The following is a 191,668-nucleotide window of genomic DNA, read 5'->3' on the forward strand; positions in this document are numbered from 1 at the left end:
TACCCAGAGGTACGCAAAAGGCGCACGACCCTAGGCGAGCCGAGTGATTTCCACGACCACGTCGAGAGCCGTCGAACCGCCGCCGGAGAAGATGCCCTTCAGCGGGGGCACGTCCGCGTAGTCACGGCCGAGACCCACCGAGACGTGCTGCTCGTTCACGGCGATGGCATTGGTCGGGTCGTAGCCCCACCAGGCACCGGTCCAGGCCTCGATCCAGGCGTGCGACTGCCCTTCGACCGTCGCACCTATCGCAGCTTCCTTCTTGGGGTGCAGGTACCCCGAGACATACCTGCTCGGGATACCGATGCTGCGCAGCATGAGCAAGGTCAGGTGCGCATAGTCCTGGCAGACGCCCTTCTTCTCCGACCATGCCTCGACGGCCGAGGTGTGCACACCCGTCGTTCCCGGCACGTACGACATCTCCTGGTTGACCCAGTTGGCGATCTCCACCACCGATTCCTGCGGCGGCAACCCTTTGGACAGTTTCTTCGCCACGGACGTCAGCTGCCGGTTCTTGGGCACGTACTGGGTGTTGTCCAGCACCTCGTTGAATCGATCCGTGATCGGATCGCTCGCCAGTTCCTTCCACGAAGCAGTCTCGTCGGGGTAGACGAAGGGATCGGTCTCGACGACCGAAGATCCGGTGACCTCGAGTTCGGTGTGCGGTGCGTGCAAATCGAATGCAGTCACGGCCGTGCCCCAGTAGTCGGTGTAACGGTAGGACCGCGTGACCGGGTTGGTCTCGACTCGGTTCAGGATGACGTTCTGCCGGTTGTCACTTCGCGGCGTCAATCGAGCTTCGTTGTACGACGACGTCACCGGTGCGTCGTACTGATAGCCCGTAGTGTGCACCACACGCATCCGCCAGCTCACAGTTCACCTTCCAATTGATCTTCGAATGTTCCTGAGCCGGCATCCGTCCACGCGACCCACGGCGCGGCGTGGAAATACTGCTTCGAGATCGCCTCACCGAGCTCGCGACACGTCTCCTGCAGTGCCAACAGCCGATCCTGCAGATCGTCGAGAATTTCACCGGGACGCAGGAATTCGAGTTCACTGCGAGCTCGGCCGAGAAGTCGCTGTGCCTCGGCACGCGCGCCGACGCGACTGTTGGGCTGGTGATCGAGCTGATCGAGCGAACGCTCTGCCTCATTGAGCGCATAGAACACCGAACGCGGGAAAAGCCGGTCCAGCAACATGAATTCGAGCACCCGCTGTGCGTCGAGAGCTCCGCGATAGGTCCGCAGATAGGTGTCGTGAGCCCCCGCCGAGCGGAGCACCGTCACCCAGGCCGGCGAGGACGGCCGATCGCCCGCACGCGAGAGCAACAGCCGAACGATCATGTCGATGCGCTCCACCGAGCGGCCGAGCAACAGAAAGCGATAGCCGTCGTCGTGACTGAGGGTGGAATCGGCGAGCCCGGCGAACATCGCGGCCCGCTCCTCGATGTAGCTGAAGAATTCGGCCGGCCCGGTGCGCTTGGATGCCCGGATGCGCTCGTTCAGTCCGTTGTAGGTGGTGTTCAGACATTCCCACATCTCACTGGAGGTGACTTCGCGTGCTCCGCGGGCATTCTCGCGTGCACTTGAGAGCGAGTCCACGATGGAGCCGAGCCCTTCACGGCTGAAGGCCACCAGTTCGGTGAGCGACCACACGTCGAGCGAGACGTCCAGCTCGTGCTGGAACCCGAGCACTCGCAACAGCACTCGCGAGATGTGATCGGGATCGACTGTGGCGTCTTCGAGAAGCTGGTGGACCGTGACATCGAGGATGCGAGCAGTATCGTCCGCTCGCTCGACGTACCGTCCGATCCAGTACAGCGACTCTGCATTGCGCGCGAGCATTTACTGTCCACCGCCGTTCGAGTCCGAGTTGGTTGCCTGCTGCTGCTGTTGCTGTTGCTGCTGGTCCATTGTCAGTTCCGGTCCCTGTTCGACCATGGGGGACTCCGGCGGAACGCTGACGATCTCCTCGCCTGCCAGTTCCTGTTCCTCCTGCGAGGTTCGGGTGGCGAGCACCCAGGTGTCCTTGCTGCCGCCGCCCTGACTCGAGTTGACCACCAACGACCCTTCCGGAAGGGCCACTCTGGTCAATCCGCCGGGCAGGACCCACACGTCGTCACCGTCGTTGACCGCGAACGGCCTCAGGTCGACGTGCCGGGGAACCAATCTGTCGCCGATCTTGGTCGGGACCGTCGAGAGCTGCACGACGGGCTGCGCGATCCAGCCTCGCGGATCTGCGCGCACCTTCTTGCTGATCGTCGCCAGTTCCTTCGGCGAAGCATCGGGGCCGAACACGATGCCGTATCCACCGGATCCTTCCACCGGTTTGATGACCAGTTCGTCGATGCGGTCGAGGACTTGCTCGCACTCGTCGTCGAGCCAACACCGGAAGGTGTCGACGTTGGCGAGCAGCGGCTTCTCGCCCATGTAGTAGTCGATGATCGTGGGAACGTAGGTGTAGACCAGCTTGTCGTCTCCCACGCCGTTGCCGACGGCACTCGAGATGACGACGTTGCCCGCGCGGGCGGCGTTGACCAGACCGGCCACTCCCAGCACCGAATCGGGCCGGAACTGCATGGGGTCGAGGTAATCGTCGTCGATACGTCGATAGATGACGTCGACCTGGCGCTCGCCCTCGGTGGTTCGCATGTAGACGATGTTGTCTCGGCAGAACAGGTCGCGACCCTCGACGAGTTCGACGCCCATCAGCCGGGCGAGCAGCGAGTGCTCGAAATAGGCGGAGTTGGCGACGCCGGGTGTCAGAACCACCACCGTCGGGTCGGCCTCGTTGAGGGCAGCTGCGGAGCGCAGGGCGCGGAGTAGATGCGAGGCGTAGTCGCCTACCGCGCGCACGCGGTGGCTGGCGAACAGATCAGGAAACACCCGGGCCATGGTGCGACGGTTCTCCATGACGTACGACACTCCCGAGGGAGAACGCAGATTGTCTTCGAGCACGCGGAACGTGCCCTGTGCGTCGCGCACCAGGTCGATTCCGGCGACGTGGATGCGAACACCGTTGGGTGGCGTGATGCCGACTGCCTCACGATGGAAGTGCTCACAGGAGGTGATCAGCCGCTTCGGGACCACACCGTCACGCAGAATCTCCTGTTCTCCGTAGATGTCGGCGAGGAACATCTCGAGCGCTTTGACGCGCTGCTTGATGCCGCGCTCGAGCCGTGACCACTCTCCCGCGGCGATGACGCGGGGAACCTGGTCGAGCGGAAAGGGACGTTCCTGGCCGGACAGCGAGAACGTGATGCCCTGGTCGACGAACGCTCGTCCCAGTGCATCCGACCTGGCATCGAGATCCGATGCGTTCGCCGGGGCAAGGGCAGTGTGAATGCCCTTGTACGGGGTTCTGGTACGACCGTCCACGTCGAACATCTCGTCGAAGGCCAGGCCGTATTTCCCGACGTCGGAGTACCCCCCGAACACGCCGTCGGCCTCCGGTTCGACGCGATCCGCGGACTTGGATTTGCTCGCTTTGGCCTTGGTGGTGGCAGTCGCTGCCGATCGCGGACTCATCCTGGTCATGTTGCTACAGAGACAGTAGTTAGGCGCGGTAGAAGCGTTAATTTCTTGAAACGCATCCCTAGGAGTATCCGAATTGGGTTCTGACCGGCCGTGCTGGTATTCTCGATCTTCGGCGCAGGGCTCATCGCTCAGCAGCAGACTTCGGGCATTCCATCATGGATCGCCCTGACCGGAATACCGACGAAGACGACAAGGATTTTACGCGTGGCCAATATCAAGTCCCAGAAGAAGCGGATTCTCACCAATGAGCGTGCGCGTCTGCGCAACCAGTCGGTGAAGTCCTCCCTTCGTACCGTCATCCGCTCGTTCCGCGAGGCACAGGCTGCGGGCGACAAGGACAAGGCTTCCGAGATCCTCCTCGACGCAGGCCGCAAGCTCGACAAGGCCGCAAGCAAGGGCGTCATCCACAAGAACCAGGCCGCCAACAAGAAGTCGGCACTGGCACTGGCAGTCAACAAGCTCTGATACACCACTGAGCTCGACAGAGCCCGCTGCATCCTCTCGGATGCAGCGGGCTCTGTCGTGTGTGGGGCTCTGTCGTGTGTGGGGCTCTGTCATTTGTGAGGCCTGGTGTGTGGGTCTGAAGTGTGTAGGCCTGTCCTGGACGAGCCTGGGTCGGCCTACCGCCCCAACGCCGCCACCTCGGCAACGGCTTTCTCCACGGCGTAGTCCGCATCCGCCGCCTGACCTTTGACGTCGGCGTTCAGTTGCGCCACCACCCGCAGCGCCTGCGCGATGGACCGGCCGTTCCAGCCACGTGCCTGACCCTGCGCCTTCTTGATCTTCCACGGCGGCATGCCCAGTTCGCCGGCCATGCGGAACGGGTCTCCGCGGCCCGCCGATCCCACGAGCGCGATAGTGCGCACGGCATCGGCCAGTGCGTCCGCGAGCAGGACATGCGCGACGCCCCGATGCATCGCCCACCGCACCGCCTCAAGAGCGCCCGCCCGATCACCGATGACGGCTTTGTCGGCAACATCGAATCCGGATACCTCGGCCTTGCCCGAGTAGTACCGACGCACCGCAGCCAGATCCACTTTGCCTCCGGTATCGGAGACCAACTGCGAACAGGCCGAAGCCAATTCGCGGAGCTCGCTGCCGACCGCCTCGACGACGGCCTCCATCACCTCGCCGCTGACGCGAACGTCGGCGGCACGAAATTCACCGCGCACGAAGTCGATGCGCTCGGCGGGTTTGGTGAGCTTGGCGCACTCGTGCACCTGTGCGCCACACTTCTGCAACGCCCCGACCATGGCCTTCGCCCGACCGCCGCCGGAATGCATGACCACCACCACTGCGCCCTCGGGCGGATCGGTGGCTGCATCGAGGACGAGAGCAACTGCGTCCTTACCCGCCTCGGCCGCGGCCTCCAGAACGACGACGCGGTCCTCTGCGAACAGCGACGGGCTGAGCAGTTCGGCGAGTTCCGGGGCACTCGCGTCGCCGGTCCGCAGCCGCGTGACCGGAAGGTCCTCCCCCGGAATCGCTGCATTCGCTCGCACCTGAGCCACGATCGCCGCTACCGCGCGGTCCATCAGAAGCTCCTCGTCGCCGAGAACCAGATGCAGAGGTGCCACACTCGAAGTCACACCCGTGATCGTGCCATGAGGGGCCGACAGCTCGGGCATCCGCTTCCCACCGACCGCTCCCACATCCCGGGCGTTCACCACAGCCCGAGCATCACCACAGCCCGAGCATTCACCACAGCAATGCCGCGGCCCACCAGGCCAGGGCTGCCAGCGCCACCCCGGCGGCAATCCACCGAAACGCCCGCACCCGCAGAGCCGCCAGCAGCGCTGCGGTGCCGAGCACCGTCGATGCCGCACCCATCGGTCCGTCCGGGGTGCCGACGCTCGCGGCAGGCACCGACGCGGCCTTCTCGGCCACCGCGATCAACCACCACAGCGGAGCCGACGCCAACTGCGCTGTCCACTCTGCGGCGGTGGTGCTCACGGTGGCGATCACGGCGGTCACAATTCCCACCACGGTGATCGGGGCGACAACCGGGGCCACCACCACGTTGGCTGCGACGCCCACGAGGCTGAGGGTTCCCGCCATGGCCGCGATCACCGGTGCCGTCACCGCGTGCGCCGCCGCGGCCACCGCAACCACCTCCGCGGCCGTTCGCGGCCAGCCGCGAGCACGCAGCCAGTCGACCCAGATCGGCGCGAGCAGCACGAGCCCGGCGGTGGCGAACACCGACAGTACGAAACCGACGTCCACCGCCAGCCTCGGCCACCATGCGAGCAAACCCAGCACCGCTCCGCACAGCGCCGGGACTGCTTGCCTGCGCCTACCGGTGACGAGCGCCAACAAGCCGATCGAGCCCATCACCGCCGCGCGCAGCACACTCGGCGACGGCCGAGCCACGATCACGAACGCAAGCAGCACGACGAACGCAACTGCGACCGTCGCCCGCGGACCGATCCCCAGGCCGCGCAAGACCAACAGCACCGCGCCGACCAGAATGGAAAAGTTTGCGCCCGACACCGCCGTCAAATGCGTCAGCCCGGCCGCTCGGAAGTTCTCGACCACCGACTCGTCCATCATCGAAACATCCCCGACCACGAGACCGGGCAGCAAACCTGCACGATCCGGCGGCATCGAATTCTGCGCCACCGCAGCCAAATTCGCTCTGAACGCGCCGGCAGCAGCCGAGATCGCCCCTGGTTCGTCTACCGTGACGGGCGGGGCCGATGTGCGGATCACCGCCACGCTCATGTCCGGTCGAGTGGGCACACCCAGCCTGCCTCGAACGGTGACCTCCTGTCCGGGCAACAGCGACAACCAACTCGACTCAGGTGCGATGATCGACACCCGTCCCCCGACATACAGCGCGTCGCCGCCAACGTCGACGCGAGTGAGTTCGGCCTTCACCAGCACCATCGGGGGTCCCGCCGACGACAAGCGACGTGGATCCTCCTCCAGCCGCACCGATGCGGTGATCCAGGCACGGTCCTCAGCGGCCGCGGCCACGGGATGGAGTGCAATCGCGCGCATCTGAAGCCATATGGCTGCGCCGAAGCACAGCGCGAGCACGATCACCGCGGCCACGCCCGCACCGCTGGGTCCCGTGACCGCCCGTCGCGTCGACACCAGACGCAGGGCCGTCGATCCGAGTAGTACCACCATGATCGTCGAGGCGGTCGCGATCACCGCCGCACCGGGTCCATCGAGGATTCCGACTGCCGTGATCGCCCAGCACACCACGGCAACCGGAACCAGTCGAACATCGAAGGGAGCACTGTCCTCGGCCTGCGAGACAGCGGGCGGCGCGCCGTCCGTCTTCATCCGACGTGCACCAAATCGCGGATCTTCGCCAGCCTGCCGGGCCCGATGCCGTCCACTTCGGCGAGCTGATCCACAGTGGCGAAGCGGCCGTTGATCTCTCGCCACCGCACGATCGATGTCGCGGTCACCGGACCGACACCGGGCAGCGCGTCCAGTTCGGGGACACTAGCGGCGTTGAGATCGACCGTGCCGACATCCGCGGATCCCGCCGCAGTACCGGCCGAGGCTGCACCGGTGTCGGTAGTCAGGCTCTGCGCCGATGTCGTGCTGCTCACCGGTGGGCCTGCTTCCGGTGGCACGAGTCCGATGACGATCTGGTCACCGTCGGCTACTCGCGCGGCCATGTTCAGCGCCAGCAGATCGGCACCTTCCACGGGTCCACCGGCAGCAGCCAACGCGTCGGCCAGCCGAGAACCGGGTTGCAGTCTGACCAGACCGGGGTTCGACACCAAACCCACGACGCTGACGACCAACTCCATCTCGACGGCGGCGTCCGGTGCCGACGTGACCAAGGGGTCCGCCGTATCGGCGGTCACCACAGCCAGCGGTGGTGCCGGGGCAGCCGTCGGCGAGTCTCGAAACACTGCACCGGCCGCGAGCAGGACGACGAAGACTCCGGCCACCGCCAATGCGATCGCGCCATGACGTCCTGGGTCCACGCGCGCCGAGCGCCATCGCTGTGGGAGTACCGATGACAACAACGAGCCCGGTCGATGCGAATCCGGCAACAGCCAATCCGGAGTCGCGGCCGCACCGTCGGGGGTCCGATCTTCCCCCTCTCCGCGATCCGGCAACCCGCTCTCGTGTACCACAGCGGGCTGCCTTCGCGCGGCAGTCAATCGCGCCACAGTGTGCGCCCGATTCTCGTCACCGCCCATGTATCAGGACGCTAGTGCTCGCACGTCGGCTCCCGGGACGATGACGCTGGTCGCGAATTGCCCTGTGCACAAACCGGTTGCCTGTGGATGAGCCGCCCGATCGGTACTGCTATCGACGTGCCGGTGCGACGACGACGCCGACCGCGCCTGGCCCGACGTGAGCTCCCAACACAGCCCCGAAGGGATACACCGCGATGCTGGTGGACAGCGGGATTCGGGCGGACAACATGGCGGCGACGTTCTCGGCGCGCTCCGCGCACTGCATGTGGTGCACCGCGAGCGCTACCCCCGAATCGGACCCCACCTCGGCCGCCGCAGCGACGGCTGCATCGACGAGCTTGTTCATCGCCTTGGAGGAAGTCCGTGCCTTCTCCCGCAGCACGAGGGTGCCCTCGCTGATGTGCAGTACCGGTTTCATTGCCAGTGCCGTCCCGAGTAGCGCTGCGGCGGTACCGATCCGACCGCCGCGTCGAAGATGATCGAGACGATCGACGACGATGAAACACCGCGAGGTCGTCGCTGCGGAGACGGCCTCGTGATACACCGAATCCAGATCCGCTCCCCCGGCGGCCGACTGGGCAGCATCGAGCACTGCGAATCCCAACCCCATTCCCGCAGAAGCAGAATCGACCACCCGGATGGCAGATCCCACCTGCTCGGCGGCCTGACGCGCGGCCTCCCACGTGCTCGACAACCCACGCGAGATGTGCAGCGCCACAACGCCGGCCCCACGACTTCGGTCGAGAGCGGCGGCGTACACCTCGGCCAGTTCGCCCGGCGACGCGCCCGCAGTGGTCACCGGCTTACCCGAAGTGGAGTCGTCAGGGATCTCGTCGACACCCTCTCGATGGTCGACGCCGTCGACCAACACGTGCAGGGGCACCACAGATATTCCGTGCTCGGCAGCGAGTGTGGACGGCAGGCATGCCGAGGAGTCGGTGACGACGACTACGGTCATCGCTTCGGAATCGTCGCGGACGCAGCCACGGGGCGCAGGGCCTCGAGCATCGCTTCTGCCACTGCCACGTGCGCGTCCCACCCCCAGTGAATACCGTCGGGATTCGCGTTCTCGGAGTCGATGTTCGGGCGCACAGCGTCCGCGAGATCGACCATGGGAACATTGTTGTCCGTGCTCCACGAACGTAATGCACGTACTGCAGGTTCTCGGCCCGAGTGCACTCTTCCGTAGGCATCGCAGCGGTGCACCGACGGGTAGGTGCCGACGACGGCGAGGTCGGGACGCACGTAGGCCAACGCTGCCCTGGTCTGCTCCAGATAGTCGACGCTCAGCCGCGGCGGCAGTGCGACGGGCCACCCCAGATGCGAGAGAACCGGTTGCACCGCTTGGTATCCCGCGCGAACTACGCGCCGAAGAGCAGGGGGTCTGATGTACCTGATCTGCTCTCGCAGCGCGGTGGGCAAGGGCGACGGAAGCGAGTCCATCCCGCCGATCGCGAGGACGACAGCACCGGCACGGGGAATGGCGGCCCAGACCCGCGGGTCCTGAGTCAGTGCCCACCACGCGTCACGACTGGTCCACCCGATCCGCGCAACCAGCTCCACCGTCCAACCCAGTTCTGCGGCAACAAGATTGGGCCACAGGCGTGGATCGTCGACGGGTAGACCGCCCTCTGGCCCGTAGTAGCTCAGCGAATCTGCGAGCACGAGCAGTGTGGGCTGGTTCCCAGTCGCGTCAGAGGACGTCACTGGCCACTCGCGCCGAAGCATTCCACACGTCGAGACGCCACGACGGTGCGTCACCGGCTCCGTGCGCACCGAGCTGTACCCAGCTGGTGTTGGCCAGTCCGCCGAGCACAGGCCATCGATCGGTCGGCAGATCGAGCAGTGCCGCGGTCAGCGCCGCGATCAAGCCTCCGTGTGCGACGAGCACCACTGGCTGTGCGCTGCTGTCTGCGCCCCACTCGGGGACACTGCTCAGGAGCTCACGAACCAGCGGAACACTGCGGGCGGCGACGTCGAGTCGGCTCTCTCCGCCAGGTGGGGCGATGGTGGCATCGGCGCGCCAGGCCGGGCGCGCACCGGGCGCGATGGCGTCGACCTCAGTGTGGGTCAGTCCCTGCCATTGACCGAGATGAGTTTCGCGCAGACGCTCGTCCGTCGTCACCGGCACCTGTGCGGCATCCCCGAGAGCCACCGCCGTGTCGAGGGCACGCTTGAGGTCGGAGGAGACGATCCGGATCGGCTCACGCGTCGCCAGTTCCGTGGCAGCTGTCTTCGCTTGAGTTCGACCGAGCTCGGTGAGATCGGTGTCGAGCTGGCCCTGCATCCGGTCGGTGGCGTTGTACTCCGTCTGCCCGTGCCGCAGCAGGATGAGTCGTCTGATCATTGCTCCGGTTCTTCGGTCGGATGCTGCCCGAGACCGGGAACCTCGATGGTCGGGCAGTCCTTCCACAGCCGCTCGAGTGCGTAGAAGTTGCGCTCGTCGTTGTGCTGGACGTGCACGACGATGTCGGAGTAGTCCAGCAGCGCCCAGCGACCTTCCCTCGTACCCTCGCGACGAATCGGCTTGTGACCGGCCTCACGGAGCTGATCTTCGATGTTCTCCACGATCGAGTTGACCTGACGCTCGTTGGGTGCGGAGGCGATCACGAAGCAGTCGGTGATGTAGAGCTGGTCGGAGACGTCGAGAATCACCACGTCGCCGGCCAGCTTGTCGTCGGCTGCGAGCGCGGCGATACGCGCCATCTCGGCGGCTTCGGCTGTTGCAGTCACTTGGGTGTACTCCCACTCGATTGGTTCGGATTCTCGGTCATTGCGCTGGTGACCGGTCCTTCCGGTTGCTTCTTCTGAGGTGCAGGCTCCGACATGGTGACGGAGCCGTCGAGGCGTTGCGCGCCTCGTGGTCGATAGAGATTTCTCTTCGAGATGTATTGCACGACGCCGTCCGGCACGAGATACCAGACGGGTCGATTCTCTCCGGCTCGAATTCGACAGTCCGTCGACGATATCGCGAGTGCCGGGATTTCCATCAATGTGAGGATGTCGGCAGGCAACGATCGAAGATGGTTGGCCAGATGTTCGACGCCGAGCTCGAACCCCGGACGCGAGACTCCCACGAACTTGGCGAGCTCGAACAGCTCCTCCCAGCTCTGCCACGTCAGAATCGATCCCAGGGCGTCCGCGCCGGTGATGAAAAACAACTCCGCGTTGGGATGCTGCGCCCGAAGATCACGCAGGGTGTCGACGGTGTACGTCGACTTCTCTCGGTCGACGTCCACGCGACTGACCGAGAATCGCGGATTGGACGCGGTCGCGATGACCGTCATCAGGTAGCGGTCCTCCGCCGGGCTGACCGTCTTGCCTTCCTTCTGCCACGGGTTTCCGGTGGGGACGAAGATCACCTCGTCCAGGCCGAACTTGTTCGCCACTTCGCTGGCGGCGACGAGGTGCCCGTGGTGAATGGGGTCGAAAGTGCCGCCCATCACGCCGAGACGGCGAGCGGGCCGCCTGTTCGTTTCGGCGTCGGAGTCGGGTTCGCGCTGCACAACCGCCGATTCTACGGCCGAGACGCAGCCGTCCGTCACACCCCTCACACCGGCAGCAGACGGGAGACCACGGTGGCGAGCTGCTGGGCCGACCGGCACTCGTGCATTGCGATCACATCGGCGTATACCCTGGCCGCCGAATCACCGGACCCCCACTGCGATTTCGGCTCGGGGTTGAGCCAGTACGCATGCTTGGCCACCGAGACGATGTGCGCCAACACGGGTAGCTTCGGTTCGCGGTAGTTGGTGCGGGCGTCACCGAGAATCAGCACCGAACTGCGACCGGTGACCGCGTGCGCGTACTTCTCGTCGAAGGTCGTCAGTGCCCGTCCGTAGTCGGAGTGCCCGTCGTAGGTCACCAGATCCGACTCTCGGATGATGCGACTCATCGCGGCACCGAGATCGGAACCGGAATCGAAGAACCGTGTCACCTCGTCGGTGGAGTCGATGAACGCGAAGATGCGCACTCGCGAGAACTGTTCGCGCAATGCGTGCACCAACAGCAGGGTGAAGTTACTGAATCCCGCTACCGATCCCGAAACATCGCACAGTACAACCAGTTCCGGACGGGATCGACGCGGCTTTCTTTCGACCAGATCGATCGGAATGCCGCCGGTGGACATCGATGTGCGCAGGGTGCGGCGCAGATCGATCGAGCCGTGCCTGCTTCGACTGCGCCGCACTGCAAGTCGTGATGCCAACAACCGGGCCAGCGGTGTGACGTTGCGTCGCAGCGCAGCCATCTCACTGTCCGAGGCCCGCAGGAAGTCGACTTCCTCCGCCAGTTTGGGCACACCGTAGCTCGCCACCCGCTCGCGCCCCAGTTTTTCGGCCGATCGACGCCTCGTCTCGCTCTCGACCATCGAACGAAGATCTGCGATGCGTTGTGCTGCAGTACGTTTGGCAACTTCGGATTCGTAGTCGTCGGTAGGCCGATCCGGTGCATCGTCACTGCGACCGAGCAAGCCGTCGAGAATCTTGCGGAGCAATGTATCCGGTGCGACCTCGCGGAGGGCCTGGTAGGCCGAGAACGACGGCCCGTTCGAGGACTTGTACTGGCCCAGTTCTTCCACCATCTGCGCCGCCAACATCTGCGTCAACTGCGCAGCCTCCGCCGAATCGTCGGAGAGCAGGTCGACCAACAGCTCGCGGAGCGCATCGATGTCCACCTCGCCGGCCTCGGTTCGGGGTAGTGCAGTGTCGATCTGCCCCGAGTCCCTCCTGCCCGACGCCACCGGGAACCACAGATCGAACACGGCGTCGAATACGGCGCGGTGCGTCGGCCGTCGCAGTAGCGAGCAGGCCAGGCCCTCGCGTACGGCCTCCCTGTCGAGCAGGTCCAGAACCGACAGAACGCGGCCGGCGTCGACGGTCTCGGACGGACCGACCGACACCCCGCGTCGACGCAGCGCATCGACGAACCCCACCAGGTGTCCGGGGAATCCGTGCGGGTCGGCCATGTCAGTTCAGACGAAGTTCGGCTGCAGCTCGGACCTGGTCCGACTGGTGCTTGAGCACCACACCGAGGGTGGCACGAACGGCGTCGTCGTCGAGCGTGTCCATGCCGAGCGCCAGTAGCGTGCGGCCCCAGTCGATCGTCTCGGCCACCGACGGCAGCTTCTTGAGCTGCATTGCGCGCAGCACCCGCACGGTCTTGACCATCTGCTCTGCGATTGCCTCGGGCAACTCGGGGACACGGCTGGCGAGAATTCGGCGCTCGAGATCGGCATCGGGAAAGTCCAGATGCAGGAACAGGCACCGGCGCTTGAGGGCCTCGGACAGCTCACGAGTTGCGTTGGAGGTCAGCACCACGAACGGCGTGCGCTCCGCGGTGATCGTGCCGAGCTCGGGGATGGTGACCGCGAAGTCACTGAGTACCTCGAGCAGCAGTCCTTCGATCTCGACATCGGCCTTGTCGGTCTCGTCGATGAGCAGCACTGTGGGATCGGTCCGTCGTATTGCCTGCAGGAGCGGGCGCGCCAGCAAGAACTCCTCGGAGAAGACGTCGAGCTTCGTCGAGTCCCAGTCGGCGCTGGTGCCGGACTGGATACGCAGGATCTGCTTGGCGTGGTTCCACTCGTACAGCGCGCGAGCCTCGTCGACGCCCTCGTAGCACTGCAGCCGCACCAGCTCGGCACCGGTGGTCTGCGCGACGGCTCGGGCGAGTTCGGTTTTGCCGACGCCCGCCGGACCTTCGATCAGGAGCGGTTTGCCGAGTCGATCGGCGAGAAACACCGACGTCGCCGTCGCCTTGTCGGCCAGGTACCCCGTCTCTGCCAGCCTGCTCTGAACATCGTCCACGCCAGCGAACAGCGGGGGTGTTGTCGGTAGGGCACGGTCCACGTCACAACTCCTACAAGATCGGGTCTGGCCTGGGTGTCAGGCATCTCGGATGTGTCCGTCGCCCCATACGGTCCATTTGGTCGAGGTCAGCTCGGGCAGTCCCATCGGTCCGCGGGCGTGCAGCTTCTGCGTGGAGATACCGATCTCGGCTCCGAAGCCGAATTGCTCGCCGTCGGTGAACGCGGTGGAGGCATTGACCATCACTGCCGCGGCGTCGACCCGCTGGGTGAACTCGCGCGCGGCCCCGATGTCGGATGCGACGATCGCCTCCGTGTGGCCGCTGCCGTAGCGGTCGATGTGCTCGATCGCCTCGTCGATGCCGCCGACGACCTTCAACGCGATGTCGAGTGAGAGATACTCCTGCGACCAGTCCTCGTCGTGGGCCGGCACCAGTCCGGGCAGGTCACCGTGCACGGTGACGCTGTGCATCTGGAACGCCTGCAGCAGCCGGGGCACCATCGTTTCGGCGATCGCGGCGTCGACCAGGACCGTCTCGGCAGCGTTGCAGACGCTGACTCGACGGGTCTTGGCGTTGAGCACGATCCTCTCGGCCGTGTCCTGATCGGCCGAGGAATGTACGTACACGTGACAGTTCCCGACGCCCGTCTCGATGGTCGGGACGGTAGCGTCACGGACCACGGCAGTGATCAGTCCTGCTCCGCCGCGGGGAATCACGACGTCCACCAGGCCGCGTGCCTGAATGAGGTGGGTGACCGTGGCTCGGTCTGCGCTGCCGAGGAGCTGCACTGCGGCCTCGGGTAGACCGTGAGCGGCCAACGCGCCCTGCAGGGCGGCGACGAGTGCGGCGTTGGACTGGGCGGCAGACGACGAACCGCGCAGTAGCACCGCGTTGCCGGACTTGAACGCGAGACCGAACGCGTCGACGGTGACGTTGGGGCGTGCTTCGTAGACCATGCCCACCACCCCGAGCGGCACCCGCACCTGCCGGATCTCGAGCCCGTTGGGAAGCGTCGAACCGCGGATGATCTCGCCGATCGGATCGGGTAATCCGGCCACCTGCCGCAGCCCCGCGGCGATGCCGTCGATGCGCGACGCGGTCAGGCGCAGCCGGTCCAACAGACCTTCGTCCGTACCGGCGGCCCGCGCGATCTCGATATCGGCTGCGTTCGCGGTCAAGACCGATTCGGCGGCAGCAACCACGGCATCGGCGGCGGAGCGGAGCAGCGAGTCCTTCTCCGCGGTCGTCAGCAATGCCAGCGCACGCGAGGCGATCCGTGCCCGACGAGCAGCCGAGTGCACGTTCTCACGCTCGTCGACTGTGGTGGGCTCCGATTCGGCCGAGACGGAAGCAGTCATGAACTACACCCTAGTGGGGCCGGGAATGATGCGGCACCGCGATACCAGCGCGCCTTTCTGTCGAGACACGGCGACGGGTCAGGGGACGAAGCCGAGTTTCTTGTCCACCACATTGAGCAGCGGTTCGCCCCGAAAATACCGTTGCGCGTTGTCGGCGAACACGTGCGCGAGTCGACGCTTCCATCCTGAGGCGTCTCCGCTCATGTGCGGGGTGACGACGACGTTCTCGGCCGTCCACAGGGGATGGTCGGCAGAGAGCGGCTCGGTGTCGAAGACGTCGAGCGCGGCACCCGCGATGTGTCCGCTGCCCAGGTGCGCCAGCAGTGCATCGGTGTCGAGCAGTTCGCCTCGCCCCACGTTGATGATCCGCGATCCGGGCTTCATCGCGGCCAGCACCGCGTCGTCGACCAGTCCCCGCGTCTGTTGGGTCAAAGGGGCGACCAGCACCAGGTAGTCGGCTCGAGTGGCAACGGCCGCCAGGTTGTCGCTGGCGTGTACGGTGCCGAAGTCACGGTCGCCTTCTCGCGCAGTTCGGCCGACTCCCGAGACAGACATTCCCACCGCCGTCAACAGGTTCGCTATGGCGCGACCGATCGCTCCGGTGCCGACGACCATCGCGTGAGCACCATCGATCCGTTCGGTCTCGCGATGCTGCCACACCCTCGAATGCTGCAGTGCGCGCGAGCGTTCCGAATCTTTGGCGAACGCGAGGATCTGCGCCAGGACGAACTCTGCGATCGGTCGATCGAATACGCCCCGCGAATTGGTCACGACCACATCGGAATCGACAAGCTCGTCGAACATCAGCGAGTCGACGCCGGCGGCGGCGATGTGGATCCATTTGAGCGAACCACAGCGTGGCCACGCGGATTCGACTGCAGGAGAAAAGAAGTCCCACAGCAGCAATGCGTCGGCACCGTCGACTGCATCACCGAGTGTGTCGGCGGTGGCGTACCGCACGTCGGCGACCTCCGCGATGGAATCGAGTCCATCGGGAAGGTCGCCTGCGTGCAGGACGACGAGAACGGGCGCCACTATTTCTTCTTGTATCCGACGAGTTCGACGCCCGAGGCCGCCACCTCGTCGTCGTTGTCGCCGGGGCATTGGGTGCCGCGTAGGGACCGCCCAGCAGTTTCGGGCATCAGCAGAATCGGGACGAACGCGATAGCAGCGGCGATCATCATATACCAGCCCGGGATCAGGTCCGAGCCCGTTCGGTCGATCAGGAACGTCAGGATCAGCGGAGCCGTACCGCCGAACAGCGATGTCGAGACGTTGTAGCCGATGGCGAACGACCCGTAGCGCACCTGGGTGGGGAACAGCGCAGGCAGCGTCGAGGACACACACGAGGTCATGATGACCAGTAGCAGTCCGAGACCGAGCAGACCGATGGTCTGGCCGATCAGGCCGGCGTTGATGATGAGCAGGAACAGCGGCACGCTGAACACGAAGTATCCGACGCAGGCCGTCAGCAGCAGCGGCTTTCGACCGATTCGATCGGACAGGGCTCCGATCGGGTTGATGATGGCCATCATGATGAGCATGATCACCACGAGGGTGAAGTTGGATTCGGTGGTGCTGTGCCCCAGGGTGTCACTGAGATACGAGGGCAGGAACGTCAGCACGGTGTAGTAGGCGATGTTCAGCAGCAGCACGAACCCCATCAGAATCAGGATCCGCTGCCAGTAGGTCATGGTGGTCCTCAGCGAGGCCATGGCTCCGCCTTCGCCTTCGTCGACCGTCCCGCCGTCTTCCTTGGCCTCGGAGAACACCGGCGAATCCTCGAGCCGGGTTCGTAGCCACAGGGCCACCATGCCGAGCGGAAGTGTCAGCAGGAAGGGAATTCGCCAGCCCCAGGCTTCCATGGTCTCGTCGCCGAGCACGACGTTGAGCAGTGTGCACAGGGTGGCACCGCCCACGGTGCCTGCGAGGGTGCCGAACTCGAGGAACGATCCGAAGAATCCTCTGCGCTTGTCCGGTGCGTATTCGGCCATGAACACCGCTGCGCCGCCGTACTCACCACCGGTGGAGAAGCCCTGTACCAACCGGCAGGCGAGCAGCAGCAGCGGCGCGCCGATACCGATGGTGTCGAAGGTCGGAAGCACACCGATCAGTGCCGTGGCGACGGACATCATGGTGACCGTCAGCACGAGGACTTTCTGCCGCCCGATTCGGTCGCCGAGCGGGCCGAGCACGATGCCACCGATGGGGCGAATGATGAACGACGCGGCCAGAACGGCGAAGGTGGACAGCAGGCTCGCTCCGCCGTCCTCGGAGGGGAAGAAGTTGGCTGCGATGTAGACGGCGAGGTAGCCGTACACCGCGTAGTCGAACCACTCGACTGCATTACCGAGTGCTGATCCGCCGATGGCGCGGTGCAGGATTTTCGTCTCGTCCGGGCTCAGGGTCTCGGTACTCGGGGGATATCCGGTCGGCGCTGCTGCCGACCCTGAATTGTTGGTCACGGTCGAAATACCTCTCGCTTTTGTGGACAAAGTGGAGCGTCGGTGTGGTACTTCGCAGCGTTCGACACTACGACGACGCGCACCTTCGGTGTCGGCCAACCCCCTCCCGCGACGCTAAAGCCCTGCTAGCGCCGTCATTCTGATGGCCGTCAACACGTATGCTCTTGCGCTGTCGGTCAATTGACGCACCGCGACGGATTCGTCCGGCCGATGAGCTTGGCTTTCGATCTCGCCTGGGCCCAACACGATAGTTGGGATACCCATCTGTTCTGCCACGAAACCACCGTCGCACGATGCGGTCCAGATGTCAGTGGAACGGCCGATTCGTACCGCTCCGGCGTCGATGACCGATTGGACTGCCGTGCTGACCAATCGATCGTTCACACTGGTCAGAAAGCCCGGCATCTCCATCGACACACCGACGTCCAGGTCGATGCCGGAGCCGATGTCGCCGACCGATTCGATACGTGATCGCAGATCCTCGACGACTCCGGCTGCACTCTCCCCTGGCAACAGGCGTCGATCGACCGTGACGACGCACCGATCGGCGACCATCGAGGTGCCCGTGCCGCCGGCAATCGTTCCCACATTCCACGTGGCGGGACCCAAATCCGGGTCGGGGTGCTCGTCCAACTCGGTCTGCGAGGCCTCGATGACCGAGATGATGCGTGCGGCGGCCGAGATTGCGTTCGCTCCGTTGCGCGGCTGCCCCGCGTGAGCAGAACGACCTCGAATGTCGATCTCGAGATTCGACGCTCCTCGGCAACCGAAGATGGTGACCAGATCTGTCGGCTCCGCCACCACGCAATGGCTGTACTTTCGCAGGCCCGGCTCGGCTACGAACGCTCTGATGCCAAGGCCGGTGTCCTCCTCGTCGACCAGGCAAGCCAACGTCATCGGATGCTCGTCCGCCAGACCGGCCCGAAACACGGCGGTCATCGCGGAAACGACCGCGGCCAGACCGCCTTTCATATCGCAGGCCCCGCGACCGAAGATTCGGCCGTCTCGGACCACGGCGGAGAACGGATCGGTGGTCCAACCGGTTCCCGCGGGTACCACGTCGGAGTGCCCGACGAACAGAACTCCGGGCCGCTCGTCGGACCCGATGGAGACGATCACGTTGGGTCGCCCCGGAGCCACCTCGCGGATCCGAACGTCGAATCCCTGTGCGCGGCAGTAGTCGGCGAGTACCTGCGCTGATTTCTCCTCGGTGTCCCCCGGGTTTTCACCGCCTGCGTCGATCAATGCCGCAGTGAGAGAGACGATGTCGTGCTCGTCGATCGCGTCGAGCAGGACCTGTTCGGACGTCGAAACCGTCATCGAGTGGGGTCGGAGGCGAGCAGGTGCTTGGATTTGTCCACCGCCGCAGCGAGCCTCTTGATTCCTTCTTCGATACGTTCTGGGGTCGACGAGGCGAAGCACAGGCGCAACGAATCGTGAAATTTGCCGCCCACCGACAGCGCTGGCCCGGGGATGTAGGCTACGCCTTCGGCCAACGCCGTCTCGAACAGATCCTGGGTCGAGAAGTCGACGTCATTGCCGCGCAATGTCGCCCACAGAAAGAATCCGCCCTCGGGATCGGTCGTGGACATCGAATCGCCGAAGTGCTCGGCGATGCTGTTCTGCATCGCGACCTTGCGCGGAAGGTACACCGACGCCAACGACCGCAGATGCTCCTCGAGCAATCCACGCCGGATGTACTCGGCCACCATCCGCTGTGCAGGCAGATTGGTGCAGGTGTCCATTGCCTGCTTGGCGTTGATGATCAACTGTCGCGCCTCGGGTGCGGCATCGACCCACCCCACCCGCAGTCCTGGCGCAATCATCTTGGAGAAGGTGCGCACCGAGAAGATCAGTGGGTCGTTCGGACTGAGAGTGCCGAAACCGGGGATGGATTCACCCGAGAACCGCAACAGACCGTATGGATCGTCGTCGAGAATCACCGAGCCCCAGCGATGTGCCAGTTCGATCAACAGCAGTCTGCGTTGGAGCGACATGGTCACCCCGGACGGGTTCTGGAAGTTGGGAATCACGTAGATCATCTTCGGCAGCCGGCCCGCACGTTCGACGAGCTCGGGCAACGCCTCGACGATCAGACCGTCACTGTCCATCGGGGCCTCGAGGATATCGCCCCCGTAGCTGAGCACAGTGGCTGTTCCGTTGGTGTACGTGGGACTTTCGACGATCACCAGGTCTCCCGGATCGACGAACAACTTGCATGCGATATCGAGGCCCTGCATTCCGCCGGAGGTGATCACCACCCGATCTTCGGACGTAGGCTCACCCACCGACTCCAGATACGCGAGCAGTGCCTCCATCAAGCCGGGGTCACCTTCGGTCGCACCGTAGTCGAATGCATCCGCCGTGAGGACGGTGCCGGCGATGTCGGTGAACGCGGCGGCCGGAACCGTCTCGGCGGCAGGAGATCCCATCGCGAAGCGGACGATGTCGTGCTTCTGAGCGGCCAGGAGCGATGTCGACGAATCGATCACCGAACCCGTCAGCTTGTCGGTCCGCAGGGCCCAGGGGATGTTGCCGGCAGGAGTGGAGCCTGCGGAGCGACCCTGTGTAGTGGCGGTCATGTCTCACTCCTTCGTCAGTAGTTCTCGGGGATACGCGGTGAAGGTCTCGACGCCTGTCTCGGTGACGCGGACCGCCTCGGAGACCTCGTATCCGTAGTCGTCCATCCACATTCCACCGATGATGTGGAACGTCATGTTCTCGGCGAGCACCGTCTCGTCGTCGGTGCGCAGGCTCACAGTGCGCTCACCCCAGTCGGGGGCGTAGGCGATGCCGATCGAGTATCCGATACGCGACGGCTTGTGCAGCCCGTGCTTGGCGAGACTGGTGCTCCACACCTGTGCCAGATCGGTCGCGGTGACACCTGCTCGCACGACCGCGAGCACGTCGTTCAGCGCTTCGCCGGTGGATTTCGCCAGGTAATCCAAACGGGGACTTGGCTTTCCGAGCACGATCGTACGCGCCATCGGTATGTGGTAGCGCCGGAAGACACCGGCCAGTTCGACCACGGTCGTCTCACCACGGACGAACGGTTGATTCGACCACGTCAGGTGCGGGGTATCGGCTCCAGCACCGGTCGGCAGCATCGGCACGATGGCCGGATGATCGCCGCCGAAATCTGCGGTGCCGCGCACCTGCGCGTTCATGATCGCCGCGGCTGCGTCGCACTGGCGCTCCCCTACCGAAATCGCCTGATAGGCCGCCGACATCGCCGACTCGCACACCTGGGCGGCACCGCGCATGAGCGCGATCTCGGCGGCAGATTTCACCACTCGCACCCAGTTGACCAGTTCGTAGGAGTCGGTGAAACGGTACTCGGGCAGAGACTTCACCAGCGCCTCGAATGCCTTGGGGCTGAAGTAGTACGAGTCCATCTCGAGCCCCACCTGCCCGTGCTCGAAGTTGTTCACCAGGCCCAGTTCACGCAACTTTGCGGCCACCCACACGAACGGGTGAGTGTCCTTGCGCTGCACGAACGTCTCCGGATATCCGAACGTGTGGTCCTGCGGCAGCCACGAGGTGCGAAATGCGCCGTTGGCATCCATTTCGCGAGCGAAGAAATACATGTCGCCCTCGAGCGGCACGTACAGCATCTGCGGGGTGTAGAACGAGAGCGCGTTGTACCCGAGCAGGTAGTAGAGGTTCGCAGGGTCGGTGACGATGAGCGCCGTCAGGCTCTGCGTCGCCATGCGCTGCCGGACGGCAGCGAGTCGAGTGGCGTACTCCTCGTCGGTGAACGTGATCGGCGTGCTGTTCGGGACGTCGGGGTACCGCGCCAGGCCGGGAGCGGCCCGTCCTACAGCGTCGTCCGGTCCAAGTGCAGTGACGTAGGTGACGTCTGATGAATCGTTCACGGGCACCCCCTTCAGAATTGTCGATTTAGTAGATTGTTGACAATCAGGCTAAGCGTTCGCCTCGGCGGTCCGCAAGACACGAGATGTAAATGCTGTGTTGCGCGGGGCGACCTATCCAGGAGTGGCCAGTGCCGAATGCTCGGCATCTTCCTCCACCATCGCCCGGGTCAGGTCGTGGATGGCCGTGTCCATGTGCTCGTGTACCCCTTTTTCCAGCGCATCCCAATCCGAACCGAGCAGGAGATCGACGATCAACTGATGTTCCTCCACCAGCGCTTCGGGACGGTAGTACGCGGTTTCGAGGTTCCCCATGCAGATGCGCGCCTCCGCAGCGAGCGTGGCATACATCCGAGACATCCGGCTGTTGCGAGTCGCCCCGACCAGAGCGGTGTGAAAAGCGAGGTCCCGTTCGGCCAGACCCCGCCAATCCGCTCGGTCGATGAACGGCTGCATCTGCACCACGATGGCCGAGAGCTCGTCGGCAGTCCTGGTCAGGCGTGCCCGGTCTCCGTGCACCAGAGTCCACGCGGCACCGACCTCGATCGCGGCACGCGCCTCGTAGATCTCGACGACGTCGTCGCTACTGAGCTCCACGACGAACACGCCGCGGTTGCGATAACTGTCGAGCAATCCCTCCTGATTGAGGCGCTGCAGTGCTTCACGCACCGGCCCTCGCGAGATCTCCAGTTCCGCAGCGACGTTGGCCTCGTTGATCTGCTCTCCCGGCGCGTAGGACCCGTCGATGATGCGGTCTCGAATCTGGTCTGCGATCACCATCGACGTGTTGCGTGCGTCGATCGGTGTCAAACGTCTCGAACTGGGCATGATCGAAAACCTCTCTCAGCCTCGGGGAATGGCAAAATACTTGTATTCCAGGAACTCGTCGATTCCGACTCGTCCGCCTTCGCGGCCGAGCCCGGACTGTTTGACGCCGCCGAAGGGCGCCGCCGGATTCGACACCAAACCGGTGTTGAGACCGACCATTCCCACCTCCATTCGCTCCCCCATCCTCAGCGCTCGGTCGATGTCCTGAGTGAAGACGTATCCGACGAGGCCCCATTCGGTGTCGTTGGCAAGGGCGACCACTTCGTCCTCGGTGTCGAACGGAACGATCGCCGCGACCGGGCCGAAGATCTCCTGTGACATCAGATCCGAGGCCGAATCCACATCCGCGAGAACGGTCGGCGGATAGAAGTAGCCCGGCCCCTCCGGTGACACTCCCCCGACGATCGCTCGCGCGCCACGCCCGAGAGCATCGTCGACCAGTCTCTGCACCTTGTCTCGGCCCGCGTCGTCGATCAGCGGTCCCACCTCGGTGCCGTGCGCACTCCCGGGACCCACTGTCAACGCACCCATGCGTTCGGCCAGCTTCTCGGCGAACTGCGTGACGACACTGCGGTGTACGAAGAACCGGTTGGCTGCCGTGCATGCCTCACCCATGTTGCGCATCTTGGCCACCATCGCGCCGTCCACCGCCCGCCCGAGATCTGCATCCTCCATGACCACGAACGGCGCGTTGCCACCGAGTTCCATCGAGGTCCGCATCACCGTGGACGCCGCCTGCTCGAGCAGAATCTTTCCCACGGCGGTCGATCCGGTGAAGCTGATCTTGCGGGCCGCACCGCTGCTCATCCAAGAACCGACCACGCCCGACGCGTCGGTGGTCGTCACGACGTTCACCACTCCCGGCGGCACACCCGCTTCCTGCAGAATCGCCGCCAACGCCAGTGCAGTGAGCGGGGTCTGCTCGGCCGGCTTGAACACCACGGTGCAGCCGGCAGCCAGAGCCGGACCGATCTTGCGCGTTCCCATCGCCAGCGGAAAGTTCCAGGGCGTCACCAGAATGCACGGCCCGACCGGCGCGCGGGTGACCACGATGCGGTTCTTGCCGTCTCCGGTGAGGGTGTGATCACCCGAGATGCGCACTGCCTCCTCCGAGAACCAACGGAAGAACTCCGCGCCGTAGGCCACCTCGCCGCGAGCGTCGCCCAGCGGCTTACCCATTTCCGCGGTGATGATCTCGGCCAGCTCTTCCGACCGAGCCATGATCAATTCGTATGCCTTGCGGAGGATTTCGCTGCGTGCGCGTGGTGCGGTCGAGGCCCACTCTGCAGCCGCGTCGACAGCCGCAGCCATGGCGTTCTCGGCCTCGGCGATGCCGCCGTCGGCCACTCGGGCGATCACCTCTCCGGTGGCGGGATCGAGCACGTCGAAACGGGCATCCGAGGCCGCAGCGGTCCACGTTCCTCCGATGAACAGGTCGTTGGGGGCCGTGATGGTCGGACGAGTGAGGCTGGTGGTCGAGCTTGCGGTCATCGTCGCGGTCCTTTCGTCGCACGTGGGTCGAGTATCTGAGCAAGGTGTACCGACGCGTCGTTCGTCAGGTCACCGGTGAGTTGACGCACCTGCATGTGGCAGCTGAAGCCGTCGGTCAGAATCGGCGTGTCGGGCCCGGTGTCGCGGACAGCCGGTGCGAGGGCCTGTTCGGCGACCTCCATGCTGAGCGCATAGTGACGTTTCTCGAAGCCGAAATTTCCTGCCACCCCGCAACATCCGGTGGCTTCCCGTACCGCCTCGATACCGACGGCGGCCAGTGCGGCGCGCTGGGTGGCGTTTCCGAACACGGCGTATTCGTGGCAGTGGGTCTGAACCGTCACCGAGGCGGGCACCTCCCCCGGCGGCAGCCATCCGTCGGCGGCCTGGTCGATGACCGCCCCCGCGAAGCTCTGCACGCGCGCGGCAACCCTTCTCGCGGCTGCCGTGGGAACCAGCTCGGGCATGTCCTTCTTGAATGCCGCGGCGCAGCTCGGTTCGGTGACGACGATCGGTCGATCGGTGCCGTCGTCCAGTGCGGCCACAGCTTTCGTCAGCTTCTGACGCGCCGTCTTCAGTTGACCCGTCGACGTCCACGTCAGCCCGCAACACACGTCGGTTCGGCATTCGGTGCTGCGACCGGAATCTTCGAGGACGCGTTGCGCTGCTCCGGCTACCTCCGGCCGAAAACCCTGCGTGAACGTATCGACGATCAGGACGACGTCGGACTCGCGGCCACCGCCGATGCGGACCGCGCCCGCGAGCTCCTTCGCCGAGGCGAAACGTGGCAACGCTCGCTCGCCGGTCAAACCTCCGAGCCTGGCCGCGAGCGCGGCGACCCGTGGCGTGAGCACGGAATTGAGCAGTGGTGCCGTTCGCCGGGTCACCTTCAGCCACCGCGGCAGCCAGCCCAACGAGTAATGCGAGAGAGGCCGCAGCCGACCGGCGTAGTGATGGTCGAGGAACTCCGATTTGTAGGTCGCCATGTCCACCCCGACCGGACAGTCCGAGGAACAGGCCTTGCACGACAGGCACAGGTCGAGTGATTCCGCCACGTCGTTCGACGCCCACCCGTCGGCGACGGTCGGCGAATTGCGCACCATTTCCTGCAGAACCCTGGCCCGACCACGAGTGGAATCCTTCTCGTCCCCGGTCGCGCGGAAACTGGGACACATGACGCCTCCCGACGCCGTCCGACACTTGCCGATCCCGACACACGATTGGCTCGCATGTACGAACGGATCCAGATCCTTTCGCGACCCGATCTGATGGAGATCGAACGTCGTCTTCCACTCCCGCTGCGGAATGCCCTGCAACATCAGGTTGTCCATCATCGGCTCCGGCTCGGTGATCGATCCCGGATTGAGGATCCCGCGGGGGTCCCAGATGTCCTTGAACCGCGCGAAGGCGTCGAGCATGCGCGGTGAGTACATCACCGGTAGCAATTCCGAGCGAGCCCGCCCGTCACCGTGCTCTCCCGACAGACTGCCGCCGTGCTTGACCACCACCCGCGCAGCCGCACGCAGGAAGTCGTACATCACCCGCCGCCCGGCATCGGTGCGCTGGTCGAACGTGATACGCACGTGCATGCATCCTGCGCCGAAGTGGCCGTACATCACTCCGGTCAGCTCGTACTCGGCGAGAAGAGAATTGAGATCGCCCAGGTACGCAGAGAGGTTCTCGGGGGCCACAGCGGCGTCCTCCCAGCCGCCCCAGGATTCGTCTCCGCTCGCCAACCGAGTCGCCAGGCCCGCACCGTCCTCACGGACCCGCCACAAAGCTGTCCGATCGGCGGGATCGGCGACGATGCGACCTTCCTTGACCCGTCCGAGATCGCCGAGCGCGGCGAGCAAGCGGGCAGCCTTGTCCTCCACCTCGGCGGCGTCGGCACCGTCGAGATCGACGTACAGCCAGGCGTTTCCCGCGGGTAGACCACGCACGGAGTCCGGTCCGCGTCGGTACTCCATCGTCTGCACGATGTTGTCGTCGATGCCCTCCACTGCGGCCGGGGAGAACTCCAGGATTGCGGTGACATCGGCCGCTGCGGCCACCACATCGTCGTACCCGAGACAGAGCAGCAGAGCCGCAGGCGATACGGGCACCACGGTGACGGTGACCGATACGATCACCGCACAGGTACCCTCGCTGCCCACGAGTGCGCGAGCGATGTCGAACCCGTTCTCGGGTAGCAGATGCGAGAGATGAAACCCGGAGACCTGCCGCGGGATTCGGCCCAGCTCGACTCTGAACAGTGCCAGATTGTCGGCCGCGAGTGCGCGCAAGTCTCGCGAAATACGTTCGGCCGCCTCCACTGCGGCTGCATCCTCGGGGTGCACTGCGGACACACCGGTGCGGGTCACTCGAAGCAGATGCCCCTCCGCCGACACGACGTCCATGGCCACCGTGTGGTCCGAGGTTCGGCCGTAGCGCACCGAGTGATTTCCGCACGCGTCGTTGCCCACTGCCCCGCCCACCGTGGCGCGGGTCTTGCTGGACGGGTCGGGGGCGAACGTGAACGCCCCGGATGTGCGCGTCACCAGTTCACGTTGCAACTCCGAGATGACGATTCCCGGTTCCACCACGGCAGTTCGCGAGTCCGTGTCGACCGAGACGACCCGGTTCATGTGGCGGGAGAAGTCGAGCACGAATCCGCGGCCTAGTGCGTTGCCCGCCATCGACGTACCACCGCCGCGGCCGATGACCGCAACTCCGGCGGCGGCGCATTCGGTCACCACGGTCGCCACCTCGTCGGCATCGCGCGGGAAGACGACGGCGGCAGGCGGGATTCGGTAGTTCGATGCGTCGTAGGAGTACTCGGCGAGCCGTCTCGAGGAGTCGTCGATGTCGATCCCCATCTCCCGCACTCGGTCCACGAGTGCGGGAACGTCGGATCGGGGGTGAACAGCCGTCACAGCGCGTTCTTCAGCGTCCGCGACAGCGCGTCGATGCCCTGACGCATTTCGTCGTCGCTCACGACCAGTGCCGGGATGATGCGGACGACGTTGCCGAGCGCGCCGCAGGTGAGCAGCAACAGCCCCTCGTCGATCGCACCCTGCTGTACCCGAAGCGCGGCCGCAGCATCGGGATTGCCTGCACTGTCGACGAATTCGAGTGCCTGCATCAAGCCGAGTCCGCGCGCGTCGCCGATGGCCGAGTGCTCGGCCTTGAGTGCGCGCAGTGCGTCGAGCAGAACATCGCCCTGTGCTGCTGCATTGGCGACCAGACCTTCGTCCCGGACGACGTCGAGGGTGGCGACGCCTGCGGCAGCGGCGACGGCGTTACCGCCGTATGTTCCGCCCTGCGACCCCGGCCATGCTTTGCTCATCAACTCCGTCGATGCTGCGATGGCCGAGATCGGAAACCCACTCGCGAGCCCCTTCGCGGTGATGACGACGTCGGGCGTCACCGACGAGTGCTGATGTCCCCAGAATTTTCCGGTCCTTCCGACACCTGCTTGTACCTCGTCCACGATCAGGACGATGCCGTGTGTGTCGGCGCGCTCACGCAGTCCCTCGAGGAAGGCGGGCGGTGTGGGTAGGTATCCGCCGTCACCGAGAACCGGTTCGATGATGAACGCGGCGGTATCGGCGGGGCTGGACATCGTCATCAGCAGATAGTCGAGCTCCTTGAGCGCGAACGCGACTGCGGTATCGATGTCCCAGCCGTACCTGAACGCGTACGGGAACGGTGCGATGTGCACACCACCCATGATCGGCGAGAACCCGGAGCGGAATTTGGTCCCGGCTGTGGTCAACGACGCGGCCGCTACCGTGCGACCGTGAAAGCCCCCGTGGAAGGCGATGATGTTCGGTCGGCCGGTTGCCATGCGTGCCAATCGAATCGACGCTTCGACGGCCTCGGAACCGGAGTTGGCGTAGAACACACTGTCGAGTCCCGCGGGCAACACCTCGCCGAGTTTGTCGGTCAGTGCCAGCAGGGGTTGGTGCATGACGGTGGTGTACTGCGCGTGGATGATCTTGCCCACCTGCTCGCGAGCGGCCTCGACGACGCGTGGATGGCAGTGTCCGGTGCTGGTGACGCCGATACCGGTGGTGAAGTCGAGATACTTGCGCCCGTCCGTGCCGATGATCCAGCAGCCCTTTCCGTGATCGACGACGATCGGGGTCGCCTGCTTGAGTGCCGGGCTGAGATGGGTTCGAGTCGACGCTGTCATGCGTGCCATCGTCACGCACCGATTCCAGATTGTCAACAATCTGCAATTGATAGTTCGGCGCAACGGCGACGGTCACGACGGCTACAGTTCGTTCGTGTCCGTCTCGAACCCGCGCGTCGTCGTTCTCGGCAGCATCAACATGGATCTGATCACCCGCACCCCGTCACTACCGGAGCCCGGCGAGACCGTGCTGGGAACCTCGTTCACCACTGCCCCGGGCGGCAAGGGTGCCAATCAGGCCATCGCTGCCGCCAAAGCCGGATCACCAGTTGCATTCATCGGCGCGGTCGGCGACGACGCGTTCGGGGAATCGTTGCGGCGCACGCTCACGAGCGCGGGCGTGGACGACAGTGCGCTGCGTACGGCAGCAGGCTCGAGCGGCATCGCCGCCATCACGGTCGACGACAGTGCCGAGAACAGCATCGTCGTCGTCCCGGGAGCGAACGCTGCCGTGCGGGACTTGACAGACGATGACCGCGCCGCCATCGCCGACGCCGATATCCTGTTGTGCCAGTTGGAGATTCCAATCGACACCGTCGTCGCCGCTTTCGAGTACGCGCACTATCACGGCGTGCTCACGATGCTCAATCCGTCACCGGTACAGGATCTCCCCGATACCCTGGTGACCCACACCGACGTGCTCGTGGTCAACGAGGCCGAACACGCGCGCCTCGTTCACCGAGCCGACTCGGTGAACGAGGTGATCACCACGCTCGGCCCCAGGGGCGCGCGCTACCGCGGATCGGAATCGTTCGAGGTGGCGGCTCCGAGCATCGAGGCCGTCGACACCACCGGTGCCGGAGACGCCTTCGCCGGAGCGCTGGCAGCCCGCTGGACCTCCGGTCCACGTCACGCTGTCGAATGGGCTTGTTCTGCAGGTTCTTTCGCTGCAACACGCCCGGGTGCGAGCACCTCCTCCGGCACCCGGGAAGAGATCGACGCCCTCCGCCGGACGGCCACCCGATGAGCGAACAGGACCTGGCAGAACTCGCCCTGCTTCGTCGAGCGCGCGATCGGATGGATCGCGAGTTCGCCGAACCTCTGGACGTGCCGACGCTGGCCAGAACTGCATTGATGTCCACCGCACACTTCAGCAGGCGCTTCCGCGAGGCCTACGGTGAGACGCCGTACGCCCATCTGATGACGCGGCGCATCGAGCGCGCCAAAGCCCTACTGCGCCGTGGAGATGTCACCGTCACCGAAGCGTGCTTCGCGGTGGGCTGCACCAGTCTCGGCTCGTTCAGTTCGCGGTTCACCGAGATCGTCGGTGAGACACCGAGCGCGTACCGTGCCCGCGATCACCGCGACAGCCGGGCGGTACCGAGTTGCTCCGCGATGGTGCTCGGCCGGCACATCAAGGGCAACACTGCAGTCACCGTCACCGAAGCGAGCAGAATCGAAGAAGCGTCGCCGGCCGCGTCGTCCTAGCCTTCTCCCATGACACTTTCACTGAGCCACGTACACGTCTACACCGACGACCCCGATGCCTCGTTGGCGTTCTACCGAGATGCCCTGGGGCTCGAGGTCAAGAGCGAAGTCGCCAATGACGGCTACCGATGGATAACCCTGTCTCCCAAGGATCAACCCGAAATCGAAATCGTGTTGTCGCAGCCGCATGCGGGACGTTCGGCCGAGCTCGGCGATCAGCTCTCCGCGCTGCTCGCCAAGGGCGAACTGCCGGGCCCGCTCTTCCGCGCCGACGACCTCGACGCGGCCTTCGAGCGGATCAGGGCGGCAGGCACCGGCGAGATTCTGCAGGAACCGACGAGCCAGCCGTGGGGGGCTCGCGACGCGGCCTTCCGTGACCCGGCCGGAAACATGGTGCGCGTCAGCCAGGCCTGAGGGCGGTCCGAGGGTCGGCGGGCGAGCCACTGCCCGCCGACTGCCGTCCATTGTCGTACCGATGCTGCACGATGGACCGTATGACGACAGCAACGCACACGCCCGCGGGCAATCTTCGCGAGGACGCCGAGCGGCTGCTACGCGAGCTCGCCGGCCCCGACGCGGTGCTCAGAGAAGATCAGTGGACGGCAATCGAGGCGCTCGTGGTGCACCGTCGCCGCGCTCTGGTGGTACAGCGAACCGGCTGGGGAAAGTCCGCCGTGTACTTCATCGCCGCGAAATTGCTGCGCGCGCAGGGCTTGGGCCCTACGGTCATCGTCTCCCCGCTGCTGGCCTTGATGCGCAACCAGGTCGCCTCCGCCCAACGCGCGGGCGTGCGTGCGGCCACTATCAATTCCGGGAACATGACCGAATGGGAGGACATTCACCACCAGGTCGCCTCCGGTGAACTCGACGTGCTGTTGGTCAGCCCGGAGCGGTTGAACAACCCCGATTTCCGCGACCAGGTTCTGCCGTCCCTTGCCGGGGACGCCGGCCTCGTCGTGGTCGACGAGGCTCACTGCGTCTCCGACTGGGGCCACGACTTTCGTCCGGACTATCGACGTATCCGAACTCTGATCGCCGAGTTGCGTGACGGCATCCCGGTGCTGGCGACCACCGCAACGGCCAACGACCGCGTAGTCGACGATGTCGCGGCGCAGCTGGGAGTCGGCGGCGGGGACACGCTGGTATTGCGCGGTGGCCTCGCCCGAGACTCGCTGCGCATGGCGGTGGTACAGATCGACAACGCGACCGAGCGGGCTGCGTGGCTCGGCGACCATCTGAACACGCTGCCCGGATCGGGGATCATCTACACCTTGACGGTATCGGCAGCGAAAGACCTGGCGGCGCTGCTCACCGACCAGGGTCACGCCGTTGCCTCGTACACCGGTCAGACGGATCCGACCGAACGCGAAGCGCTCGAGGGCGATCTACTGGCGAACCGGGTCAAGGCCCTCGTCGCGACGTCCGCACTCGGCATGGGATTCGACAAACCCGATCTCGGGTTCGTCGTGCACGTGGGGGCGCCGTCGTCGCCGATCTCGTACTACCAGCAGGTCGGCCGCGCCGGGCGCGCCACGGAGCGCGCCGATGTAGTACTGCTCCCCGGCCACGAGGATCGACAGATCTGGAGCTACTTCGCCTCCGTGGCGTTTCCGCGCGAACACCTGGTACGGCAGGTCATCGATGCACTGAACACCGACAAGGCCCAATCCACGCAGGCTCTCGAGCCCCTCGTCGAACTCAATCGCAGCCGTCTCGACATGGTGCTCAAGGTCCTCGACGTCGATGGCGCAGTCAAACGCGTCCGTGGAGGCTGGCTGGCAACCGGGGAGCAGTGGACGTACGACGCGGACCGCTACGAACGCCTGGAGCAGGCCCGGGATCGCGAGCAACAGGCCATGATCGACTATCAGCGCACCGATGGTTGTCGGATGGAGTTCTTGCGTAGACAACTCGACGACCCGGGTCTGGGCGCGCCGGGTGGTGAGTCCGATCGGTGTGGACGGTGCGACAACTGCACGGGCGAGCATCTGTCTGCCTCGGTCGACTCGGCCTCGGTCGACTCGGCGAAAGCGCGGCTCGATCGGCCGGGAATCGACCTGCAGCCGAGAAAGCAGTGGCCGAGTGGCATGAAGAAGTTGGGGGTGTCTCTGTCCGGCAAGATCTCCGACCCGCACGAACCCGGCCGCGTCCTGGGCCGACTCACCGACCTGGGCTGGGGCAGCCGCCTGCGCGCGCTCCTCGACGCGCCCGATGGGCCTGCCACCGACGCGCTCGAGAAGGCCTGCATCTCGGTGCTCGCCAACTGGGATTGGAAGGAGCGTCCCAGCGCCGTTCTGGCCTTGGACTCCCCCACTCATCCACTTCTGGTGCGCTCGATCGCGGAAAGACTGGCCACGATCGGAAGATTGACCAATCTCGGGGTCATGCAGGTCAGACCCGATCATCCGCCGGTCTCGGCCGCCAATTCGGCGTTTCGGGTGGCCGGGCTGGTGGACTCATGGGAGGTTCCGGACGTATCGTCCGCTACAGGGCCGATTTTGTTGGTCGATCTGGTGACCGACACCGGATGGACATTCACCTGCGCCACGTCGGCGCTTCGGGCGGCCGGTGCGAAGGCCGTGCTTCCGTTCGCGCTGGCGACGCCGAAGTAGGGTTTTCGAGACCCGAGTTTCGGCTCCGGAAAGATCGTGGTTTGATTCCGGGAGGAACGGGTACCGCCACCGGGGTCACAAACATGTGACCAACGTCACATTTGCTGGCTCACCAGCGGAACCATGTCCGTTTCGGGCATCGATTTGCGTCTGCACTCGATATGCCTCGGCAACGTTGTTACGTTTGTATTTCCTATGAAGCCAGTATTGCTGAGAGGTACCCCGATCACTGCGCCGGACGCAGTGAAGTTCCGTAAGCCCAAGATCTCCGACGGAGTCCGGCTCTGGGAGATCGCAAGAGATTCGCGAGTTCTGGATCTCAATTCCAGCTACTCGTACGTGCTGTGGTGTCGCGACTTCGCGGCGACCACGATCGTATCCGACATCGACGGCCGCGCAGTCGGTTTCGTCACCGGGTACATCCGTCAAGATGCACCGCGCACACTGTTCGTGTGGCAGGTCGCTGTGGACGCGAGCCAACGAGGCAAGGGACTTGCCGGTCGCATGCTGATGGAGCTGCTCGACCGCCTCGAGCCCCAAGGTATTACGCATCTCGAAACAACGATCAGCCCGGACAACGAAGCGTCCATCGCAACCTTCACGAGCCTCGCACGCAAGCGAGGAACCGACATCGTCAAGTCGGAATTGTTCGCGCCCAACGATTTCCCTGATAGCCACGAAGCCGAAGAGCTCTACACGGTAGGCCCGGATGCTTCGCGGGATTACGAAAGGAACAAGCAGAATATGACCGAGAAGAGCACCGTGACAACAGAGAAGCCCGATGTGTTCGAGACCGTCGAGTCCGGCGTGCGAAGCTACAGCCGTCAGTGGCCGGCTGTGTTCTCCACTGCCAAGGACTCTGTGATCACCGATGAGAATGGCAACGACTACCTCGACTTCTTCGGTGGCGCAGGCGCTCTCAACTACGGACACAACAACGACATGATCAAGAGCGCGCTGGTCGATTACATCACCAGCGACGGCATCACCCACGGCCTCGACATGTCCACCGTGGCCAAGCGTGAATTCCTCGAGTCGTTCAAGAAGAACATCCTCGAGCCCCGCGGCCTGGACTACAAGGTCCAGTTCCCCGGCCCCACCGGCGCGAACACGGTCGAAGCCGCACTCAAGCTGGCCCGCAAGGTCACCGGCCGTGAGGCAATCATCAACTTCACCAACGCATTCCACGGCATGACACTCGGGGCGCTGTCGGTCACCGGCAACTCGATGAAGCGAGCTGGTGCCGGAATTCCGTTGGTGCACACCACGCCGATGCCGTACGACAACTACTTCGGCGGCGTCACCGAGGACTTCCAGTGGTTCGAGCGCGTTCTGGACGACTCGGGCAGCGGTTTCAACCGCCCGGCTGCAGTGATCGTGGAAACCATTCAGGGTGAAGGCGGCATCAACGTCGCGCGTCCCGAATGGCTGCGCGCACTGGCAGAACTGTGCAAGCGCCGCGAGATTCTTCTCATCGTCGACGATGTGCAGATGGGCTGCGGCCGCACCGGCCAGTTCTTCTCGTTCGAGGAAGCCGGCATCACCCCGGACATCGTCACGCTGTCCAAGTCGATCGGTGGCTACGGCACGCCTCTCGCGCTGACGCTGTTCAAGCCGGAATTGGACGTGTGGTCGCCGGGTGAACACAACGGCACCTTCCGCGGCTTCAACCACTCGTTCGTCACCGCCAAGGCAGCTATCGACCACTACTGGTCCGATGACTCCTTCGAGAAGGAGATCCTCGCCAAGGCCGAGCACATTCAGGATCGCTTCATGAAGCTGTGCGCCAAGTTCGACGGCATCTCCACCCGCGGTCGCGGCATGGTCCAGGCCCTTGTCTTCGACGACGCAGAGTTGGCCTCCAAGGTCTCGCAGCTGGCCTACGACGAGCGCCTGCTCGTCGAGACCGCAGGGCCGAAGGACGAGGTCGTCAAGCTGCTCCCGCCGTTGACCACGACGATGGACGAGCTGGACCGCGGCCTGGCAATTCTCGAAAGCGCCGTTGCCAAGGTTCTCTCGTAAGAGTTCCTCGCAACCATCGATATCGAAGGAGGACATCGCATGATCGTTCGCAGCACCGAAGAGATCACCGGGACCGACCGTGATATTTCCAGCGAGGACGGTAACTGGCGCAGCAAGAGAATCATCCTCGGCGGCGACAAGGTCGGATTCTCGTTCCACGAGACCACGATTCAAGCCGGCACGGTGAACAACTTCCATTACGCCAACCACATCGAGGCGGTCTGGCTGATCGAAGGCGAGGGCACACTGACCGATCGCGAGACCGGAGAGACATACGAGCTCGGCGCAGGCTCGATGTACCTGTTGAACGGTCACGAGCGGCACACTGTGGAGCCACGCACCACGATGCGCATGCTCTGTGTGTTCAACCCTCCCGTCGTCGGCAACGAAACGCACGACGAGAACGGCGTGTACCCACTCGTCGAGGTACCCGCGTAGCAACCGCTACTTCACACGGCCCGCACCGACGCCACGGCGTTCGTGCGGGCCGTGTGCGTTGCGTCTGTGCCGGCGCTGCGATCGGGCGCTACTCTGGATGGGGTGAGTGCACACCCGGGGTCCGCCGCAATCGATGGGGAACTGGCGTCGCTGCTCGACGGGAAGTCCATCACCGTCGTGACCGGTGCGGGTATGTCGACGGACTCGGGAATCCCCGACTATCGAGGCCCACAGTCACCACCCCGTAACCCGATGACGTTTCAACAGTTCATCGGTGACGCCGAGTTCCGTCGGCACTACTGGGCCCGCAACCACGTCGGTTGGCGGCATATGGACGCCGCGGTCCCCAACGCCGGCCACCGAGCTCTCGCCCGGCTCGAACGAGCGGGCATCGTCACCGGGGTCATCACTCAGAACGTCGACATGCTGCACACCAAAGCCGGGAGCCGGAAGGTCATCGACTTGCACGGCGTCTACGCCCGAGTTCGCTGCCTGAGCTGCGAGCGGTTGATCTCGCGATTCGAGTTGGCCCGAAGACTCGATCGTGCCAACCCCGGCTTTCTCGAGTCGGTCGCACCTGCGGACGGCGTCGAGATCGCACCCGACGCCGACGCAATCATCTCCTCGACCGCACATTTCCACATGGTCGACTGCGAATCATGTTCCGGCATACTCAAACCCGATATCGTCTACTTCGGCGAGAGCGTGCCCAAACCGCGCGTAGCGCAAGCCTTCGACCTCGTCGACCGAAGCGATGCCCTACTGGTACTCGGGTCCTCCCTCACGGTGATGTCGGGCCTGCGTTTCGTCCGATACGCCTCGAAAACCGGCAAGCTCATCGTCATCGTCAACAGAGGCACGACTCGCGGGGACGAATTCGCCACCCTCACAATGCACTCGGGATGCTCGGAGACCGCTGGGGCGTTGGCCGATACGCTGGTTCAGGCGGGGACCAAGTCGTCGGCGTGAACAACCGGACGCTGTAGTTCCGCAGCGAGCTCCCCCGTCGACCGGCCGAGCATTCCCGCCAGCTCCCCGGAGTCGTACGCGACAACTCCGCGGGCCACCAGTGTGCCCTCGTGATCCACCAGCGACACCACGTCTCCACCGTGAAACGATCCCGTCACCGACGTTATCCCCGCGGACAACAGCGACCGCCTGCGGTCCACGACCGCTCGCACGGCACCGGCGTCGAGGTGGAGTTCCCCCGCAGCATCTGCGGCATGACGAACCCAGAATTTTCGAGCGGACAACCGCGTCGGTCTCGCCGCGAATGCGGTACCCACCGTGGAGGTCGTCAGTGCGTGTCCGGCATCGGCAGCAGCGGCCAACAACACGGGAACACCGGCGTCGGCTGCCAGGCGTGCAGCGGACAGTTTGGAGGCCATTCCACCGGTACCGAGTGCTCCCCCCGAGCCGGCGACGACGCCATCGAGATCCTCCGGGCTGGTGACCTCCGGAATGAGGGTCGCGCTGCCCTTGCGGGGGTCACCGTCGTACAACCCGTCCACGTCCGAGAGCAGAAAGAGTGCGTCCGCACCCACCAGATGCGCCACGAGCGCCGCGAGCCGATCGTTGTCGCCGAAGCGAATCTCTGCGGTGGCGACGGTGTCGTTCTCGTTCACAACGGCGACAGCGCCGAGCGAACGCAGTCGATCCAATGTCCGCTGCGCGTTCCGGTGATTGGTTCGACGCGCGATGTCCTCGGCCGTGAGCAGTACCTGCCCCACAGTGCGCCCGTACCGGCGGAAGGACGAACCCCAGGCGTGCACCAGCTCGAGCTGTCCGACGCTGGCTGCGGCCTGCTTGGTCGCGAGATCGTGCGGGCGACGCGTCAGCCCGAGCGGCGCCATGCCGGCACCGATCGCGCCGGAGGAGACGACAACCACATCGGTTCCGCTGCGCATCCGATACTCGATGGCGTCGGCGAGCAGGTCGAGTCGACCCAGATCCAGACCGGTGTCGAGACTGGTGAGAGCCGAGGACCCGATCTTGACCACGATGCGCTTGGCAGCGGCAATCGTGCGACGGGTATCGGTGAGAGCCTCTGCGGGCACATCGGATTCACGCACCGACACCACGTCTACTCCTGTTCGGAATCGAGCCCACGACGTACCTGGCGGGCATGCTTGCGTTCGGAGGCACCGATGCGCTCGACCTGGTCGAGCCTGACGTCGGTCCCACGGCCGGTCATGGTGATCTCGACACCGGCAGGCGTCTGCGGTTCCCAGTCGAAGGACACGTCGCCGATCGTGACCGACGCACCCGGCTGGGCTCCTGCCTTGATCAGTGCGTCCTCGACGCCCAGACGCGCGAGCCGATCTGCGAGGTAGCCGACCGCCTCGTCGTTGGTGAACTGCGTCTGGCGTACCCACCGTTCGGGGCGGGTGCCTCGCACGATGAATCCTCCCGGTACGTCCGGATCCTTGACGACCTTGAAGCTGTCGTCGTTCTTGGCGACCGGGCGCAGTACCTGACGGCGCGGCTCCGGTGCCGGATGGGCGGTGCGGTAGTCCTCGACCAGCTTCGCCAACGCGAATGTCAGCGGTTTGAGACCGGCGCGCGTCACTGCCGAGATGGTGAACACGGGCCAGCCGCGAGACTCGAACTCGGCGGTGACCATCTCTGCGAGCTCTGCGCCCTCGGGAATATCGGCCTTGTTCAGCACGACGATGCGCGGACGGTCGGCGAGATCGCCGAGACCGGCATCACCGGAGAGGGCCGGCTTGTAGGCGGCCAACTCGGCTTCGAGAGCGTCGACGTCGGAAACCGGGTCGCGGCCTGGATCCAGTGTGGCGCAATCGACTACGTGCGCGAGCACCGCGCACCGTTCGAGGTGACGCAGGAAATCGAGACCGAGTCCTCGGCCCTGACTGGCGCCGGGGATCAACCCGGGTACATCGGCGACGGTGAACGTGGTCTCTCCACTGGATACGACACCGAGGTTGGGGACCAGCGTGGTGAAGGGGTAATCGGCGATCTTCGGCTTGGCTGCCGACAGCACCGAGACCAGCGACGACTTTCCTGCCGACGGGAATCCCACGAGACCGACATCGGCGACGGACTTGAGCTCGAGGACGAGATCGCGCTCGACGCCCTCCTCACCGAGTAGGGCGAAACCCGGTGCTCGGCGGGCCTTGGACGCCAGTGCTGCGTTGCCGAGGCCGCCGCGTCCACCCGGTGCCGCATCGAAACGTGTTCCCTCGCCGATCATGTCGGCGAGCACGTTGCCCTCTTTGTCGAGCACGACGGTACCGTCGGGCACCTTGAGGATCAGATCCTCGCCGTTCGCACCCTCACGGTTTCCACCCATGCCCTGGGTGCCGTTGCCCGCCTTGGCGTGACTGGAGAAGTGGAAGTCGAGCAGGGTGTGCACGTTGGGGTCGACGACGAAGACGACCCCGCCACCTTGTCCGCCGTTTCCACCGTCAGGGCCACCGAGAGGCTTGAACTTTTCGCGGTGAACCGAAGAGCAGCCGTTGCCACCTTTGCCGGCGCTGACGTGCAGCACCACGCGGTCGATGAATCGTGACATAGCTGTCTTCGATCCTTTCTGGAGAGAAAAGCGGGAGAAAAAAGCGATAGGGGCGGACCGGTCTCATGACCCTGGTCCGCCCCTATCGGGAGTTGTGAACGTACGCCGTGAATGTCCTGTTCGAGTAGTTCCTTGTTCGAGTGGGCAATCGCGGCGCGAACGCTGCAGGAGGACTAGGCCTCTACAGCGACCGGAACGATGTTCACGGTCTTGCGCCCGCGCTTGGCACCGAATTCGACTGCGCCTGCGGCGAGTGCGAACAGGGTGTCGTCGCCGCCACGGCCGACGTTGACGCCGGGGTGGAAGTGCGTGCCGCGCTGACGAACCAGGATCTCGCCTGCGCCTACGGTCTGGCCGCCGAAGCGCTTGACGCCGAGGCGCTGAGCATTCGAGTCGCGACCGTTACGGGAGCTCGATGCGCCCTTCTTGTGTGCCATGTTGCATACCCTCCTCGGGGTGAATCAGCTGAAAAGAACGCGGGTCCGGTGAGACCTGGTTACTTGATGCCGGTGACCTTGAGGACAGTGAGCTTCTGCCTGTGTCCCTGACGCTTGTGGTATCCGGTCTTGTTCTTGAACTTGTGGATGCGGATCTTCGGGCCCTTGGTGTGCTCGACGATCTCACCGGCGACCGAGATCTTCGCCAGCTTGTCTGCATCTGTGGTCAGGTCGGATCCGTCTACGACGAGGACCGGAGCAAGCGAGACAGCAGTGCCGGGCGCTCCCTCGATCTTCTCGACCTTGACGAGGTCACCAACAGCGACCTTGTACTGCTTTCCGCCGGTCTTGACGATCGCGTACGTTGCCATCGGAGGGCTACCCCTTGCTTCTTTCGAACTTGCTCGCGTTGCGCATGGCAACACGACTGGTCTGGTGTGACGTGTTTGCTTGCTCCCTATCGGCCGGCCGCGATGGCATCCATCTCGGCCCGGTCGAGAACCGTTGCATTCTGTAGAACCACTACGGCACAGCAGAACGGTGTCACCGGGAGCGACTTATCAAGGTTACGGCAGAGAGACGGCCAGGGTCAAACTGCCCTGTGCTGCTAGGCGTCGATGTCCACCGGCGGACCTGCCGGCCGCGCTGCTGCACGCCGCCTACGTGGTCGTTCGGTGGGCACTTCCACCGCCTCTGTGGGCTGCTCGGCCGCCGACGTCAGCGGTTCCGGCACCTCTGCCTCAGCAGAGGCAGCCGGGTCGGCAGAGGCAGCGTCGTCGGCGTTGTCCGTGGCCGGTACCACGAGGACTACCCCGGCGTCCGGTGCCGCACTGGTCGGCGCGGCGGCCTTGCGCGCCACTCGACGCCCACGACGAGCCTTCGGTGCGGCAGGTTCGACCGACACGGCCGGCTCGGCAACGGACTGCTCTGCCGACTGATCGCCCACGGACCGATCCTGCGCAGACCGATCCTGTGCAGGTGCCGGGGCCTCGGGTGCAGCTGCATCCGCTGCCTCCGGATCGGCTGCAGCTGCCGTTGCCACGGCCACCTCGTCGGCGGAGACGACCGTCACCTCGTCGGCAGAGACGACCGTCGCTTCGGCGTCGGACTTCGTGCTCGCCTGCGGGGTCTCGACATCGGCGGGGCTGACGTCGGACACCACGTCATCGTGATGCGCCGCCATAGCCAAGGCAACCGGATGTGCGCGCTTGATCGATGGATCCACCGCGGGGGGCTCGTGTGCGTCTGCTGGGCCGGACTGCGCGGACGACGAGCTGCGCTCGTGACCGTCGCTGCCGTCGGACTTGTTGTCCTTGCCGCGTCGACGCCTGCCACTGTTGCCCGAGTTGCTCGACTCCGAGCGAGAGGAGTTCGAGCGCCCGTTGTCGTTGTCCGGCTTGGCGTCGATCGGGAACTGATGCACGACGATCCCACGACCCTGGCAGTGCTCGCACGTGGTGGAGAACGCCTCGACGAGTCCCGTGCCGAGCTTCTTGCGAGTCATCTGTACGAGCCCGAGCGAGGTCACCTCCGACACCTGGTGGCGCGTTCGGTCACGCCCCAGGGACTCGGTGAGCCGCCGCAGCACCAGATCGCGGTTCGACTCGAGCACCATGTCGATGAAGTCGACGACGATCATGCCGCCGATGTCGCGCAGACGCATCTGTCGGACGACTTCCTCGGCGGCTTCGATGTTGTTGCGGGTGACGGTCTCTTCGAGATTGCCCCCCGAGCCGGTGAACTTGCCGGTGTTGACGTCGACGACGGTCATCGCCTCGGTGCGATCGATCACCAGGGTGCCGCCCGAGGGCAGCCAGACCTTGCGATCGAGCGCCTTGGCCAGTTGCTCGTCGATTCGATGCGCCGCGAACACGTCGACCGAACTGCCGTCGGCCTCGTACCGATGCAGCCGCTCCATCATGTCCGGTGCCACGGTCTCGACGTAGTTCGACGTCGTCGTCCACGCCTTGTCGCCCTCGATGACCAGCTTGGAGAAGTCCTCGTTGAACAGGTCACGGATGACCTTCACGAGCATGTCCGGCTCTTCGTAGAGCGTCTGTGGTTGGACGCCCTTGCCGGTTTCGGCGTTGGCCGATCGTGCTTCGATGCTGGCCCACTGCGCCTGCAGCCGAGAGACGTCGCGTGCGAGTTCTTCCTCGCTGACGCCCTCTGCCGCCGTACGGATGATGACGCCGGCCTCGGGCGGCACGATCTCGCGGAGAATTTCCTTCAGGCGTTTGCGTTCGGTGTCGGGAAGCTTGCGGCTGATACCCGTGGAGCTGCCGCCGGGGACGTAGACGAGAAAGCGTCCTGCAAGCGAGAGCTGCGTGGTCAGGCGGGCACCCTTGTGGCCAACCGGATCTTTGCTGACCTGGACGAGAACTTGGTCGCCCGGCTTGAGTGCCTGCTCGATCTTCCGTGAGTTTCCGCCCAGTCCTGCAGCGTCCCAGTTGACCTCACCGGCGTACAGCACACCGTTGCGGCCACGGCCGATATCGATGAACGCCGCCTCCATGCTGGGCAACACGTTCTGAACACGACCCAGATAGACGTTGCCGACCATCGACGCGGTGGCACTGCTGGTCACGAAGTGCTCCACGAGCACCCCGTCCTCGAGCACGGCAACCTGCGTGGTCAGCGGGTGATCTGGCGTCGCCTTCTCACGCACGACCATGACACGGTCCACCGATTCGCGACGGGCCAGGAACTCCGACTCGGTCAGGATCGGCGGACGCCGACGCCCGGCATCACGTCCGTCGCGACGACGCTGACGCTTGGCTTCGAGCCGGGTCGATCCGGTAATGCCCTGGACTTCGTCCCGGGGCGCACGGCTCTTGTTTCGCGGCTCACGCTCGTGCACGACGGTGTTGGGCGGATCGTCCTCGGAGGATGCGCCCTCGGCAGCCGCCTCGGCTCCGGTCTTGCGGCGGCGTCGGCGACGGCGACGACGACTGGAGCCGTCCCCGTCCTGACCGCCGTTGTCGGAGTCGTCGTGGTTGTCCTGCGCACTCGCATCGGAGTCGGATTCGCTGTCCTGGCCCGAGGAGTCCTCGGACCCCGTGTCGTCCGAGGACTCGCTCGAATCGGAATTCTGCCGGTCCGATCCGCGGTTGCGGGTGCGGGATCGACGCGAACGCCTGCCCGAGCCCGACTGCTGTTCATCGTTCGAGGACGACTCGTCCGAGTCTGCAGCGTCGGTGTCGGACGACTCCGCGTCGCTCGAAACGGCTTTTTCCGAGCTGTTGTCGCCCTCGGAATCGTCCTCCGAGTTGTCCTCGCTCGAATTGTCGTCGGAGGACTGTTCCCCGCGGCCGCGGCCACGGCCACGGCGGCCACGCCGACGACGACGCGGCTGTGACTGGTCGTCGTCGCCGTCACCCGAGCTCTCGGAGGCGTTCTGCTCCCCGGACTCGGCCGAGGACGAGCGGTCGCCGGACGAGGTGTCGGGTGCGGTGGACTCGGATGTGTCGGGTGCCGACACCGTCGCGGTTTCCTCGGTCGAGGTACCGGAGGTGTTCTCGTTGTTCTCGGCGTTCGAGCCTTCGTCCTTCGGCGCTGCCTTGCGGCTGCGTCGACGACGGGCAGGCGGTTGCGCCGGCGACTCGGCCGACTCCGGTGCCGCAGCGTCGACGGCGGCGGGCTGCAGGAACAGCGGGGTGGCAAATGTGGCTGCGGCGGGCTGTGTGGCCTCGGGTTCCGGTGTGGCCGCGTTGGTGAACAACTGCGGCTCCGACCACGTGGCCTCGACGGACGGCGCTTCGGCGGAGGGAGCTTCGGCGGACTGTGCCTCTATCGGGGCGCTCGACTCGGCCTGCTCGGCGGGGGAAGGATCGGCCGGGGACGTCTCGGTTGGGCCGGCATCGGTGCCGTTGACGGAATCTCGGACGGACTCCGCAACCTCGCGACTGAGACTCGACTGCGCGCTACGCGCTTCGATGCCGAGCTCACCCAGGGTGACCAGTAGTTGTTTGCTGGTGACGCCCAGGATCTTGGCGAGTGCGTGAACACGCAGCCTGGTAGGCAGCGGGGTGGCGTCGGGCTGTGCAGGCGACACCTCGGCTGATTCCACAGACGAAACCTCGTCGACGCGCTCCTGACCCTGTGCGTTGGCGTTCTGTACATCTTCGGGCGGGCTTTGATCGGCCACGTATTCTCCTCGGGCCCCCGGGCGCGTTCATCCGAATTCGGGTGTGACGCGGCCACGCGAGGGCAATCCTTGTGTACTCACGTCGGGTTGGACGTCAGCTGTTCGGTCTCGCCCCGCACTCGAGTCGATGACCACTTCGGCATTCTCGGTGGTCGACGACAGCGTGTGCGGTGCCTGGCTGGATGGTGGTGTCTCGGTGATCCGAGCGCCTGATCATCAAGCAAGAACGCGAACGAGCCTGTCTCTCGTTCGAGCATCTGCGATGACGGGCAGCGGATAGACGACAGTCATCCGATCGAATCCACGACACCGGGCTAGCGAACTTAGGTGAAGCCTTGACTTCGGTGGAGCGTGAAACTTGTACTGAGTTGTGCTGTGGAGTCGATCTCCGTCGAGTATCCCACACGCGTCGACGCGTACTTGCCACGCCGCACCGATCGGGTGCCGAGCAGGTGCGGCGTGGCTGCGCGCGAACTGCGCATGGATACGGAGTGCGGTGCGGTCAGGCCAGGCCGGGGAACCAGAGCGCGATCTCGCGCTCGGCCGACTCGACGGAATCCGAGCCGTGGACCAGGTTCTGCTGGCCGTCGAGGGCGAGATCGCCGCGGATGGTGCCGGGAACGGCCTTGGCCACCGGGTCGGTGCCGCCTGCGATCTGCCGGAAGGCCGCGATCGCGCGGGGACCTTCGAGGACGGCGGCCACCACCGGTCCGGACGTGATGAACTCGAGGAGTTCGGGGAAGAACGGCTTGCTCTCGTGCTCTGCGTAGTGAGCCGCGGCCAAATCACGGGAGACGTTCTTGAGCTCGAGTGCGACGATGCTCAATCCCTTCTTCTCCACGCGGCCGAGGATCTCTCCTACGTAACGCCGGGCAACTCCGTCGGGCTTGATCAGTACAAGGGTGCGGTCGGTCACGTCGACGACAGTAATGGACCCGAGCGTGATCTCGCGCGGCGCATCGCCGAAACCGGACTGTTTCGGGTCAATCGCGTTGTCCCGGCAGCATTCCTCGCCGCATCCGTTCGGTGATGTCGCGGCGCAGGTACAGCAGATACAGCCATACTGCGATGAAGATCAGGCCCACCGCCCCGATCGAGAGATGGAAGACCGCCCCGGCCAGCACGAACAGCTGGAGAATCAGGTTGAGCTTCATCGCCCACGGTTTTCCCTGCTTGCCTGCCGCGAGGATCATCGCGACGGCCAAGGCCACGATATACGTGGTCGAGAACCAGGTGGCACCTCCGCCGAGGGTTGCCACCACGGGTAACGCGAGCAGAGTGACGATCGCTTCGAGCACCAGAGTGCCCGCCACCACGCCGCGGAAGCCCTTCCACGGGTCGGTGGTGGGTGGTTTGAACTGTGCCTCGCTCACGCGGGGTCCTTTCCGAACAGGGTGCGGGCCGCACCGACGGTCACCACGGATCCGGTGACGACGACTCCGGCACCCGATACTGCTTCTCCCGGCTCGGCGACGTCCTCGGCCAGCCCGATGGCCGTCTCGAGGGCATCGGGCAGGGTCGGGGCCACCACCACCCGTTCGTCGCCGAACTTGGCCACCGCGATGTCGGCCAATGCATCCACATCCATTGCGCGAGCCGAGCCGTTGTGGGTGACGACGATCTCGTCGAAGACCGGCTCGAGTTCGTCGAGGATTGCACCGACGTCCTTGTCCGACATGACACTGACGACGCCGACGAGTTTGCGGAAGTCGAATTCGTCGGTGAGGGCGGCAGCCAGCGCGGCGGCACCATGTGGGTTGTGCGCAGCGTCGAGGAACACGGTGGGAGCGTTGCGCACCCGTTCGAGACGGCCCGGGTTGACGATCGTCGCGAATGCCGCGCGCACGGTGTCCTGATCGAGCTGATGTTCGGGCCCGGCTCCGAAGAATGCCTCCACCGCAGCCAGGGCCAGCGAGGCATTGTGCGCTTGGTGCTGCCCGTGCAACGGCAGAAAGATATCGGTGTAGACCCCGCCGAGTCCCTGCAGCTCCAATTGCTGGCCACCTACGGCGATCTGCCTGCCCAGCACGGTGAACTCCGATCCTGCCCGAGCCACGGCAGCATCGGCCTGTACCGCTGCCCGCAGCAACACCTCCGAGACCTCGGGTTTCTGCTCGGCCAGGATGGCGACCGTGTCCCGCGGCACGAGCCGCTCCGGGGCCTTCTTGATGATCCCGGCCTTCTCCCCCGCTATCGACGTGAGATCGTCGCCCAGAAAATCGACGTGATCGAGGCCGATCGGGGTGATGACGGCCACCTCGCCGTCGACGACGTTGGTGGCGTCCCAACGCCCGCCGAGCCCGACCTCGATGACGCCGACCTCCACCGGAGCCTCGGCGAACGCGGCGAACGCCATTGCCGTGAGCACCTCGAACTTGCTCATCCGGGGCCCGCCTTCGGCCTCGGACCGAGCATCGATCATCTCCACGAACGGGGCGATCTCGTTGTACGTGTCGACGTAGAGCCGCGGCGAGATGGGGTGCCCGTCGATACTGATCCGCTCGGTCGCCAACTGCAGATGCGGGCTGGTGGTGCGCCCGGTTCGTCGATGGAACGCGGTGAGCAGCGCGTCGATCATGCGGGTCACCGAGGTCTTGCCGTTGGTGCCTGCCACATGGATCGACGGGTACGCCTTCTGCGGCGACCCGAGAAGGTCCATCAGAGCCGAAATCCGAGCCGTCGACGGCTCGATCTTCGTTTCTCCCCAGCGTTTGTCCAGTTCGGACTCGACCAGCGTCAGTTCGGCGAGATCGACCGGACTCGGCGGCGGCGTCGGAAGGGCGTCGTCGGCTTCGGTCACTTAGGTTCCCATCGATTCGAGTCGCGCGGAGATGCGTGCAATCTCTTCGCCTGCGATCGTCTGGCGTGTTCGGATCTTGTCCACCACCGCATCCGGGGCCTTCGCCAGGAACGCCTCGTTCCCGAGCTTGCCGGTGGTCTGCGCCAATTCCTTCTCCGCTGCGGCGAGATCCTTCACCAGTCGGGCTCGTTCGGCGACCAGGTCGACGGTGCCCGAGGTGTCGAGTTCGACGACCACGGTGGCCTTGCTCAGCCGCACTTCCACCGAAGCCGTCGCCTCGAAGCCGTCTTCGGGCTCGGTGAGCCGAGCCAGCGACGTGACCGCCGTGATCTGCCCGTCCAGATCGGCCTCGGACACTCCGACGACGCGGGCCGCGACCTTCTGCGACGGTTTGAGCCCCTGGTCGCTGCGGAATCGGCGGACCTCTGTGATGAGTCGCTGCATGTCCTCGATTCGTTGCGCCGCAGCATGATCGGCCGGCTCGGCGGCAGGGGTCGGCCAGGACGCGATCACCAGCGACTCGCCGCCGGTGAGCACCTTCCACAGTGTTTCGGTCACGAACGGAATCACCGGGTGCAGCAGGCGCAGCAGGGCGTCGAGCACGTTCCCGAGTACTCCCCGGGTGGTCGCGGCGATGGTGTCGTCGGCGAACTGCACCTTGGCGATCTCGAGGTACCAATCACAGACCTCGTCCCAGGCGAAGTGATAGAGCGCCTCACAGGCCTTGCTGAACTCGTACCGGTCGAATGCCGAATCTACTTCTGCCCGAACCTGTTCCAGTCGATCCAAGATCCATCGGTCGGCGTCGGTCAGCTCCCCGCGCGTCGGCAGTTCCGCCGGTGCCGCGCCGTTCATGAGGGCGAACTTGGTCGCGTTGAACAGCTTGTTCGCGAAGTTTCGCGAGGACTGCGCGTGGTCCTCGCCGACGGACATGTCGGCACCGGGGTTCGCCCCGCGAGCGAGCGTGAATCGCAGCGCATCGGCACCGAAGCGATCGACCCAGTCGAGCGGGTCGATTCCGTTGCCTCGGGACTTGGACATCTTCTTGCCGAACTGGTCACGAATCAGACCGTGCAGGAACACATCTCGGAACGGGACCTGCGGCCCCTGCTTGCCTGCGGTGATCGCGTCGTCTGCTCCCACGTAGGTACCGAACATCATCATGCGGGCGACCCAGAAGAACAGAATGTCGTATCCGGTGACGAGTACGCCGGTCGGATAGAACTTCTCGAGCTCGGGGGTCGAGTCCGGCCATCCCATCGTCGAGAACGGCCACAGCCCGGACGAGAACCACGTATCGAGAACGTCGGGATCCTGCTCCCAGCCCTCGGGTGCGCTCTCTCCCGGTCCGAGGCAGACGGTTTCACCCTCGGGTCCGTACCAGATCGGAATCCGATGACCCCACCACAACTGGCGTGAGATGCACCAATCGTGCATGTTGTCGACCCAGGCGAACCAGCGTGGTTCTTGACTCTTCGGGTGAATGACGGTGTCGCCGTTGCGTACTGCGTCGCCGGCGGCCTTCGCCAGGCTCTCCACCTTGACCCACCACTGCAGTGAAAGACGAGGCTCGATGGGTTCACCGCTGCGCTCGGAGTGTCCGACACTGTGCACATAGGGTCGCTTCTCGGCGACGACGCGGCCCTGTTCGGCAAGGGCTTGACGAACCTTGACGCGCGCCTCGAAGCGGTCCATCCCGTCGAATTGTGTTCCGGTGCCGACAATTCGGCCTACCTTGTCCATGATCGACGGCATCGGCAGCGAATGCCGCACACCCATCTCGAAGTCGTTGGGATCGTGGGCCGGGGTGATCTTGACTGCGCCGGTGCCGAACTCGGGGTCGACGTAGTCGTCGGCGATGATCGGGATCTGCCGTCCGGTGAACGGATGCTCGAGGGTGGTACCGACCAGATCCTTGTACCGCTCGTCCTCGGGATGCACGGCGACGGCGGTATCTCCGAGCATCGTCTCCACACGGGTCGTCGCGACGATCACGTGCGGCTCGGAATCGTCGAGCGATCCGTATCGCAGCGACACGAGCTCGCCCTCGACGTCCTCGAACTTGACCTCGATATCGGAGATGGCAGTCTGCAGCACCGGCGACCAGTTGACCAGTCGCTCGGCGCGATAGATCAAGCCGTCGTCGAACATCCGCTTGAACATGGTCTGCACGGCCTCGGACAGGCCGTCGTCCATGGTGAAACGCTCGCGGCTCCAGTCGACCCCGTCGCCGATGCGTCGCATCTGGCCGCCGATGGTTCCGCCCGACTCGCGCTTCCAGTCCCAGACCTTGTCGATGAACAGCTCGCGGCCGAACTCTTCCTTGGTCTTACCTTCGGCGGCGAGTTGCTTCTCCACCACGGTCTGCGTCGCGATGCCCGCGTGGTCCATGCCTGGCAACCACAGCACCTCGTACCCGAGCATGCGCTTGCGGCGGGACAACGCGTCCATCAGGGTGTGGTCCAGCGCGTGCCCCATGTGCAGGCTGCCGGTCACGTTGGGCGGGGGCAGCACGATGGAGTACGGCGGCTTTCCGCTGGTGGCGTCTGCCTCGAAGTATCCGGCGTCGACCCAGGACCGGTACAGCTCCGCCTCGACCACACTGGGATCCCAGCTCTTGGGCAGGTCGATCGAATCGGCAGGGTTCGCTGAGGGCTCTGGCGCTGAACTGGTCACCGGTCGATTCTAGTGGCCGAGGATTCGCGGCATCGATGCGCTCTCACCCAGCACGTGCTCGGCCAGAAACGCGAGCACGACCTCGTACCAGACCTTTGCGTGCTGAGGACTCAGTATCCAGTGGTTCTCCCCGGGAAAGTACAGAAAGCGATGTTCGGTGTTGCCCTCGTCGTCCGCGGGCAGACCCGACTCGCTGAGCAGCTCGTACCACAGCCGGAGCCCCTCGCCGATCGGTACGCGATAGTCCTTGTCTCCGTGAATGACCAGCATCGGGGTCGAGATGTCCGCAACGAACAGGTGCGGAGAGTTCTCGACCGCCATCTCGGGAGACATCTCTCGCGCCCAGTACCACGGCGCATCGGTCGTCGGGCCGAACTGATCGAGCGCCCACAAGCTCGCGTGAGTGACGATGGCGTCGAACCGGTCGGTGTGACCGGCGATCCAGTTCGCCATGTACCCACCGAACGATCCGCCCATCGCAGCGGTGCGGGTGTCGTCGATGTCCGACCGTGCGGCGGTGACGTCGGTCAACGCCATCAGATCGGTGAACGGTGCCTTGCCCCACGCTCCCCATCCCCGCTGCACGAAATCCTGTCCGTACCCGGTGGACAACGCAGGATCCGGCAGGAGCACCGCGTACCCACGAGCAACCATCAGCCACGGATTCCACCGCCACGACCAGCTGTTCCACGAACCGAGCGGACCACCGTGCACCCACAGCAGCAGTGGCGCAGGCGAGAGCTCGGACGCACCGTCCGGCAGCGCCAGCCAACCGCGCACCCGGGAACCGTCCGACACGACGGTGTCGACCTCGGTGAGGGTGCCGGGCACCGGGGCTTGGTCTATCCCGGTGTCGAGTGCGGTGACGCTACCGTCCGACATCTCGATCGACACCGGATGCGGCGCCGCCAGATACGACGCGGCGAGAGCAAGCACCCGCGTGCCGTCCGAGGACACGTGAACGTGGGTGTACGCGTCATCGGTGTGCGTCAGCCGCTGCGGCTGCGCCCCGTCACGGAGAACGAAGATCGGTGAGCGGCCGTCCTCGTCCGCGGTGACCAGCACCCCTGATCCGTCCGGCAGCCACACCGGGTCCATCGGCCATCGATCCCAACCGTCCGCGACATCGGACACCGAGGAGTCCTCGAAGTCGTATCGCTGCAGCGTCATTCGAGGCGCATCCTCGGGGGTGCTCAGCGACTCACGGACGAAGACAACGGCGGAACCGTCGGGCGAGATGGCGGGCGCGCTCAGATCCGCAGAGACGTCGTCGACGATCGTGGTCCGCTCACCCGACTCGGTGTCGATGCGCACCAGCACGGTTCGCACGGTTGCCAACGCGCCGGGCACCGCCCAGGTCGACACGACGAACGAGCCGTCACTGCTGACATCGAACTTCGCCTCGTGCAACGCTCCGGCCGCACCCTCGGTCAGATCACGCAGCCCGGTCGGATCCGCTGCCGATCCGGCGAACAGATGAGGGGTTGCAGGGCCCAGGTCGTGATCCCAGAAACGCACCGGAACGCCGGTGTGCAGAATCGCATCGACCTTGTTCGCCGTGCGTTCGGTGCGCAGCGCGTCGTCGTCCTCATCGGTACTCGACGCGCCGAACACCGGGGAGAACCCCACCATCGACGCTCCGGCGCGAGCGGTGCGGACCCCGTTCACACCCGCCGCTCGGGTCTCGAGCACTCGCGAGTCACCGCCCGATGCCGGCAGGATCCACAGCTGGGCCGGATCGTCCTTGTTCGACCGGCGCGAGAACAACAGGTCGCCGGAGGCGGTGAACACCGGTGCGTTCTCGCCCAACTCACCGTGCGTCAGACGCCTGGCGGGTGCGCTGCCCTCGACATCGACCTCCCACAGGGACGTTCGGTACTCGGTGCGCGAATCATCGAGTGCGGCAATGGAAACAACCGCACGCGAGAAATCGTGGGAGACGGACAGATCGGTGACTCGGCGGGCCCCGATGTACTCGTCGACGTCGTCGTAGATGCTCATCGTCCGAGCCTAGCGGCACGAGTTCAGTCCTCGCCCAGCTCCTCGCGCAGTTGGGCGAGAGTGCGCGCCAGGATCCGCGAGACGTGCATCTGCGAGATCCCCACCTTCTCCGCGATCTGCGTCTGCGTCATCGATCCGAAGAACCGAAGTACCACTATTCGACGCTCGCGCTCGGGCAGCTTCTCCAGTGCGGGGCGCACGGCCAGGTAGCTTTCCATCTTCTCGAGCTCGGGATCGTCGGCACCGAGGGTGTCCATCAGCGGCAGCCGATCTTCGCTCACGACCGAGTCGACCGAGACCGTCTGATATGCGCTGCGCGCCAGCAGAGCTTGCGACGCTTCCTTGACCTCTATTCCGAGTTCCGCGGCGATCTCGGTGGCGGTCGGGGCCCGACCCAGCTTCTGCGACAACGATCCCACCGCCTGCGAGATCATCGAGTTCAGTTCTTTCATCCGCCGCGGCACCCGGACGGACCAACCTGCGTCGCGGAAGTAACGGCGTGCCTCGCCCATGATCGTCGGTACCGCGAACGAGACGAAATCCGAGCCGCGCTCGATGTCGAATCTGTCGACGGCGTTGACCAGCCCCAGTCGTGAGACCTGCAGCAGGTCCTCGTGGGCTTCGCCGCGACCACCGAAGCGTCGGGCAATGTGTTCGGCGAGCGGAAGGCATCGGGTGATGATGCGATCGCGCAATACTCGGCGCTGCGGTGAATTCTCGTCGAGCGCCTGCATCTGTTGGATCAGTGCAACAACGTCGCTGTAATCGTCTGATTCTCGCCGTGTGCTTCGTTCGTGCACCGGCACTAGACCTTGCTCCTCCGCTTGATCACGTCGATCGCCACGGCGCGACCGGCATCGCCTTCGACGGCGTCAGCGGCGCGCAACTCGATGGCGTCGGTCAAGGTCTGCAACACGTGCCAGCCGAAGCTGTCCTTCTTCGGTACGGATTGAGCAGCCAGCACCGAAGCCACGACGATTCGGATGCCGGAATCGCCCACCTCGAACGTGCACGAGAGTTCGGCATCGGACACCGAACCCTTGATCAACTGCGAACACACTTCGTCGACCACCAGTTTCACATCGGCGATGTCGTCGAGCGTGAAGTCGCTGAGCACCACGAGAGTTTCGGCAACGGCGCGAACCACCGGCAACTGGTCCGCCTCGGCGCGCACCCTCAGCTCGACCGGTGCACCGGAACCTCGCTCCAGTTCTTCGATCTTGCTGACCCCAGCCATCCGCACTTCCCATCGTCGCCACGCAGTGTTCAATCGTTTGCCGGTCCAGACTACCCAGCCGACACGGTTTCAATCCTTGCAACTCGGCACGCGAGTCCCACCGGCGAACGCCCGATGAACGACCGGACCGCCCGGATGACGCAAGTGCCGCGAACTGGCACGATCGACGCTGTGGACTACTCGGCTGTGGATTACTCGCACGCACTTCGATCACTCGCCCGGCGCCTCGGCACCTCGACCTCGTATCGGGGCTGGGACGACGCCGAACACACCGTGAGCGACGAGACCCTGCAGCAGGTCCTCGCTGCGCGGGGCTACGCCACCGAGTCGACCGAGGACGTCGAACGAGCGCTGGCCGATATCGACGATGCCCCGTGGCGGCGGCTGCTGCCTCCGGTGGTGGTGGCCACCCAGGGCACCGATACCTCGGTGTGGGTGCATGTGCCGCACGGCAATCCGGTGGAGGTGTCGATGGTCTCCGAGGAGGGCGAGCCCATCGAGGTGCCCCAGGCCGACGTCTGGTTCGATCCGCGTGAGGTCGACGGCCGGCTGATCGGTAGGGCCACGTTCGTCGTTCCCGCCGACGCGCCGCTCGGCTGGCACAGTCTGACCGCGACGACGATCAGCGAGGACGACACGGTCCGTACATCCGACGCTGTGGTTGTGGTCACGCCGAAGTCGTTGTCGCCCAATGCCGAACTGGCTGATCGGCAACGAACCGGACTGCTGACGCAGCTGTACTCGGTGCGATCGCAACGATCGTGGGGAATCGGCGATCTCGGCGACCTGGAGGATCTGTCCGATATCGCCGGTCGCGTGCACGGATTCGACTACCTCCTGGTCAATCCATTGCACGCCGACCGACCGACCACCCCGGTCGAGGCCTCGCCCTATCTGCCGACCACTCGACGATTCTTCAATTCGCTCTACATCCGGGTGGAGAACATTCGCGAGGCGGCCATGCTCTCGCAGGAACAGTTCGGCAAGGTGCGCAGCGCTGCGCGGCGGTTCGACAAGGCGAACAAGCGCACCGACAAGCTCAAACGCGACGCCACGTTCACAGCGAAACTTCGCGCCCTCGAACGCGTTCACAAGGTCGAACGCAGCCCTGCGCGGGAATCCTCCTACCGGGCGTTCATCGAGCGCGAGGGCTCCGGCTTGCGTGATTTCGCGGTATGGAGCGCCTTGGCCGAGAAGTTCGGCCCGCACGATTCGGCATGGACGGATCGGGCCGCCCATCCACGCACCGATTTCGTGATCGAACAACGCACGAAGCTCGCCGAGCGCATCGATTTCCACATGTGGCTGCAGTGGATCTGTGACGAACAATTGGCCGCTGCGCAGCGCGCCGCACTCGATGCCGGGATGGACATCGGGATCATGCACGACCTCGCGGTGGGCGTGGCCCGCGGCGGGGCCGACGCCTGGGCGCTCGGCGATGTACTCGCCTCGGGCGTCACCGTTGGTGCCCCTCCGGACAACTTCAATCAGCAGGGTCAGAACTGGAATCAGCCGCCGTGGGACCCCGATCGCCTCCGGGAACTGGCGTACATCCCCTACCGCGACATGCTCAGGACGATCCTCCGTCACGCCGGCGGCATCCGAGTGGACCACATTCTCGGCTTGTTCCGCCTGTGGTGGATTCCGCAACAGGCCGACAACGCAGGCGGCGGAACATATGTCGAGTACGACCACGAGGCCCTCATCGGCATCCTCGCGTTGGAGGCCGAACGGGCTGGGGCGGTCGTGGTCGGTGAGGATCTCGGGGTTTTCGAACCGAGGGTGCAGGAGTACCTCACCGAACGCGGAATCCTCGGTACCTCGATTCTGTGGTTCGAGGCCGACGATTCGGGTCCGATTCCGCCCGAGCAGTACCGCCGTCTGTGCCTGACGTCGGTGACCACGCACGATCTACCACCGACCGCCGGGTACCTCGCTGGTGAACACATCGAGCTGCGCTCACGTCTCGGACTTCTCGAACGCGATCTCGACGCCGAGAAGGAGATCGACGCGGTCCAACGGGAGGCCGTTCTCGATCTGGCGCGCGAGCGGGGGTTGCTCACCGCCGATGCGGACGGACAGGAGACGGTCGAAGCCCTTCATCGCCTGGTGCAGCGCAGTCCATCACTGCTGATCGGTGTCGCGCTCGTCGACGCAGTCGGCGAGCACCGAATCCAGAACCAACCGGGTACCGACGAAACCCAATACGGCAATTGGAAGGTTCCGTTGGCCGATGCCGACGGCAAGCGGGTGCTGGTCGACGATCTCGTCGATCACCCGCGGATGGTGTCGTTGGTACATGCCATGGCTACCGAGTCGACGGACCGATGACACCGAGGTCCACAATCGAAGGATGAACTACGCAGCGCGTTCCGAGAACGGCCGGTACTGATGGGACGGATCACAGCTCGCAGGCCGGTGGTCCGGCTACGCGGCGAGCACCGCGTCGAGCGGCCGGACACCTTGGTGGTGGAAGAGCCACTGGAATTGCGGGTCGACGGTAAGGCGCTGGCGGTGACCATGCGAACCCCGGGCCACGACGTCGAACTCGCTCACGGCTTCCTGCTGACCGAAGGGGTGATCTCGGCGGGGTCCGACATCGCCGCGGCCCGCTACTGCGATGGAGTCGACGACGAGGGTGCCAACACGTACAACGTCCTCGACATCACCCTGGCCGAGGGTGTCTCGCCACCGGAGACGGGCGTCGAACGCAATTTCTACACGACCTCGTCGTGCGGAGTGTGTGGCAAGGGGTCTCTGGAGGCAATTCGACTGCGTACCAAGCACTCCCCCGAGGCCGACACCGTGGTCGTCACATCGCGGACGCTCACCGGGCTACCCGACTCGTTGCGCGCAGCTCAGAAGGTCTTCGATGCCACCGGGGGCCTGCACGCCGCCGCTTTGTTCACCGCCGACGGTGAGATGTTGGTTCTGCGTGAGGATGTCGGACGCCACAATGCCGTCGACAAGGTCGTCGGCTGGGCCGTGACCCATGATCGCATTCCTGCCACCGGCACGGTGCTGATGGTCAGCGGCCGTGCCTCGTTCGAGTTGGCTCAGAAGGCCGTGATGGCGGGAATCCCGATTCTCGCGGCGGTCTCGGCTCCGTCCTCACTGGCCGTGGACCTCGCGGCGGAATCGGGCCTGACAGTGATCGGATTCCTTCGCGGTCGGTCGATGAACATCTACTCACGTTCCGACCGCGTCCTGGTCTCAGACGACCGAATCGACGAGGATTTCGGCGGCAGTCGCAGTGAGGACCTCGTCGATGGACACGCCGGGCGCGGTCTCGACGAGGCGTAGGCCCTTCTCGGTCACATCGAGCACGGCCATGTCCGAGATGATCCTGTGTACGCAGCCCTTTCCGGTGAGGGGAAGGGTGCATTGTTCGAGGATCTTCGGCTCGCCCTTGCGTGAGAGGTGCTCCATCATCACGATCACGCGCCGCGCTCCGTGCACCAGATCCATCGCGCCGCCCATACCCTTGACCATGTGCCCTGGGATCATCCAGTTCGCGAGGTCACCAGTGGCGCTGACCTGCATCGCCCCCAATACCGCGACGTCCACCCGGCCACCTCGGATCATTCCGAACGACGCCGCCGAATCGAAGTACGAGGCACCAGGAAGTACCGTGATGGTTTCTTTGCCCGCGTTGATGATCTCGGGGTCGAGTTCGTCCTCGGTGGGGTAAGGGCCGACGCCGAGCACTCCGTTCTCCGAATGCAGGATCACCGAAATATCGGTGGGGATGTAGTTCGGAACGAGCGTCGGCATACCGATGCCCAGGTTCACGTACTGGCCGTCACCGAGTTCCTGTGCCACTCGCGCGGCCATCTGTTCACGGGTCATCTTCTCGGTCATGCTCGTACCGTCCTCTGCTCGATGCCGACCTCGACGGGCCCGACGTGTACCACCCGTTGGACATGGATTCCGGGGGTGTGCACCTCGTCCGGCCCGATCTCCCCTGGCTCGACCAGGTTCTCGACCTGGGCGATCGTGATGCGACCCGACTCTGCTGCGGGTGGATTGAAGTTCCGTGCACTGGCGTGGAACACCAGATTTCCGTGCCTGTCGCCCTTCCACGCGTGCACCAGCGCGTAGTCGGCCACGATGCCTCGCTCGAGCACATAGGTGACACCGTCGAACTCGCGGGTTTCTTTCGCCGGACTGACCAGGGCGATCCCGCCACTTCCGTCGTAGCGCAGCGGCAGTCCACCGTCCGCAACTTGTGTTCCGACACCTGCGGGTGTGAAGAAGGCGGGAATCCCGGCACCGCCGGCTCGCAATCGCTCGGCGAGCGTGCCTTGGGGAGTGAGCTCGACCTCCAGTTCGCCGGAGAGGTACTGCCGGGCGAATTCCTTGTTCGAGCCCACGTACGAACTGATGGTTCGGCGAATTCGGTGCTGCGTCAACAGAACTCCCAGCCCGAATCCATCGGTTCCACAATTGTTGCTGATGGTTTCGAGATCGGTCGCCCCCTGCGCCAGCACAGCATCGATCAAGATCTCCGGCACCCCCACCAAGCCGAATCCGCCGACGGCGATCGAGGATCCGTCCGGAATATCTGCTACCGCTTCGGTGGCGCTGGCCACGACTTTGTCCAACATGCGATCCACGCTACCCGACTTTGTGCGATATATGAACACCTTGCCACTATGCGAACACTTCGGCTACGGTGACCATCGCGTAGATCACCACGATCGTGAGGAACCTTCGATGCTTCATCTGCCGCCCGACTATCGCGATCAATCCGGCATCAATGCCCCACGAGATTTCGCCGAGTACCGCACCACCGCGCTGCGCCACCCGGCACAGCCGTTGACGCTGCTCCCCCAGCGGCTCACCGAGATCACCGGGCCGGTCTTGGGCGAGGGCAGGGTCACCGCTGCCGACGCAGACCTGACTCTCGCGAACGGCGGTGAAGCACTAGGGCAACGCATCATCGTGCACGGTCGCGTACTCGACAGCGACGGCAAGGCAGTGCCCCACACGCTCGTCGAGGTATGGCAGGCGAACGCGGGCGGACGCTATCGACACTCAGGAGACCGCTGGCCTGCGCCGCTCGATCCCCATTTCGACGGAGTGGGGCGGGTACTGACCGACAAGCACGGTGGATACCGCTTCACCACGATCAAGCCGGGTGCGTACCCCTGGGGCAACCATCACAACGCGTGGCGTCCAGCCCACATTCATTTCTCGTTGTTCGGCCAGGCATTCACCCAACGCCTGGTGACCCAGATGTACTTTCCGGACGATCCGATGTTCTTCCAGGATCCGATCTACAACTCTGCACCCGAGGACGCTCGCGCTCGCATGATCAGTGCATTCGATTACGAAGCCACACAGGAAAACTGGGCTCTGGGCTACAGGTTCGACATCGTCCTGCGCGGCCGCGACGCCACCCCCTTCGAGGAAGACGAGCACGATGACTGATTCCGAGTTCGCGCCGCGCTACGCAGTGATGACCGGAGCCGATTTCACCACCGCCTCGTTCGGGCAGACCCCGTCCCAGACGGTGGGGCCGTACGTGCACATCGGCTTGCTCTGGCCCGACGGCGAGAACGTGGTACCTCCCGGCACCGAGGGTGCCGTCACCGTGACGTTCACCCTGATAGACGGATCGCGAACCCCCATGGCCGATGCCATGATCGAGACCTGGCAGGCCGACGCGGACGGTCGGTTCGATCATCCCGACGACCCTCGGGGCGCGGTGGTGCCACGCACCGCGGGCTTTCGCGGATTCGGGCGTACGTTCGCCGACGAGACCGGGACGATGTCCATCACGACGATCAAGCCAGGACCACTGCCCGCCGAGAACGGTGCCGTGGAGGCTCCGCACATCGACGTCGGCATCTTCGCCCGCGGAATGCTCGAGCGCGTCGTGACCCGGGTGTACTTCCCCGACGAGGCCGAGGCCAACGCGGTCGATCCGGTGTTGTCCGCCTTGCCCGAGCACAGGCGTGCCAGACTCGTTGCACGGTCGGTCGAGGGTGGTTATCACCTCGATATCGTGCTGCAGAACACCGACCCGCACGGCGACGAGACCCCGTTCTTCGAACTGTGACAATCGATTCTCGAAGGAGGGCAATGACATCCGAGCGAGGTGCACTGTTCGACCCGACGTTCGGCAGCGATGTCATCGCGCCGATGGTCGGTGACCGCGCCTGGGTGACAGCGATGCTCGACGTCGAAGCAGCCCTCTCGCGGGCCGCGGCTTCGGCCGGACTGGTGACGGTCGGCGACGCCGACATCATCACCGCTGCCGCCGCCGAACTCGGTGAGAACCTGGACATCACTCGCCTCGGGAACGCAGCGGCCGCAGGCGGAAATCCCGTCATTGCGCTGGTGCAGCTGCTTCGCGATGCCGTGGCCGCATCCGGGGTTCCCTCCAGTGCAGTACATCCCGGTGCCACCAGCCAGGACATCATGGACACGGCGCTGATCGTCGTATCGCGCGGTGCACTCGGAGAGATCGAAGCCACGCTGGACGGCGCGTGCCGCGCCGCACGCGATCTCGCCGCGACCCATCGCACCACCCCCATGGCGGCACGCACTCTCGGCCAGCAGGCACTGCCGACCACCTTCGGCCTCGTCGCCGCGAACTGGGCATTGGGTTTGTACCGCGCACGCACGCGCCTGGCAGCGGTGCGAGCTGCGTTGGAGGTGCAGTACGGCGGTGCCGCAGGCACTCTCGCGGCGGCGTTTCCCCACGGGATCACCATTGCCACGGCACTGGCCGCAGAATTGGAGTTGGCACCGCAGCTCGCCCCCTGGCACACCGAGCGCACAGCCATCGCCGACATCGCCTGCGCGTTGGGTACGGCCGCCGGATCGATCGGCAAGATCGCCGGGGACATCGTGTCGATGTCGTCCACCGAGCTGGGTGAGGTGTCCGAGGATGCGCCCGGGGGCTCCTCCGCGATGCCACACAAACGCAATCCGGTGGCCGCCATCACCGCCCGTGCTGCGACCCGCCGTGTGCCAGGCGCAGTGTCGACCGTGCTCTCGAACATGAATCACGAACATCAACGCGCTGCGGGCGCCTGGCACGCCGAGTGGGAGACCGTCACCGACCTGCTGCGCCTCACCGGCGGTGCCGCACACCGGATTGCCACCAGCCTCGATGGACTGCACGTACATCCGGAGAACATGGCCCGCAATCTCGGAGCCACCGACGGCGCACTGCTCGCCGAACGGGTCACAGCCGCCTTGGCACCGCACACCGAGCGGGCTCGGGACATCGTGACTGCTCGGTGCGCAGCACAGGAACCGTTGGACACCGACGCTGCCATCACCGAATTTCTCACGCCGTCGACGGTTCGTGAATTGCTCGATCCGGCTGGATATCTGGGCCACGCCCCCGAACTGGTCGACCGCATCCTCGCCCAGCTGACACCAGAGACCGAACACCCCACCGACTCGAAGGGGTCTTGATGACCGTTGCACTGGCTCATGAACACGTCCCAGGACCGCGCGCCGACGCGGACACCGTCGTGCTGATCGGTTCCCTCGGTTCCGATCGATCGATGTGGAACCCGCAGATCGGTCCGCTCTCTGCCTCCGTGCACGTACTCGCGGTCGATCTCCGTGGCCACGGGCAGTCACCTGTTCCAGCAGGTCCGTACTCGATGGCCGAGCTCGCCGAAGACGTTCTGGCGCTGCTGGACTCGCTCGATCTGGAACGTGTGCACCTGGTCGGGCTCTCGATCGGCGGTGCCATCTCGCAGTGGATCGCCATCCATCGTCCGGAGCGCGTGCAGACACTGACACTGCTGTGCACCTCGACGAAGTTCGGGGACCCGGCGCAATGGATCGACCGCGCAGCAGGCGTGCGTGCGTCGGGAACCGAGTCCTTGGCCGATGCCGCCCTCACACGCTGGTTCACCGCGGAACTACTCGCTCGCGATACCGATCTCGTCGATCGGTATCGCACGATGATCGTCGACACCCCCGGCGAGGGCTACGCATCGTGTTGTGAGGCGTTGGCGGGCTGGGACTCCCGGGCGGACCTCGGACGAATCAGCGCACCCACCCTCGTCCTCGCCGGGCTACAGGATCCCGCAACGACCCCCACCGACCTGAAGATCATCGCCGACGGTGTCGCCGGATCGACGTTCCGAGTACTGGACCCGGCCGCGCACCTGGCCAATGTCGAGCAGGCGGGACCGGTCACTGCCGCGATCGCCGCACACATCGGATCGAACTCGTACACCACGGGCCGCGCCGCTGCGCACGATGTCGGTATGGCGGTGCGGCGCAGCGTTCTCGGCGATGCCCACGTCGACCGCAGCATCTTGGCGCGGACCGAATTCACCGCCCCGTTCCAGGACTTCATCACCCGCACCGCGTGGGGCGATATCTGGAACCGCCCCGGGCTCGACCACAAGACGCGCAGACTGCTGACGCTGGCGATTCTGACGGCGGTGGGTAATGAGCACGAGCTCGATATGCATATCCGCGCTGCCCTACGCGCAGGAGTGCCGCCTGATGAACTGGCCGAGGTGTTTCTGCACACCGCGGTGTACGCCGGAGTTCCGAACAGCAACAGTGCCTTCGCCCTCGCGAACTCCGCGATCACCGACGCCTCGTCTGCTATCGAGGCCGAGGAGGGTACCTCGTGAACGCCGAGGACGCGCCGCCTCCTTCCTCGGACTACGTTCAGTCGCTCGGCCGCGGCCTCGCGGTGATTCGAGCTTTCGACGCCGAGCATCCGCGTCGAACACTCTCCGATGTCGCGAGGGCAACCGACCTCACCCGTGCCACAGCCCGACGGTTTCTCCTCACGCTCGTCGAGCTCGGCTACGTCCGTACCGATGGTGCGATGTTCTGGCTCACCCCGCGCGTACTCGAACTGGGCTACAGCTACCTGTCGAGCCTGACCCTCCCGGAAGTCTCGGGGCCACACCTGGAGGCACTGGCCGAACGGGTACGAGAATCGTCCTCGGTCTCGATACTCGACGGTGACGATGTCGTGTATGTCGCCCGAGTCCCCGTGAGCCGCATCATGACCGTCGGAATCAACATCGGCACCCGATTCCCCGCGTTCGCGACCTCGATGGGGCGGGTGCTTCTGGCCGGGCTACCGGCCGAGGAACGCACCGCATACCTCGCCCGAGTGCAGCTGACTCCGCTCACCGGGAGAACGATCACCTCGGCCCAGGAGCTCGACCGCGAGCTCGATCGCGTACGCGCCGAGGGCTTCTGCCTGGTCGATCAAGAACTCGAAGAGGGCCTGCGGTCGATCGCTGCACCCATCCACGACGGCAACGGGGCGGTCGTCGCCGCGGCGAACGTCTCCACTCAGGCCGCGCGGCATTCTGCCGACGCCGTCCGCAGCGAACTTCTTCCTGCCCTGCTCGACGCCATCCGCGCCATCGAAACCGACCTGCTCCGGGTGAGCACCGGACTCAACGACACACGAGGAACCCCCCATGCCTGATGCAGTGATCTGTGAACCACTTCGCACCCCGGTCGGCCGCTTCGGCGGCCAGTTTCGCGATATCTCCGCCCAGACTCTGGCCGCCACGGTCATCGCCGAACTCGTTGCTCGCACCGGCATTTCCGGTGCAGATATCGACGACGTGATACTGGGACAAGCGTCTCCCAACGGCGACGCGCCTGCAATCGGCCGTATTGCCGCGCTCGATGCGCACCTGGGAATCGATGTCCCCGGTATGCAGGTCGATCGGCGCTGTGGCTCCGGATTGCAAGCGGTGCTCCAGGCGTGCATGCAGGTGCAGTCGGGCGGCAACGACCTGGTTCTGGCGGGCGGCGTGGAGAGCATGAGCCAAACCGAGTTCTACGCCACCGGCATGCGATGGGGTGTCAAAGCCGAGGCGGTGGCGCTGTCCGATCGGCTTGCCCGTGCGCGAGTGACCGCGGGCGGCAAGAACTTTCCCGTACCCGGCGGCATGATCGAAACTGCCGAGAACCTGCGGGCGGAATTCTCCATCAGTCGCGCCGATCAGGACGCGTTGGCCGTGCAATCGCACCGACGGGCGGTCACCGCACAGAACAGCGGCGTGTTCGCCGAGGAGATCGTGGGAGTATCTGTCCCCCAACGTAAATCGGATCCCGTGCTCGTGACCACCGATGAGCACCCCCGCGCAGAAACCACCATGGAGTCCTTGGCCGGTTTGAAGCCGATCCGCGCCGCCATCGATCCCGAGTCGACGGTCACGGCAGGAAACGCCAGCGGGCAGAACGACGGAGCCGCACTCGCCGTTGTCACCACCCCGGAAAAGGCTGCAGCCCTTGGCCTTCGGCCACTGGCCCGCCTCGCCGGCTGGGGGGTGGCCGGAGTGGCCCCGCGCACCATGGGCATTGGTCCTGTGCCTGCCAGCGAGAAAGCGCTCGGACGCCTCGGACTCGGTCTCGACGATATGGGGATCATCGAGCTCAACGAGGCGTTCGCAGCTCAAGCCCTCGCCGTCACCAGAACCTGGGGCATCGACGCCGACGACCCGCGGTTGAACCCACATGGTTCCGGAATCTCGCTGGGGCACCCCGTAGGCGCTACCGGAGCTCGAATTCTCACCACCTTGCTGCGCGAGATGGAACGCCGCGAGGTCCGCTACGGACTCGAGACGATGTGCATCGGCGGCGGGCAGGGACTGGCGGCGGTGTTCGAGCGCCTCAGCTGACCGGCGGGATCCATTGCCTATCGGACATCGCGAACCACCTGGCCCCACGACAACGAGCCCCGATCATCGTCTCGATGATCGGGGCTCGTTCGTGGAACAGGATGTTCGTCAGGCGGACTTGTCTCGGCGTTCGGGACGTTCCGGCTTGCGCGGCACGATGGTCGGCAGCACGTTGTCGTTCACCGTTTCTGCCGTGACCACCACCTTTTCGACATCGTCGCGGCTGGGGATGTCATACATCACCGGCAACAGAACTTCTTCCATGATGGCCCGAAGTCCACGCGCACCGGTCCCGCGGAGAATTGCCTGATCGGCGATCGCTTCCAGCGCCTCGGAGGTGAACTCGAGCTCCACGCCGTCCATGTCGAACAAGCGCCGGTACTGCTTGACGAGCGCGTTCTTCGGCTCGGACAAAATCGTCACGAGCGATTCCTTGTCCAGATTCGTCACCGAGGCGATCATCGGCAACCGACCGATGAACTCGGGAATCAGACCGAACTTGATCAGATCCTCCGGCATCACCTCGGCGAAGTGATCCTGCGTGTCGATCTCGGCCTTGGAACGAACCTCGGCACCGAAGCCGAGTCCGCGCTTTCCAACGCGATCGGAGACGATCTTCTCGAGGCCCGCGAAAGCACCGGCGACGATGAAGAGCACGTTGGTGGTGTCGATCTGAATGAACTCCTGATGCGGATGCTTGCGTCCACCCTGCGGCGGCACGCTGGCCTGGGTTCCTTCCAGAATCTTCAGCAACGCCTGCTGCACGCCTTCACCGGACACATCGCGCGTGATCGACGGGTTCTCGCTCTTGCGGGCGATCTTGTCGACCTCGTCGATGTAGATGATGCCCGTCTCGGCCCGCTTGACGTCGTAGTCCGCCGCCTGGATCAGCTTGAGCAGAATGTTCTCGACATCCTCGCCCACGTAGCCGGCCTCGGTGAGTGCGGTGGCATCGGCAATGGCGAACGGGACGTTGAGCATCTTGGCCAGCGTCTGCGCCAGGTACGTCTTACCGCAGCCCGTCGGGCCGAGCATCAGGATGTTCGACTTCGCCAATTCGACGGATTCGCCTCGCACATCGCGGGCCTTGTCACCAGCTTGGATGCGCTTGTAGTGGTTGTACACCGCGACGGCGAGCGTGCGCTTGGCAGCGTCCTGGCCGATCACGTAATTCTCGAGAAAGTCCTTGATCTCGGAGGGCTTGGGCAGATCGTCGAGCTTCACTTCGCTCGACTCGGCCAACTCCTCCTCGATGATCTCGTTGCACAGGTCGATGCACTCATCGCAGATGTACACCCCTGGTCCAGCAATGAGCTTCTTGACCTGCTTCTGGCTCTTGCCGCAGAACGAGCACTTCAGCAGATCGCCACCGTCACCGATGCGTGCCATTCGGAGGTTCCTACTTCCTTGTCCGCGTACGACCCACGCGGTCGGATTGTGCCGAGTCCGCGGTGGGGCTTGTTCTCGGCTTTCGTCACGCCGAGATCGATCGCCCGAGTTCTTGGGTGCGACGCTACCCGTGTTCGCCGAACATGGGCGGGTTGTTTCCGGTGATTCGCCACCCGATTTCGTCGATCTCGGTGATCGGCTGGTAAATCGCGACCGCCGGGCGGAGTATCTCACTCGCGCCCGGCGCCGAGAATCCTCTGCCGGACCGTACCGGTCCGACCGGTGGTGCTCGCTCTGCTAGCTCTGTGCAGAGAGCTTGCGGTACTCGAACACGGTATCGATGATGCCGTATTCCTTGGCCTGCTCAGCGGTCAGGATCTTGTCGCGATCGGTGTCCTTGCGGATGACGTCGGGATCCTTTCCGGTGTGCCGACCGAGGGTGGTCTCCATCAGTCGCCGCATGCGCTCGATCTCGGCAGCCTGGATTTCGAGGTCGGAGACCTGGCCTTGGATTCCGCCGCTGGACGGCTGGTGAATCAGCACCCGAGCGTTGGGCAGAGCGGCGCGCTTGCCGGGGGTTCCGGCTGCGAGCAGAACCGCAGCTGCCGAGGCCGCCTGGCCGAGGCAGACGGTCGCGACGTCGGCGCGGACGTACTGCATCGTGTCGTAGATCGCCATCAGCGAGGTGAACGAACCGCCGGGCGAGTTGATGTACATCGTGATGTCCCGGTCGGGATCGAGGCCCTCGAGCACCAACAGCTGGGCCATGATGTCGTTGGCGGACGCGTCGTCGACCTGGACGCCGAGGAAGATGATGCGCTCCTCGAACAGCTTGTTGTACGGGTTCGACTCCTTGACGCCGTAGCTGGAGTGCTCGACGAAGGACGGGAGGATGTACCGCGAGGACGGCAACTGGTTGGGATCGAACAGGTTTGTCATCGTTTCTCCAAGATGTGAGGGATCGAGGTCGCCGGTAACGGCCGAACTACTCGCCGAGTCCACCGGCCTGCCGCGCGCGGGAGACGACGTGGTCAACGAACCCGTATTCCTTGGCCGCCTGCGCGGTGAACCATCGGTCGCGGTCGGAGTCCTCGGTGATCTGCTCGACGGTCTGGCCGGTGTGCAGAGCGATGAGCTCGGCCATCTCGCGCTTGGTGTGGGCGAACTGCTCGGCCATGATGGCGATATCGGACGCACTGCCGCCGATACCGGCCGAAGGCTGATGCATCATGATCCGCGCGTGCGGAAGCGCGTAGCGCTTGCCCTTGGCACCGGCGGACAGCAGGAACTGCCCCATCGAGGCGGCCAGCCCCATGCCGTAGGTCGCGATATCGCACTCGGCGAATTCCATGGTGTCGAAAATGGCCATGCCCGCGGTGACGGAGCCACCGGGCGAGTTGATGTACAGCGCGATGTCGCGGGTGGGATCCTCGGCCGAGAGCAGCAGGATCTGGGCGCACAACTTGTTCGCGATATCGTCGTCGACCTGGGTACCGAGGAAAATGATGCGGTTTTGAAGCAGACGCTCGTACACGGAGTCGCTGAGATTCAGCCCTGATGCAGCCGAAGTCATGACGGGACTCTGCTCGTGCGAAGCCGCCGGATTCTGAACAGTCACGGTACCTGCCTTTTCCATAACAAATCGTTGATTCCTGACACAGACACTAACGAAAGACGGCGGCTCCGGAGTCCCGGAACCGCCGTCGTTCGCTGTCAGCGTTACTTCTCTTGTTCGCCCTCGGATGAATCGGCCGCTTCGACCTCGCCGGGAGCATCGGCGGGGCTGCCGAACAGCTCCGCGGTATCGACGCTCGCGCCGGTCGTGTCGGTGACGGTGACGCGCTCGACAACCGAGGCCAAGGCCTTACCGCGCTTGACATCGGCGAACACAGCACCGAGCTGGTTGGCCTGCTGCACCTGCTGGATGAACTGCTCGGGCGGCATGCCGTAGCGCTGCGCCTGGAAGATGATCCGCTCGGTGAGCTCTTCCTGGCCGACCTGCGTGTTCTCGGCCTCGGCGATCGCGTCGAGAAGAAGCTGGGTACGGACCGACTTCTCGGCCCCCTCCTTGACGTCCTTGTCGAACTCCTCGCGACTCGAACCCTGCGACTCGAGCAGCTCGGCGAGAGCCTCCTCGTTGTGATCGAGGCCGTGGATGGCCTCGTGCACCTGGGAGTCGACCTCTGCCTTGACGACGGCCTCGGGGGCCGGAATCTCGATCGTGTCGAGCAGGGTCTCGAGCACCTTGTCGCGAATTTGACCGGCCTGCTCGACCTTCTTGCCTCGCTCGACGCGAGCCTTCAGGTCCTCCAGCAGCTCGTCGAAGGTGTCGAACTCGCTCGCCAGCTGGGCGAACTCGTCGTCGGCCTCGGGAAGCTCGCGCTCCTTGACCGAGACGACCTTGACCGTGACGACGGCTTCCTTGCCCGAGTACTCACCGGCTACCAGCGTCGAGGTGAACTCCTTCGACTCGTCTGCCGAGACACCGATGATGGCGTCGTCCAGACCGTCGATGAGCTGTCCTGAGCCGACCTCGTGGGACAGCCCGCTCGCAGTGGCTTCTTCGACGTTCTCGCCGTCGACGGTGGCCGAGAGATCGATCGAGACGAAGTCACCGTCCTGGACGGGACGGTCGACGCCGGTGAGGGTGCCGAACCGCTGGCGCAGCGATTGCAACTGCTCGTCCACGGCCTCGTCGCTGATCTCGATCGGGTCGACGACGACGCTGATGGTCGAGTAGTCCGGCAGTTCGATCTCGGGGCGCACATCGACCTCGGCGGTGAACGTGAGCTCGGTTCCGTCCTCGATCTTGGTGATCTCGATCTCGGGCTGGCCGATGACCTTGACGTTCTCGTTGGTCACGGCCTCGGAGTAGCGGGAGGGAAGAGCGTCGTTGACGACCTGCTCCAGTACGGCACCGCGACCGACGCGTGCTTCGAGCAGCTTGGCCGGAGCCTTCCCCGGACGGAATCCTGGCAGGCGGATCTGCTGAGCCAAAGCCTTGTACGCGCGGTCGAAATCAGGCTTGAGCTCCTCGAAGGGCACCTCAACGTTGATACGGACTCGCGTCGGGCTCAGCTGCTCGACGGTGCTCTTCACGGGACATGCTCCTTTGTGGTGATTCTTGCTTGCTGATCGTGCTGGCTTACGGTCTCGCCTCGTTCGCCGCGAATCACGGCGAACCGTCTCTACGGACCTCATTTGTCGGGGTGACAGGAATTGAACCTGCGACCCTCCGCTCCCAAAGCGGATGCGCTACCAAGCTGCGCCACACCCCGTCGTACGGACACCATTGAACAGCAACCGATAGTAGACCCTGATGGGCGCCCCACCGATGGCGTTCGGCCGGACCTGGCGCGGCGGGCCGGTTTGGAATCCGGCAGCGGCGTTGGGTACAGTCTTGAAACGCAGGCGACGGAACTGGCGATCCCAAGACTGTTGTTTGCACGCCGATGTAGCTCAATGGTAGAGCCCCTGTCTTCCAAACAGGCTACGCGAGTTCGATTCTCGTCATCGGCTCCATCGAAAAGCCCCGCACTGTCAGTGCGGGGCTTTTTCGTGTCCGCGTATCCTGAAATACGAGTCCGAATTGTCCGAACTGGACATGCACCGTCGGCGGAAGGCCCGAAGTGGAAATAGTCCTGATCGTCATCGTCATCGCCGCAGTGGCACTGCTGGTGTTGCGAAGCAAGAAGAACTCGGCTGCAGCCGCCGAAACCGCTCTGGCCGACGCCAAGGCCGATGCCCGCCAGTCGATCGAACGCCTCGGCGGCCAGGTCTACAACCTGATCGGCACCGACACGCCCTCCAAACAGGCATTGGCCGATGCTTCCGAGCGCAATATCGCGGCCGGTTCGCAAATCGACCAGGCCACGACCCCCGAACAGGCTCGACTGGCCAAGCAGACGGCCCTCGAGGGGCTCTACTACATTCGCGCTGCACGCCTGGCGATGGGCATGGATCCAGGACCCGAGGTCCAGGGCATCGACGGCCAGCAGCAGGCAGGTCGAGTCACCGAGGATCGCACGGTCGACTTCGAGGGCCGTGAGGTCGCGGCGTCACCCGATCCGTCCGAACGCACCCCGAACTACTACCCGGGTGGCCGCGTAGCGGGCCGTCCGGTTCCCGCCGGCTGGTACTCCGAGCCGTGGTGGCGTCCGGCCCTGGTCGCAGGCGCATGGGGAATGGGTTCGATGTTCCTGTTCTCGGCGATGTTCTCCGGCATGGCCGGGGTTCCGGACGACACCGCAGCGGGCGGCGACACAGGAGCCGAGGACGGCGGCATGGGTGACGAGGGCAACGACCTGGGCGGCGACTCGGACTACGGTTCGATCGACGACGGGGGCGGTGATGGCTTGTTCGGCGACGGCGGCTTCGGAGACTTGTTCTGACACCGTTCAGGTCGCCTGACAGACCGGGCACCAGAACAGGTTTCGCGCCTGCATCGTCGAGTGCAGGATTTCGGTGCCGCACACCCGGCACGGGAACCCCTGCCTGCGGTAGACGTAGGACCGGGGCCTGCCCGCGGCGTACGTATCGCCGTGATCGTCCCCGGGCCGGATGGTGATGATGCGGCCGCGTCGAACACCGATCTTCATCAGCTCGACGAGGTCGAACCAGATTGCATCCCACTCGGCTCGATCGAGGTCCTTGCCCGGCCGCATCGGGTTGATCTCGTGGCGGAACAGAATCTCGGCGCGGTAGACGTTTCCGACGCCGGCAAGCACCTTCTGATCCATCAGCAACGTGCCGATGGAGGTGCGTGATGCCGAGATTCGCGCCCACGCCCTGTTCGGGTCGGCGTCCTTACGCAGCGGGTCCGGCCCCAAGCGCGCCACCAGGGCGTCGACCTGCTCTTCGGTGTAGATCTCACAGGCAGTGGGGCCGCGCAGGTCGACACCGTACTTCTCCCCCACCATGCGCAGCCGGACGGCACCCACCGGCTCGTTCAGTGGCACGGCCTGTTCGGTGAACTTCCCGTAGAGGCCGAGGTGAATGTGCACGATCAGATCGGACTCGTAGCGGTGCAGCAGATGCTTGCCCCAAGCCTCGGCCTTCTCGAGCACGAGCCCGTCGATCAGCGCAGCACCGGAGGTGAACCGCCCCTGAGGGCTGCTCGCGGCCACCGGTGCCCCGCCGAATCGACGTTGATGCACCCTGGCGAGTCGGTGCAGGGTGTGGCCTTCTGGCACCTATGCAGGCTTTCCCGGCACCTCGGGTGCCTCGCCGGTGCGCTCGTACTCGGACAGGATGTCGATGCGTCGCTGGTGGCGCTCTTCTCCCGAGAACGGAGTATCGAGAAACGCGTCGACGATGGCGAGGGCCTCGGGCAGTGTGTGCATGCGGCCACCGAGACCGATGAGCTGTGCGTCGTTGTGCTCGCGGGCCAGCTTGGCGGTCTCGACGCTCCACGCGAGTGCGCAGCGAGCGCCTGTGACCTTGTTCGCAGCGATCTGCTCGCCGTTTCCGGAACCACCGAGCACCAGGCCGCGACTGCCCGGGTCGGCAACGACGCGACGGGCTGCGTCGATGCAGAAGGCCGGATAGTCGTCGACGGGGTCGTAGTCGAAGGCACCGCAGTCGACGGGCTCGTGCCCGGTCGCTGTCAGGTGTTCGATGATCTGATTCTTGAACTCGAGGCCGGCGTGGTCAGCACCCAGGTATACGCGCATGCCTAGAGTCTGACAGGTGAACTCCGGAGCCGAGAAATTCGCCGGCGTGGACGGCGCGAAGGGTGCGTGGGTCCTCGCGATCTTCGATGGCACGACACTGACGTGGACTGCCTGCTCCTCGGTGCCGGACGTGATCGATCTCACCCGAGAGTGCGCGCGAGTCGGCGTCGACATGCCGCTGTCCCTGCCCACCGAGGGCTACCGAGTCAGCGAACTCGAGGCGAAGAAGTTTCTCGGACCGGCTCGCAGCTCGATCTTCCACACCCCCGTCGTCGATGTGCTCGAGGCTTCGACTTACGAGCAGGCGTGCTCGATTTCCCGCGAGATCACCGGCAAGGCGATCAGCAAACAGACCTGGCACATCCTGCCCGCAGTACGTGCCTGGCGGGAGGCGCATGTCGACGTGGACACGTACGTCGAGGTGCATTCCGGAATGCTCGTTTCGCGCGATGTCGCCTGCGACCGACTACGCATCGAAGAAATCCGGCCGCGGCATCGGGCAGCGACTGGCCGCGCTCGGGCGGTGGAGCGAGAACATCGACCTGGCGGACCTACCGCCGGGACCGGCCGTGGACGATTTTCTCGACGCAGCCGCGGCGGCATGGTCGGCGCAGCGCTTCCACGCCGGAAAGCATCGTGTTTTCGGCACCGAGGACGCATCGGACCGAATCGTGGCCTGACCCCGCGCGCACGAAAGTTCTTCTCCTGCTATGAATTTCCGTGCACGAGGGGGCGACGTGATCAGTCGAACTGCGGATCCTCGTCCCGCGAGCGCTTGAGCTCGAAGAAGTGTGGGTACGACGCGAAGGTCACCGATGCGTCCCAGAGCTTGCCTGCTTCCTCACCCCGTGGGATGCGCGAGAGCACCGGACCGAAGAACGCGACGCCGTTGACGTGGATGGTCGGGGTACCGACATCGGGGCCGACCTTGTCCATTCCGGCGTGATGGCTGGTGCGCAATTCCTCGTCGTGGTCGGTGCTGCCTGCCGCGTCGGCGAGATCCGCCGGCAGGTCCAGCTCGGCCAGGGACTCCTTGATGACGACTTCGAAATCCTTGTTGCCCTCGTTGTGGATTCGCGTTCCCATTGCCGTGTACAGCGGTGGGAGAATCTCGTCGCCCTTCAGTTTGGCGGCGGCGATGGCCACGCGCACCGGGCCCCATGCCTTCTTCATCATCTCGGCGTATTCCTCGGGCAGATCGCGGCCCTCGTTGAGCACGGCGAGGCTCATGACGTGGAAGTTCACGTCGATGTCGCGTACCTGCTCCACTTCGAGAATCCACCGTGAGGTGATCCAGCACCACGGGCACAGTGGGTCGAACCAAAAATCGGCGGTGTCTTTCTGTCCTGAACCGGCCACAGTGCTCTCCTTGCAAGTCGAGGTCAACCTATCTTCATGCACAACAACCTCCCACCGCACAGACATTCCGCGACGTCTGTCGGCCAGCGCCGGCTACTCGTGACGTGATGGGATGGAGGGCACTACCCATAACTACACGAAGAGGTGTCGACAGAAGTGGTTGCTCCCAACCTGACGCGTGACCAAGCCTCCGAACGTTCGGCGATCATCGGGGAAACGAAGTACGCGATCGTTCTCGATCTCACCGACGGCCAGGGCAATCCCGGCGAGAAGGTATTCCGCTCGCTCACCACCATCACGTTCTCGGCCACGGCCGGAGCGTCGACGTATGTGGATATCGTTGCGCGCACGATCCGTTCCGCAACCCTCAACGGGACGGACCTGGACACCACGAGTTACGACGAGTCGACGGGCATCGCGCTCGAGAACCTGGCCGAGCACAACGAGCTGGTGATCGACGCGGACTGCATCTACTCGCACACGGGCGAGGGCCTGCACCGGTTCGTCGATCCGTCGGACGACTCGGTGTACCTGTACTCGCAGTTCGAGACCGCCGATGCCAAACGCATGTTCGCCTGCTTCGATCAGCCGGATCTCAAAGCAACCTTCGATCTGAAAGTCACCGCACCGGAAAGCTGGACCGTCATCTCCAATGCCGCACACGCGGCCGAACCGGCATCCGGCGAGCACGTGTTCGACACGACACCGTTGATGAGCACCTACCTCGTGGCGCTCATCGCAGGTCCGTATGCGGAATGGACCGACTCGTACACCGACGACCACGGCACCATCCCACTCGGAATCTACTGCCGCGCATCGCTTGCCGAGTACATGGATGCTGAACGGTTGTTCACCGAGACCAAACAGGGCTTCGGCTTCTACCACGAGAACTTCGGCACTCCCTACGCGTTCGGCAAGTACGACCAGCTGTTCGTACCCGAGTTCAACGCCGGTGCCATGGAAAATGCGGGCGCGGTGACCTTCCTCGAGGACTACGTGTTCCGGTCCAAGGTGACTCGGTACTCCTACGAGCGCCGTGCCGAGACCGTGCTGCACGAGATGGCGCACATGTGGTTCGGCGACCTGGTGACGATGACGTGGTGGGACGACCTGTGGCTCAACGAGTCCTTCGCCACGTTCGCCTCGGTGCTCTGCCAGTCCGAGGCAACCGAATACACCAACGCATGGACCACATTCGCCAACGTCGAGAAGGCCTGGGCATACCGCCAGGACCAGCTGCCCTCGACCCACCCCATCGCTGCGGACATCCCCGACCTGGCTGCGGTCGAGGTCAACTTCGACGGCATCACCTACGCCAAGGGCGCGAGTGTGCTCAAGCAGTTGGTGGCCTACGTCGGCAAGGAGGACTTCCTGGCCGGGTTGCGGTCCTACTTCGTCGATCACGCTTTCGCCAATGCCACGTTCTCGGATCTGCTGTCGGCCCTGGAGAAGTCCTCGGGTCGGGATCTCTCGGACTGGGGTGCACAGTGGCTGCGCACCACCGGGTTGAACACACTGAGCCCGGACTTCGACGTCGACGCCGACGGCACGTTCACCCGCTTCGCTGTTCGACAGACCGGAGCGGCGCCCGGTGCGGGCGAGCATCGGGTCCACCGGGTCGCAGTCGGCATCTACGACGACGTCGACGGCAAGTTGGTGCGCACCGAGCGCGTCGAACTCGATCTGGATGCCGCCGAATCGACGACCGTCGACGCACTGGTCGGAGTCTCCCGCGGCAAGCTGGTGTTGGTCAACGACGACGATCTGACGTACTGCGCGGTGCGGCTGGATCCGGACTCGCTCGCCACCCTGCTCTCTCGAATCGGCGACATCGCCGAGCCGCTCCCCCGCACCCTGGCCTGGTCGGCGGCCTGGGAGATGACCCGCTCGGCGGAAATGAAGGCCCGGGACTTCGTCGCACTCGTCCAGCGCGGCATCGGCGGCGAAACCGAAGTGGGTGTGGTGCAACGTCTTCTGCTGCAAGCCAAGACTGCAGTCGACTCATATGCCGACCCCACCTGGGCCGCCGAGCACGGGTCCCCCGAATTCGCCGATGCAGTGCTCGAATTGGCCAGGGGAGCCGAGGCAGGCTCCGATCACCAGCTCGCGTTCGTCAACGCCCTCACCGCTACCGAACTCTGTGATCGTCACGTCGAGGTGTTGCGGGCACTACTGGACGGCGATGTCGATGGTCAGTCCCTGTCGGGTCTGGGTGTCGATACCGATCTTCGGTGGCGCATCGTGACCGCATTGGCGGGGGCCGGTGCCATCGACGCCGATGGGCTCGACTCGCCGGTGATCGACGCCGAGGCCGACCGGGACAACACCGCGGCCGGTGCTCGATCCGCCGCGGCCGCGCGAGCGGCCCGGCCGAGCGCTGAAGTCAAGGAGCAGGCCTGGACGACGGTCGTCGACGACGATGCCGTCCCCAACATCACGGCCCGCTCGATCATCGGCGGCTTCGCAGGCCCAGGGCAGGCCGAGTTGCTCGAGCCGTACGTCGCCCGCTATTTCGACGCCATCGAAGGTGTGTGGTCTCGTCGATCCAGCGAGGTCGCGCAGACCGTTGTGGTCGGCCTGTACCCGTCCTGGTCGATCAGCGAACAGTCGCTGGCGGCCGCAGACAGGTTCCTGGACGCGGACTTGCCGCCCGCGCTACGACGCCTGGTGATCGAGGGCCGTGCAGGAATCGTTCGATCGCTTGCTGCGCGGGAGTTCGACGCCGGCTGATCTCGGCGGAACAGACGGCACGGGCCGGTTGCGTCGCCTTTCGGCGAGCAACCGGTCCGTGCCGCGTTCGCGGTCGTGTGGCAACGTCGAGATCTCGCGCCGGTACGCCGACCTCGTATTACCGGGCGATGTCCCATCCCGCCTTTACGACCAGCTGACTCAGGACGATCGGAAGATCGCCGCAGCATGGATCGATTACGTAACCCAGTCCGTCGAAAGTCTGCACACTTTCGTCATTTCCCCGAAATCAGTTGGCCGACCAACCGGTTCACCAACGGGATCCGCGCCAGGCCGAGAGCCGCTCGCCGGACCCCCAGTTCCCAGCGTGAGCGCGGGAGGAACCAGCGTGCCGCCGCCCGTCCGGCCTTCTGCTTGTCCTCGGCGACCGGGCGCCACTGTCGTTCGTAGGCTGCCAGCCCGGCTGCCAATGTCGGCGCGCCGTGGAGCTGATCGGCAAGGACCTTCGCGCCCGCGATCGCCAGCGACGCGCCCTGGCCGGCCAGCAGGGAGACCGCGTAACAGGAATCCCCGACCAGCGTGACCCGTCCCGCACTCCACCGCGGCAGCTCGATCTGGGCGACCTGGTCGTAGTAGATCTGTGCCGACGGCGGGCAGTGCTCGAGCGCTTCGGGCACCACCCAACCCAGGCCGCGGTAGGCCTCTGTCACGGCGCGGCGGGCGTCATCGGGCAGCGTCGGGTCTTCTGCGCGATGCACACCGAAAGCAGCGACGCACCCGTCCCGCAGCACATAGAAACCCATTTCGCGGCCGATGGTGTCGGTCATCGCGAATCGCCCCCGGCATGCGTCGCGGATCCGCGGCGCATCGAACACGAACGCCGATGTGTGGAAGCCCAAGAAGCGCAGGAAGGCGGACTCTTCACCGAACGCCAGTCGGCGCACCGTGGAGTGGATCCCGTCGGCACCGACCAGCAGATCCGCCTCGAGGGTCGACCCGTCGGCCAAAGTGGCGGTCACCTGCTCGCCGTTGTCGTCCAGCCCGGTCAGCGCAGCCCCGTACCTGAGGTCCACCGTGGCCGGGAGGTGCTGGCGCAGAACTTCTTCGAGATCCGGTCGCATCAGGCTGCACAACCGGCCGCCGACGGCGCGGCGGAGCTGGTCGTAGGGCATCGTCGCCCTGGTGCTGCCATGCTCGTCGACGAAGCTCGCGTTCTCGATCTCGTATGCGACGCCGCGAATCGCCGGCAACAGGCCCATCTGGTCGGCGGCGTCGTAACCGGGACCGAAGAAGTCGATCATGTACCCCTGCTCGCGCGGGTGCGGTGAACGCTCGAGCACCACGACCTCGTCGCCATGGGTGGCCAGCTGCCGCGCCAGGGCCAGCCCGGCGATACCCGCCCCGCAAATCACCACCTTCATCGTGACCGTCCTTTCCGTTCGTCACCGATGAGCCGTCTCATGGCGGCTCCGGCAGTCGCGCTGCCCGGGCCGATGCCCAAGCCGCGGTGCAGCGCCATCCCGTCGAGGGCTGCGAACACCACCGCGGCCGTGCCGTCGGGATCGGGTGCACCGTGGTCGGCCAGCCGCCGGGCGAAGCGGGTCCGAGAGTCCGCCAGCAGCTGTGCGATCCGCTCACCGAACGTCGCGTCGCGGGTGCCCGCCAGGTATGCCTCGACGAACAGCAGCGTCATCGGATCGGAGCCGGTGAAGGGCTGCGCGGTGGCGAGCGCGCTGTCCAGCAGCGCTCCCGGGCTGTCCGCGCTGTCGATCGCGGCGTCCATCTCGGCAACGACCCCGGCCATGGCCGCCAGCGCCGCCTCCTGCAGAACCAGCTGCAGAGACGTGAAGTGGTAGTGCACGACGCTGGGAGTGACCCCAGCCCGGTCGGCCAGGATCCGTGTGCTCACCGCCGACCAGCCCAGCTCGGGGATCAACTCGGCCGCGGCGGCCAGCAAGCGCTGGCGCACCTCGTGTCCGCGGGCCGCCGCTGGGCTCGGCATGACCACCTCCGCACTGTGTAGGGCATTCGACCTGTACGACTGCCCCACACGCTACGCCGAGGCTCCCGACGGTGTCGAACCGTGCGCGGCGGTCTCTCGCGTCCGACGGTGATCACCTGACGCGGCCGGTACACCGAACGTGGGGTCGATGGCCTGTCGGACCTGCACCGCTCCGGTCGTCCTCGTACGCTCGATCATGCCGCGGTCGTCACTGCCACGTGGGCCCCGCCACCGAAGAAACTCCGCATGAGGCATTGGAATTCGAGGTTGTTGGCCGATCATCTGGGGGTCAGTTTCTATGGCGTCGCCAACGCCTGGCGTGAGTACGGCGTGCAGCCGTGGCGAGCGGAGACGTTCGTATATTCCACCGACCCGGAACTGATCGCCAAGGTCCACGACGTCGTCGGTCTCTACTTGAATCCACCCGAGAACGCGATCGTGTTGGTACTGGACGAGAAGTCGCAGATCCAGACCCTGGACTGGGGTTTCTCGAGCAGGTCGCGCGAGCCTACCCCAGCCAGGAACTGCACCTGATCCCCGACAACTACGCCACCCACAAGACTCCGGAAGTCAAGGCCTGGCTCGCTCAGAATCCCCGTATTGCAGTGCGTTTCACTCCGACGTCCGCGTCGTGGCTCAACCTTGTCGAAGTGTGGTTCGGGGTCTTCCAACGCCAAGCACTCGGGCGCGAAGTGTTCACCTCCGCCACCGATCTCACCACCACGATTCGTGCCTTCGTCAATGGCAGGGATACCAGCGCCACACCGTTCGTGTGGACCAGAACACCGGATGAAATCCTCGAGAAAAGCGACCCGTGAAACGACCTCGAACACGAACCACTAGGGACTGAGAATGGCCGCTGTCATCACCCGCACCGAGGTGACGAGACCGTCGATGAGGTTGCCGTCGCGGAACGGCCCGAGTGCTGCCGTGACACCCAACTGCGCAACCCGGTCGGTCGCGCGATTGGACACTCGCTTCCCGCTCCGGATCTCGACGGCGTGCCGATTGGGATCGACGGCGATCAGGACGGACCGAATGGCATCGGGCGTGCCGGGAAAGACGGATTCGACGCCGGTGGACGGATCGTCGCCGAGATCACCGATGTAGATGTTGAAGCGAATCTTGGTCTGCCGGGTCGCCTCGGTCAGCGCGTCGTCGAGCGCAACCAGATCCTGCGTCGCGAACGGTAGGTGATCGGGGTTGACGGTCCCGAACTCGTGCGCAGCCGAGACGCGGCCGCTGGCGGTGAGGGCGGATCCGAAGGGCAGATCCCGTTCCTCGATGTCGTGACGAACGAGTTCACCACTTGCCACTTGCAGCACCTCCGATCGAATCGGCCGCGTCGGCGTCGTGCGATCCGTGTCCTCCGAAGGGAGTCACCTCGTCCGTAGCGCTCCACAGCAATGGTTCGCGCGTCCACTCGTCCGTCAGTCGGTACGGAGGCACGTCCATACCGGGCTGCTTGTCGGTCAAGTAGGTCAACGCGCCGATGAGTCCGATCACCGCAACCGGAATCACCCCGAATATCAGCGTGGTCTCCAAAATGCTCACAGGGTGTGACGTTAGTCGACAATTGCGCTTCGAACCACGTCGGGGCTGGTGTTGTGACCGAACCGTATACACCGGTCGAGTGTCAGGCAGCACCTTCACCGAGATACGCCAGCCAACTCGGGTCCAACTCCTTGGTCGTCGCCAACAGACGCCAGTGCGGCCCCTTCGGCGGCACCAGCTGCGCCCGCAGCGTCCAGCCGATCTCACTGAGCAGTTTGTCCGCCTTGCGATGGTTGCACGAAGCACAACACGCCACACAGTTCTCCCACGAGTGGCCCCCGCCTCGGCTGCGCGGCACGACGTGGTCGACCGTCTCGGCCTTGCTTCCGCAGTATGCGCAGCGGAAGCGATCGCGGTGCATCAGGGCGGCACGCGTCATCGGCACTCGCGCTCGATACGGAACCCGAACGAAGGTTCTCAGCCGAATCACCGACGGAACCTGCACCGAGAAGCCGGCCGATCTGATGAACGGCCCTTCCGGATCGTCGTGCACCACGTCGGCCTTCCCACAAACGAGAAGAACCACCGCCCGGCGCATCGGAAGCGCGGTCAGTGGTTCGAATGTGGCATTGAGGAGCAGCACACGGCGTTTGACCCACGCCGGTACGGCGTCGTCGCTCGTGGCATCGTGGGCCGTCGGCACCACGCGCAGCGGAGAAGCCCCCGAGGCCGTCTCACGCTGGTCGTGCGTGGTGCGGCCCTCAGTGGGCGGGAGTTGTCGATGGCGGTGTTGCGAGTTCTTCATGCGTCACTCCAGAAGCAGTCGGCGCCCGCGCATGGCTTGCGTGGAACACGAGTGACAGTGGAACACGAATACACCGCCTGCGCACAGCCTTTTTCCGGGCATTTTCTGTTGCCGATCGGTGAACTTTGCGCGTCGACGCGTTCGCGATCGGCCACCGGGGAGCCCATGCGCTGCGCGACTGGCGAGAATTCTGCGTCTCCGTAGACTTTTCGGGTGTCTGCATCAACCCTTCTGTCCGCATCGCCCCCAACCGACCTGTCACTGCTTCGGCAGCTCGACACCCGAGCCTTCGAGCTGACGGAAACCGGACGCGACTGGCTGGTCGATCGTCCGCTGCAGATTCTCGGTTATCTGGTTCTGGCCATCGTGCTGCGCCTCGTGCTGCACCGGATGATCACCCGCTTCACCCGCAACGAGGTCGGCAGATCACCGATGCTGCTCCGGCCACTGCGGGACCGGTCTTCGAGCACGGTCCAGGGCGCAATTCTCAACGAACGGCGAAAGCAACGGGCGAACACGATCGGCTCGGTGCTCAAGTCTGCCGTGTCGGTCTTGATTCTCACCTGGTTCGTGCTCTCGGTTCTCGACGTGCTCGGTATCAACGTGGCACCGTTCATCGCGTCGGCGGGAATCGTCGGTGTTGCACTGGGCTTCGGTGCCCAGAACTTGGTTCGAGACTTCCTGTCCGGCATTTTCATGCTGCTGGAGGATCAGTACGGCGTCGGCGATGTCGTCGACCTCGGCGAGGCGACCGGCACCGTCGAGAGCGTCGGTTTGCGGGTCACGACGATCCGAGATATCAACGGCACGGTCTGGTACTGCCGCAACGGCGAGGTGCTCCGGGTGGGAAACATGAGCCAGGGCTTCGCGGTCGCAGTGTTGGATCTGCCCGTCTCGCATACCGCGAACATCGAGGAAGCCTGCGCTGTCGCCGATCGCGCCGCTGCGTCGTTGGTCGAATCCGGCGACTTCGACAGCGACATTCTCGAACCGCCGCAGATGCTCGGAGTCAACGCCGTCAGCGCGGACACCGTCACCATCCGCGTCACCATCAAAACGCGCCCCGGCCGCCAGTGGGCTGTCCAGCGCCGTCTTCATCAGGACATCCTGGAGGCCTTCGACGACGCTGGCATCAAGGCTCCGTACGCGCTGGGGCGTCCCGGTGGGGTCGCGGCAGATCGCGACAACTAGAGAGACGATGATTACCGTGCGAGGCCGATCAGAGCGATCGGCCCATCCGGAAGAGAGAGTGTGATGACCGAACCGCAGCAGACGTTCTACGACGCGGTCGGCGGTGCCGAGACGTTCCGGTCACTCACAGCGAAGTTCTACGAGGAAGTCGCCAAGGACGAGATTGTGCGCCCGCTGTACCCCGAGGAGGATCTCGGACCGGCCGAACGGCGGATGCGGATGTTCCTCGAACAGTACTGGGGTGGCCCTCGGACGTATTCGGACGAACGCGGCCATCCTCGACTACGGATGCGCCACAGTCCGTTCCGGATCGGTCCGATGGAAAGAGACGCGTGGCTTCGATGCATGCACATCGCGATCGCGTCGATCGATCCGTCGGTACTGGACGCCGCACACCGCGCGCAACTCGTCGACTACATGGAGATGGCGGCGAATTCGATGGTGAACTCGGCGATCTGAGCTACAGCGACGCCCCGCGCCGCTGCCCCTGTCCCCCGGCGACGTTCTTGAGCTTGCCCCCGACCCCTCGCAGGGAGCCTGCGACCTTGAGAACGAAGGACAGCGGCCCGGGCAGGTGCTGACGCAAGATCGCATGCTTGCGTACGTAGTTCTCCACGTGCCACTCCGACCAGGTGCCTGCGCGGAACAAAGCAGCGTCTCCGGCAACCAGAGTGCGCGGTGCGTGGTCGTCACTCGACACGGTCACCGAACCGTCCATGATGTGCACGATCTCGTCCACGGCGAAATACCAGCGGAAGCGTCCGGCCGTGCAGTCCCAGACATTGGTGGTGGTGGTGCCGTCGATACTCTTCGACCACTCGGCGACGCGCGCCTGTGGGTTCCCCTCGAGGACCCAGTCCGGCTCGATGGGACTGTCGTCGAGCGCGATATCGCCGAGCCGTACGGCTTCGATGGTCGAAAGAGTCATGGCTTGCGTCGCGTCCTTACCCGTCGGGCGCGGCCTACGCCGCTACTGATACCAGAAGCAGAACATACAACACTTTCCAAAGCAGAAGGCACGTGTCGGTCATATGAATGAGCACAAGTCTTTACTCGGTGTTGACCGGAGACGCCACGTCCGCCCGAATCTGCGCGCCCCTGAATCGTTCCTTGGCCATTCGTTTGGCACTATTGCCACTTGTGACCGATCCGACCGAGAGCTCCGAGATGTTGTGGTGGCAGGACGCCGTCTTCTATCAGATCTATCCCCGATCGTTCGCGGACTCCAACGGAGACGGTATCGGTGACCTCGACGGGATTCGGGACAAACTCGGTTATCTCGAACTGCTGGGTATCGACGCCGTCTGGATCGGACCGATCACCTGCTCCCCCATGGCCGATCACGGCTACGACGTCTCCGATCCCCGCGACATCGACCCCATGTTCGGCAACCTCGAGATCTTCGATGCGCTGATCGACGAGGCTCATGCGCGCGATATCAAGGTCACGATGGATCTGGTGCCCAATCACACCAGCGTCGAGCATCCGTGGTTTCGGTCGGCCCTGACGGCACCGCGCGACGGAGCCGAGCGTGCCCGATACATCTTTCGAGATGGTCGCGGCGACGACGGATCGCAGCCTCCGAACAACTGGCCCAGCATCTTCGGCGGCCCGGCCTGGACCCGTATCACCGAGGCCGACGGCACCCCAGGGCAGTGGTACATGCACATTTTTGCGCCCGAACAGCCGGATCTGAACTGGGACAACCCGGAAGTGTTCGAGGACTTCGCGCGCACACTGCGATTCTGGCTCTCCCGCGGGGTCGACGGATTTCGACTCGACGTTGCGCACGGCATGGCCAAACCTGCAGACCTGGCCGATATGAGTCTCGAACTGAACGCGTTGATGAAGAACGACGACGACGATCCACGATTCAACAATCCCCACGTCCACGACATCCATCGGCAGATCAGAACTGTGATGGACGAGTTTCCCGGAACGGTCACCGTCGGCGAGATCTGGGTTCAGGACAATGTTCGGTTCTCCGAGTACATCAGGCCCGACGAGCTGCACCTGGGGTTCAATTTCCGATTGGCCAGCGTCGACTTCGACGCCGAGACCATCCGCGACGCCATCTCGAACTCCCTCGCTGCCGTCGAGCTCGTCGCAGGCACCCCGACGTGGACGCTGTCGAATCACGACGTCGAGCGCGAGGTCACCAGGTACGGCGGCGGCGATGTCGGCCAGGCCCGCGCCCGCGCGATGATCCTGGTCGAATTGGCCCTGCCGGGAACGATTTTCGTCTACAACGGTGCCGAACTCGGGTTACCGAATGTGCAGCTGCCGGACAGTGCGTTGCAGGACCCTGTGTGGGAGCGATCCGGACACGCCGAACGAGGACGCGACGGCTGCCGTGTTCCGATGCCGTGGGAGGGCCACGAACCCCCGTTCGGTTTCTCCTCCACCGATCAGACCTGGTTGCCGATGCCACCGGAGTGGGACGGCCATACTGCCGAAGCGCAGCTCGAAGACGTCGATTCGATGTTGAGCCTCTACCGCACGGCCTTCGAACTACGAGCGCTGCGTCCGGAATTCACCGGCACCGGAATCGATTGGTACGGAGCGCCTCCCGGTTGTCTGGCCTTCCGCCGGGCCGGCGGTCTCATCTGTGCCCTGAACGCATCGGAGGAATCGATCCCGCTGCCTCCCGGCGAGCTGCTCTTGGCCAGTGCGCCTCTCGTCGAAGGCAGGCTTGCTGCCAACGCTGCGGCCTGGCTGGTCTAGTGTCCTGAGTCGTAAATAAGACCGCAGTTGACAAACTGCGGCATGGCAACCCGAGGTCCGCGTCCTGCGGAGATCACGTTGACGGACGACGAACGCGCCGAACTCGAGTGCTTCTATCTTCTTCGCAACTGCAGCGATGTACGCGGGCTAGCCTGAGGCGGTGAGTACTTATCTGGCCGAAGCTGGTTTCAGCGAGTGCGTGAACGCTGGCGTCTGCGGCGCTGAATTTGACGCTTTCTTCTTGAAAATCGGTATCGGTTTGCTTTTCGTGTTGCTGTGGTTCGGTCTCGCTACCTATGTGTCTGCAGCTGCGGGGCCACCTCTGACTGCGCGGCGTACGGCGATTTCGATTCTGACAGCTTGGCTTGTGCCGATCATTGGTTCGGCATTCTTCTTCTACTACAGAGAGGACGTTCGTCAGCACAACTGGCCTTAGCCTGGGAGTGAGCAGCAGAGGTCGCTGGTGGTGGTGGTGCGTCGTCCAGGGAGCCCAGGGTTTCTACCTTCTCCGCAAGGCAGCTACAGATCCGAGCGCGGCAAGCCTCCTCCCGTTGGCCCCTGCGTGCGGTTGAACGAGTGCTCACGGTTTCTCTGCGAGGTGACCCATTCGTATGTTGCCGCCGTTCCTATCGCGCCACACCGCTACCTCGTCAACGAGCCGAGGGCACATGAACCCACCTGCATCGCCCCACGGCCACGCTGTGTGCGCCTCGGCCACTGCATTCTGGACAAGGTCCGCCATCGACCACAACGCAGCATCCTCCTCGGCATCGATATTCGCGCCGGTGCCGTTGCCGTTCAGGCCGTTGGCTCGCTGACCGGCGATGGTCACTGCGCTCGCAAGCCACACCGCGCCGCCGTCGGGGTCGTACTCGGCCACCCAACCGATATGTTCGATGACGCCGTTGTACTGGCGCACATGCAGGTCATGACTGAGTCGTTGTATAGCACGCAACCACGGGTCCGGCAGGTCGGCGTGCGTTATCTCGACTCCACGCGACGGCGTCCATCTCCCGGTCAGCACTTGCTCTCGGTTGGGGAAGAAGTGGTTCATGTCGTGAGTGTCTCAGCTGCTCGCGAGGGATGACTGGGCGTTAGATGGAAACCGCCACCCAGCTGTCGGTGTCGGCCTCTACGGTGTCGGTGTGGGCGACGATGTTGAAGAAAATCCGGTGCCCGATCGTGAGCTTTCCGAGCGTGGTCGCGGCAGAAGTTTTGGTGCCTGATTCAGGCATGAAAAACCCGATTCGCGAGACCGCAGAATCGGGTATTCGGACTTAATCGCTTGTGGTTTCAGCGATACCGCAGGAGTCTTGAGCGCTGAACGCGTCTTCCACCGCTCCTCGGGCAGTGCTGAACTCAAGGCGTCGTCCCGCCAACGGCTCAAGCCTATTAAGAAACGAAACCGCAGGTGGACCTCGACCCGCCGCGATCATGCGCGGACTCGCCCCCTTGATCTATCGCGAGCCGCCTCCTCACCGCTGGTGGCATTTTGGCGGCGAGGCGTGGCCATACAACTTCCACCAATCGACCTGAGGTTCGAGCCACTGCCCGCGTATGTCAGCGGTAAGCGAGAGAGCGCTCCAGATGAACAGCGACTGATCTAATGGCGAGAATGAGCGAAGACTTCCCTACCGCGGGTCCAATGTCTGTCACGTGTAGCCCCGCTGCAGCTGAAGACTGGACCGGCTATCCGGAATGGGCTATCCGTGCGCGAACCATCCTCGGCGAACACGAACCCGATGCCGATCAGCATGTTTCAGCAGACGACCGCCGCGCGTTGATGCTCCGGAGCCGCGAGGTACCCGATTGGCGGCGCCCGCCGGAGCGGACGCCCGTCGACGACATCAGCGACGAGCACTGGGCGACGCTGTACCGGCGAGCGGATCTGGAGCTACGTGTCGGTCCGTTCCGCCGCTTCGAACACGGTCTGTTGTTCAGGATCTCTGCAGTGCAACCCGATGCCGCATACCGCGGAGATCCCCAGGACGCACTCAACCTGAGCTTCCGGATTCGGCCGGATCTACCACACAGAATTCGGCTACTCGCCTATGCGGATGTTGGCGGTGATCTGATGACCAACACTGCGCATCCTGGTGAGTTCCCTTCCTTTGCAGACAATTTGTGGATTGTTGGCGGGACTAGCGGCAGAGGAATTGCCGACCACGGCGTTGAAGCCCGAGCCGAGTACTTCGTTTCCCCGTACCCTGGCACGTCCCTGACGCTGTTCGCGTCGTACCCAGAATTCGGCATACCCGCTTCTGGAGTGCACCTCGTACTGAACAGCTGATCTCGAAACATACGTTGTGCACCAAGCGTTCAAACAAGCACCGACCGCCACCCCGGCCACGAGACTTACGATGACCAGGGAGATGCGCCCCACAGCGTGCCCGCCTACGCGGCGAGCGCGTCGCCGCCACGTGACGATACGACGCCTCCGCGATACTCCGAACCGGTCTTAAGCATCACGTACAGGACGTTGGTTCGTCTGCGGGCGAGGAAGATCAAAGCACGTTACTGCGAGCAAATTAAAGACTCAGGACACTAACGCTCCACCGTCAGCGACAGCGGGTTGCCCGCCCGGCGGACGTATACCGAGCCGTAGCGGGCATCGAGGCGAAGCCACACCGGCGTCGCGCGTACTCGAACGACCTCGTCTGCTGCGATCCGATCCGGATCGACATCGATCGTCATGGGATCGGTTCCACTGTGCGGAACGAAACCCATTGCCGTCAAGGCGAATACAGTCCGCATGGAGATGGACACCTCGTCGGTCTCCCCGGACACGTGCAGCACTTGTTGTTCGAGCAGCGAACTCGGCGGACCGTGGCTGCTTCCGTGTTCTTTCGCCAGTGCCGCGCCGCGCTGCGCAAGCCCGACGAGGATTCGAGCGGGGACATCGTCGAGGTGCTCGAATCCGCCGTCCGGCGGCAATGCGCCGCGCCAGGCCGAATCCATCGAGAATCCTGGGTCGATCACGCCGTCGTCGGCCTGCCGCAGTGCAGCAACCAGAACATCCGCGCCTGCGCATGTGTCCACAGGAGCGACGGTTCCGGAGACCACCCGCGCCGCCAGGGCATCGAAACCGGTAGCGGCCCAACAGGACACGCCTCCACCGTCGCGGGCGCGCATGCGGATGACGGCCGCGTCGTCCAAGCGCATCGCCCGCGTGCAGAACGCCGCCAGGTTCTCCCGCTCGACCGCGTCGGGAACGGTCAGTACGCGCTCATACACGCTGCCAACTCAGAAGAAATGCACGCTCGTCCGGGGTGAGTCGACGCAACCGCTGTGCGTCGATGTCGAAGGCCGCGATCTGTGTCGAGGCCACCACGGCCGCAGGTGTATCCAGAGATGCACCTGCGGCCCGCACTTCGTATCCGACCACGAAGTCGACCGCTCGGACGGCGTCGATCCACATGAACACATCGAGCGGGCCGTCCTCGTGCCGAAGCTGACCTCGATACTTCACGTGCAGATCCGCGATCACGGCACCGTGGCGCAGGTTCGCCGTCGGTCTTCCGTCCACCAACAACCACGGGATACGTGCCTCTTCGAGGAGGGTCACCATGCGGGCATGGTTGATGTGCTGGTACACATCCATATCCGACCACCGCACGTCCACGGCGGCATGAAAGCCGACAGGTTCGGCCTCCGGTCGCCTGTCGGACAGATGGTCCTCGGGCACACTCACGTCTACGTTTCCTCTTCTCGGTCGACTTCTCGGTGACATCCCTCGTCCCGGCTCCGGGGTGGGACGTCGGGCACGGAACCCGGCTCAGGGGACCATGTTGCGAACCTGGCGGGCGGCAACCGACAGCGTAGCCAGGTCCAGGGTTCCGGTCTCGGCGATCTCGGTCAGGGCGGCTCGTGCCCTGGCCAGACGCGAGGAGTTCGTCGATTCCCACTCCGCGATCTTCTCCGCTACCGACTCGTCCGGTTCCCCTCCGGCTAACACCGCCTGTGTGATTCCCCGCAGCGAGGTGTACAGATCGTCTCGAAGAGCCAAGCGCGCCAACGAATGCCAGCGATCACCACGCGCCAGCTTCGACACTGCGGAGAGCAGCCAGTCGATTCCGATGTGCGCATCGAGTGCGAAATAGAGCTCGGCAACCTCGGCTCCGTCGCGGTCGACGATATCGGCGATATCGATGATGTCGAGCAGGCAGTAGACATCGAGCAGTCCGAAGATGTGGCGGGCCAACCCAACCGGTGCTCCACGTTCGATTGCCGCCGCGGAACGCGTATCCAGATCACTGGCCTGGTGGCCGGAGATCCACGTGGACACCGACGGTTGCAGGGCGCGTACCTGATCGGCGTAGCGACTGATCTCTGCGCCGACGGCCAACGGCTGTGGCCGGTTCGCCAACAGCCACCGCGAAACACGGTCCAGCATTCGACGCGACTCGAGTAACAACTCGGCCGAGACGTCGGTCGGCACGTCCGCGGCCCTGATCGAATTCCACACCTCGTCGAGTCCGAATATCTCGGCCGCGGCGGCGAACACGCGAATGGCATCGGTTCCCGCGGCACCGGAATCCTCGGTCAAGCGATACGGGAAGGTGATTCCGCCGCAGTCGATGGCCTCGTTCGCCAGAGTCGTGGCCACCAACTGACGCCGCAGTGGGTGCGCGGTGATCGCATCGGCGTACGGCTCTCGCAACGGCTCGGGAAAGTACTTGGGTAGCCGCGGAGCGAAGACATCGCTGTCGGGAAGCTCACTGCTGAGCAGTTCCGCCTCCAACGCGAGCTTCACATGAGCCATCAACGTGGCCAGTTCCGGCGAGGTCAGCCCGCGCCCGTCCTGTTTGCGTCGACGCAGATCGGCCTCCGTCGGCAAGGCCTCGAGCTCTCGGTCCAGTCCCCGCCGAGCTTCCAGGTCCTCGATCACCCGGCTGTGCACGGTGACCAGATTGGGGGCGTCGTATCTGGACGTACCGAGCAGCTCGTTCTGCATGATGTTGTCCCACAACACCAGTCGTCCGACCTCGTCGGTCATGGACGCCAGCAGCTCGTCTCGATCCTCGCGGGCCAGCCTGCCGTCGGCGATGGCCGTTTCCAACAGGATCTTGATGTTGACCTCGTGATCGGAGCAATCGACGCCGGCCGAGTTGTCGATGGCATCGGTGTTGATCTTGCCTCCGGCCGCCGCGTACTCGATGCGGCCCAGGGCGGTGGCACCGAGGTTGCCACCCTCCCCCACCACCGCGGCTCGTACGTCACAACCGTCGACCCTGACCGTGTCGTTGGCCTTGTCACCGACCTCGCCGTTGGATTCGGTCGACGCCTTGATGTAGGTGCCGATGCCGCCGTTCCACAGCAGATCGGCGGGGGCTTTGAGGATTGCGTTGACCAACTCCGGCGGAGACAGCGACTCGACCGATTCGTCCAGACCGAGCGCAGCACGTGCGGCCGCGCTGATGGGAACCGACTTGCGGGTGCGTTCCCAGACTCCGCCACCGGCGCTGATCAGGGACGAGTCGTAGTCCGCCCACGAAGACCGTGGCAGCGCGAACAACCGCTCACGTTCGGCGAACGAGGATTCTCGGTCCGGGTTGGGATCGAGAAAGATGTGTCGGTGATCGAAGGCGGCGAGCAGCCTGATGTGTCTGCTCAGCAGCATGCCGTTTCCGAAGACGTCACCGCTCATGTCTCCGACACCGACGACGGTGAAATCCTCGGTCTGCGTGTCGATTCCGATCTCGCGGAAATGACGCTTGACGCTCTCCCACGCTCCCTTGGCCGTGATGCCCATGGCTTTGTGGTCGTAGCCGGCCGAGCCACCGGAGGCGAAGGCGTCGCCGAGCCAGAAATCGTATTCGGCGGCAACGCCGTTGGCCATGTCGGAAAACGTGGCGGTGCCCTTGTCGGCGGCGACCACCAGATATGTGTCGTCTCCGTCGCGGCGCACGACACCGTCCGGAACCGATACCGAACCGGAGGCGCGATCGAGGTTGTCGGTGATGTCGAGAAGTCCGGCGATGAACAGCCGATAGCAGGCCTTGCCCTCTTCCGCATATGCCTGGCGATCGCGATCGGTGTCACCGGTGGACACCGGAGGGCGTTTGACGACGAATCCGCCCTTGGCTCCGACCGGCACGATGACGGAGTTCTTGACCATCTGAGCTTTCGCCAACCCGAGGATCTCGGTCCGGAAGTCCTCGCGTCGATCCGACCAGCGCAGGCCGCCGCGGGCCACCGCACCGAACCGCAGGTGCACGCCCTCGACGCGAGGCGAGTACACGAAGATCTCGAACTTCGGCTTCGGTTTGGGCAATTCGGCGATCGATTGCGGATCGAACTTGAGCGAGAGGTATGCCCGATGTTCGCCGTCGGCTGCCCGGACGAAGAAGTTGGTTCGCAAGGTTGCGCGGATCAGCTCGAACATGCTCCGCAGAATTCGGTCCGCGTCGAGGCTGACGACCTCGTCGATCAGCTCTCCCAGTTCGGCACCGATCGAGCGCGCGTCCTCCTCGGAGCTCGCCTCGGGGTCGAACTGCGCCTCGAACAATCCGACGAGCAGTCGAGCGGTGTGTGGGTGCGTCAGCAGCACACCTTCGATGTTGAACTGACTGTAGGGGAAACCGGCTTGGCGCAGATACTTTGCGTATGCACGCAAGACCACGGCTTGCCGCCAGTGCAGTCCGGCGCGCATCACCAGTTCGTTGAAGCGGTCGGCTTCGGCCTGCCCACTCCACACTGCCTCGAATGCATCGGTGAACCGTTGCTGGACCCGGCTCTCACGATCGGCGGTACCCGCCTCGGACAACTCGGCGTCGATATCTCCGTCGATTGCCGAGCGCAACATCTCGCGCGAAGCAGAAAGCCCGAAATCGTAAATCCAGCAGGACATCCCGTCGGGTCGAACCACCGGGTACGGCCGCTCGTCGTCGACTTCGACGCCGAGGCTCTGCAGGATGGGCAACACCTGGGACAACGAGACACCCCCGCCGCCGATGTACAACGAGAATCTCCAGCTACCCACCGCGGACTCCTCGTTGCGGTAGAGCTGCATGTCGATCGACTCGTCGCCGAGCGTTTCGAGGCGGGCGATATCGGAGACGGCCCGAGCCGGGCCGAAGTCCTGCTTGTACGCCTCAGGGAACGCATCGGTGTACCGCTGAATTCGCAACGGGTCCACGCCGCGATCTAGGGACACTGCGTCGCCGAGCGAATCCTCCCAGGTTCTGGTGGTCTCGGTCAGCGACGCCTCGATCCTGGTGATGTCCTCGGCCGACAGCTCCGTCGTAGCGGCCCCGGATTCACGACGCACGGTCACGTGCAACAACGCCAGGTCCGATTCCGTCACGCGCGCCGTGTAATCGAGCGAGGTTCCGCCGAGCTCGCGGAGCAAGCGATCCTGGATGGCGAGCCGAACACGGGTGGTGTACCTGTCACGCGGCAGGTAGACCAAGGCCGAGACGAACGAGCCGTTCGCATCGGGTCGAACGAACAACCTGACCTTGCGCCGACGCCCCAGTGCCAGAACAGCACTCGCCGTCTCGTACAGCCATGAGCTCGAGGTGGCGAACAGCTCCGAACGCGGCATCGATTGCAGAACTTCGAGCATCGCCTGACCCGAGAACGACCCGAGATCATGGCCGGCGCGCGCGATGCCCGAGCGCACCCGCCTCTCGATCACCGGAATATCGAGAACGTTCTCGTGCAGCGCGGTCACCGTGAACACACCGACGAACCGATGTTCGGCGGAATCGTCGAGATCGAGCACGCTGACGAAGTAGGGATACACGGCGCGGTGCACCGTGGCCGGGCTCGCCCCCTGCGTCAAGGCAACCAGATCGCGATGGCCGACAGGTTCCGAACCGTCCCTGTCGGTGACCGATTCGCGCAGCACACCGAGGCTGCTCGACTCGTCGCCGGTGGCCCTGCGCTCGTCGCCGACGCCCTCGATGCTGTATCGCCGGTAGCCGAGCAGCGTGTAGTGGCCGTCGCCGAGCCACCGCAACAACGCAGCTGCGTCACGATGCTCGTCGGCACCGTCCGGGTCCGCATCGCTCGCGCCCCGAGCGACCTCGTCGAGGCGGTCGGCGACCTCTGCCTGCACTCGACGCATGTGATCGGTATCGGCGACCACCTGACGCACATCGGCCAGTACACGACTCGCCTCCGACTCCAGACGTGCATCCGCATCCTCGGGAGTCGACGGGTGGAGCTGAACGTGAATCCAGGACTCGGGCGATCCGCTGGCACTGAGTCCGGTCAGCACACCGTCGGCCTCACGATCGACCGACAGAATCGGGTGGACCACATCGGTGTACTCGATGCCGAGACGGGAGAGCAACGAGATGACGGACTCCACCAGGAGCGGCATGTCGTCGGTGACGATCTGCAGGTAGCTTCCCGCAGCCCGATCCGCGGCCGAGGCCGAGTCGCTCGGTCGATGAACGGCCACGTTCGCCGTCTCCGGCCGACGCTGCGCGGCCAGCCGAACATGGTGCCGGAAGGTCGTGCTGTCGGGGGCATGCGCGGACGCTCCGACAGCCTCGGTGTCCACGTGCTCGAAGTACTCGCCACGCAGGGTGTCCAACTCGGCCAGCAGTCGGTCGTCGAGCCCGTCGGCCCAGTCGTTGTCGTTCAGGTCCAGCGAGCGCGGCATGGTGTTCGAGTACTCCCTCGTGAGGATATTTCCCGACGCCCGCCGATCGCCGGTCGTCGTTGACACCTCGACCTTAGTGTCGAGGACCCTGTTACCGCAGTGACCTCGCAGACCCAGCGCGTCCGATTCACTCGGCACTACTCGGCACTACTCGGCGACGAGATACTCCCCGAGTAGTGCGCGCTCGCGCTCCTCCAACGGACGGGAGGTCGAGGTGTCGAGATCGAACGCCACCATCAGCGCCTCGGCCCGTGCACACACCGTTCCCTCGCGGTCGGTCACCACGTGCTGCACACCGTACGAGGTGTTTCCGACCGACGTGATCCACAGGTCGATCGTCAACGGCCCCGAGTCGTCGAGAATCGGATGCAGAAATTCGGTGGTCAACGTGCGCACCACCGCCGCGCCACGCTTCCCCGGCCCCCCGAAGACCGCGTCCAAGAACTGAACGCGGCCCTCCTGGAGGTATTCGACGAAGCGGGTGTTGTTGACGTGCCCGAGGCGGTCGGAGTCTCCCCACCGCACCTGAAGGGTGAAGGTGAAGGTCTTGTTCGACACCTCAGTCCCTGGTCAGCTTCCGGTGCGTGACGCGGTGCGGACGTGCAGCATCGGGGCCGAGCCGTTCGATCTTGTTGGCCTCGTAACCCTCGAAGTTGCCCTCGTACCAGTACCAGGCCGCCTCGTTGTCACCGAAGCCACCTTCCCAGGCCAGGATGTGCGTGCAGGTGCGGTCGAGGAACCACCGGTCGTGCGAGATGACCACGGCGCAACCGGGGAATTCTTCGAGCGCATTCTCGAGCGATCCCAACGTTTCGACGTCGAGGTCGTTGGTCGGTTCGTCGAGCAGGATCAGGTTGCCGCCCTGCTTGAGCGTCATCGCCAGATTCAGGCGGTTCCGCTCACCACCGGAGAGCACCCCGGCAGGCTTCTGCTGATCGTGGCCCTTGAACCCGAACGAGCTGATGTAGGCGCGGGACGGGAACTCCGAATTGCCGACGGTGATGAAGTCCAGGCCGTCGGAGACCGTCTCCCACACCGTCTTGGTCGGGTCGATCCCCGATCGGTTCTGGTCGACGTAGCTGAGCTTGACGGTCTGGCCGATCTTCACCTCGCCGCCGTCCGGCTCCTCGAGCCCCACGATGGTCTTGAACAACGTCGTCTTACCGACACCGTTGGGGCCGATGACGCCGACGATGCCGTTGCGCGGCAACGTGAACGACAGGTCCTTGATCAGCACCCGACCGTCGAAGCCCTTGTCCAGGCTCTTGACCTCCACCACGACATCGCCCAGTCGCGGCGGGTTGGGGATCTGGATCTCGTCGAAGTCGAGCTTTCTCGTCTTCTCGGCCTCGGCCACCATCTCGTCGTACCGAGCCAGTCGAGACTTGCTCTTGGCCTGGCGGGCTTTTGCACCGGAGCGCACCCAGGCGAGTTCGTCCTTGAGCCTCTTCTGCAGCTTCTGGTCCTTCTTGCCTGCGACCTCGAGACGCTCGGCCTTCTTCTCCAGGTACGTGGAGTAGTTGCCTTCGTACGGGTACAGGTGACCGCGGTCGACCTCGGCGATCCACTGCGCGACGTGGTCGAGGAAGTACCGGTCGTGGGTCACGGCAAGAATTGCACCGGAATAGGCGGCCAGGTGCTGCTCGAGCCAGAGCACGCTCTCGGCGTCGAGGTGGTTGGTGGGCTCGTCGAGCAGCAACAGGTCCGGCTTGCTCAGCAGCAACTTGCACAGGGCCACACGGCGCTTCTCACCACCGGAGAGATTGGTGACAGCCGCCTCGGGCGGCGGGCAGCGCAGCGCGTCCATGGCCTGCTCGAGCTGGGAGTCGATCTCCCAGGCATCGGCATGGTCGAGCTTTTCCTGCAGCTCGCCCATTTCTTCCATGAGCTCGTCGGAGTAGTCGGTGGCCATGAGCTCGGCAATTTCGTTGTAGCGCTTGAGCTGGACCATCGTCTCACCGAGACCGTCCTCGACGTTCTCGCGAACGGTCTTGGTGTCGTCGAGTTCCGGTTCCTGCATCAGGATGCCGACCGATGCTCCGGGAGCGAGGAAGGCCTCACCGTTGCCGGGCTGATCGATTCCCGCCATGATCTTGAGGATGCTGGACTTGCCGGCGCCGTTGGGGCCGACGACGCCGATCTTCGCTCCCGGATAGAAGCTCATCGTCACGTCGTCGAGGATGACTTTGTCGCCGTGCGCCTTGCGCACCTTCTTCATGGTGTAAATGAATTCAGCCATGTCGCCCAGCTTATCGGTGCGAGCGCGTCCGAACACCATCGCCCGAGTAGGTGTGGTGCCTACATCGGCCGTCCGCGCTGCTCCGCAGGTGGCGGCACTGCGCGGACGGCGGATGCAGGCAGCCGGTCACGCGAGGATCGACTCGCGATCGTCCTCGTCGACGCGTTCGGTGTCCTCGATCGACTCCCGATCGAGGTCCTGCGCCGATGTTGTTCCCGCATCGCCGTCGTGGGCGGTGTCGGCAGCCGGCTCCTTGGTCCGATGAACCGAGACGATGCAGCGCGAGAGGTCCGGTCCGACGGCACTGGCCCGCATCTCGAGATCGGCACGTTCGACGCCGTCGCGATTGGTGTATTCGTTGGTGCGCAGCTGCCCGTAGGCGATGATCGGGTCGCCCTTCATCAGTGACGCTGCCACGCCGCGCACCAGACGGCGCCAGCACGTGACCGTCAGGTACAGGGTGCCGCCGTCCGTCCATTCGCCGGTGGTGCGATCCTGGCGTCGGGCATTGCTGGCCATCCGGAAGCTGAGAACCTCGTCGCCGGTAGGTGTGGAACGCTTGACCGGGTTGGTGATGACCGTTCCGACCACGGCGCATTGTGCCTCGTACATGGTGTCTTCCTCTCGTGTTGCGGATCGCGTGATTGCGATCGAGATCGACACTGCTACGCAGGGAACGCTCGTGGTGGACGGGTTCGGAAAATGTGGACAGCCGCTCGGCCTGTGGATGAAGGGCACGGGCCGAGGCCTGCTCCCGCCGAGAGTGTCGGCTGGGTGTGCTACTCGGGAACCTCCGCGTACATCACTCCGCTGCGAACCGGCTCGACCCGGCCGGCAGTGAGCGAAGCAACAAGTGCCGCAGTCGAATCGGGGTCGACGACAGCGACGGTCAACACCGCAACCGCCGCATACGAGGTACCGAGAACGACGACCCCGTGCCCCCGCAGCTCCGATTCCACGCGCCCCACATCGACGTGGTCGAGTTCGAGCGTCAGGACCTCCCGGCGCTCCCTGGTGAGGAATCTCGCGTGTGAGAGCGCCTCGGTCACCGCGCCGCCGTAGGCGCGGGCCAGTCCCCCGGTGCCGAGCTTGGTTCCGCCGAAGTATCGGCTGACGACGGCGACGACGTTGGTCGCGCGATGTCCGCGCAGCACCTCGAGCATCGGCATCCCCGCAGTCCCACTGGGTTCGCCGTCGTCGTTGGATCGCTCGATGCGAGGGTCGGTGGACGACGCGTCGACGATGAACGCCGAACAATGATGTCCGGCAGCGGGATCGGCTTTGCGAGCAGCCTCGATCACCGCCCGGGCCTGCGCTTCGGTGGCCGCACGATCGACGACCGCGACAAACCGTGACTTCTTGATCTCGGTCTCACACTCGACGCGGCCCGCGATGGTACGCACGATGATCACCCGGCCTTTCCTGTGCCGTGCTGCACTCATACCGCAACGCTGTCCACCACATCGTCGGCCGCTCGCACCAATCGGGCGTACATCCCATCGAGTTCGAGCAGGGATTCATGACTTCCGACCTCACGCACGACCCCGTGGTCGAGTACCGCGATGCGGTCAGCGGAACGCACCGTGGACAGACGGTGCGCGATGAGGATGGTCGTTCGCCCTTCCATCAAACCGTCGAGCGCCGTTTGCACTGCCCGTTCGGTGCGATTGTCGAGTGCACTGGTTGCTTCGTCGAGCACCAGAATCGGCGGGTTACGAAGCACGGTTCGAGCAATGGCGATGCGCTGCTTCTCACCACCGGAGAACCGATAGCCGCGCTCGCCCACCATCGTGTCGTATCCGTCGTCGAGCCCGTCGATGAACTCGTGGATCTGCGCCGTTTCGGCTGCCGCGACGATCTCGTCGTCGGTGGCGTCGGGCTTGGCGAAGCGCAGATTTTCCCTGATGGTGGCATGGAACAGATACGTCTCCTGAGAGACGACCCCCACCAGATCTGCGATGGTCTCCGATGCCATGTCTCTCAGGTCGACACCATCGATGGTCACCGACCCGGCAGTCGGATCGTGCAGCCGCGCAACGAGATACCCGAGCGTCGTCTTTCCCGATCCAGTGGCACCGACGAGGGCGAGAGTGCTACCGGCCGGCACGTCGAGGTCGATATCGCACAGCGTCGGCACGGTGGCACCAGCGTAGGTGAAATCGACCCCGCGGATGACGACGTCGCCGCGCACTTGCTCGCGAGGCAGGGCTATCGGATCGTCCGGCTCGGCCACGTCGATCGGCAGATCGAGATACTCGAAGACACGGCCGAACAACGCGAGCGAGGCCTGCACCTCGACGCCGGTATTGAGCAATTGCATAGTGGGACGGAACAATTGGGTCTGCAGAGCGGTGAAGGCGACCAGCGTGCCGATCGTCAGTGCACTGCCCTGACCGATGGTGATTCCGGCGAACCAGTACACCAGCGCGGGCATGACGGCGAAACTGATCTGAATAGTGGCCATCCGCCACTTGCCCGCCATCATCGCGGCGAGCTCGACTCCGGCCACCTCGTGGGATCGGGCGGCGAACTTCTCGGTCAGTGCCTGCGCGGAGCCGGTGGTCTTGCCCAGCAGAATACCGCTGACAGACAGCGATTCCTCGACCTGAACCGACAGTTCACTGAGCAACCGCTGTCGTTTGGTCGAGATCTTGCGACGCTCGTCGCCGATACGGCGGGCGACGCGAACGAAGATCGGCAAGATGATCAGTGAGAACGTAGCGAGTTTCCAGTCGAGCAGGAACAGTGCGACCACTGTCGCGGCGACGGTCGTCGCGTTCTGCGCAATGGACGTCGCGGTGTTGGTGACGACCGATTGCATGCCGCCGATGTCGTTGGCGATCCGCGATTGCACTTCCCCGGTGCGAGTGCGCGCGAAGAACCCGAGGGACTGCCGCTGCAGGTGCGAGTACACCTGAACTCGTAGCTCGTGCATGAGTTGCTGACCGACGCCGTTGGACATCCACGTCTGCACGACGCCAAGGGTGTTGGTGGCGACTGCGACTGCGATCATGCCGAGCGCGATGAGGCTGACGAGCCGGACATCGCGATCGGGAATTGCATGATCGAGGAGTTCGCGAAGGAGCAAGGGAGAGGCGAGCGCGATGATCGCACTGGCAACGATGATCGAGCTCACGACCGCGATCTTGCGCCGATAGGGCGTGAAGAGAGCGAGGACGCGTCGGACGGGCGCTGGATCGGCAGTGGGCAGAGAACGCTCTGGTCGGCTTTCCAAGTAGACCTCCATGGGTCGATGCAACAATATGCAGAGGTTACCTCACTATGAGGTTGCGTGCAATCCTCGTTATGATTCGTCCATGGACACCGGACCCTCGCCCAACCTGAGCGATTCGTTCATGGCTGTCGCCAGGCGAATCCGCCGGAGCCACATGACTGCGCTCGAACCGTTCGGCCTCAACCCGTCACAGAGTCGGGCACTGCATGTCCTGGCGCGTGAACGTGAGTCGGTCCGGCTACGCGATCTCGCCGAGCATCTGCGGATCGTCGCGCGATCGGCCACCGACATCGTCGACTCACTCGAGGCCGCGAACCTGGTGACACGGCAGCAGGATCCGAGCGATCGACGAGCGGTCCTGGTGGGGCTGACCGATACCGGCCGCGCGTTACTGGACCGAATCGACGACGCGCGCCGTCAGGTGTCCTCGGAAATGTTCGACGGCCTTCAGCCGCACGAACGTGTCGAGCTGAACCGGCTGCTCGGCAAGATCGCCGGGGGCGACTGAGCCGGATCGGCTATTGTCCGCCGAGCCGATCGCGTCGAGCGAGCTCGGCGAACATCGCATTGTGGGCGGCCAGGTCCGCGTCGTGGTCACGTTCTGCCGCGCGGTCACCGCGCCTGGCATCGCGCTCGTCGCTGCGAGACCACTGGATCAACAGCGCCAGCATGACGAGCACCAGTGGTATCTCGCCGGTTGCCCACGCGATTCCACCGCCGAGCTTCTGATCTCCGAGCAGATCGGAGTTCCAGTCCAGTCCCAGCGTCCGGTAGTACCAGGCACCCATGACGGTGTTCATACTCATCAAGGCCACCCCGAAGAAGGCGTGGAACGGCAGCGATCCGAACACCACGGCCAGCTTCGTGACCGGCGCAACTTTGCGCGGGGACGGATCCACGCCGATGACGGTCCAGTAGAACAGGTAGCCGCTGAGCACGAAGTGAAGATTCATCAGCAAGTGTGCGCCGTGACTGTCCAGTACGGCTCCGAAGATCCCGCCGAGATAGAGCGCGTAGAAGCCGCCGATGAAGATCGCCGACGCAACGAGCGGATGCGTCAGGAACTTCGACAGTCGGCTGTGCAGGCCGATCAGCAACCATTCCCTCATACCCGGAACGCCGTCCTTACCGGCTGCGGGTAGCACTCGCAGCGCCAAGGTCAGCGCGCCACCGAGAGCCAGCAGAACGGGCACGAGCATCGACAGCAGCATGTGGCCGCTCATGTGCACGCTGAACACAGCCGTCGAATAGCGTCCGATTCCCGAGGAGGTACTGATCAGCAGCGTCGCGCACCCGGCGAGCCAGGCGACTGTTCGACCGACCGGCCACGCGTCACCGCGCTGGCGCAAACGCCGCACGCCGATCACGTACACCACGGCCATGACGATCGCCGCAGTGCCGAAGATCAGATCGAATCGCCAGTCCAAGGCCATGCGGGCGAACGTCGGCGGCCCACTCAGGTCGTAACCGAGTGCCGCCTCGGTAGGAGTGAGGTTGGGATCGATCTCGGCGGGCGGCGGGGTGCGGCCCAGTCCGACCGCGAGGCCGATCGTCGCCGCGAGCACGAGTACCTCGGCACCCGCGAAGCGAAGCAGAGCTCCGCGGTCGGTGGGATCTGCCGTCAAGGCGGGCAGTGCTCGGCGACGCTGCATCCAGCCGAACCCGCCCAGCACGATCAGGGCACCGACCTTGCCCATGATCAGCATTCCGTACGTGGTGGTGAACAGATCGCCGAGCGAGACCCGAACGAGCGCGTTGAGCACGCCGCTGATGCCCATGACGACGAAGCAGATGCCGGCGATGGTGGAGAATCGGCGCGCGGCGACGTCGGTGTGTGCACCGTGCCTGCGGACGTGTGCCAGGAGTGCGAACAAGCCACCCGCCCACAACGACGCGGCCCCGAGGTGCAGGATCAGGCTGTTGGTCGCGACGTCGTGCGAACCACCGGCCGCGGAGTGACCACTGAGCGCCAGCGGCAGCAGGGTGGCCAGTGAGAATGCGAGTAGCGCAGGCGTCCACGTCCACCGCAACACCGTGCGCGAGACGATGGCGAGCACCACGGCCATGATGGCGGTCCAACGCCACGCGCTCGCGATCTCCACCTGATCGAGGGCGATCCAGAGGTTCGCGGGCTTGATGGCCTCCGCGAACGGCTGACCGGAGGTATCGGACAACGTCAGCGGCACCAGAATCAGCGCGCAGACGGCCCAGACCATCGATGCCGCCGAACCGGTACGGACCGCGCGATAGCCGTCGACGTCGAGTACCCCGTTCTTCTGCGGTGGCACCAGAAATGCGGCGAGCAGAAACGATCCGACGGCGATGACGGCAGCGATCTCGCCGATTGCTCGCAGCGCGGGCAGACCGTATGTGGTGGCCGGGCCCGGATCCGGGATTCCGAGCAGCACCAACGCGTCGGAGGCGGACAGCATGACGATGAGCGCCGCGACAGCTCCGGCGATGGCGGCGGCAGTGACGAACACCGTCGTCGTAGCCGAACGCGGATCTGCACCCGATGCGGCAGTGCTCTCGCCGACATCGTCCGCTGCGAGATCAGCGGACGAGGGGTCGATGTTGTCGAGATCCGGTGTTGCCATACCACCAGAGTAAGAGGTGATCAGCAGTACCCGAAACGCGAGTCCTACACAGCGTCGTACTGGTTCCGGCGAGGCCCCTCGGTCGAGTCGTGGTGGATGCGGCCGGGTCGAGTGCGCAATGGTTCACCGCTACCGCCCCAGCGGTGGGCAATGATCTCCGCCGCGATCGATACGGCCGTCTCCTGCGGGGTGCGCGCGCCGAGGTCGAGACCGATCGGACTGGCCAGCCGAGACAGTTCGATCTCCGTCAGCCCTGCCGCCCGTAGTCGAGCCGTGCGGTCGTCGTGGGTACGGCGAGAGCCCATCGCGCCGACGAACGCCAGCACCGGAATCCGCAACGCCACCTCGAGCAGCGGCACGTCGAACTTCGGGTCGTGTGTCAGCACGCAGACGACGGTGCGCTCGTCCAACTCCCCCGCCGACCACTGCTGAGACAGGTAGTCGTGCGGCCATGCGACCACCACGTGCTCGGCGGCAGGAAAACGCTGCGGAGTCGCAAAGACCGCTCGGGCGTCGCACACGGTGACGCGGTAGCCGAGGAATGCCCCCTGCTGCGCCACCGCGGCGGCGAAATCGATGGCCCCGAACACCAGCATTCGCGGCGGCGGTGCGTGACTGGAGACGAACACCTCCATTCCCTCGCCTCGACGCTGACCATCCGGCCCGTACGCCAGGACGGCCGAGCGTCCCGCGGCCAGAAGCCCTGCGGCGTCGTCGGCGACGGCAGCGTCGGCACGTGCGCTGCCGATGGAACCGCGGGTGCCGGATGGTCCGACCACGATCCGTCGGCCGAGGCGTTCCGGATCTGCGTGTGCAACCACGGTCGCCACCGCGACGGGAACGTTGTTTCGCACGTCCGTCACGAGAGAACCGAGTTCGGAAAACGTGCGCTGGGACACGACTTCGACGAAGACGTCGAGTGTTCCGCCGCAGGTGAGTCCGACGGCGAAAGCGTCGTCGTCGGACACTCCGTATCGAGTGAGTACGGGAGCGCCGGTGCGCATGACGTCCTGCGCGAGTTCGTACACCGCCCCTTCGACGCAGCCGCCCGATACCGAACCGGCAACCGCGCCGTCCGAACCGACCACCATGGCCGCACCGACCGGGCGCGGTGCCGAATCGAACGTGCGGATCACCGTTGCCACAGCGGCGATGTCGCCGGACTGCCAGATGCGCAGAACATCGTCGATGACGTCGTCCATCGAACCTCCTTCCCACACCGATCGGAACGATTCCGAGTCCACGGGTTTCCCACTGCAGTGCTCGCCCAACCCATGCCTGCACGGTCGGCTCACACGGAAAGGTACACTCGTCAACCGTGCTCGAGCGGGTTCACTCGCACGTGCCAGCCTCCGTAGCTCAGGGGATAGAGCAAGGGCCTTCTAATCCCTTGGTCGCAGGTTCGAATCCTGCCGGGGGCACCTCTGACCAGCAGGAACGCAGAACCCTTGGGCTCACTGTGGTTGACTTCGCTCAACGAAGGGTCACACGTGCATCAGCTCACTCTCGGAGTCCTCTCACATTCGCGCAAGCCCGATGAGCGTCGACTACCGATTCATCCACTGCATTTCGATCGCATCGACGCCGACATCAGAGCCCGCATTTTCCTCGAATCCGGGTACGGCGAACCGTTCGGGATTTCGGACGAGCACTTGGCCGCTCGGGTTGCGGGCATTCGCACGCGGGCCGAACTCATCGCCGACTGCGATGTGATTCTGCTGCCGAAACCACAGGCGGAAGACCTGCTCGAATTCAGGCCGGGTCAGACGCTCTGGGGCTGGCCGCACTGCGTGCAGGACCGTGAGCTCACCCAGATCGCCGTCGATCGCACGCTGACCCTGATCGCCTTCGAGGCCATGAATCACTGGACCTCGGACGGCTGGTTCAATCTCCATGTGTTCCACAAGAACAACGAGTTGGCCGGCTACTGCTCTGTGCTGCATGCTCTGCAGCTCATCGGTTCCACCGGCGACTACGGCCGCAGGTTGCGTGCGGCAGTCATCGGTTTCGGGGCCACCGCTCGCGGTGCCGTGACGGCACTGAGCGCGCACGGTATTCACGATGTCGACGTCCTCACCCAGCGAGGTGTCACAGCGGTGGGTTCACCGATTCACTCGGCCAACATCGTCAACTTCGATCTCGACGACGCCGATCCCCAGCAGAGTCGAGCGCTCACCCCCGAGGGACGGGTACCACTGTCAGGGTTCCTCGCCGACCACGACGTGATCGTCAATTGTGTTCTGCAGGACACCAACGCACCGTTGACGTTCTTGATGAACGACGATCTCCCCACTCTCGCACCCGGCACGCTCGTGGTCGACGTTTCCTGCGACGAAGGGATGGGCTTCGAATGGGCAAAACCGACGTCGTTCGCCGATCCCATGTTCACCGTGGGAGAGAACGTGCACTATTACGCCGTCGACCACAGCCCGTCCTACCTGTGGAACTCGGCAACCTGGGAGATCAGCGAATCATTGCTGCCGTATCTGCGAACCGTGTTGGACGGCCCCGCGGCCTGGAGTCGTGATGCCACCATCGAGCGCTCGATCGAGATCAGGAACGGCGTCATCGTGAACCCCAATATCCTTGCCTTCCAACACCGCAGTGCGCAGTACCCGCACACCGCAGCGTGAACGGGCACACTTCGTGAGCGTCACATGGGTCGAGGACGGTAGCGAACGCACCTCCCGCTGGCAGTCCGAGAACGGCGCTCCCCCGCCCCGCCAGGTGCGCATCGTGAACGATTCGACCACTGCCGACGTGGCGTACAAGCTGGCCACGATCGGCGAGGCCCTGTTGTGGCGTGGGGATTACAACAATGCACGACAGCTGTTGTCGGCCATGGCCCGCCGGGTACCGGCCGCGAAACATTCTCCGGATGCGTCGGGTGCGGAGCGGTTCCATCTGCACCGCCAGTACCAGGCGCGACGTGCGCGAGTATTGGGAATGCTTCTGGTAGAACTCGATTCGGACGCGTGTCTCGATCTTGGCCGGGCACCGGACGTGCGGGCCGCCGTCACGGAGGCTATGGGCCCGGACGCAGTGCCGTGCGTCCTGTCGTTGCGCGAGCTACTCGGTATCGTCGGCGCACACGAGTGGCGTCGCAAGGGTGTCTTCGTTCCGGCTCTCGACGCCTCGATCCACCCGCACTACGGCGTCTTCTCCCCCGTCCGCGGCGAGTACATCCAACTCGTCGCCACCGCACCGCTGCCGCACACGGACCGAGCGTTCGACATCGGCACCGGCTCGGGGGTCCTTGCTGCAGTACTCGCCCGCCGCGGCGTGACCTCGGTGGTCGCGACCGACAAGGATCCGCGGTCGGTGGCGTGCGCGCGAGCCAACATCGATGCCCTCGGATACGCAGATCGGGTCGAGGTGGTGCAGGCGGACATTTTCCCGTCCGGTCGCGCGGGGCTGATCGTGTGCAATCCGCCCTGGATTCCCACGAAGCCGACGTCCGGGATCGAGCACGCGGTCTACGACCCGGGCTCGCGGATGCTCAAGTCGTTTCTGAGCCGTCTCCGTGGGCATCTGACACCGAACGGTGAGGCGTGGTTGATCGTGTCCGACCTCGCCGAGCTACTCGAATTGGTCACTCGCGCAGACCTTCTCACGGCCATCGACGCTGCAGGCCTGTCCGTCGTCGGCCGTACCGACACCACCCCGACTCATTCGCGCGTCACCGACAGCGCCGATGTGTTGCACGAGGCACGCTCGCGCGAAACCACGTCGCTGTGGCAACTGCGGGCACGCTGACCACACACGAGAGCGCCGCCCGAGCAGTGCTCGGGCGGCGCTGTGCGAATCTGGTGCTGCAGTGTCGATCTGGTGTTGCAGTGTCGATCGGGTGTTGCCCTATCGTTCGCGGGTCTCGAACTCTCCGTTGATCACGGTGCCCAGCGGGGCGTCGCGCTCCGCCTTCTTCGCTGCCTCGCGCATCTCGATGCCATCGGTGATCAGATCACCGATTTCACGCGTGACGTCGCGGACGGCTCCGGCGATGATCACGACGATCCGGCCGACGTGAGTCGCGGCCGATTCGGTGAAGTCCTGAACGGTATCTTTGTTGCGCTCGAACTTTCCTACCAACAGGACCGCCCCCTTCGAAGTCGTCACGCTGCGCTGGTCTTCTTACGCTCGACGATAACACCGGCGGGAGCCGCCGAACCCGTGAGCGAGTTGGGCAGAGCCAGCTTGAAGATCTTGCCCCACACGGTGCCGATCTGGTGGAAGAAGCCACCGGTGTTGTACGGCAGGTCGTACTTCTCACACAGCGCCTTGACCTCGGGCGCGATCTGCGGGTAGCGATGCGCGGGCAGATCGGGGAACAGGTGGTGCTCGATCTGGTGTGAGAGGTTGCCCGACATGATGTGGAACAGCGGGCTGCCCTCGATGTTGGCCGATCCCAACATCTGACGGACGTACCACTCGCCGCGGGTCTCCTCGGCAGTCTCTTCCTGGCTGAAGGTCTGGACTCCGGTCGGGAAGTGGCCGCAGAAGATGATCGAGTAGCTCCACACGTTGCGGATGAGGTTCGCGGCGACGTTTCCGACCACGGTAGAGACGAAGAACGGGCCGGTCAGCGCAGGGAAGATCACGTAGTCCTTGAGGGCCTGCTTGCCCGCCTTGCGCCACATGCCCTGCAGCAGCGGCTTGACGTCGTGCCACTTGCGCTTGCCCGCAACGATGTTCTCGGTCTCGAGGTCGTGCAGCATGACGCCCCACTCGAAGAACGTCATCAGCAAGAACGCGTAGACCGGGTTACCGAGGTAGTACGGGTTCCACTTCTGATCCTGGTCCATCCGCAGGATGCCGTAACCGATGTCGCGGTCCATGCCGACGATGTTGGTGAAGGTGTGGTGCATGTAGTTGTGCGAGTGCTTCCACTGTTCCGCCGGGCAGACGGTGTCCCACTCGAAAACCTGGGAGTTCAGGCCGGGCTCACGCATCCAGTCGTACTGGCCGTGCATGACGTTGTGCCCGATCTCCATGTTGTCGAGTATTTTCGCCACGCCGAGGGCACCGACGCCTGCCAGCCACGCGGGCGGGAGGAACGGCAGGTACATCAATGCGCGTCCGGTGATCTCGAGGCCGCGCTGGGCCTTGATGATCTTGTAGATGTATTCGCGGTCCTCGTCGCCCAGCTTCGCGACCGTGCGGGCGCGGAGGTCGTCGAGTTCGCGGCCGAGTTCTTCGACTTGCTCGAAGGTCAGCACGGTGGGCTGGTCCGGCACGGACTCGTTGCGGCGAAAGGGCAGGACGGTGGTGGGCAGGATCGAGAGAATCGTTCCGAGCATCTGATGATCTCCAATTCGATCGGGTCGAGATGGGTCTGGGGCTATCGGTGTTCCGGGGTGGATCTATATGTCGATATCGACGTCGCCCACGGCAACGGACACGCACAGCTGGATCTTCTTGTCGGATTCGGTGTCGGTCTCACCGGTCTTGATGTTCTTCGTGCAGCCGGACTTCTTCACCGAGGTGCAGGTGAAGCAGATACCCATCCGGCAGCCGTTGGCCGGGGAGAGACCCGCTGCCTCGGCTTGCTCGAGCAGGGTTTCGCCGTCGTTCTCCGAGGACACGTCGCTACCGGAGAACGTGGTGGTTCCGGTGACGTCGTCACTGACGGTGGCGAACGAGGGCGTGAATTCCTCGAGGTGTAGTCGCTCGCTCAACCCGGCATCCTCGAAGAAGGAGGTCACACCCTTCATCAGCCCGGGCGGCCCGCACAGGAACGTGTCGGCATCGGCGAACCAGGGAGCCACGGCATCGAGATGTTCCCGACCGAAGAACCCGTGCAGATCGCCGCCCGTCTTCTGCTCGGTGTACGCGAAGACGATGTTGACGTTCTCGTGCTCGGCGGCGATCTTCTCCAGGTCCTTCTTGTATGCGACGTCGTTCTCGGTGAACGCGTAGTGCAGGAATGTCAGGTCGCTGCCGTACCCCTCGTCCAGCAGCGACCTGAGCATGGACAGCACCGGCGTGATGCCGCTGCCTCCGCTGATCAACAGCGTCTTCGCCGGGCGTGGCGTGGGAAGCCTGAATGTGCCGTCCGCCTGCGACAGGCTGACCACGAGGCCGACGTGGGCATTGTTGTGTAGGTACCGCGACACGAGCCCTTCGGGATGGGCCTTGATCGTCAGTTCGATTCGACCGTCCCTGCGGTACTGCGAGCAGGCCGGTGAGTAACAGCGAGTGTGACGAACCCCGTCGATGACGACGCCGATCTGGACGAACTGGCCCGCATCGAAGCCCTTCCACTGACGCGTGGGACGAATGACCAGTGTCAACGAGTCTTCGGTGGACCGATGTATCTCGGTGACCTCGCCGCGAAGATCACGAACGGTTGTCATGGGGTCGACGAGTTCGAGGTACCGATCGAGCGCGTGGGGCGTGGCCATGGCCTCGAACAGGGAAAGAAGCGAGAACTTGCGCGAACCCGAGGTTCGCGACGGGCGTTCTTGAAGCGTCATTCCATCCTCCCTAACCGGATCGAAACCAACGACCCATTCAGTGAACGATTGTGCACTAACATCAGTGTGACAGAGCGGCACTGGTACCTGTCAACGTTTATGTGACCGTCGTTACAGAGCTCGTCGACAGATCAACGGAGTCCGGGAGGAGCCGGATGGGAGGTCACAGAATGCGCGACCATAAACTGGGGGTTGTGACAGAACCGGGTACTCGTGCCGAGCGGAAGGAACGCACCCGCCAGGCATTGATCGAGGGCACCCTCGATCTGCTACGCGACCGCCCGTTCGCCAGCGTCAGCCTGCGAGAAGTCGCCCGATCCGCCGGCATCGTCCCCACCGCGTTCTACCGCCACTTCGCCTCCATGGAGGACCTCGGCGTCGCCCTCGTCGAGGAAAGCATGCGCATGCTGCGACAGATGCTGCGTGATGCCCGGCGCAACCCGAGCACCAAGACGGCCACCGAATCCTTCGCAATCCTGGTCCGCCAGGTGCGGACCCACGAAGACCAGTTTCGTTTCCTCACCCGCGAGAGATACGGCGGCGTCACCGAGGTGCGCCGCGCCTTCGCCACCGAACTGCGCCTGTTCGTCAGCGAGCTCACCATCGACCTCTCCCGCATGCCCGGCCTCGAGCGGTGGGACGTCGCCGATCTGGAGATGACCGCCGATCTCCTCGTCTCGACGATGCTCACTGCGGTGGTCGGCCTGTTGGAAATCGACAGACCGGGTAGCCAGAACGAGAAGGATCTGATCGAGCGGACCGAGAAGCAGATCCGCATGATCATGCTCGGGATGAGCCGATGGGAACCACGACGGGCTTGACCGTTCGAGAACGAGACGGCCGCGAAGGGATGTTCATGACCGAGGTAAGTGTCGGCGAGTTCGTGTTCGAGGTGGCGATGTCGGGACCGACCGACGGTATTCCGGTGGTCGCGCTGCACGGTTTCCCGCAGACGAATGTGTCGTGGACCAGTGTGACGCCGGGGTTGGTCGGTGCGGGTTGCCGAGTGACCGCGCCCAACCAGCGAGGATATTCACCCGGTGCCCGCCCGGTCGGTGTCGAGCACTACCGCATAAACCATCTCACCGGCGACATCCTGGGGCTGCTCGATGCACTCGACCTGCCCTCGGCGCACCTGGTGGGACACGACTGGGGCGCGGTGGTCGCCTGGCACCTCGCGGCCGAACACCCCGACCGGGTACGCACGCTCACCGCGGCATCGGTCCCCCATTCGGCGGCGTTCAACTGGGCCATCCGCGAGGATCCGGATCAGCAGGAGCGGTCACAGTACTTCGGCCTACTTCGAGAACCGGAGAAAGCCGAGCGTGTACTGGTGGAGAACGACGCGCAACGGCTGCGCGCCATGTTCGGTGCGCAGAGCCTCGACGAGGAATACGTTCGTCACCTCGCGGTACCCGGGGCATTGACAGCGGCGTCGAGTTGGTACGCCGCGATGACCAAGGAGTTCGCGAACCTTCCTCCGGTGACCGTCCCCACCACCTACCTCTGGAGCAACGGCGACACAGCCATCGGCCGGGCGGGAGCGGAGCGCTGCGGTGAATTCGTCGATGCGCCGTATCGATTCGTCGAATTGGACGGGGTATCCCACTGGATCCCCGAGGAAGCCGCCGAAGTGCTCACTGCCGAAATTCTGGCGCGCATTCGGTCCGTCTAGACCTCGCGTGGGGCCCGCACCTTCAGCAGTGCCAGGAGTCCGGCACCGAGAACGATGATCAGTCCGGCGATACCCGCGCGATCGGCGCTGAACATCCAGACGAACAGACCGAACAGGGACGGTGCCAGAAAAGAGGCAGCCCGCCCGGTCGTCGCATACAAACCGAAGAACTGGCCTTCTCGCCCGGGCGGCGCGAGCCGGGCGAGGAAGGTACGGGCCGACGATTGCGCCGGCCCGACGAACAGGCACAGAATCAGCCCGAAGACCCAGAACATCGTCGGCCCCGAGACGAACAGCAGGACGATACCGGCGGCGATCATCGATGTGAGGGAGAAGACGATGACCTTCTTGGGACCGACGCGGTCATCGAACCGACCGGCGACGATCGCTCCGATCCCGGCGATGACATTGGCCGCGATACCGAACAGCAGCACGTCCGCTGCTCCGATGCCGTAGACGCTGACGGCGAGAACGGCTCCGAAGGTGAACACTCCGGCCAACCCGTCGCGGAACAGGGCGCTGGCGATCAGGTAGTGGACAGCGCGGCGGTCTGCGCTCCACAACTCGCGTACGTCGCGAAAGAGAACCCGGTACGACTCGACGAAGCCTGCCTCCGCAGCCTTCGGATCGGCCACGGCGCGGGGCACCTCGGGAACTGCCGTCATCACCGGGATGGCCGAGACCGCGAACCAGACGGCGGCCAATACCGCGACGAACCTGATGTTCAACCCGCCGTCGGTGGTGAGGCCGAGAAAACCTCGAGTGTCGCCGTCGCCGGCGATGAAGCCGAGGTAGCAGATCAGCAGCAACACGATCCCACCGAAATAGCCCATGGCCCAGCCGAACCCGGATACTCGGCCGATGTTCTCCGGGGTGGAGACCTGCCGCAGCATCGAGTTGTACGGGATGCTGGCCAACTCGAACATGACGGATCCGAGACCGAGTAACACGAGGCCGAGCCAGAGGTAGTGGTAGTCGTCCTTGACGAAGAACAGACCGGCCATGGCCACGACGGTCAACGCGGTCAACAGCCCGAGCAGCCATTTGCGTTTGCCGCGGGCGTCGAAGTACTGCCCACACACCGGTGCCAGAAGTGCGATGACGACGCTCGACACGGCGATCGACCAGCTGAACCATGTAGTGGCAGAGATAGAGCCGGGAAGGTCGTCGCCGACGGCATCGGTGAGATACACCGAGAACACGAAGGTGAGAATCACCGCGTTGAATGCCGCCGAGCCCCAGTCCCAGAATCCCCAGGCGGTGACCTGCTTGCGGGTGGTTGCGACTCCGACGACGGCGGCCTCGGGCTGGGTTCCCATGGTTGCCAACACTAGCCCGAGAAGGTCGGCCGCCGAAGTGCACCTAGTTGCATAGTCACTGCGTTGCATACATAATCTCGGTCGTGGCTTTGGAACACGCGATTCTCGTCTCCCTCACCGAGCTCAGCGGCTCGGGGTACGAGCTCGCCCGACGGTTCGACAAGTCGATCGGCTTCTTCTGGAGCGCAACCCACCAGCAGATCTATCGAACGTTGACGCGGATGGACTCAGCCGGGTGGATCACCGGCGAGGCAGTCGCGCAGGCAGGCCGGCCGGACAAGAAGGTCTACTCCGTCAGTGCCGCAGGGCGGGCCGAGCTCGATCGCTGGATCGCCGCTCCTACCGATCCCTCGCAGCTCCGGGAGGAACTCGCCGTCAAGATCCGCGGTGCAGCCAATGGCGACATAGAGGCACTCAAAGTCGAGGTCGCCCGCCATCGCGATGTCCATGCCACCCGCCTCGATGTCTATCGACTGATCGAGAAGCAGGATTTTCCGGCCCCCGCTGCCCTCACCGGCACCGCGTTGCATCAATACCTGGTGCTGCGCGGCGGAATTCGCGTCGAAGAAGGATTCACCGAATGGTGCACCGAGGTATTGGAGAAGCTGTGAAAACCGAGCAGACTGCTGGCCCGTATCCGATTCTGTTGTCGCCGTTGGACGTCGGTGCGACCACGCTGAAGAACCGGGTGATCATGGGCTCGATACATACCGGCCTCGAAGATCGTGCCCGCGACACCGGCCGCCTGGCGGCCTACTTCGCCGAGCGGGCCCGCGGCGGCGTCGCCCTCATCATCACCGGGGGCTATGCCCCCAATCGCACCGGCTGGCTGCTGCCGTTCGGAGCCAAGCTGACCAACCGCCTCGAGGCCCGTCGGCACCGCAGGATCACCGCGGCAGTACACCGTGAGGGCGGCAAGATCGCGCTGCAGATCCTGCACGCCGGGCGTTACTCGTATCAGCCGCTGAGCGTGTCGGCTTCGTCGATCAAGGCTCCCATCAACCCTTTTCGACCGCGGCGGTTGACGTCGAGGGGCGTTCGCTGGCAGATCCGCAACTTCGTCCGTTGCGCCCGCCTCGCGCAGAGCGCCGGTTACGACGGCGTCGAGATCATGGGCGGCGAGGGCTACTTCATCAACCAGTTCCTCTCCGAGCGCACCAACAAGCGGCGCGACGAGTGGGGCGGTTCGGCAAAGAACCGACGACGGATGGCCGTCGAGATCGTGCGACAGACGAGGGCAGCCGTCGGGCCGGACTTCCTCATCGTGTTCCGGCTGTCGATGGCCGATCTGGTGGAGGAAGGTCAGAGCTGGGACGACATCGTCGCGCTGGCCGAGGAGGTCGAAGCAGCGGGTGCGAACATCATCAACACCGATATCGGCTGGCACGAGTCACGGGTGCCGACCATCGTCACCTCGGTTCCGCGGGCTGCATTCGCAGATATCACCGGCAAGCTCGAGAAGCATGTGAGCATCCCAGTGGCCGCATCCAATCGCATCAACATGCCCGAGATCGCCGAGAACATCCTTGCCCGAGGTGACGCTCAGCTGATTGCGATGGCCAGGCCGATGCTGGCCGATCCGTTCTGGGTGGACAAGGCCGCCACCGACTCGGCCGACCTGATCAATACCTGCATCGCGTGCAATCAGGCCTGCCTCGACCACGCCTTCGTACACAAGAAGGTCTCCTGTCTGGTCAACCCGCGAGCCGGACGTGAGATCGACCTACAGCTACTGCCGACGAAGAAGACCAAGAAGGTCGCCGTCGTGGGAGCCGGACCCGCAGGACTGTCGGCAGCGGTGAACCTCGCGCAGCGCGGACACACTGTCAGCCTGTTCGAGGCCAGAAACGAGATCGGCGGACAGTTCGGAATCGCGAGACTCATCCCCGGCAAGGAGGAGTTCGCCGAAACCATCCGGTACTTCTCCCGTGCACTGCGTAGCGCAGACGTCGCCGTTCACCTGGACACCCGCGTCACCGCCGCCGAACTTCTCGCAGGCGACTTCGACGAGGTGGTACTCGCGACCGGCGTCACCCCCCGGATTCCCCGGATCCCCGGCATCGAGCACCCGTCGGTGCTGTCGTACGCGGAACTGGTGCGCGATGGCAAGCCCGTCGGCGATCGGGTCGCGGTCATCGGTGCGGGCGGAATCGGTATCGACATCTCGGAATTCCTCACCACCGACGCCTCCCCCACGTTGGATTTGAAGGAATGGAAGAAGGAGTGGGGCGTCACCGAGCACGAGGCCGCGCCGGGCGCGTTGACGACCCCGGTTCCCGCGCCGTCTCCGCGTGAGGTGTATCTGCTGCAACGCAAACCGGGGCGGATCGGTGCCGGGCTGGCGAAAACGACCGGCTGGGTCCATCGCGCTGCACTGAAAGCCAAAGGCGTGCATCAACTCTCGGGCGTAAACTACGAGAAGATCGACGACGCGGGGCTGCACATCTCCTTCGGCGACAAGCACGAACGTCCGCGCGTTCTCGAGGTGGACACCATCGTGATCTGCGCGGGCCAGGAGTCGGTTCGCGATCTGGTCGAAGAACTGAAGGCTGCGGGCACCACCACGCACATCATCGGCGGTGCGGACGTCGCCGCGGAGCTGGACGCCAAGAGGGCCATCGAGCAAGGGACCCGGCTCGCGGCCACGATCTGATCTGTCCGCTAGCCTGTCTCACCGTGAGCCTGCCCAATCCCAGCCAAGATGCCCGCGCCGTCGTCACCGGAGCCTCCTCCGGTATCGGCGAAGCCCTGGCCACCGAACTCGCCGCCCGTGGTCACTCGCTGATCGTGGTGGCGCGACGCGGCGAGCTGCTCGAGGCGTTGGCTGCCAAGCTCACGGCCGAGCACGGCGTTGCCGTCGAGGTGCGTCAGTCGGATCTGTCGAACCGCGAACAGCGCCAGGAACTGGTCACCGAACTGTCCGAGCGTGAGATCTCGATCCTGTGCAACAACGCAGGCATCGCGACATTCGGCCCGTTGGCCGGGCTCGATCCGGAGTACGAGCGAGATCAGGTCGAGCTCAATGCCGTTGCGGTACACGATCTCACGCTGGCTGTCATGCCCGGCATGATCGGCCGTGGAGCGGGCGGCATCCTCATCACCGGTTCGGCGGCAGGCAACATGGCCATCCCCAACAACGCCACCTATGCCGCGACCAAGGCCTTCGTCAACACCTTCTCCGAATCGCTCCGCGGAGAGCTCGCGGGTACCGGTGTCAACGTCACCCTCCTCGCCCCCGGCCCGGTCCGCACCGAGACACCGGACCCGGCCGATGCCTCGATCGTGGACAAGATGGTTCCCGACTTTCTGTGGATCGACAGCGCTTACACCGCGAAGCTGTCGCTGGACGGCCTGGCGAAGAACAAGATGCGCGTCGTACCCGGACTGCTCAGCAAGGGCATGTCGGCGGCCGGGCAGTACAGCCCACGCAGCATTTCCGCACCGATCATCGGCAGCTTCTACAAGAAGCTGGGTAACTGACCTCAGCGTCGTCGGCGGCGTCCGGTTCCGAAGATGCTGCGCGAGATCTCCCGCCCGGCGGCCGAGGCGGCCGACCGCAGGAAGCTCTTGACGGCCGGGTTGTCCATGATGCGTTCGGCGGCCGAAGGACCTGCCGGCTCGCTCGGGGGTAGGTCTGGCAGATCGGCAGGCAACGGCGGAATGTCGAACTTCTCGTCCGGAGCGGGCACGTTCGCCACCCGAGCGTTCATCCGCTCGTAGGCCGACTCACGATCGATGGTTTCTCGATACTTCGCAGACAGGGCGCTCGACGACGCGGCCGCCGCGATGGCGTCGTTTCCGATGGTGTCCATCAACGAACGAGGCGGGCGAATCTTCGTCCACGCCAACGGTGTCGGGGCACCCTTCTCCGAGAGCACCGTCACGATCGCCTCACCGGTACCCAACGACGTCAGCGCTTTCTCGAGGTCGTAGGCATCGGTCTTGGGGTAGGTGCGCACCGTCTTGTTCAGCGCCTTCTGATCGTCCGGCGTGAACGCGCGCAGAGCATGCTGAATTCGGGCACCCAATTGCGAGAGCACGTCGTTGGGCACGTCGGTGGGCAACTGCGTGCAGAAGAAGACGCCGACGCCCTTGGAGCGGATAAGCTTGACGGTCTGCTCCACCTGTTGCAGAAATGCCTTCGAGGCGTCGGCGAAGAGCAGGTGCGCCTCGTCGAAGATGAAGACCAGTTTGGGCTTGTCGATGTCGCCTACCTCGGGCAGCGTCTGGAACAGATCGGCGAGCACCCACATCAGGAACGTGGAGAACATGACCGGACGCGATGCCTGCGCTCCGAGCTCGAACAGCGTGATGATGCCTCGCCCGTCCGGTCCGACGCGCAACAGATCCTCGGTCGCCAGCTCGGGTTCGCCGAAGAAGGTGTCGCCGCCGTCTGCTTCGAGGTTGACCAGCGCGCGCAGAATCACCCCTGCGGTCGCTGAGGACACACCGCCGATGCCTTTCAGATCAGACTTGCCCTCGTCACTGGTCAGATGCATGATCACCGATCTCAGGTCCTTGAGATCGAGCAGGGCAAGCCCCTGGGAGTCGGCCCAATGGAAGATCAGACCGAGAGTGGACTCCTGAGTGTTGTTCAGCCCCAGCACTTTACTGAGCAGAATCGGCCCGAAGGCAGTGATCGTGGCACGCACCGGCACACCGATTCCCTCCGTGCCGAGGGAGAGGAACTCCACCGGATGGCCCGCGGGTTCCCAGTCCGAAGCGCCGGTGTCCACAGCTCGGCTGCGCATCTTCTCGTTGTCCTCGCCCGGCGCCGACAAACCCGACAGGTCGCCTTTGACATCGGCCATCACGACGGGCACACCGGCGGCGCAGAGCTGTTCGGCAATCCCCTGCAGCGTCTTCGTCTTTCCGGTGCCGGTGGCTCCGGCAACCAGTCCGTGCCGGTTCAACGTGGCCAACGGAATTCGAATGCGGGCAGCAGGGTCGGTGTCGCCGTCCAGCATCACCGTTCCCAGTTCCAGCGCAGCGCCCACCGAGGCGTATCCGGCTGCGATCTCGGCGGCCTTGCCGTTCGCGGTCGGGGACAGCCCCTGTTCCGCGGCGAGCGCTTCGGCCTCGGCCGCTTCGGCCGCGGCCAAGGCCTCGGCGGCCACCCGCGCAGCTTCGACGGCGGCCGCCTTGGCCGCCTTCGCCTTCTCGGCCGGGCTGAGCGTTGGTGCCGGCTGGGTCGGGTCGACTGTCATGTCCGCGTCCTCCAAGAACGTGTGCTGTAACTGAACTGGTTCGATCGCCACCGCAAACCCTAGCGGCTGCAGGGCGCGCACTACTGTGGAGCGAGTGCAGGACAAACTCGTGTGGATCGACTGTGAAATGACCGGCTTGGACCTGAGCAAGGACAAGCTGATCGAAATTGCTGCTCTGGTGACCGACAGCGAGCTCAACATTCTCGGGGAGGGTGTCGACATCGTCATCCATGCCGAGGACGATGCGTTGGCGAACATGCCGGCCGTCGTGACGGCCATGCACGCCAAATCGGGGCTGACCGACGAGGTGCGGGCGTCGACGGTATCTCTGGAGGATGCAGAGCAGCAGGTGCTGGCCTATATCAAGGAGCACGTCCCGGTGGCCGGGACGGTGCCGCTGGCCGGCAATTCGATCGCCACCGACCGCGGATTCATCTCACGTGACATGACCGCGCTCGATACCTACCTCCATTACCGCATGATCGACGTCAGCTCGATCAAAGAACTTTCCCGACGGTGGTACCCGCGGATCTACTACGGGCAGCCTCCCAAGGGCTTGGCGCACCGCGCTCTCGCGGACATCAAGGAGTCCATCAAGGAGCTGCAGTACTACCGTCGAACGGCATTCGTGGCACAGCCGGGCCCGTCGACCAGCGATATCGCGGCTGTCGTTCAGGATCTCGACACGCAAGCAGGGGCGGATTAGCAACCCGGGATTCAACCCGCTAGTATTGTCGACGCTGCTGATGGAGAGCCACACACGGTTCTGCTGATGTGGACATGGTGGGTGTAGTTCAGCTGGTAGAGCACCAGGTTGTGATCCTGGGTGTCGCGGGTTCGAGTCCCGTCACTCACCCCATACGAAAAGGCCGGTCTCCTCGTGAGACCGGCCTTTTTCGTGCGTTCATTCCCCGGCCTCGAGCGTTCCCGGTGCCGAGGCGACCCCCCCTGACCTCGAATTACGTTGTTGTAATTCAACTTTCAGGTTTCTTATGGGGTTGATGTGACGTACGGTAACTAATGGCACTTTTGGGGAAGAAAAGTACCAATGTGATTCATGTGTTTTCTGCTACGTGAGTTCAGCGTGCCCCGAAGCGTCACAGAACATGTTCTTACGCCCACATCGCACCAGTCCATCGGTGCGCGTTGGGCGCAGACGAGGAGGCTATTCGTGGGTCGCAGATTGCACAGAGTCATAGCGGGTTCGATGTTGTCGGCAGCACTGTGCATCGACGCAACCGGCATGGTCAACCCCGCGGTGGCCACCGCACAACCCACGATCGAACTGCCCCAGATCCCGATCCCCCAGCCCGATGCTCAACAGCGGGCCGCGATCCTGTCCGCCGTGCTCGACGCAACCGGCGTCCTGATCACGCAGGTCGCTGCCATCGTTCTCGACGGCGATACGCTCTCGACACCGGACGCACCGAGCACAACGGACCTGCCCACGATCGAACTTCCGATCGCGCCGCCGACCATCGGACTCGGCGGCGCAGTGCTCCCCATCGAGGCCGGCAAATACCGAATCTCCTCGGGCTACGGCGGACGCAACAACCCGACCGGCAACGGTGCGCAGTACCACCAGGGAATCGATCTCGCCGCCGACAGCGGAACCCCCATCCACGCGGTGACCGGCGGAACCGTCGTCCAGGCCGGAGATGCAGGCGACGGCTACGGCAAACTCGTCCGGATCAAGAGCGGCAACACCGAGACCTACTACGGCCATCAGTCCAGCATCGCGGTCTCCGTCGGCGACGAAGTGGCACCGGGAGACGTCCTCGGCGCTGTCGGCAGCACCGGCAATTCGACCGGACCGCACCTGCATTTCGAGGTACGTAACAACGGATCGAGCATCGAGCCGACGGCATATCTGAAGACCCTCGGCATCGATCCTTCGCTGTATCAGACCCGCGACCGACGCTGATCGACGAACACGGGATCGATCAGACGGTGGTGGCGTTTCCTGCTTTCCACTTGTCCCACGGGATGTTCCAGTCACCGAGTCCGTCGGTACCCGAGAGCGTTCCTCCGACCGTGTTCTTCACCACGACGATGTCCCCGCGCTTGGTGTTGTCGTAGACCCACTTGGCGTTGGTAGGACTGAGATTCAGGCAACCGTGCGAGGTGTTCGAGTAGCCCTGCTGCCCTACCGACCACGGTGCCGAATGGAAGAAGATGCCGCTGTACGACATTCGCGTGGCCCAGTCGACCGGAGTGCGATATCCGCTCGACGAGTCCACCGGCACACCGTACGTCGACGAATCCATCACCAGGTGATCGAATCGGTCACCGATGATGTACACGCCGTTGTCGGTGGGAGTGCTGTCCTTGCCCATCGACGTCGGCATGGTGATGACGTCCTGACCGTTGACGTTGAACGTCACCTGTTTGGTGTAGTCGTCCGCGGTGGCGATAACAGCGTCGCCGATCGTGAACGAGGTGCTCGCATCCTCCTGGCCGAAGATGCCGTCACCGAGATCGCGCCCGTAGACGTTCACCGCTACCTCGACCTCGGTGCCGGGAGCCCAGTAATTCTGCGGCCGCCAGCGAACCTCGGTGTTGTTGACCCAGTAGAACGCGCCTTCGACCGCGGGCGTCGTGGTGACCGTGATTGCGTTCTGCGCAGCAACCCGGTCGGCGATCGGTTCGTCGAACTGGACCGCCACCGGCTGCCCGATGCCCACGATGGAACCGGGATTCGGCAGAACATACGGCTTGGTGAAGTTTCCGGGCTGACTGGTGGTGAAACTCGTGACGGTGCTCGACGCTCCCCCGAGTCCGTACGCGTCGGCCTGCACGCGGTACTGACGGTCGTACCCGAGCGGTTCGGTGTTGGTCCAGGACAACCCGTCGGGTGAAACAGCGCCCGATACCGGCTCGCCCTCGGGGTTGAGCATGGTGACCGAGGACAGTTTGCCGTCGGCGACCGAGACTGTGACCGGGTCCGCAGGCGAGAATCCGACGGCTCCGTCGACGACGCTCGAGGTCAGCTTCGGCTTCATCAGTTCGGTCATCGGATTCGAATCGATCGGCACCGACGGCTCGGAGATGTCCGATGCAGACGTGCATCCAGACAGGACCGCAGCCGAAGCAACAACGCCCACCGCGGCGAGTACGAATCCGCGACACACCTTCATCAACACACCACTTCCCACTTCGAGCCCGACCCGGACGATTGTGCCAGCGCAGAATCGCTGCATTCCACTCGACAGCCCGTTCGACGAATAACGTTCGAGTACCAATCGCCGGGCGAAATGTTCGTGTTACCTCAGTGTCCGTGACCGCAGTTCTCCCGGAGAGCACATCACCGGACCTCGCAGAGTGCGGTGAGGACAACGTCATTTCCGGCTAACTGGCATGTAATGGCCGCGCACACTGGACCGGGCACTGTGGAACACATGGTCACCACGGTGAAGACACTCTGCGCGTACTGCGGTGTGGGATGCGGCATGGTGCTCGAGATCGGCGGCCGGTCCACGTCCTCCGACGCCACCCCGACCAGGCCCGTAGTCACCAAATCCGTCGGAGACAAGGCTCACCCGGCCAACTTCGGCCGACTGTGCACCAAGGGGACCACCACTGCGGACATGCTCGCCGGTCCCGGCCGGCTCGAGAAAGCCCAGATTCGGCAGCGCCGCGGCGAGCGCCCGGAGAGCACGGACACCTCGGTGGCGATCAACGACACCGCCCGTCGGCTGCGCACCATCATCGACGAGCACGGCCCCGATGCGCTCGCGCTGTACGTGTCCGGACAGATGTCCATCGAGGCGCAGTACCTGTCGAACAAATTGGCCAAAGGGTTCATCGGCACCAACCAGATCGAATCCAATTCTCGGCTCTGCATGGCCAGCGCAGGAACCGGATACAAACAATCCTTGGGCGCTGACGGCCCGCCCGGGTCGTACCAGGACTTCGACCACGCCGATGTCTTCTTCGTGATCGGCTCCAACATGGCCGACTGTCACCCCATTCTGTTCCTGCGCATGATGGATCGCGTCAAGGCAGGCGCACAGCTGATCGTCGTCGACCCCCGCCGCACCGCCACGGCGAGCAAGGCCCACTTGCACCTGCAAGTCGAGCCGGGATCGGACCTGGCTCTGCTCAACGGTCTGCTCGCACTCATTGTCGACAACGGCGAGATCGACCCCGATTTCATCGCGGAATTCACCGACGGATGGGACGCGATGCCGGACTTCCTCGGCGACTACACCCCGGAGAAGGTTTGTGCCGCAACCGGTATCGCCGAGCAAGATCTACGATCCGCGGCTGCGATGATCGGCGGTGCCGAGAACTGGATGAGCTGCTGGACCATGGGGCTCAATCAGTCGACACACGGAACCTGGAACACCAACGCGCTGTGCAACCTCCATCTGGCGACCGGTGCCATCTGCAAGACCGGCAGCGGACCGTTCTCCCTCACCGGACAACCGAACGCCATGGGCGGGCGCGAAATGGGGTACATGGGCCCCGGATTGCCAGGACAGCGTGCGGTCGGAAACGACGACGACCGCGCATTCGTCGAGGATCGATGGGGCATCCCACGCGGGACGCTGCGCACCGACATCGGCGGCGGGACCATCGAGATGTTCTCCAAGCTGGCCGCGGGCGAGATCAAGGCGTGTTGGATCATCTGCACCAATCCGGTTGCCTCGGTGGCCAACAGAACAACAGTGATCGACGGTCTCGAGGCCGCCGAGTTGGTCATCACTCAGGATGCGTTCGCCGATACCGAAACCAACGGCTACGCCGATGTGATGCTGCCCGCCGCGTTGTGGACGGAAGCCGAGGGCGTGATGGTCAATTCCGAGCGCAACCTCACGCTGTTCCAACCGGCGCTCGAGGCACCGGGCGGTGCGCTGCCGGACTGGAAGATCATCGCGGACATGGCGTGCGCGCTGGGGTACGCCGACGCCTTCTCCTACGAGAGCGCCGAGGAGGTGTTCGAGGAAATCAAACAATTCTGGAACCCGAACACCGGCTACGACATTCGCGGAGTCACCTACAAACGGTTGCGCGAGAGTCCCATTCAGTGGCCGTGCCCGCCCGAGGTCACGACAACCAGACACCCGATCCGCTACCTGAACGACGGGATCAGCCAACGGCTACGGACATCGGCGGACGGTTCGATTCCAGCGCTGTCGTTCCCCACGCCCAGTGGACGGGCACACTTCTTCGCCAGGCCCGCGATAGCACCTGCCGAGATGCCGGACGACGACTACCCGTTCCTGCTCAACACCGGGCGCCTGCCACACCAGTGGCACACCATGACCAAGACCGGCAAGGTCGCCGCACTGAACAAACTCGATTCCGGCCCGTTCGTCGAAATGCACCCACTCGACGCCGACCGCCTCGGCGTGGTCGAGGGCGACAGTGTCGAGGTAGCGTCCCGTCGAGGCCGGGCGGTACTGCCTGCCGTCGTCACCGATCGAGTGCTCCCGGGTAGCTGCTTCGCGCCCTTCCACTGGAACGACGAATTCGGTGAGGATCTCGCCATCAATGCCGTCACCAACGACGCCGTCGATCCGGATTCTCGACAACCGGAGTTCAAAGCGTGCGCAGTCACGCTCAACAGAGTTGCTGCGGTCCGATCGTCCTCACCCGAGGACGAGCAACGCTCCCACGATCCGGTCGATGCGCTCGCCGCGATCGTCGGTCGCCCGTCCCGTCCCGCAGCACCGCTCAGCACCATCGAACAGCGTTACATCGCAGGACTTCTCGAAGGCCTGGGCAGTGAGGCGGGTCGTCGCGCCTGCGGAACACCTACTCTGCCGTCGCAGACCCCCTTGTCCCCCGAGACCCACGCATGGCTCGACGGCGTTCTCGCGGGCCTGTTCTCGCGAGCAGAGGATTCCCCCGTCCACCCCCGAGCGGACGCGTCTGCGCGACCGGCGTTCTTGCTGTGGGCCTCGCAGACCGGAACCGCAGAGGGTTACGTCCAGTCGTGCCTGTCGAGGCTGCGGGGAGCGGGCCTGACGATCACCGAGCACTCGATGGACTCGTTCACCGTCGACGGCCTGCCCGCCGAGGCCGATGTGCTGATCGTCAGCAGCACCACCGGTGACGGTGAAGCGCCCGACAACGGGGCGAGATTCTGGGACAGTCTGATCGCGGAGGTCGAGCCGGCTCTGACCGGAATTCGTTATGCCGTACTGGCGTTCGGCGACTCGAACTATGCCGACTTCTGCGGCCACGGCCGAAGGATCGACGAACGACTGACCGCATTGGGTGCCCAGCGTCTGCTCGACCGCGTCGACTGCGAACCCGATTACGAGGGCCCGGCAGCGACCTGGCTCGACGCAGTACTCGACACATTGATCGACGACGAGGACACGACGGCAGACGCCGCCGGCGATGCGTCCGCCGAGCGGGCCCGAGTTGTGTCGAGCGCGCACCCCGTGGACCAGTGGACACAGGACACTGCACCGCGCTACAGCAAGAACTCGCCGCTGCTGACGCACCTCGTACGCAATCGAGTACTGACCGAGCGCGGATCGCTCAAGGATGTCCGTCAACTCGGCTTCCATCTGCCCGACGCCACTCTCGACTACGAGGCCGGCGACGCCCTCGGAGTCTGGCCACGCAACAGCGACAGCTTCGTCGACGAGTGGCTCGTTGCGACCGGTCTCGACGGCACCACGAGCGTCGACCTGGCCGGGCACGGCTCGATGGAACTGCACACGGCGCTGAGCCGACATCTGGAAATTGCCCGTGCGACACCCGACCTTCTGCGGTTCGTGCACCGGCGAACCGAGGACGACGACCTCGAGTCGATGCTGCATCCCGACAACAAGCACGCGCTGTTCGATTGGATGTGGGGTCGTCAGTCGATCGATGTTCTGCTCGCACATCCGGTACGGGCCTCCGTCGAGGAGTGGTTGGGCGTACTCAAACCGCTGCAGCCGCGTCTGTATTCGATCTCGTCGAGCCCGAAGGAGAACCCCAACGAAGTGCAGGTGACGGTGTCCGCGGTGCGGTACAACGTGCACGGAGTTGCCCGGCGGGGCGTCTGCTCGACCTATCTGGCCGACCACGCGAGCAACGACGTGGGAATCTTTCTGCAGAGGTCCTCGCACTTCAAGCCGCCGGAGGACCCCGCCACCCCGATGATCATGGTCGGCCCTGGGACTGGCGTCGCCCCGTTCCGCGCCTTCCTGCACGAGCGTCGAGCACTCGGACACACCGGCCCCAATTGGCTGTTCTTCGGTGAGCAGCATGCGGACACCGATTTCTACTACCGTGACGAACTGACCGCGATGCTGAGCGACGGTTCGTTGAATCGCCTGGACGTGGCCTTCTCACGCGACCAAGCACAGAAGGTGTACGTCCAGGATCGGATGCGCGAACGCGGCGAGGATCTGTGGAGCTGGATTCGCCGCGGCGCTCACTTCTACGTCTGCGGTGATGCCTCCCGCATGGCCAAGGATGTCGATACTGCGCTGAAGGGCGTGGTTGCTCAGCACGGCAAGCTCGCACCGGCCAGCGCCGAGTCCTACGTCAAGGCGCTGGCTGCAGAGAAACGCTACGTACGCGACGTCTACTGAGACTTCAGCGGAACGGTGCGGGTCAGAAACTCGATCTGATCTGCCACTACCCGCTCGAATGCCTCCCCGAGATAGATCTCGAAGTGGCCTGCGGCGTAGGTCTTGACCTCCCCGAGCGGTGCCGTCTTCGCGTAACGCAGGGTGGCCTTCGCGGGCGCGACCGAGTCCGTCTCGCAGACGACGAAAAATATGGGGCAGCGAACATCCTGTGCTCGACGCCCGGGCCGGTGTCGCACGATCTGCAGCGCAACTCTCGCCGCCACCCGATTGTGGAATGACTCGTCGGTGTCCGGCGCGAGAGCCAGGTAACCGTCGTAACTATCGGGCGAGGTCATCAGGGCAGTCGTTCCGGGTCGCCCAGCCGTGGCCACCATCACCGGTGGCCTGCCGATCGCCGATCCCGCCAGATCGCCCAAGGCTCGGCCGGACAGCTTCATCGACGTCCAGGTGTTCGAGGCCAGTCCCGAGGCTATTCCGTCGGTGAACGGGCACTGGGCCACCACTGCTTCCACCTGCTGGTCTCGGGCGGCAGCCACGATGACGTGCCCGCCACCGAACGAGGAACCCCACAGCACGATTCGAGAGTGGTCCACATCGGTTCGCGAACGGGCATGAGCGATCGCCGACGCCCAGTCCTGCAGTTGCGATTCGATGTCGAGCAACTGCCGCGGTTCGCCGCCGCTGGCTCCGAAGTAGCGGTAATCGAAGACCAGGCAGGCATAACCTGCGGCTCGGAAGCGCTCTGCGTAGGCGTCGAGCCGCATTTCCCGTGTGCCGCCGAGACCATGAGCCATGACGATGATCGGTGCAGGGTCGGTGCCGCTCGGAAGATAGAGCCACGCCGCGCAGACATCCCCGTGTGAGTCGAATGTGACGTCGAGGCGATCAGGGCTCGCACCCCCCGGTTGCGATTTCATGGGCAGACCATAGCCCATTGCCGGTGGAGTAGGAGCGATCGATCATCGATACGTCAGCGTCTGACCAGCGATATACTCCCACTCCAAAGTAGTGCAATGTCGAACGACAGCGTGGACGCTGTGTTTCAATCGAGTCCAGAGTGGAAAGATTGGGGCCCGACATGACTCGCACTTTGACGAGATCGAACGAGCATTACCAGTGGGGTACGGGCGTGATGGCGTCCCTCGCTGTCACAACCCTCGTCAGACGCATCGTCTCCGTCGCCGCTCTGTCCATGGCAGTCGTGGTCACCCTGGAAATCGTGTTCGGCTACGGTGCCACCACGACGATCCCGTCAGTGGTGCAATGGACCTGCATGATCGCTGCATACATCATGGGTGCGTTCTGGTGGTTCGGTCCGTGGCCGACATTGCACCAGGCCTTTGCCTTCGTCGTCATCGCAGACGTGGCCATCTTCGGTGCCACCATTACCGCCAACTTCGAACCCGAAGTCACTCTCGGCAAATGCACCTTCCTCATCCCGATGGGGATGCTCGCCGGCTTCTTCTTCGACAAATGGCGGCTGGCCGTCCACATTCTGCTCTGTCTTCTCGGGACCTCCATCGTGGCGGTCTACATCGTCTTGGAGCGGGGTGTGGACACTTTCGTCGCGGTGGTCCTGTGGGCCCCGATCGTGGTGACGCTCACCGGATTCGTTCTGATGTTGCAGCTCACCACTCAGTCCATCCGTTCCGAATTCGAGTAACGGCGACGGTCCGGTGACGGCGTGAGCGCTACCTGATCGGATTCGAACTCGGCCCTGGCCGACCGGTTCACGGCGAATGGGTCAGTCGAGTGTGGTCCCCGATCCGTCTGCACCGGTACTGAGCGTCGAATTCGCCGCCTCGACAGCTGCCGCCATCGGGCCATGACGGACGATGGTATCGACCAATTCGGCGGTACGCGTGATGAATTCGGGAAAGCGAGCCAGCTCGACAGGCAGGATGTCACCGTGTTCGACTACCGAGCGAACGAAGTGCTCACCGGACGCGGCCGAGGCGGCCAGCCCGGCCAATCGTTGACGTGCCGGGTCGGTCATCGACCCTGCGTGCGGGCCCGGATCGAACCCCTCGGGCGGGCACACGCAACACAGGTACGCGGCCAGCGTCAAGGACAGACAGTGCGGAGCGACGCCTCTCTTCAGGTGATACAGGGCGGGTATCGGAATTCTCTGGGACAGCTTCGCGGATCCGTCGGAACCGACCTGTGCGGTCTTGTGTCCGAGCGCGGAGTTGGACCAGCGCACGAACAACTGGGCGATGTAGTCCTCGATGTCCACCCCGTCGGGAACTGGCACGGTCGGCAGATATTCGACGACCAGCACCGCCCGGGCCGCCACCTCCACGAACGGTCGACCGATCGATTCCGGAATCGTCGGCCGTCCATCGAGAGCGCCCAGATACGCGATGAGAGAGTGTGTTCCGTTCAGTAACCTCACCTTCATCGATTCGTACGGTTCGACGTCCGCAGCGAACACCGCACCGCCGGCTTCCCAGCGGGGGCGACCTGCACAGAAGCTGTCTTCCATCACCCACATGCTGAACGGTTCCGCCGGTACGGCGATGCCGTCCGCCGCGCCCAGTCGAGCGGTCGACTGGGCGTCGTACAGGTCGCTACTGGACGGAACGATGCGATCGACCATGGAGTTGGGGAACGTCACCGAATCAGCCGACCAATCGATCACGTCGTCCGCGCCCGTGTGCTCGAGGAACTGACGTACGAGCGCAGCCGTGCGACGCCCGTTGCCCAGCAGGTTGTCGCAGCTGGCCACCGTAATGGGCGCTCGATGGGTTCGCGCCCGAATCGTCAGAGCTCCGGCCAGTTGGCCCACGGTGGTGGTCGGTGCCTCGTTCTGGTGCAAATCCTTCTGCACCGCAGCGGATTCCAGGTTCAGATCGCCGGTCTTCGGCGAGAAGGTGTATCCGTGCTCGGTCACTGTGACCGTCACGATTCTGACGTTCGGGTCCGCGATGGCCGCCGTTACCGCGGCCGGATCCTGCGCCGCTACCAGCACTCCGGTATGCGCTCCCGGCACGCTCACCCGAGAGCCCGATGGTGAGATCTCCACGACGCCGTAGAGCAGATCCTGTGCAAGCAGGGCATCGGCCACAGCGCGAGATCGGTTCGCCACGCCCAGGATTCCCCACGAACCACCGTCCTGGGCCAGAGCCGCGGCGGTGTATACGGCCTGGTGCGCACGATGGAAGTTCCCCAGACCCAGGTGCACGATTCCGGTTCCTTCCGGACGGGCGGGAAGTAGTTCCGAACCGGCGAGGGCCGACCGGGACAGTCTCGGTTTGCTCATCTGGTCACCGATCCGTCATCGAGCCGTCGAGGTGCCGCGCGACCGGTGGATATGTGGGGTCCAACGCATGGTTCACCTCCGATAGTGGTTGCGGTGCCGAGCACAACACTGGCAGGTGTCAGGCAGTGTTGTCAGCGCCTTTGCACAAACGTCCCGCAGAGCTTTCCCTGTTTCGACGGCCTGCTTGCCTTGTTATCGACGGCCTGAGCCCCGCTCAGCCGCATCACAGCTGGCGTTACCCTTCCGTTACTCATTAGCGATCGCTCCGTGATCATGAGGCTTCGATTCGGTGATGTTGCACTGCCAGGATCGAAATACGACATGCAGCGGAACCTGTAGCCCTCGGGTTCCACCCAGCGCATGTCGGTTTTTCGGCCATCCGGACTGAGAGGTTCGCATTGTGACTGTCACCGAACACCCTTATTCGTCTTTCGCGCCCGCACGTGCTGACAACGCCCACTACTCGATCGAGACCGAGTCCTACTCCCCTCGTCTGACCGTCGTGCGCGCAACCGGAGATCTGGACTTGAGCGCCCGTGCCGATTTGGCGCGTGTCCTCGAGGAAGCCGAAAGCGCTGACACGGTTGTGTTGCTCGACTTGTCGGCGGTGACGTTCATGTACTCGGGCGCAGCCAGCGTTGTCATCGACGCCGCGGCTCGCGGTGCTGGGCGACTCGAGATCCTCGCGCCGACGCGACCGGCACGCATGGTCTTCGAAGCGTTGGGCGCGGCGCACATCCTGACAGATCCGAGGGATACCGCCGGTGTGCAATCCTCCCTGCGGTAGGAGTGCCGCATAATCAGTCGATGGCACCGACACCCACCGGAACCCTGCGGAAGTTGGACACCGGCTTCGCCCTCGAACTGACCAGAACCATCGACGGACCACGCGAGGACGTCTGGGCGAGCTTGACGCAATCGTCTCGAACGGCGCTGTGGTTCGGTCCGTGGGAGCGGATCTCGGACAGCGCCATTCGGGTCACGATGACCTTCGAGGAAGGCGAACCGGCCTCGACCATGTCCGTCGACGCGTGCGAACCGCCGCACCACCTCGCCGTACGGACCACCGACGAAGGCACGTGGCCGCTCGATGTCCGTCTGTCCGAGAGGGGCGATGTGACCGACCTTGTGCTCGTCCACCGCTGCGCGACCACCGAGGGTCTGGGCGAAATCGGACCAGGGTGGGAGTACTACCTGGACATGCTCATCGCATCGAGGACCAACGCGCCTCTGCCGAGCTTCGGCGACTACTACCCGGCACAGCAGGAGTACTACTCATCGCTTCACCCGCAGTGAGTCAGTGCTTGCGGAGCGCGGCGATGAGGTCCTCTTTGTTCAGCTTCGAGTAGCCCTCCAGGCCCAGTTCCTTTGCCCTGTCGGTCAATTCGTCGACGGTCCAATCCTCGTAGGATCCCGACTCACCACCCTTCTTGCCTACCTGTTCCCTTCCCTGGTTCGCCGCAGCATTGGAGATTCGCGCAGACTTCTCCTTCGAGTTGCCTTCCTCGCGAAGCTTCTCGTACAAGCCCTGGTCCTTCAACTGCGGCTGATCGCCGGTGTTGTCGCTCTGTGCAGGCATCGAGACTCCCTCTCGCTGGTGCTTCTCGGATCTGCAGAAGCGCTACCCGGTCTGCACAACGGTGAAACGTGTGCCCCGAGGCGACCGCGTGTACATCGCGCGTCAACGGGTACATGCTCGGGATGCAATCCGATCGACCCCACTCCCCGGACCAGGACACCACCGACGAACTCGAGACCGACGAGACCGACAGTGCGCCACTGTCGGTGGGCGTGGTCAGCGATGACGGCTTCGCGTCGACCATCGCGTCGTCCATCATCGAGAAGCTGCCCGATCACGCAATGATCGACGGGCAACGGCGGGAACTGCGGGTCTCGGGAGCGTCGGTCCCCCTCCCGCCCACCGCCACTGGTTCCGCGCCCTTGGGGCAGTGGCTGGCATCGGTTCAAGCCACGGACGAATACGACATCGTCCTGTGCGTGTCGGAAGTCCCGCGCCGCTTGGGCTCACGTCCGGTGATCGCCGAACTTCGGGACGGCACGACGGGTGCGCTGTACGTGCCCTCCTTCGGAACGCTGGCAGTACGGCACCGCGCGGTCGTCGCTGCACTGGCGATGTTGCACGAGCTGATCGAAGCAGACGACTCGTCTCGGCGACCGCGGAGGTACTTCAAGTCCCGATGGACTGCGAGCGATTCCGGGGAGGGCGACGAGGTCTTGCTGACGTCGAGCTTGTTCGGCCGAATCAGGTTGGTGTCGGGGATGATTCGATGCAATCGACCGTGGCGATTGGTGCCGACGTTGTCAGGTGCGCTCGCTGCCGCGAGCGCCGCGTCCGCCTTCGGTGTGTTCTACGCGAGCATCTGGCAGATGGCGGCGTCGATGAGTCTTGGCCGCTTGGCGATGGTCGCGATCACGGCGGTGCTCGCGATGACGGTGTGGGTGATCTATCCCAACGGTCTGTGGGAGAAGCGGACATTCCGTAGCTCGACGATCGATCGTTGGATGTACAACGCGGCCACGGTGGGCACCGTTCTGACCGGCGCGCTGTGCATGTACGCGTTGCTCTTCGCTGTCGTACTGTTCTCGGCAGCGGTGGTCATTTCACCGGCCTTTCTGGCCGAGCAGATCGGACGGACCGCATCGGTCGCCGACTACTTCGCCCTTGCCTGGCTCGCCGCGTCGCTCGGCACGGTGGCAGGTGCGGTCGGCTCCTCGGTTGCCGATCGCGAGGACATCCTCGGCGCTACCTATGGCCACCGCGAACTGATTCGCCGACAGTCCGCTGCCTCGTCGTCGTGATACACCCCGAAATACTTGGCACTGTTGTGAGTGAGAACAACACAACCTGGGTACGTTCGTGAGATGCCTTACCTCGAACGAGTTGCTGATGTATTCGTATTGAACCTCGGCGACAGGGGCGTCGGCGACAGCGAGAACCGCATCGGCCCCAATTGGGTTGCCGAGATCAATGCTCTGCTCGACGAAGTCGAGGCCAGCTCCGGCCCCGCCGCACTGGTCACGACCGCGACGGGCAAATACTTCTCCACCGGGGTGGATCTGTCGTGGGGTGCCGAAAATCTCGATCAGATCAACCGTTTCATCGGCACGGTTCAGCACATGTTGGTGCGCTTTCTGACCTTTCCGATGCAGACCGTCGCGGCCATGCAAGGACACACCTACGGCGGTGCCGCGTTCTTCGTGATGGCGCACGACCACCGAATCCAACGTTCCGATCGTGGATTTCTGTGCTTTCCGGGCGTCAACATCGGCGCGACGTACAGCCCGGGAACCGTCGACATGGTTCGGGCAAAGCTGGCACCACACGCTTTTCACGAGGCCTTGACCACCGGTCGCCGGTACGGCGGAGACGATGCGATGACGCTCGGACTCGTCGATGCCGTATCGACCGAAGACCGCCTACTCGACGACGCGATCGCCCGCGCCGGGGAACTGGCAGGAACGCGCGGCGACGTTCTGAGCGAGATCAAACAAACGATGTACGCCAACGAGATTCGTTCATTGCTGACCCCGGTTGCGGGCGTCGACGAGATGGAGTGGGCATCGAACTAGCCGCCGGTGTGCTGCGGCGGCGCTACCCCTTGGCGACCAGGGGTGCGACTTCGGTGCCGAGTAGTTCGATTCCGCGCAACAGGTCGCTGTGGGCAAGTCGCGGGTTGGTCATCTGCAGGGACAACCGATCGACACCGCCCAGCTGCTCACCCACTCGCAGGATCTTGTCGGCAACCGTCTGCGGATCGCCCATGAAGAATGCCCCGTTGGGTCCGGCTGTGGCGTCGAACTGCTGACGGCTCGGCCGGGCGAACCCGCGTTCGCGCGAGATCTTGGTGAACATCTCGTTCCAGCCCGGGTAGATGGTGTCCGCTGCGGCCTGGGTGGTGTCGGCAACGAAGCCGAACACGTGGAGACCCACCTTCAACTTCTCCGGCGGATGTCCCGCCTGAGCACCGGCGCGCCGGTACAGGTCTACGAGCGGAGCGAACTGGCGCGGTTCTCCGCCGATGATGGCGATCATCAGCGGAAGCCCGAGAAGCCCTGCGCGCGCGAAAGATTCGGGAGTTCCGCCCACCCCTACCCAGATCGGCAACGGATCCTGCAGCGGGCGCGGATAGATGCCCTGGCGAGTGAGCGCCGGGCGGTGCCGACCGGACCAGGTGACCTCGACGTTGTCGCGAATCTGCAACAACAAGTCCAACTTCTCGGCGAAGAGCGAATCGTAATCAGCCAGATCGAGGCCGAACAGAGGGAAAGACTCGGTGAACGAGCCGCGGCCGACGACCAAGTCGATTCGGCCCTTCGAGATCAAATCCAACGTGGCGAACTCCTGGAATACCCGCACCGGGTCGTCCGCACTGAGTACCTTCACTGCACTGCCGAGCCGGATGTTCTCGGTTCGCGCGGCCGCGGCCGCAAGGATGATCGACGGAGCCGAGTCGTAGTACTCACTGCGATGATGCTCACCGATGCCGAAGGAGTAGAGCCCGACCTGATCCGCAAGAGCGATCTCCTCCAACAGATGACCCATTCGCTCTTCGGGAGCGATGACTCGACCATCGGTCGGGTCGGTTACGGAGGAGACGAAGCTGTCTACGCCCAGATGCACGGTGGGACCTTTCGATCGAAGATGGACGTACTCGTCAGCATCAATGAAGATTCAATTATTCCGACCTCCGTTCGCACGCCGTCGAGCAGGCTGCGGCCCGGCGTGCGAGAAGTCGGTCGATCCACCCGATGAGTTCGGGGTAGGCAGCGACATTCGTGGCTGGATGATCGAATGCCGGAACGAGATCGGTTCCGAAATCGAACTCCCGGACGGTCATATCCGTGACACCCGCGGCGCGCCAGCGCTCGGCCAGGAGCCGGCTCTGCTCGATCTGTACCGAGCGATCGTGGACGCCGTGGACGATCATCACGGACGCGGCGGGCGCAGTGAATCCGACGGCGTTCGCCGCTGTGAGTGGACCCAGTACCGGACCGAGCATCAGCGCACTCAGGGAACGACCATCGACGGTGAGGTCCTCGGATCGCAGTGATCCATAGGTGAGGGCGTCGACCGTACAGAAATTCTGTGCCGCATCGAGAGCCGCCAGTCCCCGTTCGTTGAACAGAGCGCGAATCTCGCCGGCCCGTTCGGGGTGCGCGCCGATCAGGCCGACAATCGTGTACAGCATCGTGGCAGCGGTGTCCGTTCCGTCCTGGCCTTCGGCCCGCAGCACGGGATCGGTCGGTGCGGCACCGACGAAGGCACCGACCACCGACAGGTCCGGCGCGTACGCAGGTGCCAGCTCCGCGGCGGCCGCGGACGCGACACCGCCGGCCGAGTATCCGTAGAGCACGACCGGCACGTCGGCTTCGCCTACCGCGGCGCGCGCAGAGTCAAGCAGGGCGCGAGCGCTGGCGATCCGCCCCAAGAACTCGTACTCACCGGGGGTTCCGAGTCCCTGGTAGTCGGTGGTGACCACCTGGTATCCCTGGGCCAGCAATGGCAGCAGGGCAGGCATCGTGGTTGTCAGTCCGAGCTCGGACGAGCCCGAGCACCGGTCGGCGATTCCGTAACTGCCCGGAGCGAAGGCAATGACGGGCCTGGCACCGGGACCCGTCCACGCACCTGTCGGCGTGACGAGAAGCCCGGACACCGCCACCGCACGATCGCGGGGATCGGCCGATCTGTACAGAATGCGCTCGGTACGCGATCCCAGAATGTCGAGCTGCGGCACGGGTTCTCGGCGGACGATGGACCCGGGCGCGTACGACTCGAGGTCGACGACGGGGGCATCGTAGAAGTCGGCGACGGCAGGTGCCGCCGAGGCGGGTGCGCCCGATAGGACGCAGGATCCGGCGAGGACCAACAGGGCAACGGTGATGCTGGGCAGTCTCATCTCGCGAGCCAGTATGCGTTCCACGGTGTCGATCCGCATTCCGTACCCCCACCGACCGTGTCCGGAACCTCGTCGGCGATGACGGATGAGATCGTTCTATCCGTGCCCGCTATCGGTGTGCGGTCGCCGAATTGCGGGCGGCCAACTGCGCGAACGCATCGGTGAGTTGCGGCGGGTAGAGGACGTCGATGTCGGTGTCGAAGAGATTGAGTGATGCCGCCAACGCCACCCAGGACCACGATCCGAGTTCGAGGGTGCACCTACCGGTTCCGAGGTCCTCGACGATGCCGTCTCCGGCGAAAGGGCGCACGTGGCCGGCCGGCCGGTGCAGGACGACTTTCCCGATGCAGGGCCATCGGTCTACGAGCTCAGAGCCTTTGAATCTGGCCGCAACGTACTGCTCGGGATCACCGCCCGGTATCTCCCGGCGGACGAAGCGGGGGCCGGACGGCATACGAGGAGTCATTCGGTCGGCGCGGAAGATCCGCCACTGGTCGTGGTCGAGGTCCCAGCCGACCAGATACCAGCTGCCGTGAGACATGACCAGATGGTGCGGTTCTACTCGGCGCGGTGACGGTGGCTCGGGTGTTGTGTCCGAGCTGCGGTAATCGGAGCCGTGGGTGTCGAAGCTCTGGGTGACATAGTCGAATCGCAGCACATGCGCGGTGCGAACTGCGGTCGACACTGCGATGAGAACCTCCGGCGACACCGGGGGCGAACCACCGCCCGGCCGGCTGGCGACCGTGGTGAATTCCATCGTGTCGAGGCGGTGACGGAGCCTCTGCGGCAGCACCTGTCGCACGGTGGTCAGAGCTCTCGTGGCGGCCTCTTCGATTCCCACCCCGGTGACGGCCGCCGCGTGCAAGGAGATGGCGAGAGCGATCGCCTGCTCGTCGTCGAAGAGCAGAGGCGGAAGTTCGCTGCCTGCCTCGAGCCGGTAGCCACCGTCCGGACCCATACTCGCGTTGATGTTGTAGCCCATGGCGCGAAGACGATCGACGTCGCGGCGCACAGTGCGCGCACTGATCCCGAGCCGCTCGGCAAGCAGAGAACCCGGCCAGTCGCGGCGGGCCTGGAGCAGCGAAAGCAGGTCGAGCAAACGCGACGTCGTTCCCGTCATCGGGCAATTCTAGGGTCGAGTGTAGGACCAGAACTGACCTATACCGCTGTCAGTGTGGGCGCTGACCGGAAACACCGGTACCGCTATCACCGGGAGCAGCAGATGACCATCAAGACCACCGCCCACCTCAACTTTCGTGGCGACGCCCGCGCGGCGCTGGAGTTCTACCGATCCGTCTTCGGGGGCCAGGTAACCATCGCAACCTACGGAGACGTCGGTATGCCGAGCGAGGCACCCGGTGCCGACAACCTCGTGTTCGGCCAGGTCGAGTCCGCCGACGGATTTCGGGTCATGGCCTATGACATTCCCGGACTGTCAGGTGGCTCGGCCGCGGCCGCCGGTTCGACCCGCCGAGAGAACGGCACCACCATCACCGACAGCCCGTTCTTCGTGTCTGTGCGCGGAGAGAGCCTCGAGGAAGTCGAGGGGTACTGGTCGGCGCTCTCGGTGGGAGCTTCGATTCTCGAGCCGCTCACGGCATCGGCCTGGAGCCCGGGGTTCGGCATGCTCACCGACAGCTTCGGCGTGACCTGGATCCTCGATGTAGCTGCCGACCGACCCGCCGATTAGCAGGTATTGCTACCGCGATGCGATCGGCACTCCCCCACGGCAACGCGGGCCTTGCACGGCCCGCGTCGCCGAAAGGCACCCGGCCATCGATAGGCGGCCCCTGTGCATCCGTTGCTAGTTCGGACATCGTTCAGGTGGCGGCAAAATATACGCCCGCCAACGCCATCGAAGCCACGACCGCCCACACTGCGGCCAACTCGTAGTTGACGGCGACGACTATCCCGATGACCGCGCTTCCCCACGTGTTGGAGTCCGTCGATCGCTTGCTCTGAAAGTTCGACATCAGATGTTCTTTCTCAGCTCTTGCCACAACTCGACGACGCCGACGCCGGTGGCTGCCTGGCACCGGACGCGTCGTATCGAGTGGCGTTGAAATGAAGACCCAGAGTTCCCATACGAGAATCCGGGACGGGCGTGGAGGACCTCCCCGACGAGGCAAGGCCTCGGATTCAGGGTCGCGACCGAAAACCACTTCGGTGAACCCACATTCGACTCCTAGATCTACTTGGGGGTGCATCACCTGGCCTCGAACCCCACGGCTCAACACCGTAAAGATAACGTAAAGTCTGGTACTACTCCGCGTACGGGTATCGCCCCACTCGAATTTCATGCCCGAATACCCGGCAGGGATCGAGAACGACACTCGGGCATGCCAATCCCCGACATTGGCTCACACCGCGCGAAAGAGCAATGCGTCGAGTGTGGTGTCCTGGGTGAGATCCTCGGAGCGCACTTTCATGGGTTGCGCCGGGTCGAGTTCGCCTTGCCAGCAGGAATAATCGGGCTGCTGGTCGCTTGTGAAGGGGACGTATTTGAATCGAAGCGGCTCAGGTTCAACTCGGCCATGCCGGCTCCCGAGTTGCCGAAGCGCACTACGTTCCGGCGGGCTCTCTATCGCACCCCCGACATGACCCGAGCACTCGACTCGTTCGCACAAATAGCGGTGGACGACGAGCTGACATCACTCTGACGAACAGAAAACGCCCGTTCACCACGCGATTGGTGGTGAACGGGCGTTTCAGTGTGCGCCATCAGGGACTCGAACCCCGGACCCGCTGTAAAAGAGGTGACAATTCAACTGGATGCACTCGCGTCCATCGCAGTGCCGCTGAGCTGGGTGTTCGGCGAATCGAGTGACCATCGGCGTCCGGGTGAATCCACCCGCACCCGCCCCAAAGTGATGAGTAAACGATGACCTCAGTCGACCTACTCCCGGTCCATCGGGGTCCCTCTTGGTCCCCCAACGTTCAAACGGACCGCCATGGCCAGTCGACTCCACCTCAACTTCAAAGTGATGAGTTCGAAACAAGTGCAACACCTACAGATCACCGTACCGCCCAAAAAATGAGACCGGTCGGCAGCGATCATGCCAGCAATCTGCGGCGGTGTGGCAGCCCGGCTCGTCAGATGACCGGGGCGTTGTGTTGTCGGCGGATGAAGTCGGCCATTCCGGGGACGGTGAAGGCGACGAGGCCGAGTGCAGGCGACCAGATGAGGCCCTTACGGATGCATGAGTCACAGTGCGGCGCCATCGGCTGAGGGTTCGATCCGAGCGCCTTGGCAAGGGCAGCGGTCCGCGGAAAGTCGGTTCCGCTGCGTGCGATGGCAACCAGATACCGTTTTCGGTTCAGGCGGCGCGCGCAGCCACCTGGAGACAGCTTTGCGCTACTTGGCCGATAGCAGCAGCTACCTAACCGGGCCGACGAAGGAAATCGAGTCGTATACGCACTTACTAAAGCGGGCGGGCGTCGAGTCCTAGTCACCCGAGGGATGTCAGACGACTCCCCCACCCGCCGTCGACTCCGTGCATTATTTCAGAGGAGGTGACAAAGAGAAGGAGCGCACTATTAGCGACATCGATTGCAGTGCAACAAGAAACAAACGTCAAGTCTTACCCCGATTCGGGCCTTCGCCGAGTACTGTCGAGTGCAGGCACGACGTACGCGCCTGGGGACACAGCGCGTACGCGGGAGACGACGCTACCGCCCGTTGGGGTGACCCGTACATCGGGCAGATCGATCGAAACTATTTGGTTTGCAGTTCTATTCGTGTTTCTGCGGTGCAGCGATTACTCGGGCGTTGGCTCGGTCCGGAAGGTGGACACTATGGACGACGTAGAGCCGTACGACGTCGTTTGGGCGGATCCGAGCCCACTCGAAGGGTGGTGGGAACGGATGATGTTCGGCGTCGTCACGACACCGGCGGCCGGAGGTTCCGCAACCACCACGCGCGCTGCCGTCGATGCCGTTCCGCGCCGCCCTCGGCGGTTGGCGTGACCGGTGTGCGCGAGATGAGCATCGTCGAACTCGACGCCGCTTTGATCGATCTCTCGCATCGCCGGCGGCAGGCACTTCGGGCCGGTCGCCCCACCGGCGATACCGCAGCAATCGAAGCTCGCCGCATCGCGATCTGGAACGAACTACGTCGGCGAGGGCTCTGAGCGCTACGATGTGCGGCTCGGCCGGGTCGGGTTGTCAGGACGCACTCCCGCTCGAGCGTTTTCACTCCGACCGCGATAGTCCAACCATTCGAAGCCAAAGTGGACCACGGCCGGACAAGTTAATTCGCTCGTCTGACGCACTATGCATACGTCGACCAGACGCAACTCAAGGTACCTCCGACTTTGCAGTCGCCATTCGCAGCTTCGATCTTGCAGAATTCGTATCATTTTGTGTCAGATGGCTACTGGCAAATCGGATCTGCGGGGTGTGTCGCGTATCGCGGTTCTGCAACCGCAGCGGACGGTGCCGCGTACGCTCACACGATGTCGGGAAACGATCACAGTCCACGACCACGAGCGGGAACTCCTGCTGCAGTCGAAGAAGTCTCGGTACTACTGATCGCCGACCCGGGTAAACCCATAGCACTCGCTCGAAAGCTCGCAGAGCACCTTCCAGAACGCCTACGACGCCGTGACCGCAACGAGCGCCGATGGACGGTGACTGTGCGCAGCGAGCCCTATCTCTCCGACGAACAAACCGCCTTCGCAGACGTGATCGACACAGTCGAACCGTCCTCGGAGAGTGAGGACGTCGTCGTCTACCTCACCGATCTTCCACGACGCGAGGACACCCTACCGGTGGTGGCGGACGTCAGCACCGAACACCTCTTCGCGCTAATCTCCGTCGCCGCTGTAGGCGGCGTTCGCATCGACGACCGCGTCCGTGCCGTCGCCGAACTCGCACTCGCGTGCGCCCTCGGTGAACCACAGCTGGCGCCCGCCCGGTAACAGAAGACGGTTCCCTTCACAGCAGATCGACGGCGGCGTGCGCTACTTCGCTCCCCCAGGGCTGCGGCGGGTGCGACTGCTGTCGGGAATGGTGCGAGCGAACCGGCCATGGCGGCTGGTCACCGGGCTCTCGAAGGTGCTCGTCGGCGCGTTCGCGACCGGTGCATTCGCGTTGGCTACCAGCACGATCTGGTTGTTCGCCGACATGATGGGCCCGTGGCGTATGAGTGCGGCGACGCTTCTGTCGATCTCGGCAATGGTGCTCTGGCTGATCCTCGATCACCGATTGTGGGAGCGGCCGGCGTCGCCGGCCGAGCGCGAACGGTCCGTGCTGTACAACACCACAACGGTCGTCACCTTGATCATCGGCGTCGCCGTACTGCACGTGGCCTTGTTCGGTCTCCTCCTGCTCACCGCGTGTATCGCGCTACCCCCACAACTGCTCTCCAGCACCCTCGGACACCCAGTGAGCTTGTCCGACTACCTCACGCTTGCATGGCTGCTGGCCTCCATTGCCACCATCGGTGGCGCGCTCGGCTCGGGACTCGAGGACGATGCCGCCGTCACCGATGCCGCGTACGGAGTCCGACAACGGCAGCGTACCGAGGAAACATAGAGGGGGTCGAACGAGGCAACAGTCGAACAACGACGGCCTCGAACGGCAACCGCGTCCGTTTGCAGCGTGGCGTTGGCCTGGCACTCGATCTTTGGATTCGATCGACATGGCGGGATCATCGGCCCTCCATGGGCGTTCGCTGACTCGAGAATCCCGGTGGTCAATTCTCCCTGTCCGCCGCGGCGCGGGGGTCGGTCGGTGGTTCAGAGTTTGTCAGCGAGCACGTCGAGGTAGCTGATTTCGGGTGGCACCGCGAACAGTTCGTCGGCGCGTTCGCCGAGCGCCGTGCCGACTGGCCCGTTGAGATGCGTCTCACGGGCGGCTTGGTCGGGGAACGCATCGATGATTCCGAAAGTCGAAGGGCCGAACTGTACCGCCAGCCAGGGCCTCGTGCCGGGCTCCTGTTCGACGAGAGGAAGAGCCGACCTGAGGAAATCTTTTACTGCGTCTGCCATGCCGGGCTTGGCTTCGAGTCGGACCAGCAGCGCTTTGGTAACCATGTCGGATCTCCCGTTCGAAGTGGTGGACGTGATCAAGCATCACACCGATCGCCGGTAAAGGAAAGAGGCCCACGAGTCCCGGAGCCGAGCAATCCCGCCTTGCCCCTTGTAATCCCGCAGCCGAAGGGGGAGACTCGACGGTGTAGGAAATGGACACACCTGAATGCGCCCGCTGTTGTCGTCCGCGATTCGGAACAGGTTGTTGTGCCAACGATTTAGGTTTTTCGGTTGCGTGCGCTGTTGCGTCTGCTCCAGCGACACCAATCGTTCAGTCGATCACACTCGCCCGTGTCTGCCGGACCGGATGAACCGGACACGCAGAATCAGACGAGTCGAGTCGGGTCGAAAGTGATTGCGCACAAAGGGCTACGTGACACTCAACGATGCGTGCACCCACACGAGCGGTGAACAAAGTCAACGCGGATGTGGTAGCGATGTTGTTCGCCCCGCATTTCGAGGCCCTGCTGAGTTTCAGCTTGATCCATATTTTGGACCGATAAACGCGGTCGCTGTGCGTTATTCGCGGTTACGGCTCGCCGGCAGCAAGTGTCTGGTCGACCCGAAGCCGAACTGGTACAGGTTCGGCAACTTCGGGCTGATCGACGGATACGATGGCCGAATTGGCCTGTCCACCACATTGTTTTGGGTCATCGTCATTGAACAGGACCTGTCGGACGCCGCCGATTTTGTTTGGCCGACAGTGCACGATCAACAGATCGTCCACCATCGGTCGCGATGTCGAACTGGTGCTACAGATCGTCCGCTTGGCGAATTGCGGGCTCGATGGCGGTTGCGCGATCTGCTCACGTTGCACTGCGCGGCTGCCTGCGCGACGTCGTCGCGATCCCGTCTTTACAACTACGTCACTACGAAGTCCTCGCCGATGTCGAGGTAGCGGGTGAAAGGCCCGCTCGCTCACCGGTGAGACTTGGCGAAAGGAATGAGTCATGGCGACCGCTGTGGGTATAGACCTGGGCACAACCAACTCGGTTATTGCGAGCTGGCAAGGCGGTGAACCGGTGGTGATTTCCAATGTCGAGGGAGCTCGGACGACACCGTCGGTAGTCGCGTTCACCGAGAGCGGGGAGCGCCTGGTAGGCCAGCTTGCTCGAAGGCAAGCGATACTGAATCCGAAGGGCACGATCTACTCTGCTAAACGCTTTATCGGACGTCACTACGACGAGATCTCCGCAGAGGCCAAAGCAGTCAGCTTCGACGTCGTACCGGGTGAGAACGGTGAAGCCCGGATCGATGTTCGAGGCAGGAAGCATGCACCGGAGGAGATCAGCGCCCTCGTACTGCGCAAGCTCGTGGACGACGCGAGTAAATTCCTCGGTGAAAAGGTCAAAGAAGCGGTCATCACCGTTCCCGCCTACTTCAACGACGCGCAGCGCAACGCCACCAAGGATGCCGGGCGAATCGCTGGCCTCGAAGTCCTGCGGATCATCAACGAACCGACCGCTGCGGCGCTGGCGTACGGTATGGACAAGCAGGTCAACGAAACCGTACTGGTCTTCGACCTCGGCGGCGGCACCTTCGATGTGAGCCTGCTCGACGTCGGCGACGGCGTCGTCGAGGTTCGGTCCACGGCCGGCGATTCGCACCTCGGGGGAGACGATTTCGATCGACGCCTGGTGGACTACCTCGCCGACGACTTCCAGCAGGTGGAGAACATCGATCTGCGCAAGGACGCACAGGCGTTGCAGCGCCTTTTCGAGGCCGCAGAGAAGGCCAAGGTCGAGTTGTCCTCGGTGACCCAGGCCCAGGTCAACCTGCCGTTCGTCACCGCCGATTCGGACGGTCCCAAGCACCTCACGACCACCGTCATGCGATCGAAGTTCGAGGATCTGACGGCGGATCTCGTGGAGCGCTGCCTCGACCCGGTGAAACAGGCAATGAGTGATGCCAAGGTCACCGCCAACGACATAGACGAAGTGATTCTGGTCGGTGGTTCGACGCGCATCCCGGCGGTGCAAGCCCTGGTTCGCCGGCTCACCGGCGGCAAGGACCCCCACATGGGCGTCAATCCGGACGAAGTCGTGGCTCTCGGCGCGGCGGTTCAAGCCGGCGTGCTCAAGGGCGAGGTCTCCGACGTGCTGCTGCTCGACGTCACCCCGCTGTCTCTCGGCGTCGAGACACAGGGCGGGGTGATGACCAAGATCATCGAGCGCAACACGACCATCCCGGCCCGCCGCAGCGAAGTGTTTTCCACCGCGGAGGACGAGCAGTCCGCCGTGGATGTCGTTGTGCTGCAGGGCGAACGCGAGCGGGCCGCCGACAACCGTTCGCTCGGACGTTTCCGTCTGGAAGACATCCGGCCCGCACCGCGCGGCGACGCCCAGGTCGAGGTCACGTTCGATATCGACGCCAACGGCATCCTCAATGTCACGGCCAGGGACAAGGACACCGGCAAGGAACAGAGCATCACGATCAGTGAGCAGAGCAATCTGGACCCGAGCGAGGTCGAACGCATGCTGGCCGAGGCCGAACGGAATCGGGGCGATGACGAGGCGCTGCGCAAAGCTGTCGACGCGCGCAACGAACTCGATTCCGTTGCGTATCAGGTGGAACGGCGACTCGCCGAACTCGGTGACAGCGCGCCACCGCACGACAGGGCACGGGCCGAGATGCTGATCGCCGATGCCAGAAAGGCAGTGAAGGACGGCGCTTCGCCTGCAGATGTACAACCACTCGCCTCCGAGCTCCAACAGCTCCTCTACGGGCTCGTGCCGGTACAGGACGGCGGTGACGGACGTCAGGTCGGTGGCGCGGACGCGGCCTCGACCGATGACGACGACGTGATCGACGCCGAATTCGATCGAAGCTGAGGCACGAGATGGAAAGGGCTGCAGATCATTCGACACCCGAACCAGCGGCCGACGTCACGGAAGGCGATCGAACCGAGACGGTACCGGATCACGCCGCCACGAGTGCCGAGGAGGCTCGACTCGACGACCGCTGGCGCAGAGCCCTTGCCGATCTGGACAACCTGCGCAAGCGGTATGCCAAGGACCTGGAGCGAGAACGGGCCGCGGAGGTGACGAAGGTGTCCGCGGCGTGGCTGCCGGTACTGGACAATCTGGAACTTGCGTTGGCACATGCGGACAGCGATTCGCAGACCGTTGTCGACGGCGTCAAGGCGATCCGCGATCAGGCGGTGCAGGTGCTGTCACGGTTCGGTTTCGAGCGTCACGACGAGGTCGGAGTTCCGTTCTCCCCGCAATTGCACGAAGTGGTCAGCGTGGTGGTCCGGCCCGACCTTCCGTCCGGGACCGTGATCGAAGTCGTGCGACCGGGTTACGGAGAGGACGGACGGCAACTGCGGCCGGCGTCGGTGGTCGTCAGCCGCCCCGAGGGGTGAGCACCGATGGCGCGTGACCACTACGAATCGCTCGGAGTCCCGCGGGGTGCGAGCACCGACGAGATCCAGCAGGCCTACCGCAAGCTGGCTCGCAAGTATCACCCCGACGTGAACAAGGACCCCGCAGCGGAAGACACGTTCAAGGAGATGAACGAGGCCTACCAGGTGTTGTCCGACCCGGACACTCGGAAACGCTACGACCGGTTCGGTGCCGACTTTCGGCGTGTCCCCGAGGATTACGACGAACGGACCCGCACCCACTCGGGTGGATACCGCGGTGGCGGGAACAGTGGCGGAGGATACGACCGCGGGAGCAGACGCGTGCACTTCGGTCCCGGTGGCGACGGTGGTGTCGATCTCGACGACCTCTTCGGGCAGATGTTCGGCGGCGGTGGCGGGTACGGGCCGATTCCCGGTGCCGATCAGGAAGCGGAACTGGCCTTGACGGTCGAGGAGGCGTACCGGGGCGGCACACGCACGCTCGGACTGGACGGACGGCAGTACGACGTCGACATTCCGGCCGGGGTCGTGGACGGCCAGCGAATTCGGTTGGCCGGACAAGGCGGACGGAGCAACGGCGGCGCGCCGCCGGGGGATCTGTACCTCGTGGTGCGGATCGAGCCACATTCCCGGTTCCGAGTACAGGGCCGAGACATTCACGTCGACCTCCCGGTATCGCCATGGGAGGCGGTCCTCGGGGCGACCGTCGCCGTTCCCACCCCGGGTGGCGAGGCGAAAGTGAAAGTGGCTCCGGGCTCGTCGACTGGAAGGAAGCTGCGACTGCGCGGCGAAGGAATGCCGAATCCACGTGGCACCAACGGCAACCTGTACGCCGAGATCAAGGTGATGGTGCCGTCGAAACCGACAGCACGCGAACGCGCACTGTTCGAGCAGTTGGCCGCAGAATCGAACTTCGATCCGAGGACAAAGACATGAGCGACCCGAACCCGGTGGTCCGGTACGTACTGGTTCGACGCACCGAATTGTCGACCGACGCCTTCGCCGAACGTACGGGGCTGCATCCGGAACTTGCACGGAAGCTCGTGGTCCTCGGTCTGCTCGACGCCGATCGCGTCGTAGGTGGCGAAATGTTCTTCGCACCAACCGAAGTGGCCCATGCAGCCCGCATTCGACGACTGCGGACCGGTCTCGGCCTGAACTACTCGGCAATCGGGCTCGTGCTCGACCTGCTGGAACGAATCGAGACACTCGAAGCATCTTCCCGCAGAAGGAGGACAACCACATGGACATCAGCAACCTGACCGAGAAGTCGCGCGAAGCACTGCAGGAGGCCCAGAGCCTTGCGACCAGAATGGGTCACACCGAGGTCGACGGAGAGCACCTACTGCTCGCCTTGGTCGGTCAGCAGGATGGCTTGGTGCCCCGATTGCTCGAGCAGGCCGGTGCCGAGGTCGATGCCCTGCAATCCGATCTGGAACGTGAACTCTCGCGAAGGCCCAAGGTCAGCGGCCCCGGTGCCGGGACCGGTCAGGTGACGATCACCCGACGCTTGTCCGTGCTCCTCGACGCCGCCGATCGAGAGGCGAAGCGGCTCAAGGATTCCTACGTGTCGGTGGAGCATCTCCTGATGGGCCTCGCCGAAGAGGGTTCGGCCACTGCGGCAGGGCGAGTACTCGCCCGTCACGGAATCACCAGGGACTCCTTCCTCACAGCGCTGACGAAGGTGCGCGGCAATCAACGCGTCACCTCGGCCAGCCCGGAAGGTGCGTACGACGCGCTGGAGAAGTACGGACGCGATCTGGTCGCCGAGGGGCGGGCGGGCAAACTCGATCCGGTGATCGGACGAGACGCCGAAATCCGCAGGGTCACGCAGATCCTGAGCCGCAAGACCAAGAACAATCCGGTTCTGATCGGCGACCCCGGCGTCGGGAAGACCGCGATCGTCGAGGGCCTTGCCCAGCGGATCGTCCGCGGCGACGTTCCGGAAGGCCTGCGCGACAGAACGATCTTCTCACTCGACATGGGTTCCCTGGTGGCCGGCGCGAAGTACCGCGGGGAATTCGAGGAGCGTCTGCAGGCGGTGCTGGCCGAGGTGAAGGCAGCCGACGGGCGGATTCTGTTGTTCGTCGACGAGTTGCATACCGTAGTCGGTGCGGGATCAGTGGGCGGTGAGGGGTCTCTCGACGCCGGCAACATGCTCAAGCCGATGCTCGCCCGAGGCGAGCTGCACATGATCGGTGCCACCACGCTCGACGAGTATCGCAAGCACATCGAATCCGATGCGGCACTGGAGCGACGGTTCCAGACCGTCCTCGTCGACGAGCCGAGCGCCGAGGATGCCATCTCGATCCTGCGCGGACTCCGCGAACGCCTCGAGGTGTTTCACGGCGTGAAGATTCAGGACGGCGCTCTCGTCGCTGCCGTCACCCTCTCGCACCGCTACATCACCGACCGCTTTCTCCCGGACAAGGCCATCGATCTGGTCGACGAGGCGTGCGCTCGGTTGCGCACCGAAATCGATTCGATGCCGGCCGAACTCGACGAACTCACCCGGAAGGTGACCCGGCTCGAGATCGAAGATGCCGCGCTGTCCAAGGAGACCGACGGAGCGAGCAAGGCACGTCTCGACGAGCTGCGCAAGGAGCTGGCCGATCTGCGGGCCGAGGCCGATGCCCGGCACGCTCAGTGGGAGGCGGAGCGACAGGCGATCCGCCGGGTGCAAGAGCTACGGAGTGAGCTCGAGCGCTTGCGCCACGAGGCCGAGGAGGCGGAGCGCGCCTACGACCTCAATCGGGCCGCCGAGTTGCGCTACGGCGAGATCGTCGAGCTCGAACGCAGGCTCGAGTCGGCAGAGGAGCAGCTGGTCACCAGACAAGGCCGGAGCCCGTTGTTGCGCGAAGTGGTCACCGAGGACGAGATCGCCGAAATCGTGGCTGCGTGGACTTCGATCCCGGTCGCTCGGCTGCAGGAAGGCGAGCGACAGAAGTTGTTGCAGCTCGACGAGATTCTGCACGAGAGGGTCGTGGGTCAGGACGAGGCGGTGCAGCTGGTCGCGGACGCGGTGATCCGGGCGAGGTCCGGCATCCGTGATCCACGCCGGCCGATCGGGTCGTTCATCTTTCTGGGCCCGACGGGCGTGGGAAAGACCGAGCTCGCAAAAACATTGGCCGGCGCTCTCTTCGACAGCGAAGACAACATGGTGCGCCTGGACATGAGCGAGTACCAGGAGCGGCACACGGTGAGCCGGCTCATCGGGGCACCTCCCGGATACGTGGGGTACGACGAGGGCGGACAGCTCACCGAGGCGGTGCGCCGAAAGCCGTACTCGGTTGTGCTTTTCGACGAGATCGAGAAGGCGCACGCAGATGTGTTCAATACCCTGCTACAGGTGCTCGACGACGGCCGGATCACCGATTCACAAGGCAGGCAGGTCGATTTCCGGAACACGGTGATCATCATGACCTCCAACATCGGTTCCCAGCATCTCCTCGAAGGAGTCACACCCGACGGCGAGATCGAGCCGAACGCCCGCGAGCGGGTTCTCGCGGAACTGCGTGGGCATTTCCGTCCCGAGTTCCTCAACCGGGTCGACGACATCGTGCTGTTCACCCCACTCACCCTGCCCCAGATCGAGCACATCGTCGGGTTGCAGCTCACCGATCTTCGAAACCGGTTGTCGGAGCGCAGGATCGATCTGGACATCACCCCGGACGCGCGCAGGCTCGTCGCCGAACGCGGATTCGACCCGGTCTACGGTGCACGGCCATTGCGTCGGTACATCGCCCACGAGGTCGAGACCAAGATCGGTCGCGCGCTACTGCGAGGGGACATCGAACCAGGCGGCACCATCACCGTCACGGTGGTCGACGGAGAACTCGTCGTCGCGTATGCGGAACCCGCCGTCGCGGCGGCCTAAGAGGAGATGTCGCCATGGAATCGGACAAGGTGAAGTGCGCGCACTGCGGCAAGGTCAACAGGGTGCCTGCCGCAGCGGACGGGACACCCCGGTGCGGGAACTGCCACGAGCCGCTGCCGTGGATCGCCGCAGCACGGGACGAGGACTTCGCGGAGATCGCCGAACACCCCTCGGTGCCCGTACTCGTCGATCTCTGGGCGACCTGGTGCGGACCGTGCCGCATGGTCAGCCCGGCGCTCGAACAGCTCGCCGGAGAACGCGCGGGCCGGATCAAGCTGGTCAAGGTCGACGTGGATGCCGCACCCCTGACGTCCGAACGATTCACCGTCAGGGCCGTGCCGACCCTGCTGGTGATGGATCGAGGTGAGGTCCTCGCTCGGCAGGCCGGTGCAGCCCCGGTACCCCAGCTACGCGCCTGGCTCGATCGAGCGCTTTCGGAGAATGCAGGCAAGGAGGCGACATCATGACGTTCGTGCCAGTGGACCCGCACGTCGATGCAATCCGGTCCGTGGTGCCCAGAACTCCGCAGGGCTGCGAAGAATGCCTCCGTCTCGGCACCCCGTGGGTGCACCTGAGGCTGTGCCTGACATGCGGGCACGTCGGGTGTTGCGACTCCTCGCCGGGCAGACACGCGAGCGCGCACGCACATGTCGTCGGTCATCCGATCGTTCGGTCGATGGAACCCGGAGAAGATTGGAGGTGGTGTTATGTCGACCGCAATTTCGTCTGAGGACGCCGGACCAGCGGTCGTCGACGAGACCACGGACGAGCACGGCGCGTTCCCGCGGCTGACGGACGATCAGGTCGCAGTGCTCGAGGTCGGTGGCACACGTCGATCGGTTCGTACCGGAGAAGTGCTGATACGCGAGGGTGCGCCCAGCAATGACTTCTTCGTCGTTCTGTCCGGCAAGGTCGCCGTTCTCGACGAGGGTGACCGGGACGGTGAACGTCGAATACTTCGCGTGCACGGACCCGGCCGCTTCTTGGGTGAGCTCGGACTGCTCGAAGGTCAGGTGGCGTTCTACACCGCCGAAGCGATCGAAGACGGCGAGCTGCTCGTCACTCCCGCCGAACGGGTGCGCGAACTGGTTGCCCACGATCCAGTGCTGAGCGATCTGATCCTGCGGGCTTACCTGCTGCGTCGACACCTGCTGATCGGGCTCGGCTCGGGGTTCCGGATCATCGGGTCCTGCTATTCACCGGACACGTTGCGGCTTCGAGAATTCGCAATGCGAAATCGATTGCCTCACACATGGATCGATCTGGAGCGGGACGAGCGGGCGGAGCAGCTGTTGCGCAGCCTGGACATCGCCCCCGAGGACGTTCCCGTCGTCATCTGGCACGGCGAGAAGGTACTGCGCAATCCGACGAACACAGAGCTCGCCCGCATCGTCGGACTTTCCGTGCCGAACGCTGCCCAGGACGTGTTCGATCTCGTCGTCGTGGGTGCAGGACCGGCCGGACTGGCCGCATCCGTATACGGAGCGTCGGACGGGTTGAACACGGTGACACTGGAGACGATCGCCGCAGGGGGACAGGCCAGCACCTCCTCCCGAATCGAGAACTATCTGGGATTCCCGGCCGGAATCTCCGGATCCGAATTGGCCGAGCGGGCTGTGATCCAGGCCGACAAGTTCGGTGCTCGCATCCTGGTCTCGGCAGAGGTGACCGGATTGACGTCCGAAGCCGGGTACCACGTGCTCCGGCTCTCTGACGGCGGCACGGTTCGCGGCCGGTCCATCGTGCTCGCCACCGGTGCGCGCTACCGCAAGTTGGCCGTTCCCGGAATCGAGGCGCTGGAAGGGACGAGCGTGTACTACGCCGCCACCCATCAGGAAGCGCGGATGTGCGGGGCCGATCCGGTGGCCATCGTCGGCGGCGGAAACTCCGCGGGGCAGGCCACTATATTTCTCGCTGACCATGTTCCCGACGTCCATCTACTCATCCGCGGCGACGACCTCGGAAAAAGCATGTCCCGATACCTCGTCGACCGGATCGATCGCCATCCTCGGGTCACCGTGCATCTACACACAGAGATTCAGGCAGTCCACGGCCAGAAGTATCTCGACGAACTCGTAGTCGCGGACAACCACACAGGCGAGCAGGACACAATCCGGGTGCACGCCCTATTCGTCTTCATTGGAGCGGTGCCGCACACCGGGTGGCTGGCCGATGCAATCGCACTCGACGATCGCGGCTTCGTACTCACGGGTATGGACGCGGTCCACGCCTTCGATGGCGACAACCGGTCGATCGACCCCGCGCAGTTCAGGACGCTCGAAACCAGCCGGGCCGGTCTGTTCGCGGCGGGCGACGTCCGTCGCGGCTCGGTGAAACGAGTCGCATCCGCCGTCGGTGAAGGAGCGATAGCGGTACGTCAGATTCATGAATACTTCGAACGAAGTTGACGACCTCGGCGATCAGGCTGATCCAGCAGTGGACTTCGGGATTCCGGACCCGCTTGCATCGGGCAATGCCGGTGTACGAATTCGTGCCCTTCGAATGTCTCTGGTGCAGAGCGACGTCGGTGGAGATCGCGACGCGATGTCGACAGTGGTGACGGATCGACTCGGCACTCCGGAAGGTGACGCCGTCTCTGCGGCTTTCCACACCCTCGCCACCGACTTGGACCTCGACCTCACGGTCGAGGGCGTCGAAACCGCTGATCAAGCGCAGGCGTTGGTGGCAATGGGATCGGTTCACGGACAAGGCTATTGGTGGTCCCGCCCAATCCAGGCATCAGACGTCGCCGGCTACCTTGACCGTCATCGGCGTACGCACACGGATTTGGACGTCGTAGCCGTCGACCGCCACCCGGGGGATGCCTGAGCTTGGTGACGGGGATTGGACCGACGCCGGTGGCGAGCGGTCAGCGTCGAAGGTTTGCCAACCTGGGGCGTCGGGCTGCCCGTTTCCCGACGGGTGCTCGTTTGCCCTCATCGGTACAGGTATCCGATGCCACGACCGACCATCGGCTCGGCTCGGGCGCTGCGCGGTGATCGCTTGCACCGTGGTCACCGGGGCGTCGGCGACCAGCAAGCCGCAGCGAAGTTACCCGACGTCTTCACCGATCCGTTGGTCGGGCCGCAGGAGGACGGCCAATCCCCTGCTACGGCAGCAGTCACCGCCCGATTGCCGGCCTGGGCCACCGTCACGGACGGCATCCGGGACCGGGCCGCGGCCGGATCCCGTGCCACAACGGCTATCCCGCAGTACATCCTCGGGCACCTGGTCCAGAACTGGCCCAACACCTCGGGCAACTCGAAATCACACGCGACATCGTCCCGGCGGGGTGCTGAGGTTAGTTCACCCGCCCGTATTCGGTGCATTTGCACCGACATCGAATGAGTTGATGAGACTGCGGGCCGCTTCGCGTGCCGCGCATACCCAGGGTGGACCGGGTTCGGCATGGGCGCTGGTCATGGTGCCGTCGTAGAGAGCAGCGAGTTGGAGGATCAGCAGGTCATCCGGGCCGGTAATTCCGATCGGGCGGAGAAGTTCGCGGAAGAGCTCTCGTACCCATGTGCGGTGCGGTGCCCGAGGTTGACGCTGTGGCCCGGCGAGTCCGGCGATGATTCGGCCTCGGCATTGACGAACGGGCAGCCGCGGAAGTCGTCGCTTTCGAACCACTCGCCGAGCAGGTCGAAAACCAGCAGCGCCTTGTTTTCCGGGCTGCCCCCGCGTGCGTGAAGTTGGTCGGCGACGTGGCTTTGCCAGGCGTCGCTGCGCCTTTGAAGGTATGCCGCGACCAGGTCGTCCTTGGTTCGGAAATAGGTGTACATGGTGGTTTTGGAGACGTCGGCTCGCGCAACGATCAAATCGACGCCGGTGGCATGGAGGCCTCGTTCGTAGAACAGTCGGTCGGCGGTGGCCAGAACCCGTTCGAGGCCCGGCTTGCGACGAGTCTTCGCTGCGGTCGTGGGCCCACCCTACGCAGTTGAACAGACCTGTTCAGTTACGACGAGAGGGGCAACTCATGACCACCCCGGATACTTCACCGCGTACGAGAACTTCGCCATCACCCGCGACGAGCACGGCGTCCTTCTGGTGCGCTTCCACACCGACGGCGGACCGCTCACGTTCACCGGTCAGACCCACGAACACTTTCCGGCGCTGTTAGAGGAGATCGCGCTCGACTGCGACAACAGGGCCATGGTGCTCATCGGGAGCGGCGACCACTTCATCAAGGACATCGACGGCCCGAGCCTCGGAGAGATCTTCAAGCCTGCGGCGTGGGAGAAGACTCGCGTCGAGGAAGCCAAGGTGCTTCAGCGACTGGTCGAGTTGCCCCTTCCTGTCGTCGGGGTCGCGAACGGTCCGGCGATCATCCGTTCCGAATACCTGCTGCTCTCCGACATCCATATCGCCTCGGAGCGCGCCACGTACGGCGACTTCCCGCACCCCGCCTTCGGTATCACCGGCGGCGACGGCGTCCAGGTCGTCTGGGAGGAGATCGCCGGGACCGCCCGCGCCAAGTGGCTGCTGTGGACCGGGGAGTCGAGCGACGCCGAAACCGCTCTGCAGTGGGGTGTCGTCAGCGAATTAGTGGCCCATGACCCGGCTCTTGACCGCGGCCTTGAGATCGCGCGCGGCCTTGCCGCGAAGCCGGCACTCTACCGGACGCTGCAGAAGCAGACCCTCAACCGGAACCTGCGCAAGCGGATCCTGCAGGACGTCCCGTTCGGCATGGCACTCGAAGGCCTCACCGCCGCCGACATGCCGTACCAGAGCTGATGGGTTCGCCATGGACCTGAGTGCAGCGCCAGGACTCGGTGTCATCCTCGGCGCCCGGGTGCTCGGTAAATTCTAGGACGATGCCAACCGACACCACTGCCAAGTCTCGCAAGAACTACGCCGGTACGTCACCCCTGACGATCGCATCGGGCGAGAAACGTGCCGTCCTCGCCCGACATGTGCGTAACGGGCGGCTCTACGATGCGATCGATCAATGGGCATTCTGCGCGGTCAACCAAAGCCCGGGAGCTCGCGCGCTCTACGACCGACACCACGCCGCCGGCGATCTGCACCACCAAGCACTCCGCGCACTCGGCAATCGCCTCGTCGGACTCCTCCACGGATGCCTACGCCACCACGCCATCTACGACGAGACCATCGCGTGGGCACACCAACCGGAGCACAATTCCAAGGCCGCTTGACAAGTTGCAGCCCTGGGATGTTTAGGCGCCAGCGAATGCATGTTCCCTGAACGGCGCGACGAACCCAACGGCACCCATCTCGTTCGGCCAAAAAGATGAGTAAGTGATGAGTTACGGGTCCACAACCGTCCGTTGACTGCGCAACGATACACTCACAGTGTCCGTCTGCACGGGTCAGAGCGGTATGAGCCGCAGACTTGACTCCCAGTACAAGTCATTGGGAGTCAAGTCTCCGAAACGCCCTACGCGGCTTGAGAATCTGCAGGTCAGAGCGTTGGCCATTTTCGCGAAGTTTGCGGATGCCCAGACATACCCGGACAGCAAAAAGTGCCCCTGACCAGCGTAAACGCTGTTCAGGGGCACTTGGTGTGCGCCATCAGGGACTCGAACCCCGGACCCGCTGATTAAGAGTCAGCTGCTCTAACCAACTGAGCTAATGGCGCCGATCCGCACCGCATGTTCACTGCGGTGCGGGAGAAACATTAACAGCAGATCCGGCCAGATGTGAAATCGGCTGGTCGGAGTGCCTGCTGCGTCAGTTGAAGATCCGGCGAACCACGAGAACTGCCACCACTGCGCCGACTCCGAGCAAGGTGAACTTCACTGCAGGCTCGTTGAGCTTCGACACCACGGACTCTTTGGTGTTGGCAACGATGTTCTTGGGGCTGGCACGGACGCTCAGCTCGTCCAGGGTGCTGGCGAGCTGATTGCGAGCGGCCTCGATCTCGCGCTCGATTCGGTCGGTGTCCTTGGCCACGTGTCCTCCAACTTGTTGCAAATAGTGCCGGTCGCAGTCGAGCCTAGAGCACGACGATGTTTCGATACTCTCGTGCGGTGACCGAATACAGCAAGCTCGAGCCGGGCGACACCGCTCCGGCGTTCACCCTGCCCGATGCCGACGGCAAGGACGTCTCCCTCGCGGACTACGCGGGCAAGAAAGTGATCGTGTACTTCTACCCCGCCGCGAGCACCCCGGGCTGCACCAAGCAGGCCTGCGACTTCCGCGACAACCTGGCCGAACTCAACGGCGAGGGCCTCGAAGTCATCGGCATCTCGCCCGACAAACCCGCCAAACTCGCCAAGTTCCGCGACAAGGAAGGGTTGACGTTCCCCTTGCTCGCCGACGAGCAGAAGACGACCTTGCAGGCGTGGGGCGCATTCGGCGAGAAGAAGAACTACGGCAAGGTCTACGAGGGCGTCATTCGCTCCACCTTCCTCGTCGACGAGGCCGGCAAGATCGAGGTGGCGCAGTACAACGTCCGCGCCACCGGCCACGTAGCCAAGCTCCGTCGCGATCTAGCTGTCTGACCCCGCAAGCCGCTGCAGGAACAGCGCCTCGGCGACGGCCATCTTCTCGATCTCCGTCGGGTCCACGCTCTCGTTGGGGGCGTGGATCCGGCACTGCGGCTCCTCGACGCCCATCAGCACGATCTCGGCATCGGGCAGCACCCGGGCCAACCCAGTGCACAGCGGAATCGACCCACCCTGCCCGGCCGTCCCCATCGGATGCCCGAATGCCTCCTCCAACGCCTCGGAGAGCGCCGCGTAGCCCGGCCCGTCGGTGCGGGCCCGAAACGGCGACCCGATCGCTTCCCGATCGACCGTGACGCGAGCATTCCACGGCGTGTGCGCCACCAGGTGAGCCGCCAAGGCATCCTGAGCCTGCTGCGCATCCATCCCCGGCGGCACCCGCAGATTCAGCCGTGCTGACGCGCGAGGCGAGATGGCCGCGGCCGACCCGACGACCGGTGGGCAGTCGATCCCCAGGATCGTCAGAGCGGGCCGCGCCCACACCGCGTCGGCCACCGAGCTCGAGCCCGCCAGCCCGACGCCGTCGAGCACTCCAGCGTCGGAGCGGAACTGCTCGGCCCCGTACTCGACGCCTTCCCACGTCTGTGCTGCGTCGAGACCGTCCACCACGGTGTCGCCCTGCTCGTTGCGGAGCGTCGCGAGCACCTGCACCAGGGCGGCGAGTGCGTCCGGTGCCGGGCCGCCGTACATGCCGGAATGCACTTCTCCCGCGAGGGTTTCGACGTGCACCACCACGTTTGCGATACCGCGCAGCGTGGTGGTGACCGTCGGCATGCCCACCCTCGCATTGCCTGTGTCGGCGATGACAACGATGTCGGCGGCGAACAGTTCGGGGCGCTGCTCCACGAGCACTTCCAGTCCGCCGGTGCCCATTTCTTCCGAACCCTCGCAGACGATCCGGATGCCGATGTCGAGCGAGTCCCCCAGCGCCCGTAACGCCAGCAGGTGCATGATCACATTGCCTTTGCAATCCGCCGAACCGCGTCCGTACCAACGGCCGTCCCGCTCGGTCAGCTCGAAAGGCTCACTGTCCCAGAAATTTCGGTCACCAGGAGGCTGCACGTCGTAGTGCGAGTACAGCAGGACGGTCGGCGCTCCTGGCGGTGCCGGACGCGACCCGATCACAGCGAGTGACCCGTCGACGGTCTCGATCAGTTGGACGTCGGGAATGCCTGCGTCGACGAAGGCCCGTTGCACCCACTGTGCGGCACCGGTGCATTCCTCGACCGGGAACTGCCGGGGATCGTGCACCGATGCGAACCGAACCAACTCGGCCAACTCCGATTTCGCTCGGGGCATCGCGGAACCGATGTCGGATCGAACGTCCACGGGTCGTGCATCGGCAGGCATGAGTCCTCCATACGAGAAATGACAGACGGGCTTTCACCAGTCTGTCATCACCGTTCACTCCGTGGAGCCTGCGGAATGGCCCCGGGCCCAGAATGGTTCACCGTCAGCCGCCGGAGAGCTCCTGTTCGATCCACTCACCGGTGTGCTGCCAATGACGTTCCCACGCTTCCTGTTCCAGTTGTTCCGGTGATTTGCCCGGCTCGGGAACGATAGCGGGAAGGGTGAACTGCGGAGGGTCGATCGTGGTTCGGGTCGGTGCGGGCGGTGTGTCCTGCGTTGTCCAGGGCGGAGGCTGCGTCGGCTCGGTCGGCTGCGTCGTCCAGGGCTGCCCCTGGGGCGTCCAGGGAGGTGCGGCTTCGGTCGGCTGCACCGTCTCGGCCGAATCGGAGGTCGGCGGGATCGTTTCGATAGGCGGAACGATCGGAGCGAGCGTGTCGACGGTCGTAGGGTCCACCTGCCGGGTTTCACCGGCCAGATCGGCACCGCTGTCGCGTCGATCGACGACCTGCTCTGCGGTCGATTCGGGGGCACTAGGCTGCGTGGCCGCCACTGCGACACCGGCCGAGGCCACACCAGCGAGCAGTACGGCGGCGAAGATCGCCTTCCGCCCCGACGCCCCCGAACTCCACGATCCGGCCCCGATCTTTCCAGCAGACGCGGCAACGAGCGCAGGTTGCGCCCCCTGCTCGTCGACCTCGGAGGGGTCGGCGTCGCTGCCGACGGGTGCGCTGCTCGCTGCCGACAGCGGCACCGTCGCCTCCGATGGGCCCTTCTGCGATTCCGATTCCGATTCGGCCGGCGCAGCGGTCGGCGCGGAAGGCTGCTCGGGCAGTGGGAGAGCCTCGGGCTGCTGTGCCGATGCGAGCAGGGCCGCTCCGCGGGCTGCAACCTGATCGGCATCGGCCACTCGGACAACGGGCACACCGAGACCGAGCGCGAGAATGTCTATCAGATCGCGATTGCTCGACTTGTCTCCGAACAACGCCACGAAGTCCGGCTTCTTGCCTGCCTCGTCCACCACCTCCCACGCCAGTGGAATGGTGCTGCCGATGCGCTCGGGCGACATCGAGTCCAGCGAGGCAGCCTTCGTGGGGGTGAGCGATGCGTCTTCGACGTCGGCGAGCGAGATGGACACACCCGCCTCCCCCATGTAGTACAGGAGCACGGACTTCGCGTCGGCGAATTCGGTCGATTGCGTCAACCAGCGGAGGAATGATTCGGACGCCGAGAAGAGCTGTGTGTGGTCGTCGCCCAGAGCGGTGACGAACTCGGCGCGCTCGGCCTCGGACCGACAGGCCACGCCCAGTGCGTCCACCTCGAGGCCGAGGGTCGCGGCCTCGGTACGCATCGCCCCGATTGCTGTTGCCAGCACGGAGGCGGCGTCGGGAACGAGGGGGCTCGTCAGATCCGCGAGCAGTTCGCCCGAGGTCGGCTCGACGAGAACTGTATGCATCGAGCCGGATTCGATCGCTATACCGATAGCAGCCATGGCAGTCTCCCTGTACTCAGGGTGGAGGCACCCGACCATGATCGTCGTTCAGCGGTTCCGAACGACGATCACCCTGCACAGAAATTGGTTCTTGTCCCCGAACCATACCCGTTGACTGTTCAATTGGTCGAAATAGGGCTTGGAGTTTGTCACAGAATTCAGAACAAGCCCTTGTCGCGACGTACAGGCCCGCTTGCAACGTTCGGTCGTTTTCACCGTCTCTGCAGGCCGGGTCTCGGTTTTGTTCAGCGACGCATAGGGCAGGTGTGGATACCAAGCACCTGCGCCGGATAGCCTGACCGGGTGGAATCCTCTGCTCGTGCCCAGTCCTCGCGCCGTCTCGACGCCGCGCTCGAGTCGACGGCACAGACGCAGGAACTGATGCCACGACGCCGGCCCACCCAAGAACGCAGCCAACGTAAGTTCGACGCTCTCTTGCAGGCCTCGCGCGAACTGCTCAGCGACGTGGGCTTCGAGTCGTTCACCTGCGAGGAAGTCGCCTCCCGCGCCGAACTCCCCATCGGCACCCTCTACCAGTTCTTCGCCAACAAGTACGTCATCGTCTGCGAACTCAATCGCCAGGACCTCGTCGGAGTCCAGCAGGAACTCGCCGAGTTCGACGGCGAGGTCCCGTCGCTGGACTGGGTGCGGTTCCTCAACAACTTCGTCGACCACATGGCGGGTATGTGGATGACCGACCCGTCGCGCCGTGAGGTGTGGCTGGCCATGCAGTCGACGCCGTCCACGCGGGCGACCGGCGTGATCCACGAGCGCGAGTTTGCCGAACAGGTCTCGCGCATGCTCGGACCACTGACTCCGCGCACACCCCGGCACCGCCGCAACCTCATGGCACAGGTGTTGGTGCACATCGTCTACTCGATGCTCAACTTCTCGGTGCAGGACGGCCAGAGTCACGAGGATGCCGTCGCAGAGCTCAAACGCATCATGATGGCGTACCTACTCGTCGCCGAGAAGGAGAGCAGGCGGTCCGGCGGATCGCCGACGCCTGATCCTGACGACACCTGATCCTGACGACGCCTGATCCCGACGACGCCTGATTCCGGCCCGGCCGCACAGACGAAAGGCCCGCCCGATCTCGTGGATCGGACGGGCCTGACGCGTTTCAGTACGGACTCACTCCTCCAGAATCGCCACCGCAGCGGCGATGTCACCGTCGTGAGTCAACGACAGATGAATCTTGACCGTCGGCAGGAACTCCTGCGCAATGCCGTGCAGCTTGATGGACGGGCGACCCCACGCATCGTTGACGACCTCGATCAGCGGGTACGGGTTGTCACCGATCTGCGGTGGCCGGGCGAATCGCGATGTCGCCCATGCCTTCAACACCGCTTCCTTGGCAGCCCACCGAGCTGCGTAGTGGCGGGTCGGATCGGAACTCTTCGTCGCGGCATGTCGACGCTCACCCGCGGTGAAGCTGTCGCGAATCATCGTCGTGCCGACCTTCTCCATCTGCTCGGCGAAGTCGGACACCGTCACCAGGTCGAAACCCACTCCCAGGATCGCCATCAGATGGCACCCGGCAGACCGGACGAGTAGACGTCGTCTTCGCCGAGGCGAGCAGACTCGTTGAGCAACACGTGTGCCTCCAGTTCGCGTGACGCCTTGGCCGGCGTCCCGTCATGTCCAAGTCGTCGATCGTCGGGCCGCTCGTACAGGGAGTCGCCTCCCACCATCGCCGAGATCAGCCTGCGCTGACCGGCGATCCGCCGCTCGTTCGACTGAGCGATGTACGCAGCACGCCTGTCGGCCGGAATCGCCTCGAGGAACGCCTGCGGGTGCACCAGCGCGATGAGCCCCGACACGTGTCCGAACCCGAGCGAGGTCAGCAGACCTGCCTTGAGCGGAACCGAGTCACCGAAGCGCAGCGGCTCACGAGCCCACACCAGATGCTCGAAGCCGGTCATCTTGTCGTCGACGCAGTCGAGGCTGCGGTTCGGCGGGATGACGCCGCCCGCCAACACCTGGCACAGGCCGATCAGCTGCCAGGCAGCCGCTCCACCCTTCGAGTGGCCGGTGAGGCTCTTCTGCGAGACGACGAACAGCGGGGCACCGTCCGAACGGCCGATGGCCTTCGCGAGGCGGGTATGCAGTTCGGCCTCGTTCGGGTCGTTCGCCGCGGTCGACGTGTCGTGCTTGGAGATCACGGCCACATCGTCCGCACTGACGCCCAATGCGTTCAACGAAAGCGCAAGCGCAGAATCCCTGCCTCCACGACCGGCGCTCAGTGCGCCGAGTCCCGGAGCCGGGATGGAGGTATGAACTCCGTCGCCGTAGGACTGTGCGTACGCCACCACACCGAGGACCGGCAGCCCCATCTCGAGGGCGAGATCGCCGCGGGCGAGCAGAATCGTTCCGCCGCCGTGCGACTCGACGAACCCACCGCGCCTGCGGTCGTTGGCCCGGGAGAAGCGTCGGTCGCTGATGCCCTTGGCGGTCATCGCTGCCGAGTCGGCGGTGGCCGACATGTCACCGAAGCCGATGATGCCTTCGGTGCTCAGGTCGTCGAAGCCGCCTGCGACCACTACCTGCGCCTTGCCCAGTTTGATCTTGTCGACGCCTTCCTCGACCGAGACCGCCGCGGTGGCACAGGCGGCGACGGGGTGAACCATCGCGCCGTAGCTACCGACGTACGACTGGACCACGTGCGCTGCAACGACGTTCGGCAGCGCCTCCTGCAGGATGTCGTTCGCACGAGCATCTCCGAGCAGGGTGTCGATGTACAGCGAGCGCATCGATTCCATGCCGCCCATGCCGGTGCCCTGCGTGTTGGCCACCAGTGTGGGGTGCACCCAGCGCATCAGTTCCGACGGGTTGAAGCCCGAGGAGATGAATGCATCGACCGTGGTGACGATGTTCCACAGGGCAACGCGATCGACCGAGCTGGCCATGTCGGGCGAGATGCCCCACTTGGTGGGATCGAATCCGGTCGGAATCTGCCCGCCCACGGTGCGGCTGAGCTTCATCTTGCGCGGAACGCGAATCTCGGTGCCCGCCTTGCGAGTGACCTGCCAATCACTCGAATCCGGGACCGGCGTGATCAGCGTGTGCTCGGGGTCCGCCGCTGCGAACGACCGTGCATCGATCTCGGTTCCGACCACGAACGTCAGGTCGTTGTCGAGGAAGATCGAGGTCATCAGCGGAGCGGTGTTGCCGACCATCGCGCCGTCGTCACCGTAGGTACGGATGCCACACTTCTCGACCACGATGTCGTGGTACTTGTCGGCGATGTCCTCCTCCGGCACCAGGTCACCGGACTCGATGTCGTACCAACCCGGCTTGGGATCGTTCTCCCAGGCGATCAGGCCGGTGTTCCATGCGAGTTCGAGAACGCCTGCGGCAGAGAGCTGCTCGTCGACCTCCATCTCGAAGCGGGTGCGTGCCGAACCGTAAGGTCCGAGCTCGCCTGCGCCGACGATGACAACCAGGTCCTTCGGGTCGACATCGAGCGCCGGCCACGCAGGAGCGGTAGTCGAGGTCGACAGACGCGGCGGGGCGGGCAGTGCCGCGATCACCGAATCGTCCACTTCCTCTTCGGTCTTCTCGGCAGCGGCGGCAGCCGCGTCCCGAGCGAGTTCGACGAGGTTGAGCTCGGTATTGGCCAGTCCGCCGGTGAGATCGGCAACGATCGGCTCCTGAGCAGCCTGACGACGAGCGGCAGGCGTGCACAGTTCGAGCAGTTCGGTTGCCATCTCTTCGGTCGACCAGGTGCGCACACCCTCGGCTTCGACGGCCTCGACGATGGGATCGTTTCCGCCCATCAGGCCGGTTCCGCGGACCCAACCGATGTGAGCGTGGGCGATGGACACCCGCTCGGCCCAGTTCTTCTCCGAACCCCACTTGGTGACAACGGCATCCAGTGCAGCCTTGGATTCGCCGTAAGCACCGTCGCCACCGAACATTCCGCGGTTCGGCGATCCCGGCAGCACCACATGCAGGTGGGTATCGATGTCGGTGTCGTAGCCGACCTTCGACAGTCCGGTGATCAGACGCTCGACCGACCAGAGCAGCACGCGCATTTCCATCTCGGCGCGAGCGCCCGCGTCGGACATCTCGCCCATCACTCGCGGTGCAGCGAACGGGAACAGCATCGTCGGAGTCGTTGCGGCCTTGACCAGAGTCTTTGCGCCACCGGCAGTGTCGATGAAGTCGCTGCCGATCCACTCGATGAGTGCATCGACATCGTTGTACGACGCGATGTTGGCCGGAACCACCCAGAGCGAGGCTCCGCTGCGTGCGTTGTCGCGGTAGAGGCTGCGGTAGAAGCCGAGTCGCTCGTCGTCGAGCCTGGAGGTGGTGACGAAGACCGTCGCTCCCCCGGCAAGCAGCTTGGCCGTCACCGCAGCTGCGATGGAGCCCTTGCTGCCGCCGGTGACCACTGCGACCTCGTCGGCCCATTGGCCCTTGTCCTCGGATGCGACCGCGATATCCGCGATGCGTCCGAAGGTCTCCGCGAGCACTGTCTTGTTCGCGTAGTCGGCCTTGGCCTTCCACCACTGTGCCTGCGACGCAACGGCATTGCCTGCACCTGCGAAGGACTCGACCGCGACGTCGCCTGCTGTACCGAGCCACAGCCGGGCCAGGTCCTCACGGGCGGTGGCCCACCGGTCGTCGATCAGGACCGCTCGCTTGGCGTCGAACGCCGGGGCGACGAGGCGAGGCCAGTCGGATCCGAGCTCGGCCGAGACCAATTCGACCAGTGCAGCGTCGGGATCCTCGGCCAGCAGAGCGTTGGGCGCATCGGCCAGTCCGAGCTGTTCGAGCACCAGTCGGGCTGCGGAGGCCAGGACGCCGTCGCGGCCGGTGATGTGCTCGGTGAACTCACCGAGAGCAGCAGCGTCGACGGTTCCGCCGGCCCCACCGCCCGCTTGTGGCATCGAGACTGCGACGCCGCGGCGTGCAGCCACTGCGGCCACTGCGGCATCGATGACGTTGTCGACCGCGTTGCCGTCGGCGAGAGCGCCGTCGGCGAGGCCGCCGAGTGCACCGCCGCGGACCGAGGCACCGTCACGGGTACCGAGAGCGACCTCGGCGGTGACGTGATGTGCCCAACCGTCGCCCAGTTCCCAGGTCTTCTTGACGCGATCGGCGATCGAGGCCGGGCGTCGTCCCGAGGGACCGAAGACCTTGCGCAGGTGATCGTTGATCGAATCGCTGAGCACCGGGCCGAAAGGCTTGTAGGTACGAGCCAGCTTGTTGACCGTGCCCGAGAGCGCGCCCATGTCGGCGTCGGCTGCGCCGTCGATGGCACCGAGCGAGAGCTCGGAGCCGAGGTCGACGAGCAGCTGGTTGCGGCGTGAGGACACGCCGTCGCACAGTGCCTCGATGGTGTCGGCGGGTCCGATCTGATCGAGCTGCAGTTTGGTCCACAGTCCGATGAGGATCTTGGTCGCATCGGCGGCGAGGAACGCGATGTCGTCCGGACGCGGTCCGCCCGACGGTGCTGCCGCCGGGGCGGGTGCTGCGGCCGGAGCGGCAGCCGCTGCCGGAGCTGCGGCCTCGGGAGCAGGAGTTGCCTCCTCCTCCTCGGCCGGAGCCGGGTCGGTGTCGGTGCCGTAGATGATCGCAGCCTCGCGCTCGAGGTTGAGTACCTCGACCGGGTGGCCGAAGCGGCCCGGCAGCTTGAGGGTCTGCGACGCGAGGTTCGCCACGGTCGGTGTTGCACCGAGGCCGATCTCGACGAAGCGCTCGACGCCCATGCCGCCGTCGGACTCGTCTGCGAACAGCAGGTCCTGGGTCTCGATCCAGCGCACCGGGCTGGCGAACTGCCATGCCAGCAGCTCGGTCAGGATCACGCGGCACAGATCGCTCGGCCGTGCGGTCCACGAATCGAATTCTGCGAGAACAGCATTCAGCGGCTCGGACGGAACCAGATCGGCGATCTCCTGAACGAACTCGCGGTCGAGAGAGAACGGCTTGGGCACCAGGTTCGGGATGTAGCGCCCTACCAGGATCGCCGGATCGATCTGCTCGGGGAGCAGAGTCTCGAGACGGTTGCGGAAATCGTCGACTCCGCCGCGCAGCACCGTGGAGTGGAACGGCACATCGATGCCGGGGACCATGATGTAGGCGGCCTTGCCACCGAACTCTGCTCGGCGGATCGCGATCTTCTTCTCCAGCTCGCCGAGACCGGCGACCGTACCTGCAATGGCGTACTGCGAACCGCGCAGGTTGAGGTTGACGATCTCGAGGAACTCACCCGATTCTGCTGAGACACCGGCGACGAAGTCTTGCACGTCCTCGTCGGCCAAGCCGATCTGAGACGGGCGAATCGCGGCCATGCGGTAGTCACTGCGACCGCTGGCGTCACGCGGAACCAGCGCATGCATGGCCGAACCACGCTGGAAGACGACCTCGAGGACGGCTTCGAGCGGAAGCACACCGGCGACGGCTGCGAGGGCGTTGTACTCACCGACGGAGTGGCCGGCAAGAATCGAATTCTCCACGAAAGCACCGGATTCACGCAGTTCGGCAACCTGTGCGACGCCGAGAACCGCCATCGCGACCTGGGTGAACTGAGTCAGGTGCAGCACCCCGTCGGGATGCTTGTGCGTCACGCCGCGTGCCTTGAGCGTGGTCGGGTTGTCCCGCACCACAGCGAGAATGGAGAAGCCGAGCGCACTGCGGGTGTGCTTGTCGGCACGCTCCCACACCTCACGTGCGGCCTTCGAGCGAGACCGTGCGTCCAGACCCATGCCCGCACGCTGGATCCCCTGGCCGGGGAAGGCGTAGACGGTCTTCGGCGGCGCGGTGCGAGCGGTGGCGACCATGACCAGTTCGCCTGCGACACGGCAGGAGACCTCGATCAGTTCGGCACCCTGGTCGAATCCGGTGCGGTCGACGCGAACGTCGATCTCGGCTCCGGGGCGGACCATACCGAGGAACCGTGCGGTCCAGGCGGTCAAGCGACGCGGCGGAGTCTTGGTGTCCGCGTGGTCGACGGCGGTGACTGTCTGCTGGGCTGCAGCCGAGAGCCACATGCCGTGCACGATCGGGCTGCCGAGACCGGCAAGCAGAGCCGCGGCGTCCGAGGTGTGGATGGGGTTGTGATCGCCCGAGACCTGAGCGAACGCAGCCATGTTGCGCGGGGCGACGACGGTGACCTGACGTCGGCGACGACGCGGGGTGTCCTTGGCGTCGTCACCGACGGATCCACCTGCGCGAGCCGGATCGGTCAGTTCGCCCTTGCCGGTGCGTCCACGAATGGCGAAGCGCTCCACCAGGGTTGCGACTGCGGGAGCATCGAGACCCTCGCCGAGCATGGCACCGATCTCGACGGTGACCTCGACGACGCGGCCGAGGTCGGTGTCGAGCACCTCTCCTGCCGCTGCTTTGACCACGAGAATCGAAGTGTCCGAGGGCAGTTCGCCGACCAGGTTCACACTGTGATCGAGGTGCACCAGGTCGAGCATGCCCTCGATGACGTCGATACCGTCTGCAGTTCTGGTGGCACCCAAGACCGCGAAGACGGCCGGCCAGCAGGCACCGACGAGGACGTCGGGAACGGCCTTGCCGCTGACGGTCAACGAGTCGGGAAGTCCGGATCCGGTGACGCCTGCGTGGTCGGCGATCAGATCGGGAATCCATGCGATGTTCAGACGGGCGACGCCGCCCTTGACAGTCGGAAGCTCCTGTCCTGCAGCAACTCCGAGTAGTGCCGACATCGCTTGCTGAGCGTCCTGCGCGGTGACGACGGGAGCGCCGCCGTCGATCGTGGAGGCCGGAACCGTCAGGCGAATCCGAACTTCCTTGCCCGGAGCGAGAGGGACCAGCAGCTCCACATGCTCCGAATCCAGCACGGTCAGCGTGGATCCGGTCTGTGGATGTGCGGCAACCGTCTCGGATTCGACGGTCCACTCGGCCGGATCACCCAGGCGTGCAACGGGGTTCTGCGTCATGCGCGAGGCCCAGGTGACGTCGGGAGCAGCCAGCACGATGCCCAGCAGTCCGGGTGCAATCTCGGCGTGGCGGCGGCTGGCGATAGCCGACGGCTCGATGCCCTCGGCGATGAGCTGGTCCGCGGTGGCCTTCTCGAATCGGTTCAGCAGTTCGCCGACGGGCTCGTCCACGCGGGTGATGCCGGCGACAGCGACGGTTCCGGGGATGACGCAGACCTGATCGGCGGAGTAGCGAGGATCGTGCGCCTGCCACAGCGAGTCACTGCGCCACCAGCGGCGTACGTCGCCGTCGACGACGGGGACGAAGTTGACCGGCTTGCCGGGCATGCGGCACAGCGAGGTGAAGAACGTGATGTCGGCCGGGTGCAGAACCACGTCGGCGGCGTCGGGGAACTGGGCGAGCAGCGACTTCAGTGCCGCGTGCGGGCGCTCGAGAACCTCGGCGTCGGCGAACAGGGTGGGGATCGGTCCACGATCGACGGGGTGCAGGCGAGCCTCGGCGCGCTGCAGCATCTCCAGGAAGCGGGTGCGCCAGGTGATGTCGAGCCACACCGATTTGCGGGTCTCGTTGACGGCATCGGTGAATTCACCGCCGCAATCGAATTCGTTGCGCGAGTCCGTGCCGATGGCCAGGTCCAGGTAGCGTGCGAGCCACTGCTGGTAGGTCATCTCGGCGACGTCACCGAAGAACGGCTTGGCGGTGCCGTCGAGCGCGGCGATGATCTCGTCGCGGCGTTCGGCCACGGCGTCGGCGTCGCCGGCGACCTCGTCGAGCAGTCGACCGCAACGCGATGCGGCGTTGTCGATCTCGTGGATATCGGCACCGAGCTGGCTGCGGCCCGAGGCCATTCCGCCGGTGGCGGTTCCCGCGCCGACCCAGTCGGGAGTTCCCGGTGTGTCGACGAGGAGCTGCTTGACCTCCGGTGCCGTGGTGGCTTCCAGAGTGGCCATGGCGGCGGTACCGACGAGGATGCCGTCGAGCGGCATCTTGGGATAGCCGTACGCGGCCGACCACGTGCCGGTGAGGTACTCGGCGGCCCGCTCGGGTGTCCCGATGCCGCCACCGACACAGACGACGAGGTTGGGCCGCGAACGCAGCTCTGCGTAGGTGGTCAGCAGCAGATCGTCGAGGTCCTCCCAGGAGTGGTGCCCGCCTGCGCGGCCACCCTCGATGTGAACGTTGACCTGGTAGGACGGGACCTCGTTGGCGATGCGGATGACGGCGCGGATCTGCGCGACGGTGCCCGGCTTGAACGAGACGTAGCTGATGCCTGCCTCGGACAGCTCCTCGATGAGCGCCACTGCCTCGTCGAGTTCCGGGATGCCTGCAGTGACGACGACGCCGTCGATGGCGGCACCAGCGGCGCGAGCGCGCTGCACGATACGGCGTCCGCCGAGCTGGAGCTTCCACAGGTACGGATCGAGGAAGAGCGAGTTGAACTGGATGGCGCGGCCGGGCTCGAGCAGCGTGGAGAGCTCGGCGACACGATCGGTGAAGATGTCCTCGGTGACCTGGCCGCCGCCGGCGAGCTCGGCCCAGTGACCTGCGTTGGCAGCTGCTGCAACGATCTTCGCGTCGACCGTCGTCGGCGTCATACCTGCGAGCAGGATCGGCGAACGGCCGGTCATCTTGGTGAAGGAGGTCTCGACCACGACGCGCCCGTCCGGGAGCGTCACCGGTGTGGGTGCGAACGCCGACCATGCGGGCTGGACCTCGGGTGCGGCCCCCGGGGTGAGGAGATTGCGGTGGCCTCCACGCGAGGACGCAGCGATGATGCCGACGCCCTGTCCACGCAGTGCCGGGGTGGTCATGCGGGTGAGCAGGTCGCCCGGACCGAGATCGAGGATCCAGTCGGCACCGGCGTCGACGACGCCGTCGATGGCGTCGACCCAATCCACGGAGTCCACCAGGATCTTCTGTGCGAGGGTCCGCGCGAGATCGACGTCGAGCCCACAACGCTGCGCCCAGGCACTGACGAGTTCGACTGCGTCGGCAAGGGCGGGGTGATGGAAGCCGATCTCGACGGGAAGCTGCTCGAAGACCGGCGCGAACACGGCACCGCCGCGCTTCTTGGCGTCGCGCTCACGCTCTTCCTCGGCAGCGATCTGCTCGCACTTCTCCTGCACGCGGGCCAGCTGGGCCGGCGGTCCGGACAGTACGACGCGACGACGGCCGTTGCGGATGGCGAGGGCGGCGGATCGCTCCGGCGCATCGGGAAGCGCAAGTTCGTCGACGATGGACTGCAGGCGTTCGGGTTCGACGTTGGCGACCGAGACCATCGGCGCACGGTCACCGGCACCGATGATTCCGCGTCGACGCCCGACGAGACCTGCTGCAGCACCGACCAATTGAGCGATGGCCAGGAAGTTCGCGTCCTGGGTGCCGTCGGCAGCGACCGACTCGGCAGCGATGAGGCCCTGTGAGTGTCCGACGACTTCGACCGGAGGGGTCTGAGATGGGTCGAGTCCCTGCAGCTTCAGGGCGCGCAGCGCGGCGACCTGAGTGAGAAACACTCCGGGAAGCGACACCGCTGCTGAGGTCAGAGCGGCCTCGGACGGCCCTTCGGAGCCCTCGGTGTCGTCGTCGGCGAGATCCTGCTCGAGCATCCAGCCGATGGGGTCGAATCCGACGGATCGGACGACCAGCAGTTCGTCGGAGACGGGCGCGACCACGGCTGCGGCCTCGTTGACGAGATCGGTCAGTTCGGGCTCGAGCGCCGAGTCGCGGGCCAGCTCTTCGAGCGAGCTGAGCCACGGTGCACCCTGACCACCGAAGGCCAGTGCGTACGGCTCACCCGCGGCGAAACGATCTGCCAGAGTCCGAGAGCCGCCATTGCTTTTCGGGGATTTGCCAGCGCCGCCGTTACTCCGCGTGCCTCGTCCGTGTGATGGTGTGCTCTCGTTGATCGTCAAGGCTGAAGATTCCTCTCGTGGGCGCCTCGGGGGTCGGGGCGCTCGCTGTGATGGCTGCCCGAGTGCGTCGTGGGCTACAGGGGCGATGCGGTGAGACTGTCCTCGTCGACAGGCCTCTCTCCGTGCCTCCCAAGGTTGACACAAAATCATGAGGAAATCCTCAGGTTTGCTCGGACGTCCGATTGCTACCAGCGAGTACGCCGATCCGAGCTCCTTTACTTTTGGTTTACCCAACCCGTCGGTAACCGGCATCCACGCTGGCGAGAGCGTCGGACGCGCCGCCTTAACATGAGGGAAACCTCGCGTTTTTCGTTATCTTTTCGTGATGTGATCTCGAGCACAGACGAGCTCTGGCCAACCCTGTCGGTGGCGTCCCCTAGCTTCATTCCTCGAGCCACTCCCCGGGAGAGTGGTCATCGGAATTCGGGGGGAATTCATGTATTCATCGGTTACAGACAATTGCGCGTCGGACGAACTCGTCGCAGTGTTGCTGCACATCGAATCGGTTGCGTCACAATCATGTTCACCGCACTGGACACCCGGTTGGCACGGCGAGAGCGAAGTCGCGTTGCTCGACGCGATCTTCTCCGCACGCGCGCCGTACGGCGGACCTTCGAGCGGGGTCCGCGCGGTGATCGGCCGATGGCGGTCCCACCGCGGAGATAACCGACTCGACGACTTGACAACTCTCGCAGAACTGACCCCGGATCCGGATGTGCTCGTCGAGATTCTGTCAAACCGTCAGTTCGTTCCGGGCAACAGTCGAACCAAGGCAGCAGCCGCAGTCGTGGCGGCACAGACGTTGATCTCGGTGGGGTTGAGGTGTTCGAGCGACTTCGAGCAGCACACGAGGGAGCAATTCGACGCGTTTCGTGCGATCCCAGGCCTCGGCGAGACCACCTGGGACTGCATGTTGATGCACCTCGGCGTACGCACCGACAAGGCGACCGAGCACCTTCGTTCCTTCGTCGCCGACGCGCTCGAACCACTGCACCAGGACCCGGCCACCGACATCGCTACCGACCACGTCCCCGCTCTCCTCGAGGCCGCGGCCGATGCACTGGGCACCGATCTCGCCTCTCTCGAGCATGCGATCTGGCGTTACCAGCACAAGGTGCGCAGGGCCAAGCGGCGTCACTCCGAGGCGGCGCTCCGGTCGGTGGGATGAGTGCGAGACATCAGCGTTTCCACTCCATCCAGAATGCACTCCAACCCGAACCGGTAGGCATGTACGGGGTCGCTGGCGGCGTCGTACGACGCCGCCGCGGCGGTCCCGACCCGGGACGAGACCGGAAAGCGCTCACGGTCCATCACCCGTTCGATGATCGGCGCAGTGGCCGCCCACCACTGGGCGTCGGTCATGCCCGACTGCTCCTTCACCCGCGCGACGCCGGCGAGGGCGCGCGCGGTACCGGAGACATGGGTGAGTACCAGCGTGAGGACGGAGTCGATCTCGATGTCGCTCAGACCGGTGCCGACCAAGGGGCGCAGTTCGGCCTCGTATTTGTCGTTGGTGTGCGGACCCAGCACCGGCCGCGGCCCGTCCGCATCGAGTAGCCACGGATGCCGTTGGTACAGAGCCCAATTGCGCTCGGCTATGAATCGCAGAGCGGGACGCCAACCGCCGGGAACGGAGGACGGCTCGTCGACATGCGAGTAGAGGCCGGCGAGGGATCGATCGATCATCAGATCCGCCAACTCTTCTCGACCGGGCACATGCGTGTAGAGCGACATTGCGCCGACACCGAGGTGCTCGGCCACATTGCGCATCGACACATGCTCGAGCCCGTGCGCGTCGGCCAGCTCGATCGCGGCGTCGACGATCGCGTCCACGCTCAGCCCTGTTCGACTCGGCTTCGCACCCACTCGCCACAGCAGCCCGAGCAGGCGCGCTGGGTCGAACGAGTTCTCCTTCTTCGCCACCCGGCGAGCCTAATCGGAGGTCGGTGCGATTCGAAGAACCGCGTCGCACGCACAAGGGGATCGGTTGTAGACTTCACCGGCACGCGCGAGTGGCGGAATTGGCAGACGCGCTGGATTTAGGTTCCAGTGTCTCAGGACGTGGGGGTTCAAGTCCCCCCTCGCGCACGACGGTCGTTCGGACCGGTTTTCACATGCTCCTGGCTCGCTCAGGTCCAGGGTCGACAAGCACCGACACGTGAAGGCGGTTCGAATGCCCGAGGAATCGAACGACGCGATATTTGCCGAAATCTCGAACGAGAGGCGTTCTCTCGCAAGAACTCTCGAAACTCTCACGGCCGAACAGTGGGACACCCCCTCGCTGTGCGAGGCCTGGACGGTCCGCGACATCGCAGCTCACCTGGTAGTGCCCCTGATCGTCCCGCTCTGGCAGTTCGGACTGGCCATGGTGCGTACCCGAGGAAACTTCGACCGAGCCAATCAGCTGATGACCACGCGTGTGCGTCGCAGGCACGGAGATGAACTGCCCGCTTTGCTGGCTGATCACGCAGACAAGAAATTCACCCCGCCGGGTCACGGTCCGCTTGCCCCCTTGTCCGACGTCATCGTGCACGGACTGGACGTGTGCAGGCCACTCGGAATCGAGCACCACGTTCCCGACGGCCGCATGATCACGATGCTCGACTTCCTGGTGCCCGCGACCGGCGCGGCACCGTTCAAGGGCCCGGAACTTCGACTCCAGTGGCGCGCAACCGATCTGGATTGGAGCCGCGGCGAGGGCCCGGTCATCGAAGGATCGGCCGGCACCCTGGCACTGGTTCTGACCGGACGCAGCAGCGCTCTCGCGGACGTCACCGGTCCCGGTGCCGAGCAACTCGCCGCCGCGCGGGCACACCGTCGTCGAACGTAGAGAATCGGACACCTCATGGCGAGAATCACCGCCGGGCCTGCACACGCGACTACCTTCGGTAGTAGGACCTCCGGTACCGTCGAGGCGTGACCGCGTCCCGCTCGAACCGTCGACCTGCGCTGATAGCGCTGGTCGTGGTGTCCGCCGCAGCGTGTCTCGCCCTCGGCTGGTGGCAGTGGGAACGCTTCGAAGCGGTCGATGGCAACGGCCAGAACCTCGGCTACGCATTCCAATGGCCGCTGTTCGCCGGATTCGTCATCTACGCCTACGTCAAGTTCGTCCGCCTCGAACACGACGATCCAGGCGAGACCACAGCGGCAGACGGCCCAACCGAGGTGCCACTCGACCTCCTCCCCCAGCGCCACGCCCCGGCGGCCGCTGCGGACGAGCTCGACGATCCCGAGGCACGACAATTGCTCGAATACAACAGCTACCTCGCGGAGCTGAACGACACCCGCGGGACCGACAGGAGCAGCACGTGAGTTCGGCACCGGAGAAGACGCAGGCCTCTGCGAACAAGAACCAGAAGATCGCCTCCGCGCTACTGCGCTACCGCATTCTTGCCTACGCCACCGGCATCTGGTTGCTGGTCCTCGTGACCGAGATGGTTGCGAAGTACATATTCAAGGTCGAGAACGTGCCGAACTGGATCGCCGTCGTGCACGGCTGGGTGTACCTCGTCTACCTGGTGCTCACGATCGATCTGGCGATCAAGGTGCGGTGGCCCGCCGGACGTACCATCGGCACGCTGCTGGCCGGCACAATCCCGTTCCTGTCGTTCTACGTCGAGCACAAGCGCACCAAGCAGGTCAAAGCCGAATTCGCAGTCTAGGACCGTCAGCAGCTGATCGGCGATGTGTTCGCCGGGTCGAGAGCATCGAGGACCAGCTGCTGAGCCAACGGATCGTACGAGATTCCGGTGTGCTCGGTGAAGTCTGCCGGGCACAGATCCTGCAGCACGATATTGGTGTTCCCCGCGCCGCTGAGCAGTGACGCCGTGTACGGAACGACGATCTGGTCGTACCGGGTGACGATGGTCGTGTACTGGATGCCTGCGACGGTGTCACTCCCCTCGTTCAAGCGCTCGAGGACGTCGTTGCCCACGGGCGGCCCCGCCGTCGGGTAGTTCGGTGGAGACAACGCGACAATCCGTGCCACCGTGCGATCCCCGCCGAGGAAACGCGCGTAGTAGCGCGGCACCGTGCCGCCCTTCGAGTGTCCGACGATCGCCACTTTCTCCGCCCCGGTTGCCGCGAGAACGGCATCGACGAACGTCGACAGTTCCTCAGCGCTGTCGGGTATGGGTTCGAGAGCACCGAGAGACTGCACCGGCCCGGTGTTGCCGTAGTCGATGGCGAACACGCAGTACCCGGCGGCGGCCAGCCTCGGCGACAGGGACGCCCAATTGTCGTACGAGTTCTCGAGGAAGCCGTGTACCAGGACTACCGGCTCCGGATGCTCAGCAGTAGGAACACACGAGTAGTCGTTCGACCCCGCTGGTACGACGCCCGGATGGGCGATGGAATAGGCCAATGCCTCGGCAAAGGAACCTGCCTCGGGTGCCGCCGAAGCCGGCGTACCCACCAGAGCGACCGCGGCGGCGACCACAGCAACCGACAGCCGGGTCAGTACTGTGCGCGCCGCCACCTGCTAGCGCCCCGCCAGTTCTTCGAGCGCCGGAACGAGGATGCGCAACGCTCGGCCTCGATGCGAGGCCGCGTCCTTCTCCTCCGGGCTCAGCTGCGCGGCACTGCGGCCGTCTCCCTCGGGAACGAAAATCGGGTCGTAGCCGAAACCGTTCTCGCCCACTGCCTCTCGTGCCACGACGCCCCGCCATTCACCACGAACGACCGTCTCGGCCCCGCCTGGAATCACCAAGGCGCACGCCGACACGAATGCCGCTCCGCGGCGCTCGTCGGGAGTATCGCTCAGTTGCGCGAGAACCAAGGCGGTGTTGGCCTCGTCACGCCCGTGCGTGCCGGACCAGCGCGCCGACAGCACTCCGGGCATCGCGTTGAGCGCATCGATCTCGATTCCGGAATCATCTGCTACACACGGCAATCCGGTTGCAGTAGCTCCGTCTCGGGCTTTGGCGAGCGCATTTTCTTCGAATGTCGCCCCAGTTTCGGGCGCCTCCGGGAACGGCGGCACCTCATCGAGCCCGATCAATTCGATTCCGGCAACTCCGGCGGCATCGAGCACCCGCCGGAGTTCACGTAGCTTCTTCGCGTTCCGGCTCGCGACCAGCAGCTTCGAGTCAGCCACCGAACTTCTTCTTCGACTCCGTAACTGCCGTCTCGGGCAGATCGCCGGGGTACGGCAATGCCAACGCTTCCTTCTGCACCTCGAACAACTTCTCGATGCCGACGAATGCCGAGTCGAGGAGCTTGTCCAGTGTGGTGCGCGGGAACGTCGCGCCTTCACCGGTGCCCTGGATCTCCACGAGGGTGCCGGTATCGGTGGCGACCACATTCATATCGACCTCAGCGCGAGAATCCTCCTCGTACGGCAGGTCGAGGCGGACGCGGCCGTCGACGACGCCGACGCTGACCGCCGCGATCATGCACGAGATGGGCTGCGGGTCCGCCAGGCGTCCCGCTGCGCGCAGGTAGGTGACGGCGTCGTTGAGCGCCACGAAAGCACCGGTGACGGCTGCAGTTCGGGTACCGCCGTCGGCCTGGAGAACGTCACAGTCGAGCGCGATGGTGTTCTCCCCGATGGCAGCCAGGTCGATGCAGGCTCGCAGTGAACGCCCGACCAAACGGGAAATTTCCTGCGTCCGCCCTCCGACCTTGCCCTTGACGGACTCGCGTCCGCTTCGGGTGTGGGTCGCGGCCGGGAGCATCGCGTACTCGGCGGTGAGCCAACCCAGGCCCGACCCTTTTCGCCAGCGCGGTACGCCTTCCTCGACACTGGCCGTGCACATCACCCTGGTGTTCCCGAATTCGACCAACACCGACCCTGCCGGGTGGCTGGTGAAACCGCGAGTGATCTTGATGTTGCGGAGCTCGTCGTCCGCCCTGCCGTCTTCTCGTCTGGACACGACTCGAAGCCTAGCGCGTCCTCAGACGGTGAAGACGTCCCCCGGAAGAACGGCATGCACGGGTCCGCTGAACTCTGCTTTCGCCTCCGCGATGACGTCCTCGCGAGAAGTCCACGGCGGAATATGGGTGAGCAGCAACTCCCCCACTCCCGCCTCGCGAGCGATTCGACCGGCCTCGGTTCCGGACAGATGAACGCCCTCGGGCCGATCGGGGCTGTCGGTCCACGACGCCTCGCACAAGAACATGTCGGCCCCGTTCGCAAGATCCTGCACCGCCTGACACATTCCCGTGTCACCGCTGTAGGCGAAGGTGCGGCCCGCTGCCGTGGTCACTCGCATGCCGTAGGACTCCGGCGGATGAAACACCTGGCGCGTCAGAATCGACAGTTTTCCGAATTCCACGGTGCGGCCGTCGACCCAACGACGCAGGTCGATGGTGTCGGACATGTCGTCGATCTGCCCGCCGCACTCGGCGGAAGCAACTCCGAGCCGAAACGCGGTGTCCTTCGGGCCGTAGACGACCGCCCGCCCCTCGGGCGGGTTGGGGTGGTAGCGACGCCACACCAGCAGACCCGGGACATCGAGGCAGTGATCGGCATGCAGATGCGAGAGCAGCACGCTGACATCGCCCGGGTCGGCGTAGCGCTGCAACGCCCCGAGAACGCCGGGACCGAAGTCGAGAACGACCGGTGAAGTCTCCTCTTCCTCCAGCAGATAGCCCGACGCGGGTGAACCGGGTCCGGACACACTGCCCGAACATCCCAGGACGGTAATTCGCATGAAAGCCATGCTGCCACGCCGAGCGCGTCACTCGAAACGTTCGGGCAGTATTGGCCGCGCGAGTCGGCGAAATTCACCGCCGCACGCCGCTGTGTCCGCGGTTACTGACGGCTCACAGCGTGGGCCGATCGAGCGACTTGACGCGGGTCCGCTCGGCGCGCGCATCGGCCGACAGCAGCCGAGCGGCGATCACACCGCCCACCGCGCCGAACAGATGGCCCTGCCACGAAATGTTCGGAGCACTCGGAAGAACACCCCACAGGGCACTGCCGTACAGCACGAACACCACCACACCGATCGCCAGTTGCCCCAGCTTGCGGGTGAAGAAACCGCGAACGAGCAGATACGCGATGAACCCGAAGATCAGAATCGACGCACCGACCGTGTTGGTGTGAGCACCGGAGGTCAACCACGTGCCGAAGCCGCCCACCAGCCAGATGATTCCCGTGGCGGCCAGACCGCGCGCCAACCCGGAGAGCAACACCAAGAATCCGAGCACCAGGATCGGCACGGTGTTCGCGATCAGATGCTGCCAGTCGCCGTGCAGCACGGGCGCGAACAGGATGCCCCACAGTCCCTCGACCGAGCGGGGTTCGATTCCATTGCGCTCGAGTCTCGATCCGCTGGCGACATCGATGATTTCGATGATCCACAGCAATGCGGTGAACCCTCCGACGAACATGGCGGCCTGCATCCAGACCGGCCGCTCACGTTCGCCGGGAACCTTGCCGGTCTCGCTCATGATCGCCTCCAACGTCGGTAGCTCCACGGTACCGGCACACGCCGCCTCGGGACGGAGGCGAACAGGCTCGTCAATCCTTGAATGCCGACGGGAAGATCTGCCGGTAAGTCGGTATGCCGGCCACCGAGGTGGCGTCGAGCAGGGCGCGGACGATGGCCCGCTCGACGACGATCGCCGCGGCCTCGGTGACCGCGGCAAGCACCGGTAGTTCCGCCGAGAACGCGGCGGGAACAGAGGCCTCCGCCGGGACGGCTCGCGTGCCTGTCGACACCGCGAAGATCGTGTCACCGTCCAGCGGCGAGTGTGCCGGTCGAATGGCACGGGCCAGACCGTCGTGACCCGCGACGGCGATCCGCTTGCAGGACGCGGCAGACAGCGCGGCATCGGTGGCGACGACACCGATGGTGGTGTTCAGAGCGGTACCTTTGGGTTCGAGCGCCAGGGCCGTCCACACCTCGTGGACATCGGGAGTACGCATGCCGAAGGCTTCGGGTCCGAGGGTGCCGGTGCCCCAGAGCAGTCCGGTGCGCGGATCGAACACGGCACCGACGGGGTTGGCGACCATCAGGGCCGACACCGTGACCCCATCGGCCGGACCGCCCTCGATCACTGTGCTTGCGGTCCCCACGCCGCCTTTGAGCACTCCTGCGCGAGCACCCACGCCTGCTCCCACCGACCCCGTCGCGACATCGGTTGCAGCTGCTGCTGCTGCGAGATAGCCGAACTCCGCCGTCGGGCGCGCGGTCCAATCGCCGACCGGAAGATCGAAGATCACCGCAGCAGGGACGATCGGGACGACGTGATCGGGACCGCCCATGGCGATGCCCTGTCCGTGCTCCTCCAGCCACCGCATGACCCCATCGGCGGCTGCGAGGCCGTACGCGCTGCCCGCGGTCAACACAATTGCGTTGACGTGCTGAACGGAGTGGCTCGGATCGAGCAGATCGGTCTCGCGGGTCCCCGGACCGCCGCCGCGCACATCCACTGCCGCGGTCGCACCACCGAGGGCGCGCACCACGGTGCATCCGGTCGCCGAACCCGACCCCATGACGGCGGTGTCGTCGAGTTCGTGATGGTGCCCCACCAGCAGGCCTGCGACGTCGGTCAGGCAATCCCGCGGTCCGGGATTCGAGAAGGCGGCGGTCGATCCAGCAGCGTTCACGCGCGTGTCCTAAGGGATGAGGACCTGTACGAGTGAATCCTGCATCCAGGTCAGCCAGTGATACACATCGAGATGCGGAGCGCGAGGATCACCCTCGTCGAGAACATCGGGAGTATCCGCGCTGATCCCCAGCGTCGTGCCGAGAGCCAGCCGCACGTCGTTGAGGCCGGTCAACCACGCGTCCGCCTGCTCCTGGGTCAGCACGATCTTGCCACCGGACTCGGGAAGAGTGGCCAGGATCATCGATCCCGCAGCCATTTTCTCGTCGATGATCTCCGGTTCGTGGAGTCCGCGCAGTGCGCCGTTGAGGTCGGTGGGATCCTCGTCGTCGTGGCTGGGGTCGGCGCGGTGGAAGTCCGGCAGCAGCCGTGCCAGTGCGGCGTCCTCGGGCGGACTGTTGTGGCCGGTTCGCAGTCCGGTCAGCGCGGCGAGTTCGTCGGTGGGGGCTGCGGCGGAACGGTCACGCAGCAAGCCGAGAACCGAGCCGACGAGGGAACGGAGCACGGCAGCCTCGCGCGCATCGATCTCGGATTTGATCTTGATTCCGGACAGCGAATTCCGTCTCGTCCACGTACGCACTGTTGCTGGTGTCCTTCTCTGAAGAAGCGGTGGTGAGCTGCTGGCTACTTGTCCTGCTGCATGGTGGCCCACAGGCCTGCCGCGTGCAGCCGTCGAACATCGTTCTCCATCGCGTCGCGCTCGCCGCTCGACACGACGGCCTTGCCCTCGGAGTGCACCTGCATCATCAGCTCGGTGGCCTTGGCCTTGCTGTAACCGAAGAGCTTCTGGAACACGTAGGTCACGTAATGCATCAGGTTGACCGGGTCGTCCCACACGATCGTCACCCAGGGGGTGTCGTGGGCTTCGTCGGCAGCCACGGCCTCGGTCTGCGCCGGAACCGCTTGTGGTGACGCCGCCACCACCTGACCTGCCGAGACGCCGTCCACGGACAGAAGCGATCCATCCACCGTCAACCAAGGCATGGCAACAGGGTACGGCGTATCGGGCCAGCGTCCCACGCTCGCCCCTACGCTCGTAGTGTGGGCGTGGTGAGCAACGACGCGACCACAGATCACGGCACTTCCGGCGACACCCCCAGCACCGCGCTGCTGACCGATCAGTACGAGTACACGATGCTGTCGGCTGCGCTGGCCAGCAGCTACGCCGATCGCATGTGCAGCTTCGAGGTGTTCGCACGGAGGCTGCCAGGAGGCCGCAGGTACGGCGTCCTGGCAGGCACCGGCCGGATACTCGACGCGATAGCCCGCTTCCGATTCGGCCCGGACGAGCTGCGAGTGGTGTCCGAGTTCCTCGACGCCGATACCGTCGAGTGGCTCCGCAACTACCGCTTCACCGGCGATGTCGACGGTTATCGCGAGGGCGAGCTGTACTTCCCCGGATCCCCGGTGCTGACCGTCCGCGGCACCTTCGCCGAGTGCGTCGTTCTGGAAACCCTGGTGCTGTCCATTCTCAATCACGACAGTGCGATCGCGTCCGCGGCAGCACGGATGGTGGCGTCCGCAAAGCCCCGGTCGATCATCGAGATGGGGTCGCGTCGCACCCACGAGGAAGCAGCGGTGGCCGCCTCTCGGGCGGCGTATCTCGCGGGCTTCACCGCGACGTCCAACCTCGAGGCGGTCCGTAGACACGGCGTCCCTGGAGCGGGAACCTCGGCCCACTCCTTCACGCTGCTGCACACCACCGCCGACGGCCCGGACGAACGGGCCGCGTTCGCAGCGCAGGTACGTGCGCTCGGGGTGGGCACCACCCTGCTCGTCGACACCTACGACATCACCCAGGGCGTTGCGAACGCCATCGAGGTGGCCGGGCCAGGACTCGGCGGGGTGCGCATCGACTCCGGCGACCTCGGTGTGCTCGCGCGCCAGGTTCGCGACCAGCTGGACGCGCTGGGGGCGACCGAGACGAAAATCGTCGTGTCAGGAGATCTCGACGAGTACGCCATCGCGGCACTGCGCGCGGAGCCGGTCGATTCCTACGGTGTCGGGACGTCCCTGGTCACCGGGTCTGGTGCACCGACGGCAGGGATGGTCTACAAGCTGGTCACCGTCGACGGAATTCCGGTGGCCAAGCGCAGCAGTCACAAAGAGTCTCGTGGTGGCACCAAAGCGGCGCTACGCACCGCCCGCCCCACCGGCACCGCGGTCGAAGAGATAGTGCACCCCTTCGGCGCTCCCCCTACCGTCGACGGCGATCTGACGGCCGAGACGTTGACCACGCCGCTCATTCGCGGGGGCGAGGCAGTTGCCGACCTCCCGACGCTGGCCGACGGCCGCGACCTCCTTGCTCGACGCCTCGTCAGCCTGCCGTGGGAGGGCCTGAAGCTCTCTCAGGGCGAACCGGCGATACCCACCCGCTTCGTGGAGGGGTAGCGGCGGTGTCGGTGCCGAGCCCGGCGGGCCATCGGCAGTAGTCTGCTTCGGTGCCGTCGAAGACCGAGTTACCTACCGTTCCCGCGCTCCTGCAGGTTGCGGTGCACTCGCTCGGCGGCAAGGAACGTAGCAATCAGCTGACGATGGCCTCGGCGGTGGCGCATTCGATCGATACCGGCGAGCACCTCGCTGTGCAGGCAGGCACGGGCACCGGCAAGTCGCTCGCCTACCTCGTGCCGAGCATTCGGCACGCGGTCGAATCGGGTAAGACCGTCATCGTCTCCACGGCCACCATCGCGTTGCAGCGGCAGTTGGTCGACCGCGATCTGCCACGCTTGTCCGATGCGTTGACCGAGGCCCTCGGCCGTCGGCCGCAGTTCGCGATCCTCAAGGGCCGCAACAACTATTTGTGCATGAACAAGATTCATACCGGCGCAGCGCAGGAAGCGCCGGACGCCGAATTGTTCGATCCGTTCGCCGTCTCGCGGATGGGACGCGAGGTGGTGCGACTGACGAAGTGGTCGTCCGAGACCGAGACCGGTGACCGCGACGACGTGGTGCCCGGCGTGAGCGATCAGGCCTGGCGTCAGGTCAGCGTCACGGCTCGCGAATGCCTGGGCAAGTCGCGGTGCCCCGTCGGCGAGGATTGCTTCGCCGAGCGCGCCCGCACCGAGGCCGCACAGGTCGACGTCGTGGTGACCAACCATGCCCTGCTCGCGATCGACGCGATCACCGGAATCCAGATCTTGCCCGAGCACGACGTCGTTGTCGTCGACGAAGCTCACGAACTGGTCGATCGAGTGACCGGAGTTGCCACGGAGGAGCTTTCGGCTGCCACCGTCACAGCTGCGGCGCGGCGTAGCGCCAAACTGATCGAAGAGGAGACCGTCGACCAACTCGAAGGCGCCGCCGAGAACTGGGCCGCGATCCTCGACGATCTGCCGCCGAGCCGTTGGCAGTCTCTGCCCGACGGCGTCGGGCCCGCGCTCGCGTCCATCCGCGACGCCGCGTGGGCGGTGCGCACCGCAATCGGTCCGAACAAGCAGGGGATGGCCGCCAGCGACCCCGAGGCCGCCGCGGCTCGCAGCGCCGCACTCGTCGCGGTCGACGAGGTCCACGACAGCGCGGTCCGCGTTCTGACGGCCTTCGACGAACCCGATCCGGCCAAACGCAAGGACGTCGTATGGCACGCCGTCGACGACTTCCGCGGCAACGTCAAACGCACCGTCCGCATCGCGCCTCTGTCGGTGGGCGGTCTACTCAGGGCGCGGCTGTTCGCCGAATCCACCGTGGTACTCACCTCCGCGACGCTGACCGTCGGTGGATCGTTCGACGGGTTGGCTGTCAATTGGGGTCTGCCTGCCGAGAAGCTCTCCCGCAGCGATACTGCGATGGCCTCCGGCGTGGAGCCGCCGTCCGACAGCGGATCGATTCGGTGGAACTCGCTCGACGTCGGATCGCCGTTCGATCACGCCCGGGCGGGGATCATGTACATCGCCAAGCATCTCGCAGCGCCGGGACGCGACGGCCTGTCTGCGTCGTACCTCGACGAGATCGAATCTTTGGTCGGTGCTGCGGGAGGTCGCACGCTCGGGCTCTTCTCGTCCATGCGCGCCGCCAAGGCGGCGGCGGAGGAAATGCGAGAGCGCCTCGACACGCCGATTCTGTGTCAGGGCGAGGACTCCACCGGCGCACTGGTGCAGAAGTTCGCGGACGACGAGGCCACCTCGCTCTTCGGGACGTTGTCGCTGTGGCAGGGCGTCGATGTGCCCGGCCCGTCGCTGAGTTTGGTGATCCTGGATCGAATCCCGTTCCCCCGGCCGGACGACCCGCTGCTCGTCGCCCGGCAGCAGGCCGTCGAATCCCGTGGCGGCAACGGGTTTCTCGCGGTCGCGGCCAACCACGCGGCCCTGTTGTTGGCGCAGGGCGTGGGCCGGTTGCTCCGCAGCGTCGACGACAAGGGGGTTGTCGCCGTGCTCGATTCACGCCTTGCCACTGCGCGCTACGGCGGATACCTGCGTGCCTCTCTGCCGCCGTTCTGGGAGACCTCGGATCCGGACGTGGTCCGCAAAGCACTCTCCCGTCTCGCAGGAAAGTAGCGAGACGTACTACGGGGTCGCTACCAGACCGAGCTCTGCGTCCGAGGCGAGGCCGGCGTGATGGGGTAACACTCGCACCGTGTAGCCGACTGCGCCGCTGTGCGGTAGCCGCGTCTTTCCGGAGTAGACGTGCTCGCCGCCCTCCGTTCCCATGTGCGCCATGGCCGTCGCCGCGATATCGGTGAGGTTCTCCTCGTCGTCGGCGCGGCCCACCACCGCCTGCACCACGACGTCCTCCGCGGCCAGGCCGCCCAGGTCGACGTGTGCGCGCAGCACCAGCTCCGCACCGATCACCGGCGTGTCCGGCAGGCCTTCGCTGTCCACTCGGGTCACTTTCACTGCGCCCCATGCTTGTTCGACACGACGACGGAAGGACGCCACGTCCGCGGCACCTCGGTGACCGTCGGCCGCCGACGAGCGCGCGGACACGGCGGCGGGTGCGTAGTAGCCGAGCGTGTAGTCCTGAACCATCCTCGATGCCAGCACCTCGGGACCGAGTTTTTCGAGGGTGTGCCGCACCATCTCGATCCAGCGACTGGGCACACCGTCCTCACCGCGGTCGTAGAACTTGGGCAGCACTGCCTGCTCGAGCAGCTCGTAGAGTGCCGCTGCTTCGAGATCGTCGCGGCGATTGTCGTCGGTGACGCCGTCGGCCGTGGGTATCGCCCACCCGTTGTCGCCGTCGTACATCTCGTCCCACCACCCGTCGCGGATCGACAGGTTCAAGCCTCCGTTGAGAGCCGACTTCATGCCCGAGGTGCCGCAGGCTTCGAGCGGTCGCAACGGATTGTTCAGCCACACGTCGCACCCCCAGTACAAGAAGCGCGCCATGGACATGTCGTAATCGGGCAAGAAGACGATGCGATGCCTAACCTCGGCCTGGTCGGCGAATCTGACGATCTGCTGAATGAGCGCCTTCCCACCGTCGTCGGCGGGATGGGATTTTCCTGCGACCACCAGCTGCACCGGACGTTCCGGGTCCAGCAACATGGCCCGAAGACGCTCGGGTTCGCGCAGCATCAGGGTCAGTCGCTTGTACGTCGGTACTCGTCGCGCAAATCCGACGGTCAGCACGTTCGGGTCGAATACATTTGCGGTCCAACTGATCTCGGCCTCGGTCGAGCCACGTTCGAGTGCAGAGCGCCGCACTCGACGCCGCACCTCGTCCACCAGTTGCGCGCGCAGGGCATTGCGAGTGGACCACACCTGATCCGAGGTCATCGGCGCGGCACCCCGCTCACTGTCGGCCCACTGCCGAGCAGCCCACGTGGGCGCATGCACTCCATTGGTCACCGAACCGATCGGCACCTCGCAGGCGTCGAATCCCTGCCACAGGTCGTTGAACATCTCCCGGCTGACGATGCCGTGCAGTTTCGATACCCCGTTGGCCCGTTGTCCCAGGCGCAACCCCATGTGCGCCATGTTGAACACCGAGGCGTCGCTCTCGCTGCCGAGTTCGAGAACTCGGTCCATCGGTAGCCCCGGCAGCAATGCGGAGTCCGAGCCGCCGTCAGGACTGCCGAAGTAGTGCCGCACGAGGTCGGCGGGAAATCGGTCGATTCCGGCAGGGACGGGAGTGTGTGTGGTGAAGACGGTGCCCGCTCGCACCGCGGCCAGTGCCGAGTCGAAGTCCAATGGTCCCGCGGTGACCAGCTCTCGAATGCGTTCGAGTCCGAGGAAGCCCGCGTGGCCCTCGTTCATGTGGAACACCTCGGGATCGGGCAATCCGTGCGCGTGGGTGTAGGCACGGATCGCTCGCACGCCGCCGACACCGGCGAGAATCTCCTGCTTGATCCGGTGGTCTTGGTCGCCGCCGTACAACCTGTCGGTCACCCCACGCAATTCCGGGTCGTTGTCGGCGATGTCGGAGTCGAGCAACAGCAGCGGCACCCGTCCCACCTGGGCGATCCAGACCCGAGCCCGAAGCACCCGAGAGCCCGGCATCGACACGTGTATCAGCACCGGCGAATCCGCGTCGTCGGTGAGCAACCGCAGCGGTAGACCGTGCGGATCGAGGGACGGGTAGCGCTCGGCCTGCCAACCGTCCGCTGTCAAGGACTGCCTAAAGTAACCCGAGCGATACAGCAACCCGACGCCGATCAACGGCAATCCCAGGTCCGACGCGGCCTTGAGGTGGTCGCCGGCCAGGATGCCGAGTCCGCCGGAGTAGTTCGGCAACACTTCGGTGACGCCGAACTCCATCGAGAAATACCCGATGCCCGACGGCAAGGCCCGCCCCGCGGACAACTCGTTCTGGTACCACAGCGGGCGCGCGAGGTAGTCGTGCAAGTCCGTCTCGGCCGCATCCAACTCGTCGAGAAACCGATCGTCGGCTGCGAGTTCCTCCAGCCTCGCCGGCGCGACGGCTCCGAGCACGGCCACCGGATCGCGTTCGAGTTCGGTCCACAACAGCGGATCGATGTGCTCGAACAGGTCCTGCGTCGACGGGTGCCACGACCACCTGAGGTTTGTCGAGAGCTCGGCGAGGGCATTCAGGCGGGCGGGAAGGTGGGCTCGGACGGTGAATCGGCGCAAAGCTTTCACAGGATCGAACACTACCCACGGACACCTGTGCCGATGGGCGGCTCGACGAAATCTGCTCCGCGGGGCCGGTCGTGGGCAGTATCGGTCGGCGCACGCGCCATCTGCGCGGCTGCATTACGGTTGACGAGTAGAAGCACACCAGTATCGGTTCGATCAGAGGTTGCGCCCGCGCAGCCAGACCTCTAGCGAAGAATGGAGTGTGAAGTGACAGGTCGACTTGGTATCGACAATGTCCTTCCAGATACGACGACTGGAAAGTACCCCGCGAAAGCGGTGGTGGGCGAGACCTTTCCGGTCTCCGCCGATGTCTGGCGCGAAGGTCATGACGCAGTTGCGGCAACGCTGTCGGTGCGCGGGCCGGGAGGCAAGCTCGAACGAATCCCGATGACGCCCGGCCGCGAGCCGGACTCGTTCGACGCCGTGTTCGTCCCGTCGCGGCCGGGCTACTGGATTTGCCGTATCGAAGCGTGGAGCGATCCGATCAGCACGTGGCGTCATGCCGTAGAAGCAAAACTGGGTGTCGGTCAGAGTGCGCACGAGCTCGCGAACGATCTCGAGATCGGGGCGCGCCTGTTTCTGCGAGCTGCCACCGGCGTTCCTGCCGAGAGCAGGCAGATGCTGGCCGACGTGGCCGGTGCACTGCGCGACACCGATCGTCCGCTGCCGGCCCGGGTCTCCTCGGCGTTCGCACCGTCGGTCGCCGAATTGTTGTTCGTCCATCCACTGCGCGAGCTGGTGACCCGATCACGGGCGGTCAACATCTGGGTTGACCGCACTCGCGCGCTCAACGGGGCCTGGTACGAGTTCTTCCCTCGGTCGACGGGCGGGTGGAACGAGGACGGCTCACCACGGCACGGCACGTTCGCCACTTCGATCGAGCAGCTTCCTCGCATTGCCCGCATGGGATTCGACATCGTCTACCTCCCGCCCATTCACCCGATCGGCACCATCAACCGCAAGGGTCCGAACAACACGTTGACTCCAGGACCCGAGGACGTCGGTTCACCGTGGGCGATCGGATCGAAGGACGGCGGACACGACGCCATCCATCCCGAGTTGGGAACCGAGGCCGATTTTCGCGGGTTCGTCGATGCCGCACGCGAGCACGGCCTCGAGGTCGCGCTCGACCTCGCCCTGCAGGCAGCGCCCGACCATCCATGGGCTGCAACACATCCCGAGTGGTTCACGGTTCTACCCGACGGCACGATCGCGTACGCCGAGAATCCACCGAAGAAGTACCAGGACATCTATCCGGTCAACTTCGACAACGACCGACGCGGCATCTACGAGGAAGTCCTCCGCGTGGTCCGGTATTGGATCTCGCTGGGAGTCGACGTCTTCAGAGTGGACAACCCGCACACCAAGCCACCGGACTTCTGGGAATGGCTGATCGCCGAGGTCAAGAAAACCGACCCGGACGTGCTTTTCCTTGCCGAGGCGTTCACGAGGCCGGCGCGCATGTACGGTCTGGCGCAGCGCGGTTTCACCCAGTCGTACACGTATTTCACCTGGCGGACGGCCAAGTGGGAACTGACCGAGTTCGCCGAGGAGCACGCCCGGCGTGCCGACGATGCGCGACCCAACCTGTTCGTCAACACCCCGGACATCCTGCACGAGAGTCTGCAGCACGGCGGACCCGGAATGTTCGCTCTACGAGCAGCTCTGGCGGCAACCATGTCACCGACGTGGGGTGTCTACTCGGGCTACGAGCTGTTCGAGCACCAGGCGGTGCGTGAAGGCAGCGAGGAGTACCTGGACTCGGAGAAGTATCAGTTGCGGCCACGTGACTTCGAGGGCGCGCGTGCTCGCGGAGAATCACTCGAGCCCTGGATCACCACGCTGAACGCGATCCGGCGGGCGCACCCGGCGTTGCAGCAACTGCGCAACATCCACTTCCACAACATCGACAACGACGCGCTGATCGCCTACTCGAAGTTCGATCCGCAGACCGGTGACTCGATTCTGGTGGTGATCAACCTCAACCCGTTCGGAGCCGAGGAAGGCACCATTCACCTGGACATGCCTGCGCTCGGCCACGATTGGCAGGACACCCTCACCATCAAGGACGAAGTGAGCGGGAGCCACTACGACTGGGGCCACACCAATTTCGTCCGTCTCGAGCCCTGGACATCGGTGGCGCACATCTTCGCCCTCCCCCACATCCCGTACCCGGCACGAATCGAACTGGCCTACCGCGGCAACCGAAAGTGAGTGGATTCAACGTGACCGAGAATCCGTCGACGCCGAAAGACACCGTCGCAGCCCCGTCCGAGAACGATCTCGAACTCATCGGTGCGGGCCGCCACTACAACCCGCATTCCGTACTCGGTGCCCATCCGGTGCCCGGCGGCACCGCGATCCGCGCCCTCAAACCCGACGCCGAGAAGGTCCTCGCTCGAGTCGGCGGCGTCGACTACGAGTTGACTCACGTTGCGCACGGGCTCTTCTCTGCCGAGATTCCGGTCGAGGACCTGATCGACTACCGCCTGGTCGTCACCTGGCCCGGTGGGCACGTCTCCGAGTCCGCCGACGGCTACCGGTTCCTGCCCACTCTCGGCGAGCTCGATCTGCACCTGTTCGGTGAGGGCAGGCACGAGAGACTGTGGGACATCCTCGGCGCACATCAGCAGTCGTACGCGACGCCGGACGGTCCGGTGACCGGCACATCGTTCGCGGTGTGGGCACCGGCGGCGAAGGGCGTCACGCTCGTGGGCGACTTCGACGGCTGGACCGGCCGGAGCTGGCCGATGCGCGTACTGGGTTCGACCGGCGTGTGGGAGCTGTTCGTGCCCGACATCGCGCCGGGTGCGCTCTACAAATTCCGCGTTCACGGCGCAGACGGTTCGGTCAAGGACAAGGCCGACCCGATGGCCTTCGCCACCGAGGTGCCGCCGTCCACCGCATCGGTGGTCACTGCGTCGTCGTACACCTGGAACGACGAGAAGTGGCTCGATACCAGGGCTGGTATCGAGCCGACGCAGGCTCCGATGAGCGTGTACGAGGTCCACCTCGCGTCCTGGCGACCGGGCCTGGGATACCGGGAGCTCGCCGAGCAGCTCGCCGAATACGTCACCGAGACCGGCTTCACCCACGTGGAGCTGCTTCCGGTTGCCGAGCATCCGTTCGGCGGATCCTGGGGTTACCAGGTGACCTCGTACTACGCACCGACGTCGCGGTTCGGCAGCCCCGACGACTTCCGCTACTTCGTCGATCATCTGCACAGTGCCGGGGTTGGCGTCATCGTCGACTGGGTGCCCGCCCATTTCCCCAAGGACGAGTGGGCCCTCGCTCGCTTCGACGGCGGCCCGCTCTACGAGCACGGCGACCCGCAACGCGGCGAACAACTCGACTGGGGCACTCTGGTGTTCGACTTCGGACGCCGCGAGGTCCGGAACTTCCTGGTGGCGAACGCGCTGTACTGGATCGACGAGTTCCACATCGACGGGCTCCGCGTCGACGCTGTGGCCTCGATGCTGTACCTCGATTACTCCCGCCCCGAGGGCGGCTGGTCGCCGAACATCTACGGTGGCCGAGAGAATCTCGAGGCCGTCGCTTTTCTCCAGGAGATGAACGCGACGGTGCACAAGAAGCACCGCGGCGTCGTCACCGTCGCCGAGGAGTCCACGGCATGGCCCGGTGTCACCCGCCCCACCAACGTCGGCGGGCTCGGCTTCAACATGAAGTGGAACATGGGCTGGATGCACGACACTCTCGGATTCCTCGGGCGTGATCCGATCCATCGCAGCTACCACCACCACGAGATCACGTTCTCTCTCGTCTACGCATGGAGTGAGAACTACCTGCTCCCGATCAGCCATGACGAGGTGGTGCACGGCAAGGGAACGCTGTGGACTCGGATGCCCGGTGACGACTACGCCAAGGCCGCAGGGTTGCGCGGGATGCTCGCCTACATGTGGGCCCACCCGGGCAAGCAGCTGCTGTTCATGGGCCAGGAGTTCGGGCAGACCCGAGAGTGGTCGGAGGAACGCGGCCTCGACTGGTCCCAGATCGACGACGAGCCCCTGCACCGCGGCGTCAAATCCCTTGTTGCCGATCTCAATACGACGTACCGCTCACATCCGGCTCTGTGGACACTCGACACCTCGCCGAGTGGATACTCCTGGATCGACGCCAACGACACCGAGAACAACGTGTTGAGCTTTCTTCGGTACGGCTCCGACGGTTCGGTCATCGCGTGTATTTTCAACTTCTCTGGTTCCGAGCACGGCAGCTATCGTGTGGGACTACCGGAACCCGGCCGTTGGATCGAGATCCTCAACACCGATGCGACAGAGTACGGCGGCGCCGGGATGGGCAACCTCGGTGAAGTGACGGCAACATCGCACTCGTGGCACGGACGACCTGCTTCCAGCCAGGTCGTACTTCCTGCCAACGGGGCGATCTGGATAAAACTGGAGCGATAGATGAGTGGCGGCCGCATACCCCGACTACTGGCCGCGGCCGCCACAGCCGGATTACTCCTGCTTTCCTCATGCGCACAGACCGTCGGCGGCACTGCGGTGTCGATCTACGAGAACCCGTTCACCGTCGCCGGACTTCCGGTCACCAGCGGACCGAGTGGGCCCCGTCCTGGTATCCCCGATTCGACGATCACCGTGGAGAATGCCGAGGGCACCTACTCCGATCTCCTCGCCACCAATGCGATCGACGACCTCGAACAATTCTGGGCCGAGCAGTACCCCCTCATCTTCAAGGGCTCGTTCACGCCGATCTCGACCTTGATCTCCTGGGACGCATCCCAGGACGAGGGATCGGGCATCAGGTTCTGCGGCGACCGGACCGGCGGCATCCCCAACGCCGCGTACTGCACCCGCGATGATTCGATCGGGTGGGACCGCACCATCCTGCTCCCGGCACTGGTCGACGCATTCGGACCGATGTCGGTGGTGATGGTCATCGCCCACGAATACGGCCACGCTATTCAGCATCAATCGGGACTCGTCGGTGACGACACCCCGACGATCGTGGCCGAGCAACAGGCCGACTGCTTCGCCGGCGCGTTCATCCGGCACGTCGCAGAGGACGACGCGCCACACTTCACCATCAACACCTCGGACGGCCTCAACGGCGTTCTCGCCGCGACCGTCGCAGTCCGCGATGTCGATCCCAACGATCCGGAATCGGTACACGGCTCGGCTTTCGAGCGGGTCACCGCCGTGCAGATCGGCTTCACCGACGGTGCGGGGGCCTGCACCGGAATCGACGAGGACGAGATCGATGCGCGTCGAGCATCGTTGCCGCAGAAGTTCAGCGACCCCGACGACTCCGGCGAGCTTCCGGTCACCGAGGACTCCCTTGATGCGTTCACCCGATCATTCGAGACGGTGCTGCCCGTGGCCGATCCGCCGATCGTCGACTACTCGGGCGCAGACCTCGGGTGCGCCGATGCCAAAGCCACCGCGCCGGTCTCGTACTGCCCGTCGAGCAACACCATCGGCGTCGACGTGGCGGACCTCGCAGAGCAGGGAATGCCCGAAACCCCGCAGCGCGGAGACATCCTGCCGCTCAACGTCTCCGGCGACTACAGCGCCTACGTGCTCTTCGCTTCGCGCTACACGCTCGCGGTGCAGAAGGAAGCAGGCCAGACACTCAACGATCCGCAGGCCGCCCTGCGCTCGGCCTGCCTGTCCGGAGTGATCACCTCGGCGATGAGCGTCGAGAGCGGAACCACCGACCTCGAGGTCTGGCTCTCCCCCGGCGATCTGGACGAAGCCGTATCAGGCCTGCTCAGCGACGGCCTCGCCGCCAGCGACGTCAACGGTACGACGCTGCCGTCGGGATTCTCCCGAGTCGATGCATTCCGTTCGGGAGTGCTCGGCGGCAAACAACGGTGCGACGCCCGCTACAGCTGAGCCCCCCCCTGTCAGTACAGGGCGGACGCGAGCTTGCGCCGCGCGGAGACCACCAGCGGATCGGCCGAGTCGAACAACTCGAACAACTCGAGCAGACGAGTGCGCAGCGCAGTTCGGTCGTCGTCTGCGCTGATCTTGATTCCGTCGATCAGACGAGCGAAGGCCTGCTCCGGTTGCTGAGCAGCCATCTCGGCGTCCGCTGCATCGATCCGGGCCTGCACGTTTCCGGCATCGGCGTCGGCGAGTGCAATCGCGTCCGGTGCCAGGTTCTGCACACGTGCGAGGAACTTGACCTGGCGCAGTGCGGCGACGGCCTCGGTGTTCTTCGGCTCGGCGTCGATGATCGCCTGGTAGGCAGCTTCTGCCTTGTCGAAATCACCCTCGTCGATGGCTTCTTCGGCTGCAGCGATCCTCGGGTCCTCGACCTCGGGTTCCGGTTCTGCGGCAGCCGCCCCGGGTGGGCCGGTGAGCTTGCCTGCAGTCGCCTGCTCGACAGCCTGCAGCCACTGACGCAACTGCTCATCGGACTGCGTGCCTTGGAAATCCGCCAGCGGCTGGCCGGCCGCAACGGCAACCACCGTCGGAATGGCCTGTACGCCGAACGCCTGCGCGATCTGAGGATTGGAGTCCACGTCGACCCGCGCGAGCACCCATGTACCCGCAGCCTCCACAGCCAGCTGTCCGAGCTGACGCGTCAACGCCTGGGACTGAGGCGACCGGGCAGAACCCAGGTCCACGATCACCGGAACCTGAGTCGATCGCTGCAGAACCTCGGCTTCGAACGTTGCCGCGCTGACGTCGACGATCGGGGCCAATCCTCCGGTATCGCCGCCCGATTCGGCCTGTGTAGCAGGTGCCGGCCGGTCCTTGAGAACCGATAGGTCGACAGCACCGGCAATGGAGGCGGGAACGGCAGAGGGGCGGACGGGAGGACGGGAACCGGGTCGAGTCACGCCCTACAGTTTGTCACTAACGCGATACGTCATCCACTGGCGGGCGGCGCTGTAGGTCACGACAGAACCTTCGCCCCGGCTGCGGAGCCTCTCGTGCTCAGCTCCGCAAGACGACCCGTGCGCGCTGCCCAGATCTCGAAGACCACCGTGCCGAACGGGGGGAATGCCGCGACGAGCGCCAGCAGGATTGCCTTGACGTCCCACTTCAGCTTCACCGCGGTCAGTACCGCTACAGCCAGGTACACGAGGAACACGGCACCGTGGATGGGGCCGAAGATCTTCACCCCGATCTCGTTGCCGTCGGCCGGGAAGTATTTGAACGCCATTCCGATCAGCAGTCCGAGCCAGGTGAAGGCTTCCAGGACGGCGATGAAACGGAAGCGCTTGGCCGTGCTGCTCAGGTCGAAGAAGTTGGTCATGCCCGCTATTGTGCCCGGTTTGCTACGACAGAACGTAGTGGCTCTGGTCTCAGTTCCTCTCCAGAGCCACTACGAGTCCTATTGCTTCGGTACTCGAACGATGAGGGCGTCGCCCTGTCCACCGCCGCCGCACAGTGCGGCTGCGCCGACTCCGCCGCCGCGTCGCTGCAGCTCGAGGGCCAGATGCAGCGCGATTCGAGCTCCCGACAAACCGAGGGGATGACCGATCGAGATCGCGCCACCGTTGACGTTGACGATTTCCGGATCGATGCCGAGCTCACGCGTCGACGCGATTCCAACTGCGGCGAACGCCTCGTTGATCTCGACGACGTCGAGGTCCTTCGGGTCGATGCCGTCCTTCTCGCACGCCTTGGCGATGGCGCGGGCCGGCTGCGACTGCAGTGTCGAATCGGGACCGGCGACCACTCCGTGGGCACCGATCTCGGCGAGCCAGGTCAGTCCCAGAGACTCTGCCTTCTCCTTGCTCATCACCACGACGGCGGCGGCACCATCGGAAATCTGTGATGCGGATCCGGCGGTGACGGTACCGGCCTTGTCGAACGCGGGGCGGAGCTTGCCGAGGGAGTCGACCGTGGTGTCGGCGCGGATTCCTTCGTCGGCGGTGAACTGGATCGGCTCACCCTTGCGCTGTGGAATCGATACCGGGACCACCTCGTTGTCGAAGACGCCGTTCTTCCAGGCTGCGGCTGCCTTCTGGTGCGACGCGGCGGCGAAGGTGTCCTGCTCCTCGCGGCTGATGACCTCGGTGTTCTGATTGCGCTGCTCGGTCAGCGCTCCCATGGCCTGATCGGTGAAGATGTCGTAGAGGCCGTCGTAGGCGAGGTGATCACGCATCGTGACGTCGCCGTACTTGAATCCCGCACGCGACTTCTCGAGCATGTGCGGAGCCTGGGTCATCGACTCCTGCCCACCGGCGACGATGATCTCGAACTCTCCTGCCCGGATCAGCTGGTCGGCCAGCGCAATGGCATCGACGCCGGACAGGCACACCTTGTTGATCGTCAGCGCAGGCACACTCATCGGAATGCCTGCCGCAACGGCCGCCTGTCGGGCCGGGATCTGGCCGGCTCCGGCGGTGAGAACCTGCCCCATGATGACGTAGTCGATCTGATCCGGTGCCACACCCGACTTGTCGAGTGCACCTTTGATGGCGATACCACCGAGGTCGGATCCCGAGAAGTCCTTGAGCGCGCCCGAAAAGCGTCCGACAGGCGTGCGAGCGCCGGCAACGATGACTGTTGTGGTCACGATTTCCTCCGAGAGTGTGAAGACGGCCTTGTCGAGATCAACGTTCTGACGCCCCGAACCGGTACCGACCGGGCGGTGCACCGAAACGCAGCTGGCACTAACGTCATGGCTATGACCTCCAGCACGCAGTCTTACACGGGAGCTCCGCTCCGCTCCGACCTGGTGACGGCTATCGACCATGTCGGTATCGCGGTGCCGGATCTCGATGCTGCCATCGCCTGGTACACCGACCACCTCGGCATGGTTGCAGTACACGAGGAGATCAACGAGGAACAGGGCGTTCGCGAGGCGATGCTGTCCTTCCCCGGAGCCGGCGAACAGTCTGCTGCCCTGCAGTTGCTCGCGCCGATCGACGAGTCGTCCACGATCGCCAAGTTCATCGGTCGCAACGGACCGGGTCTGCAGCAGCTTGCGTACCGCGTCACCGATATCGACGCGATCTCGGCCGAGTTGCGCGCCCGCGGTGTCCGGTTGTTGTACGACGCACCGCGCCGCGGCACCGCCGATTCTCGGATCAACTTCGTTCATCCCAAGGACGCAGGCGGAGTCCTGATCGAACTGGTCGAACCCCACCACAAAGGTCACTGATCGATCTCGGTGAATCGACGGTATGGCCCTCTACTTGACTCACCGGTAAATTGTCGGCCATGGCCATCGATCATGAGCGCGCACCTACCGTGCAACTTCCCTTTTCCATCGTCCGGAAGGGGTTCGATCGCGACGAAGTCACCAATTACTTCGAACGATTCGACGCCGAGCTCCGCCTGACCACCGCCGACCGCGATGCGGCCGCGGCTCAGGCTCGTGATCTGGCCAAACAACTCGACGACGCACGCGACGAGATCGACGAACTGCGTAAAGACATCGATCGGCTGTCGGTTCCGCCCACCACTGCGGAGGGAATGAGCGACCGCATTTCGCGCATGCTGCGCCTGGCCTCGGACGAGGCCTCCGAGGTACGTGCGAAGGCACACTCGGAGTCCGAGGAAATGATTTCGGTTGCGCAGCAAGAGAGTGCGCGACTGCGTGGTCGGCACGAGTCGTTGGTTGCAGAGCTCGAGGAACGTCGAACAGCTCTCGAGACCGAGCACGAGCAGACCATGGCTCAGGCACGCACCGAAGCAGCCCGCGTCGTCGAGGCCGCGCAGGCCGAACGCGACAAGCTGGCGGCGGAGTCCGAGGCCAAGCGCACCCAGGTCCAGGAGGACTTCGAGATCACGATGGCCGAGCGCCGCACCAAGGTGCTCTCTGCGCTCGAAGAGCTAGAGGCATCGAGCAAGGCCGACGCGGCCCGCCGCATCGAGGAGGCGACGGCCGAGGCTGCTCGACGGCTTCAGTCCGCCAGCGAGCAGGCAGAACGACGCATCGCCCATTCGAAGGAACTGGCCGAGGAGCTGCGGGTGCTGCGCAGTCGAGTTCTCGCGCAGCTGCTCGGTATCCGTGGCCAGCTCGACTCGGTTCCGGCCATGCTGGCTTCGGTCAACCGAGAAAGCGAACTGCTCGACAATCCGGACCCGACCGCGATCCTGAAGAAGGAAGAGGAGAAGGCGGCAGAAAAAGCCGAGAAAGAGAAGGCGACGGAGAAGGAGTCCGCCGACTCCGCGTCCTGAGATATCGCCCGACGCGAGGACTCCCCGCTAAGACCACCTGCGGGTGAGGCCTCGCGTGTTTCGGCCGGACCAACAGCCGGTGTGCCAGTGCCGACGATTGTCTGCTCCGCCGAAGTCGTCCGAGGGCCACGCGACAACGTGTGAGACCCCGGGCCGCACCTCGTGATCGCAGCCGGGGCACCGATACGTCTTGACAGCCTTGGCCCCCGGAATCATTCGCGTGGTGTACGTGTCCCCGTCCGGTCCGATCTCGGTCCGGTTGCCGCCCAAGACCGAGTCGGCAGCGGGACCGACATCATTGTGGCCGCTCCGATTCGCTTTGCGGGGCAGATTACGACGAGGCACCCGTCCAGTGTAGAGAATGCGTCGACCACCTTCAGTGGAGCCCGCGGAGACGACCGGGTAGTGCCGACAGTCGTCAGAACAACCGGAACTCGGTGCTGTCGGTTCCTCGTAGGACGTCGTAGTCGAGTGTGAGACAACGAATGCCGCGATCAGTGGCCAGGGTCTTCGCCTGCGGCTTGATGACTTGGGCGGCAAAGACTCCGCTGACCGGTGCCAGCAGCGGGTCTCGGTTGAGCAACTCGAGGTACCGCGTCAACTGTTCCACGCCGTCGATCTCACCGCGTCGCTTGATCTCGACGGCCACGGTTCCGCCATCGGCGTTGCGGCACAACAGGTCTACCGGTCCGATTGCGGTCATGTACTCCCGGCGCACGAGGGTGTACCCCTCACCGAGGGTACTGACGTGCTCGGCCAACAACTCCTGAAGATGGGACTCCACACCGTCTTTCACCAGACCCGGATCGATGCCGAGCTCGTGACTGGAATCGAGCTCGACCTCGTCGATGGAGATTCTGAGTTCCTCTCCCGCCTTATTGGTGACAACCCAGTTGATCGTCTCGTCCTCGGTGGTCTCGACCATCCAGCAGGGTGGAGACATCCAATTGAGTGGCTTGTATGCCCGGTCGTCTGCGTGCACGCTGACCGATCCGTCGGACTTGACCAGAAGCAAGCGACGCGCGGACGGTAGATGTGCGGTGAGGCGGCCGATGTAATCGACTTGGCAACGAGCAATAACTAGACGCACTCGACCACCTTAAGCCAGGTGCCCCGTTAGTCTGTGACGACCATGCCGCAATTGAGACGATCTGCCGCTCCCCTGGGTTCCCGACTGCTCGGCGACACCTCCGAGTCGCCACGTCGACGACGGATCCGAATTCAGCTGCTGCTGACCGTCTTCCTGGTCCTGTCCAACCTGGTCGGCGCTGTGATCGTGGGCGTTCTGATCAGCGTCGTCGTTCCAGGTCCTGACGTCCTGGACATGGATCGTTATTGGTGGGTCAATTTCATCGTCGTCCCGGTGTACGTCTTTCTCGCGTTCCTCGTCGGCGTCGTCTGGGGCACCACGGGTGCGCTGAGCAGCTTGCGGTGGGGCATCGAGGACCGTCGACCCACCCGATCCGAGCAGGTTGCGACTCTTGCAATGCCGTGGCGCCTGACCCGCATGCAGATAGCGCTGTGGATCGGCGCGTTGATCCTGTTGACCACGATCGACGGCATCATCGACCCTCAGGCGATCCCCAAGGTCGCGTTCACGATCGCCGCCGGCGGCACGGTCGTCTGCGCGTTCAGCTACCTGCTCAGCGAGTTCGCGCTCCGCCCCATCGCGGCTCGGGCGCTCGAAGCAGGCGATCCACGACGGATCCGTATCGCCGGCGTCATGGGACGGTCGATCCTGTCGTGGTTGTTGGGAACCGGCGTTCCGGTCTCCGGCCTGATGATGATCGCGGTCTTCCGTTTTCTCAGACCGGAGACGAGCGCGAACCAGCTCGCCGTGTCCATCCTCGCGCTCGGCGGAATCACCATCGTCTTCGGATTCGCCCTGACTGTCCTCGGCGGCTTCGCCACCACGTCGCCGATCAACAATGTGCGCGCCGGGATGGCCGAGGTGGAGAAGGGCAACATGGATGTCCGCCTTGCGGTGTACGACGGCACCGAGCTCGGTGAGTTACAGAGCGGGTTCAACCGCATGGCCGACGGTGTGCGTGATCGAGAGAAGATCCGCGATCTGTTCGGACGGCATGTGGGCCACGAGGTCGCAGAGAAGGCGCTGCAGTCCGAGAGCGAGCTCGGGGGCGAGGAGCGCGATATCGCCGTGTTCTTCATCGACCTCGTCGGCTCCACCGAACTCGCGTCGTCGCGGCCACCGACCGAGGTCGTCGACCTGCTCAACCGATTCTTTGCCGTAGTGGTCGACGAGGTCGACGAACACGGTGGATTCATCAACAAATTCGAGGGCGACGCAGCACTCGCCATCTTCGGGGCCCCGAACGACATCCCAGACCATTGCGGTTCCGCATTGGCCGCGGCACGGACCATTGCCCGACGCTTGCTGGTCGAGGTCCCCGAGTGCAGCGCAGCCGTCGGAGTCGCAGCCGGCCGCGCGGTTGCAGGCAACGTCGGAGCGAAGTCCAGATTCGAGTACACCGTCATCGGAGACCCGGTGAACGAAGCCGCTCGCCTATCGGAACTGGCGAAAAGCGCTCCCGGAGCAATCCTTTCATCAAAAGCAGCAGTCGACGGTGCCGAAACCGACGAAGCAGATCGATGGGAATTCGGCGACGCGGTGACGCTACGCGGGCGATCCGCCGAGACAGTACTCGCGAATCCGAAGGGTATCGACATCGACGCCAACGCGGATACTGCCGTCCACGCCTGATCTCCGAGGTTCGCGATCATGGGGTGCCCATTGCGGACGATCCGTTGCGTACCCCTACGCCGCAAAAGCGCGCGCGTTTGCTGAACGCGCGCGGAATGGTGTCGTGTGGGGTGGCGATTGTGTGCGCGTCTGACGATTCTGCGCGCGTCTGTGCCGCGGGGTGAGGGTCGAGGGGTTCGGGGCAGGTGGTGTGGTGGTCGACGGCGCTCGGGGCATGCCGAGGGTGATCCGTTGCGTGTGTGGGTCACTCCGGCCCCGGCGCGCGAATGCGCGCGCGTTTGCTGAACGCGCGGGGATTGGTGTCGTGTGGGGTGGCGATTGTGCGCGCGTCTGACGATTCTGCGCGCGCCTGTGCCGCCGGGTGATGGTCGAGGGGTTCCGTGCTGGACAGTGTGGGCCTCGTGTCCCGGCCTCCCTGCCTCCGGCTCCGGGGCCGCGAATGCGCGCGCGTTTGCTGAACGCGCGGAGATTGGTGCCGTGCGGGGTGGCGATGTCGCGCGCGTCTGACGATTCTGCGCGCGTCTGTGCCGCCGGGGTGTGATGGGCGCGGGGCGCGCATTGGGAGTCTGCTCGATTCGATGCCCCGGGGCGCCGCGTGTGGTGCCGGTGTGGGTGGTGTGGGGTGCAGAAAACCCCCAACCGGTGGTGGTTGGGGGTTTTCTGGAATGTGTGTTCGGCGGTGTCCTACTCTCCCACACCCTGTCGAGTGCAGTACCATCGGCGCTGGAGGGCTTAGCTTCCGGGTT

At 64.7% G+C, this 191,668-nt stretch carries 170 protein-coding genes, 6 tRNA genes, 1 rRNA gene and 5 pseudogenes; 81 read left to right on the forward strand and 101 right to left on the reverse strand.

Going from position 1 to position 191,668, the window contains the following annotated elements; translation table 11 throughout:
- Positions 1 to 30: 30 nt before the first annotated feature.
- From ACOQFP_RS05690 to ACOQFP_RS05700, 3 genes are read right to left on the reverse strand one after another with little or no spacing between them, the layout of a single operon-like run.
- Positions 31 to 861 (reverse strand): transglutaminase family protein, encoded by an 831-nt coding sequence (locus ACOQFP_RS05690; RefSeq protein ID WP_341245080.1) that lies wholly within the window; start codon positions 859 to 861, stop codon positions 31 to 33.
- An 8-nt stretch (positions 862 to 869) separates the two neighbouring features.
- Positions 870 to 1,844 (reverse strand): alpha-E domain-containing protein, encoded by a 975-nt coding sequence (locus ACOQFP_RS05695; RefSeq protein ID WP_206489356.1) that lies wholly within the window; start codon positions 1,842 to 1,844, stop codon positions 870 to 872.
- Positions 1,845 to 3,527, reverse strand: a complete 1,683-nt coding sequence (locus ACOQFP_RS05700) for a circularly permuted type 2 ATP-grasp protein (protein WP_421583749.1) — start codon at positions 3,525 to 3,527, stop codon at positions 1,845 to 1,847. It lies immediately after the preceding gene.
- A 213-nt stretch (positions 3,528 to 3,740) separates the two neighbouring features.
- On the opposite strand from ACOQFP_RS05700, the gene rpsT reads away from it, so the two are divergent.
- Entirely contained in the window at positions 3,741 to 4,001 is a 261-nt protein-coding gene (rpsT, locus tag ACOQFP_RS05705) for a 30S ribosomal protein S20 (protein WP_027497522.1), read from the forward strand.
- A 155-nt stretch (positions 4,002 to 4,156) separates the two neighbouring features.
- On the opposite strand, the gene holA is transcribed toward rpsT, so the two are convergent.
- From holA to ACOQFP_RS05805, 20 genes are all read right to left on the reverse strand, one after another.
- Positions 4,157 to 5,125, reverse strand: a complete 969-nt coding sequence (gene holA, locus ACOQFP_RS05710) for a DNA polymerase III subunit delta (RefSeq protein ID WP_421583750.1) — start codon at positions 5,123 to 5,125, stop codon at positions 4,157 to 4,159.
- A 109-nt stretch (positions 5,126 to 5,234) separates the two neighbouring features.
- Positions 5,235 to 6,827: a ComEC/Rec2 family competence protein gene (locus ACOQFP_RS05715; protein ID WP_421583751.1), complete on the reverse strand. Its 1,593-nt coding sequence runs from the start codon at positions 6,825 to 6,827 to the stop codon at positions 5,235 to 5,237.
- On the reverse strand, positions 6,824 to 7,705 hold the full coding sequence (locus tag ACOQFP_RS05720) for a ComEA family DNA-binding protein (protein WP_421583752.1): 882 nt from the start codon (positions 7,703 to 7,705) through the stop codon (positions 6,824 to 6,826). The genes ACOQFP_RS05715 and ACOQFP_RS05720 overlap by 4 nt, the downstream gene beginning before the upstream one ends.
- Positions 7,706 to 7,814: 109 nt before the next feature.
- On the reverse strand, positions 7,815 to 8,663 hold the full coding sequence (locus ACOQFP_RS05725) for a DegV family protein (protein WP_341244041.1): 849 nt from the start codon (positions 8,661 to 8,663) through the stop codon (positions 7,815 to 7,817).
- On the reverse strand, positions 8,660 to 9,412 hold the full coding sequence (gene octT, locus ACOQFP_RS05730; protein WP_206489360.1) for a diglucosylglycerate octanoyltransferase: 753 nt from the start codon (positions 9,410 to 9,412) through the stop codon (positions 8,660 to 8,662). Before octT ends, ACOQFP_RS05725 begins: the two co-directional genes overlap by 4 nt.
- The gene (locus ACOQFP_RS05735) at positions 9,399 to 10,052 is read right to left on the reverse strand and encodes a histidine phosphatase family protein (RefSeq protein WP_421583753.1); all 654 of its coding nucleotides are present in this window, start codon (positions 10,050 to 10,052) and stop codon (positions 9,399 to 9,401) included. Before ACOQFP_RS05735 ends, octT begins: the two co-directional genes overlap by 14 nt.
- The gene (gene rsfS, locus ACOQFP_RS05740; protein ID WP_206489362.1) at positions 10,049 to 10,438 is read right to left on the reverse strand and encodes a ribosome silencing factor; all 390 of its coding nucleotides are present in this window, start codon (positions 10,436 to 10,438) and stop codon (positions 10,049 to 10,051) included. Before rsfS ends, ACOQFP_RS05735 begins: the two co-directional genes overlap by 4 nt.
- Entirely contained in the window at positions 10,435 to 11,148 is a 714-nt protein-coding gene (gene nadD, locus ACOQFP_RS05745) for a nicotinate-nucleotide adenylyltransferase (RefSeq protein ID WP_241256717.1), read from the reverse strand. Before nadD ends, rsfS begins: the two co-directional genes overlap by 4 nt.
- 107 nt (positions 11,149 to 11,255) lie before the next feature.
- A complete protein-coding gene (locus tag ACOQFP_RS05750; RefSeq protein ID WP_421583754.1) occupies positions 11,256 to 12,671 on the reverse strand; it encodes a vWA domain-containing protein in 1,416 nt (471 codons plus the stop codon).
- A gap of 1 nt (position 12,672) precedes the next feature.
- Positions 12,673 to 13,554, reverse strand: a complete 882-nt coding sequence (locus tag ACOQFP_RS05755) for an AAA family ATPase (protein WP_206489364.1) — start codon at positions 13,552 to 13,554, stop codon at positions 12,673 to 12,675.
- 36 nt (positions 13,555 to 13,590) lie between these two features.
- Positions 13,591 to 14,871 carry a glutamate-5-semialdehyde dehydrogenase gene (locus tag ACOQFP_RS05760; protein ID WP_421583755.1) on the reverse strand — a complete coding sequence of 427 codons (1,281 nt, stop codon included), beginning with the start codon at positions 14,869 to 14,871 and terminating at the stop codon, positions 13,591 to 13,593.
- Positions 14,872 to 14,949: 78 nt separating this feature from the next.
- The gene (locus ACOQFP_RS05765) at positions 14,950 to 15,906 is read right to left on the reverse strand and encodes a D-2-hydroxyacid dehydrogenase (RefSeq protein WP_421583756.1); all 957 of its coding nucleotides are present in this window, start codon (positions 15,904 to 15,906) and stop codon (positions 14,950 to 14,952) included.
- On the reverse strand, positions 15,906 to 17,276 hold the full coding sequence (locus ACOQFP_RS05770) for an MFS transporter (protein WP_341244046.1): 1,371 nt from the start codon (positions 17,274 to 17,276) through the stop codon (positions 15,906 to 15,908). The genes ACOQFP_RS05765 and ACOQFP_RS05770 overlap by 1 nt, the downstream gene beginning before the upstream one ends.
- Positions 17,277 to 17,450: 174 nt before the next feature.
- Positions 17,451 to 18,656 (reverse strand): M20 family metallopeptidase, encoded by a 1,206-nt coding sequence (locus ACOQFP_RS05775; RefSeq protein WP_341244037.1) that lies wholly within the window; start codon positions 18,654 to 18,656, stop codon positions 17,451 to 17,453.
- Positions 18,653 to 19,918 (reverse strand): PLP-dependent aminotransferase family protein, encoded by a 1,266-nt coding sequence (locus ACOQFP_RS05780; protein WP_206489368.1) that lies wholly within the window; start codon positions 19,916 to 19,918, stop codon positions 18,653 to 18,655. Before ACOQFP_RS05780 ends, ACOQFP_RS05775 begins: the two co-directional genes overlap by 4 nt.
- Before the next feature lie 3 nt (positions 19,919 to 19,921).
- Positions 19,922 to 21,100, reverse strand: coding sequence for a M24 family metallopeptidase (locus tag ACOQFP_RS05785; protein ID WP_421583820.1), 1,179 nt, complete (start codon positions 21,098 to 21,100; stop codon positions 19,922 to 19,924).
- Between the two features lie 222 nt (positions 21,101 to 21,322).
- Positions 21,323 to 22,036, reverse strand: coding sequence for a GntR family transcriptional regulator (locus ACOQFP_RS05790; RefSeq protein WP_241256631.1), 714 nt, complete (start codon positions 22,034 to 22,036; stop codon positions 21,323 to 21,325).
- Positions 22,037 to 22,051: 15 nt separating this feature from the next.
- Positions 22,052 to 23,527: an NAD-dependent succinate-semialdehyde dehydrogenase gene (locus ACOQFP_RS05795; RefSeq protein WP_421583757.1), complete on the reverse strand. Its 1,476-nt coding sequence runs from the start codon at positions 23,525 to 23,527 to the stop codon at positions 22,052 to 22,054.
- A complete protein-coding gene (locus ACOQFP_RS05800) occupies positions 23,524 to 26,379 on the reverse strand; it encodes an FAD-binding and (Fe-S)-binding domain-containing protein (RefSeq protein ID WP_421583821.1) in 2,856 nt (951 codons plus the stop codon). Before ACOQFP_RS05800 ends, ACOQFP_RS05795 begins: the two co-directional genes overlap by 4 nt.
- A 53-nt stretch (positions 26,380 to 26,432) precedes the next feature.
- Complete coding sequence (locus ACOQFP_RS05805; protein WP_206489370.1) at positions 26,433 to 27,698, reverse strand: aspartate aminotransferase family protein; 1,266 nt, start codon at positions 27,696 to 27,698, stop codon at positions 26,433 to 26,435.
- 94 nt (positions 27,699 to 27,792) lie between these two features.
- Here ACOQFP_RS05805 and ACOQFP_RS05810 point away from each other — a divergent pair, with 94 nt between their 5' ends.
- The 8 genes and pseudogenes from ACOQFP_RS05810 (at position 27,793) to ACOQFP_RS05845 (ending at position 35,167) form a co-directional block, all read left to right on the forward strand.
- Positions 27,793 to 28,665, forward strand: coding sequence for a ribokinase (locus ACOQFP_RS05810; RefSeq protein ID WP_421583758.1), 873 nt, complete (start codon positions 27,793 to 27,795; stop codon positions 28,663 to 28,665).
- Complete coding sequence (locus tag ACOQFP_RS05815; RefSeq protein WP_206489372.1) at positions 28,662 to 29,126, forward strand: helix-turn-helix domain-containing protein; 465 nt, start codon at positions 28,662 to 28,664, stop codon at positions 29,124 to 29,126. The genes ACOQFP_RS05810 and ACOQFP_RS05815 overlap by 4 nt, the downstream gene beginning before the upstream one ends.
- A 9-nt stretch (positions 29,127 to 29,135) precedes the next feature.
- Positions 29,136 to 29,540, forward strand: coding sequence for a VOC family protein (locus ACOQFP_RS05820; protein ID WP_206489373.1), 405 nt, complete (start codon positions 29,136 to 29,138; stop codon positions 29,538 to 29,540).
- A gap of 80 nt (positions 29,541 to 29,620) precedes the next feature.
- Entirely contained in the window at positions 29,621 to 31,738 is a 2,118-nt protein-coding gene (locus ACOQFP_RS05825; protein WP_421583759.1) for a RecQ family ATP-dependent DNA helicase, read from the forward strand.
- A 195-nt stretch (positions 31,739 to 31,933) separates the two neighbouring features.
- A pseudogene (gene ectA, locus ACOQFP_RS05830) lies at positions 31,934 to 32,434 on the forward strand (diaminobutyrate acetyltransferase); the annotation flags it as partial.
- Positions 32,435 to 32,482: 48 nt separating this feature from the next.
- The gene (gene ectB, locus ACOQFP_RS05835) at positions 32,483 to 33,760 is read left to right on the forward strand and encodes a diaminobutyrate--2-oxoglutarate transaminase (RefSeq protein WP_421583822.1); all 1,278 of its coding nucleotides are present in this window, start codon (positions 32,483 to 32,485) and stop codon (positions 33,758 to 33,760) included.
- Positions 33,761 to 33,799: 39 nt separating this feature from the next.
- Positions 33,800 to 34,198, forward strand: coding sequence for an ectoine synthase (locus tag ACOQFP_RS05840; RefSeq protein ID WP_206489375.1), 399 nt, complete (start codon positions 33,800 to 33,802; stop codon positions 34,196 to 34,198).
- A 129-nt stretch (positions 34,199 to 34,327) separates the two neighbouring features.
- Entirely contained in the window at positions 34,328 to 35,167 is an 840-nt protein-coding gene (locus tag ACOQFP_RS05845; RefSeq protein WP_421583823.1) for a Sir2 family NAD-dependent protein deacetylase, read from the forward strand.
- Here ACOQFP_RS05845 and proB read toward each other — a convergent pair.
- The 12 genes from proB to ACOQFP_RS05905 form a co-directional block, all read right to left on the reverse strand.
- Entirely contained in the window at positions 35,140 to 36,255 is a 1,116-nt protein-coding gene (proB, locus tag ACOQFP_RS05850; protein WP_421583824.1) for a glutamate 5-kinase, read from the reverse strand. The two genes, ACOQFP_RS05845 and proB, sit on opposite strands and share 28 nt — an antisense overlap.
- 26 nt (positions 36,256 to 36,281) lie before the next feature.
- A complete protein-coding gene (gene obgE / locus ACOQFP_RS05855; RefSeq protein WP_206489378.1) occupies positions 36,282 to 37,733 on the reverse strand; it encodes a GTPase ObgE in 1,452 nt (483 codons plus the stop codon).
- A gap of 173 nt (positions 37,734 to 37,906) precedes the next feature.
- Positions 37,907 to 38,170 (reverse strand): 50S ribosomal protein L27, encoded by a 264-nt coding sequence (gene rpmA, locus ACOQFP_RS05860; protein WP_008715377.1) that lies wholly within the window; start codon positions 38,168 to 38,170, stop codon positions 37,907 to 37,909.
- Positions 38,171 to 38,229: 59 nt separating this feature from the next.
- The gene (gene rplU, locus ACOQFP_RS05865; protein ID WP_032394581.1) at positions 38,230 to 38,541 is read right to left on the reverse strand and encodes a 50S ribosomal protein L21; all 312 of its coding nucleotides are present in this window, start codon (positions 38,539 to 38,541) and stop codon (positions 38,230 to 38,232) included.
- Positions 38,542 to 38,777: 236 nt separating this feature from the next.
- Positions 38,778 to 42,317 carry a translation initiation factor IF-2 N-terminal domain-containing protein gene (locus ACOQFP_RS05870; protein WP_421583760.1) on the reverse strand — a complete coding sequence of 1,180 codons (3,540 nt, stop codon included), beginning with the start codon at positions 42,315 to 42,317 and terminating at the stop codon, positions 38,778 to 38,780.
- A 502-nt stretch (positions 42,318 to 42,819) separates the two neighbouring features.
- A complete protein-coding gene (gene ndk / locus ACOQFP_RS05875; protein WP_206489380.1) occupies positions 42,820 to 43,233 on the reverse strand; it encodes a nucleoside-diphosphate kinase in 414 nt (137 codons plus the stop codon).
- 67 nt (positions 43,234 to 43,300) lie between these two features.
- Positions 43,301 to 43,690 carry a DUF4233 domain-containing protein gene (locus ACOQFP_RS05880; protein ID WP_206489381.1) on the reverse strand — a complete coding sequence of 130 codons (390 nt, stop codon included), beginning with the start codon at positions 43,688 to 43,690 and terminating at the stop codon, positions 43,301 to 43,303.
- Positions 43,687 to 45,117 (reverse strand): bifunctional tetrahydrofolate synthase/dihydrofolate synthase, encoded by a 1,431-nt coding sequence (folC, locus tag ACOQFP_RS05885; protein ID WP_421583761.1) that lies wholly within the window; start codon positions 45,115 to 45,117, stop codon positions 43,687 to 43,689. Before folC ends, ACOQFP_RS05880 begins: the two co-directional genes overlap by 4 nt.
- On the reverse strand, positions 45,118 to 47,793 hold the full coding sequence (locus ACOQFP_RS05890) for a valine--tRNA ligase (protein WP_421583762.1): 2,676 nt from the start codon (positions 47,791 to 47,793) through the stop codon (positions 45,118 to 45,120).
- Positions 47,794 to 47,802: 9 nt separating this feature from the next.
- Positions 47,803 to 49,794 carry an alpha/beta fold hydrolase gene (locus tag ACOQFP_RS05895; protein WP_421583763.1) on the reverse strand — a complete coding sequence of 664 codons (1,992 nt, stop codon included), beginning with the start codon at positions 49,792 to 49,794 and terminating at the stop codon, positions 47,803 to 47,805.
- Between the two features lie 23 nt (positions 49,795 to 49,817).
- A complete protein-coding gene (locus tag ACOQFP_RS05900) occupies positions 49,818 to 50,600 on the reverse strand; it encodes a SigB/SigF/SigG family RNA polymerase sigma factor (protein WP_206489385.1) in 783 nt (260 codons plus the stop codon).
- Positions 50,600 to 51,031 carry an ATP-binding protein gene (locus ACOQFP_RS05905; RefSeq protein ID WP_341244279.1) on the reverse strand — a complete coding sequence of 144 codons (432 nt, stop codon included), beginning with the start codon at positions 51,029 to 51,031 and terminating at the stop codon, positions 50,600 to 50,602. The genes ACOQFP_RS05900 and ACOQFP_RS05905 overlap by 1 nt, the downstream gene beginning before the upstream one ends.
- Before the next feature lie 186 nt (positions 51,032 to 51,217).
- On the opposite strand from ACOQFP_RS05905, the gene malQ reads away from it, so the two are divergent.
- Positions 51,218 to 53,362, forward strand: a complete 2,145-nt coding sequence (gene malQ, locus ACOQFP_RS05910) for a 4-alpha-glucanotransferase (protein WP_341244288.1) — start codon at positions 51,218 to 51,220, stop codon at positions 53,360 to 53,362.
- A 60-nt stretch (positions 53,363 to 53,422) separates the two neighbouring features.
- Positions 53,423 to 54,334: a formate dehydrogenase accessory sulfurtransferase FdhD gene (fdhD, locus tag ACOQFP_RS05915; protein WP_421583764.1), complete on the forward strand. Its 912-nt coding sequence runs from the start codon at positions 53,423 to 53,425 to the stop codon at positions 54,332 to 54,334.
- Here fdhD and ACOQFP_RS05920 read toward each other — a convergent pair.
- Together ACOQFP_RS05920 and ACOQFP_RS05925 are read right to left on the reverse strand one after the other, a co-directional pair.
- Positions 54,245 to 54,892 carry a CoA transferase subunit B gene (locus tag ACOQFP_RS05920; protein ID WP_421583765.1) on the reverse strand — a complete coding sequence of 216 codons (648 nt, stop codon included), beginning with the start codon at positions 54,890 to 54,892 and terminating at the stop codon, positions 54,245 to 54,247. The genes fdhD and ACOQFP_RS05920 overlap by 90 nt on opposite strands.
- The gene (locus ACOQFP_RS05925) at positions 54,889 to 55,638 is read right to left on the reverse strand and encodes a CoA transferase subunit A (protein WP_421583766.1); all 750 of its coding nucleotides are present in this window, start codon (positions 55,636 to 55,638) and stop codon (positions 54,889 to 54,891) included. The genes ACOQFP_RS05920 and ACOQFP_RS05925 overlap by 4 nt, the downstream gene beginning before the upstream one ends.
- Positions 55,639 to 55,747: 109 nt before the next feature.
- Here ACOQFP_RS05925 and pcaH point away from each other — a divergent pair, with 109 nt between their 5' ends.
- The 6 genes from pcaH to ACOQFP_RS05955 are packed head-to-tail and all read left to right on the forward strand — an operon-like array spanning position 55,748 to position 61,674.
- Positions 55,748 to 56,464: a protocatechuate 3,4-dioxygenase subunit beta gene (pcaH, locus tag ACOQFP_RS05930; protein ID WP_421583767.1), complete on the forward strand. Its 717-nt coding sequence runs from the start codon at positions 55,748 to 55,750 to the stop codon at positions 56,462 to 56,464.
- Positions 56,457 to 57,095, forward strand: coding sequence for a protocatechuate 3,4-dioxygenase subunit alpha (gene pcaG / locus ACOQFP_RS05935; protein ID WP_421583768.1), 639 nt, complete (start codon positions 56,457 to 56,459; stop codon positions 57,093 to 57,095). The genes pcaH and pcaG overlap by 8 nt, the downstream gene beginning before the upstream one ends.
- Positions 57,096 to 57,118: 23 nt before the next feature.
- Entirely contained in the window at positions 57,119 to 58,465 is a 1,347-nt protein-coding gene (gene pcaB / locus ACOQFP_RS05940) for a 3-carboxy-cis,cis-muconate cycloisomerase (RefSeq protein WP_206489392.1), read from the forward strand.
- Positions 58,465 to 59,652, forward strand: coding sequence for a 3-oxoadipate enol-lactonase (gene pcaD, locus ACOQFP_RS05945; protein WP_421583769.1), 1,188 nt, complete (start codon positions 58,465 to 58,467; stop codon positions 59,650 to 59,652). Before pcaB ends, pcaD begins: the two co-directional genes overlap by 1 nt.
- On the forward strand, positions 59,649 to 60,470 hold the full coding sequence (locus tag ACOQFP_RS05950) for an IclR family transcriptional regulator (protein WP_341244286.1): 822 nt from the start codon (positions 59,649 to 59,651) through the stop codon (positions 60,468 to 60,470). Before pcaD ends, ACOQFP_RS05950 begins: the two co-directional genes overlap by 4 nt.
- Positions 60,463 to 61,674, forward strand: coding sequence for an acetyl-CoA C-acetyltransferase (locus ACOQFP_RS05955; RefSeq protein ID WP_421583770.1), 1,212 nt, complete (start codon positions 60,463 to 60,465; stop codon positions 61,672 to 61,674). Before ACOQFP_RS05950 ends, ACOQFP_RS05955 begins: the two co-directional genes overlap by 8 nt.
- A gap of 108 nt (positions 61,675 to 61,782) precedes the next feature.
- On the opposite strand, the gene clpX is transcribed toward ACOQFP_RS05955, so the two are convergent.
- The 5 genes from clpX to ACOQFP_RS05980 form a co-directional block, all read right to left on the reverse strand.
- The gene (clpX, locus tag ACOQFP_RS05960) at positions 61,783 to 63,063 is read right to left on the reverse strand and encodes an ATP-dependent Clp protease ATP-binding subunit ClpX (protein ID WP_027497577.1); all 1,281 of its coding nucleotides are present in this window, start codon (positions 63,061 to 63,063) and stop codon (positions 61,783 to 61,785) included.
- A gap of 297 nt (positions 63,064 to 63,360) precedes the next feature.
- The gene (locus ACOQFP_RS05965; protein WP_206489396.1) at positions 63,361 to 64,002 is read right to left on the reverse strand and encodes an ATP-dependent Clp protease proteolytic subunit; all 642 of its coding nucleotides are present in this window, start codon (positions 64,000 to 64,002) and stop codon (positions 63,361 to 63,363) included.
- Positions 64,003 to 64,048: 46 nt separating this feature from the next.
- Entirely contained in the window at positions 64,049 to 64,699 is a 651-nt protein-coding gene (locus ACOQFP_RS05970; RefSeq protein ID WP_206489397.1) for an ATP-dependent Clp protease proteolytic subunit, read from the reverse strand.
- Between the two features lie 83 nt (positions 64,700 to 64,782).
- Positions 64,783 to 66,162: a trigger factor gene (gene tig, locus ACOQFP_RS05975; RefSeq protein WP_206489398.1), complete on the reverse strand. Its 1,380-nt coding sequence runs from the start codon at positions 66,160 to 66,162 to the stop codon at positions 64,783 to 64,785.
- A 105-nt stretch (positions 66,163 to 66,267) separates the two neighbouring features.
- Positions 66,268 to 66,341 (reverse strand) — tRNA-Pro (locus tag ACOQFP_RS05980).
- Between the two features lie 170 nt (positions 66,342 to 66,511).
- On the opposite strand from ACOQFP_RS05980, the gene ACOQFP_RS05985 reads away from it, so the two are divergent.
- Together ACOQFP_RS05985 and ACOQFP_RS05990 are read left to right on the forward strand one after the other, a co-directional pair.
- A tRNA-Gly gene (locus ACOQFP_RS05985) sits at positions 66,512 to 66,585 on the forward strand.
- 107 nt (positions 66,586 to 66,692) lie between these two features.
- Complete coding sequence (locus ACOQFP_RS05990; protein WP_421583771.1) at positions 66,693 to 67,454, forward strand: DUF1542 domain-containing protein; 762 nt, start codon at positions 66,693 to 66,695, stop codon at positions 67,452 to 67,454.
- Positions 67,455 to 67,460: 6 nt separating this feature from the next.
- On the opposite strand, the gene ACOQFP_RS05995 is transcribed toward ACOQFP_RS05990, so the two are convergent.
- Together ACOQFP_RS05995 and ACOQFP_RS06000 are read right to left on the reverse strand one after the other, a co-directional pair.
- On the reverse strand, positions 67,461 to 68,255 hold the full coding sequence (locus tag ACOQFP_RS05995; protein WP_421583772.1) for an Fpg/Nei family DNA glycosylase: 795 nt from the start codon (positions 68,253 to 68,255) through the stop codon (positions 67,461 to 67,463).
- Complete coding sequence (locus ACOQFP_RS06000) at positions 68,256 to 68,735, reverse strand: ribose-5-phosphate isomerase (protein WP_206489401.1); 480 nt, start codon at positions 68,733 to 68,735, stop codon at positions 68,256 to 68,258.
- 46 nt (positions 68,736 to 68,781) lie between these two features.
- On the opposite strand from ACOQFP_RS06000, the pseudogene ACOQFP_RS06005 reads away from it, so the two are divergent.
- Together ACOQFP_RS06005 and ACOQFP_RS06010 are read left to right on the forward strand one after the other, a co-directional pair.
- A pseudogene (locus tag ACOQFP_RS06005) lies at positions 68,782 to 69,102 on the forward strand (DUF429 domain-containing protein); the annotation flags it as partial.
- A gap of 82 nt (positions 69,103 to 69,184) precedes the next feature.
- Positions 69,185 to 69,415 (forward strand): DUF429 domain-containing protein, encoded by a 231-nt coding sequence (locus tag ACOQFP_RS06010; RefSeq protein ID WP_421583773.1) that lies wholly within the window; start codon positions 69,185 to 69,187, stop codon positions 69,413 to 69,415.
- A 61-nt stretch (positions 69,416 to 69,476) separates the two neighbouring features.
- Here ACOQFP_RS06010 and ACOQFP_RS06015 read toward each other — a convergent pair whose 3' ends face one another.
- On the reverse strand, positions 69,477 to 70,160 hold the full coding sequence (locus ACOQFP_RS06015; protein WP_241256633.1) for a DsbA family protein: 684 nt from the start codon (positions 70,158 to 70,160) through the stop codon (positions 69,477 to 69,479).
- A gap of 90 nt (positions 70,161 to 70,250) precedes the next feature.
- Here ACOQFP_RS06015 and pepN point away from each other — a divergent pair, with 90 nt between their 5' ends.
- Positions 70,251 to 72,824, forward strand: a complete 2,574-nt coding sequence (gene pepN, locus ACOQFP_RS06020) for an aminopeptidase N (protein ID WP_421583774.1) — start codon at positions 70,251 to 70,253, stop codon at positions 72,822 to 72,824.
- Positions 72,825 to 73,057: 233 nt separating this feature from the next.
- Here pepN and ACOQFP_RS06025 read toward each other — a convergent pair whose 3' ends face one another.
- Together ACOQFP_RS06025 and ACOQFP_RS06030 are read right to left on the reverse strand one after the other, a co-directional pair.
- Positions 73,058 to 74,203: an FAD-dependent oxidoreductase gene (locus ACOQFP_RS06025; RefSeq protein ID WP_421583775.1), complete on the reverse strand. Its 1,146-nt coding sequence runs from the start codon at positions 74,201 to 74,203 to the stop codon at positions 73,058 to 73,060.
- The gene (locus ACOQFP_RS06030) at positions 74,200 to 74,784 is read right to left on the reverse strand and encodes a TetR/AcrR family transcriptional regulator (RefSeq protein WP_421583776.1); all 585 of its coding nucleotides are present in this window, start codon (positions 74,782 to 74,784) and stop codon (positions 74,200 to 74,202) included. Before ACOQFP_RS06030 ends, ACOQFP_RS06025 begins: the two co-directional genes overlap by 4 nt.
- 246 nt (positions 74,785 to 75,030) lie before the next feature.
- On the opposite strand from ACOQFP_RS06030, the gene ACOQFP_RS06035 reads away from it, so the two are divergent.
- Together ACOQFP_RS06035 and ACOQFP_RS06040 are read left to right on the forward strand one after the other, a co-directional pair.
- A complete protein-coding gene (locus ACOQFP_RS06035) occupies positions 75,031 to 75,318 on the forward strand; it encodes a hypothetical protein (protein ID WP_421583829.1) in 288 nt (95 codons plus the stop codon).
- Entirely contained in the window at positions 75,318 to 75,602 is a 285-nt protein-coding gene (locus ACOQFP_RS06040) for a transposase (RefSeq protein ID WP_421583825.1), read from the forward strand. The genes ACOQFP_RS06035 and ACOQFP_RS06040 overlap by 1 nt, the downstream gene beginning before the upstream one ends.
- Positions 75,603 to 75,623: 21 nt before the next feature.
- Here ACOQFP_RS06040 and ACOQFP_RS06045 read toward each other — a convergent pair whose 3' ends face one another.
- The 3 genes from ACOQFP_RS06045 to ACOQFP_RS06055 form a co-directional block, all read right to left on the reverse strand.
- Positions 75,624 to 76,100: a DUF5130 family protein gene (locus ACOQFP_RS06045; protein WP_206489405.1), complete on the reverse strand. Its 477-nt coding sequence runs from the start codon at positions 76,098 to 76,100 to the stop codon at positions 75,624 to 75,626.
- Positions 76,087 to 76,338, reverse strand: a complete 252-nt coding sequence (locus tag ACOQFP_RS06050) for a hypothetical protein (protein WP_206489406.1) — start codon at positions 76,336 to 76,338, stop codon at positions 76,087 to 76,089. Before ACOQFP_RS06050 ends, ACOQFP_RS06045 begins: the two co-directional genes overlap by 14 nt.
- A gap of 82 nt (positions 76,339 to 76,420) precedes the next feature.
- Positions 76,421 to 77,083, reverse strand: coding sequence for an HNH endonuclease (locus tag ACOQFP_RS06055; protein WP_421583777.1), 663 nt, complete (start codon positions 77,081 to 77,083; stop codon positions 76,421 to 76,423).
- 231 nt (positions 77,084 to 77,314) lie between these two features.
- Here ACOQFP_RS06055 and ACOQFP_RS06060 point away from each other — a divergent pair, with 231 nt between their 5' ends.
- Both ACOQFP_RS06060 and ACOQFP_RS06065 read left to right on the forward strand, forming a co-directional pair.
- Entirely contained in the window at positions 77,315 to 78,274 is a 960-nt protein-coding gene (locus ACOQFP_RS06060; protein WP_206489642.1) for a mechanosensitive ion channel family protein, read from the forward strand.
- Positions 78,275 to 78,337: 63 nt separating this feature from the next.
- A complete protein-coding gene (locus ACOQFP_RS06065; RefSeq protein WP_206489408.1) occupies positions 78,338 to 78,733 on the forward strand; it encodes a globin in 396 nt (131 codons plus the stop codon).
- A 1-nt stretch (position 78,734) separates the two neighbouring features.
- Here the strand turns inward: ACOQFP_RS06065 and ACOQFP_RS06070 are convergent, their stop codons facing one another.
- A complete protein-coding gene (locus tag ACOQFP_RS06070; protein WP_341245217.1) occupies positions 78,735 to 79,202 on the reverse strand; it encodes a cupin domain-containing protein in 468 nt (155 codons plus the stop codon).
- Positions 79,203 to 79,441: 239 nt separating this feature from the next.
- Here ACOQFP_RS06070 and ACOQFP_RS06075 point away from each other — a divergent pair, with 239 nt between their 5' ends.
- A complete protein-coding gene (locus ACOQFP_RS06075) occupies positions 79,442 to 80,998 on the forward strand; it encodes a glycoside hydrolase family 13 protein (protein ID WP_421583826.1) in 1,557 nt (518 codons plus the stop codon).
- A 160-nt stretch (positions 80,999 to 81,158) separates the two neighbouring features.
- On the forward strand, positions 81,159 to 81,434 hold the full coding sequence (locus ACOQFP_RS06080; protein WP_206489410.1) for a hypothetical protein: 276 nt from the start codon (positions 81,159 to 81,161) through the stop codon (positions 81,432 to 81,434).
- Positions 81,435 to 81,578: 144 nt separating this feature from the next.
- On the opposite strand, the gene ACOQFP_RS06085 is transcribed toward ACOQFP_RS06080, so the two are convergent.
- Complete coding sequence (locus ACOQFP_RS06085) at positions 81,579 to 82,052, reverse strand: hypothetical protein (protein WP_206489411.1); 474 nt, start codon at positions 82,050 to 82,052, stop codon at positions 81,579 to 81,581.
- A 40-nt stretch (positions 82,053 to 82,092) separates the two neighbouring features.
- Complete coding sequence (locus tag ACOQFP_RS06090; protein WP_206489412.1) at positions 82,093 to 82,233, reverse strand: hypothetical protein; 141 nt, start codon at positions 82,231 to 82,233, stop codon at positions 82,093 to 82,095.
- 410 nt (positions 82,234 to 82,643) lie between these two features.
- On the opposite strand from ACOQFP_RS06090, the gene ACOQFP_RS06095 reads away from it, so the two are divergent.
- Positions 82,644 to 83,288: a hypothetical protein gene (locus ACOQFP_RS06095; protein WP_421583778.1), complete on the forward strand. Its 645-nt coding sequence runs from the start codon at positions 82,644 to 82,646 to the stop codon at positions 83,286 to 83,288.
- Positions 83,289 to 83,542: 254 nt separating this feature from the next.
- Here ACOQFP_RS06095 and ACOQFP_RS06100 read toward each other — a convergent pair whose 3' ends face one another.
- From ACOQFP_RS06100 to ACOQFP_RS06135, 8 genes are all read right to left on the reverse strand, one after another.
- Entirely contained in the window at positions 83,543 to 84,232 is a 690-nt protein-coding gene (locus ACOQFP_RS06100) for a hypothetical protein (RefSeq protein ID WP_341243974.1), read from the reverse strand.
- On the reverse strand, positions 84,225 to 84,689 hold the full coding sequence (locus ACOQFP_RS06105) for an acyl-CoA thioesterase (protein WP_206489415.1): 465 nt from the start codon (positions 84,687 to 84,689) through the stop codon (positions 84,225 to 84,227). Before ACOQFP_RS06105 ends, ACOQFP_RS06100 begins: the two co-directional genes overlap by 8 nt.
- Positions 84,690 to 84,773: 84 nt before the next feature.
- Positions 84,774 to 89,612: an NAD-glutamate dehydrogenase gene (locus ACOQFP_RS06110; RefSeq protein ID WP_421583779.1), complete on the reverse strand. Its 4,839-nt coding sequence runs from the start codon at positions 89,610 to 89,612 to the stop codon at positions 84,774 to 84,776.
- Positions 89,613 to 89,759: 147 nt separating this feature from the next.
- Complete coding sequence (locus tag ACOQFP_RS06115) at positions 89,760 to 90,170, reverse strand: acyl-CoA thioesterase (protein WP_206489417.1); 411 nt, start codon at positions 90,168 to 90,170, stop codon at positions 89,760 to 89,762.
- A 1-nt stretch (position 90,171) separates the two neighbouring features.
- Entirely contained in the window at positions 90,172 to 91,851 is a 1,680-nt protein-coding gene (ettA, locus tag ACOQFP_RS06120) for an energy-dependent translational throttle protein EttA (protein ID WP_206489418.1), read from the reverse strand.
- Positions 91,852 to 91,977: 126 nt separating this feature from the next.
- A complete protein-coding gene (locus ACOQFP_RS06125) occupies positions 91,978 to 92,463 on the reverse strand; it encodes a single-stranded DNA-binding protein (RefSeq protein ID WP_421583780.1) in 486 nt (161 codons plus the stop codon).
- Positions 92,464 to 92,630: 167 nt separating this feature from the next.
- A complete protein-coding gene (locus ACOQFP_RS06130; RefSeq protein ID WP_341243977.1) occupies positions 92,631 to 93,293 on the reverse strand; it encodes a YigZ family protein in 663 nt (220 codons plus the stop codon).
- Positions 93,290 to 95,098, reverse strand: a complete 1,809-nt coding sequence (locus tag ACOQFP_RS06135; RefSeq protein WP_341243978.1) for an ABC transporter ATP-binding protein — start codon at positions 95,096 to 95,098, stop codon at positions 93,290 to 93,292. Before ACOQFP_RS06135 ends, ACOQFP_RS06130 begins: the two co-directional genes overlap by 4 nt.
- A 70-nt stretch (positions 95,099 to 95,168) precedes the next feature.
- Between ACOQFP_RS06135 and ACOQFP_RS06140 the strand changes: the two genes are divergently transcribed.
- Positions 95,169 to 95,594 carry a MarR family winged helix-turn-helix transcriptional regulator gene (locus ACOQFP_RS06140; protein ID WP_206489422.1) on the forward strand — a complete coding sequence of 142 codons (426 nt, stop codon included), beginning with the start codon at positions 95,169 to 95,171 and terminating at the stop codon, positions 95,592 to 95,594.
- Positions 95,595 to 95,604: 10 nt separating this feature from the next.
- Here ACOQFP_RS06140 and ACOQFP_RS06145 read toward each other — a convergent pair whose 3' ends face one another.
- Both ACOQFP_RS06145 and ACOQFP_RS06150 read right to left on the reverse strand, forming a co-directional pair.
- Positions 95,605 to 97,683, reverse strand: a complete 2,079-nt coding sequence (locus ACOQFP_RS06145) for a cytochrome c oxidase assembly protein (RefSeq protein ID WP_341243979.1) — start codon at positions 97,681 to 97,683, stop codon at positions 95,605 to 95,607.
- 44 nt (positions 97,684 to 97,727) lie between these two features.
- Entirely contained in the window at positions 97,728 to 98,885 is a 1,158-nt protein-coding gene (locus ACOQFP_RS06150; protein ID WP_421583781.1) for an XdhC family protein, read from the reverse strand.
- A gap of 146 nt (positions 98,886 to 99,031) precedes the next feature.
- On the opposite strand from ACOQFP_RS06150, the gene ACOQFP_RS06155 reads away from it, so the two are divergent.
- From ACOQFP_RS06155 to ACOQFP_RS06165, 3 genes are all read left to right on the forward strand, one after another.
- Positions 99,032 to 99,104, forward strand: a tRNA-Arg gene (locus tag ACOQFP_RS06155).
- Between the two features lie 69 nt (positions 99,105 to 99,173).
- Positions 99,174 to 100,316 carry a N(5)-(carboxyethyl)ornithine synthase gene (locus ACOQFP_RS06160; protein ID WP_341243981.1) on the forward strand — a complete coding sequence of 381 codons (1,143 nt, stop codon included), beginning with the start codon at positions 99,174 to 99,176 and terminating at the stop codon, positions 100,314 to 100,316.
- Positions 100,317 to 100,329: 13 nt separating this feature from the next.
- A complete protein-coding gene (locus ACOQFP_RS06165) occupies positions 100,330 to 101,439 on the forward strand; it encodes a class I SAM-dependent methyltransferase (RefSeq protein WP_341243982.1) in 1,110 nt (369 codons plus the stop codon).
- 99 nt (positions 101,440 to 101,538) lie between these two features.
- Here the strand turns inward: ACOQFP_RS06165 and ACOQFP_RS06170 are convergent, their stop codons facing one another.
- From ACOQFP_RS06170 to ACOQFP_RS06180, 3 genes are all read right to left on the reverse strand, one after another.
- Positions 101,539 to 101,772, reverse strand: coding sequence for a hypothetical protein (locus tag ACOQFP_RS06170; protein WP_206489644.1), 234 nt, complete (start codon positions 101,770 to 101,772; stop codon positions 101,539 to 101,541).
- Between the two features lie 23 nt (positions 101,773 to 101,795).
- Positions 101,796 to 102,980: a fatty acid desaturase family protein gene (locus ACOQFP_RS06175; protein WP_206489427.1), complete on the reverse strand. Its 1,185-nt coding sequence runs from the start codon at positions 102,978 to 102,980 to the stop codon at positions 101,796 to 101,798.
- 63 nt (positions 102,981 to 103,043) lie between these two features.
- Positions 103,044 to 104,156 carry a ferredoxin reductase gene (locus ACOQFP_RS06180; RefSeq protein ID WP_421583782.1) on the reverse strand — a complete coding sequence of 371 codons (1,113 nt, stop codon included), beginning with the start codon at positions 104,154 to 104,156 and terminating at the stop codon, positions 103,044 to 103,046.
- Positions 104,157 to 104,326: 170 nt separating this feature from the next.
- Between ACOQFP_RS06180 and ACOQFP_RS06185 the strand changes: the two genes are divergently transcribed.
- Positions 104,327 to 104,977, forward strand: coding sequence for a TetR family transcriptional regulator (locus tag ACOQFP_RS06185; protein ID WP_206489429.1), 651 nt, complete (start codon positions 104,327 to 104,329; stop codon positions 104,975 to 104,977).
- 29 nt (positions 104,978 to 105,006) lie between these two features.
- Positions 105,007 to 105,831, forward strand: a complete 825-nt coding sequence (locus ACOQFP_RS06190) for an alpha/beta fold hydrolase (protein WP_421583827.1) — start codon at positions 105,007 to 105,009, stop codon at positions 105,829 to 105,831.
- Here ACOQFP_RS06190 and ACOQFP_RS06195 read toward each other — a convergent pair.
- On the reverse strand, positions 105,828 to 107,150 hold the full coding sequence (locus ACOQFP_RS06195) for an MFS transporter (RefSeq protein WP_206489430.1): 1,323 nt from the start codon (positions 107,148 to 107,150) through the stop codon (positions 105,828 to 105,830). The genes ACOQFP_RS06190 and ACOQFP_RS06195 overlap by 4 nt on opposite strands.
- A gap of 83 nt (positions 107,151 to 107,233) precedes the next feature.
- Here ACOQFP_RS06195 and ACOQFP_RS06200 point away from each other — a divergent pair, with 83 nt between their 5' ends.
- From ACOQFP_RS06200 to cmrA, 3 genes are read left to right on the forward strand one after another with little or no spacing between them, the layout of a single operon-like run.
- Complete coding sequence (locus ACOQFP_RS06200) at positions 107,234 to 107,761, forward strand: PadR family transcriptional regulator (RefSeq protein WP_206489431.1); 528 nt, start codon at positions 107,234 to 107,236, stop codon at positions 107,759 to 107,761.
- Positions 107,731 to 109,803: an FAD-dependent oxidoreductase gene (locus ACOQFP_RS06205; protein ID WP_421583783.1), complete on the forward strand. Its 2,073-nt coding sequence runs from the start codon at positions 107,731 to 107,733 to the stop codon at positions 109,801 to 109,803. Before ACOQFP_RS06200 ends, ACOQFP_RS06205 begins: the two co-directional genes overlap by 31 nt.
- Positions 109,804 to 109,826: 23 nt before the next feature.
- Positions 109,827 to 110,630: a mycolate reductase gene (gene cmrA, locus ACOQFP_RS06210; RefSeq protein ID WP_421583784.1), complete on the forward strand. Its 804-nt coding sequence runs from the start codon at positions 109,827 to 109,829 to the stop codon at positions 110,628 to 110,630.
- A 2-nt stretch (positions 110,631 to 110,632) separates the two neighbouring features.
- Here the strand turns inward: cmrA and ACOQFP_RS06215 are convergent, their stop codons facing one another.
- Entirely contained in the window at positions 110,633 to 112,357 is a 1,725-nt protein-coding gene (locus ACOQFP_RS06215; RefSeq protein ID WP_421583785.1) for a helicase HerA-like domain-containing protein, read from the reverse strand.
- A 94-nt stretch (positions 112,358 to 112,451) separates the two neighbouring features.
- On the opposite strand from ACOQFP_RS06215, the gene orn reads away from it, so the two are divergent.
- The 3 genes from orn to ACOQFP_RS06230 all read left to right on the forward strand — a co-directional run bounded on the left by orn (position 112,452) and on the right by ACOQFP_RS06230 (position 114,281).
- Positions 112,452 to 113,063 carry an oligoribonuclease gene (orn, locus tag ACOQFP_RS06220; protein WP_341245134.1) on the forward strand — a complete coding sequence of 204 codons (612 nt, stop codon included), beginning with the start codon at positions 112,452 to 112,454 and terminating at the stop codon, positions 113,061 to 113,063.
- A gap of 77 nt (positions 113,064 to 113,140) precedes the next feature.
- Positions 113,141 to 113,216 (forward strand) — tRNA-His (locus tag ACOQFP_RS06225).
- A 312-nt stretch (positions 113,217 to 113,528) separates the two neighbouring features.
- Positions 113,529 to 114,281: a M23 family metallopeptidase gene (locus ACOQFP_RS06230; protein ID WP_421583786.1), complete on the forward strand. Its 753-nt coding sequence runs from the start codon at positions 113,529 to 113,531 to the stop codon at positions 114,279 to 114,281.
- A gap of 19 nt (positions 114,282 to 114,300) precedes the next feature.
- On the opposite strand, the gene ACOQFP_RS06235 is transcribed toward ACOQFP_RS06230, so the two are convergent.
- Positions 114,301 to 115,494 carry a L,D-transpeptidase gene (locus ACOQFP_RS06235; RefSeq protein ID WP_421583787.1) on the reverse strand — a complete coding sequence of 398 codons (1,194 nt, stop codon included), beginning with the start codon at positions 115,492 to 115,494 and terminating at the stop codon, positions 114,301 to 114,303.
- A gap of 261 nt (positions 115,495 to 115,755) precedes the next feature.
- Here ACOQFP_RS06235 and ACOQFP_RS06240 point away from each other — a divergent pair, with 261 nt between their 5' ends.
- On the forward strand, positions 115,756 to 119,898 hold the full coding sequence (locus tag ACOQFP_RS06240; protein WP_421583788.1) for a molybdopterin-dependent oxidoreductase: 4,143 nt from the start codon (positions 115,756 to 115,758) through the stop codon (positions 119,896 to 119,898).
- On the opposite strand, the gene ACOQFP_RS06245 is transcribed toward ACOQFP_RS06240, so the two are convergent.
- The gene (locus ACOQFP_RS06245) at positions 119,892 to 120,815 is read right to left on the reverse strand and encodes an alpha/beta hydrolase (RefSeq protein WP_421583789.1); all 924 of its coding nucleotides are present in this window, start codon (positions 120,813 to 120,815) and stop codon (positions 119,892 to 119,894) included. The genes ACOQFP_RS06240 and ACOQFP_RS06245 overlap by 7 nt on opposite strands.
- Before the next feature lie 161 nt (positions 120,816 to 120,976).
- On the opposite strand from ACOQFP_RS06245, the gene ACOQFP_RS06250 reads away from it, so the two are divergent.
- Positions 120,977 to 121,561: a giguanylate cyclase gene (locus ACOQFP_RS06250; RefSeq protein ID WP_341245306.1), complete on the forward strand. Its 585-nt coding sequence runs from the start codon at positions 120,977 to 120,979 to the stop codon at positions 121,559 to 121,561.
- Positions 121,562 to 121,642: 81 nt separating this feature from the next.
- On the opposite strand, the gene ACOQFP_RS06255 is transcribed toward ACOQFP_RS06250, so the two are convergent.
- Positions 121,643 to 123,160 carry a mannitol dehydrogenase family protein gene (locus tag ACOQFP_RS06255; RefSeq protein ID WP_421583790.1) on the reverse strand — a complete coding sequence of 506 codons (1,518 nt, stop codon included), beginning with the start codon at positions 123,158 to 123,160 and terminating at the stop codon, positions 121,643 to 121,645.
- A gap of 400 nt (positions 123,161 to 123,560) precedes the next feature.
- On the opposite strand from ACOQFP_RS06255, the gene ACOQFP_RS06260 reads away from it, so the two are divergent.
- Positions 123,561 to 123,947: an STAS domain-containing protein gene (locus ACOQFP_RS06260; RefSeq protein ID WP_421583791.1), complete on the forward strand. Its 387-nt coding sequence runs from the start codon at positions 123,561 to 123,563 to the stop codon at positions 123,945 to 123,947.
- 20 nt (positions 123,948 to 123,967) lie between these two features.
- Complete coding sequence (locus ACOQFP_RS06265) at positions 123,968 to 124,456, forward strand: SRPBCC domain-containing protein (protein ID WP_421583792.1); 489 nt, start codon at positions 123,968 to 123,970, stop codon at positions 124,454 to 124,456.
- A 1-nt stretch (position 124,457) separates the two neighbouring features.
- Here ACOQFP_RS06265 and ACOQFP_RS06270 read toward each other — a convergent pair whose 3' ends face one another.
- Positions 124,458 to 124,739, reverse strand: coding sequence for a Rho termination factor N-terminal domain-containing protein (locus tag ACOQFP_RS06270; protein WP_206489444.1), 282 nt, complete (start codon positions 124,737 to 124,739; stop codon positions 124,458 to 124,460).
- A gap of 122 nt (positions 124,740 to 124,861) precedes the next feature.
- Here ACOQFP_RS06270 and ACOQFP_RS06275 point away from each other — a divergent pair, with 122 nt between their 5' ends.
- Both ACOQFP_RS06275 and ACOQFP_RS06280 read left to right on the forward strand, forming a co-directional pair.
- Positions 124,862 to 125,980, forward strand: a complete 1,119-nt coding sequence (locus ACOQFP_RS06275) for a hypothetical protein (protein WP_421583793.1) — start codon at positions 124,862 to 124,864, stop codon at positions 125,978 to 125,980.
- A 63-nt stretch (positions 125,981 to 126,043) separates the two neighbouring features.
- Positions 126,044 to 126,751, forward strand: a complete 708-nt coding sequence (locus ACOQFP_RS06280; protein ID WP_341245164.1) for an enoyl-CoA hydratase-related protein — start codon at positions 126,044 to 126,046, stop codon at positions 126,749 to 126,751.
- A 22-nt stretch (positions 126,752 to 126,773) separates the two neighbouring features.
- On the opposite strand, the gene ACOQFP_RS06285 is transcribed toward ACOQFP_RS06280, so the two are convergent.
- The 3 genes from ACOQFP_RS06285 to ACOQFP_RS06295 form a co-directional block, all read right to left on the reverse strand.
- On the reverse strand, positions 126,774 to 127,802 hold the full coding sequence (locus tag ACOQFP_RS06285) for an LLM class flavin-dependent oxidoreductase (protein ID WP_206490074.1): 1,029 nt from the start codon (positions 127,800 to 127,802) through the stop codon (positions 126,774 to 126,776).
- A 55-nt stretch (positions 127,803 to 127,857) separates the two neighbouring features.
- The gene (locus ACOQFP_RS06290) at positions 127,858 to 129,102 is read right to left on the reverse strand and encodes a lipase family protein (protein ID WP_421583794.1); all 1,245 of its coding nucleotides are present in this window, start codon (positions 129,100 to 129,102) and stop codon (positions 127,858 to 127,860) included.
- An 85-nt stretch (positions 129,103 to 129,187) separates the two neighbouring features.
- Positions 129,188 to 130,198, reverse strand: a complete 1,011-nt coding sequence (locus ACOQFP_RS06295) for a helix-turn-helix transcriptional regulator (protein WP_421583795.1) — start codon at positions 130,196 to 130,198, stop codon at positions 129,188 to 129,190.
- A gap of 102 nt (positions 130,199 to 130,300) precedes the next feature.
- Here ACOQFP_RS06295 and ACOQFP_RS06300 point away from each other — a divergent pair, with 102 nt between their 5' ends.
- Entirely contained in the window at positions 130,301 to 130,768 is a 468-nt protein-coding gene (locus ACOQFP_RS06300; RefSeq protein ID WP_206490071.1) for a VOC family protein, read from the forward strand.
- A 130-nt stretch (positions 130,769 to 130,898) separates the two neighbouring features.
- On the opposite strand, the gene ACOQFP_RS06305 is transcribed toward ACOQFP_RS06300, so the two are convergent.
- Positions 130,899 to 131,051, reverse strand: a complete 153-nt coding sequence (locus ACOQFP_RS06305; RefSeq protein ID WP_421583796.1) for a hypothetical protein — start codon at positions 131,049 to 131,051, stop codon at positions 130,899 to 130,901.
- 561 nt (positions 131,052 to 131,612) lie between these two features.
- Here ACOQFP_RS06305 and ACOQFP_RS06310 point away from each other — a divergent pair.
- Both ACOQFP_RS06310 and ACOQFP_RS06315 read left to right on the forward strand, forming a co-directional pair.
- Complete coding sequence (locus tag ACOQFP_RS06310) at positions 131,613 to 131,738, forward strand: hypothetical protein (protein WP_421583797.1); 126 nt, start codon at positions 131,613 to 131,615, stop codon at positions 131,736 to 131,738.
- Between the two features lie 96 nt (positions 131,739 to 131,834).
- A complete protein-coding gene (locus ACOQFP_RS06315) occupies positions 131,835 to 131,963 on the forward strand; it encodes a hypothetical protein (protein ID WP_421583798.1) in 129 nt (42 codons plus the stop codon).
- Between the two features lie 208 nt (positions 131,964 to 132,171).
- On the opposite strand, the gene ACOQFP_RS06320 is transcribed toward ACOQFP_RS06315, so the two are convergent.
- Complete coding sequence (locus tag ACOQFP_RS06320) at positions 132,172 to 132,300, reverse strand: hypothetical protein (RefSeq protein WP_421583799.1); 129 nt, start codon at positions 132,298 to 132,300, stop codon at positions 132,172 to 132,174.
- Between the two features lie 573 nt (positions 132,301 to 132,873).
- On the opposite strand from ACOQFP_RS06320, the gene ACOQFP_RS06325 reads away from it, so the two are divergent.
- The 3 genes and pseudogenes from ACOQFP_RS06325 (at position 132,874) to ACOQFP_RS06335 (ending at position 134,613) form a co-directional block, all read left to right on the forward strand.
- Positions 132,874 to 133,044: a hypothetical protein gene (locus tag ACOQFP_RS06325; RefSeq protein WP_155290380.1), complete on the forward strand. Its 171-nt coding sequence runs from the start codon at positions 132,874 to 132,876 to the stop codon at positions 133,042 to 133,044.
- 14 nt (positions 133,045 to 133,058) lie between these two features.
- Positions 133,059 to 133,208, forward strand: coding sequence for a hypothetical protein (locus ACOQFP_RS06330; RefSeq protein ID WP_155290379.1), 150 nt, complete (start codon positions 133,059 to 133,061; stop codon positions 133,206 to 133,208).
- A gap of 324 nt (positions 133,209 to 133,532) precedes the next feature.
- Positions 133,533 to 134,613: pseudogene (locus ACOQFP_RS06335) on the forward strand (hypothetical protein).
- 203 nt (positions 134,614 to 134,816) lie between these two features.
- Here the strand turns inward: ACOQFP_RS06335 and ACOQFP_RS06340 are convergent.
- On the reverse strand, positions 134,817 to 135,113 hold the full coding sequence (locus tag ACOQFP_RS06340; RefSeq protein ID WP_206490063.1) for a putative quinol monooxygenase: 297 nt from the start codon (positions 135,111 to 135,113) through the stop codon (positions 134,817 to 134,819).
- Between the two features lie 810 nt (positions 135,114 to 135,923).
- Here ACOQFP_RS06340 and ACOQFP_RS06345 point away from each other — a divergent pair.
- From ACOQFP_RS06345 to ACOQFP_RS06395, 11 genes and pseudogenes are all read left to right on the forward strand, one after another.
- A pseudogene (locus tag ACOQFP_RS06345) lies at positions 135,924 to 136,057 on the forward strand (glycine zipper family protein); the annotation flags it as partial.
- A 3-nt stretch (positions 136,058 to 136,060) separates the two neighbouring features.
- Positions 136,061 to 137,941 carry a molecular chaperone DnaK gene (dnaK, locus tag ACOQFP_RS06350; RefSeq protein ID WP_421583800.1) on the forward strand — a complete coding sequence of 627 codons (1,881 nt, stop codon included), beginning with the start codon at positions 136,061 to 136,063 and terminating at the stop codon, positions 137,939 to 137,941.
- A gap of 8 nt (positions 137,942 to 137,949) precedes the next feature.
- Positions 137,950 to 138,474 (forward strand): nucleotide exchange factor GrpE, encoded by a 525-nt coding sequence (locus tag ACOQFP_RS06355; protein ID WP_206490060.1) that lies wholly within the window; start codon positions 137,950 to 137,952, stop codon positions 138,472 to 138,474.
- A gap of 6 nt (positions 138,475 to 138,480) precedes the next feature.
- On the forward strand, positions 138,481 to 139,410 hold the full coding sequence (locus tag ACOQFP_RS06360; RefSeq protein WP_068055997.1) for a DnaJ C-terminal domain-containing protein: 930 nt from the start codon (positions 138,481 to 138,483) through the stop codon (positions 139,408 to 139,410).
- Complete coding sequence (locus ACOQFP_RS06365) at positions 139,407 to 139,736, forward strand: chaperone modulator CbpM (protein ID WP_032376243.1); 330 nt, start codon at positions 139,407 to 139,409, stop codon at positions 139,734 to 139,736. The genes ACOQFP_RS06360 and ACOQFP_RS06365 overlap by 4 nt, the downstream gene beginning before the upstream one ends.
- Positions 139,718 to 142,351: an ATP-dependent chaperone ClpB gene (gene clpB, locus ACOQFP_RS06370; protein WP_094648490.1), complete on the forward strand. Its 2,634-nt coding sequence runs from the start codon at positions 139,718 to 139,720 to the stop codon at positions 142,349 to 142,351. Before ACOQFP_RS06365 ends, clpB begins: the two co-directional genes overlap by 19 nt.
- Positions 142,352 to 142,365: 14 nt before the next feature.
- The gene (gene trxA / locus ACOQFP_RS06375) at positions 142,366 to 142,818 is read left to right on the forward strand and encodes a thioredoxin (RefSeq protein ID WP_045196849.1); all 453 of its coding nucleotides are present in this window, start codon (positions 142,366 to 142,368) and stop codon (positions 142,816 to 142,818) included.
- The gene (locus ACOQFP_RS06380; protein WP_082898839.1) at positions 142,815 to 143,081 is read left to right on the forward strand and encodes a ubiquitin carboxyl-terminal hydrolase 14; all 267 of its coding nucleotides are present in this window, start codon (positions 142,815 to 142,817) and stop codon (positions 143,079 to 143,081) included. Before trxA ends, ACOQFP_RS06380 begins: the two co-directional genes overlap by 4 nt.
- On the forward strand, positions 143,059 to 144,759 hold the full coding sequence (locus tag ACOQFP_RS06385; protein ID WP_421583801.1) for an FAD-dependent oxidoreductase: 1,701 nt from the start codon (positions 143,059 to 143,061) through the stop codon (positions 144,757 to 144,759). Before ACOQFP_RS06380 ends, ACOQFP_RS06385 begins: the two co-directional genes overlap by 23 nt.
- Positions 144,737 to 145,180, forward strand: a complete 444-nt coding sequence (locus ACOQFP_RS06390; RefSeq protein ID WP_206490057.1) for an EAL domain-containing protein — start codon at positions 144,737 to 144,739, stop codon at positions 145,178 to 145,180. Before ACOQFP_RS06385 ends, ACOQFP_RS06390 begins: the two co-directional genes overlap by 23 nt.
- A gap of 126 nt (positions 145,181 to 145,306) precedes the next feature.
- A complete protein-coding gene (locus ACOQFP_RS06395) occupies positions 145,307 to 145,699 on the forward strand; it encodes a hypothetical protein (RefSeq protein ID WP_421583802.1) in 393 nt (130 codons plus the stop codon).
- Between the two features lie 107 nt (positions 145,700 to 145,806).
- Here ACOQFP_RS06395 and ACOQFP_RS06400 read toward each other — a convergent pair whose 3' ends face one another.
- A complete protein-coding gene (locus tag ACOQFP_RS06400) occupies positions 145,807 to 146,226 on the reverse strand; it encodes a TetR/AcrR family transcriptional regulator (protein WP_080733896.1) in 420 nt (139 codons plus the stop codon).
- A 43-nt stretch (positions 146,227 to 146,269) separates the two neighbouring features.
- On the opposite strand from ACOQFP_RS06400, the gene ACOQFP_RS06405 reads away from it, so the two are divergent.
- Positions 146,270 to 147,085 (forward strand): enoyl-CoA hydratase/isomerase family protein, encoded by an 816-nt coding sequence (locus tag ACOQFP_RS06405; RefSeq protein WP_206490056.1) that lies wholly within the window; start codon positions 146,270 to 146,272, stop codon positions 147,083 to 147,085.
- A gap of 28 nt (positions 147,086 to 147,113) precedes the next feature.
- Positions 147,114 to 147,507 (forward strand): annotated as a pseudogene (locus tag ACOQFP_RS06410) (transposase); the annotation flags it as partial.
- A 369-nt stretch (positions 147,508 to 147,876) separates the two neighbouring features.
- Here ACOQFP_RS06410 and ACOQFP_RS06415 read toward each other — a convergent pair.
- Both ACOQFP_RS06415 and ACOQFP_RS06420 read right to left on the reverse strand, forming a co-directional pair.
- Positions 147,877 to 147,950: transfer RNA gene (locus ACOQFP_RS06415), tRNA-Lys, on the reverse strand.
- Positions 147,951 to 148,042: 92 nt separating this feature from the next.
- Positions 148,043 to 148,264 (reverse strand): DUF3618 domain-containing protein, encoded by a 222-nt coding sequence (locus ACOQFP_RS06420; RefSeq protein ID WP_206490055.1) that lies wholly within the window; start codon positions 148,262 to 148,264, stop codon positions 148,043 to 148,045.
- Positions 148,265 to 148,320: 56 nt separating this feature from the next.
- Here ACOQFP_RS06420 and bcp point away from each other — a divergent pair, with 56 nt between their 5' ends.
- On the forward strand, positions 148,321 to 148,815 hold the full coding sequence (gene bcp / locus ACOQFP_RS06425) for a thioredoxin-dependent thiol peroxidase (RefSeq protein WP_421583803.1): 495 nt from the start codon (positions 148,321 to 148,323) through the stop codon (positions 148,813 to 148,815).
- On the opposite strand, the gene ACOQFP_RS06430 is transcribed toward bcp, so the two are convergent.
- Positions 148,804 to 150,168 carry a dipeptidase gene (locus ACOQFP_RS06430; RefSeq protein ID WP_421583804.1) on the reverse strand — a complete coding sequence of 455 codons (1,365 nt, stop codon included), beginning with the start codon at positions 150,166 to 150,168 and terminating at the stop codon, positions 148,804 to 148,806. The genes bcp and ACOQFP_RS06430 overlap by 12 nt on opposite strands.
- A 103-nt stretch (positions 150,169 to 150,271) precedes the next feature.
- Complete coding sequence (locus ACOQFP_RS06435) at positions 150,272 to 151,657, reverse strand: hypothetical protein (protein WP_421583805.1); 1,386 nt, start codon at positions 151,655 to 151,657, stop codon at positions 150,272 to 150,274.
- Between the two features lie 381 nt (positions 151,658 to 152,038).
- Between ACOQFP_RS06435 and ACOQFP_RS06440 the strand changes: the two genes are divergently transcribed.
- Entirely contained in the window at positions 152,039 to 152,683 is a 645-nt protein-coding gene (locus ACOQFP_RS06440) for a TetR family transcriptional regulator (RefSeq protein ID WP_241256951.1), read from the forward strand.
- A 108-nt stretch (positions 152,684 to 152,791) separates the two neighbouring features.
- Here ACOQFP_RS06440 and ACOQFP_RS06445 read toward each other — a convergent pair whose 3' ends face one another.
- Both ACOQFP_RS06445 and ACOQFP_RS06450 read right to left on the reverse strand, forming a co-directional pair.
- Positions 152,792 to 153,184, reverse strand: a complete 393-nt coding sequence (locus ACOQFP_RS06445) for a holo-ACP synthase (RefSeq protein ID WP_032375969.1) — start codon at positions 153,182 to 153,184, stop codon at positions 152,792 to 152,794.
- On the reverse strand, positions 153,184 to 162,486 hold the full coding sequence (locus tag ACOQFP_RS06450; RefSeq protein ID WP_421583806.1) for a fatty acid synthase subunit beta domain-containing protein: 9,303 nt from the start codon (positions 162,484 to 162,486) through the stop codon (positions 153,184 to 153,186). The genes ACOQFP_RS06445 and ACOQFP_RS06450 overlap by 1 nt, the downstream gene beginning before the upstream one ends.
- Before the next feature lie 436 nt (positions 162,487 to 162,922).
- On the opposite strand from ACOQFP_RS06450, the gene ACOQFP_RS06455 reads away from it, so the two are divergent.
- Positions 162,923 to 163,654, forward strand: coding sequence for a hypothetical protein (locus ACOQFP_RS06455; protein WP_421583807.1), 732 nt, complete (start codon positions 162,923 to 162,925; stop codon positions 163,652 to 163,654).
- Here the strand turns inward: ACOQFP_RS06455 and ACOQFP_RS06460 are convergent.
- Positions 163,621 to 164,409 carry a TetR/AcrR family transcriptional regulator gene (locus ACOQFP_RS06460; protein WP_421583808.1) on the reverse strand — a complete coding sequence of 263 codons (789 nt, stop codon included), beginning with the start codon at positions 164,407 to 164,409 and terminating at the stop codon, positions 163,621 to 163,623. The genes ACOQFP_RS06455 and ACOQFP_RS06460 overlap by 34 nt on opposite strands.
- Before the next feature lie 83 nt (positions 164,410 to 164,492).
- Here ACOQFP_RS06460 and ACOQFP_RS06465 point away from each other — a divergent pair.
- From ACOQFP_RS06465 to ACOQFP_RS06480, 4 genes are all read left to right on the forward strand, one after another.
- Positions 164,493 to 164,574, forward strand: a tRNA-Leu gene (locus ACOQFP_RS06465).
- Positions 164,575 to 164,659: 85 nt separating this feature from the next.
- Positions 164,660 to 165,316, forward strand: a complete 657-nt coding sequence (locus ACOQFP_RS06470) for a maleylpyruvate isomerase family mycothiol-dependent enzyme (RefSeq protein WP_206490047.1) — start codon at positions 164,660 to 164,662, stop codon at positions 165,314 to 165,316.
- Positions 165,317 to 165,402: 86 nt separating this feature from the next.
- Positions 165,403 to 165,798: a transcriptional regulator gene (locus tag ACOQFP_RS06475; protein ID WP_341244661.1), complete on the forward strand. Its 396-nt coding sequence runs from the start codon at positions 165,403 to 165,405 to the stop codon at positions 165,796 to 165,798.
- The gene (locus ACOQFP_RS06480; protein WP_421583809.1) at positions 165,795 to 166,148 is read left to right on the forward strand and encodes a DUF3817 domain-containing protein; all 354 of its coding nucleotides are present in this window, start codon (positions 165,795 to 165,797) and stop codon (positions 166,146 to 166,148) included. Before ACOQFP_RS06475 ends, ACOQFP_RS06480 begins: the two co-directional genes overlap by 4 nt.
- A gap of 5 nt (positions 166,149 to 166,153) precedes the next feature.
- Here the strand turns inward: ACOQFP_RS06480 and ACOQFP_RS06485 are convergent, their stop codons facing one another.
- From ACOQFP_RS06485 to clpS, 8 genes are all read right to left on the reverse strand, one after another.
- Positions 166,154 to 166,963 (reverse strand): esterase/lipase family protein, encoded by an 810-nt coding sequence (locus ACOQFP_RS06485; protein ID WP_421583810.1) that lies wholly within the window; start codon positions 166,961 to 166,963, stop codon positions 166,154 to 166,156.
- A gap of 3 nt (positions 166,964 to 166,966) precedes the next feature.
- Positions 166,967 to 167,581, reverse strand: coding sequence for an RdgB/HAM1 family non-canonical purine NTP pyrophosphatase (gene rdgB, locus ACOQFP_RS06490; RefSeq protein ID WP_421583811.1), 615 nt, complete (start codon positions 167,579 to 167,581; stop codon positions 166,967 to 166,969).
- The gene (gene rph, locus ACOQFP_RS06495) at positions 167,574 to 168,359 is read right to left on the reverse strand and encodes a ribonuclease PH (RefSeq protein ID WP_206490042.1); all 786 of its coding nucleotides are present in this window, start codon (positions 168,357 to 168,359) and stop codon (positions 167,574 to 167,576) included. Before rph ends, rdgB begins: the two co-directional genes overlap by 8 nt.
- Positions 168,360 to 168,380: 21 nt before the next feature.
- Positions 168,381 to 169,139: a cyclic nucleotide-degrading phosphodiesterase gene (locus ACOQFP_RS06500; protein ID WP_341244660.1), complete on the reverse strand. Its 759-nt coding sequence runs from the start codon at positions 169,137 to 169,139 to the stop codon at positions 168,381 to 168,383.
- 112 nt (positions 169,140 to 169,251) lie between these two features.
- A complete protein-coding gene (locus ACOQFP_RS06505; protein ID WP_374222388.1) occupies positions 169,252 to 169,833 on the reverse strand; it encodes a rhomboid family intramembrane serine protease in 582 nt (193 codons plus the stop codon).
- Positions 169,834 to 169,951: 118 nt separating this feature from the next.
- A complete protein-coding gene (locus tag ACOQFP_RS06510) occupies positions 169,952 to 171,043 on the reverse strand; it encodes a P1 family peptidase (protein ID WP_206490039.1) in 1,092 nt (363 codons plus the stop codon).
- 9 nt (positions 171,044 to 171,052) lie between these two features.
- Entirely contained in the window at positions 171,053 to 171,622 is a 570-nt protein-coding gene (locus ACOQFP_RS06515) for a DUF2017 domain-containing protein (protein WP_206490038.1), read from the reverse strand.
- Between the two features lie 44 nt (positions 171,623 to 171,666).
- On the reverse strand, positions 171,667 to 171,963 hold the full coding sequence (gene clpS, locus ACOQFP_RS06520; RefSeq protein ID WP_206490082.1) for an ATP-dependent Clp protease adapter ClpS: 297 nt from the start codon (positions 171,961 to 171,963) through the stop codon (positions 171,667 to 171,669).
- 120 nt (positions 171,964 to 172,083) lie between these two features.
- Between clpS and ACOQFP_RS06525 the strand changes: the two genes are divergently transcribed.
- Together ACOQFP_RS06525 and ACOQFP_RS06530 are read left to right on the forward strand one after the other, a co-directional pair.
- Entirely contained in the window at positions 172,084 to 173,433 is a 1,350-nt protein-coding gene (locus ACOQFP_RS06525; protein ID WP_206490037.1) for a nicotinate phosphoribosyltransferase, read from the forward strand.
- 50 nt (positions 173,434 to 173,483) lie between these two features.
- Positions 173,484 to 175,532 carry an ATP-dependent DNA helicase gene (locus tag ACOQFP_RS06530; RefSeq protein WP_421583812.1) on the forward strand — a complete coding sequence of 683 codons (2,049 nt, stop codon included), beginning with the start codon at positions 173,484 to 173,486 and terminating at the stop codon, positions 175,530 to 175,532.
- A gap of 9 nt (positions 175,533 to 175,541) precedes the next feature.
- Here the strand turns inward: ACOQFP_RS06530 and glgP are convergent, their stop codons facing one another.
- Entirely contained in the window at positions 175,542 to 178,076 is a 2,535-nt protein-coding gene (gene glgP / locus ACOQFP_RS06535) for an alpha-glucan family phosphorylase (RefSeq protein ID WP_421583813.1), read from the reverse strand.
- Between the two features lie 204 nt (positions 178,077 to 178,280).
- Here glgP and ACOQFP_RS06540 point away from each other — a divergent pair, with 204 nt between their 5' ends.
- The 3 genes from ACOQFP_RS06540 to ACOQFP_RS06550 are packed head-to-tail and all read left to right on the forward strand — an operon-like array spanning position 178,281 to position 183,949.
- On the forward strand, positions 178,281 to 180,287 hold the full coding sequence (locus ACOQFP_RS06540) for a maltotransferase domain-containing protein (RefSeq protein WP_421583814.1): 2,007 nt from the start codon (positions 178,281 to 178,283) through the stop codon (positions 180,285 to 180,287).
- An 11-nt stretch (positions 180,288 to 180,298) separates the two neighbouring features.
- A complete protein-coding gene (gene glgB, locus ACOQFP_RS06545) occupies positions 180,299 to 182,500 on the forward strand; it encodes a 1,4-alpha-glucan branching protein GlgB (RefSeq protein ID WP_206490033.1) in 2,202 nt (733 codons plus the stop codon).
- Positions 182,501 to 183,949 carry a metallopeptidase gene (locus ACOQFP_RS06550; protein ID WP_421583815.1) on the forward strand — a complete coding sequence of 483 codons (1,449 nt, stop codon included), beginning with the start codon at positions 182,501 to 182,503 and terminating at the stop codon, positions 183,947 to 183,949.
- 11 nt (positions 183,950 to 183,960) lie between these two features.
- Here ACOQFP_RS06550 and ACOQFP_RS06555 read toward each other — a convergent pair whose 3' ends face one another.
- From ACOQFP_RS06555 to ACOQFP_RS06565, 3 genes are all read right to left on the reverse strand, one after another.
- A complete protein-coding gene (locus ACOQFP_RS06555) occupies positions 183,961 to 184,848 on the reverse strand; it encodes a co-chaperone YbbN (RefSeq protein WP_421583828.1) in 888 nt (295 codons plus the stop codon).
- Positions 184,849 to 184,958: 110 nt separating this feature from the next.
- Positions 184,959 to 185,330, reverse strand: coding sequence for a DUF3817 domain-containing protein (locus tag ACOQFP_RS06560; protein ID WP_206490080.1), 372 nt, complete (start codon positions 185,328 to 185,330; stop codon positions 184,959 to 184,961).
- A gap of 69 nt (positions 185,331 to 185,399) precedes the next feature.
- Entirely contained in the window at positions 185,400 to 186,590 is a 1,191-nt protein-coding gene (locus ACOQFP_RS06565; protein ID WP_421583816.1) for an acetyl-CoA C-acetyltransferase, read from the reverse strand.
- Between the two features lie 105 nt (positions 186,591 to 186,695).
- Between ACOQFP_RS06565 and mce the strand changes: the two genes are divergently transcribed.
- Positions 186,696 to 187,178, forward strand: a complete 483-nt coding sequence (gene mce / locus ACOQFP_RS06570; RefSeq protein ID WP_421583817.1) for a methylmalonyl-CoA epimerase — start codon at positions 186,696 to 186,698, stop codon at positions 187,176 to 187,178.
- A gap of 59 nt (positions 187,179 to 187,237) precedes the next feature.
- Positions 187,238 to 188,200 (forward strand): hypothetical protein, encoded by a 963-nt coding sequence (locus tag ACOQFP_RS06575; RefSeq protein WP_341244341.1) that lies wholly within the window; start codon positions 187,238 to 187,240, stop codon positions 188,198 to 188,200.
- Positions 188,201 to 188,227: 27 nt separating this feature from the next.
- Here the strand turns inward: ACOQFP_RS06575 and ACOQFP_RS06580 are convergent, their stop codons facing one another.
- On the reverse strand, positions 188,228 to 188,545 hold the full coding sequence (locus ACOQFP_RS06580; protein ID WP_421583818.1) for an ATP/GTP-binding protein: 318 nt from the start codon (positions 188,543 to 188,545) through the stop codon (positions 188,228 to 188,230).
- Between the two features lie 73 nt (positions 188,546 to 188,618).
- On the reverse strand, positions 188,619 to 189,290 hold the full coding sequence (nucS, locus tag ACOQFP_RS06585; protein WP_341244340.1) for an endonuclease NucS: 672 nt from the start codon (positions 189,288 to 189,290) through the stop codon (positions 188,619 to 188,621).
- A 42-nt stretch (positions 189,291 to 189,332) separates the two neighbouring features.
- Between nucS and ACOQFP_RS06590 the strand changes: the two genes are divergently transcribed.
- Positions 189,333 to 190,922: an adenylate/guanylate cyclase domain-containing protein gene (locus tag ACOQFP_RS06590; RefSeq protein WP_421583819.1), complete on the forward strand. Its 1,590-nt coding sequence runs from the start codon at positions 189,333 to 189,335 to the stop codon at positions 190,920 to 190,922.
- Between the two features lie 671 nt (positions 190,923 to 191,593).
- Here ACOQFP_RS06590 and rrf read toward each other — a convergent pair.
- Positions 191,594 to 191,668: ribosomal RNA gene (rrf, locus tag ACOQFP_RS06595) — 5S ribosomal RNA — on the reverse strand; the annotation flags it as partial.

This window comes from Rhodococcus sp. MALMAid1271 (assembly GCF_049195265.1).
Classification (GTDB): Bacteria; Actinomycetota; Actinomycetes; order Mycobacteriales; family Mycobacteriaceae; genus Rhodococcoides.

Coding starts and splice junctions, on each gene's coding strand:
- ACOQFP_RS05690 (WP_341245080.1), bottom strand. CDS start 861: ATGCGTGTGGTGCACACTACGGGCTATCAGTACGACGCACCGGTGACG.
- ACOQFP_RS05695 (WP_206489356.1), bottom strand. CDS start 1,844: ATGCTCGCGCGCAATGCAGAGTCGCTGTACTGGATCGGACGGTACGTC.
- ACOQFP_RS05700 (WP_421583749.1), bottom strand. CDS start 3,527: ATGAGTCCGCGATCGGCAGCGACTGCCACCACCAAGGCCAAAGCGAGC.
- ACOQFP_RS05715 (WP_421583751.1), bottom strand. CDS start 6,827: ATGAAGACGGACGGCGCGCCGCCCGCTGTCTCGCAGGCCGAGGACAGT.
- ACOQFP_RS05720 (WP_421583752.1), bottom strand. CDS start 7,705: ATGGGCGGTGACGAGAATCGGGCGCACACTGTGGCGCGATTGACTGCC.
- ACOQFP_RS05725 (WP_341244041.1), bottom strand. CDS start 8,663: ATGACCGTAGTCGTCGTCACCGACTCCTCGGCATGCCTGCCGTCCACA.
- ACOQFP_RS05735 (WP_421583753.1), bottom strand. CDS start 10,052: ATGATCAGACGACTCATCCTGCTGCGGCACGGGCAGACGGAGTACAAC.
- nadD (WP_241256717.1), bottom strand. CDS start 11,148: ATGGGCGGCACTTTCGACCCCATTCACCACGGGCACCTCGTCGCCGCC.
- ACOQFP_RS05750 (WP_421583754.1), bottom strand. CDS start 12,671: ATGGCCGACCCGCACGGATTCCCCGGACACCTGGTGGGGTTCGTCGAT.
- ACOQFP_RS05760 (WP_421583755.1), bottom strand. CDS start 14,871: ATGACTGCTTCCGTCTCGGCCGAATCGGAGCCCACCACAGTCGACGAG.
- ACOQFP_RS05775 (WP_341244037.1), bottom strand. CDS start 18,656: ATGACGGTTTCGACGTCCGAACAGGTCCTGCTCGACGCGATCGACGAG.
- ACOQFP_RS05780 (WP_206489368.1), bottom strand. CDS start 19,918: ATGACCGCCACTACACAGGGTCGCTCCGCAGGCTCCACTCCTGCCGGC.
- ACOQFP_RS05790 (WP_241256631.1), bottom strand. CDS start 22,036: ATGCCCAGTTCGAGACGTTTGACACCGATCGACGCACGCAACACGTCG.
- ACOQFP_RS05795 (WP_421583757.1), bottom strand. CDS start 23,527: ATGACCGCAAGCTCGACCACCAGCCTCACTCGTCCGACCATCACGGCC.
- ACOQFP_RS05800 (WP_421583821.1), bottom strand. CDS start 26,379: ATGGGGATCGACATCGACGACTCCTCGAGACGGCTCGCCGAGTACTCC.
- ACOQFP_RS05805 (WP_206489370.1), bottom strand. CDS start 27,698: ATGACAGCGTCGACTCGAACCCATCTCAGCCCGGCACTCAAGCAGGCG.
- ACOQFP_RS05815 (WP_206489372.1), top strand. CDS start 28,662: ATGAGCGAACAGGACCTGGCAGAACTCGCCCTGCTTCGTCGAGCGCGC.
- ACOQFP_RS05820 (WP_206489373.1), top strand. CDS start 29,136: ATGACACTTTCACTGAGCCACGTACACGTCTACACCGACGACCCCGAT.
- ACOQFP_RS05825 (WP_421583759.1), top strand. CDS start 29,621: ATGACGACAGCAACGCACACGCCCGCGGGCAATCTTCGCGAGGACGCC.
- ectB (WP_421583822.1), top strand. CDS start 32,483: ATGACCGAGAAGAGCACCGTGACAACAGAGAAGCCCGATGTGTTCGAG.
- ACOQFP_RS05840 (WP_206489375.1), top strand. CDS start 33,800: ATGATCGTTCGCAGCACCGAAGAGATCACCGGGACCGACCGTGATATT.
- obgE (WP_206489378.1), bottom strand. CDS start 37,733: ATGTCACGATTCATCGACCGCGTGGTGCTGCACGTCAGCGCCGGCAAA.
- rpmA (WP_008715377.1), bottom strand. CDS start 38,170: ATGGCACACAAGAAGGGCGCATCGAGCTCCCGTAACGGTCGCGACTCG.
- rplU (WP_032394581.1), bottom strand. CDS start 38,541: ATGGCAACGTACGCGATCGTCAAGACCGGCGGAAAGCAGTACAAGGTC.
- ACOQFP_RS05895 (WP_421583763.1), bottom strand. CDS start 49,794: ATGAGCATCTACGACGACGTCGACGAGTACATCGGGGCCCGCCGAGTC.
- ACOQFP_RS05905 (WP_341244279.1), bottom strand. CDS start 51,031: ATGGCTGGGGTCAGCAAGATCGAAGAACTGGAGCGAGGTTCCGGTGCA.
- fdhD (WP_421583764.1), top strand. CDS start 53,423: ATGGGACGGATCACAGCTCGCAGGCCGGTGGTCCGGCTACGCGGCGAG.
- ACOQFP_RS05920 (WP_421583765.1), bottom strand. CDS start 54,892: ATGACCGAGAAGATGACCCGTGAACAGATGGCCGCGCGAGTGGCACAG.
- ACOQFP_RS05925 (WP_421583766.1), bottom strand. CDS start 55,638: ATGTTGGACAAAGTCGTGGCCAGCGCCACCGAAGCGGTAGCAGATATT.
- pcaH (WP_421583767.1), top strand. CDS start 55,748: ATGCTTCATCTGCCGCCCGACTATCGCGATCAATCCGGCATCAATGCC.
- pcaG (WP_421583768.1), top strand. CDS start 56,457: ATGACTGATTCCGAGTTCGCGCCGCGCTACGCAGTGATGACCGGAGCC.
- pcaB (WP_206489392.1), top strand. CDS start 57,119: ATGACATCCGAGCGAGGTGCACTGTTCGACCCGACGTTCGGCAGCGAT.
- pcaD (WP_421583769.1), top strand. CDS start 58,465: ATGACCGTTGCACTGGCTCATGAACACGTCCCAGGACCGCGCGCCGAC.
- ACOQFP_RS05955 (WP_421583770.1), top strand. CDS start 60,463: ATGCCTGATGCAGTGATCTGTGAACCACTTCGCACCCCGGTCGGCCGC.
- clpX (WP_027497577.1), bottom strand. CDS start 63,063: ATGGCACGCATCGGTGACGGTGGCGATCTGCTGAAGTGCTCGTTCTGC.
- ACOQFP_RS05965 (WP_206489396.1), bottom strand. CDS start 64,002: ATGACAAACCTGTTCGATCCCAACCAGTTGCCGTCCTCGCGGTACATC.
- ACOQFP_RS05970 (WP_206489397.1), bottom strand. CDS start 64,699: ATGGAAAAGGCAGGTACCGTGACTGTTCAGAATCCGGCGGCTTCGCAC.
- ACOQFP_RS06000 (WP_206489401.1), bottom strand. CDS start 68,735: ATGCGCGTATACCTGGGTGCTGACCACGCCGGCCTCGAGTTCAAGAAT.
- ACOQFP_RS06010 (WP_421583773.1), top strand. CDS start 69,185: ATGTCGCCTGCGACCGACTACGCATCGAAGAAATCCGGCCGCGGCATC.
- ACOQFP_RS06015 (WP_241256633.1), bottom strand. CDS start 70,160: ATGTCTGTGCGGTGGGAGGTTGTTGTGCATGAAGATAGGTTGACCTCG.
- ACOQFP_RS06025 (WP_421583775.1), bottom strand. CDS start 74,203: ATGAAGGTGGTGATTTGCGGGGCGGGTATCGCCGGGCTGGCCCTGGCG.
- ACOQFP_RS06030 (WP_421583776.1), bottom strand. CDS start 74,784: ATGCCGAGCCCAGCGGCGGCCCGCGGACACGAGGTGCGCCAGCGCTTG.
- ACOQFP_RS06035 (WP_421583829.1), top strand. CDS start 75,031: ATGAGGCATTGGAATTCGAGGTTGTTGGCCGATCATCTGGGGGTCAGT.
- ACOQFP_RS06055 (WP_421583777.1), bottom strand. CDS start 77,083: ATGAAGAACTCGCAACACCGCCATCGACAACTCCCGCCCACTGAGGGC.
- ACOQFP_RS06065 (WP_206489408.1), top strand. CDS start 78,338: ATGACCGAACCGCAGCAGACGTTCTACGACGCGGTCGGCGGTGCCGAG.
- ACOQFP_RS06070 (WP_341245217.1), bottom strand. CDS start 79,202: ATGACTCTTTCGACCATCGAAGCCGTACGGCTCGGCGATATCGCGCTC.
- ACOQFP_RS06075 (WP_421583826.1), top strand. CDS start 79,442: ATGTTGTGGTGGCAGGACGCCGTCTTCTATCAGATCTATCCCCGATCG.
- ACOQFP_RS06085 (WP_206489411.1), bottom strand. CDS start 82,052: ATGAACCACTTCTTCCCCAACCGAGAGCAAGTGCTGACCGGGAGATGG.
- ACOQFP_RS06090 (WP_206489412.1), bottom strand. CDS start 82,233: ATGCCTGAATCAGGCACCAAAACTTCTGCCGCGACCACGCTCGGAAAG.
- ACOQFP_RS06095 (WP_421583778.1), top strand. CDS start 82,644: ATGTCTGTCACGTGTAGCCCCGCTGCAGCTGAAGACTGGACCGGCTAT.
- ACOQFP_RS06110 (WP_421583779.1), bottom strand. CDS start 89,612: ATGCCGCGCTCGCTGGACCTGAACGACAACGACTGGGCCGACGGGCTC.
- ettA (WP_206489418.1), bottom strand. CDS start 91,851: ATGGCTGAATTCATTTACACCATGAAGAAGGTGCGCAAGGCGCACGGC.
- ACOQFP_RS06125 (WP_421583780.1), bottom strand. CDS start 92,463: ATGTACGAGGCACAATGCGCCGTGGTCGGAACGGTCATCACCAACCCG.
- ACOQFP_RS06130 (WP_341243977.1), bottom strand. CDS start 93,293: ATGAGTGCAGCACGGCACAGGAAAGGCCGGGTGATCATCGTGCGTACC.
- ACOQFP_RS06135 (WP_341243978.1), bottom strand. CDS start 95,098: ATGGAGGTCTACTTGGAAAGCCGACCAGAGCGTTCTCTGCCCACTGCC.
- ACOQFP_RS06140 (WP_206489422.1), top strand. CDS start 95,169: ATGGACACCGGACCCTCGCCCAACCTGAGCGATTCGTTCATGGCTGTC.
- ACOQFP_RS06145 (WP_341243979.1), bottom strand. CDS start 97,683: ATGGCAACACCGGATCTCGACAACATCGACCCCTCGTCCGCTGATCTC.
- ACOQFP_RS06150 (WP_421583781.1), bottom strand. CDS start 98,885: ATGGACGACGTCATCGACGATGTTCTGCGCATCTGGCAGTCCGGCGAC.
- ACOQFP_RS06175 (WP_206489427.1), bottom strand. CDS start 102,980: ATGCTCGGAACGATTCTCTCGATCCTGCCCACCACCGTCCTGCCCTTT.
- ACOQFP_RS06180 (WP_421583782.1), bottom strand. CDS start 104,156: ATGACGCTTCAAGAACGCCCGTCGCGAACCTCGGGTTCGCGCAAGTTC.
- ACOQFP_RS06185 (WP_206489429.1), top strand. CDS start 104,327: ATGCGCGACCATAAACTGGGGGTTGTGACAGAACCGGGTACTCGTGCC.
- ACOQFP_RS06190 (WP_421583827.1), top strand. CDS start 105,007: ATGTTCATGACCGAGGTAAGTGTCGGCGAGTTCGTGTTCGAGGTGGCG.
- ACOQFP_RS06195 (WP_206489430.1), bottom strand. CDS start 107,150: ATGGGAACCCAGCCCGAGGCCGCCGTCGTCGGAGTCGCAACCACCCGC.
- ACOQFP_RS06205 (WP_421583783.1), top strand. CDS start 107,731: ATGGTGCACCGAGGTATTGGAGAAGCTGTGAAAACCGAGCAGACTGCT.
- ACOQFP_RS06215 (WP_421583785.1), bottom strand. CDS start 112,357: ATGACAGTCGACCCGACCCAGCCGGCACCAACGCTCAGCCCGGCCGAG.
- ACOQFP_RS06235 (WP_421583787.1), bottom strand. CDS start 115,494: ATGAAGGTGTGTCGCGGATTCGTACTCGCCGCGGTGGGCGTTGTTGCT.
- ACOQFP_RS06240 (WP_421583788.1), top strand. CDS start 115,756: ATGGTCACCACGGTGAAGACACTCTGCGCGTACTGCGGTGTGGGATGC.
- ACOQFP_RS06245 (WP_421583789.1), bottom strand. CDS start 120,815: ATGAAATCGCAACCGGGGGGTGCGAGCCCTGATCGCCTCGACGTCACA.
- ACOQFP_RS06250 (WP_341245306.1), top strand. CDS start 120,977: ATGACTCGCACTTTGACGAGATCGAACGAGCATTACCAGTGGGGTACG.
- ACOQFP_RS06255 (WP_421583790.1), bottom strand. CDS start 123,160: ATGAGCAAACCGAGACTGTCCCGGTCGGCCCTCGCCGGTTCGGAACTA.
- ACOQFP_RS06265 (WP_421583792.1), top strand. CDS start 123,968: ATGGCACCGACACCCACCGGAACCCTGCGGAAGTTGGACACCGGCTTC.
- ACOQFP_RS06270 (WP_206489444.1), bottom strand. CDS start 124,739: ATGCCTGCACAGAGCGACAACACCGGCGATCAGCCGCAGTTGAAGGAC.
- ACOQFP_RS06275 (WP_421583793.1), top strand. CDS start 124,862: ATGCAATCCGATCGACCCCACTCCCCGGACCAGGACACCACCGACGAA.
- ACOQFP_RS06280 (WP_341245164.1), top strand. CDS start 126,044: ATGCCTTACCTCGAACGAGTTGCTGATGTATTCGTATTGAACCTCGGC.
- ACOQFP_RS06295 (WP_421583795.1), bottom strand. CDS start 130,198: ATGACGGGAACGACGTCGCGTTTGCTCGACCTGCTTTCGCTGCTCCAG.
- ACOQFP_RS06300 (WP_206490071.1), top strand. CDS start 130,301: ATGACCATCAAGACCACCGCCCACCTCAACTTTCGTGGCGACGCCCGC.
- ACOQFP_RS06305 (WP_421583796.1), bottom strand. CDS start 131,051: ATGTCGAACTTTCAGAGCAAGCGATCGACGGACTCCAACACGTGGGGA.
- ACOQFP_RS06310 (WP_421583797.1), top strand. CDS start 131,613: ATGCCGGCTCCCGAGTTGCCGAAGCGCACTACGTTCCGGCGGGCTCTC.
- ACOQFP_RS06320 (WP_421583799.1), bottom strand. CDS start 132,300: ATGGCGCCGCACTGTGACTCATGCATCCGTAAGGGCCTCATCTGGTCG.
- ACOQFP_RS06325 (WP_155290380.1), top strand. CDS start 132,874: ATGGACGACGTAGAGCCGTACGACGTCGTTTGGGCGGATCCGAGCCCA.
- ACOQFP_RS06330 (WP_155290379.1), top strand. CDS start 133,059: ATGAGCATCGTCGAACTCGACGCCGCTTTGATCGATCTCTCGCATCGC.
- ACOQFP_RS06340 (WP_206490063.1), bottom strand. CDS start 135,113: ATGGTTACCAAAGCGCTGCTGGTCCGACTCGAAGCCAAGCCCGGCATG.
- dnaK (WP_421583800.1), top strand. CDS start 136,061: ATGGCGACCGCTGTGGGTATAGACCTGGGCACAACCAACTCGGTTATT.
- ACOQFP_RS06355 (WP_206490060.1), top strand. CDS start 137,950: ATGGAAAGGGCTGCAGATCATTCGACACCCGAACCAGCGGCCGACGTC.
- ACOQFP_RS06360 (WP_068055997.1), top strand. CDS start 138,481: ATGGCGCGTGACCACTACGAATCGCTCGGAGTCCCGCGGGGTGCGAGC.
- ACOQFP_RS06365 (WP_032376243.1), top strand. CDS start 139,407: ATGAGCGACCCGAACCCGGTGGTCCGGTACGTACTGGTTCGACGCACC.
- clpB (WP_094648490.1), top strand. CDS start 139,718: ATGGACATCAGCAACCTGACCGAGAAGTCGCGCGAAGCACTGCAGGAG.
- trxA (WP_045196849.1), top strand. CDS start 142,366: ATGGAATCGGACAAGGTGAAGTGCGCGCACTGCGGCAAGGTCAACAGG.
- ACOQFP_RS06380 (WP_082898839.1), top strand. CDS start 142,815: ATGACGTTCGTGCCAGTGGACCCGCACGTCGATGCAATCCGGTCCGTG.
- ACOQFP_RS06385 (WP_421583801.1), top strand. CDS start 143,059: ATGTCGACCGCAATTTCGTCTGAGGACGCCGGACCAGCGGTCGTCGAC.
- ACOQFP_RS06390 (WP_206490057.1), top strand. CDS start 144,737: ATGAATACTTCGAACGAAGTTGACGACCTCGGCGATCAGGCTGATCCA.
- ACOQFP_RS06395 (WP_421583802.1), top strand. CDS start 145,307: ATGCCACGACCGACCATCGGCTCGGCTCGGGCGCTGCGCGGTGATCGC.
- bcp (WP_421583803.1), top strand. CDS start 148,321: ATGTTTCGATACTCTCGTGCGGTGACCGAATACAGCAAGCTCGAGCCG.
- ACOQFP_RS06430 (WP_421583804.1), bottom strand. CDS start 150,168: ATGCCTGCCGATGCACGACCCGTGGACGTTCGATCCGACATCGGTTCC.
- ACOQFP_RS06435 (WP_421583805.1), bottom strand. CDS start 151,657: ATGGCTGCTATCGGTATAGCGATCGAATCCGGCTCGATGCATACAGTT.
- ACOQFP_RS06440 (WP_241256951.1), top strand. CDS start 152,039: ATGCCACGACGCCGGCCCACCCAAGAACGCAGCCAACGTAAGTTCGAC.
- ACOQFP_RS06445 (WP_032375969.1), bottom strand. CDS start 153,184: ATGGCGATCCTGGGAGTGGGTTTCGACCTGGTGACGGTGTCCGACTTC.
- ACOQFP_RS06455 (WP_421583807.1), top strand. CDS start 162,923: ATGTATTCATCGGTTACAGACAATTGCGCGTCGGACGAACTCGTCGCA.
- ACOQFP_RS06470 (WP_206490047.1), top strand. CDS start 164,660: ATGCCCGAGGAATCGAACGACGCGATATTTGCCGAAATCTCGAACGAG.
- ACOQFP_RS06500 (WP_341244660.1), bottom strand. CDS start 169,139: ATGCGAATTACCGTCCTGGGATGTTCGGGCAGTGTGTCCGGACCCGGT.
- ACOQFP_RS06505 (WP_374222388.1), bottom strand. CDS start 169,833: ATGCAGGCCGCCATGTTCGTCGGAGGGTTCACCGCATTGCTGTGGATC.
- ACOQFP_RS06550 (WP_421583815.1), top strand. CDS start 182,501: ATGAGTGGCGGCCGCATACCCCGACTACTGGCCGCGGCCGCCACAGCC.
- mce (WP_421583817.1), top strand. CDS start 186,696: ATGGCTATGACCTCCAGCACGCAGTCTTACACGGGAGCTCCGCTCCGC.
- ACOQFP_RS06575 (WP_341244341.1), top strand. CDS start 187,238: ATGGCCATCGATCATGAGCGCGCACCTACCGTGCAACTTCCCTTTTCC.
- ACOQFP_RS06590 (WP_421583819.1), top strand. CDS start 189,333: ATGCCGCAATTGAGACGATCTGCCGCTCCCCTGGGTTCCCGACTGCTC.